This window comes from Hyphomicrobiales bacterium, from assembly GCA_002869065.1.
Lineage (GTDB): Bacteria > Pseudomonadota > Alphaproteobacteria > Rhizobiales > Rhodobiaceae > Rhodobium.
In genome coordinates, this window is sequence record PKTR01000001.1 from 285175 (window position 1) to 515860 (window position 230686).

172 protein-coding genes, 7 tRNA genes and 1 pseudogene (2 of these 180 running past the window's edge) are annotated in these 230686 nt (G+C 63.1%); 115 read left to right on the top strand and 65 right to left on the bottom strand.

The features are described from left to right. Positions 1 to 323, bottom strand: partial view of a TIGR00730 family Rossman fold protein gene (locus C0606_01370; GenBank protein ID PLX39217.1) — the 5' portion only. Its footprint begins 289 nt before the window's first position; the window shows 323 of its 612 coding nt (coding positions 1-323); the start codon lies at positions 321 to 323; the stop codon falls past the left edge of the window. A 197-nt stretch (positions 324 to 520) separates the two neighbouring features. Here C0606_01370 and C0606_01375 point away from each other — a divergent pair, with 197 nt between their 5' ends. From C0606_01375 to C0606_01395, 5 genes are all read left to right on the top strand, one after another. Continuing rightward, positions 521 to 1921 (top strand): peptidoglycan-binding protein, encoded by a 1401-nt coding sequence (locus C0606_01375; protein ID PLX39643.1) that lies wholly within the window; start codon positions 521 to 523, stop codon positions 1919 to 1921. 133 nt (positions 1922 to 2054) lie between these two features. Further along, positions 2055 to 2627, top strand: coding sequence for an NnrU family protein (locus tag C0606_01380; GenBank protein PLX39218.1), 573 nt, complete (start codon positions 2055 to 2057; stop codon positions 2625 to 2627). A gap of 308 nt (positions 2628 to 2935) precedes the next feature. Next, the gene (locus tag C0606_01385; GenBank protein PLX39219.1) at positions 2936 to 3634 is read left to right on the top strand and encodes a hypothetical protein; all 699 of its coding nucleotides are present in this window, start codon (positions 2936 to 2938) and stop codon (positions 3632 to 3634) included. Next, the gene (locus C0606_01390) at positions 3634 to 4989 is read left to right on the top strand and encodes a hypothetical protein (protein ID PLX39220.1); all 1356 of its coding nucleotides are present in this window, start codon (positions 3634 to 3636) and stop codon (positions 4987 to 4989) included. The genes C0606_01385 and C0606_01390 overlap by 1 nt, the downstream gene beginning before the upstream one ends. Before the next feature lie 155 nt (positions 4990 to 5144). Beyond that, positions 5145 to 6563: a ribosome biogenesis GTPase Der gene (locus C0606_01395; protein PLX39221.1), complete on the top strand. Its 1419-nt coding sequence runs from the start codon at positions 5145 to 5147 to the stop codon at positions 6561 to 6563. A gap of 354 nt (positions 6564 to 6917) precedes the next feature. On the opposite strand, the gene C0606_01400 is transcribed toward C0606_01395, so the two are convergent. From C0606_01400 to C0606_01440, 9 genes are all read right to left on the bottom strand, one after another. Continuing rightward, positions 6918 to 7661, bottom strand: a complete 744-nt coding sequence (locus tag C0606_01400; protein PLX39222.1) for an oxidoreductase — start codon at positions 7659 to 7661, stop codon at positions 6918 to 6920. A 4-nt stretch (positions 7662 to 7665) separates the two neighbouring features. Next, positions 7666 to 9141, bottom strand: coding sequence for an amidophosphoribosyltransferase (locus C0606_01405; protein PLX39644.1), 1476 nt, complete (start codon positions 9139 to 9141; stop codon positions 7666 to 7668). A 39-nt stretch (positions 9142 to 9180) separates the two neighbouring features. After that, a complete protein-coding gene (locus C0606_01410; GenBank protein ID PLX39645.1) occupies positions 9181 to 9822 on the bottom strand; it encodes a colicin V synthesis protein in 642 nt (213 codons plus the stop codon). Positions 9823 to 9919: 97 nt separating this feature from the next. After that, positions 9920 to 11335: a DNA repair protein RadA gene (locus C0606_01415; protein ID PLX39223.1), complete on the bottom strand. Its 1416-nt coding sequence runs from the start codon at positions 11333 to 11335 to the stop codon at positions 9920 to 9922. Between the two features lie 3 nt (positions 11336 to 11338). Beyond that, positions 11339 to 12490: an alanine racemase gene (alr, locus tag C0606_01420; GenBank protein PLX39224.1), complete on the bottom strand. Its 1152-nt coding sequence runs from the start codon at positions 12488 to 12490 to the stop codon at positions 11339 to 11341. Between the two features lie 4 nt (positions 12491 to 12494). Beyond that, complete coding sequence (locus C0606_01425) at positions 12495 to 13979, bottom strand: replicative DNA helicase (GenBank protein ID PLX39225.1); 1485 nt, start codon at positions 13977 to 13979, stop codon at positions 12495 to 12497. A 409-nt stretch (positions 13980 to 14388) separates the two neighbouring features. Beyond that, positions 14389 to 14985, bottom strand: coding sequence for a 50S ribosomal protein L9 (locus C0606_01430; GenBank protein PLX39226.1), 597 nt, complete (start codon positions 14983 to 14985; stop codon positions 14389 to 14391). Between the two features lie 115 nt (positions 14986 to 15100). Beyond that, positions 15101 to 15340: a 30S ribosomal protein S18 gene (gene rpsR, locus C0606_01435; protein ID PLX39227.1), complete on the bottom strand. Its 240-nt coding sequence runs from the start codon at positions 15338 to 15340 to the stop codon at positions 15101 to 15103. A gap of 48 nt (positions 15341 to 15388) precedes the next feature. Beyond that, the gene (locus C0606_01440) at positions 15389 to 15823 is read right to left on the bottom strand and encodes a 30S ribosomal protein S6 (GenBank protein PLX39228.1); all 435 of its coding nucleotides are present in this window, start codon (positions 15821 to 15823) and stop codon (positions 15389 to 15391) included. Between the two features lie 328 nt (positions 15824 to 16151). Between C0606_01440 and fabD the strand changes: the two genes are divergently transcribed. The 7 genes from fabD (at position 16152) to C0606_01475 (ending at position 22690) form a co-directional block, all read left to right on the top strand. After that, complete coding sequence (gene fabD, locus C0606_01445; protein PLX39229.1) at positions 16152 to 17093, top strand: [acyl-carrier-protein] S-malonyltransferase; 942 nt, start codon at positions 16152 to 16154, stop codon at positions 17091 to 17093. Between the two features lie 30 nt (positions 17094 to 17123). Further along, positions 17124 to 17861 (top strand): beta-ketoacyl-ACP reductase, encoded by a 738-nt coding sequence (locus C0606_01450; protein PLX39646.1) that lies wholly within the window; start codon positions 17124 to 17126, stop codon positions 17859 to 17861. 268 nt (positions 17862 to 18129) lie between these two features. Continuing rightward, positions 18130 to 18366 carry an acyl carrier protein gene (locus tag C0606_01455; GenBank protein ID PLX39230.1) on the top strand — a complete coding sequence of 79 codons (237 nt, stop codon included), beginning with the start codon at positions 18130 to 18132 and terminating at the stop codon, positions 18364 to 18366. Between the two features lie 55 nt (positions 18367 to 18421). Continuing rightward, positions 18422 to 19684 (top strand): beta-ketoacyl-[acyl-carrier-protein] synthase II, encoded by a 1263-nt coding sequence (gene fabF / locus C0606_01460; GenBank protein ID PLX39231.1) that lies wholly within the window; start codon positions 18422 to 18424, stop codon positions 19682 to 19684. Between the two features lie 197 nt (positions 19685 to 19881). Continuing rightward, entirely contained in the window at positions 19882 to 21099 is a 1218-nt protein-coding gene (locus tag C0606_01465; protein PLX39232.1) for an endolytic transglycosylase MltG, read from the top strand. A 45-nt stretch (positions 21100 to 21144) separates the two neighbouring features. Then, positions 21145 to 22029 carry a YicC family protein gene (locus tag C0606_01470; protein PLX39233.1) on the top strand — a complete coding sequence of 295 codons (885 nt, stop codon included), beginning with the start codon at positions 21145 to 21147 and terminating at the stop codon, positions 22027 to 22029. A 46-nt stretch (positions 22030 to 22075) separates the two neighbouring features. Continuing rightward, positions 22076 to 22690 (top strand): guanylate kinase, encoded by a 615-nt coding sequence (locus C0606_01475; GenBank protein ID PLX39647.1) that lies wholly within the window; start codon positions 22076 to 22078, stop codon positions 22688 to 22690. A gap of 20 nt (positions 22691 to 22710) precedes the next feature. Here C0606_01475 and C0606_01480 read toward each other — a convergent pair whose 3' ends face one another. From C0606_01480 to C0606_01510, 7 genes are all read right to left on the bottom strand, one after another. Beyond that, complete coding sequence (locus C0606_01480) at positions 22711 to 23760, bottom strand: alcohol dehydrogenase (protein PLX39234.1); 1050 nt, start codon at positions 23758 to 23760, stop codon at positions 22711 to 22713. A gap of 39 nt (positions 23761 to 23799) precedes the next feature. Further along, positions 23800 to 24657: a 16S rRNA (adenine(1518)-N(6)/adenine(1519)-N(6))-dimethyltransferase gene (locus tag C0606_01485; GenBank protein PLX39235.1), complete on the bottom strand. Its 858-nt coding sequence runs from the start codon at positions 24655 to 24657 to the stop codon at positions 23800 to 23802. Then, complete coding sequence (locus C0606_01490) at positions 24657 to 25694, bottom strand: 4-hydroxythreonine-4-phosphate dehydrogenase PdxA (protein PLX39236.1); 1038 nt, start codon at positions 25692 to 25694, stop codon at positions 24657 to 24659. The genes C0606_01485 and C0606_01490 overlap by 1 nt, the downstream gene beginning before the upstream one ends. A gap of 5 nt (positions 25695 to 25699) precedes the next feature. Then, positions 25700 to 26734: a peptidylprolyl isomerase gene (locus C0606_01495; GenBank protein PLX39237.1), complete on the bottom strand. Its 1035-nt coding sequence runs from the start codon at positions 26732 to 26734 to the stop codon at positions 25700 to 25702. Between the two features lie 68 nt (positions 26735 to 26802). Further along, on the bottom strand, positions 26803 to 29199 hold the full coding sequence (locus tag C0606_01500) for an LPS-assembly protein LptD (protein ID PLX39238.1): 2397 nt from the start codon (positions 29197 to 29199) through the stop codon (positions 26803 to 26805). Between the two features lie 68 nt (positions 29200 to 29267). Next, complete coding sequence (gene lptG / locus C0606_01505) at positions 29268 to 30359, bottom strand: LPS export ABC transporter permease LptG (GenBank protein PLX39239.1); 1092 nt, start codon at positions 30357 to 30359, stop codon at positions 29268 to 29270. A gap of 9 nt (positions 30360 to 30368) precedes the next feature. Then, a complete protein-coding gene (locus C0606_01510) occupies positions 30369 to 31538 on the bottom strand; it encodes an LPS export ABC transporter permease LptF (GenBank protein ID PLX39648.1) in 1170 nt (389 codons plus the stop codon). Positions 31539 to 31876: 338 nt separating this feature from the next. Here C0606_01510 and C0606_01515 point away from each other — a divergent pair, with 338 nt between their 5' ends. The 4 genes from C0606_01515 to C0606_01530 all read left to right on the top strand — a co-directional run bounded on the left by C0606_01515 (position 31877) and on the right by C0606_01530 (position 35982). Further along, positions 31877 to 33379 carry a leucyl aminopeptidase gene (locus C0606_01515; GenBank protein ID PLX39240.1) on the top strand — a complete coding sequence of 501 codons (1503 nt, stop codon included), beginning with the start codon at positions 31877 to 31879 and terminating at the stop codon, positions 33377 to 33379. Between the two features lie 52 nt (positions 33380 to 33431). Beyond that, complete coding sequence (locus tag C0606_01520) at positions 33432 to 33881, top strand: DNA polymerase III subunit chi (GenBank protein PLX39241.1); 450 nt, start codon at positions 33432 to 33434, stop codon at positions 33879 to 33881. Beyond that, entirely contained in the window at positions 33863 to 34576 is a 714-nt protein-coding gene (locus C0606_01525) for a class I SAM-dependent methyltransferase (GenBank protein ID PLX39242.1), read from the top strand. The genes C0606_01520 and C0606_01525 overlap by 19 nt, the downstream gene beginning before the upstream one ends. A 176-nt stretch (positions 34577 to 34752) precedes the next feature. Next, positions 34753 to 35982, top strand: coding sequence for a hypothetical protein (locus C0606_01530; GenBank protein PLX39243.1), 1230 nt, complete (start codon positions 34753 to 34755; stop codon positions 35980 to 35982). A 265-nt stretch (positions 35983 to 36247) separates the two neighbouring features. Here the strand turns inward: C0606_01530 and C0606_01535 are convergent. After that, positions 36248 to 36664, bottom strand: a pseudogene (locus tag C0606_01535) (DUF2155 domain-containing protein). A gap of 213 nt (positions 36665 to 36877) precedes the next feature. On the opposite strand from C0606_01535, the gene C0606_01540 reads away from it, so the two are divergent. The 3 genes from C0606_01540 to C0606_01550 all read left to right on the top strand — a co-directional run bounded on the left by C0606_01540 (position 36878) and on the right by C0606_01550 (position 42150). Then, positions 36878 to 38143 (top strand): N-acetylmuramoyl-L-alanine amidase, encoded by a 1266-nt coding sequence (locus tag C0606_01540; GenBank protein ID PLX39649.1) that lies wholly within the window; start codon positions 36878 to 36880, stop codon positions 38141 to 38143. Between the two features lie 279 nt (positions 38144 to 38422). Beyond that, positions 38423 to 40897: a penicillin-binding protein gene (locus C0606_01545; protein ID PLX39244.1), complete on the top strand. Its 2475-nt coding sequence runs from the start codon at positions 38423 to 38425 to the stop codon at positions 40895 to 40897. Positions 40898 to 41033: 136 nt separating this feature from the next. Next, positions 41034 to 42150, top strand: a protein-coding gene (locus C0606_01550; GenBank protein ID PLX39245.1) for a peptide chain release factor 2 whose coding sequence is annotated in 2 segments (ribosomal slippage) — positions 41034 to 41102 and positions 41104 to 42150 — 1116 coding nt in all. Because the reading frame shifts where the segments join, the coding sequence is not laid out codon by codon here. A 137-nt stretch (positions 42151 to 42287) separates the two neighbouring features. Here the strand turns inward: C0606_01550 and C0606_01555 are convergent. The 3 genes from C0606_01555 to C0606_01565 all read right to left on the bottom strand — a co-directional run bounded on the left by C0606_01555 (position 42288) and on the right by C0606_01565 (position 45191). After that, on the bottom strand, positions 42288 to 43601 hold the full coding sequence (locus tag C0606_01555; protein PLX39246.1) for a peptidase: 1314 nt from the start codon (positions 43599 to 43601) through the stop codon (positions 42288 to 42290). Positions 43602 to 43846: 245 nt separating this feature from the next. Further along, entirely contained in the window at positions 43847 to 44668 is an 822-nt protein-coding gene (locus C0606_01560) for a DUF455 domain-containing protein (GenBank protein PLX39247.1), read from the bottom strand. A gap of 58 nt (positions 44669 to 44726) precedes the next feature. After that, entirely contained in the window at positions 44727 to 45191 is a 465-nt protein-coding gene (locus tag C0606_01565; GenBank protein PLX39248.1) for a thioredoxin-dependent thiol peroxidase, read from the bottom strand. Between the two features lie 214 nt (positions 45192 to 45405). On the opposite strand from C0606_01565, the gene C0606_01570 reads away from it, so the two are divergent. Next, positions 45406 to 48732, top strand: a complete 3327-nt coding sequence (locus tag C0606_01570) for a hypothetical protein (protein ID PLX39249.1) — start codon at positions 45406 to 45408, stop codon at positions 48730 to 48732. A gap of 442 nt (positions 48733 to 49174) precedes the next feature. Here C0606_01570 and C0606_01575 read toward each other — a convergent pair whose 3' ends face one another. Beyond that, complete coding sequence (locus tag C0606_01575; GenBank protein PLX39250.1) at positions 49175 to 50428, bottom strand: tyrosine--tRNA ligase; 1254 nt, start codon at positions 50426 to 50428, stop codon at positions 49175 to 49177. An 87-nt stretch (positions 50429 to 50515) separates the two neighbouring features. On the opposite strand from C0606_01575, the gene C0606_01580 reads away from it, so the two are divergent. Beyond that, positions 50516 to 51619, top strand: coding sequence for an anhydro-N-acetylmuramic acid kinase (locus C0606_01580; GenBank protein ID PLX39251.1), 1104 nt, complete (start codon positions 50516 to 50518; stop codon positions 51617 to 51619). An 82-nt stretch (positions 51620 to 51701) separates the two neighbouring features. Here the strand turns inward: C0606_01580 and C0606_01585 are convergent, their stop codons facing one another. Beyond that, positions 51702 to 52358 (bottom strand): alpha/beta hydrolase, encoded by a 657-nt coding sequence (locus C0606_01585; protein PLX39252.1) that lies wholly within the window; start codon positions 52356 to 52358, stop codon positions 51702 to 51704. Positions 52359 to 52658: 300 nt separating this feature from the next. Between C0606_01585 and C0606_01590 the strand changes: the two genes are divergently transcribed. The 7 genes from C0606_01590 to sufA are packed head-to-tail and all read left to right on the top strand — an operon-like array spanning position 52659 to position 59552. Then, a complete protein-coding gene (locus C0606_01590; GenBank protein PLX39253.1) occupies positions 52659 to 53822 on the top strand; it encodes a cysteine desulfurase in 1164 nt (387 codons plus the stop codon). A 29-nt stretch (positions 53823 to 53851) separates the two neighbouring features. Then, positions 53852 to 55318 carry a Fe-S cluster assembly protein SufB gene (locus C0606_01595; protein PLX39254.1) on the top strand — a complete coding sequence of 489 codons (1467 nt, stop codon included), beginning with the start codon at positions 53852 to 53854 and terminating at the stop codon, positions 55316 to 55318. Between the two features lie 48 nt (positions 55319 to 55366). Further along, entirely contained in the window at positions 55367 to 56113 is a 747-nt protein-coding gene (gene sufC, locus C0606_01600) for a Fe-S cluster assembly ATPase SufC (GenBank protein ID PLX39255.1), read from the top strand. Then, on the top strand, positions 56016 to 57452 hold the full coding sequence (sufD, locus tag C0606_01605) for a Fe-S cluster assembly protein SufD (GenBank protein PLX39256.1): 1437 nt from the start codon (positions 56016 to 56018) through the stop codon (positions 57450 to 57452). The genes sufC and sufD overlap by 98 nt, the downstream gene beginning before the upstream one ends. Beyond that, positions 57449 to 58699, top strand: coding sequence for a cysteine desulfurase (locus tag C0606_01610; protein ID PLX39257.1), 1251 nt, complete (start codon positions 57449 to 57451; stop codon positions 58697 to 58699). Before sufD ends, C0606_01610 begins: the two co-directional genes overlap by 4 nt. A gap of 10 nt (positions 58700 to 58709) precedes the next feature. Further along, complete coding sequence (locus C0606_01615; GenBank protein PLX39258.1) at positions 58710 to 59153, top strand: SUF system Fe-S cluster assembly protein; 444 nt, start codon at positions 58710 to 58712, stop codon at positions 59151 to 59153. A 36-nt stretch (positions 59154 to 59189) separates the two neighbouring features. Continuing rightward, a complete protein-coding gene (gene sufA, locus C0606_01620) occupies positions 59190 to 59552 on the top strand; it encodes a Fe-S cluster assembly scaffold SufA (protein PLX39650.1) in 363 nt (120 codons plus the stop codon). A gap of 113 nt (positions 59553 to 59665) precedes the next feature. Here sufA and C0606_01625 read toward each other — a convergent pair whose 3' ends face one another. Together C0606_01625 and C0606_01630 are read right to left on the bottom strand one after the other, a co-directional pair. After that, positions 59666 to 60724 (bottom strand): GGDEF domain-containing protein, encoded by a 1059-nt coding sequence (locus C0606_01625; GenBank protein PLX39259.1) that lies wholly within the window; start codon positions 60722 to 60724, stop codon positions 59666 to 59668. A gap of 126 nt (positions 60725 to 60850) precedes the next feature. Then, entirely contained in the window at positions 60851 to 62272 is a 1422-nt protein-coding gene (locus C0606_01630; GenBank protein ID PLX39260.1) for a DEAD/DEAH box helicase, read from the bottom strand. A gap of 209 nt (positions 62273 to 62481) precedes the next feature. On the opposite strand from C0606_01630, the gene C0606_01635 reads away from it, so the two are divergent. Then, positions 62482 to 63174, top strand: a complete 693-nt coding sequence (locus C0606_01635) for an alpha/beta hydrolase (protein ID PLX39651.1) — start codon at positions 62482 to 62484, stop codon at positions 63172 to 63174. Positions 63175 to 63201: 27 nt separating this feature from the next. On the opposite strand, the gene parE is transcribed toward C0606_01635, so the two are convergent. Beyond that, positions 63202 to 65325: a DNA topoisomerase IV subunit B gene (gene parE / locus C0606_01640; GenBank protein PLX39261.1), complete on the bottom strand. Its 2124-nt coding sequence runs from the start codon at positions 65323 to 65325 to the stop codon at positions 63202 to 63204. 214 nt (positions 65326 to 65539) lie between these two features. Here parE and C0606_01645 point away from each other — a divergent pair, with 214 nt between their 5' ends. Next, positions 65540 to 66091 carry a thioredoxin family protein gene (locus C0606_01645; GenBank protein ID PLX39262.1) on the top strand — a complete coding sequence of 184 codons (552 nt, stop codon included), beginning with the start codon at positions 65540 to 65542 and terminating at the stop codon, positions 66089 to 66091. 79 nt (positions 66092 to 66170) lie between these two features. On the opposite strand, the gene C0606_01650 is transcribed toward C0606_01645, so the two are convergent. The 3 genes from C0606_01650 to C0606_01660 are packed head-to-tail and all read right to left on the bottom strand — an operon-like array spanning position 66171 to position 71421. Continuing rightward, on the bottom strand, positions 66171 to 69701 hold the full coding sequence (locus C0606_01650) for a transporter (protein ID PLX39263.1): 3531 nt from the start codon (positions 69699 to 69701) through the stop codon (positions 66171 to 66173). After that, entirely contained in the window at positions 69698 to 70834 is a 1137-nt protein-coding gene (locus C0606_01655; protein PLX39264.1) for an efflux RND transporter periplasmic adaptor subunit, read from the bottom strand. Before C0606_01655 ends, C0606_01650 begins: the two co-directional genes overlap by 4 nt. A gap of 32 nt (positions 70835 to 70866) precedes the next feature. After that, on the bottom strand, positions 70867 to 71421 hold the full coding sequence (locus C0606_01660; protein PLX39265.1) for a PadR family transcriptional regulator: 555 nt from the start codon (positions 71419 to 71421) through the stop codon (positions 70867 to 70869). A 379-nt stretch (positions 71422 to 71800) separates the two neighbouring features. Between C0606_01660 and C0606_01665 the strand changes: the two genes are divergently transcribed. Beyond that, the gene (locus C0606_01665) at positions 71801 to 72160 is read left to right on the top strand and encodes a hypothetical protein (GenBank protein PLX39266.1); all 360 of its coding nucleotides are present in this window, start codon (positions 71801 to 71803) and stop codon (positions 72158 to 72160) included. A 56-nt stretch (positions 72161 to 72216) separates the two neighbouring features. Here the strand turns inward: C0606_01665 and C0606_01670 are convergent, their stop codons facing one another. Next, positions 72217 to 73158: a carbohydrate kinase gene (locus tag C0606_01670; protein ID PLX39267.1), complete on the bottom strand. Its 942-nt coding sequence runs from the start codon at positions 73156 to 73158 to the stop codon at positions 72217 to 72219. Between the two features lie 133 nt (positions 73159 to 73291). Between C0606_01670 and paaX the strand changes: the two genes are divergently transcribed. Then, entirely contained in the window at positions 73292 to 74206 is a 915-nt protein-coding gene (gene paaX, locus C0606_01675; protein ID PLX39268.1) for a phenylacetic acid degradation operon negative regulatory protein PaaX, read from the top strand. Then, entirely contained in the window at positions 74203 to 75036 is an 834-nt protein-coding gene (locus tag C0606_01680) for an RNA pseudouridine synthase (GenBank protein PLX39269.1), read from the top strand. Before paaX ends, C0606_01680 begins: the two co-directional genes overlap by 4 nt. Here C0606_01680 and C0606_01685 read toward each other — a convergent pair. The 5 genes from C0606_01685 to C0606_01705 form a co-directional block, all read right to left on the bottom strand. After that, entirely contained in the window at positions 75033 to 75674 is a 642-nt protein-coding gene (locus C0606_01685; protein ID PLX39270.1) for a TetR/AcrR family transcriptional regulator, read from the bottom strand. The two genes, C0606_01680 and C0606_01685, sit on opposite strands and share 4 nt — an antisense overlap. Before the next feature lie 177 nt (positions 75675 to 75851). After that, on the bottom strand, positions 75852 to 77162 hold the full coding sequence (gene paaF / locus C0606_01690) for a phenylacetate--CoA ligase (GenBank protein PLX39271.1): 1311 nt from the start codon (positions 77160 to 77162) through the stop codon (positions 75852 to 75854). A 64-nt stretch (positions 77163 to 77226) separates the two neighbouring features. Beyond that, a complete protein-coding gene (pcaF, locus tag C0606_01695) occupies positions 77227 to 78432 on the bottom strand; it encodes a 3-oxoadipyl-CoA thiolase (protein ID PLX39272.1) in 1206 nt (401 codons plus the stop codon). Beyond that, positions 78429 to 78869, bottom strand: coding sequence for a phenylacetic acid degradation protein PaaD (gene paaD, locus C0606_01700; GenBank protein ID PLX39273.1), 441 nt, complete (start codon positions 78867 to 78869; stop codon positions 78429 to 78431). The genes pcaF and paaD overlap by 4 nt, the downstream gene beginning before the upstream one ends. Before the next feature lie 18 nt (positions 78870 to 78887). After that, entirely contained in the window at positions 78888 to 79688 is an 801-nt protein-coding gene (locus C0606_01705; protein ID PLX39274.1) for a 2-(1,2-epoxy-1,2-dihydrophenyl)acetyl-CoA isomerase, read from the bottom strand. 285 nt (positions 79689 to 79973) lie between these two features. Here C0606_01705 and paaN point away from each other — a divergent pair, with 285 nt between their 5' ends. From paaN to C0606_01750, 9 genes are all read left to right on the top strand, one after another. Continuing rightward, the gene (paaN, locus tag C0606_01710) at positions 79974 to 81641 is read left to right on the top strand and encodes a phenylacetic acid degradation protein PaaN (GenBank protein PLX39275.1); all 1668 of its coding nucleotides are present in this window, start codon (positions 79974 to 79976) and stop codon (positions 81639 to 81641) included. 45 nt (positions 81642 to 81686) lie between these two features. After that, positions 81687 to 82844: an ABC transporter substrate-binding protein gene (locus C0606_01715; GenBank protein PLX39276.1), complete on the top strand. Its 1158-nt coding sequence runs from the start codon at positions 81687 to 81689 to the stop codon at positions 82842 to 82844. 189 nt (positions 82845 to 83033) lie between these two features. Continuing rightward, the gene (locus C0606_01720) at positions 83034 to 83906 is read left to right on the top strand and encodes a branched-chain amino acid ABC transporter permease (GenBank protein ID PLX39277.1); all 873 of its coding nucleotides are present in this window, start codon (positions 83034 to 83036) and stop codon (positions 83904 to 83906) included. Positions 83907 to 83909: 3 nt separating this feature from the next. After that, complete coding sequence (locus tag C0606_01725) at positions 83910 to 84875, top strand: branched-chain amino acid ABC transporter permease (protein PLX39278.1); 966 nt, start codon at positions 83910 to 83912, stop codon at positions 84873 to 84875. Next, positions 84872 to 85660 (top strand): high-affinity branched-chain amino acid ABC transporter ATP-binding protein LivG, encoded by a 789-nt coding sequence (gene livG / locus C0606_01730; GenBank protein PLX39279.1) that lies wholly within the window; start codon positions 84872 to 84874, stop codon positions 85658 to 85660. The genes C0606_01725 and livG overlap by 4 nt, the downstream gene beginning before the upstream one ends. Next, positions 85647 to 86348: an ABC transporter ATP-binding protein gene (locus C0606_01735; protein ID PLX39280.1), complete on the top strand. Its 702-nt coding sequence runs from the start codon at positions 85647 to 85649 to the stop codon at positions 86346 to 86348. Before livG ends, C0606_01735 begins: the two co-directional genes overlap by 14 nt. Positions 86349 to 86785: 437 nt before the next feature. Next, positions 86786 to 87481, top strand: coding sequence for an ABC transporter ATP-binding protein (locus C0606_01740; protein ID PLX39652.1), 696 nt, complete (start codon positions 86786 to 86788; stop codon positions 87479 to 87481). Positions 87482 to 87486: 5 nt separating this feature from the next. Then, positions 87487 to 88722 (top strand): hypothetical protein, encoded by a 1236-nt coding sequence (locus C0606_01745; GenBank protein ID PLX39281.1) that lies wholly within the window; start codon positions 87487 to 87489, stop codon positions 88720 to 88722. Positions 88723 to 89260: 538 nt separating this feature from the next. After that, positions 89261 to 90394, top strand: a complete 1134-nt coding sequence (locus C0606_01750) for a capsule biosynthesis protein (GenBank protein ID PLX39653.1) — start codon at positions 89261 to 89263, stop codon at positions 90392 to 90394. 408 nt (positions 90395 to 90802) lie between these two features. Here the strand turns inward: C0606_01750 and C0606_01755 are convergent, their stop codons facing one another. The 3 genes from C0606_01755 to C0606_01765 all read right to left on the bottom strand — a co-directional run bounded on the left by C0606_01755 (position 90803) and on the right by C0606_01765 (position 95501). Next, complete coding sequence (locus C0606_01755; protein ID PLX39282.1) at positions 90803 to 92911, bottom strand: hypothetical protein; 2109 nt, start codon at positions 92909 to 92911, stop codon at positions 90803 to 90805. Positions 92912 to 93078: 167 nt separating this feature from the next. Next, complete coding sequence (locus tag C0606_01760; protein ID PLX39283.1) at positions 93079 to 94254, bottom strand: hypothetical protein; 1176 nt, start codon at positions 94252 to 94254, stop codon at positions 93079 to 93081. 347 nt (positions 94255 to 94601) lie between these two features. After that, complete coding sequence (locus C0606_01765; protein ID PLX39284.1) at positions 94602 to 95501, bottom strand: ribokinase; 900 nt, start codon at positions 95499 to 95501, stop codon at positions 94602 to 94604. Between the two features lie 147 nt (positions 95502 to 95648). On the opposite strand from C0606_01765, the gene C0606_01770 reads away from it, so the two are divergent. From C0606_01770 to C0606_01790, 5 genes are all read left to right on the top strand, one after another. Next, complete coding sequence (locus tag C0606_01770; protein ID PLX39285.1) at positions 95649 to 97424, top strand: EAL domain-containing protein; 1776 nt, start codon at positions 95649 to 95651, stop codon at positions 97422 to 97424. A 113-nt stretch (positions 97425 to 97537) separates the two neighbouring features. Then, entirely contained in the window at positions 97538 to 98020 is a 483-nt protein-coding gene (locus C0606_01775) for a hypothetical protein (GenBank protein ID PLX39654.1), read from the top strand. Between the two features lie 285 nt (positions 98021 to 98305). Then, positions 98306 to 100030: a dihydroxy-acid dehydratase gene (gene ilvD / locus C0606_01780; GenBank protein PLX39286.1), complete on the top strand. Its 1725-nt coding sequence runs from the start codon at positions 98306 to 98308 to the stop codon at positions 100028 to 100030. After that, the gene (locus tag C0606_01785; protein ID PLX39655.1) at positions 100017 to 100823 is read left to right on the top strand and encodes an exopolysaccharide biosynthesis protein; all 807 of its coding nucleotides are present in this window, start codon (positions 100017 to 100019) and stop codon (positions 100821 to 100823) included. The genes ilvD and C0606_01785 overlap by 14 nt, the downstream gene beginning before the upstream one ends. A 229-nt stretch (positions 100824 to 101052) precedes the next feature. Continuing rightward, the gene (locus tag C0606_01790) at positions 101053 to 102345 is read left to right on the top strand and encodes a hypothetical protein (GenBank protein ID PLX39287.1); all 1293 of its coding nucleotides are present in this window, start codon (positions 101053 to 101055) and stop codon (positions 102343 to 102345) included. A 393-nt stretch (positions 102346 to 102738) separates the two neighbouring features. On the opposite strand, the gene xth is transcribed toward C0606_01790, so the two are convergent. Then, positions 102739 to 103524 (bottom strand): exodeoxyribonuclease III, encoded by a 786-nt coding sequence (gene xth, locus C0606_01795; protein ID PLX39288.1) that lies wholly within the window; start codon positions 103522 to 103524, stop codon positions 102739 to 102741. A gap of 167 nt (positions 103525 to 103691) precedes the next feature. Then, entirely contained in the window at positions 103692 to 104027 is a 336-nt protein-coding gene (locus C0606_01800) for an iron-sulfur cluster insertion protein ErpA (GenBank protein ID PLX39289.1), read from the bottom strand. A gap of 198 nt (positions 104028 to 104225) precedes the next feature. Between C0606_01800 and C0606_01805 the strand changes: the two genes are divergently transcribed. The 14 genes from C0606_01805 (at position 104226) to C0606_01870 (ending at position 120946) form a co-directional block, all read left to right on the top strand. Further along, entirely contained in the window at positions 104226 to 105440 is a 1215-nt protein-coding gene (locus tag C0606_01805; protein ID PLX39290.1) for a deoxyguanosinetriphosphate triphosphohydrolase, read from the top strand. Between the two features lie 40 nt (positions 105441 to 105480). After that, on the top strand, positions 105481 to 107280 hold the full coding sequence (locus tag C0606_01810; GenBank protein PLX39291.1) for an arginine--tRNA ligase: 1800 nt from the start codon (positions 105481 to 105483) through the stop codon (positions 107278 to 107280). A 68-nt stretch (positions 107281 to 107348) separates the two neighbouring features. After that, a complete protein-coding gene (locus tag C0606_01815; protein ID PLX39292.1) occupies positions 107349 to 110375 on the top strand; it encodes a hypothetical protein in 3027 nt (1008 codons plus the stop codon). A 188-nt stretch (positions 110376 to 110563) separates the two neighbouring features. Next, entirely contained in the window at positions 110564 to 111586 is a 1023-nt protein-coding gene (locus C0606_01820) for a beta-N-acetylhexosaminidase (protein PLX39293.1), read from the top strand. 36 nt (positions 111587 to 111622) lie between these two features. Then, a complete protein-coding gene (locus C0606_01825; protein ID PLX39294.1) occupies positions 111623 to 112480 on the top strand; it encodes a segregation/condensation protein A in 858 nt (285 codons plus the stop codon). Then, the gene (gene scpB / locus C0606_01830; protein PLX39295.1) at positions 112477 to 113154 is read left to right on the top strand and encodes an SMC-Scp complex subunit ScpB; all 678 of its coding nucleotides are present in this window, start codon (positions 112477 to 112479) and stop codon (positions 113152 to 113154) included. The genes C0606_01825 and scpB overlap by 4 nt, the downstream gene beginning before the upstream one ends. A gap of 58 nt (positions 113155 to 113212) precedes the next feature. Continuing rightward, complete coding sequence (locus tag C0606_01835; GenBank protein PLX39296.1) at positions 113213 to 114304, top strand: ABC transporter ATP-binding protein; 1092 nt, start codon at positions 113213 to 113215, stop codon at positions 114302 to 114304. Positions 114305 to 114586: 282 nt separating this feature from the next. Next, positions 114587 to 114823 (top strand): twin-arginine translocase TatA/TatE family subunit, encoded by a 237-nt coding sequence (locus C0606_01840; protein ID PLX39297.1) that lies wholly within the window; start codon positions 114587 to 114589, stop codon positions 114821 to 114823. 55 nt (positions 114824 to 114878) lie between these two features. Next, positions 114879 to 115406, top strand: coding sequence for a twin-arginine translocase subunit TatB (tatB, locus tag C0606_01845; GenBank protein PLX39298.1), 528 nt, complete (start codon positions 114879 to 114881; stop codon positions 115404 to 115406). Continuing rightward, positions 115403 to 116227, top strand: coding sequence for a twin-arginine translocase subunit TatC (gene tatC, locus C0606_01850; protein ID PLX39299.1), 825 nt, complete (start codon positions 115403 to 115405; stop codon positions 116225 to 116227). The genes tatB and tatC overlap by 4 nt, the downstream gene beginning before the upstream one ends. Before the next feature lie 175 nt (positions 116228 to 116402). Then, complete coding sequence (locus C0606_01855; GenBank protein ID PLX39300.1) at positions 116403 to 117683, top strand: serine--tRNA ligase; 1281 nt, start codon at positions 116403 to 116405, stop codon at positions 117681 to 117683. Positions 117684 to 117694: 11 nt separating this feature from the next. Continuing rightward, positions 117695 to 118453, top strand: coding sequence for a 5'/3'-nucleotidase SurE (locus C0606_01860; GenBank protein ID PLX39301.1), 759 nt, complete (start codon positions 117695 to 117697; stop codon positions 118451 to 118453). A 42-nt stretch (positions 118454 to 118495) separates the two neighbouring features. Then, entirely contained in the window at positions 118496 to 119179 is a 684-nt protein-coding gene (locus tag C0606_01865; protein PLX39302.1) for a protein-L-isoaspartate O-methyltransferase, read from the top strand. 156 nt (positions 119180 to 119335) lie between these two features. Continuing rightward, positions 119336 to 120946 carry a peptidase M23 gene (locus C0606_01870; GenBank protein ID PLX39303.1) on the top strand — a complete coding sequence of 537 codons (1611 nt, stop codon included), beginning with the start codon at positions 119336 to 119338 and terminating at the stop codon, positions 120944 to 120946. Between the two features lie 63 nt (positions 120947 to 121009). Here C0606_01870 and C0606_01875 read toward each other — a convergent pair whose 3' ends face one another. Continuing rightward, on the bottom strand, positions 121010 to 121849 hold the full coding sequence (locus C0606_01875; GenBank protein PLX39656.1) for an AAA family ATPase: 840 nt from the start codon (positions 121847 to 121849) through the stop codon (positions 121010 to 121012). A 268-nt stretch (positions 121850 to 122117) separates the two neighbouring features. Here C0606_01875 and yajC point away from each other — a divergent pair, with 268 nt between their 5' ends. The 5 genes from yajC (at position 122118) to C0606_01900 (ending at position 126458) form a co-directional block, all read left to right on the top strand. Further along, complete coding sequence (gene yajC, locus C0606_01880) at positions 122118 to 122447, top strand: preprotein translocase subunit YajC (GenBank protein PLX39304.1); 330 nt, start codon at positions 122118 to 122120, stop codon at positions 122445 to 122447. Between the two features lie 58 nt (positions 122448 to 122505). Further along, positions 122506 to 124116, top strand: coding sequence for a protein translocase subunit SecD (gene secD, locus C0606_01885; GenBank protein ID PLX39305.1), 1611 nt, complete (start codon positions 122506 to 122508; stop codon positions 124114 to 124116). Positions 124117 to 124145: 29 nt separating this feature from the next. Then, a complete protein-coding gene (gene secF, locus C0606_01890) occupies positions 124146 to 125093 on the top strand; it encodes a protein translocase subunit SecF (GenBank protein PLX39306.1) in 948 nt (315 codons plus the stop codon). 5 nt (positions 125094 to 125098) lie between these two features. Then, a complete protein-coding gene (locus C0606_01895; protein PLX39307.1) occupies positions 125099 to 125497 on the top strand; it encodes a hypothetical protein in 399 nt (132 codons plus the stop codon). A 106-nt stretch (positions 125498 to 125603) separates the two neighbouring features. Next, complete coding sequence (locus C0606_01900; GenBank protein PLX39308.1) at positions 125604 to 126458, top strand: phytoene/squalene synthase family protein; 855 nt, start codon at positions 125604 to 125606, stop codon at positions 126456 to 126458. An 18-nt stretch (positions 126459 to 126476) separates the two neighbouring features. Here C0606_01900 and C0606_01905 read toward each other — a convergent pair whose 3' ends face one another. Continuing rightward, positions 126477 to 127889: a methylenetetrahydrofolate--tRNA-(uracil(54)-C(5))-methyltransferase (FADH(2)-oxidizing) TrmFO gene (locus C0606_01905; GenBank protein ID PLX39309.1), complete on the bottom strand. Its 1413-nt coding sequence runs from the start codon at positions 127887 to 127889 to the stop codon at positions 126477 to 126479. Positions 127890 to 128057: 168 nt separating this feature from the next. Here C0606_01905 and C0606_01910 point away from each other — a divergent pair, with 168 nt between their 5' ends. From C0606_01910 to C0606_01935, 6 genes are all read left to right on the top strand, one after another. Beyond that, a complete protein-coding gene (locus C0606_01910; protein ID PLX39310.1) occupies positions 128058 to 128678 on the top strand; it encodes a hypothetical protein in 621 nt (206 codons plus the stop codon). A gap of 204 nt (positions 128679 to 128882) precedes the next feature. Beyond that, positions 128883 to 129941, top strand: a complete 1059-nt coding sequence (locus tag C0606_01915; GenBank protein PLX39311.1) for a phosphate acyltransferase PlsX — start codon at positions 128883 to 128885, stop codon at positions 129939 to 129941. Next, positions 129938 to 130909: a 3-oxoacyl-ACP synthase gene (locus C0606_01920; protein ID PLX39312.1), complete on the top strand. Its 972-nt coding sequence runs from the start codon at positions 129938 to 129940 to the stop codon at positions 130907 to 130909. Before C0606_01915 ends, C0606_01920 begins: the two co-directional genes overlap by 4 nt. A 153-nt stretch (positions 130910 to 131062) precedes the next feature. Next, entirely contained in the window at positions 131063 to 131383 is a 321-nt protein-coding gene (locus C0606_01925) for an integration host factor subunit alpha (protein PLX39313.1), read from the top strand. Between the two features lie 32 nt (positions 131384 to 131415). After that, positions 131416 to 132237, top strand: coding sequence for a MerR family transcriptional regulator (locus tag C0606_01930; GenBank protein ID PLX39314.1), 822 nt, complete (start codon positions 131416 to 131418; stop codon positions 132235 to 132237). A 135-nt stretch (positions 132238 to 132372) separates the two neighbouring features. Further along, positions 132373 to 132449: transfer RNA gene (locus tag C0606_01935), tRNA-Pro, on the top strand. A 135-nt stretch (positions 132450 to 132584) separates the two neighbouring features. Here C0606_01935 and C0606_01940 read toward each other — a convergent pair. The 3 genes from C0606_01940 to C0606_01950 form a co-directional block, all read right to left on the bottom strand. Then, on the bottom strand, positions 132585 to 133325 hold the full coding sequence (locus C0606_01940; GenBank protein PLX39315.1) for an oxidoreductase: 741 nt from the start codon (positions 133323 to 133325) through the stop codon (positions 132585 to 132587). A 48-nt stretch (positions 133326 to 133373) separates the two neighbouring features. Beyond that, on the bottom strand, positions 133374 to 133724 hold the full coding sequence (locus C0606_01945) for an MFS transporter (protein ID PLX39657.1): 351 nt from the start codon (positions 133722 to 133724) through the stop codon (positions 133374 to 133376). Positions 133725 to 133818: 94 nt separating this feature from the next. Next, positions 133819 to 134214: a cupin domain-containing protein gene (locus C0606_01950; GenBank protein PLX39316.1), complete on the bottom strand. Its 396-nt coding sequence runs from the start codon at positions 134212 to 134214 to the stop codon at positions 133819 to 133821. A gap of 113 nt (positions 134215 to 134327) precedes the next feature. Here C0606_01950 and C0606_01955 point away from each other — a divergent pair, with 113 nt between their 5' ends. Further along, positions 134328 to 135215 (top strand): LysR family transcriptional regulator, encoded by an 888-nt coding sequence (locus C0606_01955; protein PLX39317.1) that lies wholly within the window; start codon positions 134328 to 134330, stop codon positions 135213 to 135215. 19 nt (positions 135216 to 135234) lie between these two features. On the opposite strand, the gene C0606_01960 is transcribed toward C0606_01955, so the two are convergent. Together C0606_01960 and C0606_01965 are read right to left on the bottom strand one after the other, a co-directional pair. Next, positions 135235 to 136605, bottom strand: coding sequence for a hypothetical protein (locus C0606_01960; protein PLX39318.1), 1371 nt, complete (start codon positions 136603 to 136605; stop codon positions 135235 to 135237). Between the two features lie 114 nt (positions 136606 to 136719). After that, positions 136720 to 137199 (bottom strand): AsnC family transcriptional regulator, encoded by a 480-nt coding sequence (locus C0606_01965; GenBank protein PLX39658.1) that lies wholly within the window; start codon positions 137197 to 137199, stop codon positions 136720 to 136722. A gap of 199 nt (positions 137200 to 137398) precedes the next feature. Here C0606_01965 and argE point away from each other — a divergent pair, with 199 nt between their 5' ends. Next, the gene (gene argE / locus C0606_01970; protein ID PLX39659.1) at positions 137399 to 138553 is read left to right on the top strand and encodes an acetylornithine deacetylase; all 1155 of its coding nucleotides are present in this window, start codon (positions 137399 to 137401) and stop codon (positions 138551 to 138553) included. A 7-nt stretch (positions 138554 to 138560) separates the two neighbouring features. Here argE and C0606_01975 read toward each other — a convergent pair whose 3' ends face one another. Next, positions 138561 to 139499 carry a patatin gene (locus C0606_01975; GenBank protein ID PLX39319.1) on the bottom strand — a complete coding sequence of 313 codons (939 nt, stop codon included), beginning with the start codon at positions 139497 to 139499 and terminating at the stop codon, positions 138561 to 138563. Between the two features lie 142 nt (positions 139500 to 139641). On the opposite strand from C0606_01975, the gene C0606_01980 reads away from it, so the two are divergent. Continuing rightward, entirely contained in the window at positions 139642 to 140289 is a 648-nt protein-coding gene (locus C0606_01980; protein ID PLX39320.1) for a cytochrome c, class I, read from the top strand. 105 nt (positions 140290 to 140394) lie between these two features. On the opposite strand, the gene C0606_01985 is transcribed toward C0606_01980, so the two are convergent. The 4 genes from C0606_01985 to C0606_02000 all read right to left on the bottom strand — a co-directional run bounded on the left by C0606_01985 (position 140395) and on the right by C0606_02000 (position 145249). Then, entirely contained in the window at positions 140395 to 141678 is a 1284-nt protein-coding gene (locus C0606_01985; protein PLX39321.1) for a hypothetical protein, read from the bottom strand. After that, a complete protein-coding gene (locus C0606_01990) occupies positions 141675 to 143231 on the bottom strand; it encodes an undecaprenyl-phosphate glucose phosphotransferase (GenBank protein ID PLX39660.1) in 1557 nt (518 codons plus the stop codon). Before C0606_01990 ends, C0606_01985 begins: the two co-directional genes overlap by 4 nt. A gap of 63 nt (positions 143232 to 143294) precedes the next feature. Further along, positions 143295 to 144491 carry a glycosyl transferase gene (locus C0606_01995; protein ID PLX39322.1) on the bottom strand — a complete coding sequence of 399 codons (1197 nt, stop codon included), beginning with the start codon at positions 144489 to 144491 and terminating at the stop codon, positions 143295 to 143297. A 197-nt stretch (positions 144492 to 144688) separates the two neighbouring features. Next, complete coding sequence (locus C0606_02000; protein PLX39661.1) at positions 144689 to 145249, bottom strand: sugar transporter; 561 nt, start codon at positions 145247 to 145249, stop codon at positions 144689 to 144691. Positions 145250 to 145449: 200 nt separating this feature from the next. On the opposite strand from C0606_02000, the gene C0606_02005 reads away from it, so the two are divergent. Beyond that, positions 145450 to 147609, top strand: coding sequence for a succinoglycan transporter (locus C0606_02005; GenBank protein ID PLX39323.1), 2160 nt, complete (start codon positions 145450 to 145452; stop codon positions 147607 to 147609). Between the two features lie 88 nt (positions 147610 to 147697). Here the strand turns inward: C0606_02005 and C0606_02010 are convergent, their stop codons facing one another. Then, the gene (locus C0606_02010) at positions 147698 to 148939 is read right to left on the bottom strand and encodes a hypothetical protein (protein PLX39324.1); all 1242 of its coding nucleotides are present in this window, start codon (positions 148937 to 148939) and stop codon (positions 147698 to 147700) included. Positions 148940 to 149081: 142 nt separating this feature from the next. Between C0606_02010 and C0606_02015 the strand changes: the two genes are divergently transcribed. Further along, entirely contained in the window at positions 149082 to 150155 is a 1074-nt protein-coding gene (locus C0606_02015) for a polysaccharide deacetylase (protein ID PLX39325.1), read from the top strand. 27 nt (positions 150156 to 150182) lie between these two features. Here C0606_02015 and C0606_02020 read toward each other — a convergent pair whose 3' ends face one another. Continuing rightward, positions 150183 to 150404, bottom strand: a complete 222-nt coding sequence (locus tag C0606_02020) for a DUF2842 domain-containing protein (GenBank protein ID PLX39326.1) — start codon at positions 150402 to 150404, stop codon at positions 150183 to 150185. A gap of 157 nt (positions 150405 to 150561) precedes the next feature. Here C0606_02020 and C0606_02025 point away from each other — a divergent pair, with 157 nt between their 5' ends. Next, positions 150562 to 151629, top strand: coding sequence for a heme A synthase (locus C0606_02025; GenBank protein ID PLX39327.1), 1068 nt, complete (start codon positions 150562 to 150564; stop codon positions 151627 to 151629). Between the two features lie 6 nt (positions 151630 to 151635). Here C0606_02025 and C0606_02030 read toward each other — a convergent pair whose 3' ends face one another. Both C0606_02030 and C0606_02035 read right to left on the bottom strand, forming a co-directional pair. Beyond that, the gene (locus C0606_02030) at positions 151636 to 154776 is read right to left on the bottom strand and encodes an AcrB/AcrD/AcrF family protein (protein PLX39328.1); all 3141 of its coding nucleotides are present in this window, start codon (positions 154774 to 154776) and stop codon (positions 151636 to 151638) included. Next, a complete protein-coding gene (locus C0606_02035; protein PLX39329.1) occupies positions 154773 to 156107 on the bottom strand; it encodes an efflux RND transporter periplasmic adaptor subunit in 1335 nt (444 codons plus the stop codon). Before C0606_02035 ends, C0606_02030 begins: the two co-directional genes overlap by 4 nt. A 669-nt stretch (positions 156108 to 156776) precedes the next feature. Between C0606_02035 and C0606_02040 the strand changes: the two genes are divergently transcribed. The 5 genes from C0606_02040 to C0606_02060 all read left to right on the top strand — a co-directional run bounded on the left by C0606_02040 (position 156777) and on the right by C0606_02060 (position 172608). Next, the gene (locus tag C0606_02040; GenBank protein PLX39662.1) at positions 156777 to 158768 is read left to right on the top strand and encodes a murein L,D-transpeptidase; all 1992 of its coding nucleotides are present in this window, start codon (positions 156777 to 156779) and stop codon (positions 158766 to 158768) included. 326 nt (positions 158769 to 159094) lie between these two features. Further along, a complete protein-coding gene (locus C0606_02045; GenBank protein PLX39330.1) occupies positions 159095 to 159985 on the top strand; it encodes a sulfotransferase in 891 nt (296 codons plus the stop codon). Between the two features lie 36 nt (positions 159986 to 160021). Further along, positions 160022 to 164710, top strand: coding sequence for a hypothetical protein (locus C0606_02050; protein ID PLX39331.1), 4689 nt, complete (start codon positions 160022 to 160024; stop codon positions 164708 to 164710). A 78-nt stretch (positions 164711 to 164788) separates the two neighbouring features. Next, positions 164789 to 170164, top strand: a complete 5376-nt coding sequence (locus C0606_02055) for a hypothetical protein (protein ID PLX39332.1) — start codon at positions 164789 to 164791, stop codon at positions 170162 to 170164. A 296-nt stretch (positions 170165 to 170460) separates the two neighbouring features. Then, entirely contained in the window at positions 170461 to 172608 is a 2148-nt protein-coding gene (locus C0606_02060) for a hypothetical protein (protein ID PLX39333.1), read from the top strand. 148 nt (positions 172609 to 172756) lie between these two features. Here C0606_02060 and C0606_02065 read toward each other — a convergent pair whose 3' ends face one another. Both C0606_02065 and C0606_02070 read right to left on the bottom strand, forming a co-directional pair. Beyond that, complete coding sequence (locus C0606_02065) at positions 172757 to 173896, bottom strand: hypothetical protein (GenBank protein ID PLX39334.1); 1140 nt, start codon at positions 173894 to 173896, stop codon at positions 172757 to 172759. 87 nt (positions 173897 to 173983) lie between these two features. Beyond that, a complete protein-coding gene (locus tag C0606_02070; GenBank protein ID PLX39335.1) occupies positions 173984 to 174571 on the bottom strand; it encodes a hypothetical protein in 588 nt (195 codons plus the stop codon). Between the two features lie 347 nt (positions 174572 to 174918). Between C0606_02070 and C0606_02075 the strand changes: the two genes are divergently transcribed. Then, a complete protein-coding gene (locus C0606_02075; protein PLX39336.1) occupies positions 174919 to 176112 on the top strand; it encodes a hypothetical protein in 1194 nt (397 codons plus the stop codon). Positions 176113 to 176225: 113 nt separating this feature from the next. Here C0606_02075 and katG read toward each other — a convergent pair whose 3' ends face one another. After that, the gene (katG, locus tag C0606_02080) at positions 176226 to 178397 is read right to left on the bottom strand and encodes a catalase/peroxidase HPI (GenBank protein PLX39337.1); all 2172 of its coding nucleotides are present in this window, start codon (positions 178395 to 178397) and stop codon (positions 176226 to 176228) included. Between the two features lie 217 nt (positions 178398 to 178614). Here katG and C0606_02085 point away from each other — a divergent pair, with 217 nt between their 5' ends. The 10 genes from C0606_02085 (at position 178615) to C0606_02130 (ending at position 200150) form a co-directional block, all read left to right on the top strand. After that, positions 178615 to 179526 (top strand): LysR family transcriptional regulator, encoded by a 912-nt coding sequence (locus tag C0606_02085; GenBank protein PLX39338.1) that lies wholly within the window; start codon positions 178615 to 178617, stop codon positions 179524 to 179526. 154 nt (positions 179527 to 179680) lie between these two features. After that, a complete protein-coding gene (locus C0606_02090; protein PLX39339.1) occupies positions 179681 to 181366 on the top strand; it encodes a hypothetical protein in 1686 nt (561 codons plus the stop codon). A 276-nt stretch (positions 181367 to 181642) separates the two neighbouring features. Beyond that, positions 181643 to 182797 (top strand): hypothetical protein, encoded by a 1155-nt coding sequence (locus C0606_02095; protein PLX39340.1) that lies wholly within the window; start codon positions 181643 to 181645, stop codon positions 182795 to 182797. A gap of 294 nt (positions 182798 to 183091) precedes the next feature. After that, positions 183092 to 183352: a DUF4212 domain-containing protein gene (locus tag C0606_02100; protein ID PLX39341.1), complete on the top strand. Its 261-nt coding sequence runs from the start codon at positions 183092 to 183094 to the stop codon at positions 183350 to 183352. A 14-nt stretch (positions 183353 to 183366) separates the two neighbouring features. Further along, a complete protein-coding gene (locus C0606_02105) occupies positions 183367 to 185154 on the top strand; it encodes a cation acetate symporter (GenBank protein ID PLX39342.1) in 1788 nt (595 codons plus the stop codon). 105 nt (positions 185155 to 185259) lie between these two features. Continuing rightward, a complete protein-coding gene (locus C0606_02110) occupies positions 185260 to 187086 on the top strand; it encodes a histidine kinase (protein ID PLX39343.1) in 1827 nt (608 codons plus the stop codon). A 187-nt stretch (positions 187087 to 187273) separates the two neighbouring features. Further along, on the top strand, positions 187274 to 187795 hold the full coding sequence (locus tag C0606_02115; protein ID PLX39344.1) for a hypothetical protein: 522 nt from the start codon (positions 187274 to 187276) through the stop codon (positions 187793 to 187795). After that, positions 187795 to 189207: a DNA polymerase III subunit epsilon gene (locus tag C0606_02120; protein ID PLX39345.1), complete on the top strand. Its 1413-nt coding sequence runs from the start codon at positions 187795 to 187797 to the stop codon at positions 189205 to 189207. Before C0606_02115 ends, C0606_02120 begins: the two co-directional genes overlap by 1 nt. 534 nt (positions 189208 to 189741) lie before the next feature. After that, positions 189742 to 199263: a hypothetical protein gene (locus C0606_02125; protein PLX39346.1), complete on the top strand. Its 9522-nt coding sequence runs from the start codon at positions 189742 to 189744 to the stop codon at positions 199261 to 199263. Between the two features lie 473 nt (positions 199264 to 199736). Further along, positions 199737 to 200150: a hypothetical protein gene (locus tag C0606_02130; protein PLX39347.1), complete on the top strand. Its 414-nt coding sequence runs from the start codon at positions 199737 to 199739 to the stop codon at positions 200148 to 200150. 201 nt (positions 200151 to 200351) lie between these two features. On the opposite strand, the gene C0606_02135 is transcribed toward C0606_02130, so the two are convergent. Beyond that, positions 200352 to 200425 (bottom strand) — tRNA-Gln (locus C0606_02135). A gap of 75 nt (positions 200426 to 200500) precedes the next feature. Next, a tRNA-Asn gene (locus tag C0606_02140) sits at positions 200501 to 200576 on the bottom strand. Positions 200577 to 200762: 186 nt separating this feature from the next. Between C0606_02140 and C0606_02145 the strand changes: the two genes are divergently transcribed. Next, the gene (locus C0606_02145; GenBank protein ID PLX39348.1) at positions 200763 to 201035 is read left to right on the top strand and encodes a hypothetical protein; all 273 of its coding nucleotides are present in this window, start codon (positions 200763 to 200765) and stop codon (positions 201033 to 201035) included. Positions 201036 to 201271: 236 nt separating this feature from the next. Beyond that, complete coding sequence (locus C0606_02150) at positions 201272 to 201829, top strand: bifunctional adenosylcobinamide kinase/adenosylcobinamide-phosphate guanylyltransferase (GenBank protein ID PLX39349.1); 558 nt, start codon at positions 201272 to 201274, stop codon at positions 201827 to 201829. 245 nt (positions 201830 to 202074) lie between these two features. On the opposite strand, the gene C0606_02155 is transcribed toward C0606_02150, so the two are convergent. Further along, positions 202075 to 202148: transfer RNA gene (locus C0606_02155), tRNA-Cys, on the bottom strand. Between the two features lie 536 nt (positions 202149 to 202684). Here C0606_02155 and C0606_02160 point away from each other — a divergent pair. The 4 genes from C0606_02160 (at position 202685) to C0606_02175 (ending at position 208881) form a co-directional block, all read left to right on the top strand. Beyond that, complete coding sequence (locus C0606_02160; GenBank protein ID PLX39350.1) at positions 202685 to 203350, top strand: protein-L-isoaspartate O-methyltransferase; 666 nt, start codon at positions 202685 to 202687, stop codon at positions 203348 to 203350. Between the two features lie 212 nt (positions 203351 to 203562). Next, positions 203563 to 204930, top strand: a complete 1368-nt coding sequence (locus C0606_02165) for a type I secretion protein TolC (GenBank protein PLX39351.1) — start codon at positions 203563 to 203565, stop codon at positions 204928 to 204930. Positions 204931 to 205230: 300 nt separating this feature from the next. Then, a complete protein-coding gene (locus C0606_02170) occupies positions 205231 to 205923 on the top strand; it encodes a DUF2497 domain-containing protein (protein ID PLX39352.1) in 693 nt (230 codons plus the stop codon). Positions 205924 to 206100: 177 nt separating this feature from the next. Then, the gene (locus tag C0606_02175) at positions 206101 to 208881 is read left to right on the top strand and encodes a valine--tRNA ligase (protein ID PLX39353.1); all 2781 of its coding nucleotides are present in this window, start codon (positions 206101 to 206103) and stop codon (positions 208879 to 208881) included. A 142-nt stretch (positions 208882 to 209023) separates the two neighbouring features. Here C0606_02175 and glnA read toward each other — a convergent pair whose 3' ends face one another. Both glnA and C0606_02185 read right to left on the bottom strand, forming a co-directional pair. Next, entirely contained in the window at positions 209024 to 210433 is a 1410-nt protein-coding gene (glnA, locus tag C0606_02180) for a type I glutamate--ammonia ligase (GenBank protein PLX39354.1), read from the bottom strand. 103 nt (positions 210434 to 210536) lie between these two features. Beyond that, the gene (locus C0606_02185) at positions 210537 to 210875 is read right to left on the bottom strand and encodes a transcriptional regulator (GenBank protein ID PLX39355.1); all 339 of its coding nucleotides are present in this window, start codon (positions 210873 to 210875) and stop codon (positions 210537 to 210539) included. Positions 210876 to 211334: 459 nt separating this feature from the next. Here C0606_02185 and C0606_02190 point away from each other — a divergent pair, with 459 nt between their 5' ends. The 11 genes from C0606_02190 to C0606_02240 all read left to right on the top strand — a co-directional run bounded on the left by C0606_02190 (position 211335) and on the right by C0606_02240 (position 228036). Continuing rightward, the gene (locus tag C0606_02190) at positions 211335 to 212849 is read left to right on the top strand and encodes a bifunctional ADP-dependent NAD(P)H-hydrate dehydratase/NAD(P)H-hydrate epimerase (protein PLX39356.1); all 1515 of its coding nucleotides are present in this window, start codon (positions 211335 to 211337) and stop codon (positions 212847 to 212849) included. Between the two features lie 189 nt (positions 212850 to 213038). Next, positions 213039 to 213123: transfer RNA gene (locus C0606_02195), tRNA-Leu, on the top strand. 94 nt (positions 213124 to 213217) lie between these two features. Next, positions 213218 to 214564: a trigger factor gene (locus C0606_02200; GenBank protein ID PLX39357.1), complete on the top strand. Its 1347-nt coding sequence runs from the start codon at positions 213218 to 213220 to the stop codon at positions 214562 to 214564. 257 nt (positions 214565 to 214821) lie between these two features. After that, entirely contained in the window at positions 214822 to 215457 is a 636-nt protein-coding gene (clpP, locus tag C0606_02205; protein PLX39358.1) for an ATP-dependent Clp protease proteolytic subunit, read from the top strand. A gap of 283 nt (positions 215458 to 215740) precedes the next feature. Beyond that, positions 215741 to 217006: an ATP-dependent Clp protease ATP-binding subunit ClpX gene (locus tag C0606_02210; GenBank protein PLX39359.1), complete on the top strand. Its 1266-nt coding sequence runs from the start codon at positions 215741 to 215743 to the stop codon at positions 217004 to 217006. Between the two features lie 373 nt (positions 217007 to 217379). Beyond that, positions 217380 to 219803 carry an endopeptidase La gene (locus C0606_02215; GenBank protein ID PLX39360.1) on the top strand — a complete coding sequence of 808 codons (2424 nt, stop codon included), beginning with the start codon at positions 217380 to 217382 and terminating at the stop codon, positions 219801 to 219803. 452 nt (positions 219804 to 220255) lie between these two features. After that, positions 220256 to 220531 (top strand): DNA-binding protein HU, encoded by a 276-nt coding sequence (locus C0606_02220; GenBank protein ID PLX39361.1) that lies wholly within the window; start codon positions 220256 to 220258, stop codon positions 220529 to 220531. 417 nt (positions 220532 to 220948) lie between these two features. Continuing rightward, positions 220949 to 222724, top strand: a complete 1776-nt coding sequence (locus C0606_02225; GenBank protein ID PLX39663.1) for an N-acetylglutaminylglutamine amidotransferase — start codon at positions 220949 to 220951, stop codon at positions 222722 to 222724. Positions 222725 to 222735: 11 nt separating this feature from the next. Next, positions 222736 to 224586, top strand: a complete 1851-nt coding sequence (locus tag C0606_02230) for an N-acetylglutaminylglutamine synthetase (GenBank protein ID PLX39362.1) — start codon at positions 222736 to 222738, stop codon at positions 224584 to 224586. Continuing rightward, the gene (locus C0606_02235; protein ID PLX39363.1) at positions 224574 to 225743 is read left to right on the top strand and encodes an osmoprotectant NAGGN system M42 family peptidase; all 1170 of its coding nucleotides are present in this window, start codon (positions 224574 to 224576) and stop codon (positions 225741 to 225743) included. Before C0606_02230 ends, C0606_02235 begins: the two co-directional genes overlap by 13 nt. Before the next feature lie 244 nt (positions 225744 to 225987). Beyond that, positions 225988 to 228036, top strand: coding sequence for a methyl-accepting chemotaxis protein (locus C0606_02240; GenBank protein ID PLX39364.1), 2049 nt, complete (start codon positions 225988 to 225990; stop codon positions 228034 to 228036). Between the two features lie 641 nt (positions 228037 to 228677). On the opposite strand, the gene C0606_02245 is transcribed toward C0606_02240, so the two are convergent. Continuing rightward, positions 228678 to 228754: transfer RNA gene (locus C0606_02245), tRNA-Val, on the bottom strand. A gap of 184 nt (positions 228755 to 228938) precedes the next feature. On the opposite strand from C0606_02245, the gene C0606_02250 reads away from it, so the two are divergent. The 4 genes from C0606_02250 to C0606_02265 form a co-directional block, all read left to right on the top strand. Beyond that, positions 228939 to 229015: transfer RNA gene (locus C0606_02250), tRNA-Asp, on the top strand. Positions 229016 to 229291: 276 nt separating this feature from the next. After that, a complete protein-coding gene (locus C0606_02255; GenBank protein ID PLX39365.1) occupies positions 229292 to 229657 on the top strand; it encodes an NADH-quinone oxidoreductase subunit A in 366 nt (121 codons plus the stop codon). Beyond that, on the top strand, positions 229627 to 230229 hold the full coding sequence (locus tag C0606_02260) for an NADH-quinone oxidoreductase subunit B (protein ID PLX39366.1): 603 nt from the start codon (positions 229627 to 229629) through the stop codon (positions 230227 to 230229). The genes C0606_02255 and C0606_02260 overlap by 31 nt, the downstream gene beginning before the upstream one ends. A gap of 18 nt (positions 230230 to 230247) precedes the next feature. Further along, a protein-coding gene (locus C0606_02265; GenBank protein ID PLX39367.1) for an NADH-quinone oxidoreductase subunit C crosses the window boundary here: on the top strand, positions 230248 to 230686 show its 5' portion. Its footprint extends 167 nt past the window's final position; the window shows 439 of its 606 coding nt (coding positions 1-439); its start codon is at positions 230248 to 230250; the stop codon falls past the right edge of the window.

Genomic DNA, 230686 nt, shown 5'->3' on the forward strand with positions numbered 1-230686 from the left:
GGAAGCGCCACGAAGGCCTCGGCGCGTTCGAACATGGTGCGCTTGCGCTCATGCATGTCGGTGGTGACGATCAGCTCGCTGACGTCATCCAGCATGATCTCGCGCGTCGACAGGAATTCCGGAATGATACCGGTTACTTGACCGCCATTGGCAAGTACCGACTTGGCCACCGTGCCCATCAGCCCGATCGAGCCGCCGCCATAGATCAGGCGGATATCGTTCGCGGCCATTTGCCGGCCGAGCTCGTTGGCTGTGTGGACATAGAGCGGATTTTCACCCGTCCGCGAACCGCAATAGACGCATATGCTTCGAATCTGTCCCATGGATCGTGTCTCGCACCGCCGGCACGAAGCGTCAAGCGCCGCTTCCGGACTGTGTGAATACACCACAAAATGGCCATTGCCTTGCGGTAGAGGGCATTCCCGTATAACCATCGATTTGCTTGCAAGAGACAAAGGAAAACACCGAGTTTCGGCTGGCGCGGCATACGCTGCCTCCGGTACCGGCGAGGGAAACGGAAATTCCGATGATCAGCATCATTCGCACTGTCGCCATCATGTTCACCGTCGGTGGCGTTGCCGTCGGCGCACTCGTCGCGACGGGGGTGATCAGCATGGATCAGGTTAAGCAGCCGCTGCGCGCTGTTGGCCTCTATCAGCCGGCCGAAGAGCCGTCTGCAGCCGGTACAGGCGGCGACAAGCCAGCTGCACTCGCCAATGTCGAACCGCAGGGCGAGGCGAAAACCGAATCCGCCGCTCCGGCGACGGTCACCGAGAAACTGACCAAGGAACTGACCGGCGAAGCGCCGAAGGCGGGCGACAAGCCGTCCTTCGACGTCGTGCGTGTCGAGCCGAATGGCGATGCCGTCGTTGCCGGCGCCGCCGAACCGGGCGCGATCGTTGCGCTGATGGCCGACGGCCAGGTGGTCGGCAAGGGTGTCGCGAACGCCTCGGGCGAGTGGGCGATCGTCGTCGACAAGCCCTTTGAGCCGGGCAGTCACGATGTCTCCGTCAAGGCGAAGCCGGCCGCAGGCGGTGACGAAGTCGAATCCGAGCAGCGCGTCACCGTCTCTATCCCCGAAGAAAAGAGCGGCGAAGCACTGGTCGTCATGAACACGCCGGACCAGCCGACGACGGTTCTGCAGAAGCCGGAAGACGCCACTGTCGCGGCCGCCGAGGCTAAGACCGGGACCTCGACTGAAGCGCCGGCCGAGCAGCCCAAGGAAACCGTTGTTGCAACCGCCGAACCGGCTGCTCAGGAATCCGCCGAGGCATCTCAGGCCGCCACAACGGACGAGGCACCGAGCCGCAGCCTGACGCCGGCCGGAAACAACGGGACGACGAGTGAACCGGCCGCCGCCGAGGCGCCGGCTGAGCCGGCCATGAAGGTCGTCAAGAACGTCACTGTCGAGGCGGTCGAATCGGAAAACGATGTGCTCTATGCCGCCGGTGGCGGTGAGCCGGGCTCGACCGTCCGTGTTTATGTCGACGATCAGTTCACCGGCGAGGCGACCGTCAACGGCGAAGGCCGCTGGCTGTTGAAGACCGATCGCCCGCTCGCCGCGGGCCGCTACACCGTCCGTGCCGATCAGCTCGGCGGCAGCGACGGCGCTGTGGTCGCGCGCGCCGCTGTGCCGTTCGAGCGCGGAGCCGACGAGATCATCCTGCGCCGCGTGGTCGCCACCTCCGGCGGATCGGGTGATGCGGGCGGTAGCGCCGCCGATGTGGTCCTCGACGAACTGCCGTCGGTGATCATCCGTCCGGGCGACAATCTCTGGCGCATCTCGCGCCGGCTGTACGGTCAGGGCGTGCGCTACACGACGATCTACCAGGCCAACAAGACCCAGATCGGCAATCCGGACCTGATCTATCCCGGTCAGGTTTTCCTGACCCCGTCCGGCGATACCAACTGGACCAACTGACGGCCTTCTTTGTTTCTTTTCAATTCTGACGCCACGTAACCGGCGGGAAGTGCCCCCGCCGGGGTCGCCAGACTCGTCTTTGGATGCTATCGCCTAAAGGCAAGATTCAGGGGCAACGATAGAGAGACCATCCATGACCGTTCTGGCGGCCGGATTGGCCATATTTCTTCTCGCGCATTTGCTGCCGGTCGTCGGCGGACCAAGGAAAGCGATCATCGCGCGCATCGGGCTGCTGCCCTATCGCGGCCTGTTTTCACTCGCAGCCCTGATCGGTCTCGTGCTGATCGTCTGGGGCTACGGCATCGCGCGCGAGAGCGGCGTTACCGTTATCTACGACCCGCCGGTCTGGATGCGGCACCTCGTGCTGCTGCTGATGCTGCCGGTATTCGTGCTTTTGACATCGGCCTATCTGCACAACCCGATCAGCGCGGCTGTGCGTCATCCGATGGTTCTCGCGGTGAAGATCTGGGCCTTCGCGCATCTGCTTGCCAATGGCGACGTGGCGTCGCTCATGCTGTTCGGAGGCTTTCTTGTCTGGGGCGTGCTCGACCGCATCTCGCTCGCACGCCGCGAACGCGCTGGCGAAGTCCGCGTGCGAGGCGGCTCGATTGCCAATCTGGTGGCGTCGCTGGTCGTCGGTCTCGCGGTCTACGGTCTGTTCATCTGGAAGGGCCATATGTGGCTCATCGGTGTTCCGGTTCTGTAACCGGAAGTGATCCGCCGAACGCCCGGGTGCCTTGGCGAAGGCTCTGCCGTCGCGTAAAACGCTGACGGGCGGCTAAACCGGTTTGCAGGAAAGGGATTCTCTCGACCGTATTCGCCGGCATTGGCCGGGGAGGAAACGCGCTTGCCATGCTGTTGCCCGATTGCCGGTGCACCGGCAGGGACGAAGGGCGCGCGCGAGTGCGGTTTGTTTGCCACGCTATCGGCGAAAAGCTAATGTTGCGGCTCGCTCCGGGCGAGGAACAATGTTATGCGTCTGGCCAATGTGGCGATAAGAGACAGTAGATATAAATGTCGGATATTTTTCGCGAAGTAGAAGAAGACCTGCGGCACGAACGGCTGCGCAAGATCTGGGATCGCGTTGGCCCGTATGTCATTGGCGTTGCGGTCCTGATCGTTGTCGGCACCGCCGGCTATCGTGGCTGGGAAGCCTGGACGCGCGCGCAATCGGAAGCCGCCGGCGACGAATACGTCAACGCCATCGAGGCAGCCGAGCAGGGCCGTACCGATGAAGCCGAACTCGCGCTGCATGCCATCGCGCGCGGCGGCTCGAGCGGATACGCCGCACTCGCCCGCATGCGCCTTGCCGCGATCGAGGCCGAGAAGGGCGATACCGAAGCCGCCGTAAAAGAATTCGATACCATCGCCGCGGACAAGAAGGTTGCGCCTTCGCTGCGCGACGCGGCCAGCCTGCGCGCCGGTTATCTGCTGGCCGATGGCGGTGATCGGGCGGAAATCGAAAAGCGGGTCTCGACCCTCACCGCCGACGACAATCCGTGGCGCCACGGCGCGCGCGAGTTGATGGCGCTGGCCGCCTATGGCGCGGAAGATCTCGCCGGCGCACGCAAATGGTTCCAGGCGATCGTCGATGATCGGGCTTCGCCGCCCGAGGTTATGTCGCGCGCCCGCATGATGCTGGCACTGGTCGAATCTCTGGCCGGCCCGGCCGCCAATGCCGCCGGACAGGACAAACAGAGCGAGGGTCAGTGATGCGCGCTGCAAACACCACCTGGGTGCGAGCCCTCGTCATCGGTGCCGGCGTTCTCGCCCTTGCCGGCTGCGAGACCGTCTCGGATTTCAATCCGTTCTCGGAAAAGGAGAAGATCCTTCCCGGCGAACGCCAGCCGCTCTACACGGGCGCCGACCCGCTCGATGAAGTGGCGGGCGCCACGTCGGTCTCGCCCGGCGGTCAGAGCGATCGCGGAAGCTGGACCCAGTCGGGCGGCAATGCGGCCAATTATTCCGGCCACGTGGCGCTCGGCGGCGGCGGCGGTGCACGCACCTGGAAGGTTCAGGCCGGCGCCGGCGGCGGTTCCGGTTTCGGCTCCATCACCGGTGAATCCCTGCGCGTGACCGCGCGGCCGGTCGCCTATGGCGGCAATGCCTATGTCTACGATCCGCGCGGCAAGGTGACGGCGGTTTCGCTCGGCGGCGGACGCCGCTGGACGGTCAATGTCCGCCCGGAAGGCGAGGAAAACGACAATGCGGCCGGTGGCGGCGTTGCCGCCGATAACGGACGCGTCTTCGTGTCGACCGCCTATGGCGAGGTCATCGCGCTCGACGCCGGTTCCGGTCAGAAGGTTTGGACCGCGAAGCTGCACGGGCCGGCCCGCACCGCGCCGAGTGCGGCTGACGGCAAGGTCTTCGTCGCGACCCAGAACAACGAAATTTACGCGCTCAACCAGTCCGACGGCAGCGAGCTGTGGACCTATCGTGGCATCGCCGAAAACGCCGGTCTGCTGCAGACGGCAAGCCCCGCTGTCAGCAGCGGCATTGTCGTCGTGCCGTCGACCTCGGGTGAGATCGTGGCGCTGTCGACGAGCAGCGGCGACTTCCGCTGGAGCGATATGGTCAGCCGTTCGTTCCGCACCGAAGCCGTCTCCGGCCTTGCCGACGTCTCGGCGAGCCCGGTCATTGCCGACGGAGTGGTCTACGCCGCAGGCGTTGGCGGTCGCACCATCGCTGTCAATCTGAAGTCCGGCAGCCGGCTTTGGGAAGAGGGCGTCGGCAGCATGCACACGCCCGTGGTTTCCGGCGAGGCCGTGTTCATGGTCGACATCGAAAACCGCGCCGTCGCACTCAGCCGCAAGACCGGTAAGCCGCTCTGGGTGACCGAACTGCCGCGCGGCGAAAAGAAGAAGCGCAACATCTGGGCCGGTCCGGTTCTGGCCGGCGGCGCCTTGTGGTTCGTTTCCAACCGCGGCGACATGATCGCGATCAACGCCTCGAACGGCACGGCGATTTCGAGCCGCAAAATCGGCTCGTCTGCCTATGTTTCCCCGATCGCGGTTTCAGGCCAGATTCTGGTGCTGTTCGGCGACGGTGCGCTGGCGGCCTATCGCTGATAGATCCACGCTGCGGGAACATCTTCCCGTGGCGGAAAATTCGGGGTGCACAGGGTCGTTCCGGCCGCATCCTGTAGAAGACCAGGCGAGCGCGTCCGGACCTGTCGAGTGACAGCCGGGCGCGTTCCCTCATCAGGGCGGGAGCCTGAACAGTCATGGGTTTCACAGTCGCCATCGTCGGGCGGCCCAATGTCGGCAAGTCGACCTTGTTCAACCGTCTGGTGGGCAAGCGGCTGGCGCTCGTCGATGATACGCCGGGTGTCACCCGCGATCGCCGCGAAGGCGAGGCGCGGCTCGGCGATTTGCGCTTCACCGTCATCGATACCGCCGGCCTTGAAGATGCCGACGAAACGAGCCTCGAAGGGCGGATGCGCGCACAGACCGAAGCCGCGATCGCCCAGGCCGACGTAACGCTCTTCGTCATCGACGCGCGGGCAGGGCTGACACCGTTGGACAGCCACTTTGCAGAACTGCTCCGTCGCTTCGATCGCCCGATGATCCTGGTTGCCAACAAGGCCGAGGGACGGGCCGGCGAGGCGGGTATCTACGAATCCTACGGGCTCGGTTTCGGCGACCCGGTGCCGCTGTCCGCCGAGCACGGCGAGGGCATGGCCGACCTCTTTGCCGCTCTCGATGCTGTGTTCGAGATGATCGTGGTGGATGAACCGGAAGTCGATGTCGTGCTCGACGAGGCCGAGGCCGCTGCCGGCGATGACGAGGAGCGCGTGGTCGAACCGGGCCTCGACCCGAAAAAGCCGCTGCGTATCGCCATCGTTGGACGGCCGAACGCCGGCAAGTCGACGCTGATCAACAAGATGATCAACGAGGATCGCCTGCTGACCGGTCCTGAAGCCGGCATCACGCGCGACTCGATATCCGTCGACTGGAAGTGGAAGGACCGCTCCGTCCGCCTGTTCGATACCGCCGGCTTGCGCCGCAAGGCGCGGGTGCAGGAAAAGCTCGAGAAGCTGTCGGTCGCCGACGCGCTGCGCGCGGTGCGTTTCGCCGAGGTGGTCATCATCCTGCTCGACGCCGCGATCCCGTTCGAAAAGCAGGACCTGCAGATCGTCGATCTGGTGGTCAAGGAAGGCCGCTCGGTAATTCTGGCCGTCAACAAGTGGGACGCGGTGACCGACCGTCAGGAAAAGCTCACCGAGCTGCGCGAGGAGTGCGAGCGCCTGCTGCCGCAGATCCGCGGTGTGCCGCTCGTCACCGTCTCGGCAAAGACCGGCCAGGGCATCGACAAGGTGATGGAAGCGGTGATCGCGACCTACAAGGTCTGGAACCGGCGCGTCGCCACCGCAAAACTCAACCGCTGGCTCGACATCACCACCGAGCGCCATCCGCCTCCCGCGGTTGCCGGCCGCCGCATCCGCCTGCGTTACATGACCCAGGCGAAGGCCCGGCCGCCGCACTTCATAGCGTTTTGCTCACGCCCCGACGTGCTGCCGGACGCCTATGTGCGCTATCTGGTGAACGGCCTGCGCGAAACGTTCAAGCTGCCCGGCGTGCCAATCCGCCTGACCCTGCGCAAGGGCGAGAACCCCTATGAGGGCCGCAAAAAGAAGCGGTAAGGCGCGGGTTTTCTGCCGCCGATACGCCAGCACTCTGCGTCATCCTCCGGCTTGACCGGAGGATCGGCCGGACGCGAGCACGGCCGTTCCGTTCAAATATCGGCAGCGGTCAGAGCGCACCATCCACGTCTTCAATCCACACCGTGCATATGGAGAGCGATCCTCCGGTCAAGCCGGAGGATGACGTGCTGGAGTGAAAGGTGACGGGAAGGAAAGGGTGAGACGAGACGCGCGTACGCGATCGGCCAGCGCCTTCACGTTCAGCCAATGCCATTGGATGCCGGATCAAGTCCGGCATGACGATGGAGAATCTTGCGAAGAAGACCGCGCGGACGCGCAGTCAGGCCTCGAACCCTAAGCCGGCAATTGCGGCGTCAGCCACTGCTTGGTTGGGAAGTCGAAGATGCGCCCGGTTTCCGCGCAGGACGGCGAAACCATCTCCACGACATACGGCGCCAGCTCGTCCGGATGCGGCAGCGTCTCGGGATCTTCGCCCGGCATGGCGTGCGCCCGCATCGCGGTGCGCATCGGGCCCGGATTGATCAGGTTTACGCGGATCGCGTTGGAACGGTTTTCTTCCGCGTAAGTACGCGCGAGCGCCTCCAGAGCGGCCTTGGAGACCGAGTAGGGACCCCAGAACGGCCGGCACTTGTGCGGTGCGCCGGACGTGAAGAACACCGCGCGACCGGCGTCAGACTGCTTCAGGAGCGGATCGAGTGACCGGATCAGCCGCCAGTTGGCGTTGACGTTGATGGTCATCGTCTGTTCCCAGATCTTGACGTCGACATGGCCGAGCGGCGAGAGCTGGCCGAGCATGCCGGCATTGCCGACGAGGATGTCGAGCTTGCCCCAGCGCTCGAAGATGGCCGCGCCGAGCCGGTCGATGGCGTCGAAATCCGCGAGGTCGAAAGGCACCAGCGTGGCGGCTTCGCCGCCGGCTTCCCGGATCTCGTCATCGAGTTCCTCGAGGCCGCCGACTGTGCGGGCAACCGCGATGATATGCGCGCCTTCGACTGCCATGGCTTTGGCGAGCGAACGACCGATACCGCGCGACGCGCCGGTAACGACAGCGACGCGACCCTCTAGTGCCTTAGCCATGAATTCATCCCACCTCGGCCAGCAATGACAATTGCCGGACATTGTCAGTATTGGAGCGGTCTGTCAGCCGCGTCGGATAGTCGCCGGTGAAGCAGGCATCGCAGAACTGCGGCTGCGCGTTGTTGCGGCCATCGACGCCGACGGCACGGTAGAGACCGTCGATCGACAGGAAGGCGAGGCTGTCGACCTTGATGTAGCGCGCGATCTCCTCGATCGACATGCGCGAGGCGATCAGCTTGCCCTTTTCCGGTGTGTCCACGCCGTAGAAGCAGGAGTCCTTGGTCGGCGGGCTGGCGATGCGCATATGCACTTCGCGGGCGCCGGCATCGCGCACCATCTGCACGATCTTCAGCGATGTGGTGCCGCGCACGATCGAATCGTCGACCAGCACGACGCTCTTGCCTTCCAGCATGGCGCGGTTGGCGTTGTGCTTCAGCTTCACGCCGAGATGGCGGATATGGTCGGACGGTTCGATGAAGGTGCGGCCGACATAGTGATTGCGGATGATGCCGAGCTCAAACGGCAGATTGGCGCTCTGGGCGTAGCCGAGCGCGGCAGGAACACCACTGTCGGGAACCGGAACGACGATATCGGCCGGCGCCGGGGATTCGGCGGCAAGCTCGGCGCCGATCCGTTTGCGTACTTCGTAGACGCTGGTGCCTTCGACAACCGAGTCGGGACGCGCGAAATAGACATACTCGAAGACGCAGAAGCGCTTGTGGGCGGTCGGGAAGGGCTTAAGGCTCTGCAGCCCGTCGTCGGTGATAATGACCACTTCGCCCGGCTCGATATCGCGCACGTAGGAGGCGCCGATAATGTCGAGTGCGCAGGTTTCCGACGCCAGAATGTAGGCGCCGTCGAGCGCGCCGAGCACCAGCGGGCGCACGCCGAGCGGATCGCGACAGCCGATCATCTTCTTTTCCGACAGGCCGACGATGGCGAAAGCGCCTTCGATGGCCGCAATCGCGTCGATCAGCCGCTCGATCAGGTTGCCTTTGTCGCTGGTCGCGATGAGATGGATGATCGCTTCGGTATCGGAGGTCGATTGGAAGATCGAGCCGCGTTTCTGCAGCGCTCGCTGCAGCGTGCGCGCGTTGGTGATGTTGCCATTGTGCGCCATCGCGAAACCGCCGGCGACGAACTCGGCAAACAGCGGCTGAACGTTGCGCAGCACCGGTGCACCCGTGGTCGAATAGCGGGTGTGGCCGATCGCTCGATCTCCCTGCAGCCGTTCGATGACAGGGCCTTTGGAGAAATGGTCGCCGACGAGGCCGATATGGCGTTCGGAATGAAACTGGTTGCCGTCGAAGGAGACGATACCGGCGGCTTCCTGACCGCGGTGCTGCAGGGCGTGTAGGCCGAGCGCGGTCAGCGCGGCGGCGTCGCGATGGCCGAAAACGCCGAAAACCCCGCACTCCTCGTGCAGATGGTCGTCATCGGAAATGCCGGCAGCGGCAGGCGTTGAGCGCGCTTGCGTCATGATCGTCATCCTGCTGTGCGGGCCGTATGCGGGTCCGCTTTACTGAGTGTTCTGGCCAGTCGATTCCATCAGCTGGTTGAGGCCGTCGCGCTCGCCGCTGCGATAGGCCGGCTCTTCGCCGCTGGTGGTTTCCTCGGCTTCGCCGGCGCTTTCAGGTGCGGCGCCGCGTTTGCGCAAGTGATCGAGAATGCGCTTTTCCGGGTCCTCCGGCAGCGCCGCGATCAGCTTGTCGCCAATGGTGTCGAGGATGTCCTTCGATTTCGCCTTGGCGATCCAGGCCGGCTGGCGCTCGGTTTCCGGCATCGCCCAGTTGACGAACAGCATCGCCACGACGACGAGGAACAGGCCGCGCACGGCCCCGAACAGGAAGCCGAAAGTGCGGTCGAGAGCGCCGATGCGGCTATCGAGCACGAAGTCGGAGACGCGCATGGTGATGTAGCTGACCACGATCAGCGTCACCAGGAAGATGGCGCCCGCGGCGACCGCCGTCGCGATCATTTCGTGGCTGATATATTGCTGCACGAAGGGCACGAGCTTCTTGTAGAACAGCAGCGCGACGACAAACGCCACGATCCACGAAACGATCGACAGAACCTCGCGCACGAAGCCGCGGATCATCGCCAGGAATGCCGAAATGAGCATCACGGCAATGAGAATTCCGTCAAGTATTGTGATCGGCATCGTCGGTCGATCCTTGCTGCCCGGTACCTTGCGCAACATGCGCGGTCCGAAAAGTTGTCGCTCATGGACTTTCCGCACAGGCGGAAAACCCGGCCTTTCAATCGTCGTCCGTCAGTGCCGGCGCCGCGTTCTGGCGTCGCCCCGATACGATGCGCGCGACCAGATCGCCAAGGTCTTCGACCCCGACAAAGTCGAGCCCAATCGCCGGTTCACTTTCACCCCGCGCGGCCTTTGCCGCAACGGCTCTGCGAAAGCCGAGCTTCTCGGCTTCCTTCAACCGCGCGCTCACCTGCGCCACCGGCCGCACCGCGCCTGACAGGGCAACTTCGCCGAAATAGACGGTCTCGGGGGGAAGAGCAACCCCGCTGGCCGATGAGATGAGGGCGGCGGCGACCGCGAGATCAGCTGCCGGCTCATTGATTTTCAGCCCGCCGGCGACCGCGAGATAGACATCCTGCGCGCCGATCTTGAGGCCGCAGCGGGCTTCGAGCACGGCGAGGATCATCGAAAGCCGGCTGGTATCCCAGCCGATCACGGCGCGTCGCGGCGTGCCGAGCGGCGAGGGCGCGACCAGCGCCTGCATCTCGACGAGCAGCGGCCGCGAGCCCTCCATGCCGGCAAAGACCGACGCCCCCGGCGTGCGCGCCATATGATCGCCGAGGAACAGTTCCGACGGGTTCGCGACCTCGCGCAAGCCCGCGCCGGTCATCTCGAAGACACCGATCTCGTCGCTCGGCCCGAAGCGGTTCTTTACCGACCGCAGGATGCGGAACTGATGCGCGCCGTCGCCCTCGAAGTAGAGCACGGCGTCTACCATATGCTCGACCACGCGCGGTCCGGCGATCTGGCCGTCCTTGGTGACGTGGCCGACCAGCACCATGGTCGCACCGCTCTTCTTGGCATAACGGGTCAGCGCCTGTGCCGAGGCGCGCACCTGCGTCACCGTGCCCGGCGAGGATTCGACCGTGTCGGTCCACAGCGTCTGCACCGAGTCGACGATGACGAGGGCAGGTGTCGCATCGGCTTCGAGCGTCGCGATGATGTCCTCGACGCTGGTTTCCGCGGCCAGCGCCACCGGCGCGGCGGAAAGCCCGAGCCGTTCGGCCCGAAGCCGCACCTGAGCGACCGCCTCTTCGCCGGAGATATAGACAACGCGATGGCCGTCTGCCGCGAGGCGGGCAGCGGCCTGGATCAGCAGCGTCGATTTGCCGATGCCCGGATCGCCGCCGACAAGCAGCACCGAGCCGCGCACGAAGCCGCCACCGGTGACACGATCGAGTTCGGCGATGCCGCACTGGAAGCGCGGCGCGTCCTCGATGGCGCCGGCCAGCGGAACCAGCTCGACCACCCGCCCGCGCGAGGACGCGGTTTTCTTCGGCCCGCCACCGATGCCGCCGGCGGCGTTTTCCTCGACGATGGTGTTCCACTCGCCGCAGGATTCGCACCGGCCGCTCCAGCGGGCGGTTGCCGAGCCGCAGTTCTGGCAGACATAGGAGAGGGGACGCCGCGCCATGCGTCAGGCCTTTTTGCGAAGGTGCCGGCGGGTATAGCGCCGGCCGAGCCCGGTGAGGATTTCATAGCCGATCGTGCCGGCATGCCCGGCGACCTCATCGACCGACACCGTCGGTCCGATCAGTTCGACGAGGGAGCCGCGCTCGACCGTACCGTGTTCGATGTCGGTGACGTCGAGCGCGATCAGATCCATCGACACCCGTCCGATGATCGGCACGCTCTGCCCGCTGACGATGCCCCGACCGCCGGGCTTGATGTCGCTCGAACCGGCAGAGCGGTGAAAGCCGTCCGCATAGCCGACCGCAACGATCGCCACCCGGCCATCGCGGTTCATCGTCTCCGATGCGCCATAGCCGACCGTTTCGCCGGCCATGACATTGCGAAGCTGCGCGACGCGCGCTTCGAGAGTGACGACGGGCCGCATCGGGTTTTCGGCATCGCCGAGCGGGTTGCCGCCGTAGAGCCCCACGCCCGGCCGGACGAGATCGAAGCAATAGGCGGAGCCGAGCAGGATGCCGGCGGAATTGGCGAGCGAAGCGGGAACGCCCGGGAACAACGTCCGCACCGCACCGAACCGCTCGAGCTGTTGCTTGTTGAGCGGATGGTCGGCCGTATCGGCACAGGCGAGATGGCTCATCATCAATGAAAGCTCGAACGCGGCGAGCAATTCGGGACGCTGCGCGACTGCCTCAGCCTCGGCGATCCGGAGTCCGAGCCGGCTCATGCCGGTGTCGACATGGATTGCCGCCGGCAACCTCTCACCGCGCGCGGCGCAGAAGGCGGACCATTCCTCGATCTCGCCGATCGAGCCGAGCACAGGGCGCAGATTGGCGGCGGCGAAGGTCTCACCCGTGCCGGGGAACAGGCCATCAAGCACGTAGATGGTCGCCTCGGGCGCAACCATGCGCGCCCGCAGGCCTTCGTTGGGAAGTGCCACGAAGAAGGTGCGGCAACCGGCGTCGAGGAAGGTGGCAACGGCCTCTTCAAGCCCGGTGCCGTAGCCGTCACCCTTGACGACCGCCGAGCACTCGGCGGCGCCGGCGCGTTCGGCGAAGAGCCGCCAGTTCGCGGCAAGCGCGGCGTGGTCGATGCTCAATATGCCGCCGGCCAGCGCCTCGGCCGGGCCGTAGTGATCCGGTGTGTCCTTGCCGGTCATGCGATCAGTCCATGCGCGAGGGCAGCCGGTCGTCGCGCACCAGCGTCGAGAAACGGGTGACGTCGGCGTCGAACTGCAAATCGATCGTGCCGGTCGGTCCGTGACGCTGCTTGGCGACGATCAGTTCGGCAACGCCGGCAACGCGCTCCATTTCGGCCTGCCAGGTGAAGAACTCCTCCGAACCTTCCTTCGGCTTCTTGTTCTTCATGTAGTACTCCTCGCGGAACACGAAAAGCACGACGTCGGCGTCCTGTTCGATCGAACCCGATTCGCGAAGGTCTGAGAGCTGCGGCCGCTTGTCGTCGCGCGTTTCCACCTGACGCGACAATTGCGAGAGCGCGATGACGGGAATCGCGAGTTCCTTGGCGAGCGCCTTCAGCGAAGTGGTGATTTCGGTGATTTCCTGCACGCGCCCGTCGGAGACGCGCTTCGAGCCCTGCAGCAGTTGCAGATAGTCGACGATCAGAACGTCGAGACCCTTTTGCCGCTTCAGCCGGCGTGCCCGCGCCGCAAGCTGGGCGATCGACAGGCCACCGGTCTGGTCGATATGCAGCGGCACGGTCTGCATCTCGCGGCTGGTCGCGGCGAGCACCGCGAACTGCTCCTCATCAATGGCGCCGCGGCGGATTTCCGAAGACGGGATGCCGGCCTGCTCGGCGAGCACACGGGTGGCGAGCTGTTCGGCCGACATTTCCAGCGAGAAGAAACCGACGATGCCGCCGTCGACCGCCTTCAGCGAGCCGTCGGGCTGTTCCTCGCCGCGATAGGAGCGGGCGATGTTGTAGGCGATGTTGGTGGCCAGCGCCGTCTTGCCCATACCCGGGCGACCGGCGAGCACCAGAAGGTCCGAGCGCTGCAGACCACCCATCAGCCGGTCGACGTCCTCAAGCCCGGTGGCGATGCCCGACAGATGGCCGTCTCGCTGATAGGCAGCAGCCGCCATGTCGATGGCATCGGCGAGCGCGTCGGAAAAGGTGAAGAAGCCGCCATCGTAGCGGCCGCTTTCGGCCAGTTCGAACAGCCGGCGCTCGGCATCCTCGATCTGCGATTTCGGCGGCATGTCGACCGGCGCGTCGAAGGCGATATTGACCATGTCCTCGCCGATGCGGATGAGGTTGCGCCGCAGCGCCAGGTCGTAGATCACGCGGGCATAATCTTCCGCGTTGATGATAGTCGTCGCGTCGGCTGCAAGGCGCAGCAGGTATTGCGTCACCGAGAGTTCGCCGATGCGGTGATCGGTCGGGAAGAAGCTCTTCACGGTGATCGGCGAAGCGACCTTGCCCGCCCGGATCAGCTCCGAAGCACGCTGATAGATCTCGCGATGCGGCTCGAGAAAGAAATGCACCGGCTCGAGAAAATCCGAGACGCGATAGAACGTGTCGTTGTTGGTCAGGATCGATCCGAGCAGCTGACGTTCCGCCTCGACGTTATGAGGCGCGGTGCGCGGCAGCGGCGCGGTTTCGGAACGGCGGGGTGCATTCGAGGCCATCTGGCGGGTTCACCTGTCGTTTCGACCGAAAGCATCTCGTTGTGCGAAACCGGGTTTCGCGCACGGGCGACCGATCGGAAATGTCGTATTGCTGGCGCTTTGTCCGGACCCGTCGAAAACGCCAGTACACAAGGGCAGGGGAGAGACACCATCCCCGCCACTTTAGCCAATGCCGGATGCGGGGGAACCGAAGCCGGCACGATTTCCCGGCCATCCCCGCTATTCACAGGTCGATTGGCAAAACGGCGCCCGCTTGCGGCACGCCGGGTTTCGAATCGCGATTTTACCGCAGTCCGCATCCGCTCCGCCATTGCGCTCGAGCGGACAAAAAAAACCCGCCGCTCGTTTGCAGGTGCTGCGAGCGGCGGGACTGTATTTGGTGCCGGGCGGGAAACCGCCCGTCGAGCGATTACTGTTCGTCGCTGGTCTCGGCTTCGGCCTCTGCCTCTGCCGGAGCTTCGAAGTTTTCTTCGCCTTCTTCGTCCTCGTCCTCGACCTCGAGCACGAAGCCTTCGTCACGCTGGGTGAGGTCTTCACCGTGCGCCTGACGGGTTGCTTCGTCTTCCGAACGGGCGACGTTGACGGTCACCGTCGCGTCGACTTCCGGATGGAGGATGATCTGGACCGAATGCAGGCCGATCGTCTTGATCGGCGTGGCCAGGGCGACCTGGTTGCGGGCAACCGTGAAGCCGCCGGCTTCCAGCCCTTCGGCAATATCGCGGGTCGACACCGAACCGTAGAGCTGGCCGGTTTCGGCCGCCTGACGGATGACGATGAAGCTCTCGCCGTTCAGCTTGCCGGCGACGACTTCGGCTTCCTGCTTGCGCTCCAGGTTGCGGGCCTCGAGCTGGGCGCGCTGCTCTTCGAAGCGAGCCATGTTGGCGGCGGTGGCACGAAGCGCCTTGCCCTGCGGCAGCAGGAAGTTACGGGCGTAGCCCGGGCGAACCTTAACCGTGTCGCCCATCTGGCCGAGCCTGGCGATGCGTTCGAGAAGAATGACTTTCATTGTGGTCTCCTTACCATCTGTCCCGCGACGATGAACGTCATCGTGCGGTTAGAGGCGGCACGCGGGAGTGCGACCGCCCCAGAGGACCGCTCGCGGGGGCATGCCCCGCGCCCGGTTAGCTGATCACGTAGGGCAGCAGGCCCAGGAAGCGGGCGCGCTTGATGGCGCGGGCCAGTTCACGCTGCTTCTTCGCCGACACCGCGGTGATGCGGCTCGGAACGATCTTGCCGCGCTCGGAAATGTAGCGCTGCAGCAGCTTGAGGTCCTTGTAGTCGATCTTCGGCGCGTTGGCGCCGGAGAACGGGCACGACTTGCGACGACGGAAGAAGGGGCGGCGAGCAGATGCGTCAGCCATGATGGTATCTCCTGAATTCTGTACGAAACGGTCGGATCAGCGGGCGCCTTAGCGGCGCGGGCCGCGATCTTCGCGCGGACCACGGTCTTCGCGCGGGCCACGATCACCGCGATCGCCGCGGTCGCCACGATCACCGCGCGGGCCGCGGCGGTCATCACGGTCGCGCTTCTGCAGCATCGCCGACTGGCCTTCCTCGTGCTCGTCGACGCGGATGGTCATGTAGCGCAGGATGTCTTCGTGGAGGCGCATCTGCCGCTCCATCTCGGCAACCGCTTCGTGCGGCGCTTCGATGTTCATCAGCGCGTAATGCGCCTTGCGGTTCTTCTTGACGCGATAGGCGAGGCCCTTCAGACCCCAGTTCTCGACCTTGGTGATCTTGCCGCCATTGCCTTCAATGACGCCCTTGAACTGGTCGATAAGCTGTTCGACCTGCTGGCTGGAAATATCCTGACGTGCCAGCAGAACATGCTCGTAAAGCGGCATGGTGCCTTTCCTTCTATTGTGCCGGCGCAAAGCCCCTTCGAAGCCTCGTGTTGGAAAGGCTCGATGGTCACCTTCGAGAGCGGGAACACGGGAAGTCGGATCCGTCTTGGATCGCGATCGGTTATGCTTGGCACCACCGATCTTCCGTTCAGCCCCCAGCCGGGCAGGTTTCAGAGCCGGCACCTATACGCTATTTTGTCGCGAACGCAAGGCTAATCCGCCGTTTGCCGCGATTCGCTCGGACGTCGCACTTGACTCCGCGCGTCCGTACGGCCACTTCCACCGGCGACATCAGCTTGCGGATAACGAAAACGGGGAGAAAACCGCCATGACCATCGCCTTCACCTTTCCTGGACAGGGTAGTCAGGCGGTCGGTATGGGCAAGGACCTTGCCGATACCTATCCCGAAGCCGCCGCCGTGTTTGAGGAAGTCGACGCCGCGCTCGGTGAAAAGCTCACCGATACGATGTGGAACGGCCCGGCCGATGCGCTCACACTGACGGCGAACGCCCAGCCGGCTTTGATGGCCGTCAGCCTCGCTGCAATGCGGGTGCTAGAGGCGCGCGGGCTCGATCTGGCCGCTTCCGTCTCCTACGTCGCCGGCCATTCGCTCGGTGAATATTCCGCGCTCGCCGCCGCCGGCAGCCTGAGCATCGCCGATGCGGCCCGCCTCTTGCGCACGCGCGGGCGCGCCATGCAGGAAGCCGTTCCGGTCGGTGAGGGCGCCATGGCGGCGCTTCTCGGACTCGACCTTGACGCGGCCGCAAAAGTCGCAGCCGAAGCGGCTGAAGGCGCGGTTTGCGAGGTCGCCAACGATAACGCCGACGGTCAGGTTGTGATTTCGGGCCATCGTGCCGCGATCGAACGCGCGCTCGATATCGCCAAGGCCGCGGGCGCCAAGCGCGCCGTACTCCTGCCGGTCAGCGCGCCGTTTCATTGTTCCTTGATGGCGCCGGCTGCCGACGTCATGGCCGAGGCGCTTGCTGCCGTCGAGATCAAGGCGCCGAAGGTTCCGCTGATTGCCAATGTGGTCGCCGGCCCGGTCAGCGACGCCGGCCAGATCCGTAACAACCTCGTCGCCCAGGTGACCGGGTCCGTGCGCTGGCGCGAATCCGTCGCATGGCTTGCCGGCAACGGTGTTGGCACGCTGGCCGAGATCGGCTCGGGCAAGGTGCTGAGCGGTCTCGCCAAGCGTATTGCCAAGGGCGTCGAAACCGTTACCGTCAATGGCCCGGCGGATATCGATCCGCTGCTTGCCCGGCTTGGCTGACCCATTTGAATTTCGCGAAGGAAAAAGATGATGTTTGATCTGAGCGGCAAGACCGCGCTTGTGACCGGCGCAACCGGCGGCATTGGCGGCGCCATCGCCGAGGCACTGCATGCGCAGGGTGCCACCGTGGTGCTGTCCGGCACCCGTGCCGAACGGCTCGAGGACCTCGCCTCCAAGCTCGGCGAACGTGTTCACATTGCGGCCGCCAATCTCTCCGACCGCGCCGATGTCGACGGGCTGATCGCCAAGGCCGAGGCCGCTGCGGGTCAGGTCGATATTCTGGTCAACAATGCCGGCATTACTCGCGACATGCTGTTCATGCGCATGAAGGATGAGGACTGGGACGCCGTCATCGAGGTCAACCTCACAGCGGGCTTCCGCCTTTGCCGCTCGGCGCTGAAGGGTATGATGAAGCGCCGCTTCGGCCGCATCATCGGCATCACCTCGGTCGTCGGCACCACCGGCAACCCGGGGCAGGGTAATTATGCCGCAGCAAAGGCCGGCATGGTCGGCATGTCGAAGTCGCTCGCGCAGGAAGTCGCGAGCCGCGGCATCACCGTCAACACCGTCGCGCCGGGCTTCATCGACACCGCGATGACCGAAGCGCTGAACGACAAGCAGCGCGAGGCGATTCTGACTGCGGTTCCCGCCGGACGGTTGGGAACCGGCGAGGACGTGGCCGCCGCGGTGGCCTATCTGGCCAGCGATGAAGCGGCCTACGTGACCGGCCAGACGCTGCACGTCAATGGCGGCATGGCGATGATCTAAGGCCGGAAATCCGCCGCCCGGAAGCGCTTTCCACAGGCGGCGGACTAGGCTGTTTGCGTGTCTGGCCAAGCCGGATAAAGTGTGTTACCAACCGCGCGGTCTTACGACTGAACCATGGTTGGGGTAGTTTCGAGGGCTGGAAATTGCGGCGCAGAATTGTCATTTCGGCGTTTGCGATTATCTGTTTTCGCTTACAGTGTCATGATGCTTAAAAGACGCGCGATGCCCGTCGAAATCATGAACCGTGAAAGATCGAGGAATAAGTAGAATGAGCGACATCGCAGATCGGGTGAAGAAGATCGTCGTCGAGCATCTCGGTGTGGATGCCGAGAAGGTGACGGATAACGCCAGCTTTATCGACGACCTGGGCGCTGACAGCCTTGATACCGTCGAGCTCGTGATGGCTTTCGAAGAAGAGTTCGGCGTTGAAATCCCGGACGATGCCGCCGAGACGATTCTGACCGTCGGCGACGCCGTTGGTTTCCTGGAAAAGAACGTCGCCTGACCCTTTATTAGGGTTGGTCCACAATTCGGCACTCACAGAAGGTCGGTGGGGGAGGATGCGACGAGTCGTCGTTACTGGTCTTGGAATGGTTACGCCACTCGGAACCGATGTGGACGTGACCTGGAAGCGCATCCTTGCGGGTGACAGCGGCGCGCGGCGCGTGGAATCTTTCGAGGTTTCCGATCTCGGGTGTCAGATCGCCTGTCAGGTGCCGGTCGATCCTGCGGAAGAAGGCTATTTCGATGCCGACCGCTGGATGGAGGCCAAGGAACGGCGCAAGGTCGACGACTTCATCGTCTATGCGATGGCAGCCGCCGACCAGGCGATCGCCGACTCCGGGTGGACCCCGACGAAATACGAAGACCAGATCCGGACCGGTGTACTGATCGGTTCGGGTATTGGTGGCCTGCAAGGCATCGAAGAAGGGGCGAACACCCTGCGTGATCGCGGCCCGCGCCGCGTTTCGCCCTTCTTCATTCCCGGTCGCCTGATCAATCTTGCATCCGGCTACGTCTCGATCCGGCATGGCCTCAAGGGGCCGAATCACGCCGTGGTCACGGCCTGCTCGACCGGCGCGCACGCCATTGGCGATGCGTCCCGCCTGATCGCGCTCGGCGATGCCGAAGTGATGGTCGCGGGCGGCACCGAGTCTCCGATTTGCCGTCTGGCGCTGGCCGGCTTTGCCGCGTGCCGTGCGCTCTCGACCGGCTTCAACGACGATCCCCAGCACGCTTCGCGCCCCTACGACCGCCGTCGTGACGGCTTCGTCATGGGCGAGGGTGCCGGCATCGTCGTTCTCGAGGAATACGAACACGCCAAGGCGCGTGGCGCGAAGATCTACGCCGAGGTCATCGGCTACGGCATGTCCGGCGACGCCTATCACATCACGGCACCCGCCGAGGATGGCGACGGCGCCTATCGCTGCATGTCGGCTGCAATCGCACGCGCCGGCGTCACCGCGTCCGACATCGACTACGTCAACGCCCACGGCACATCGACCCCGCTCGGCGACGAGATCGAACTCGGCGCCATTCAGCGGCTTGCCGGGGATGCCGCCGACGGCATGACGATGTCATCGACCAAGTCGGCGACCGGCCATCTGCTCGGTGCGGCTGGTGCGGTCGAGGCGATCTTCACCGTGCTCGCGATCCGCGACAGCATGGCGCCGCCGACCATCAATCTCGACGACCCCTCGGTCGAGACAAAGATCGATCTGGTTCCGCACAAGCCCAAGCCGATGTCGATCGACGTCGCGCTGTCGAATTCCTTCGGCTTTGGTGGGACCAACGCGTCGCTGGTCTTCCGCAAGGTTTCCTGACCGGCTCGCGCCGCGGAATTTCTCACAGACCTCCGGACGTTCGGCCGGCAAGGGCTGTTCTGGTCCAGGCGACCTCGCAACGTCCGGGTTCGCGCATTCTCACCGGAAGCGCGCCGACAGCGGGCGGGTTCGTCCTTTCGCCATAATCCTTGCACAGGGTCCCGCCCTTGCCAGGTAGAAACGAACGGGAGCCGAGAATGGCTGATCGCTCCAACGAACCGGGCCTGCGCCCGAGCCCGAAGAGTCCGCGTGAAGCGATCGAACCGGAGCAGGCACCGCCGCCGCCATCCCGGTCGCGCCATGTTCGCCATCCGGTGATCATGGTCCTCAACCTGATGATGACGCTGCTCGTCGTCGGTGTGATCGCCGTCGGTGGCGTTCTCTATTGGGGCAAGAGCAAGTTCGAGGAGCCCGGGCCGCTCGCCGCCGACCGCACGGTCATTATTCCGAACGGCGCCACGCTCGATTCCATCACCACCCTGTTGAAGCGCAACGGAGTGATCTCGGAGGGCTGGGTCTTCTCGACCGGCGTCCAGGTCTACAAGCAGGCCAACAAGCTGAAGGCCGGCGAGTATCTGTTCAAGGCGCGCGCCAGCATGGGCGATGTCATGGAGACGATTGTCCAGGGCAAGGCGATTCTGCATTCCGTGACGGTGCCTGAAGGCTATTCCAGCAAGCAGATCGTCGCCAAGCTGATGGAGCAGGATCTGCTCACCGGCGATATCGAGGTCGTGCCGGAAGAGGGCACGTTGCTGCCTGAAACCTACAAGTATACGCGCGGCACGACGCGCCAGCAGATGATCGACAAGATGAAGGCGGCGCACGACCGCGCGGTCAAGGAGATCTGGGGCCGGCGCGCCGAGAACCTGCCGATCAAGACGCCTGAAGAAATGGTCATCCTTGCCTCCATCGTCGAGAAGGAAACCGGCAAGGCCGACGAGCGCACCCGCGTTGCCGGTGTCTTCGTCAATCGCCTGAACAAGGGCATGCGGCTCGAGTCGGATCCGACCATTCTCTACGGCCTGTATGGCGGCGACGCCTGGGATCGTTCGCGCACGCTCTATCGCAGCGAGCTGAACAAGGAAAATCCCTACAGCACCTATCAGATCAACGGCCTGCCGCCGGGACCGATCGCCAACCCGGGCCGTGCGGCGCTCGAGGCCGTGGTCAACCCGTCGCGCACCAACGATCTGTTCTTCGTCGCGGACGGCACGGGCGGCCATGCCTTCGCCGAGACGCTCGACGACCACAACCGCAACGTCAATCGCTGGCGCAAGGTCGAGCGGGATCGCAAGGCAGCCCGCGAGGCGCAGGAAAAAGAAGCCGCGGCCGAGAAGGCAGCGGCTGAGAAGGCGGATGCCGAAACTGCCGAAGGCGGCGACGCGGCTGCCGAGGACAAGCCCGCGGCGAACTGACCGTCCGCAGGACATCGGCCGCCGGTATCGAGGAGCGCAGGGACCATGACGCTTGCAAGCATGACCGGCTTTGCCCGCACCGAAGGCAGCCACGGCACCACCCGCTGGGCGTGGGAACTGCGCTCGGTCAATGGCAAGGGCCTTGATCTGCGCATTCGGCTTGCCAACGGCTTCGAACGGCTCGAACCGCAATTGCGCGAAATGGTGCGCAAGATGTTCGCGCGCGGGTCTGTCTCCGCGAACCTCACCGTCACCACCGACCGCCCGGCCCAAATGCCGCGCATCAACGAGGAAGCCTGTCTGGCGCTCTATGAGCAGGCGAGCAAGCTGGCGGAACGGGCGGGAAGTCCGGCGCCGGAATTCTCGACGATCCTCGGCCTGAAAGGCGTCGTCGACTTCGCCGACAGCGAGGACGAAGCCGACCGCGAAGTGCTTGAGGCCGCGATGGCGGCTGATTTCGTGCGCTGCCTCGAAAGCCTGCGCGATGCCCGTTTCAGCGAAGGCAAGGCGGTCTCCGATGTCATCCATGGCCATATCGACACCATTGCCCGCCTGACCGACGAGGCCGAAAACAACCCGGCCCGCAGCGCCGAGGCGATCCGCGCGCGCCTGGCCGATCTGCTGGAGACGATCACCTCGGCCAATGCCGACATCGATCCGCAGCGTTTGCATCAGGAAGCCGCGATGCTGGCAACCAAAGCCGACATCCGCGAGGAACTCGACCGGCTGCACGCCCATGTCGAGGCCGCCCGCGCGCTGCTCGCCGGTGGCGGCCCGGTCGGCCGCAAGCTCGATTTCCTTGCCCAGGAATTCAACCGCGAAACCAATACGCTGTGCTCGAAATCGAACGACGTGACGCTGACGCGAACCGGGCTCGACCTGAAGGCGGTCGTCGATCAGATGCGCGAGCAGATCCAGAATCTGGAATAGGAGAGGGGCCATGGCCGGCGAAGGGACCATTGCACGGCGCGGCGTGATGCTGGTGCTGTCGTCGCCGTCGGGCGCCGGCAAGTCGACCATCGCACGCACCCTGCTGCAGCAGGAAAGCAAGCGCATGGAACTCTCTGTGTCGGTCACGACGCGCGAGAAGCGTCCGAGCGAGATCGATGGCGTTCACTACCACTTCATCACCCGCAAGGCCTTCGAGGCGCTGCGCGACCGCGATGAACTGCTTGAATGGGCCGAAGTGCACGGCAATTACTACGGCACCCCGCGCGAGCCGGTCGAGGCGGCGCTCGAAGCCGGCCGCGATGTCCTCTTCGACATCGACTGGCAGGGAACGCTGCAGCTCTACGACACCGCGCGCGAGGACATCGTCTCGATCTTTATCCTGCCGCCGTCGATGGACGAGTTGGAGTCCCGACTGGTGCGCCGCGCCGAAGACAGCGCCGAGACGATTGCCAAGCGGCTTGCCAATGCGCGCACCGAGATCGCGCACTGGAACGAATACGACTTCGTTCTCGTCAATGACGAGCTGGAAAAGGCCTATTCCGAGGTCAACGCAATCCTTACCGCCGCGCGCCTTGAGCGCGGCCGGGCCTCCGGCATGGCCGGCTTCGTCGCCACCCTGCTGGAAGGCGGCGACGCTTAATAAGCTGAGTTTCCGACGGTTTACGGCGTCAGCACGATCCGCCCGGTCACCTTGCCGGCGCGCAGATCGTCGAGGCTCTGATTGGCTTCCGATAGCGGACGAAGATCGACCGGGATCGAGTCCACCTTGCCTTCGCGGACCATGTCGAGCATGCGCTTTGCCTGATCGAGCGTGCCGACATAGGTGCCCTCGACCGCGATGCCGCGCAGCGGAAACATCGGGATCGGCAGTGAGAACGCGCCGCCCATCAGCCCGACGACGACGACCTTGCCGCTCTTGCGCAGAACGCTTTGCGCGAAATTGAGCGAGCCTTCCGCGCCGACGAAATCGATCGCGCCGAATACACCGCCGCCAGTCTCCTTCATGAAGGTGCGGCGAATGCCCTGTTCCGACGGATCGAAGGCGGCAGCAGCGCCCGCGGCAAGCGCCGCCTCGCGCTTTGCCGGATCGATATCGGCGACATAGGGCGCGATCCCGAACATCGCCTTGGCAAAGGCGAGGCCCATCATGCCGACACCGCCAAGTCCGACGATCAGAATGGGTCCGCGCTTGCCAAGATTGCCGAGCCGTTCCAGCGCGCCAAAGGCGGTCAGGCCCGAGCACATGTAACTGCCGGCAAGCTCGCGGGGGACGCCGGTGCAGTCGACGAGGTAGCGCGGATGCGGCACCATCACATGGGTGGCGTAGCCGCCATCGACCTGAATGCCGATCTGGCGCGGCCGCTCGCACAGATGTTCCTCGCCATATTCGCAGTTCGGGCAGGTTCCGCAGCCGATCCACGGATAGACGACGCAATGCTCGCCGACGGTGACGCCGCTCGCATCCGGCCCGCAGGCTTCCACCGTTCCCTCGATTTCATGGCCAAGCGTGAACGGCAGTTCGCGCCCGTCCTTCACGTCGAGCTGTTTGCCGCCGCCGAGCTCGAAATGCCCTTCGTGCAGGTGAAGGTCGGAATGGCAGACGCCGCAATGGGCCACCTTGACCAGAACCTCGGACCCCTGCGGCACCGGCAGCGGAACGTTCGTTTCCTCAAGCGGTGCGCCATAGGCGGTGATCGACTGGCGTTTCATGGAAGCCCCCTGGAAAATTGTTGATTGTTTGAGTGCGGACTATGCCGGCTTGCCCCGCTGTTCCGCAAGGCCTTGGGCGAGCGCAATGAAGCCCGATATCGGCACCGTCTCCGCGCGTTGCTGCGGATCGAGACCGGCAGACGCGATCAGTGTTTCGGTGTCGGCCTTGAGCGCCTTCAGGCTTGAGCGCAGCATCTTGCGACGCTGCCCGAAAGCAGCACCGGTGACCTCTTCCAGAAGCGCGCAAGGAACCGGTTCGGGGTCGGGCTTGGGCACCACATGGACGATGCTCGAGACGACCTTCGGCGGCGGCGTGAAGGCCTGCGGCGGCACATCGAACAGGATACGCGCGTTCGCCCGCCAGCCGGTGATGACGGCGAGCCGGCCATAGGCCTTGTCGCCCGGCGCGGCAACGATGCGTTCGGCGACCTCGCGTTGGAACATCAGCGTTGCCGATGACCACCATGCCGGCCACGGTTCGGCCTGCAGCCAGCCGATCAGAAGCGGCGTGGCGACGTTGTAGGGCAAATTGGCGATGATGGCGGCCCGCTCGCCGCCAAGCGCCGCCGGCCAGTCGACCTCCAGCGCGTCGCCCTCGATGACGTCAAGCCGACCGGGATAATGCGCTGCGATTTCGGCGAGCGCCGCCATGCAGCGCCGGTCGCGCTCGACCGCGATCAGCCTCTTGGCGCCTGCCGCCAGAATGGCGCGCGTCAGACCGCCGGGACCGGGGCCGACCTCGACCACGATCGTGTCGCTGAGATCGCCGGCCGAGCGGGCGATACGCGAGGTCAGATTGAGATCGAGCAGGAAGTTCTGGCCGAGAGACTTGCGCGCCGACAGCTCATGCGCGCGGATTACCTCGCGCAGCGGCGGCAAATCGTCGATCTGCGCCATCAGGCTGTCTCCGAAGTGCGATGCGCGGCATCGGCCATGTCACCCGCCATCTTCATGGCGGCGATCAGGCTCGTCGGACGGGCAAGACCCTTGCCGGCGACATCGAGCGCCGTGCCGTGGTCGGGTGAGGTGCGCACGAATGGTAGACCGAGCGTGACGTTGACCGTCTCGTCGAAGGCGAGCGTCTTGACCGGTATCAGCGCCTGGTCGTGGTACATGCCGAGCACCACGTCGAAGCGGCTGCGCGCCTCGGCATGGAACAGCGTGTCGGCGGGCAGGGGGCCGGATGCATCGATGCCCTGCGTCTGCAACTGCTCGGCAGCCGGACGGATGATCGCGTCGTCTTCAAGGCCGAGCGAGCCGCCTTCGCCCGCATGCGGGTTGAGGCCGGCAAGTGCCAGGCGCGGGTTCGCAATGCCGAACCGGCTAACCAGATCGTCGGCGACGATACGTGCCGTCTCGACGATAAGGTCGGTCGTCAGCGCCGAGGGGACATCCTTCAGCGGAATATGGACCGTGACCGGCACCGTGCGCAGCTCCGGTCCGGCAAGCATCATCACCGGCCGGTTTCGGCCCGCACCAAACTGCTCGGCCAGTGCGCCGAGAAACTCCGTGTGCCCGGGATGTCGAAAGCCGGCGTCGTAGAGCGATTTCTTCTGGATCGGATTGGTGACGATCGCGGCCGCTTTTCCGGCATGAATATCGGCCACCGAGCGTTCGATGGAGTGCAGCACCGCCGGGGCATTGGCCGGATCCGGCTTTCCCGCGGTGACGGATACCGGATCGTCCAGTGCGATCACCGGCAGTGCCTGCCAGAATGTGTCGAAAGCCTCCTCGGCAGTGACCTTGGCGATCGGCACCTGATGGCCGAGCTGGCTCGCGAGCGCGGCAAAGAGCGCCGGGTCGCCATGAACGTAAAAGGGGGGAACGTCCCCCGACTCACGCATCAGCCACGCCGCGAGCGTGATCTCGGGCCCGATGCCGGCGGGTTCGCCAAGCGTGACCGCGAGCGGAAGTGCTGGCCGCCGTGCGCTCACGGCTCCTACCGGTACTGGACGTTGGCGTTGCGTCGCAGTTCGTTGATGAAGCGCCGCGAAAGCCGCTCGCCTTCTTCTTCCTGCAGCTTGTCTTTCATCAGGCTCAGCGCGGCGGCGTTGCTTTCCAGAACGCGCTTTTCGCAAACGGCCAGCATTTCATAGCCGATCTCGGTCTTGCGCGCGTCGGTCAAGCGGCCTTCCTCGACATCTTCGAGGCGCTTGCGGTTTTCCTCGTTGAGGTCGGCCTGCGTGCGGATGCCGATCTTCTTGACGACGACCTCATGCATGCCGCGGGCCTTCTCCAGATCGGCGGAACAGGACGAAAACGAGCGCTGCAGTTGCTTGGCGGCGCGAAGCTGTGCGGCGTCGGTGCCGCGCTTCGCCTTCCTCGAGACGACGAAGATGATCTGGTAAATGTTGTATTCGGTGGTTTCGTATTTCGGGACGTCTTCCTCGCCGTTCTTCTCGCGCAGAGCGGCGATGACGTCCTGCTCCTCGATCTTCACCGAGGCCTGGAAGCGCATCCGCACCACCTGGCGCCAAGCCATCTGCGCCAGCAAGCGCCGCTTCAGCTCTTCCGGGTCGACGCCCGAACGGCGCAAGATCGAAGCAAGCTGAGACGGCGACATCTTGGTGCGCCTGGCGATCGTCCCGAATGCGTCATCGACTTGCTCTTTGGAGACGCCGATGCCGAGCCGCTTGGCTTCCTGCAGGCGCAATTTGTCGTCAACCAGCTCCTGACGGGCAACGCGGGTTGCCGAACCGCCGAGCTTGCGGTCGATGAGGCGCAAGAGCCGGGCGCGGTTGGCGACCTCATAGCTGGTGATCACGTCGTTGTTGACGACGACTTCGATCTTCGTTGCTGCAAACGCCTGCTCCCCCGATCCCGGAAAAGTGGCGCCCACGGTGAGAGCCGCTGTGGCAAGGCTGGCGGAAAAAAGCGCGGTACGGATCTTCAAGGGTACTCCTCCGGTCCGGCGAAACGTCTTGGTTGTTGCCGATTTTGCATAGGAAATTGGCAATTTGAAGGGCAACCCCAATTCCCGTCATGTTCAAAGTTGGCCGGATGCATTTACACGAACACGCGTGTTTCGTGATCCGGAAACGATCAATTGAGTGTATCGGTGGTCAACTGGGTGTCGCCCAGCGTGCGCAGTCCAAGCCGGAAGAAGACCGTGCGATCGGTCGGGTCGCCGTCGAACCGGCTGCGGTCTTCCGAGAAGGAAAGCGACATCGAGAAGCATTCGTCATCATAGCCGATGCCGAGGCCGTCGCTGACCATCGCGCCATTGCGGATGTCGTAGCGGATGGCGCCGAAGACGCGCCAGGAATCCGACAGTTTGGTGTTGAGCGCGGACTGAACTTCCTCGCGGTCGGTCGGGATGCCGAGATCAGGCTGAGCCTTCAGATAGGCATAGGTGAACGAGCCGAGGAACGGTCCGCGTGCCGTGACCGCCTGGGCTTCAACACGGTTGGTCTCGAAGTCCACATTGTCGAAGCGCGCGCGGGCGCCGAGCTGCAGACCGCGATTGGTGTCCATGTACAGCCGGGCGACATAGTCGGAGTGGTTATCCTCCAGGCCCGAATTGGCCGTGGCGTTGAGGATATCCGGCGTCGCGAACGAGTTGCGGCCGGCAAGATGGAACGACTGGCCGATCAGGGCCGAAATGAAGCCGCCATCGCGTCCCTGAACCTTGTACTGGAAGCCGACATTGGCGCGGGTGCCGCCTTCCGTCCGGTCGAAGCCGGAGAACTTGTCGGTCTCGAACAGGGTGGTGTCGTCGAAGATGAGGCTTTGCGCGTCCTCGTTCGGCAGCTTGCCGATCGAGGTCTCGTCGGGCCGGGTCACGACCTGCGCGATCGGTTCGAACACCTGGCTGCCCCAGCTGTGGCTGGAGATGAACGGATAGCGGTATTCGAGGCCGACAGCCGGCATGACGCGCCCGTAGACGCCGTCTTCGGCAAACGGCTCGACATTCGGATTGATCGCCGAAACGTTGGCGGTGTGGTTGATGACGCCGTTGCCGACCGAGGACAGGAAGAACGCATCCGCCTGCACCGAGGCGAACGGCGTGAAGACCTGCCCGAGCGGATCGATGAACTGACGCCGCCATTGGGTATCGACCGTGGCGCGCGTGAACGTGCCCTCGACGCCACGGAAACGCGTCAGCGTCGTGCCGTTCTGGTTGATGCCGAAGGCGTCCGTCTCGGTGCGGGTCAGGCTCGTCAGGTTGAAATCCAGCGACAGCTCGCCGCCGGCGACCGGATTGCCGAACACCATCGAATAGTCGAGTACGGGATGGACGATCGGCTGCTTGTCCTGCAGGTCGGTCCACTGCGGCGAGAAGGCGGCGGCAGGGGCGATGCCGCTGCCCTGGCCGGTTCCTTCTTCCTGGAACACGTCGAAGCGGTAGGCGCGCAGATCGAAGAAATTGCGGTCGCCGAGCCCGGTCAGATAGACGGTCGAGATGACCTCGTCACCGGTGTCGCCTTCGCTCGTATAGTCCTTCAGGAAAGCGCGGTCGCTCATCACCGTCGCATCCCAGCCCCACTTCCAGCGCGGATTGAAATAGAACTCGCCGGTGGTGCGCAGGCTGCCGCGGTAGGTGCGGTTGCCGCTGGTTCCGGCAAAGGCTTCCCGGTCCGCCTGCTTCAGGCCGGCCGCGCGGATCGTGTAGGTGCCGTCGAGCAGCCGGTGGCGCCATTCGACCTGGCCAAGCAGGCCCTGCCGGCTGAGCGGGGTCGCGGTAAACGTCAGGTCCATGTTCGGCCCGAGCACCCAGTGATAGGGGATCGAGACGCCGACGCCGAGCTCGTCGGAATAGACATAGGACGGCACCAGCAGACCGGTCTTGCGTTTCACCGTCGGGTCGGGGTGCGACAGGAACGGCAGATAGGCGACGGGGACCCCCCAAAATTCGATCCGGGGGTCCTCATAATAGACCATCTTCTCGGATTCCTTGTGGATGATCTTCTTCGCCTTGATCTGCCACGTCGGCGGGCGGCTCGGATCTTCCGCGCAGGAATCGCACGCGGTGTAGATGCCCTTCTCGAAAACGGTGGTTTCGGCGTCGGTGCGGGCCGCGCTCTCCGCGGCAAAGCGGGTGCGCTCGATCGACCGTACCCGCAGCGAGCGGATAAACCCTTCGCGGAAGTCGTCCGACAGATCGACCGCCTCGGCTTCGACCACATTGCCGGTCGGCTCGACCAGGCGTGTACCGCCGGAAGCGCGCAGGCGTCCGTTGGCACGGTCAAGCGTCACCTTGTCGGCCTGCAGGGTGTAGTCGCCGTAATAGATCTGGACATTGCCGACGGCGGAAACAGCGTCGCCATCGAAGTCGTAAACCAGCTCGTCGGCCTCGACGAACATCTCCGGCGAAGCGACGTCGCCGGAGTCGACGAGCTTCTCGAGAGCACTGGTCTGGGCGTGCGCAGGCTGCGGTCCAAGGCCGGGGAAGGCCGTCGCTCCGGTCAAGACGAGAACGGCCGCGGACGCAAGCAGCATCCGGCGCAAACGCACCCAGTCTGTGACCCTAACCGCTCCGCGGGGGAGGGAGCTGGACAGCGCGTACGTCATCCGTCCTCCCTGTGGAGCAGTATGCTGAAGCCTATCAACGTGGCGACGACTCCCGGTGACCATGCAGCAACGCCCGGCGGCACGATACCCGCCCCGCCGAGGTCCTTCGCAAATTGATCAACAACATAAAGCACGAAGCCGGCGGTGATGCCACCCAGAATCATCCGTCCGGTCCCGCCAAAACGCCCGAATCCAAGGGATACCGTGGCAGCAAGCAGGACCATCGCCGCGAGTAGCAGGGGACGAGCCAGAAGCGTCTGATATTGCAGCCGATATCGGTAGGCTGGCAGACCGGCGTGAGTCGCCAGTTCGATGAACGAGGGAAGCTCCCAGATCGACACCGTATCGGGGGCCGCGAGGCTCTGGCGAATCTGCTCCGGCTTGAGGAATGTGCTGAGCAGATACGAGTTGTAGCGCACGGGGTCTGCGCGCAGTTTCTGGACAATGGCGTTCTTCATTGTCCAATGGCTCTCGGTGAGCACCGCTTCATCGGCATCGATGCGCTGATCGAAGCGTCCGTTCTGGTCGAATGTGAACACGGTAACGCCGACCAGCCGCTGTCCCTGTTCGAGCGCGACGCGAGCGTTAATGACCGATTCGCCGTCGTCGCCGTTCTGCCTGAGCCATGTATCGCCGGTGGTCTGCAGCAGCACCCGCTGTTCCTTGCCGAGCAGGATCACGCCGAGTGCGTCGGATTTCGATTTCATCCAGGCCGAGACCGGATTGTAGACACCGACCGCGAACAGGCCGAGGACGATCGCAGCCACGATGATCGGCGCTGAGAACTGCCAGACCGAGATGCCGGCCGAACGCGCGACCACGAGTTCCAGCCGGCGCGACAGCGTATGGAAGGCGGCGATGGCGCCGAACAGCGTGATGAAGGGGAGGGCCTGCTCGGTCAGGCTCGGCACCCGCATCAGCGACATCATCACTGCGCGGCCCATCGTGAACGCGTCCTTTTCCGACGCGCGTCGCACCAGTTCCAGGAAGTCGAACAGGAAGACGAGGCACGAGACGAGCACGAACAGGCCGACGACCCACTTGATGAAGCGGCCGGCGAAGTAGCGCGAGAGGGTGATGCCGATCATCGTCCCCTCCTAGGCCGCGGCGCCGTTGCCGCCGAAGCGGGAGGCGATCCAGGAAGAGATCTTCTCGACTCCGATGGAGATGACGCGGGGTGTCTCGAGCCGCCTGTCGGTGACGATCAGCCAGGTCGCGAATGCACCCGCCGACAGCGGAACCAGATAGATCAGCGGCGTCACCAGAGGCTTGGTGATGGAGATGTTGACCGCAGCGAAGCCTATGAAACGAATGCCGAAACAGCCGATCAGCGCGGCCAGAACGCCAAGCCCGCGGCTTTGCCGTGTCGTGCGGGCTTCACCGAGGAAGACGAGCACCACGAGAACGAACACGATCGGATAGAACGGCTGCATGAAGCGGTCATGCAGCTCGGAACGCAACCGGCCGAGATTGGCCTGCGCATAGCCGTCATCGGGGTCGGGATTGATCAGTTCGCTGAAGCTGCGCTCGGTCGATTTGTAGACCGGATTGGAGGCCGCCGGCATCAGGCTTGTCAGATCAAAGCCATAGGATTGGAATTCGACGATCGATATCTCGCCGCTCGGTGTACGGCGCTGGATCGTGCCTTCATGCATCAGGATCAGGGTGCGGTCGAGCGCGCGCAGAACCTCACCGCGTTCTGCGAGATAGGCGAAGCTCTCTTCCGGATTGCGCCGGTCGTCGAGCAGCAGCCCGGCCAGCGATCCGTCACCCAGCCGGTCGCGGATATGGAAGGTCAGATTGTCGTCGATCTCGATGAAGCGGCCGGGCTTGATGATGTTGGCGACGAGGTCTGCGCGGATCTGGGTCGTTTCCGCGCGCAGTGCCCGCAGGCCCGCCGGGCCGATCCAGTGGGCCAGAAGAAAGGCAACGATTCCAACGGCTACGCCGACCGCCATCAGGGGACGAAGGAGGATCGACGGGGAAGCGCCGGCGGCGTTGATGACCACCAGTTCGCTTTCGCTGTTGAGTTGGTTGAGGACGGTGACGACGGCAATCGCCAGCGCGAAGGGGGCGACTATGAGGGCCAGCGAGGGGATCGCCAGGAAGGTGATTTTGAGGAACAGGAAGACGGTCTGGCCCTTGGCGGTGACCAGGTCGAGCCGGCGCAGTGCCTGCGTCATGTAGACAACGCCGATCAGCGTGACGAGCACGACGACAAAGGACACGCCAACGCGAGCCAGGATGTAGCGTTCGATCAGGCGCAGCATGTTTCGGCGAAGGCGGTTTTCCGCCCTCTCGTCCCCAATTCCCAAGTTCCCGGAACGCCCCGACCCCTCGAGCGTGTTCGCCAACGGTTCAGCATGGTCCGCGAATGCCTAACAGCTTGCCAAGGAAGACGGTTAACGAAATCTTGCCGGCGCCGCTGTTCCGTGTAGATCGGACGGCGCCGGAGCGTTGTCAACTCGGGCCGGTGGCGTCATCGCCGACGCACACCTTGCCCTCGGCCCCGGTCCGCGCCATCTTCATGCCCTGAACTCCCATATCGTTTCCGCCGGCGTCCACTGTCGGCGCCGCACTTCACCCGAATAAACGAGCAGAAATTATGGCCACGTCTCCCTCGATCTCCTTTGTCAAACAGGGCGCCCCGAAAAAGGGTGTCGCCGTCGTCTTCGTCGATGAAAAACTCGCGCTCGGTCCTGTCGCCAAGGCGCTCGATGAAGAGGCGGGCGGCGTAATTGCGCGCGCGGCAAAGGCAGCGGCCTTCAAGGGCAAGGCCCGTTCCACCCTCGACATCGTCGCCCCGGGCGGCCTCGGTCTCGACCGGCTCATGGTCGTCGGTCTCGGCAAGCTCGACGATCTTGGCGAGCAGGACTGGTGGAACCTCGGCGGCGCGATCATGGGCAAGCTCTCGGCAGCGTCCGTATCCGAAGTGACGATCGTGCTCGAACGCCCGGACGGCGCCGAGATCGACGCCGACGACGCGGCCAATGTCGGCCTCGGCATGATGCTGCGCGCGTACAAGTTCGACACCTACAAGTCGAAGAAGAAGGACGAAGATGAGAACGGCGACGTGAAGAAGATCGCCATCGCCGTTGCCGATGCCGCCAAGGCCAAGAAAGCCTGGGCGCGCGCCGAAGCCGTCGGCGAGGGTTCGCTGCTCGCCCGCAAGCTGGTCGACGAGCCGGCCAATGTGCTCGGCCCCGACGAATTCGTAGCCGAGGCCAAGGCGCTGGAAAAGCTCGGTGTTTCGGTTGAGATCCTCGACGGGAAGAAGATGAGGAAGCTCGGCATGAACGCGCTTCTCGCGGTCGCTCAGGGCTCCGCTCGTCCGCCCTATCTGGTGATCATGAGCTGGAACGGCGGCAAGTCCGGCGACAAGCCGGTCGCGTTCGTCGGCAAGGGTGTCGTCTTCGACACCGGCGGCATCTCGATCAAGCCGGCCGCCGGCATGGAAGACATGAAGGGCGACATGGGCGGTGCCGCCGCTGTCACCGGTCTGATGAAGGCGCTTGCCGGCCGCAAGGCCAAGGTCAACGCCATCGGCATCATCGGCCTCGTTGAAAACATGCCGGACGGTCTCGCGCAGCGTCCGGGCGACATCATCGCCGCGGCGAACGGCGTCACCATCGAAGTGCTCAACACCGACGCCGAAGGCCGCCTCGTGCTCGCCGATGCGCTCTGGTACGCCGAGGAGACGTATTCGCCGAAGATGATCGTCGATCTGGCCACTCTGACCGGCGCCTGCGTCGTCGCGCTCGGCCACGAATATGCGGCCCTCTACGCCAATGACGACGATCTCGCCGGTGCGCTGTTCGCCGCAGGTACCGCGAGCGGCGAGAAGGTGTGGCGCATGCCGCTTGCCAAGGAATACGACAAGCTGATCGAGTCGAAGAACGCCGACATCAAGAACACCGGCGGCCGCTGGGCGGGCTCGATCACCGCCGCGCAGTTCCTGCAGCGCTTCGTCAAGGATACACCCTGGGCGCATCTCGATATCGCCGGCACCGCGATGGGGTCGCCGAAAACCGATATCAGCCAGGGCTGGTCGTCCGGCTTCGGTGTGCGCCTGCTCGACCGGATGGTCGCCGACACTTACGAAAAGTGATTGGCGAAAAGTGATTGGCGAGAAGTAGGCGGCGGACAAGGCGGGCAGCGTGATGACGGAGGTCCTGTTCTACCACCTCGAAAGCAAGCGTCTCGAAGAGTCGCTGCCCGAACTGCTGGAGAAATGCGTCGAACGCGGTTGGCGCACCGTGGTCCAGACAGGATCGCGGGAACGCCGCGACGCGCTCGACGCGCATCTGTGGACCTATCGCGACGACGGTTTCCTGCCGCATGGCACCGCCGCCGACGGCCACAGCGAGGCCCAGCCGCTCTTCCTCACCGACGACGGCGAAAACCCGAACAGTGCGACCGTGCGCTTTCTTGTCGACAACGCGGTGCCACCGGATCTCGCGCCCTACGACCGTGCGGTGTTCGTTTTCGACGGCCACGATGCGGACGCCGTTGCCGAGGCGCGGGTGCGCTGGAAGGAAGCCCGCGATGCAGGCTTCGCGGTGACCTATTGGCGCCAGAACGACATGGGACGATGGGAGAAGAAGGCGTGAGCGAAGCCGGTGACGACGAACTGGAACGGCGCAAGGCGCGGCAGCGGGAGATTGACGCGCTGCCGGGCTCCCATGGCGACAACATCGCCGAGCGCGCCGCCTGGTTCGAGACCGTTTATGCAAGCGCCGACCACAACACCGGCAATGTGCCGTGGGCGGACTTGAAGCCGAAGGACGTGCTGACCAACTGGCTGAAGCGCAATCCGGGTGAGGGGCGAACGGCGATCGACGTTGCCTGCGGTCTTGGCGACAACGCCGAGGCGCTCGCCGGTGCCGGCTGGAAGACGACCGCCTTCGACGTCGCGCCAAGCGCGGTGTCCTGGGCCGAGGAGCGGTTCCCGCGAAGCACCGTCGCCTACCACGCCGCCAATCTGTTCGATCCGCCGAAGGATTGGATCGGCGGCTTCGACCTCGTGCACGAATGCTACACGCTACAGTCTTTCGAGGGTGCAATGCGCGAGGAGGCTTTTGAGGCCATTGGCCGACTGGTCAAGCCGGGCGGGCGCTTGCTGGTCATTGCCCGCGCCCGCGCCGAGGATGAGCTGTTCAAGGGGCCGCCCTGGCCGTTGCTGCCGGCCGAGTTCGACCGCTTTCTCGATCTCGGCTTCCTCAAGGCGAAAAACCGCTCCTATGTCGTCCAGAAGGGCTATCGCCTGATCGCCCACCGCTTCATCGAATATCGCCGCACTGGCTGACGCTTGACGTAACGCGCTCTTTTGCAACCGGGTTTCCGCTTTCTTTAACTCCTTGATGGCATCCTGCCGCAGTCTGGGAGCCTTTCGGCTTGCCGGCATGACCGGCTGTGGCCGGCAATGAGCGGCTGGGCGCCGCGGGGACATTTCCGTTTCGGATGCCAACAGGGGCAGGGGATATGCAGGCGGCTACGGTGAAAAAGGGACTGCTGGTGCTCGTCCTGTTGGGACTGAGCGCGATTCTTGTCGGTGCGATCGCCATGCGGGTCATCGGCGAAGAGGCGGGGTCGAACTCCTACGCGCTGCTCGCAGAAGCCTTCCTCAATGGCAAACTGTCCGTCGAGCGCTGCTTCGATGGCGACTGCGCCGTTTTCAACGGCCAGACCTACATCATCTTCCCGCCAGTGCCGGCACTGCTGGTGATGCCTTTCGTTGCGCTGTGGGGCGCCGATTTCGCGCATTTCATGGTGATTTCGCTGGCGCTGTTCGTGCTGACGGGCGCGCTGTGGTGGCAGATCTTCCTGCGCATCGGCTGCGACAACGCACTGGCCGCGCTGCTCGTCGTCGCCTTCCTGTTTTCGACGCCGGTGCACCACGTCACGCTGCGCGGCGACAGCATCTGGTTCTTCGCCCAGATCGTCGCCGTCACGCTCATCACGCTGGCGATCTGGAGCGCCTTCGTCTGGCGCAGCCCGATTGCCGTCGGCCTTTTCATCGGCCTGGCGTTGCTGACTCGGCAGATGAGCATTCTCTACATGCCGTTCTTCTTCGTGCTGACGACGCCGGCCGACCGCTCGATCTTTGCCGTCGACCGTGCCGCAATCATACGGCTGCTGAAGCTGGCGCTGTTCCCGGCACTCGCGATCGCGATCTACTTCGCCTACAACTATGTCCGCTTCGGCGACATGCTGCAGACCGGCTACGCCTATATCTTCCCCGCGGAGCAGGCCACGGATCAGGACAATTTCATCGAGTTCCGCGTTCGCGAAGTCGGTCTGTTTTCAAAGGATTATCTGCTCTACAACGTGCTCTACATGTTCCTGCAGGGACCGCATGTCGAGTTCGCCGGCAAGTATCTGACGGAACTCAAAGGCCTCGATGCAGGCGGCGTCGCGCTGTTCATCGGCGCGCCGTTCCTGTTGTTCTATTTCCTTGCCAAGTGGGACCGGAATTTCCTGTTCGCTTCGCTGACGATCCTCGTCATCGCCGGCGTCACCCTGTTCTACCACTCGAACGGGTTCGCCCAGTACAGCATCCAGCGCTACACGCTCGACTGGTTGCCGCTGGCAATGCTGTTCGTAGCGGTGGCTGTCAGGAACGAGAACAAGGCCATCCTCGGCCTTCTGGTTGCGCACGGCATGGTGCTGACGATCGGCATGCAGGGCGTGGCCTTTCTGGTCAATCGCTGATTTGGCGCTGACCGGGCACGTGGCTGCGGATTTTCCTAGAGAGATCTAATCAGAACAGCGGCTTGGCGCGCGGGCGCGGCGCGTCAGGTGAGGGGGTGCCGCCATCGGTGCCGTTCGGGTCAGCCGCCGCGCCGTTCTGATCGGTCGTGCCGTTACCATCCTGGACTTCCGGCTCGATCGAGGCTTCGCCGTCGCCGGTCAGCGGCGGCACGCTGGTCTGTTCGCCAAGCTCGTCACCGGCCTTCGGCGTTCCCGTGGACCGCGAGTTCGGATCCGGCACGGTCGACGACGACTTACACTGCGTCAGCCAGATATCGTAGACGGGGTGCTCGACCGCGTGCAGGCCGGGGCTGTCGGCGAACATCCAGCCGGTGAAGATGCGGCGCACCTTGTTGTCGAGCGTGATTTCGTCGATCTCGACGAACGACGTCGTCTTTGGCGTTTCCGTCAGCGGCCGATTGTAGCAGACCCGCGGCGTGACCTGCAGCGCGCCGAACTGCACCGTCTCGTCGATATAGACGTCGAAGGTGATGATCCGCCCGGTGATCTTGTCGAGCCCGGAGAACTCCGCGACCTTGTTGGCGATTGCCTCGGCCGACGCCGGCGAAAACGACGCAAGGCCGATACCGCCGGCAAGGACGATGCCGGATGCAATTGATCGGACGGAGCGGGAAATGGCCATGGCGCTGATTTTCAAAGTCGTGCGGTGTTTCGCGAGATTCTGATGATCTAACACCCGAATATCGCGGCGAAAAGGTGTCTTTGTTGCAACGGTACGAGAAATCCGGGCCAATCGTGCCGCTCTTTCGTCAATCCCAGGTTAACCAACATTGGCCTATGGCTTATGGTCGACACGCCTCAAAATGGGAAAATTGACGCGATGGCCGTGAACGGCATGGTGATCCGGACGGGAAGGGCACTGGCCCTGCTCGCGGCGCTTTGTTTCGCCGCGCCATCCGCCTATGCCACGGCGAAAGACGGCGTTGCGGATGAGTCCGCGGCCGTTGTTGCCAGTGCCGCCCGTATCGCCGGAGACGACAGCAGAACCCGCTTCATTCTCGACCTCGACGGCGATATCGAGTTCACCGCGTTCCTGTTACCCGACCCCTATCGCATCATTGTCGATTTGCCGCAGATCGATTTTTCGCTCGGCGAAACGGCAAAGGAGCCGGGACGCGGCCTGATTACGGCCTGGCGCTATGGCCGATTCGCGCGGGGCCAGTCGCGCATCGTGCTGGACACCTCGGCGCCTGCGCGAATCGACAAGTCCTTCGTTCTGCCCGCCGTCGGCGAACAGCCGGCCCGCCTCGTGATCGATCTGGTCAAGACCAGCCACGAGGATTTCCTCGCCGAGGCCGCCAAGCAGCGTGGCAGTATCGCCGCAAGCCATCACAAGGGTGATCGCCTGCCGGTCCGCACGGGCAGCATCGACCGCCCGCTGATCGTTATCGACCCGGGGCACGGCGGCCTCGATACCGGCACGGTCGGGCCGGGCGGCAGCATCGAGAAAGCTGTCGTGCTCGAGTTTTCCCTCGCCCTGAAAAAACAGCTCGAGGCGAGCGGGCGCTTCGATGTCCGTATGACGCGCAAGGACGACACGTTCATTGCCTTGCGCAAGCGTGTCGACTTCGCCCGCAATCTGAACGCCGACCTGTTCATTTCGGTTCATGCCGATTCTGTGCGCGAGAAGCATGTGCGCGGTGCATCGGTCTATACGCTGTCGGAAAAGGCGTCGGATCGTGAAGCCGAGTTGCTCGCGGCCAAGGAAAACAAGTCCGACATCATCGCCGGGCTGGAATATGAGGAGAAGTCGAACGACGTCGCCGATATCCTGATCGATCTGGCGCGTCGGGAGACCAAGAGCTTCTCGACGTTTTTTGCCAATACGCTGACGGTAGAACTCAAAAGCGCGACGCGGCTGGTCAATCGCCCGCAGCGGGCTGCCGGGTTCCGGGTTCTCAAGGCGCCGGACGTTCCCTCGATCCTTGTCGAACTCGGATTTTTGTCGAACAAGCACGATGAGCAGCTGCTCACCTCCGAGGAGTGGCGCCAGCGTACCGCCGAATCCATGCGTGTCGCTGTCGAGCGGTTCTTCGCGCCGCGCTTCGCAGCGTCAGGTCGTGATCGGGCCGTGGCGACTGTTGCGTCGGAACAACAGTAGCGTCGCAGCTTTGCCATAAACTTGAAAAACAGTGGCAATGGTCCTACTCGGAAGACGGCGACCGGCAGGGGGTCGACGATAATCAAAGTGAGTCCGGCGATCGGGCAGCGGATTTGACGCCGCGATCAGGATCGTTGGAACAGGACCCGAACGGGCGGCAAGAGGTCTATCGCGCTGCGAAAGCGCGCTGGAGCTGCCCCGTAAAGATGATTTCGACCGCGAAGCAGGCTTCCAAGGGGCTTTGGCTTCTCCCGGTCGAGTGAGATGCGAGCCGGCTGTATGAAGTTTTTCATCAAGCTATTCGGATATTTTTTCGGCATCGGCGCGGTGTTTTTCATCGTGCTCGGCGCCGGCGTTTGGCTTTACCTCAACGAGATTTCCCAGGATCTTCCCGACTATACGGCGCTGAAGAACTACGAGCCGCCGGTGATGACCCGAATCCATGCAGCCGACGGCAGCCTGATCGCGGAATACGCCCGCGAACGGCGCATGTTCCTGCCCATCCAGGCGGTTCCCGACCTGCTGAAGAACGCCTTCATGGCGGCGGAAGACAAGAATTTCTACAGCCACCCGGGTATCGATCCGCAGGGCATCGGCCGCGCGATCGTCGTCAACCTGCGCAACCGCGGGTCCGGCCGGCGCATGGTCGGCGCGTCGACCATTACCCAGCAGGTTGCGAAGAACTTCCTGCTGACCAACGAATACAGCTACAAGCGCAAGATCCGCGAAGCGATCCTGGCGCTGCGTATCGAACAGGCCTTTTCCAAGGACGAGATTCTCGAACTCTATCTGAACGAGATCTATCTCGGCTTCAGCTCCTACGGCGTTGCCGCGGCCTCGCTGCTCTACTTCGACAAATCGGTGCAGGAACTGACGCTCGCCGAGGCGGCCTATCTCGCCGCGCTTCCGAAAGGGCCGGAGAACTACCATCCGTTCCGCCAGCCCGAGCGCGCCATCGAGCGCCGCAACTGGGTGATCGACCGCATGGTCGATAACAGCATGGTGAGCACCGAGGCGGCCGAAAAGGCCAAGGCACAGCCGCTCAAGGTGACGCCGCGCACCACCGGTCCGCACCTGTTCGCGTCGGAATATTTCGCCGAGGAAGTCCGCCGCCAGCTGGCCGAGCGCTACGGCACCAAGGGCCTCTACGAAGGCGGGCTCTCCGTTCGCACCACGCTCGATCCGAAAATCCAGGAACTCGCCCGCAAGGCGCTGATGGACGGGCTGGTCGATTTCGACCGCAAACGCCGCGGCTGGCGTGGGCCTGTGGCCCAGCTTCAGCTCGCGCCCGGCGCCGACTGGGGCGAGCCGCTGTCGAAAATCACCGCCTATTCCGACGTACCCGAATGGCAGCTCGCCGTCGTGCTGTCGAGCGGTGAGGACAGCGCACAAATCGGCCTGCAGCCCGAGACCCTTGTGTCAGGCAAGCTCTCCAAGACCCGCGCGACCGCGACCGTCCCGCTGGAGCATGTCAAATGGGCTATCTGGGAAGACGGGCCGAAAAAACGCCAGAAAATCAGGCGCGTCGACGACGTCCTGACGCCGGGTGACGTGGTCTATGTCGAGAAGGACGCAGAAGGCGGCGATACCACCTTTGTATTGCGCCAGATCCCGGAAGTATCCGGCGCCATCGTCGTCATCGATCCGCATACCGGCCGTGTTCTCGCCATGGTCGGCGGCTTCTCGTTCTCCGAAAGCGAGTTCAACCGCGCCACGCAGGCTTATCGCCAGCCCGGTTCGTCGTTCAAACCCTTTGTCTACGCCGCCGCGCTGGACAACGGCTACACGCCGTCGAGCGTGGTGCTCGATGCGCCGATCTCGCTGCCCATGGGCAATGGCAAGATGTGGACGCCGAAAAACTACGGCGGCAAGTTCTACGGTCCCTCGACGCTGCGCCTCGGTATCGAGCGTTCGCGTAACGTCATGACCGTGCGGCTTGCCAAGGACATGGGCATGGCGCTGGTTGCTGAATACGCCAAGCGCTTCGGCATCTACGACAATCTGATGCCGGTGCTGTCGATGGCGCTCTGCGCCGGCGAGACCACCGTGATGCGCATGACGACCGCGTTCTCGATGCTCGCCAATGGTGGTCGCAAGGTGACGCCGACGCTGATCGACCGCATCCAGAACCGCCGCGGCAAGACCATCTACAAGCACGACGAGCGGATCTGCGAGACCTGCGAGGTCAGCGCCTGGCTCAATCAGGAAGAGCCGGAACTGATCGACAATCGCGAGCAGGTGCTCGATCCGATGACCGCCTATCAGATCACCTCGATGATGGAAGGCGTGGTCAAGCGCGGCACGGCGCCGATCGTGCGCGAAGTCGGCAAGCCGGTCGCCGGCAAGACCGGCACCACCAATGATGAGCGCGACGCCTGGTTCGTCGGCTTCTCGCCCGACCTCGCCGCCGGCGTCTATGTCGGCTACGACAAGCCGCGCCCGATGGGACGTGGCGCCACCGGTGGCCATGTCGCGGCGCCGATCTTCAAGAACTTCATGATCGCCGCGCTGTCCGACAAGCCGGCCGTCGAGTTCCGCGTGCCGCAGGGCATCAACCTGATTGCCATCAACCGGCGTACAGGTCTTCGCGCCTCGCCGGGCGGCCAGGATGTGATCCTGGAAGCGTTCAAGCCGGGCACCGGCCCGCCCGACACCTATTCGATTATCGGTTTCGAGGACAATATGGGCCAGCCGCACACGGTCAGCCCGGACGCCGCACGCGCGGTGTTGACCTCACCGGGTGGTCTCTATTAATCCCTGATCCGTCGGATTGAGGCGCATTGTGTACGCCGCCGCTGGGGCAACCTCGCGGCGGCTGTTGCGCCGGATACGGCAGTGAAAGACCCGCCAACGCGCCACGAAGGCGACAAGAACAGGTAAGTGTCCAACAATGCGCGCTGAAATGCAGTCCGTCGTTGACGAAATCAAGCAGGCCATCAGCCTGCTGAGGAGGCATCTTTGACTGGGATGCCGCTCAAGCCCGCCTTTCCGAACTGAACGAGAAGGTCGAGGACCCCAACCTTTGGGACGATGCGGAAGCCGCGCAGAAGATCATGCGCGAACGCACCCAGCTCGAGGACAGCCTGAAATTCGTCGGCGATCTCGACCAGCGTCTCAATGATGGTATGGAGCTGATCGAACTCGGAGAGCTGGAAGACGAGGAAGGCATCGTCACCGAAGCCGAGGAGGGTCTGAAGACCCTGCATGCCGAAGTTTCCCGCAGGCAGATCGAGATGCTGCTGTCGGGCGAGGCCGACCCCAACGACACCTATATCGAAGTGCATGCCGGCGCCGGCGGCACCGAGAGCCAGGACTGGGCAAATATGCTCCTGCGCATGTATCTGCGCTGGGCCGAGCAGAGCGGCTACAAGACAGAGGTGCTGGAAGTTCACGACGGCGAAGAAGCCGGCATCAAGTCGGCGACCGTGCAGATCAAGGGCCTCAACGCCTATGGCTGGCTGAAGACTGAATCCGGCGTTCACCGGCTGGTTCGCATCTCGCCCTATGACAGCCAGGCCCGCCGTCACACCAGTTTCGCCAGTGTCTGGGTTTATCCGGTTGTCGATGATGCGATCGCCATCGATGTGCCCGAAAGCGAAGTGCGCATCGATACCTACCGGGCGTCGGGCGCCGGCGGCCAGCACGTCAACACCACCGACTCGGCGGTGCGTATCACGCATATCCCGACCGGTATCGTCGTGCAGTGTCAGAACGAACGCTCGCAGCACAAGAACCGCGCCACCGCGTGGTCGATGCTGAATGCCCGTCTGTACGAGTTGGAGCTGCAGAAGCGTGAGGACGAGGCCAACGCCAACGCGGCTTCAAAGACCGAAATCGGCTGGGGTCACCAGATCCGCTCCTACGTCCTCCAGCCCTATCAGCTGGTTAAGGATCTGCGTACGGGCGTTGAAAACACCAGCCCGGACGACGTCCTCGGCGGCGATCTCGATGCCTTCATGGAAGCGGCCCTCGCACAACGCGTGCATGGTGACGAGAAGGCCAGCTAGAGCATTCTGGCGCGTCAACGCGGGGTGCGAAAAGTTGCAGACCGGCTTCGGCAGCTTCATCACTTGAACGAACAACGGGCGGGGATTTCCCCGCCCGTTTGTTCTCGTACTCACACGATTTGAGGCGGAACCGGACTTCAGCGCAGGAAGGTGCGCAGTTCCTTGCCCGCATCGAGATAGGCGACCGGATCGACTGCCTTGCCGCGCACGCGGGTCTCGTAGTGCAGATGCGGTCCGGTGCTGCGACCGGTCGAACCGACGCGTCCCAGTACATGCCCTGCCGGCACATAGGTGCCCTTCGTGACGAAGATCTTGCTCAGATGAGCATAACGGGTCACGAGGCCCTTGCCGTGGTCGATCTCGACACACCGTCCATAGCCGCCGAAACGGCCTGCGCGAATGACCTTGCCGGCAGCGGTCGCGCGCACCGGTGTACGGCGCGTGCCCTTGAAATCAATGCCGGTATGCATGGCCGGACGGCCGAGAAACGGATCAAGACGCGCGCCATAGTGGCTGGTGACGCTTGAATTGCGGACAGGGCGGCGGATCGGCAGGCTGACGGCGACCTCGCGCAACTTCGTATACCGTTCGAGCGCCCGTTCCGCGCGGTCGATACGGGTCTGGAAATCGCCGCCGATGAGGGGAACGAAGGGGCCGCCCGTATTCTGCCCGGCGTCATCCTTCGCGGCGTCGCTTTTGCCCTCGATTTTGTGGGCAAGGCGCACACCAAGACCCTGGATTGTCGAGGCGATTGTGGAGCTGTCGGCCTCGGCGGCAACGGCGATAGCGTCGAGCGCGCTGGCCTGGCTGCGTGTAATTGTCAGCAGATTGGATTCGAGCTGACCAAGGCGCTTGTCCGGATCGGACAGGGCAGCGGATTTATCCTCAAGCGGCTTTTCGCTGGGGAAGGGCAGCATGCCTGCCTTCGCCGGTGCCTGTTCGGTGAACTCGCCGCCGATGCCGCCACCGACGCTGCCCGTGACATCGCCATCGGTGCTCGGCTTGGAAACGGGAATTGCCGTCGCAATCAGCCGAATGCCGCTTTGGCGCGCCTGCTCGATCACGGTGGCGACCTGGCTGTGGCGGCCTTTCAGCAAATCCTGCTGTGTCAGGAGTCGATCAAGCTTGCTCTCGAACGCTTCCTGATCGAGCAGCTGGCGGCTGGAAATCCGGTCAATTTCCGCGCGAAGCGCCGCGATACGGTCTTCATAGGCATGCTGCATTCGTGCCTGGCGGGCGAATGCCGCACCGATCAGATCGTCGCGATAAAACAGGTAGGTTGTGGCGCCCAGATAGCCGAGGCCGAAAACGAGCACGAACACCAGAGAGGCGACCATCAGCACGGGATGAATCGTCAACGTTCGCACGCGATCGCCATTGGCGACCATGATTTTCGGGTACTCTCGGCGGCGGCCGAAACTCTGACGGTACTTCGGATGGATATCTGACATCGCCTCGACCGCTACGGGTGAACAAGGGAACTCACAAGGTGAGCCGATCCGTCCCCGTAGTAGAGTTTATTAAGGTTAATATTCTTTTACCTGGCTGAATTCCGGCCCCATCCGAAGGGTCTGAAATGCGGCAAAGAAATCGGAGCGATCCGCAACGGATTGGGTACAGGAAAGGCGCGTGAAAACCCTGCAATTCGAAATCGAATTCAGGAGAATAGTCCCAGAAAATCGGGGGTTTCGGCCGTTTAGCTGTTCTGGCTGCTCAACGGGCGATAGAAGCCGGGCGTCAGGCCGGCTTCGCTGCGCGCCCGGTCGTTGAAGGGCGGCTTCAGTGCGCCGCGGAAATGCCGACGTACCAGCTCCTGGAAGGTCGGTTCGGGAATCGCCCCCTCGCGGTCGCACAGGAATCGGAACCATTTCGCACCGCACGCCACATGGCCCTTTTCATCGCGGTAGATGATGCGCAGCACCGCAGCGGTTTCTTCATCGCCCGCCTTCACGGCACTGTCGATGAGCGCCGGCGTGATGTCGAGGCCGCGCGCTTCGAACACAAGCGGAATGACCGCGACGCGGGCGAGCAATGCATGCCCTGTTTCCTGCGCCGCCTGCCACAAACCGGCATGGGCGGGCAGGGCGCCATAAAAAGATCCGAGCGCCTCTAGCCGGCCGGCGACGAGCCGGTAGTGATAGGCCTCCTCGCGGCCGACCTGAACCCAGTCGTCGTAGAAAGAGCGCGGCATCGGCTCGGCGGCAAAGCGCCCGACGATATCGAAGGCAAGGTCGATCGCGTTCAGCTCGATATGTGCAATGGCGTGCAGGAGGGCGATGCGTCCCTTGTCACCGAATGAACGGCGCGGCATGTCGCGCGGTGCGCGCAGTTCCGGTTGGTCGGGACGGCCCGGCTCGTCGGGCATCGCCGGATCGACCGATGCCCGGTGCCGTGCCAGCCGCCGGGAGAACCACGCTTCAGCGGCTTCGTCCGCAAGCCGTGCCTTTTTGAGCGGATCGCGCGCCGAAACCACGCCCGCCGCCGCCGCCGCAAGCGTTTGCGGTTTGTCACCGGTCATTGCCGTCGTGCCCTTCTATCCGCCGCACCATCCGCCCCAATCTCACGGGCGCCTGCCGTCAGAGTGTCTTGACCGCTTCCAACACGGCTTCGGCGTGGCCTTTGACCTTCACCTTGCGCCAGACCTTGGCGACGGTGCCGTCCGCGCCAACGAGGAAGGTCGAACGCTCGACGCCCATATATTTGCGGCCATACATCGATTTCTCGACCCACACGCCATACGCCTCGATGATGGATTTGTCCTCATCGGCGCCGAGCAACACCTTCAGATCGTGCTTCGCCTTGAATTTGTCGTGTTTCTTTGGCGAATCGGGGGAAATGCCGATGATTGTCGCGCCGGCTTCCGCAAACGCCGGCATCAACGCGGAAAAGTCGATTGCTTCCGTCGTGCAGCCCGACGTGTCGTCCTTGGGGTAGAAGTACACCACAACGGGATTTCCGCGGAGTTCGGAAAGGGTTACGGAGCCATCGCCATCGGTGGGAAGGGTAAAGTCGGGCGCGGCCGCGCCTTCGCTGAGTGCCATTGTCGAGCCTTTCGCAAGCCGTGTTTGCCTTCGGGGATACACCCGATTATCACGGTTATGAAGGGACGCGAAGCGGGTCGGTCAAGGGTATGGCCGATGCGCGGGGAAAGCAGAGCGGCACCATGCAAGGCCGAGTGGCATGGATGAGCCCGAAAGGCATTGGCGGAATGCCTCGAAACAAGAACGTCCCGTAAATGGAGGGCATGAGCCGGGGATGAAGCTTTTCTCCCAGGGATCCGGTCGTCACCGGGCTCGGCTGAAAACCGTCTTGGGTGTCGGTTTGCGCGTCGCGGCGATTCTCGCTGCGATAGCCGCGGTCGCACTGCTTCTGCTCGCCTGGAGGTTGTCTTCCGGCTCGGTTTCGCTCGACTTCATGCGCGATCATCTGCGTGAGCGGGTCGCGGCATCCCTGGGCGATGGCGCTTCGGTCGATGTCAGCGAGGTTTCGCTGCGCTGGGCGTCTGACGAGGGCTTTGTCGTCACCGTTGCCGACGTCCATATCGTTTCGCCCGAAAGCGGCCTCAGGATAGCCGTCCCAAGCCTCGACATGAGCGTGACGCCCGCTGATCTCGCCGGTGCACAACTGTCGCCGTCGACCATCGTCGTCCGCACACCGCATTTCCGTCTGCCCGTCGCCCCCGGCGGTGCCGATGCCGCGACCGCACAGGATGCCGAGGACAGTTTCGCCTTGGCCAGCCAGCTCCTGCGTACGATCCGCCGCACGGCGATCGAACGCGGACTCGAGCGCCTGCGCATCGAGGATGGCGAGGTCGCGCTGACATTTGGCGCCGGCACCACGGATCGCCGATTCTGGAGTAATATCGCCCTCGTTGCCGCGTTCGATGCGGAAAAGAAGGTCCTGTCTGTTGAGGCGTCGGCGGATGGTCAGGCCGGGCGCTGGGACGTGAGCGCCGCTTTCACCCCCGGTGAGAATGGCGCGGACGTCCTGACCCTCAAGGGCACGCAACTGGCGCCCGCCGATTTCATCCCCGCTCCGGAAGCTCTCTCCGGCGTTCCGATCGCGCATATTCCGCTTTATCCCGATGTCGAGGTGGTTTTCAGTCCCGAGAACGAAATCGCCGACGCGCATGCCGAAGTGGTGATCGGCGCCGGGCTTCTGTCGGTCGGCGACGATGAGGTGGCGTTGCTCGACGAAGCGCGCGTCGTCGTCAACTGGGATCGGAAGGCGAAGGCGTTCCGCATCGAACCCTCGGTCGCGGAGTTCGGCGAAACCCGCTTCCGCTTTGCCGGATCGCTGAAGGCGACCTCGCCGGATGCCATCGACCGTTGGCGGTTCGGCATCGAGATCACCGATATGGTGCTCAAGCCGCGCGACGAGGACGGCCCGCCGGTTGATATCGAGCGCATTGTCGTCGAGGGACGGATCAGCGGCAGCCGCCGTTTTCTTGCGGTCGAACGGGGCGACATCTATGTCGGTGGCCGCAGGGTATTCGCGGCGGCCGGATCCGCCGGCATCGGGCCGGCCGGGCCGTCGCTGGCGCTCGCCTTCAACGTCGAGCCGATATCCGGTCTGCTCGCCAAGCGCCTGTGGCCGGGTTTTGCCGCAAAACCCGTGCGGCGCTGGATCATGGACAATCTGATCGACGCCGAGACCGTCAGCGGTCAGGCGGTCATCGCGCTTGGCCCGGAGGAAATGGACGGCGATCCGGCCACATATGGCTGGCCGGACGACGCAATGGACATTGCGTTCAAGGTCGAGAATGCGGTTTTAAGAACCGTCGGCGACCTCCCGCCAGTGCGGATACCGCTTTCCAAGGGGCGGCTGCTCGGGGGCGAGTTCGAGATGACGGCGGCCACGGCCTCAGCAAAGACAGCCGCCGGGCGCAAAGCCGACATTTCCGACATCCGGTTCTTCGTCGCCGACGTTCGCCCGCCCGGCAAGGACGGCGACCTGTCGTTCAGGATCGCAGGTGACGCGCCGGCTATCGGCGAACTGGTCGCCGCAAAGCCGATTTCCGCACTGAAGCGCGTAGGCGTGAAGCCCACCGATCTCACCGGGGCGGTCGATGGGTCGCTCGATACACGGATCCCGCTGGTCAAGGATGTCGAACTCGACGACATCGACTGGCGGTTTGTCGCCAACCTGTCCGACTTCGCCTCGAAGGCGCCGATCCGCGGGCAGAGCGTCAGTAATGCCAATCTGACGGTCAAGCTCGATCCGCAACTCGCTCAGGTCTCCGGCCGGGCGAAATTCGACGGCCTGGACGCCGATGTCGACCTCATCGAACCGCTTGACGGGTCTGAAGCCGCCGCCCGCCGCGGCATCACGCTGGTGCTGACCGATGCGGAGCGCAAGAAGCGTGGCATCGACCTCGCGCCGCTTCTGGAGGGGCCGATCAGTGTTGCCATCGACAGCGGTCCGAACGACAAGCACCGCACCCTTCGTGTCGATCTGACTTCGGCCCGTGTCGCCATTCCAGGTCTTGAATGGGTGAAGAAGGCCGGCCAGCGCGGCTCCGCCGAACTGACTCTTGCCGAGGCCGAGAGTGGTACCGACGTGACCAAGCTGATTGTCCGTGCCGACGGCCTCGCAATCGAAGGCTCGGCCCGGATCGACAAGGCGGGGGCCATCCAGTCGGCCAAGATCGACAAGCTCAGGGCCGGAGCGACCAAGGACGCGCGCCTGACCCTGACCCGGGTCGGCAACGGTTTCTCCATTCGTCTCACCGCCGACACGCTGGATGGCCGACCGATCATACGTTTCATGCTCGGCAGCGGTGGCGGCAATGACGGCGACACCACCGATCTGAGCATCAAGGCATCGGTCGGGCGCATCATTGGCCTCAACGACGCCAGCCTGTCGAGCGTCACCCTCGACCTCACGCAGGCCGGCGGTCACACGGCGCGCTTTGATTTTTCTGGCACTATTGGCGCCTCGGACCGGTTGCGCGCCAGCATTCGTCCCGACGGCGGCAAGCGCAACCTGCGCATGGCGACGAGCAATATGGGCTACACGCTTCGCTTCCTCGACCTCTACACCCGCATGCGCGGCGGGCAGGGGCTGCTGGACGCGGTGCTTGTCGGTACGGGGCGTGCCGCCGGCAAGCTGCAGATCGCCAAATTCGCCATTGCCGAGGATCCGGGCCTGCGGGAAATCCTCAAGCGCACGCAGGACAGCTCGAATGCCAAGGAGGGCGCCCGTGTCATCCCGCAAAAGGCGGTCAAGACCGGCAGCGCCACCTTCGACAAGCTCGATGTGACCTTCAGCAAGAACGGCGACCTACTGAAGGTCGGCGAAGGCGTTCTGCGCGGTGCTGCCGTCGGCGGCACCGTGCGCGGGGCGATCAACCTCAAGAACCAGCGCGTCGACATGACCGGCACGATGGTGCCGGCCTACGGCATCAACAATCTGTTCGGCCGCATTCCGCTGCTTGGCGAGGTCGTCGGTGGCGGCAGCGATGGCGGCCTGATCGGCATTACCTTCAAGGTCGAGGGCACGATCGCCAATGCGCGTGTCGTGTCGAACCCGGTCTCCGCCGTGGCGCCGGGCATCTTCCGCAAGATTTTCGAGTACCGGTAGGGGACGCTTTGCAGGCGCCTAGCGCGCTGGTGGAGTCGGTCGTACTAGTAAGGCATGCTCCGCGCCTGACGTGGCTCGCCACTCGCTACCTTTCCAATCTCACTCCGCGTCATCCTCCGGCTTGACCGGAGGATCGCTTTCAACACGATTGCTGATGAGGTTCTGGACCAGTGCCGGCGATGCGCTTTTTCTGACCCCGCTGCTGCCGTATTCGCCGCCACCCGATCCTCCGGTCAAGCCGGAGGATGACGCAGGAGAGGGGGTGGCGCGCGGCATGTCGGAATGGGTTGGAAGGCGCGGACTTTCTCCGTGCGCTCCCCCGTCACCCCGGCCGTGAACCGGGGTCTGCGGCACCTATCAAAACGGCAAACAGTTGCCGGTATGGCAGAACATTTCGCTGGACGGCAGTGAGCGCGGGAGGCGTCTCCCGCCGCAATGCCCGTCAGACGACGCGCAGGAGCACGTGCCGCTTCTTGCCGAGCGAGAGCTTGATAACACCGTCGGCATTGACGTCATCGAGACCGATGCTTGCCCGCTCGTCGCTGACCGCCGTGTCGTTGACGCGCAGTCCGCCGCCACGCACCTGACGGCGCGCCTCGCCGTTCGACTTGACGAGATCGGCATGCACGAAGGCAGCCAGAACGCCGAGCCCTTCGGCGAGCGTGTCGCGAGCGATCTCAACGGTCGGAAGCGCGTCGGCAAGGGCGCCTTCCTCGAACGTCTTGCGGGCGGCATCGGCTGCTTCTTCAGCGGCGGCGCGGCCATGCAGCATCGCCGTTGCCTCGTTGGCCAGCACCTTCTTCGCCTCGTTGATATCCGCGCCGTCGAGCGCTTCGAGGCGGGCGATTTCGTCGAGCGACAGTTCGGTGAAGAGCTTCAGGAAGCGGCCGACATCGGCGTCCTCGGTGTTGCGCCAGAACTGCCAATACTCGTAGGGGCTCTTCATGTCGGCGTTGAGCCAGACGGCACCGCTCGCCGTCTTGCCCATCTTGGCGCCCGAGGCGAGCGTGATCAGCGGCGAAGTCAGCGCGAACAGTTCGGCGCCGACAACGCGGCGGCCGAGATCGATGCCCGACAGGATGTTGCCCCACTGGTCGGAGCCGCCCATCTGCAGCCGGCAGCCGGTGCGCCGGTTCAGCTCCACGAAATCGTAGGCCTGCAGGACCATGTAGTTGAATTCGAGGAAGGAAAGGTGCTGCTCGCGCTCGAGCCGCAGCTTGACCGACTCGCGCTGGATCATCTGGTTGACCGAGATGTGGCGGCCGATCTCGCGCAGGAAGTCGACGTAGTGCAGGCCGAGCAGCCAGTCGGCATTGTCGATCATGATCGCGTCGCTCGGCCCGTCGCCGAAGGTCAGGAAGGATTCGAAGACCTTCCTGATGCCGGCCTTGTTGGCGTCGATCTCCTCGCCGCTCAACAGCTTGCGCGACTCGTCCTTGCCGGAGGGGTCGCCGACCCGCGTGGTGCCGCCGCCCATCAGCACGATCGGCCGGTGGCCGCTCTTCTGCAAATGGCGCAGCATCATGATCTGGACGAGCGAGCCGACATGCAGGCTAGGCGCCGTGCAGTCGAATCCGATATAGGCGGTGACCGTTTCCTTGCCCAGGGTCGCGTCGAGACCTTCGCCGTCGGAGCACTGGTGGATGTAGCCCCGCTCGGAAAGCGTCTTGAGAAAGTCGGACTGAAATGCGGTCATCGTCCCGTTTGTCCTCTATAGTCAGTCTGTTCGCCGCCGCAGCTTCTAGCGTGGCCGGACGGTCGTTGTCACCATGGAGTCCTCAGCATGCCAACCTTCCGCGCAATCGGACTGATGAGCGGGACCTCCATGGATGGCGTTGATGTGGCGCTTATAGAGACCGATGGCGAAGAAATCACTACCTTCGGGCCGGCAAGCTTTCAGCCTTACGACGAAAGCGATCGCGCGATGCTGCGTGAAGCCCTCGATCGCGCCACGAAGCTGACGGACCGCAACGACCGGCCGGCGCCGCTCGACGAGGCCGAACAGCTGGTGACGGAGTGCCATCGCCGCGCCGTGGAGGCCTTTCTCGCCGAGCATGGCGTGGCGCGTCGGACGGTGGATATCATCGGCTTCCACGGACAGACCGTGTTTCACGATCCCGCCCGTGGGCTGACCGTGCAATTGGGCTGTGGCAAGGCGCTCGCACACGCGCTCGGTATCCCGGTCGTCTACGACCTGCGCTACGCCGATGTCGCGGCGGGCGGTGAGGGGGCGCCGCTCGCCCCTGTCTATCATGGCGCGCTGGCGAAGAAGGCCGGAGACGTGCCCGCCGTCTTCCTCAATGTCGGCGGCGTCGCGAATGTCACCTTCATCGCCGAGGACGGCGCGCTGCTCGCCTTCGACACCGGCCCCGGCAACGCGTTGATCGACGACTGGATGCTGCGGCATAGCGGCGCGGCACGCGACGAAAACGGCGAAACGGCCCGTTCCGGCGCACCGATTGCCACAAAGACGCTGAAAGCGCTGATGGCCGATCCCTATTTCGAGCTGGCGCCGCCGAAGTCGCTTGACCGCAACCATTTCGATATCGCCGCCCTCGACGGCCTGTCCGTCGCCGATGGCGCGCGCACTCTGGTCGATTTCACGGTCGAATCGATTGCCGCTGCGAGCCGGCATTTCCCGCAGGAGCCGAAACGCTGGGTGGTGTGCGGTGGCGGCCGGCACAACGCGTTCCTGATGGAACGGCTTGGCGAACGGATTGCCGAACCTGTCGTCGCGGCCGAGGAACTCGGCTTCGATGGCGACGCGATCGAGGCGCAGGCCTTTGCCTTCATGGCCGTGCGGCGGCTGTTGATGATGCCGATCAGCTATCCCGGCACCACCGGCGTATCAGAGCCGCTGACGGGCGGGATCATCGCGCAGCCGTAACACCAAACCGGCTTCCGGAATCAAAACGGCCGGACGTTTTCGCCCGACCGCTCCGTATTTCAGAATTGCCGCTGTGCTGCTGTCAGGCTTCTTCCTCGACCATCGCCAGACGGCGGTCGAGGTAGTCCGAGCAGGTGCTGATCAGCTCGTCGACATGGCTTTCGAAGAAGTGGTTGGCGCCCGGCACGATCACCTGATCGATGACGATGCCTTTTTGCGTCTTCAGCTTGTCGACAAGCGTCTGAACGTCCTTCAGCGGCACCACCTTGTCGCGGTCGCCATGGACGATCAGGCCGGACGACGGGCAGGGCGCCAGGAACGAGAAATCGTGCAGATTCGCAGGCGGGGCGATCGAGATGAAGCCCTCGACTTCCGGCCGGCGCATCAGCAGCTGCATGCCGATCCAGGCGCCGAACGAGAAGCCTGCGATCCAGCAGGCGCGGGCGTCGGTGTGCAACGTCTGCACCCAATCGAGCGCGGCGGCCGCATCCGACAATTCGCCAGAACCGTGATCGAACGTGCCCTGACTGCGCCCGACGCCGCGGAAATTGAACCGCAGCACGGCGAATTCGCGCTGCACGAACATGTAGTACAGCTGGTAGATGATCTGGTTGTTCATCGTGCCGCCGAACTGCGGGTGCGGATGCAGGATGATGGCAATCGGTGCGTTGCGCTTCTTGGCGGGCTGGAACCGCCCTTCCAGACGGCCCGCCGGGCCATTGAAGATGACTTCCGGCATGAGTTTATTGGTCTCTTTTGCTGGCTGATGCCTCGCGGCGAACGAAGTCGCCGGGCAATTTCATTCTACGTGATATCCTTGACTTGGATATAGGTGCTCCCTAGAAACTTTCTATGGACAATTCGGTCCGACCGGACCTTGACCCCGGCCAGGCTGAAGCGCGAAATCTTCCACGGAGCACTCTCGTGCTCTGAATGGTGTTTCTTACCAGAAGTGCGGCTGATCACAAGCAGCGAGTTTCTGGGAGAGGCTTGATATTCGCCTTCCGCTTACGGGGTCCCGACTGTGAGGAGCCCCCGCGTGAGCGGAAACCGCCACTATCTCGACTGGAATGCGAGCGCACCGTTACGGCCCGAGGCACGTGACGCGATGATCGCTGCTCTGTCGGTGGCGGGGAATCCTTCCTCCGTTCATGCCGAGGGCCGCGCGGCGGCGATGACGCTTGCGACCGCCCGCGACAAGGTCGCGCGCCTCGCCGGCGCTGCGTCCGACCGGGTGACCTTCACCAGCGGCGGCACGGAAGCTAACGCGCTCGCCGTCCGCCCGGACCTCTACGACCGCATCATTATTTCCGCTGTCGAGCACGAATCCGTGCTTGGCGCGGCTCGTTCGGGCGCCGCCGAAGTGGTCGAAATTCCTGTCGACACCGCCGGCCGTGTCGATCTCGCCGCTCTCGAAAAGCTGCTCGAGACAGGTGAGGGCAGGCGCACGCTTGTCTCCGTCATGGCCGCCAACAACGAAATCGGCACGCTGCAGCCGGTGGCGCAGGTCGCCGACCTTGCCCGCGCCCACGGCGCCACAAGCCACTGCGATGCCGTCCAGGCGCTCGGCAAGGTGCCGCTGACGCTCGATGCACTCGGCGTCGACATGATGTCGATCTCCGCCCACAAGATCGGCGGGCCGAAAGGCGTTGGCGCGCTCGTCCTGCGCTCCGGTTTCGATATCGCACCGCGCCAGGTCGGAGGCGGCCAGGAGCGCAATCGGCGCGCTGGCACGGAAAACCTCGCCGGGATCGCGGGCTTTGGCGCCGCTGCCGAGGCCGCGCTTGCAGGCTTTGCCGAGTGGGGCCGCATCGCCCGTCTGCGCGATCGCCTCGAAGAGTTTGTCATCGGGCTGGGACCGGATGGCAATGTGGCGCCTGTCGTGCTGCGACCGCCGGAACGCCTGACCAACACCGCCTCGATCGCCCTGCCGGGCATGAAGGCCGAGACCGTCGTAATGATGCTCGACCTCGCCGGAGTAGCCGTCAGCGCCGGTGCCGCGTGTTCGTCGGGCAAGGTGCGTGCCTCGCACGTTTTGACCGCGATGGGCCTTCCGACAGACATCACCACCGCCGGTATTCGCGTCAGTCTTGGCTGGACGAGTGACGAAGCCGACATAGATGCTTTTTGCACAGCATGGCGTGACGTGGACCGGCGCTGGCGCACTGCCCGTAACGCGAAGAATGAGCGTCAGGTTGCCTGAGGGCGCCGACGAGAAGGAGTGAAGACGACATGGCCGTCAAGGAAACCGTCGATCAGGTCGCTGAACTGGAGCGATACAAATACGGCTTCGTGACCGATATCGAGTCCGAGTTCGCGCCCAAGGGCCTGAACGAGGACGTGGTCCGCTTCATTTCCGCCAAGAAAAACGAGCCCGAATGGCTGCTCGAATGGCGTCTCGACGCCTATCGCCGCTGGCGCACCATGGAAGAGCCGGACTGGGCCAAGCTCGGCTATCCGCCGGTCGACTTCGAAGACCTCTACTACTACGCCGCGCCGAAGAAGAAGGAAGGCCCGAAGTCGCTCGACGAGGTCGATCCGGAGCTGCTCGAGACCTATGCCAAGCTCGGCATTCCGCTGAAGGAGCAGGAAATCCTCGCCGGTGTCGAGGGCGCCCAGTCGAATGTCGCGGTCGATGCGGTGTTCGACTCGGTTTCAGTCGTCACCACCTTCAAGGAAAAACTGCATGAGGCGGGCGTCATCTTCTGCCCGATCTCCGAAGCGGTGCAGACCCATCCCGAACTGGTGAAGAAATATCTCGGCTCCGTCGTGCCGACGACCGACAATTTCTACGCTACGCTGAATTCCGCCGTGTTCTCAGACGGCTCGTTCGTCTACGTGCCCGAGGGCGTGCGCTGCCCGATGGAGCTGTCGACCTATTTCCGCATCAACGCCAAGAACACCGGCCAGTTCGAGCGCACCCTGATCATCGCCGACAAGGGCTCCTACGTCTCCTATCTGGAGGGCTGCACGGCGCCGCAGCGCGACGAGAACCAGCTCCACGCGGCGGTCGTCGAGCTGATCGCGCTCGATGACGCCGAGATCAAGTACTCGACGGTGCAGAACTGGTACCCGGGCGACAAGGACGGCAAGGGCGGCATCTACAACTTCGTCACCAAGCGTGGCGACTGTCGCGGGCCGCGCTCGAAGATTTCCTGGACCCAGGTCGAGACCGGTTCGGCGATCACCTGGAAATACCCGAGCTGTGTGCTGCGCGGCGAGGACTCGGTCGGCGAGTTCTATTCGATCGCCATCACCAACGGTCGCCAGCAGGCCGACACCGGCACCAAGATGATCCATCTCGGCCGCAACTCGTCGAGCCGCATCATTTCGAAGGGCATCTCGGCCGGGCACTCGTCGAACACCTATCGCGGCCTCGTCTCGGCCCACAAGCGGGCACAGAACGCGCGCAACTACACTCAGTGCGACTCGCTGCTGATCGGCGACAAATGCGCCGCCCACACCGTGCCCTATATCGAGACCAAGGCGGCGAGCGCCGTGTTCGAGCACGAGGCGACCACCTCGAAGATCTCCGAGGAGCAGCTGTTCTACTGCCTTGCCCGCGGCATCCCCGAGGAAGAGGCAATCGCGCTCATCGTCAACGGCTTCGTCAAGGAAGTCATCCAGCACCTGCCGATGGAATTCGCCATCGAAAGCCAGAAACTGATCGGCATTTCACTCGAAGGAAGCGTCGGGTAACCGGCAGCCGAACCCGAACGCACCCTTAAGTACGAGAGACTGAAGACCATGCTCGAAATCAAGAACCTCCACGTCGCCGTCGACGGCAACGAAATCCTCAAGGGCATCGACCTGACCATCAAGGCGGGCGAGACCCATGCGATCATGGGCCCGAACGGCTCCGGCAAGTCGACGCTGTCCTACGTGCTGGCTGGCAAGGAAGACTACGACATCACCGAAGGCGAGGTGACGTTCAACGGCAAGAACCTGTTCGAGCTGGACGCTGCCGAACGCGCCGCCGCCGGTGTGTTCCTGGCCTTCCAGTACCCGATCGAAATCCCCGGCGTCGCCACCATGGCGTTCCTCAAGGCGGCGGTGAACTCGCAGCGCAAGGCGCGCGGCGAGGACGAAATGTCGACACCTGATTTCCTGAAATATGTCAGGGAGAAGTCGGCGCTTCTTAAAGTGTCGCAGGAAATGCTGCGCCGGCCGCTCAATGTCGGTTTCTCGGGCGGTGAGAAAAAGCGCGTCGAGATCCTGCAGATGGCGCTGCTGCAGCCGACGCTGGCGATCCTCGATGAGACCGACTCCGGCCTCGACATCGACGCGCTGAAGATCGTGTCCGAAGGCGTCAACACGCTGCGCTCGCCGGAGCGCTCGTTCCTCGTCATCACGCACTACCAGCGTCTGTTGAACCACATCGTGCCGGACGTGGTGCATGTGCTGTCGAAGGGCCGCATCGTCGCGACTGGCGGCAAGGAACTGGCCCACGAGCTCGAAGCCAAGGGCTACGCCGACTACGTCGACGCCGCGTAACGGGAAAGACGACATGACCGTCAAGCCGAACACTGTCAGGACGCCGGCCGAGGAAGCGCTGATTGCGCGCGCCGCGGCTGCCGTCGACGCCGCCGGGCCGCTCAAGTCCCTGCGCGCGACCGCCGCCGATGCGCTCGCCCGCAACGGCCTGCCGCATCGCCGCGTCGAGGCCTACAAATACACCGACCTGAAGCAGGTCATGCGCGATGTGCCGCCGCTGGCCGCGCCCGCAGACGACGCGACCGCGAAGACCGCGCTCGACGCCGCGCCGTCGTGGGGCGAGGCCGCGCGCTGCCGCATCGTCATGGTCGACGGCCATGTGGTGCCGAGCCTGGGCGACGCGATGCCCGAAGGTGTCAGCATGATGTCGCTGGCCGACGCGCTCGCCGCCGGCGACGCGATGACCGCGCGCATCGGCACGCTCGCAAAGCCCGCCGATGACGCAGCCGTCGGCCTCAACACCGCCTTCATGCAGGACGGTGCACTGCTGAACATCGCCGGGGGCGCCGAGGTCGCGACCGCGGTCGAGATCGTCCACATCGTCTCGGGCGCCGAACCGGTCGCCTGCTACCCGCGCCATCTGATCGTCGCCGAAAAGGGCGCCAAGGCGCGCATCATCGAGACCTTCTCCGGTCCTGCGAATTCGACCTATCAGGTTGATGCGGCTTGCGAACTGATCGTCGGCGAGGGTGCCGACATCGCCTATGTGAAGCGCCAGGACGAGGGCGAGGCCGCGCTGCACCTGTCGAGCCTTGCCGTCGAGATGGCCGCCGACGCCCGCTTTGACTACACCGCTTTTGCCTATGGCGCGGCGGTTTCGCGTGCCCAGGTGTTCCTTGCCTTTGCCGGCGAGGGCGGCGAGGCGAACATGCGCGGCGTTACCCTTGCCCACAAGCGCCAGCACGCCGACACCACGCTGGTCGTCGATCACGCTGTGCCCGGTTGCAACAGCACGGAAGTCTTCAAGACCGTGCTGAACGACGAGGCGAAGGGTGTCTTTCAGGGCCAGATCATCGTTCGCCCCGACGCGCAGCACACCGATGGCCGCATGATGGCCCGCGCGCTGCTCTTGTCGGAAGACTGCGAAGCCGTCTCCAAGCCGGAACTCGAGATCTACGCTGACGACGTGCAATGCGCGCACGGCTCGACCTCGGGCGAGGTCGACGAGGAGGCGCTGTTCTACCTGATGGCGCGCGGCATCCCGCGCCAGCTCGCCGAAGCCATGCTGGTCAACGCTTATCTCGCCGAGGTCATCGAGGCGATTGGCGACGAGGCGCTTGCCGAGCCGCTCAAGGCGCAGGCCGAGCGCTGGCTGACCGAGCGGGAGGCAGGACGATGAGCGCCGAAACGGCCCTGAAGACCGCCGATCTCTATGACGTCGAAGCCGTGCGGCGCGATTTCCCGATCCTCGCCCGCGAGGTTTACGGCAAGCCGCTCGTTTATCTCGACAACGGCGCCTCGGCGCAGAAGCCGCAGTCGGTGATCGACGCGATCTCCACTGCCTATAGCCAGGAATACAGCAACGTTCACCGCGGCCTGCATTTCCTGTCGAACCTGGCGACCGAGAATTTCGAGAACGCGCGCGAGACCGTGCGCCGCTTCATCAACGCCGCATCGTCGGATGAGATCGTCTTCACTCGGGGATCGACCGAGGCGATCAATCTGGTGGCGCAGTCGTTCGGCGGCACGCAGCTGGGCGAGGGCGATGAGATCGTCATCACCCAGCTCGAGCACCACTCCAACATCGTGCCCTGGCATTTCCACCGCGAACGCCGCGGCGCCGTGCTGAAATGGGTGCCGGTCGAGGAAGACGGCTCGCTGACCATCGAGGCCTTCGAGGCGACGCTCACCGAACGCACGAAGATGGTCGCCATCACGCATATGTCGAACGTCACCGGCACCGTCGTTCCAATCAAGGAAATCTGCCGGATCGCGCATGAGCGCGGCATTCCAGTGCTGGTCGATGGCAGCCAGGCGGCTGTGCACATGCCGGTCGACGTGCAGGACCTCGACTGCGACTTCTACGCCTTCACCGGCCACAAGCTCTACGGTCCGACCGGTATCGGCGTGCTGTATGGCAAGAAGGCGCTGCTCGCCAACATGCCGCCCTATCTCGGCGGTGGCGAAATGGTCGGCGAAGTGAGCGAGGACCGCATCACCTATGCCGGCCTGCCGCACCGCTTCGAGGCCGGTACGCCGCCGATCGTGCAGGCGATCGGTCTGGCGGCAGCCATCGACTACGTCGAGGCGCTTGGCCGTGAACGCATCGCCGCCCACGAAGAGCGGTTGAAGGTTTATGCCCACGAACGCCTCGCGCCGATGAACAGCGTTCGCATCATCGGCAACGCGCCGGGCAAGGGCGCGATCATCTCGTTCGAGATCAAGGGCGCGCACGCGCACGACATCTCGACGGTGATGGACCGTTCCGGCGTCGCGGTGCGTGCCGGAACCCACTGCGCCCAACCGCTTCTTACGCGCTTCGGCGTTACTTCGACCTGCCGCGCCTCGTTCGGCCTCTACAACACGCTCGACGAAGTCGACCGGTTGGCGGAAGCGATCGAGAAAGCCAGTGAATTCTTTGCCTGAGAGATACGCGATGACCGAAGATATCAGGACCGACGAGCCGCATGCGGCCGATACCGAAAGCGGAACTGCAGACATTGGCGAGGACCGCCTCGGCGTCGTCAACACCGAGTTCGGCCAGACCGGATCGGCGATTCCTGAAGCCGAGTTGGAGCGGTTGACGCACGACATCCGCATGGCGCTGAAAAGCATCTACGACCCGGAGATCCCGGCCGATATTTACGAACTCGGTCTGATCTACAAGGTCGATGTCGACGACGACCGCAACGTCCAGATCGAAATGACGCTGACCGCGCCTGGATGCCCGGTTGCCGGCGAAATGCCGGGTTGGGTGCAGAATGCGGTCAGTGCCGTTGCCGGCATCAATCAGGTGACCGTCGACATGGTCTTCGATCCGCCCTGGACGGCGGACCGCATGTCTGACGAAGCCCGCCTGATGCTCGACTTCTATTACTGATCAAGGAGACGCGCTGTCATGACTTCCGCCCGTCCGTTGCCTTCCGTGATATCGCTGACCCCGGCCGCTGCCGAGAGGGTGCGCGACCTTGTTGCCAATGCCGATGAGCCCGTCGCCGGCCTGCGCATCGGTGTAAAGAACTCCGGCTGTGCCGGCATGGCCTACACGATGGAGCTGGTCGAGGAAGCCGTTCCCGGAGATGACCGCATCGACACCGACGGCGTGACTGTCTTCGTCGACTCCAAGGCGGTGCTGTTCCTGCTCGGCACCCAGATGGACTACGAGGAAACCAAGCTGCGCTCGGGCTTCGTGTTCAACAACCCGAATCAGACGTCCGCCTGCGGCTGTGGTGAGTCCGTAGAGCTCCACGCCGTCGATATGTCCGCGCTGAACGGCTGACACCACCATGCGCGTTGGATGGCGGGAAGCACGCCAAACACGCAAAACCCTCCAGCAGGGCCGGAAGGCGACAATACGCGCTTTGCTGGGAAAGAAGAGCGGAAGAGGGCGCCTCAGGCGACCTTGTGACCCTGACGGAAATCCGGGTTTTCTTCATTGACGACCTTGTTGCGTCCGGTGCGTTTGCCCGTATAGAGGCACGCGTCCGTCCGCTCGATTAGATCGCCGGTGGTTTCTCCGCCGTGGTAGGTCGCGACACCAATTGAGATCGTCACCCGGCCGAGGCATTCGCCCGTCGAGCGCTTGACCAGTTCCTTGGCCATCACCGCCTGGCGGATGTGATCGGCAACCGTGGTCGCCTGCTCAAGGTTGGTGTTCGGCAGGATCACCGCGAATTCCTCGCCGCCGTAACGGCACGGGATGTCTTGACCCTTGACGTTCTGCTTGACCGCCAGTGCGACCAGCCGAAGCACCTGGTCGCCGGTCTGGTGACCATAGGTGTCGTTGAACTTCTTGAAATTGTCGATGTCGGTCATCAGAAGCGCGAACGGTACGTCTTCGTTCTTGTACTTCTCGACCGCACGCTCCAGCGACTGATCGAAATGCTTGCGATTGCCGAGCGTGGTCAGCTCGTCGGTCAGGGACTCGAAGCGGATGGTCTCGAGGCTGTTCTTCAGCTCGTCGATCTGCCGACGCGAATCCTCGAGCTGGCGTTCGAGCTGCGCATTCGAGTCTTCGTTTTCGCGCGAGGCAACGATCAGCGACTTGACGATCTGGTGGATGCGGTCCTTGTCGGTGGTCTGCGACAGTTCGTCGTTGGCACCCTCGAGAGAGGTCCGGAAATCGCTCGCCGAGCCAAGCGAGGCTTCAATCATGCTCACGACCTGGCTGATTTCGTCGGAAAGCTGAGAGCCGACTTCGTCGATGCGGTCGCTGATGCGGTGCGGCGAAAGGAACTGCTCGTAGAGCTTGTCGACTTCCTCGGTATCGAGCTGCCCCTTGGTGCGGAGCGCGTCGTTGACGGCCTTGTTGAGCTTGTTGTTGAAACCGGCGGAGTAGGTGTACCAGAACTCGTAATTGCGCGGGAACGCCGGCTGGGCGTTCCGCTTAATCTGGTTGATCGCTTTTTCACCGAACGAAATAGTCCGCTTGAACTCGTCTGTGTGGCTCATCTAAACGCTCCGGCCGCCGGTAAACCCCTTACTCGAAATGAGGCGTCGCGAGGGATGTCGTGAATACCCCTCGACTGTAGATTCACCTATTTAACGGCGGGTTAAGTCCGGAGCCGGAAAGGGAAATTAATTCTCCTGAGGGCGCACGGAGCGCAGCAGAAACGCGGGAACATGGTCGCCCATTCCCACAACCTTGGGTTCGCGATTGGATGATTTTTCTGTGGAACGCCCGGAAGAGCGAGATTTTTTTCCTCCGCTGCGAGGCTCGCTTCTTTTCGGCTTGGACTCCGCGGATTCCTTCGGCTTTGTATCTTCCGCAACGGAAGCTTCGGCCGGTTCCTTGCTGCGGCGATCCCTGCTCGAACGGCTTTTTCCGCCGCGAGCACGGCGTTGCGGCTTTTCTTCCTCACCCTCTTCGGTAGCAGGAATCTCGCCCATCCACACGATCTTCGTGTCGATCAATTTCTCGATTCCGGCGACATACTTTTCGTCGGATTTAGTTGCGATCGAGATCGCTGTGCCTGCGCGGCCGGCGCGTCCGGTGCGTCCGATGCGGTGCACATAGTCTTCAGAATGCGTCGGAACGTCGTAGTTGAACACGTGGCTGACGGCCGGAATATCGAGCCCGCGCGCCGCGACGTCGCTGGCGACGAGCACGGTCACGGTGCCGTTGCGGAAGCTCTCCAGCGTTTGCATGCGGGCACGCTGGTCCATGTCGCCGTGCAAGGCGCCGGCATTGAAGCCGTGCCGCTGCAGCGAGCGGGCAACCGTCGCCACGTCGCGCTTGCGATTGCAGAAGACGATTGCGTTCTGCAGCTCTTCGGCGGAACGGATCAGGTTGCGCAGGACTTCGCGCTTGTCGTGCGGCTGCGAGCCCGACGCGATCAGGCGTTGGGTCACCGTTTCGGCGGTCGATGACCGCCGCGACACCTCGACGCGGGCCGGATTATGCAGGAACTGATCGGCCAGTCCCTGAATCTCCGGCGGCATCGTCGCCGAGAAGAACAGCGTCTGCCGGGTGAACGGGATCAGCTTGCAGATACGCTCGATGTCCGGAATGAAGCCCATGTCGAGCATCCGGTCGGCTTCGTCGATGACGAGAATTTCAATCGCGCTCAACAACAGCTTGCCGCGCTCGAAATGGTCGAGCAGGCGCCCCGGTGTCGCGATCACCACATCGGCGCCGCGGTCGAGCTTGCGATCCTGGTCGTCGAACGAAACGCCACCGATAAGCAGCGCGACGGTCAGCTTGTGATTGACGCCGTAGCGCCCGAAGGATTCTTCCACCTGAGCCGCAAGTTCCCGTGTCGGCTCAAGAATCAGCGTTCGCGGCATGCGGGCCCGCGCGCGGCCCTTCTCCAGCAACGTCAGCATCGGCAGGGTGAAGCCCGCCGTCTTGCCGGTGCCGGTCTGGGCAAGGCCAAGTACGTCTCGCCGTGCGAGGACGTGTGGGATGGCCTCTTCCTGAATCGGAGTAGGGGTGGTGTAGCCCGTCGCCTCAACAGCCGACAGGACTTTTTCGCTCAATCCTAGAGAAGCAAAGCTCATTCAGTTCGCCGATCGCTCGCCGTGTTGTGGCAAGACCCCGCGGAAACGTGCCGCAGATAGTGGAACCCAGCCGAATTTGGCTCGAAAATACGGACACCTGCTGAGATGTCAATGAATTGCGCCATGCTTTGGTAAAATGGTTACATTGTGTGTCCTGTGCGCATGACAGGCGCGCCGCTACCGGCGACACCGACAGGGAGATGAAACCGATGGCTGAACCGCTCGTGCTGGTACCCGGTTTGTTGTGCACCGAGGCGTTGTGGCAGCCGCAGATCGACGCCCTTGGTGCCGACTGCGAACTCATCATCGCCGACCATCGCAGCCATGATTCGCTTGGTGATATTGCCGCCGCCCTGCTCGAGACGGCGCCTCCGCGTTTCGCGCTGGCCGGCCTTTCGATGGGCGGTTATGTCGCCCTCGAGGTGATGCGACAGGCGCCGCAACGGGTCAGCCGGCTGGCTCTCCTCGACACGACGGCCCGCGCCGACAACGACGAACGCCGCGACATCCGCCGCCGCTTCATCGCGCTTGCCGAAGAGGCCGGGTTGCAGGAAGTCGTCGGCAAGCTGCTGCCGCAATTCCTCAGCGCGGAACATCTGAAGAATCCGCAGCTGGTGGCCACCATCCGCGAGATGGCCGCCGAAACCGGGTTCGAAGCCTTCGCGCGCCAGCAGACGGCGATCATGACGCGGCCCGACTCGCTGCCCGATCTGGCCCGCATTGCCTGTCCGACGATGGTGCTGGTCGGCGCCGAAGATGCGCTGACCCCACCGGATGCGGCCCACGAGATGCACGAAGCCATCGCCGGCAGCGATCTCGTCGTCGTTCCCGAGTGCGGTCACATCTCGACGCTCGAACAGCCCGAGGCCGTCAATGAGGCGATGCGCTCCTGGCTCGGCTGAATTGGCTGAAGGATCGCGTCAGGCGGCTCAGATGTCGAGATCGGTGGCGAACTCTGCCCGTTCCTGAATGAAATGGAAGCGGGCTTCCGCCTTGGTCCCCATCAGCCGGTCGACGGTGTCGCTGGTCAGCGCTGCATCGTCCTCGTTGACCTTGACCCGCAACAGCGTGCGCTTCTTCGGGTCCATGGTCGTTTCCTTCAGCTGCGCCGGCAGCATCTCGCCGAGGCCCTTGAAGCGGCCGATATCGATCTTGCCGCGCCCCTTGAACTCCGTTTCGAGCAATTCTTCGCGGTGCCGGTCGTCGCGCGCATAGAGCGTCTTGCCGCCCTGGCTGAGGCGATAGAGCGGCGGCACGGCAAGGAACAGATGGCCGGAGTGGATCAGTTCCGGCATCTCGCGGTAGAAGAAGGTGATCAGTAGAGAGGCGATATGGGCGCCGTCGACGTCGGCGTCCGTCATGATGATCACCTTTTCATAGCGCAGATCGCCGTCGCGGTAGTTGCCGCGCGTGCTGCAGCCGAGCGCCTGAATGAGGTCGGAAAGCTGCTGGTTCTGCGCCAGCTTTTCGCGGCCGGCGCTCGCCACGTTGAGGATCTTGCCGCGCAGCGGCAGGATCGCCTGATTGGAGCGGTTGCGCGCCTGTTTTGCCGAGCCGCCGGCCGAGTCGCCCTCGACGATGAACAGCTCGGTGCCGGCCGCCTGGTTGGTCGAGCAGTCGGCGAGCTTGCCCGGCAGACGCAGCTTGCGCACGGCGGTCTTGCGGTTGACCTCGCGCTCCTGGCGCCGCCGCAGCCGTTCATCGGCGCGGTCGACGACCCATTCGAGCAGCCGTCCGGCCTGCGCGGGCGAGGCGGCAAGCCAGTGGTCGAAGGCATCGCGCACCGCGCCCTCGACAATTCGGCTCGCTTCCGTGGTCGCCAGCTTGTCCTTGGTCTGGCCGACGAATTCCGGCTCACGGATGAACACCGACAGCATCGCGCCCGCAGAGGTGAGAATATCGTCGCCGGTGATGACCGAGGCCTTCTTGTTGCCGGCAAGTTCGGCATATGCGCGCAGCCCCTTCAGCAGGGCCATGCGCAGGCCGGCCTCATGCGTGCCGCCCTCGGGCGTCGGGATCGTGTTGCAGTAGGAATTGACGTAGCCGTCGCCGGCAAACCAGGCGACCGCCCATTCGACCGAGCCGTGCCCGCCCGGGCGCTCGGTCTTGCCGGCGAAAACCTCTTCGACGACGCGTTTCTCGCCGTCGAGCTTTTCCGCGAGGTAGTCCTTCAGCCCGCCAGGGAAGTGGAACACGGCCTTGGTCGGCGTTTCGTCCTTCTCGCCGATCAGCTCGGGCGCGCAGGTCCAGCGGATTTCAACCCCGCCGAACAGATACGCCTTCGAGCGCGCCATGCGCAGAAGCCGCGCCGGCTCGAATTTCAACGATCTGCCGAAGATCTCCGCGTCCGGGTGAAAGCGCACCCGCGTGCCGCGCCGGTTCATCACCTCGCCGAGGTCTTCAAGCTGCGCGGTCGGGACGCCGCGGCTGAAGGTCTGGCGATAGAGCCGACGCCCCCGCGCTACCTCGACCTCAAGCACGTCGGACAGGGCGTTGACGACCGAGACGCCGACACCGTGCAGGCCGCCCGACGTCTCGTAGACCTTGGAATCGAACTTGCCGCCCGCATGCAGCGTGGTGAGGATCACTTCGAGCGCCGACTTGTCGGGGAACTTCGGATGCGGATCGACCGGGATACCGCGCCCGTTGTCGGTCACGCTCAGGAACCCTTCGGCGTCGAGCGAGACTTCGATCCAGCTGGCATGGCCGGCGACGGCTTCGTCCATCGAGTTGTCGATGACTTCGGCAAAGAGGTGATGCAGTGCGCCCGCATCCGTGCCGCCGATATACATGCCCGGCCTACGGCGGACAGGCTCAAGCCCTTCGAGAACCTCGATATCGGCCGCCGAATAGCCACCCTCGGCTGCTGGCGTCGCTACAGGCTTCGCCGCAGGACGGGGCTGCGCCGTCGCCGATGAAGCACTTGCCGATGCCGAAGCGGTCGCGGCTTTCGCCGCCGCCGATGCGGCCTTGCTGCGCTTGGGCTTGGATGCCGCCTTCAACTGCGAGACGCTTTCTTCCAGCTTGGCAAAGAGGTCGTCGGAATTGGCCATGCGTATATGCGGCTCCAAAGCGGGCAAAACGAATCAGTCGCAGTTTGCCATGTCTTTTGTTTGCTGGCGAGTGGCGTGTTCCGGGTATGTTCTTTTCTGTGGACTTCGTCTCACGCACCGCTAGTTAGCATTGGACGGGCGTCTTGCGCCACCGATCATCCGGCATAGACTGTCGGGCAAATACGAACTGTACGCCGCACGAGGAGTGACCCCCATGGCCGCCGTTCCCCCGCCGCTCGAGCTTGGTCTCGATGCCCCGGATTTCACCTTGCCCGATATCGACGGCAATCAGGTCAACCTTGCCGATGCGCGCGGCGAAAAAGGCACCGTCGTCGTCTTCATCTGCAATCATTGTCCCTATGTGAAGGCGATCACCGACCGTCTCGTTGCCGCCGCCGACGCGATGAAGGCGTTCGGCGTCAACATGATCGCCATCAATTCGAACGACGCCGACGAATACCCGGAAGACGGCTTCGCCAAAATGAAGCCGTTCGCCGAAAAGGAAGGCTTCAGCTTCCCGTATCTGCACGACGAGAGCCAGGCGGTCGCGCGTGCCTATGATGCCGTGTGTACGCCGGATTTCTTTGGCTACAACGCCGACATGAAGCTGGTCTATCGCGGCCGCCTCGACGAGGGCCGCAAGGATCCGCCGCCGGCGGGCGCCAAGCCGGAACTGGTCGACGCCATGCGCATGGTCGCCGAAACCGGCAAGGCGCCGGACGATCAGATTCCGTCGATGGGCTGTTCGATCAAGTGGAAAGAGTAGGGGGCGGTCCCGCCTAAAAACGGACTGCGCTGATAGAGGAAGCCCTCCGGCCGCAATCGGTCGGAGGGCTTTTGTTTGCCTATTCGGCGGCTTGTGGCACCGCATCGCCATCATCGGCGGCTTTCGCGGCGGCATCGTTCGCCGCCTCGGGAGCCTTCGCCGTGGACGCCGCGTCTTCCTCGTCGTCGACCGGCTGTGCGACGAGACCGAACATGCGGCCCCACACCGTCGGCAGCGCCAGCATCGTCGGGATGAAGATCAGCGTCAGCAACGTCGAGAAGCCGAGGCCGGCGATCACGGCAGTCGACAACTGAACCCACCAGATCGCGGTGATGCCGCCAACGCTGGTCGTCTGGTTGAAGAAGTCGAAGCTGACCTGGCTCGCCATCGGCACCAGGCCGGCGATCGTGGTGATGGTGGTCAGCAGGATCGGCCGCAGCCGCTGAGCCGCCGTCTTCAGCACAGCCTCGACCGTTTCCACACCGTCCTCGCGGAAGCGGTTATAGGTGTCGATCAGCACGATGGCATTGTTGACGACGATGCCGGCCAGCGCGACCACGCCCGTTCCCGTCATGATGATCGAGAACTTCTGCCCTGTCGCCAGCATGCCGATCAGCACGCCGAACACCGACATCACCACCGTCGAGAGGGTCAGCAGCGTCTGGTAGTACGAGTTGAACTGCGTCACCAGGATGATGAACATAAGGAACAGCGAGCCGAGCATCGCCTTGCCGAGGAAGTCGCCGGCTTCCTTCTGGTCCTCGTCGGCGCCGCGGAAGCGGAAGAATATATTGTCCGGCCAGTCCTGCGTCTTCAGCCAGGCATCCAGTTCGCCGACCTTCGCGTCTGGCGAAACGCCCTGTTCCTTCAAGGCGTTCGCCTTGACGGTCATGGCGTAGAGGCCGTCCTTGCGGGTGATCGAAGACACCTTCGGCTGCGGCGTGCGGGTGACGAAATTGGCGATCGGCACGAGGCCGTTCTCTGTCCGCAGTCGCAACTGGTCGAAGCGATCCAGCGTGCGCTGGCTCTCCGGCAGGCGGACGCGGATATCCACCTCGTCCTCGGAATCGTCCGGACGGTAGCGGTCGATCAGGAGACCGTTGGTGACGAGCTGCACCATCGACCCAACCGAGGCGATGGCGGCGTTGAAGCGGCCGGCTTCCTCGCGGTCGATGCTGAGCTGCCATTCGATGCCGGGCAGGGGGCGGCCGTCCTCGATGTCGCGGATGCCGTCCATCGTGTCGACATGGGCGCGCACCTTGCCGACAATGTTGGTCAGCAGGTCGTAATCTGTTGAGCTGACCTGAAGCTGCAGGTCCTTTCCGCTCGGCGGGCCGCCTTCGATCTTGCGGATCTCGACGCGCAACCCGGCAATCGGTCCCGTGCGTGCGCGGATATCCTTGAAGATGTCGACCGCTTTTCGCCGGCAGCAATAGTCCGCGAGCTCGATCTGCATCTCGCCGATCAGGTCCGCGGGGCGGTCCTGTACGCCGTTGATGATCGAGCCGCCGCTGTCCTGGCCGCTCGGATAGGCCTTGGTGACGACGTTCTTGATGCCGGGGATCTGAAGCACTTCGCCTTCGACCTCGCCGACAAGCGCGCTGGCCTCGCTCGCCGACAAATTGCCGCGTGCCGAGACGAGCACGACGGCGACGTCCGGCTCTTCCTCGACGAAGAACTCGACGCCGGCATTGTTGGCGCTGAAGGTGGTGAACACCACCGCGCCGATCGCGATCATGGCGACGATGACGACGACATTGCCGGCCGGATGCGTGACCAGCGGCGCGATGAAGCGTAGATAGGCGCCGGTCATTCCGCCGATCAGCTCAGGATGGAAATGCCCCGGCCCGGAAAGCCGCTGAGCGGCTTCCATGTCGCGCGCCGCGCGTTGCCGGGCTCGCCGCTTCTGCCACACGACGAGCGGGCGCAGAACCGGACGCAGCAGGAAGGTGAGGGCGATGCCACCGATGATCAGAATGGCGAGCGGCAGGGCCTTCGCAATCGCGCCGGTTCCGTCGCCAAGGCCAAGCGCGCCCGCAACCGCGGGCAGGGCGCCGGAAACGACGATTGCGCCGACGGCGGCTGTGGCAAAGCCGACCGCAAGGCTGATCATGCCGAGAGCGCGGCGCCCGAACCAGCCCGACAGGCGGGCAACGATGGCGCCCGTCGCCGGCAGGAACAGCATCGCGGTCACCAGCGCAGCCGACAGCACGATGATCACCATGATCGGCAGGTAGCTCATGAACTCGCCGGAAACGCCGGGCCACAGCAGCATCGGCAGGAAGGCGGCGAGCGTCGTTGCGGTCGATGACACGATCGGCCACAGCATCAGCTTGGCGGCGCGGATATAGGCCTCGTCCGGCTCCATGCCTTCGGCCATTTTCCGGTCGGCGTATTCGACGACGACGATGGCACCGTCGACCAGCATGCCGACGGTCAGCACCAGGCCGAACATGACCATCATGTTCACCGTCATGCCGGCGAAGCCGAGGATCAGGAAGCCGATCATGAACGAGGTTGGGATCGCCGCGCCAACGAGCAGCGCGGAGCGCATGCCGAGCGCGCCGACGACGAGCACCATGACGAGGAAGACGGCCGTCATGATCGCCGACTCCAGCGAGCTGTGCACCTCGTTGATGAAACTCGACTGGTCGAGCAGGTAGTTGACCTTGATGGTCTTCGGCCAGCTTTTCACGAAGTCGTCGACGACCTTCCGCACCTGATCGTTGTTGTCGATGATGTTGGTGCCGAGCCGCTTGACCACCTCGATGGCGATTGCCTGCTGCCCGTTCACCTTGGTGATCGAGGTGCGGTCCTTGAAGGTGCGGCGGATTTCGGCGACGTCGCCGAGTGTCACGACACCCTCGCCGTTCTGCTTGATCGGCAGCGCGTAGACGTCGGCGCGGCTTTCGATGAGGCCGGGAACCTTGACGTTGAAGCGGCCCTTGCCGGTGTCGAGGAAGCCGGCGGGGACGAGCTGGTTGTTGCGCGTCAGCGCATTCAGCAGTTCCTGCTGGGTGACATCATAGGACTCGAGCTTCATCGTATCGATGAGCACTTCGAGCATTTCCTCGCGGTGGCCGGAGAGATTGGCCTCGAGCACCGTCGGGATCGCCTCGATCTGGTCCTTCAGCTTGCGCGCGTGCGTATAAAGCGTGCGTTCCGGCACATTGCCCGACAGCGTCACAACGATGGTCGGAACGAGGCTGAAATTGGTCTCGGTGATGGTCGGCTCGTCCGCCTCCTCGGGCAGCTCCGCCTTTGCCTGGTCGACCTTGTCGCGGACGTCGGCAAGCGCCTCGTCCTTGTCGAAATCAACAGTGAATTCAAGGATGATCGCCGCGTGGCCTTCCGAGGCGACGGCGGTGATTTCCTTCAGCCCGTCGAGACCGCGCAGGGCGGTTTCCATCGGCCGCACCAAGAGGCGCTCGGAATCTTCCGGCGAAATGCCCTGTTGCGGCACCGAGACGATGAACACCGGCACGTCGATGTCCGGGTTCGCGTCCTTCGGAATGCTGGTGTAGGCGACGATGCCGGCGATCACCATCGCGACCATCAGCGTGAGGATCGAGCGTGGCCGCCTGAGCGCGGATTCGAGCGGTCCCGTCATGACCGGGTCTCCTTGGCCTTCGGTGCGCTGGCAGCCGCCTTGGCGTCATCCGCGGCGACCGGAGCGACGATTTCGCCCTCGGCGACGTAGTCCTGGCCGACCGTGATCAGCGTGACCGTGTCGGGCAGGCCGGCAACCCAGGTGCCTTCATCGGTGTTGCCGAGGATCGTGACGGGGAAGAATTTCACGGCGTTGCTATCGTCGATGGAGCGCACGCCGACGCTGCCGTCATCGGCCAGCACCAGCAGCGACGACGACAGGACATGGGCCTTGGTCGGCGGCAGGGTGACAAAGGCCGATGCCGTCACGCCGTCGCGCAGCAGCCCGTTGGCATTGTCGATCTCGATCTCGACGCGGAAGGTGCGCGTTTGCGCGTCCGCCGAATGCGAGATGAACCGGATCTTGCCGTCGGCGGTCTGGCCGTCGACCAGTTCGACGTGCGCGTCCATGCCGAGCGACAGAGCACCGACATCGCGCTCCGAGACCTGGCCGGTGATCAGCATCGGATCGGCATTGAGCACGGTCGCGCAAACCGAGCCGGTGCTCAGCGTCTCGCCGATCTCGATCAGCGGCGTCTCGACGATGCCGTCGGAAGGGGAGGTGATGCGGGTGCGGGAGAGTTCGACCTCGGCCTCGGTGACGGCTGCGGCTGCCGCATCATGCGTTGCTTTCAGCGCGCGCAGTTTGGTTTCTGCGGTGAAGCCCTTCTTGATCAGCTCGCTGGCAGCCTCGTAGTCCAGTTGCGTCTGGGCGAGTTGCGCGCGGGCCTGCATCACGCGCGCCTCGCGCGCCGCCGTGTCGATGCGACACAACAGATCGCCCTTTTTGACGATGTCGCCTTCGGTGACCGGCCGCTCGACGACCAGACCGGCTGTTTCCGCACGCACGGCAAGCCGTGCCTCGGCCTCCGTGCGGCCGCGGATTTCCAGCTCGGCGCGCCGTTCGCCCGCCGTGAAGGTGGCAACCCGCACGCGGAACGGCTCATTGTCGGCGCGTGCAAGCCGCGTCGCGGGGGCTTCCGCGTCGGAGCCGGTATCGCTCTGGCCGCCGATCACGAGGTTGCCCGTTCCCATCCACACGCCAACGGCGCCAACAATCGCCAGGGCCGTTATGTGCGACCAACGAATGCCCATTACCATGACTTGGTTCTCCGGCCTTTTCGGGACTATTCCGCGGCTTCTTTGGCCGCGTCGCCCGATTTTGTTCCTGCGATTTCCTCAAGCTCGAAGCGGGAGCCTTCGAGCTGGGCGATCGCGCATGATTTGCAGGAAATGCCGTAGCGCAGCGCCCAGCGCCCGCCGGCATGTTCCGTCGCTGCATAAATCTCCTGCAGCGTTTTCATTTCCTCGCGCATCGACTCGATGCGCTCGTCGATCATCGCCGTGATCTTCTCCTTCGGCAGGATGTCGGCGAACATCGCCACGAGCAGGAACTCGGAGCGGAAGATGTCACGCCCCGGCGGTTCCGCGAGCGCATTTTCCAGCTCTTTGCGCCCGCACTCGGTAATCGAGTAGATCTTGCGCGGCGGTTTGCCCGCATGCAGCTCCTGACGGACGGTGACGCAACCATCGGCCTCCAGCCGGGCGAGGGCGGGGTAGATGGAACCGAAGCTCGCATCGACGAAGTAGCTGTATTTCCCTTCCACCGAAGCTTTCTTGATCTCGTAGCCGGTGGCCTCGTCGAAATAGAGGATCGCCAGACAAAGGGTGCGTACGTTCATCGATGCTGCCTTGCCGGTTGTGATTTCCGTGCCGTCTCGGGCGGCGTGGCCGCGGCTCCGCGGCCCATATGCTGATCCGGTATATGTCAGGAACACATATATCGAAACGATATAGATATCGCCGGATATATGCTTGTCCGATATATGTCAACAAAAAAGGACAGAAATCCTTGCGCTGTCCCGGGCATCACAGAGGCGGCGATGGCGAGTTTCATTTGCAGCTGCGCTCTGGCCGTTTGGCGGGCATGACACGGGGTCGGGCGGCGGCGCGGCAAATTGGCGGAAAAAAGGGACTCGACGGTTTTCTCCGGCTTGCTAATATTCCTCATGTGGCATGCATGATTTGCTGTGCCGCGTAGGCAGGCCTTTTCAAAAGAGGATGGCGATGACCAAATCGGCGCGGAAACCCTGGAATCCCCTGTTGAAGCTTCTCTTCATCAACGGTCTTGCCGGCATTCTCGCCGCGGCGGTACTGACTGCCGGTCTCGTCTTCGCCGATGTCGGCGGTTTCGGCCATCTCGTGTTCAATTCGGCGAGTCCGTTCCTGCCGGTCGCCGTGCTCTTCGCCGGCCTCGCAATCACGCTGGCAAGCGTCGCCATGGGCGTTGCCGTCATGCGGTTGCCGTTCGATGGCAGCGAACCGGGCTCGCCGCGTCGCATCAAGCCGCAGATCCGCCCCGAACTGGTTGGCGGCAAGCGCGAACTTGCGTTGGCGACCGCCAAGGGCCGCCGCCGCTAAACACCGAACCGGAGTGCGGCCGGGGTCTCGGGAACCCGACGCCGAGGCCGGCAATCTCAATCCATCAATTCGTGCCGCCAGGGCATGTCTGCGCCTGCACGCCCGCAGACCAGTGCCGCGCATCGCCGCGCAAGCGCGAAGCTCTCCTCGAGGTTTTCAACGCCAAGGCCGGAAAGCCCGTCCTCGCTAAAGGCACCGTGGTCGTCGAGTCCGGCGAGGAAACCGGCCATGAAGGCATCGCCTGAGCCGATCGTGTCGATCAAGAAGGTCGGCGGTGCCGGCTTGGTGACGTCGTAGCCGGCCGAGGCAATCCGCGCACCCTTCGCGCCGAGCGTGACGATCGCCAGCGCCGCACCGGCTTCCAGCCAGGCTTCCACCATGTAGTCGTGCGTAACATCCGGGTACAGCCAGGCGAGGTCTTCCGCGCTCGCCTTGATGATGTCGGCGACTTCCATCATCCGCGTGAGCCGCTCGCGATAGGCGGGTTCGTCCTCGACCAGCGATGGCCGCACATTGAGGTCGAGCGAGATCAATCTGTGTTCGGCTTCCTCGATCACCATTTCCTCGACCAGAGAGCCAACCGGCTCGGTGCCGAGCACGTAGGAGCCGACGTGGAGCAGCGAAATCTCGTCGCTCAGGTCTGTAATGTCGGCGGGATCGAAATAGCGGCCGGCTGATGCCGTATCGAAAAACGCGTAGCGCGGCTCGCCGTCGATCGTGTCGATGAAGGACAGCGTCGAGGGAAGCGGCGAGCGCACCACCCGGTCGAGATTGACGTCGGCCTCGGCGAGAGCGTCGAGAAAACCCTTGCCGAACAGATCTGTCGAAATCGCCCAGGAATAGGCCACCGGCGTTCCAAGGCGCCCAAGCCCGAGCGCCACGTTGAACGGCGACCCGCCAAGCGTCGGCCGAAAGCTGTGGTTGATCGAGCCGGCGGGTTTGGCCCCGGTTGATTGCGCAAGAAAATCGACAACGGCTTCGCCGACGACCAGAATCACGAAAAGTCACTCCCGACAGACATCGCGCCACTGAAACCGGAGGTCCGTTGCCGATGCAAGACCGAATGGGCCCGCACCGCTCTGCTTTTGCGCCACAGTTGCGAAAAGGCGTGGCCGCGCCTATCCAAGAGGCATGACCACGACCGAAGCCGCCAGCGGGGCGGCCACCGCCATCGATCCTGCCGTAGCGCGCCTGGTTGACCATTTTCAGGCACGCACGCCGATTCGCGCCTGGTCGTTGATCGTCACCGTCTATGGCGACGCCATCGTGCCGCGCGGCGGCGTGTTGTGGCTCGGCTCGCTGATCGATCTGCTCGACGTCTTCGGCGTCGCGCCGGGTCTGGTGCGCACCGCCGTGTCGCGCCTGACCGCCGACGACTGGCTGATGCGCACCCGCGTTGGCCGCAAGAGCTACTACCGGCTGTCGCCGCGCGGCCGTGCTGCCTTTGCCGAGGCGACGCGGCGAATCTATTTCGCCCGCAACGAGCCGTGGGACGGGCGCTTCCATCTTGCCATTCTCGATGATGGCGGTGAGGGCAACCGTTCCGCCGTGCGCCGCAGCCTTGAGGAAGCCGGCTTCGGTGCGGTGGCGCCAACCGTGATGATCGCGCCGTCGGGGCGCACGCGCCCAGAACCGGGGCTCGACTACATCCTGATGGAGGGAACCGCCGTTCCCGGCGGCGACGCACGGCGGCTTGCCGAGCGCGCCTGGCCGCTTGAGCGTATTGCAGCCGGCTACGAACGTTTCATCGCGCAGTTCGAGCCGCTCGCCGAAGCGCTTGAGGAGCGCGACCGCCTGTCGCCGCTCGATGCCGTCATCGCCCGCATCCTGCTGGTGCACGAGTTCCGCCGCATCATCCTGCGCGATCCCGAACTGCCGGCGGCATTGTTGCCGGAAAACTGGCCCGGCAGTCGCGCCCGCGCATTGAGCGCGCGGCTCTACAAGCGGCTGGTCAACGGCTCGGAAAGCTGGCTCGACCGCCATGCCTTTTCCGAGGACGGCCGCCTGCCGCCGCCCGAGCCGGCCTTTTTCGAGCGCTTCGCATGACCGAGCGCAATGAACGGCGCGGCCAGAACCCCCGCAACAAGTCCGTGCGGCCATCCCGCCCGAGAACGCCGCGCGACGATCGCGCCGAGCGTCCGGCGCGGCCGGAGAGGCCGCCGATAGCCACGCCCGGCATCGATCTGCTGCCGCACGTGCTGTTTCGTGACGACAGCCTGATCGTCATCGACAAGCCGGCCGGCATCCCGGTCCATGCGGGGCCGAAGGGCGGCGTGACCATCGAGCACGGCTTTCCGGCGCTACGCTTCGGCCTGCCGTGGGACCCGCAACTCGGCCACCGGCTCGACAAGGACACATCGGGCTGTCTGGTGCTGGGGCGTGATCGCAAGGCGCTCGGCCGCCTCGGCAAGCTGTTCACCGCCAATCGCATTGAAAAGACCTACTGGGCGGTTGTCGAGGGCGGACCGTCGACGGACACGGGCCGCATCGCGCTGTCGCTGTCGAAGCGGGAAAAGGCGCGCGGCTGGCATATGCGGGTCGACCCGAAGGGCCAGCCGGCGGAGACCTATTTCCGCGTTCTTGGCCGCTCGGAACGCCTCACATGGCTGGAACTGAAGCCGAAAACCGGCCGCACCCACCAGCTTCGTGTGCATTGCTCGGCGAAGGGCTGGCCGATCCTCGGCGACACGGTCTACGCCAAGGCGGGAGCCAGCGCGCCGCGCCTGCATCTCCACGCCCGCTCGATCGAGCTGCCGTTCTATCCGAACGCCAAGTCGGTCCGCGTCACGGCGCCGGTTCCCGACGACATGATCGAAGCGTTGAAGCTGTGCGGCTGGAAGGGCGAGAGCGCGCGCACGCCGCGCGACAGAACCTAGCTCTTGCTCTCGGAGAGCGGCCGGATGGCCTTCAGATTGGTGAGGTCTAGGTTCTTGGTGCCCTCGACGACGAGCTGGGTCGCCATCGCGGCGTAATCCTGCCGGCTGATCGGCCCGTCCGGGCGGAACCACAGATAGTGCCAGTTGAGCATGCCGAAGAGCGACATGGTGACGGGCTTCAGGGCCTTGCTGCCATGGTCGAGCGAGGGATTGGCGGCGACCAGCGCGTCGGAGAACAGCCGCACCAGCTCGCGCTCGAGTTCCTTGATGTCTTCCTGACGCTCGGCCGGCAGGCGCTTCAGATCGTTGATCTGCACCTTGTGCTCGGCGTCGGCGTCGCGATAGGCCTCGAGCAGCGCCGTCGACAGTGCGATCAGCTTCTCGACCGGCTCGCCCTTCGTCTGCGCCGCCTTGCTGCAGCCTTCGATCAGCGACTGCAGATGCCGCTCGATGATGTCGAACAGCAGCGCTTCCTTGTTGGCGTAGTAGTGATAGAGCAGGGCCTTGGAGACGCCGCAGACGACCGCGATCTGGTTCATCGAGGCGCCGTCATAGCCGCGCTCGGCGAACAACTTGCCGGACACGTCGAGGATCGCGTCCCGCTTGTCGTCATAGTCGTCCGCGCGTGGCCGGGCCATGCTGTACTGTCCTTGAGCTTCGTTGCGGGGGCGGGGCTCGGCCGTCATCAACGGTGTTTCGACCCGACCTGAGAGGGATGTTGCCGTCCCTTAGCGCAAAATTACTGTGCCGTCTCGGCAAAATCAAAAAAGCGGCGCAGTTCGGGGTCGTCCTGCCGCGCCGCCTTTTTCTTGTCGTCAGTCCTTCGGACGTTCGTCGATGATGCGCTTGGCCTTGCCGACCGAACGCTCGACCGTATCGGGATCGGTCACGTCGATGCGCGCCGAAATGCCGATCACCGACTTGATGTGGTGGGCAAGTTCGCGCGACTGCGCGGCCCGCGTCTCTGCCTCGGTCGCATCCGGGCGGGCTTCGACATAGATCTTGATCTGGTCGAGCCGGCCTTCGCGGGTCAGGAGGATCTGGTAGTGCGGCGCGAGGCCCTCGCACTTCAGGATCTGCTCCTCGATCTGGGTCGGGAACACGTTGACGCCGCGGATGATCATCATGTCGTCCGAGCGGCCGGTGATCTTTTCCATCCGCCGCATCGAGCGCGCCGTGCCCGGCAGAAGGCGGGTGAGGTCGCGTGTGCGGTAGCGGATCACCGGCATCGCTTCCTTCGACAGCGAGGTGAAGACGAGCTCGCCTTCCTCACCGTCCGGCAGCACTTCGCCGGTCACCGGATCGACGATTTCCGGGTAGAAATGGTCTTCCCAGATATGCAGGCCGTCCTTGGTCTCGACGCATTCGCTGGCAACGCCCGGCCCAATCACTTCCGACAGGCCGTAAATGTCGACGGCGTGCATGTCGAAGGCGTGCTCGATTTCCTCACGCATCGCGTTGGTCCACGGCTCGGCGCCGAAGATGCCAACCTTAAGCGAGGATTCGCGCGGGTCGAGGCCCTGACGGCGGAACTCGTCGAGGATCGAGAGCATGTAGGACGGCGTCACCAGAATGATTTCCGGACGGAAATCCTCAATGAGCTGGACCTGGCGTTCGGTCATGCCGCCGGACACCGGGATGACGGTGCAGCCGAGCCGCTCCGCGCCGTAGTGCGCGCCGAGACCGCCGGTGAACAGACCGTAGCCGTAGGAGACATGCGCCTTGAACCCCTTGCGGCCGCCGGCCGCGCGGATCGAGCGCGCCATGACGCTGGCCCAGGTGTCGATGTCCTTGATGGTGTAGCCGACGACGGTCGGCTTGCCGGTCGTGCCGGAGGAGGCGTGCACACGCACGACGTCCTCGCGCGGAACGGCGAACATCCCGAAGGGATAGTTGTCGCGCAGATCCTGCTTGGCCGTGAACGGGAACTTGCCGAGGTCTGACAGGGTCTTGAGGTCGTCGGGGTGGACGCCGGCGGCGTCGAAGCTTGCCCGGTAATGCGGCACGTTATCGTAGGCATGACGCACAGACCATTTCAGCCGCTCGAGCTGAAGGGCAGAGATTTCGTCGCGCGAGGCAACCTCGATCGGGTCCAGATCTTCCCGGCGGGGGCTGAGATCGTCCACTGTATTCCTCCCTCTTGTGTCCCCGGTTCTTGTTTTGCTGTCCGGTTTCAAAATTCGTTTGAGTTTATGCGGCTTCAAGTAGCAGAGCGATACCTTGGCCGACTCCGATACACATGGTCGCAAGGGCGCGTTTTGCGCCGCGTTCCGACATTTCGATGGCAGCCGTCAGTGCAAGGCGCGCGCCCGACATGCCGAGCGGATGGCCGAGCGCGATGGCCCCGCCATTCGGATTGACGTGATCGGCGTCGTCCGGCAGGCCGAGACGGCGCAGCACCGCGAGCGCCTGGGCGGCGAACGCCTCGTTCAATTCGACGACGTCGATGTCGCCAATGGAGAGGTCAAGACGCGCGAGCAGCTTCTCGCTCGCCGGAGCAGGCCCCATGCCCATGATACGCGGCGCGACGCCAGCGGTTGCCATGCCGGCGATGCGGGCGATTGGGGTGAGATCGTAGCGCTGGATGGCGTCGCTCGACGCGATCAGCAGCGCCGCCGCGCCGTCATTGACGCCCGACGCATTGCCGGCCGTCACGCTGCCGCCATCGCGGAACGGCGTGCGCAGTTTGGCGAGACCCTCCAGCGTCGTGTCGCCACGCGGATGCTCGTCCTTGTCGACGATGATCGCATCGCCCTTGCGCTGCGGGATCGACACCGGGACGATTTCGCGCGCCAGCCGGCCGTTTTCCTGCGCGGCAACGGCACGCTGCTGCGAGCGCAAAGCAAACGCGTCCTGATCGGCGCGGGAAACGTTGAAGTCCGCGGCGACGTTTTCCGCCGTCTCCGGCATGGAATCGATGCCGTATTGCGCCTTCATCAGCGGGTTGACGAAACGCCAGCCGATGGTGGTGTCGTAGATTTCCGCCTGGCGCGAAAAGGCGCTGCCGGCCTTCGGCATCACGAAGGGCGCGCGCGACATGGATTCAACGCCGCCGGCGATCAGAACTTCGGCTTCGCCGGCTTTGATGGCTCGCGCCGCCGTGCCGACCGCGTCGAGGCCGGAGCCGCACAGCCGGTTGATCGTGGTGCCGGGAACCGTATCGGGCAGGCCTGCAAGCAGCGCCGACATGCGGCCGACATTGCGGTTGTCCTCGCCGGCCTGGTTGGCGCAGCCGAACAGCACATCCTCGACGGCATCGCCCGGCAGGTCCGGCAGACGTGCCATCAGCTCGCGAATGGCATGAGCGCCGAGGTCGTCCGGGCGTACCGAACTCAGCACACCGCCGTAGCGGCCGATCGGCGTGCGAACACCGGCGCAGATATAGGCCTCTCTCATATTCCGCTTCCTTCGGCTTCGATGAGCGTTCCCTTGATGGTCCGCGACATGCCGCGGAATTCAACGATCGCCACGCCGTTCGCGTTGGTGACCGAGATGTCGTAGATGCCCGACCGCCCGGCGCGCTGGCGCTCGACGGCATTTGCCGTCAGCACGTCGCCGCTGTGGGCGGGGGCGAGGAAGTTGATCGTGCAGTGCTGCGCCACCGTGCGCTGGTCATAGGTGTTGCAGGCATAGGCAAAGGCGGAATCGGCGAGCAGGAAGATGTAACCGCCGTGGCAGATGTCGTGGCCGTTGACCATCGAGTCGGTGATGGTCAGCCTGGCGACCGCATGGCCGGGGCTGACCTCGACGATCTCGATGCCGAGCGAGCGGGCGGCCTTGTCGTCCTCCCACATCGCATCGGCGCAGGCTTGGGCAAGCTGTTGTGCGTCCATTGGCGTCTCTTTTGCTCCTCAGGCCTTCTTGCGGCCGGTGAAGGACGGCGCGCGCTTTTCCATGAAGGCGCGCACGCCCTCGGCATAGTCGGGGGTGCGCCCGGCAGTGCCCTGCAAATCGCGTTCGAGATCGAGCTGCTGGTCGAGCGTGTTGGTGGCCGCCGCGTCGATCGCCTGCTTGATGAGGCCGTAGCCGACGGTCGGGCCCTTGGCGAAGTTCGCCGCCATGCCGCTTGCCGTGTCCATCAGCGCGTCGTCGTCGACAGCCTTCCAGATCAGGCCCCAGTCCTCGGCCTGTTCGGCGCCGAGCGGTTCGGCAAGAAGCGCAAGACCGCGCGCCCGGGCCGGGCCGACCAGATGGGGCAGCGTCCAGGTGCCGCCGGAATCCGGCAACAGGCCGATCTTGGCAAAGGCCTGGATGAATTTCGCCGACTTGCCGGCCAGCACGATATCGCAGGCAAGCGCGATATTGGCACCGGCGCCGGCGGCGACGCCGTTGACCGCGGCGATCACCGGGAAGGGCAGGGCGCGCAGCTTGCGCACCAGCGGATTGTAGAAGGTCTCGATCGTGTAGGAGAGGTTCGGCGGTGCTCCGTCGCCCGGGTTCACCCGGTCGGACAGGTCCTGACCGGCGCAGAAACCACGTCCGGCGCCGGTGAGAACGAGCGCGCCGCAGCTCTCGTCGGCTTCCGCTTCTTCAATCGCCGCGCGCAACGCGATGTGCATCGTCTCGTTGAACGAGTTCAGCCGATCAGGCCGGTTCAGCGTGATGATCCTGTAGCCGTCGCGAATCTCGACGAGAATCGGTGTCTCTTCCATGGCGCGTTTCCTCCTGCCCAGCCGAAACGGCTGTTTCCCCTTTTATCGTTCGCTGATTTTGCACGTACTTGGTACGTTTATCAGCGTTTTTATCGATTGGGGCTTGACTGACCGTCCGGTCGGTCAATTATTATGAGGCGTAATGACGCAAGTCAACACGGCTTGACGCGCTTTGCCTCAGCCGCCTGTTTGGCGGGAACAAAAACGCGAACGAAGCCGCGATGAAAACAAGGTTTGGCGTTCTGCCGCTTCGCAGACGACCGGACCATACGGAGGGAGGGCGCCATGAGTGCGTTTTTCGACAAGCATCGCGAGACGCTTGATAAGGCCCTTGCGACGGCTCGCTCGCGCACGTTCTGGGCAGCCTACGCGGAAATGCCGTCGGGCCGGATTTACGGCGAGACAGCCAAGGACGACGGCGAGGCGGCCTTCAAGGCACAGCTCGATACACCGTTCGATCTCGATCAGCCGAATGACGGCGCGCGCGTCGGCAAGGAAGTCTCTCCCTATGGCTTCGCGCTTGGCGTGACCTATCCGGCGGCCTCGGCCGATACGCTCGTCGCCGCGGCCAAGGAAGCACAGAGGAGCTGGGGCAAGGCTTCGGTGGAAGATCGCGTCGGTGTGGCGCTCGAAATGCTTGCCCGCCTCAACGCACGCAGCTTCGAGTTGGCGAACGCGGTGATGCACACCTCCGGCCAGGCCTTCATGATGGCGTTTCAGGCCGGCGGCGCGCATGCGCAGGAGCGCGGTCTCGAAGCCGTTGCCTATGCCTATGAGGAAATGGCCAGGATCCCCGGCGCGGTGCGCTGGGAAAAGCCGCAGGGCAAGGCCGATCCGCTCATCGTCGACAAGACTTTTCGCATCGTCCCGCGCGGCCCGGCCGTCGTCGTCGGCTGCGGCACGTTCCCGACCTGGAACAGCTATCCGGGCCTGTTCGCGAGCCTCGTCACCGGCAACCCGGTGATCGTCAAGCCGCATCCGCTGGCGATCCTGCCGCTCGCGTTGACGGTGAAGATCGGCCGTGAGGTCATCGCCGAGGCCGGCTTCGATCCGAACGCGCTGCTGCTTGCCGCCGACGAGCCCGATGCCCCGATCACCAAGGATCTGGTGACCCATCCCGACGTCGCCGTCGTTGACTTCACCGGTTCGCCGACCTTCGGCGCCTGGTTGCGCGAAGCTGCCGTCGGCAAGCAGGTCTACACCGAGGAAGCCGGCGTCAACTCGATCGTCATCGACTCGACCGACAGCTTCCGCGGCATGTGTTCCAATGTCGGCTTCTCGCTGTCGCTCTACACCGGCCAGATGTGCACCGCGCCGCAGAACGTCTATGTGCCTGAAGGCGGTATCGAAACCGACGAAGGCCACAAATCGTTCGACGAAGTGGCTGCCGGCATCGCCAAGGCCGTCGACAAGCTGCTCGGCGATCCCGATCGCGCACTTGCGGTGCTTGGCGCCGTCCAGAGCACCGCGACGGTCGACCGTGTCGCCGATGCCGTAAAGCTCGGCACGGTGGTGCGCGCCTCCGGCCCGGTCGAGGGTCTGCCGGACGACAAGATCCGCACCGCGACGCCGCTCATCCTTTCGGTCGGGGAGGGCGACGAAGACGCTTATATGGCGGAACGCTTCGGCCCGATCAGCTTCATCGTCGCGACGTCTTCGACGGAAGGCTCGATTGCGCGTGCAGCCGGATCGGCAAAGACTAAGGGCGCCATCACTGCGGCGTTCTACAGCACCGACGAGGCGGTGATCGACAAAGCCGCCGACGCTTTCGCCGATGCCGGCGTGCCGCTGTCGGTGAATCTGGTTGGTGGGATTTTCGTCAACCAGTCCGCCGCTTACAGTGACTATCACGTGACCGGCGCCAATCCGGCGGGCAATGCGTGCCTGACCGATGCGGCGTTTGTCGCCAATCGTTTCCGTGTTGCGACCGTTCGCCGGCTGGCGACGGCGTAAATCGCGGGAAAAGGAGCTCTAACAGGAGCCGTTGGGAGGAAAACAATGAAATCCACTATGCGTAAAATGATCGGAGCTGCCGTCGTGTCGGCGGTCGCACTGGCCGCCGGTACCGCGGGCGCGCTTGCCGACACCATCAAGATCGGTTCGGTTCTGTCCGTCACCGGTCCGGCGTCGTTCCTCGGCGATCCCGAGGACAAGACGCTGAAGATGTATGTCGACAAGATCAACGCCGCCGGCGGCGTCAACGGCAACATGCTCGAACTGGTCATCTATGACGCCGGTGTCGACGCCAATGCCGCGCGTACCTTCGCCACGCGTCTGGTCGAGGAAGATGAAGTCGTCGCCGTCGTCGGCGGTTCGACCACCGGCACCACGATGGCCATGATCCCGGTCTTCGAGGAAGCCGAAGTGCCGTTCATCTCGCTTGCCGGCGCCGTCGTCATCATCGATCCGGTGAAGAAGTGGGTCTTCAAGACCCCGCACACCGACAAGATGGCCTGCGAGAAGATTTTCGAGGACATCAAGGCGAAGGGCATGTCGAAGGTCGGCATGATTTCTGGCACCGGCGGCTTCGGCAAGTCGATGCACGGCCAGTGCCTCGGCGTCGCCGGAAACTACGGCATCACCATCGTCGCCGACGAAACCTATGGTCCGAAGGATTCGGACATGACCCCGCAGCTCACCAACATCAAGGGCGCCGAAGGTCTTGAAGCCGTCGTCAACGCCGGTTTCGGCCAGGGTCCGGCCATCGTCACCCGCAACTACCGCCAGCTCGGCATTGAAGTGCCGCTCTACCAGAGCCACGGCGTTGCCTCCAAGAGCTTCATCGACCTCGCCGGCGATGCCGCCAATGGTGTCCGCCTGCCGGCCGCCGCGCTGCTGGTTGCCGAAAAGCTCGACGACAGCGACCCGCAGAAGGCCGTCGTCACCGCCTACAAGAGCGAATACGAAGCCGCGACCGGCAGCCCGGTCTCGACCTTCGGCGGTCATGCCTATGACGGTCTGATGATGCTCGTCGACGCCATGAAGGCCGCCGGTTCGGCCGAGCCTGCCGCCATCCGCGATGCGCTCGAAGGCACCAAGGGCTTCATGGGCACCGCCGGTGAAGTCAACATGTCGGCTGACGACCATCTCGGCCTCGATCTGACGGCATTCCGTATGCTTGAGATCAAGGACGGCGACTGGTCGATCGCGCAGTAACTCTGCCACAAAGGTCCCGGCCGGCGCCATCTGGTTCCGGCCGGGGCTTTGACGACTTGACCGCCGGCAGGGGCACTCCGGCGCAGAATCCGGATAAGAAAAACGCTGGCGGCTTCGGTCGGAAAACGGCGTGATCCTGGGAAGAAACAGGTAGCGATGGGTGACTAGCAGCCCGTCACGGGGAAGGGCATGGCCGAATTCCTGCAATTCGCGTTTTCGGGTCTGACGGTTGGCGCGGTCTATGCGCTCGTCGCACTCGGATTCACGATCATCTACAACGCATCCGACGTGGTGAACTTCGCCCAGGGCGAGTTTGTCATGATCGGCGGCATGGCGACGGTCTTCATCGCCGCGGCGGGCGTGCCCGTTCCGCTGGCTGCCGTGCTTGCCGTCGTCGCGGCGACCGCGGTCGGGCTGGTCCTGCAGCGTCTGGCGATCGAGCCGGCGCGCGGCGCCTCCGCCGTCACCCTCATCATCATCACCATCGGTGCGTCGATCTTCCTGCGCGGCCTCGCCCAGATCGTCTTCGACAAGCAGTTCCACACCCTGCCGTCCTTTTCCGGCGACGAGCCGTTCCACATCGGCGGTGCGTCGGTGTTGCCGCAGAGTCTGTGGGTCATGGGCGGCGCACTGGTCATCTTCGCGGTGCTGTGGGTGTTCTTCAACAAGACCATGATCGGCAAGGCGGTACTTGCCACATCGGCGAACCGGCTCGCCGCGCGCCTCGTCGGCATCAATACGAGCCTGATCATGGCGCTATCCTTCGGCCTGTCGGCGATGATCGGCGCTGTCGCCGGCGTCCTCGTCACGCCGATCACCCTGACCAGCTACGATGTCGGCACGCTGCTCGCCCTGAAGGGCTTCGCGGCCGTCATGGTCGGCGGCATCGGCAGCCCGGCGGGCGCCATCGTCGGCGGCCTGCTGGTGGGCCTGCTGGAAGCCTTCGGCGCCGGCTATATCTCGTCTGAATACAAGGACGCGGTCGCCTTCATCGTCATTCTGCTCACGCTTTTCGTGATGCCGAGCGGCCTGTTCGGGCGCGCCAGCGTGGAGCGGGTCTGACCGATGCAGCGTATACTTTCTCATCGCCTCAGCGCGCCGATCGGCATTGGCCTGATCGTAATCCTCGCCTATCTGGTGCTGCCGTCGTCGTTCTATCTGCGCGTCGCGACGCTGGTCTGGATCTCGACCTTCGCCGTCATCGGCCTCAATCTGCTGATGGGCTATGCCGGGCAGGTCAGCCTCGGTCATGCCGGCTTCTTCGGCATCGGCGCCTATGCGGTGGCGATCGGCCCGACCCATTGGCACATCCCGAGCTTCCTGTCGCTGCTCTTGGGCGCGCTGGTCTCGGGCCTGCTCGCCTTCGTGGTCGGTCGCCCGATCCTGCGTCTCAAGGGGCACTATCTCGCGGTCGCGACCCTCGGCCTCGGCATCCTGATTGCCATGGTCATCAACAATGAGGCCTGGCTGAGCGGCGGGCCCGATGGCATGAACGTCTCCTCGCTCGGCATAAAGGCGTTCATCAAGTCGACCTTCGGCATCAAGGTGAAGACCGCGCAGCTTTGGTACTGGATCACCGGTGTCGTCGTCACGCTCGGTGCGCTCGTTGCCGCCAATCTGGTGCATTCGCCGACCGGGCGGGCCTTGCGCGCGGTGCATGATTCCGAAGTGGCGGCCCGCGTCTCCGGCGTCGACGTCTCGCGCTACAAGGTGATCGTTTTCGTCATCTCAGCCGTTTACGCGTCGCTCGCTGGCTCGATGCTGGCGCTGTTCAACGGTTTCATCACGCCGACTGCGGCCGGCTTCCTGCATTCGATCGAGCTGGTGACCATGGTCGTGCTCGGCGGCATGGGCTCGATTTTCGGCTCGCTCATCGGCGCCGCGTTCCTGACCGTGCTGCCGCAGGTTCTCACCGTCTTCCACGAATATGAGCACCTGCTGCTCGGCCTCCTGATGATGGTGTTCATGATCTTCCTGCGCGCCGGCATCGTGCCGAGCCTGCGCGACCGTCTGTTCGGGAGGGCCGAATGACGCTGCTTCAGATCGACGAAATCGGCATCGATTTCGGCGGCATCAAGGCCGTCGACAATGTCAGCTTCACCGTTGAAGAGGGGCAGATCTTCTCGATCATCGGTCCGAACGGCGCCGGCAAGACGACGCTGTTCAACATGATCTCCGGTGTCTACAAGCCGAAGTTCGGCAAGGTGCTTCTCGCCGGCAAGGACGTGACGGCGATGGAGCCGAACCGGCTCGCCGCGCTCGGCCTGTCGCGCACCTTCCAGAACCTGCAGATATTCTTCCGCATGACGGCGGTCGAAAACGTGATGGTCGGCTGTCACTTGCGCGAGCGTCGTTCGGTGCTGCCGCATCTGCTGGCACTGCCCTCGGTGCGCCGCCAGAACCGCAAGACCCGCGAAGGCTCGCTGACGCTGCTGGATCGCGTCGGGCTCGCCGACTACGCCGATACGCCGGCCGGCTCGATGCCCTATGGCGCCTTGAAGCGGCTGGAGATCGCCCGTGCGCTTGCCGCTGAACCGAAGGTTCTGCTGCTCGACGAACCCGCCGCCGGTTGCAATCCGGTCGAGACCGAGGAAATCGAGAAACTTATCGGCACGATCGCGGCCGACGGCATCACCGTGGTGCTCGTCGAGCACGACATGAAGCTGGTGATGCGCATTTCCGACCGACTGCATGTGCTCGACTACGGCAAGACGCTTGCGACCGGCACACCGGCGGAGATCCGCGCCAACACCAAGGTGATCGAGGCCTATCTCGGCAAGCACGGAGCGAAGGAGGCGGCACGTGCTGGAAATTGAGGGACTGCACTCGGGCTACGGCCGCATCGAGGCACTGCACGGCGTCTCGCTTCGTGTCGACAAGGGCGAGATCGTCTCGCTGGTCGGCGGCAACGGCGCCGGCAAGACGACGCTCCTGCGCGCCATTTCGGGCGTTCAGCCGATCACCGGCGGCACCATCCGCTTCGAGGGTGAGGACATCAGCAAACTGTCGCCGCATGCCCGGGTCGAGCGCGCCATCGCACAGGTGCCGGAAGGACGGCAGATCTTCGGCGCGCTGACGATCGAGGACAATCTGCGTCTCGGTACCTATCGTCGCAACGGCGACAAGGTGGAAGCTTATCTCGACCGTATCTACGGGCTGTTCCCGATCCTGAAGGAACGCCGCAACTACGCCGCCGCCGGCCTGTCGGGCGGTCAGCAGCAGATGCTGGCGATCGGCCGCGCGTTGATGAGCGGGCCGAAGCTGTTGTTGCTGGATGAGCCGTCCATGGGCCTTGCGCCGATCCTCGTCGACCAGATCTTCGAAACGATCCATCATCTGCGCGACGAGGGCGCGACGATCTTCCTCGTCGAGCAGAACGCGTTTGCCGCACTCTCGATCGCCGATCGCGGTTACGTCATCGAGACAGGCGAAGTGACCGTTTCGGGTCCGGCCGCTGACCTGATGGCCGACACGCGCATCCGCGAGGCCTATCTCGGCGTCTGACCACGTGGACAGCGCCTGGATGCCCCAAAAGCCTGCCGATTGCGCGGTCTGAAGTACGGTTTGCATACCGTGGCGGTCTCGCTGCCGACGGCGTTTACCGTTGGTTACCTATACCCGCGATACCCTTTTATGGTAGCGTCTGGCGGCGGAACGTGCCGGGCGTTTGCGTTGCTGCGCGATCTTGCACGGCAGCGCCTGTGATCGCACAGAGCGGGCGACGCCATTGAAAGGCCACGTTTTTCGGCAATGTTCGCATTCCAGATGAGTAGCATGACGGGAACTGTGTTGTGACGGACGTCTCAGGACGCAATACGGCGGACGGTCGGCTGCGCGATTTGGTGAGCGCTGAAGAGCGAGCGGTCGTACCCGCCCAGCCAAAACGTCAGGCATTGGCCGAGGATCTCGGCAATAACGCGCTCGGTTTCGTCAACGGCTTGATCAAGCGGACTCTTTCGGCCGGAAAGAAGCGCCGGAAAAAGAGTTATACGGTCACTTTCGAGGACGTCAGCAAGGTCTTCCGGAACCCTGCGGGAACGAAATGGGTTCTCCGCGATGTCTCGTTCCAGGTGCCGCGCGGTAAAAGCCTCGCCATTCTCGGCAAGAATGGTGTGGGCAAGTCATCCCTGATGAAGTTGATCGCCGGCGTCATTCCGCCAACGCGCGGCGATATCACCCGCATGGCCCGCATTTCGTGGCCGCTCGGCATGGCGAGCGGCTTCAGCGCGCCGACCTCGGCGCGGGACAATTGCAATTTCGTTTCCCGCATTTATGGTGCGGACGTGGATGAAGTGACGGAATTCGTTCGCGAGTTTTCCGAACTCGGCGCATATTTCGATGCGCCCGTGAAATCCTATTCGCCGGGTATGCGCGCGCGTCTCGCGTTCGGGCTCAGCATGGCAATCGATTTCGATTGCTACCTGATCGATGAAGCGACCTCGGTCGGCGACAAACGCTTTCGCGAGAAATGCGAGGAAGTTTTTGCGCTGCGCCGCAAGAAATCCGACGTGATCATGATCTCGCATAATGAGGAGACGCTGCGCGCCTATTGCGATATCGCTGCAGTGCTTAACAATGGAAAGCTTCGGTTCTTCGACGATATGGACGAAGCTTTCGCCCTATATAAAAGGCTTTAGGCAGGATGCTTGAGATCCCCAAAACAGCCGAGAAACTGCGCAATCTGGCGCTCGAGTCCAGCCGCGGCAAACAGACCGGCGAGGCTGTCGTTTCGCCGCGCAAGGACAAGAAGCGCGGCAAGAACGGACTGCCGAGCCGCAAGAAGGCGCGGCGCAAGCCGCGGCTGTCGTTCCTGATCTGCGTTGTCGCTCCGGTCGTCGCGACCGTGCTCTATTTCGTTTTGATCGCATCCGACCAATACGCCGCGGAGGCGAAGTTCTCCATTCGCGGCAGCGAAACCCAGACCTCCGGCGACCTGCTTGGCATGATGACCGGGTTCACCGGGTCTTCTGCGAGTTCGACCGATTCCTATATGGTCGCCTCGTTCATTGAATCCCGCGAACTCGTTGAAAAGCTCGACAAACAGGTAGACCTTCGAAAGCTCTATAGCCGTCCCGAGGCCGACTACCTCGCGAGCGCGGATCCCGATTGGCCGATCGAGAAGCTGGTCGAATATTGGGAGAGCATGGTCCACGTCTACTTCGACACCTATTCGGGTATCACCGAGTTCGAGGTCCGTGCCTTCACCAAGGAAGATGCCGAACTTATTGCCCGTCACGTACTGGCGATGAGCGAGCGGCTAGTCAACGACATCTCGCTTCGTGAGCGCGACGACGCGGTCGGTGAGGCGAAGTCGGAGGTCGCGCGTGCCGAGAACCGGCTTCGCATGGCCCGTACCGCCGTTGCCAATTTCCGCGAAACCTCGAAGTCCGTCGATCCGACCGCCGTTGCGACCGCCGAGCAGGCGATCGTATCGACGCTCGAGGCCGAGTTGGCCCAACTCCGCACCCAGCTGCGTGCGCTGACGTCTATGGCTGAGGATGCGCCGCGCGTCGTCTATCTGAAAACGCAGATCGAGGCGCTGGAGAAGCAGATCGAGCACGAAAAGACCAAGGTCGCGATCAACAGCACCGGCGATGGCGAGACGTTGACCAAGAAACTGAAAATGTACGAAGACCTGCGCACGGAAGAGGGCTTCGCCGAAAAGGCCTATCTCTCGGCGTTGACGTCGCTCGAACGCGCCCGCGTCGAAGCTGACCGTCAGCAGCGCTACATCGCTGTCTTCGTCAATCCGAAAGTGCCGGAGTACCCGCTGTATCCCGAGCGGCTTCGCTGGACGTTGATCATCCTGTTCGGCTGCTTCGTGGTTTGGGGTATCGGTTCGCTGACCGTTGCCGGTGTGCGCGATCACGTCAGTTAGTGCGTATTGCCGAACCAAACGTCCACGCGCACGAAAAGTGAGAACCGGTTTTCGGATAAGAATACGCGTCAAAACAAGCTGCTGGAGCCCATCCAGTGGTCAGCGATCCAAGTTGTGCCCTGGAGCCCGTGAAGCCCAGGGAGCGCCTTCGGGGCGCAAACCGTTAACCATGTTCCTTCACGCCGTGCTAACGATGGTGCGGCGATGCTGGATCGGGAGTAATTTACACGAAAGACACACGTTGCCGGACCGATGGGGTTGATGCGGGCACAGCGCGAAACGCGCGAAAGCCGCGAAACAGGTTTGGACGGTGTCGGATCGATGCGCTTGGCACGCCGCTGCGTTGACGAATCGGGGGTGGGGCGCCATCAAGAAGCGCGAAGATGAACATCGCCGTCCGCTCTCATTCGAGCGGGCAGTGTGGGCATGTGTGGCGAAGCTGCAACGCCGCGGGTTGGCCGGTATCGGCACGATCGACGGGAGTGGCTTTCCTGCGAGCAGGATGGTATGAGCGCGTAAGCGCAGTGATCACATGAACATGTTCCGAAAAATCAGCAGTTTCGCCATCCTCGTTGCCGCCCTGACCGGGTGCGCCGCCCTGCCGGGCGAGGGGCCGTCGGCCATCGATATCAAGGCCGAGGATATTCAGAACCTGCCGACCAAGGATTATGTGGTCGTCGATATCGATGCCAAGGTCGCCAATATCGCCGGTCAGCATAGAGCCCGTGATTTCGCCGAGCATTTTTCCATCAAATCGACCGGACGCGGCCAGTTGGTCGGTGTCGGCGATGCCCTGGTGGTGAACATCTGGGAAGCCGGCGAGAACGGCCTGTTCTCGACCGCGCAGGCAAAGCAGACCTCCGTCGAAACGATCGTTGACGAGACCGGGCGGATCTTCATTCCCTATGCGGGGCGGGTGCGTGCGTCGGGCATTCATGTCGAAACGCTGCGCCAGAACATTGAAAACGCACTGCTCGACAAGGCCGTGCAGCCGCAGGTCCAGGTTCTCATCAAGGGCAACCAGAGCAACAGCGCTGTCATCGTCGGTGACGTGAACAATCCGGGCCGCCGCGCGATCTCGATCGCCGGTACCCGCGTGCTCGACTTCATCGCCCAGGCGGGTGGCTCGAAGTTCCCGACCTACGAGACGATGGTCACCATGAAGCGCGGCAACCGCACCGCCGCGGTTCTGCTCGAAAGCCTGTTCGACTTCCCCGAGAACAACGTCTATCTGCGGGCCGAGGACAATCTGCTGCTGTCGCACATGCCGCGCAGCTTCACGATCTTCGGCGCCGTTTCCGAGACCAAGGCGGTCAAGTTCGAGTCGCGCACGGTCACCATGGCCGAAGCGCTCGCCAAGGCCGGCGGTCTCAACGACAACCGCGCCGATCCGGGCGGCGTGTTCCTGTTCCGCTTCGAGGATCTGGAAGTCGCCCGCCAGCTCAATCCCAAGGTCGACGAACTCGGCCAGTCGGGCTATCGGGTGCCTGTGGTCTATCGCCTGAACTTCCGCGAGCCGAAGGCGTTCTTCATCGCCCGTTACTTCGAGCTGCGTGACAAGGACGTTCTCTACGTCGCCAACCATCCGACGGCCGAACTCGGCAAATTCCTGCGCATCATCGGTCCGGGTGTCTCGGCCGCGCGTGGCATCAACATCATCGCCAACGACTGATAGCGTCGCCCGAATCCTCGGAATCGGAACCGCTCAGTCCGCATCCCACGTCGCGTGGAGCTTTCTCCACGCGAGAGTGTTGCGTTGTCATGCGTGAGGGAATTACGCCCTCGGCACGCGCGTCGCTGGTTTGAAACCTGACGGAAACGGTGTCCTGCAAGACGCGTGTGCAATACGCCCCGTGTCCAATACGCCCTTTGTGCAATGCGCGCCGTGTCGGCGCGGAGTGGGGCGGGTGCGAGCGCAAGAGGTGGCGACGCGGTATCTGGTTCGGCGAGGTGGGTCGAGGTGAGGGCGACTTGCCGGGTCCCGACGCGGCGGGACCGGTTTGAGGTCGATGCCCGCAAGAAAACAAAACGCCCGGTCGCGCAATGCGGCCGGGCGTTTTTTCGGATGCGTTTTCGCGCCTTACTGGTTGGCGCGAACCGACAGGCCGAGCTGCTGCACGATGGCCTGCGGCGCGACCGCGGCGAGACCCATGATCTGTGTGATCGGCAGGGGCTGTGCCGGCTTGGCCTCGACGGTGAGGCGATCCGGATCGGCAAGGAACGCGCTGACCGCCTGATCGACCATTTCGGCGAGTGCCGGGCTCTGAACCTGCTGAACGCCCTTGCGCATTTCAAGCAGGATCACCTGGCGGGCTTCTTCCTCGGACATTTCGCCGTCTTCAGCGGCGAGCTCTATGGCCGCCTGAACCATGCGCTCGTTATCGATCTCGAACTTCGCCGAGCGGAAATTGAGCGTGGCAAGGGCCGCCTGAGCGGCTTCCGGGTTTTCGAAGACGAGCCGGGGCACGCCGCCGAATTCCGCCGTCATCTTGAACATGCCGGCGCCGCGGACGTTCATCGAGATCGGCCCGACGGTGAGCACCTGCGTTGCCTCATCCCAGCGCAGCCGGATCTCCTCATCGAAAACGACGGTTTTTATGCCCATCCGGTCGAACAGCACCTGGGCTTCCCGATCTTCGAGAGCGGTGACCGGCGCGCTGAACTCCTCGATGGTCGAGTTGATGACGGTCGGGATCGAGCCGATGTGGTTGGCGAAGGTCATCATCGCGCTCTTGAGCGAGATCGATCCGATTTCCGGTGCCGCCACCTTCAGATTGCGGGTCTCGATCTCCGAGATCAGCGGAATGACCGCGAGCACCATCGACGGCGGCGGTTCGCGACCGCTGTCCGAATACTCCGCAATTGCCATGATCGCCGCCGCGGTCGGGAACACCAGATCGCGGAACGAGAAGCGGTCGAGCGAGAACGCTTCGTTCTGCGGCCCCTTCACGTCGACGCCTTCGAGCACGAACTCGCCGATCTTGTCGGACGAGACGTCGCGCATGGCGATGCGCTCGATCCGTCCGCTGCCCTCGTCCTTCGGCGGGGCAATCACGACGTCGTCGATCGACAGCCGGTCGAAAGCGAACGAACCGAGCATCGCGAGGGCGTATTGCGCGGCTTCCTGTTCGCTCGGCTCGTCTCCGAGCATGACGCGGTCGACCAGCGAGATGATGTTCATCTTCGGCTGGCGCATCTTGAACCCGGTGCCGCCGTAGCGGTTGATCCGGGCGCTGCCGCCTTCGAAGCTGACGGTGATGTCGTTCGCCCAGGCTTCGTCAAGAACCGGATAGAGCGTGTCGTCGACCTGCCCGATAGCGTAACTCTCCGGGTCGAAAAGGCGGACCAGCCGGCCGATATCGTAGTTGCGGTAACCGACCGAGGCGATCTCATAGGTCATTTCAAGAACCGGGGTCGCTGGCGGCGTTGCCTCCGGCTTTTCCGCCCCATCGGCAGTTTCGTCGTTGCCCATCTGCGGGGCGGGGGCTTTCTGCGGTGCCGGGATCGCCTGATAGGCCTTCACGACCGTGCGCCCGGACTGAACACTCTCGATCACGCCGCCCTTCTGGTTGGTGACGATCAGATCATTGTAGACCGTGTGCTGGCGGTTGTTGTCCGGCCCGACCTGATCGATCTCCAGGCGGGTGATCGCAGCACGTTCGGCCTCAAAGGCTGCCGTCCAGCGCAGATACGGGTAGTAGCGCGAGAACGGTCGCGCCGGGTCGTCCTGTATCACCGGCAGGCTCGGCCAATACATGCCGTCGGCCTGCCAGCCATCAACCTTGCCGGTCAGCGTGAAATCTTCGAGACCTTCGACGCTCATGGTGAAGGTGCTGCCGTCGCCTGTCGCGGCACGCTCGATCTCATAGCCGTCGGTGGTCTTGACCGCACCTTTGACGGTGGCGCTGGGGGCAGTGAAGCCGACATTGATGGTGAAGCCGCCGGCCTGGCCGAACGACATGGTGATCGGCCATTCGATGGCGATGTCGCTGACGATCGCGACGCCGGTCGCGGGATCGTCCTCGATGGCGCCATGATCGACACGGGTCGCGCCAAGCGCACGCAGGCCGTCGAAATAGTCCTGCAAGGCGGCAGCCGAGTCGCTGGCGAGTGCGGCGCCCGGCGACCAGAGCGCAACGGCGAAGCAGATTGAAGCGAACCCGACGGAGGTCCGGGATGGGGCATGCACTCTCATGACGGTCTCCCTAAACAGCCTTTTCGCAAATCATACACCCGCAGGCGCAATCGGACGAGCCCGGGCTCCAATGAGCAAACGCTGCGCGCCGTTTCCGGCGCGCAGCATCGCGTGTGCAAATGTGCAGCGATGCGCTACGGGCGCGCATCCAAGCGACACGGTTAGTCGTTTGACAGTTCCACGCCGAGCACGTTCGGGATGGTCTGCGGGGCGACCATCGCGGTGCCGACGATCTGCGCAACCGGAACCGGTGCCGGCGGGTTGGCCGTTGCGACAATCGCCTTGCGTTCCTTCAGGAACGTGCCGGCAGCGGTCGCGACCTTCTGCTGGAACTCGGGGTTCTGCAGCGCGGCCAGCATCAGCGGCAGGGCGCCGGCGAGCTGTGCGGCCAGTGCATCGCGATCCGTGCCCATCTGCTTGGCCTGGGCGTCGAGCGCGCGTTCCACGACCGAGTCGTTGTCGAAGCGCACCGACAGGCCTTCAACGGTGAGGCCCTGCAGCAGACCCATTGCCTTTTCCGGGCTCTTTTCGTTTTCGAGCGCCTTGAGCTGCGCGATCACGTCCGGGGTGAGGCCGCCGATGCGGGCCATCATCGAGAGCTTGCCGACGTCATCGGCGCTCAGCGTGAGGTTCTTGATTTCGCCAATGCCGGCGCCGTCGTCCCAGGCGCCATCCATCGTCACCGACAGGTTGACGTTCTCATAGCCGAGCATGCCGAACATCTTCTGGCCTTCGGCATCGAGCATCTCCTTGGTTAGACCGATGCCGGTGACGTTGAGCATGAAGCTCTTCGGGATATCGCCGACATACTCGCCGATTTCCACGGTCACGCTCTCGATCGGCAGCCGCTTGATCTCGTTGTCGGCAATGACGAGGTTCTTGGCTTCGGCACGGCTGTATTTCACTTCCGAGCCGAGCGCATCTTCGCCCGCCGCCTTGATCGCTTCGATCGTCGGGAAGGCGACGTCGTTGGCAACCATGCTGCCCATGGTGACGGTGACGTCGTCGGCGACGATCTTGAGACCTTCCATGGTCATCTGGTCGGCCTTGATCACGCCGTCGGCGACCATGCCGTCTTCAAAGGCTACGCGCGCGATCGTCATCATGCCGGCTTCGCCATCGGCAGTGACCTTGGCGGACACGTCGAGGATTTCGGCGTTGCCGCCGCCCGAAACGGATCCAATGGTGACCTCGGTCGCACCCGTTGCTTCCAGATCGGCCATCAGCGCATCGGCAAGATCGTTGCCCGAGGAGTCGAAGGCATAGGCGGCCGGCGCAAAAGTCAGAAACGTCGTGACGAGAAGCGCCTTTGCGCTGTTCGAGGTAATCCGTTGCATGTGAGTCTCCCTAAAGCTTCGAAATGCCCCGAGGTTCGGCGCCGTTTCGCCTGCCCCCCCGGAAGTGATGATATGCCCGCGGCAAGGCCGAAAGCAGTCTGCAATATCTCCACGCAGGCGCATCCTCACGGATGAGCACCAGACATGGTGTTGAATGTGTCGGCAGTCAGTACGTCGAACTCTCCGAATGCCTACAAGGCGGTGTTACCGATAAATGAGACACATTTGTGTGATGGTGCATCACACAAATGAAGTATTCGAGCTTCCCCACCGCGCGAGGGCGCAGCGACGGCGGAAGACCGATCAATTAAAGCCACGCACGCTCAAACGATTGGCGGCGGCGTTGATCAGAACGAGTCTTTCGGAGAGAAGGTTGCCATGACGCGGTCAATATCGGCAAGCGTCGGCAGGCTTTCTTCGTTACCAAGATGCTGAATGGAACTGGTCGAAGCTGCCCGGGCAAATTCGAAGTGGCGCTCCCACACCGCACCCGGGCGGGTGAGGTAGGAATACATGTAGGCGCCGTGGAAAATGTCGCCCGCACCGTTGGTGTCGATGACCTGATCGCGCGGCACATCGAGCGACGGCAGGAAGCGGTCGCCGCCGAAACTGTCGTACCACAGAACACCCTTGTCGCCCTGTGTCACAGCGCCGACCTTGCAGCCCTTTTTGCGCAGATATTCGAGGGTCTCGCCGGCCGTCAGCTTGAGGCTGCGGCAGAAATCCTCGGAAACGACGGCGACGTCGATGAATTCGAGCAGCTCTTCGGTGTTGGAGCGCATATTGCCGCCGTCGAGCGATGTCAGAATATGCTTCTCGCGGCAGGCCTTGGCGTAATGCAGCGCGGCGTCGGGCAGATGGCCATCAACGTGCAGCCCACGGCATCCATCCAGATTGAGGTTGGGGTAGGGGTGCAGGAACTCGTCGTCCCGGCAGCGCACGATGGCGCGTTTGCCGTCATGCGGCATGATGAAGGACAGCGAGGACTCGCGAACCTTCCGGCCATGAACCGAAATGCCGTATTTCGCCGCCATGTCGAGGAACATGCGCGCCAGCCAGTCGTCGGCCTGCGAACACATCAGATCCGGCGAAAGGCCGAGCCTGGCGCAACAGAACGCGGCGGTCACCGCATTGCCGCCGAAACTGACGGCATAATCCTGCGCAATCGTCTTCTCGTCGCCGGACGGAAGCCGGTCGGCGAGAAACGTGACGTCGATATAGGCTTGTCCGATGAACAGGGCTTCCATGCGGACGTCTCTCAGTCTGGGAGGTGAAAGGGCACTTCCCGATTACGGTGTTCGGAGAAAGACGGCAAGGGGGCGGCGAAACAAAATCCGCAGACGTGGCCATTTGGCGTCACCTGACGGCGGGATTCGCGAACCCTTTCTCAGCCTTTGGCAAATTTCGAAATTGCACGTTACGGTATATGCCAGAAGCATCAAAACACCCAACGAAATGAGACTATTGTCCCATCGGAAATCCCCGTCCTGTTCAGCAGTCGTTTACCGCCTTGCGACACAATTGCCATAACATATCTCGAACTGCGCAAGGCAGCCGTGACCCGCCCGAATTGTTTTCCCTACCTGAAGGCTATCGCGATAGCACTCGCTGTCGTCGCCATCCCTTATGGCGGGGTCGAGTTCGTGCTGCTCAATCACGCGCTGGATCGCGGCAGCGAGGAGCTGAATTCCGCGGCCACCCGCTATGTCCAACGCGCCGACAGCGCCTTGTCGGAAGCGCTCTACAGCCTGAAGACCGTTCAGGAAGGCGGTTTTGCGGATTGTCGCGGAGCATCCCGTCAGGCGCTCGCCAACGAAGTGCAGCGAAGCGAGCACATCAGGACCATCGGGATTGTTGATGCCAACGGCCTGGCGATGTGCATGGAGCCGGGCGGGCGCCTTGCGACCGCCACGCTTCTGCCACCATATCAGAAAGATTCGCCCACCATCTCGATCGGCATCGTCGAGGACGCCAACGGCGTGCGTTCGGCAATCGCCGGGCTGCATATCGGCAATGGCGATCGGCTGATCGCGCGGCTGTCGCAGGAAACGTTGGCGATTGATGCGGGCCCGGACTACCTGCGCCAGTACATGCAGGCCGATGTCCGTCTGTCCGATGGCAGCCTGTGGTATCGCAACGGACGGCTCGAAGAAGACGTCGGCGAAGAGGTGCTGGCTGAAACGGTTCGTTCGACGCAGTTTCCGCTGCGCGCATCCGTGACGGCACCGCGCAGCGCGGTGCGCTCGCTCGTCCGCGAACTCGATATCATCACCACGATCGGTGCGTTTGGCGCCTTGATTGTCATTGCGCTGTTTGTCCTGCGCATGATCCGTCAGCAGAGCGATCTCGGCATCATCGGCGAAATCGATGCGGCGCTGAAGCGCAAGGAATTCGAGCCGTACTATCAGCCGCTGATGGACATCGAGAGCGGTCATCTGCTCGGTTGCGAGGCGCTCGCGCGCTGGGTTCGCAAGGACGGGACCGTGGTCTCGCCGGCCCAGTTCATTCCCGTTGCCGAGGCCTCCGGACAGATCTTCGAAATCACGTTGCAGCTGATGGAGAAGGTGAACACGGACCTCGCCGAGCTCTATCGCACTCATCCGGAGCTGAAGGTCTCGGTCAATCTCGCCGCTGGGCATCTCAACACCCGCAAGATCGTCGACGACGTGAAGCGGATCTTCGGCAAGGGGCCGATCAGGTACGAACAGCTCGTGTTCGAAGTCACCGAACGCCAGCAGCTTTCCGACGTCGATGGCGCGCGGCGTATCCTCGCCGAACTGCGCTCGCTCGGCGCAAAGACCGCGCTCGACGACGTCGGGACCGGCCACAGCGGTCTCGCCTATCTGCAGAAACTCGGCGTCGATATCGTCAAGATCGACAAGATCTTCATCGATCCGCTGAGCTCCGACCGCAATTCGAACGCCATCGTCGACAAACTGGTCGGCCTTGCCGAAAGCCTCGAGATGGGCATCGTCGCCGAGGGCGTTGAGAATTTCGAGCAGATCGAGATCCTGCGCCAGCTCGGCGTAACGACCGCGCAAGGCTTCCTCTTCGCACCGCCATTGCCGAAGAACCTTTATCTCGAGCTCGCCGCTTCGCTGTTGCCGAGAGCGGACGATGATGCGATCGCCAACGATGACGGCGAAACGCCGGAGGCCGTCGTCGCCTGAAGGCGCCAGCCGATCCAACCGAAAAAGGGGCAGGGGTGAGCGAACCGCATTGGTCGATCGAGGGCTATGCCATCGTCTCGGATGACGACCGGATCGCCGATGCTGATGGCGCCATGCCCGACGCCCTGCGCAACGACGCCGACTGGCGCTACTTCCAACAGCAACTCGATGACAGTGCCGCGGTCATTCTCGGCCGGCTCGGCCACGAGGCCCATCCCAATGCGAGCGGCCGCCTGCGCGTCGTTGTCAGTACGTCGTCGCCGGGTTTGGAAAAACGTGGCGATGCGTGGTGGTGGAACCCTGCCGAAACGCCGCTCACCGCGATGCTGCGCACCATCGCGCCACAAGGTGGGCGGATCGCGGTGCCGGGCGGGCAGGGCGTGTTCGATCTGTTTCTTGCCCTCGGCTATGACGCCTTCCATCTGAGCCGCGCGCAAGGCGTTCGCCTTCCAGGTGGCGTGCCCGTCTTTTCTGCCGTTTCCGAGAGTTGCACGGCGGAAGAATGCCTTGCCCGGGCGGGACTTGAGGCCGGCCCGCTGCGGCGTCTTGATAAGGTTGCCGGCGTCACGCTTTCGGTCTGGCGGCGGCCGGGCTGATGCCGAATTCGGCCCGGTTTCGAGCGGCTGTTCCGGCGCGATGTTGCAGCGAGGCAACACACAGCGCGGGAAGCATCCGTTATAGGTTCAATCAGGAAATTGTGCCGCCGTTCGGCCACAAAGTGGGTCGACGGTCATCGGGCACGGAGCGCAGAAGCGACTCCCCGCATCGATTCCGATCACGGCTGAGATGTCGAAACGCCGGCCCGCTGCAAGAAGCAGTCAGGCCCGCGTCGGCAGCGCCGAAGCGATCCAGCGGATTGGATCGATTGCCAGAGGTTGATGATGGACGCAAAGACGTTTGACAAAGCGAAATTGCCCAGCCGGCATGTGACCGAGGGGCCGCACCGTGCGCCGCATCGCTCGTTCTATTACGCGATGGGCCTCAGTCCGGAAGAGATCGCGCAGCCCTTTGTCGGCGTCGCCTCGTGCTGGAACGAAGCCGCGCCGTGCAACATTTCGCTGATGCGTCAGGCGCAGGCCGTCAAGAAGGGCGTCGCCGCTGCGCACGGCACGCCGCGCGAATTCTGCACCATCACCGTCACCGACGGCATTGCCATGGGCCACCAGGGCATGAAGTCGTCGCTGGTGTCGCGCGACATCATCGCCGACTCCGTCGAGCTGACCATGCGCGGCCATTGCTACGACGCGCTCGTCGGCCTGGCCGGTTGCGACAAGTCGCTGCCGGGCATGATGATGGTCATGTGCCGTCTCAATGTTCCCTCGGTCTTCATCTATGGCGGTTCGATCCTGCCGGGCACCTATCGCGGCAAGGACGTCACCGTCGTCGACGTGTTCGAGGCCGTCGGCCTGCATTCGGTCGGCCGCATGAGCGACGAGGACCTGCTGGAACTGGAATCCGTCGCCTGTCCGTCGGCCGGCTCCTGCGGCGGCCAGTTCACCGCCAACACAATGGCGACCGTCTCCGAGGCGATCGGCCTTGCGCTGCCGTATTCGGCCGGCGCGCCGGCGCCTTACGAAATCCGCGACCGGTTCTGCATGGCTGCCGGCGAGCAGGTGATGGAGCTGATCGCGCGCAATATCCGCCCGCGCGACATCGTTACCCGTCAGGCGCTGGAAAATGCCGCGACCGTGGTCGCCGCCTCGGGTGGCTCGACCAACGCCGCGCTGCACCTGCCGGCGATCGCAAATGAATGCGGCATCGACTTCGACATCTTCGACGTCGCCGAGGTCTTCAAGCGGACCCCTTACATCGCCGACCTCAAGCCGGGCGGCAAATACGTCGCCAAGGATATGTTCGAGGCCGGTGGCATTCCGGTGCTGATGAAGACGCTTCTCGACAACGGATTCCTCCATGGCGACTGTTTGACGGTGACCGGCCGCACAATTGCCGAAAATTTGGAGAAGGTTCAGTGGAACGACGCGCAGGACGTGATCTACAAGGCCTCGGCCCCGATCACACCGACCGGCGGCGTCGTCGGACTGAAGGGCAATCTGGCGCCTGAAGGCGCGATCGTGAAGGTCGCCGGTATGAAGGTTCGCCAGTTCAGCGGGCCCGCCCGCTGCTTCGACTCCGAGGAAGAGTGCTTCGAGGCGGTGTCCAACCGCCAGTACAACGAGGGTGATGTCCTCGTCATTCGCTATGAGGGCCCCAAGGGCGGCCCCGGCATGCGCGAGATGCTGTCGACCACCGCGGCGCTTTACGGCCAGGGCATGGGCGACAAGGTCGCGCTGATCACCGATGGCCGGTTCTCGGGCGCGACCCGCGGTTTCTGCATCGGCCATGTCGGCCCGGAAGCCGCCGTCGGCGGCCCGATCGGGCTCATCAGGGATGGCGATATCATCGAGATCGATGCCGACGCCGGCACGCTCGACGTCAAGCTGAGCGAGGAAGACCTCGCGAAGCGCAAGACCGAGTGGCAGCCGCGCGAAACGGATTATACGACGGGCGTGATCTGGAAATATGCCCAGATCGTCGGCCCGGCCATGAAAGGGGCCGTGACGCACCCCGGCGGTGCGGCGGAAAAAGTGTGCTATGCTGATCAGTAAGGCGTTTTGGATCAGTCTCTGCGTAGGGGCCGGCCTGCTTGCCGGAATCCTGCCGGGCTCGGCGTTTGACGGTACCGCGTCGGACGTCACGCCGGTTGAGGCGTTCAAGACCGGAACGAAGGCGTATTTCGCCGGCGACAAGAAGACCGCGCTCGACGCGCTCAGCTTCGCCGCCGAAAACGGCCATCCGCTCGCCCAGTGGAAGCTGGGGCGGATGTACCAGAACGGTGACGGCGTTCCCGAAGACGACCTCAAGGCCTATGAATATTTCCGCAGCATCGCGGATGCGCATGCCGACGAGTCGCCGAACTCGCCGGAGGCGCCGTTTGTCGCCAGCGCCTTCGTCGCGCTCGGCTCGTACTATGTCACCGGCATCAACGATACCGCCGTCAAGCCGAACCTCGACCGCGCGCGAGAAATCTTCTCCTTCGCCGCGTCCTATTTCGGCGACGCCGAGGCGCAGTACAATCTTGGCCGCATGTATCTGGAAGGCAGCGGCGGCGACCGCAATCCGCGCCAGGCCGCGCGCTGGCTGCATGCCGCCGCCAAGAAGGGCCACCATCGCGCACAGGCGCTGCTCGGCAAGATGCTGGTCGAGGGCGAGGACATGAAGGCCCGCACGGTTGCCGGCCTGAAATGGCTGATCGTCGCGCGCACCTGCAGCGACGCGACCAAGGACCAGTGGATCAACGAGTCGCTGGAACAGTCCTTCGCGCTCGCCGACGAGAAACAGCGCCGCAAGGCCGCCAACCTCGCCGAGAGATGGATGGCCACCACCGTCGGCTGCTATTGACGCGACGCGGCGGCCAACCGGCCCAAACGCCGACTGAGAATTCAAGCGCCCTCCGGATCACTCCGGGGGGCGTTTTTGTTTGGGAGGCTGGGTGAAAGTCGCCCTTTGAACCTCTCATAAGTTGCAACTCGATAAGCTTCATGTTCTCCTATAAGTAGTGTTTTCGAAAAATGCATTGTGTGGGATTGGGGGCGAAATGACACACGTCTGGGGCGGCCTTGCGTCGGCAATGTGTGCGACGGTATTCGCGCTGGTCGTTCTTGCCGCGTCGTTTGCTCACGCCGAATGCGCATTTGAACGTGGCGCGTCAAACACCGGGGAACCTCTCAACCAGCTTGTCCTTGATGCGGCCGCGACCCTGTTGCCGGAGGACCGCCGTCCGTTTGAACGCGGCTTCGAACCGGCGGTGACCGAGGCGATCGAGGCCGGCCGGATTGCAGACGAGCGTGGCCGCGAGCGCCTCGTGTCGGCACTTGTTCTCGCCTCCGCGTTTCTGCACACGGCAGGCCGCGACAACGATGCGGCTGCTGCACTGCGCCGGCTCGTTGCCATTCTCGATGCCTATGACGGGGCGGAGGACGACGAAACGCGGCGCGACAACGCAAGCGATCTCATCGCCGTCGGCGACCTCTTTGCAAGCTATGGACTGGTGGCCGACGCACGCGAGATTGCTCGGCGCATCACGAACCATCGCGCGGACTTCGAGAGCCGCGTCGGGATCTATCCGACCGCGCGCGGGTTGATCGAAATCCACGCCACATCCGGTGACGAGGCATCGGCCCGGGCGGAGCTTGAGGGTCTGAAGGACAGCATTCTCGCGACCTATTCGCAGCCGGGAGACATGTCCTGGGCGATGACCGCCCTTGTCAGTACCGCTCTGTCATTCGGGATGACCGATGACGCGCGCGCCTATCTCGATCTCGGGCAGACGAGTGTTGCGGCAATCGATGACGTTGCTACGCGGCATGAGAGGGAAGCGCTGTACCGGCGGCTCGAAGAGGTTCTCTCGGCAATGGAGGGGGGAGAATCTCCCGACGCCTACGCCAAACAACAGATGCGCGCCGCGCTCCCTCCTTTCGAGGAGCGTCTTGCCGCAGCTGTCGTCGAAACGCCGGCGTTGTCCCGGGCCGATGCGCTCGGGCGATTGCTGGACGCTCTCGACGATGACGAAACGGTGCAACGAAAGGCGGCTCTGGCTCACATTCGCGAAGACGCTGGCCTCCCGTCCGACCCGCTGAGCGCGCTGCGTCTCGTCGAGAGCCTGACGCGGTCCGGGGCATTCGGTGCTGCCGCCGACCTGCTGAACCGCACATGCGCAAAGCCGGTTCCGGTCACGCTTCAGCCTGCGCTCGCCCTCGCGAATGCATTTGTCGCATCGGAAACAGCGATTGCTGCGGGCGAGGGAGCAGAGATGTTCGGCGTCGAAGGCCTCGTGCCGCTGCTAGCGGCCGGCCTAGATATCGGCCCGCCCGGCGGGTTTGTTCGCGGCATCGATCCCTTGCCGGAGCTGTCGCAAAAGTAAGCGAAATTGCGCCGGAGCTCGCCCGCAACGGGCATTTTTAGCCAGCCGGCGATGCCGAGGAAGCCGGGGACAATGGCCTGAGCGGCGCCAGCGACGACACCGGGCAGGTGTCGGAGAGGAACGTCCATGAGGTGTTGTTGAGGACCATATCGCAGCGGGCAAGACGCGCACCCGACGATGTCCGGATGCATATCACGGCGCCGACGCTGACTTTTTCACCCTTGTACCGGCAGGCGCACGGAATGCTCCCATTGCCGGCACTGGCTGCAAGGGGCGCTACGGTGACGACGACCGCCGCCAGAAGTGTTCGTGCGACTATCCCATTCGGAATAGGGTATCACAAAAACGCTCGCATCGAATGGTGTGGCTGCCGGTGTGTATCGTTGGGTGGGCCTACCCGAAATCGAGATCGACCTTGATCGGCACGTGATCGGACGGCTTTTCCCAGCCGCGCACGTGTTTGTCGATGGCGACGCCCTTCAGGCGATCGGCCGCCAGCGGTGACAGCAAAAGGTGGTCGATGCGGATGCCGTCATTCTTGATCCAGGCGCCGGCCTGATAGTCCCAGAAGGTGTAGAGCCCGGCCTCGTCGGTGGTCGCGCGCAGCGCGTCGGTCAGGCCGAGATTGCACAGCCGGCGAAAGGCCTGCCGGCTCTCGGGACGGTAGAGCGCATCGCCCTCCCAGACTTCCGGCCGCTTGGCGTCGTCCGGCTGCGGGATGACGTTGTAGTCGCCGGCGAGCACGAAGGGTTCTTCCAGCGCCAGCCGCTCCTCGGCCCAAGTGTGCAGCCGCTCCATCCAGCCAAGCTTGTAGGGGAATTTCTCGCTGTCGACCGGATTGCCGTTCGGAAGATAGAGCGAGACGACGCGCAGCGCGCCGCGCTCGGTCGAGATCACGGCCTCGAGGAAACGCGCCTGTTCGTCGCTGTCGTCGCCGGGAAGGCGCGCATTGACCTCGTCGAACGGCAGCTTGGAAAGGATCGCGACGCCGTTGAAACCCTTCTGGCCGTGCGTCGCGACATTGTAGCCGAGCGCCTCGATCTCCATCGCCGGGAAACCCTCGTCGACGGACTTGATCTCCTGCAGGCAGGCAACGTCCGGCGAGGCTTCCTCAAGCCAGGCAAGCACATTGGGGATGCGCGCCTTGATGCCGTTGACGTTCCAGGTCGCAATCTGCACGGGGCCGGTCTCCTCTGGCGCAAGTCTCGAAACAGGCGCTCGAAATCGGGGCCGAGCGTGTTCCCGAAAAGTGTGAAGCGGTTTTCGGATGAGAACTCGCTCAAAGACCAACCATCAATGATTCGGGCCGGCCTTGGGAGAAAAACCCGCTTGGTGCGTCGCTGGCGTCAGATCGAGAAGCTGGTGCCGCAGCCGCACGACGCGGTGGCGTTCGGATTGGTGATCTGGAACGACTGGCCCATCAGATCATTGACGAAGTCGATCTGCGACCCGTCGAGATACTGCACCGAAACGGAGTCGATCAGCACGGTCGCGCCGTCGTCCGAGATCGCCAGATCGTCGTCCTCGCGGTCCTGCACCAGATCGTATTTGTACTGGAAACCGGAGCAGCCGCCGCCCTCGACGCTGACGCGCAGCATGGTTCCGTCCGGCTCGGCGGAAAGGATCTTGGCGATGCGCTTCATGGCGCGTTCGGTCACGGTGACGGGGAGGGTGGTGTCCATCTGCTCGGTCCGCTCTATCTGGCTTCGTCGGCGCCGGGCAGGCCCGCGCGGCCGGAAATTCGCTCAATTCGGCAACGCTAGCGCGCGTCTGCCTTGTGTTCGTCATGCTTGGATAGTTATGAACGGTCCTGGCGAAGTCAATCGACGCCGGCGCGGGAAACCGTTTCTCGTTGCCGTCTCAAGCAGCCGAAGGCAGCCATGTCGACGCGCATCTTTCCGGCTTATCCGCACGCGCCCTATGCGGCCGATGCCGCGCGCAGCCGTGGCCGGCTATTTGCCGAGCGCGAGAGCCTGTCGCGCACTGCCTTCCAGCGCGACCGCGACCGGGTGGTGCATTCGACCGCCTTTCGCCGGCTGAAACACAAGACGCAGGTCTTCGTCTATCACGAGGGCGATCACTACCGCACCCGCCTGACCCACTCGCTGGAAGTGGCCCAGATCGCCCGCACCCTGGCGCGCCTGCTGGGACTTGATGAGGATCTCGCCGAGGCGCTGGCGCTCGCTCATGATCTCGGTCACACGCCGTTCGGCCATGAGGGCGAGGACACGCTGCACGCCTGCATGGCCGACTATGGCGGTTTCGACCACAACGCCCAGTCGCTGCGCATCGTCACCCGGCTCGAACGCCGCTATGCCGAGTTCGATGGTCTGAACCTGACCTGGGAAACGCTCGAAGGCCTCGTGAAGCACAACGGCCCGCTGACCGACGGCGACGGCAAGCCGATCGGCCGCTATGCCGAAACCGGCCTGCCGCACGCCTTTGCCGCCTATCTGCCGTTCCAGGATCTGGAACTGTCGACCTGGCCGAGCGCGGAGGCGCAGGCAGCCGCGATCGCCGACGACATCGCCTACAACGCACATGACATCGATGATGGCCTGCGCGCCGGCCTGTTCACCGTCGACGACCTCGCTGAAGTGCCGCTGGTCGGCAAAATCGTGAAAAAGCTGTTCGAGCGCTATCCGGGGCTGGAGCGTCCGCGCCTCGTGCATGAGACGACCCGCGCGCTGATCGGCCGTTTCGTAGAGGACGTGCGCGAAGAAGCGAACCGCCGGCTGGACGAGGCCCAGCCGGCTTCGGCCCACGATGTGCGGCGCATGGGGCGGGCGCTGGTGACGTTTTCCGATGCTATGACCGCAAAGGAAAAGGGCATCAAGACCTTCCTGTTCGCCCATATGTACCGCCACCCGGACGTGCTTGCGGTGCGCGCCGAGGTTTCCCGCGTCATGCGCGACCTCTTCGCCTATTTCTTCGCCGATGTAGAGCACCTGCCGGCGGAGTGGCGCTATGGCCTCGAGGACGCGCCGAAGGACCGGCTGGCGCGCCGCGTCTGCGACTATATCGCCGGCATGACTGACCGTTTCGCGCTCGAGGAACACCGCCGTCTGTTTGACGATACGCCGGAATTGCGTTAGGTCGCGCCGACTTCTCAATTGCACCGAGCGGGCGCCGCCATTGCGCCGGACCCGACTTCACCGGAGCCTCACGAACGTGACTCATCTCTTCAAGGATTTTACCACCCGTGTTCATGCCGCCGTCGGCGCTGCCGGGCTTCGCGCCGCTTCGGGCGATGCGCTCGATCTGACCAAGGTTGTCGTCGAGCCGCCGCGCGACCCGAGCCACGGCGATCTGGCGACCAACGCCGCCATGGTTCTGGCCAAGCAGGCCGGCATGAAACCGCGCGACATTGCGGAAAAGATCGCGACGTTCCTCGGTGGCGACGCGGATATCGCGGCCGTCGAGATCGCCGGGCCGGGCTTCATCAATATTCGCCTCGAAACGGCCTACTGGGCGCGCTTCCTCGGTGAGGTGCTTGCCGCCGGCGAGGCTTACGGCCGCTCGACCATGGGCGGGGCGGAAAAGATCAACGTCGAATATGTCTCGGCGAACCCGACCGGCCCGATGCATGTCGGCCATTGCCGCGGCGCCGTGGTCTGCGACGCACTGGCCGGACTGCTCGCCTATGCCGGCTACGACGTCTGCCGCGAATATTACATCAATGACGCCGGCAGCCAGGTCGACGTGCTCGCCCGCTCCGCCTTCATGCGCTACCGCGAGGCGCTCGGCGAGGATATCGGCACGATCCCCGAAGGGCTCTATCCGGGCGACTATCTGAAGCCCGTTGGTGCCGCACTCGCTGAAGCCCATGGCGACAAGTTCGTCGGCATGGACGAGGCCGAATGGCTGCCGGTCATCAAGGATTTCACCATCGAGGCGATGATGGGCATGATCCGCGAGGATCTCGCCGCGCTCGCCGTCTATCACGATGTGTTCTTTTCCGAGCGCTCGCTGGTTGCCGGCGGCAAGGACCTCGTCGCCGAGGCTATCGAGACGCTGCGCGCCAAGGGGCTCATCTATGTCGGCACCTTGCCGCCGCCGAAGGGCCAACTTCCCGACGACTGGGAAGACCGCGAGCAGACGCTGTTCCGCTCGACCGAGTTCGGCGACGATGTCGACCGCGCGCTGATGAAGTCGGACGGTTCCTACACCTATTTCGCCTCCGACATCGCCTATCACTACGACAAGCACAAGCGCGGCTTTAACAACCAGATCGACGTCTGGGGCGCTGACCATGGCGGCTACGTCAAGCGCATGCAGGCGGCGGTCAAGGCGATCACTGAAGGAGCGGGCGGTCTCGACGTCAAGCTCTGCCAGCTCGTCAAGCTCTATCGCGGTGGCGAGCCGGTGAAGATGTCGAAGCGTTCCGGCGAATTTGTCACCCTGCGCGACGTCGTCGAGGAAGTCGGCGTCGATCCCGTGCGCTTCATGATGCTCTACCGCAAGAACGACGCGCCGCTCGATTTCGACTTCAAGAAGGTCACCGAGCAGTCGCGCGACAACCCGGTGTTCTATGTGCAGTACGCGCATGCGCGCTGCGCCTCGGTGTTCCGCCAGGCGGCCGAAGCGATGCCGGATCTGGCTATGGACGGCGACTCGCTTGCCGCCGCATCGCTCGCATTGCTGGAAGACGAGGGCGAAATCGGCCTCATCGCCAAGATTGCCGAGTGGCCGCGCCTGGTTGAAGCGGCTGCCGAAGCGCACGAACCGCACCGCGTGGCGTTCTACCTGTATGAGCTGGCTAGTGCCCTGCACGCACAGTGGAATCGCGGCAAGGATTTGCCGCAATTACGCTTTATTAACGCTGATAGCGCAGATTTGACTGCAGCTCGACTTGCGCTCGTCTATGGCGCGAAGTTGGTTTTATGTGCGGGCCTGTCTATTCTGGGTGTAGGGGCGCCGGACGAGATGCGTTAAAGCGCGCGGTGAAATGATCGGCACAGGGGTCGCGCGCACAGGTAAACACCCCCGGAGAGTGGCCGACTATGTCCGAAACAAACCACAAATACCGCTATCCCGACGACTATTCGGATCCGGGTGACAGCGCGCGCCGCTACGAGGAAGATCCCCTCGTGGAACTGGCGCGGATCGTCAGCGGTGGCTCGATCTATCCCGAGCCCGAAGCGCCGGCGGAAGACGCTGAGGATGTCCGCGAGGATGTCGAGGGCGAGGACGAGCGTTTCCTGTCGGAGGAGGACTACCGCGAAGACCACCGCGAAGACGACGTCGATGACGACTACCGCGCCGACGAGGCCTATGCCGACGACGCCGATCGGTACGATTATCCGGAATCGGGCGATTACGCCGACCAGGACGGGTACACCGGCCAGAGCGCCTATGATGAGGCGGAGCCGGATCACCCGGCATATGTCGAAGGTTCCGATGACAGCGGCATCGCCGATCCTGTCGATGCGCTTGAGCGTGAATTGTTTGCCGAACTGCAGGGCACCTATGATCCGCGGCCGACGGCTGCCGAAGAGGCGACCGCTGCCGAAGAGGCGACCGCTGCCGAAGAGCCGCTCGAGCCGGCCGTCGAGGACGCGCCCGCGCATGAGCCGAGCGAGCTGAAATTCGTTCCCGTCTGGGACGAGGCCGGCGAAGAAGCCGTCGAACCTGCCGCGTACGACGAGCCGCAGGAAGGTGTCAGTGCGGCGGATGCCGACGACGATGTGTTCGATTCCCTGCTCGCCGAAGCGCTTGAATTAGAGGATTTCGGTGACTCCGCCGAAGGCTACGAAGACACTGGGAGCGAGGCCGAGGCCGATTTTGAAGGCACCAGCGAGAGCGAGACCGCCTGGCTGGCCGACCGTGCGTCGACCAAGGATCTCTATGCCGAAATCCGCGGCATCGGCCATGCCCCCGATATCAATGAGGCCGAAGGGGACCTCGCATCCGATGATGCAGGCGAAGAGTTCTCCGACGAGTTCGGTGGGGTCTTTGCAGCCGACGAGCCCGTCGCCGATGACGACGCGGCCGTGGAGCCCGAAATCGGCGAGGCCGAGGACGACGTGGACGTCGACGAGGAGGTCCTTCCCGTCAGTGAGCCGGACGAAGTCGACGCCTTCGACATGAGCGCCTACTCGGCGGCCTATGCCGCGCCGGTCGTTGCGAAATCGGCGACTGCCGCCGCAATTGCCGGCGTCACGGCAGCTTCCGCCGGTCTTGTTGCCTCGCGTGTAAACGCCAGGTCGGTCGAGCCCGATGCCGAGGCGTCGCCCATTGCGGCAGAGCCGGTCGCCGCCGTGCCGGTCACTGCTGAAGAACCGGAGTCCGAGATCGATGATCTCGATCTCACCCTCGAAGACATGCTCGCCGAAGAACTCGCGCTCGAGGATTTCGAAACAAGCCGCAAGCAGCCCGCCAAGGCTCCGGAAGTTGAAGAACCGGTGGCCGAAGAGGCGCCCGCCGAAGCTTCCGTTTCGGAAGACGATCGTTTCGAGGAAGAACTGGCCTCCAATTTCGATACCTACGCCGAAGATGGCTACGAGGACGAGGATCTTCGTGCCTCGGTCCGCGACGCCTATGACGGCATCGACGAAGACGATCCCTACGCACTGCGCCAGCCGGTCGATCTCGATGAGGTCTATCAGCGTCGTCCTGAGGTCGAGGCTTATCCCGGCGACGAGGACTACGATCAGGAGCCGCCGCTCAACGACCCGCAGGTGATCGCCGACGCGGCCGAGGAGGGGCGTCCGTCCTTTTCCGATAGCCACCATCTGCCGCCCCACGACGAAGCCGAATTCGAGGCAACGCCCGCTGCCGACGCATCGCGTCGTGGCATATGGGCGGCGGCCGCCGTCGGCGCCGTCGTCGTTGTCGGTGCGCTCGGCTTCTTCGGCTATCGGCTGTTCTCATCGTCCGAGCCGGTCGGTCCGCCTCCGGTCATCGAGGCAAACGCCGAGCCGACCAAGGTTCGCCCCGATGCGACCGCGGCCGGTGAGGAAGACCAGCGCAGCAAGCTGATCTACGATCGCGTCGGCTCGCAGGATGCGACCGGCGAGGAGCGTCTGATCGTGCCGGGTGACGAGCCTGTGGCTCCCATTGCCGCTGGTGAAGGAACCGCTGAGCAGCCGCGTGTCATTCTGCCCGATGCCGCCGAAGGAAGCACCGCAGCACGACCTGGTATTCCGCGCCGCGTTCGCACCGTTGTCGTGCGCCCGGACGGAACGATCATCTCGGGCACGCCCGAAGGCGAGACCACGGATGAGGCCGGAAACACCGTTGAAACCGTCGCCATTCGCCCGACCACCAGCGATGTCGCCCCCGTTGCCGCCCTCGTTGCCGAAGGTCCGGACATGCTGGCTGGCAACGCGGTGCCGAGTGGCGCCGATGGCGTGACGCCGCCGGTGAAGCCGGGCAGCGAAGCGGCCGCCGCAACCCCGGCGATGCTGCCCGCGGAAACCCCCGTTGCTGAAACCGTCACACCGGAGCCCGCAACGGCGGCACCGGAAGCTGAAGTGCCCGCCGCGCAGCCCGAGCGCCGCGTTGCGACCCGTACCGTGACGACCCAGCCGGTCACCGTCCGTGCGCCGGTGCCGAACGACCGCCCGACAGAAACACGTACGGTGTCGACCACCCCGGTTCGCACCGTCCCGGTCACGGCTCAGCCGGTTGTCCGCGGAACCGATGAGACGCGGGTGCGTCCGGTCTCGCCGACCGTACCGAACACCGGCAACGGCCGCCCGCTGGCGCTCGTGCCCGGTGCCGCGCCTGCAGCAACCGCTCCGGTTACCGCGCAGCCGGCCGCTGCGGCACCCGCCGCAACTGGAGACTACGTCGTCCAGGTCACCTCGCAGCGCAGCGAGGAACAAGCCCGCATCGCTTATCAGGCTTTGCAGCGGCGCTTCTCGTCGGTGCTTGGCGGTCAGCAGCCTGATATTGAACGCGCCGATCTCGGCGACAAGGGAACCTACTATCGGGTTCGCGTCGGGCCGATGGACCGTGGGGCCGCGAACGAATTCTGTTCGTCCCTGAAGTCGAAGGGCGGCGATTGCTTCGTTCGCCGGCGTTAAGGTCAGCCCGCCCGGGCGGAAAACAGAACAAGACGGCGGCGACGGGAAAACCCCCTGTCGCCGCCGTTTCTGTGTCCGGGTGTTGGTCACGGTCGGACAACACTCCGGGGAAAACCGCTGCAAACTTGCCTGTCGCCGGCCAATTCCGCGTAGTATGCGGGTCGAACACTGAGTCCGGCAGGAACCTCATGACGGCCAAAGCATTTATCACCGGCGTTGCCGGGCTCTCTCTCAGCGAGGACGAAAAGGCATTCCTCGGCAACGAGCGGCCGTGGGGGCTGATCCTGTTTGCCCGCAATTGCCGTGATGCCGATCAGATCCGCGAGCTGGTTGCCGAGTTTCGCGATGTCGTCGGCGACCTGTCCGCGCCGGTTCTCATCGACCAGGAAGGCGGCCGGGTGCAACGCCTGCGCCCGCCGCTCGCTCCGATCTATCCGCCGGGCGCGGTCTATGGCGCTCTGCATGCGATGGACACGGAGGAGGGGCTCGCCATGGCTCGCCTCGGTGCCCGGCTGATTGCCGCCGACCTCCATGCGCTTGGCATCGACGTCGATTGCCTGCCGGTCCTTGATGTGCCGGCGACGGGAAGCCATGACGTGATCGGCGACCGCGCCTACGGGCGTGACCCGAAAAAGATCGCCACAATCGGGCGCGCCGCGGCGGAAGGCCTGCTCGCGGGCGGTGTCCTGCCGGTGATCAAGCATATCCCCGGCCACGGCCGTGCCATGGTCGACAGCCATCTCGATCTGCCGCGGGTGGATACGCCGCTCGAAACCTTGCGCGAAACAGATTTCCCGCCCTTCAAGATGCTCAACGACATGCCGCTCGCCATGACCGCCCATGTTGTCTACAGCGCGCTCGACACGGCGCCGGCGACGACCTCGGCGCGGATCATCTCCGAGATCATTCGCGGCGAGATGGGCTTCGACGGATGCCTGATGAGTGACGATCTGTCGATGAAGGCGCTTGGTGGGGATTTCGGGGATCGTACCCGCGCGGCCCTTGCCGCCGGCTGCGACCTGGTGCTTCACTGCAACGGCGATTTCGAAGAGATGCGGGCGATTGCCGAGGCAACGCCGGAACTGACCGGCGAAGCAAGCCGCCGCGCCAACGCCGCGCTCGATCGGCGGCGCGCACCCGAAGCGCTCGATATCGAAGCGGCGCGGATAGCGTTTGCCGAGCAACTGGAAAAGGCAACGCGGATCGCCTGACCGGGGTCGGGCGGATCCAGTGAAATTGGAACGACGATGACGGACACCCCCGAAACCGACGCACCGGACGGCGAGGCCGGCAACGATGCCGCGCTCGCGCCCCTGTCGGGCGGCGGCGATTTCGAGGAACGGGCAACGGACGATCCCGCGCTGGTCATCGATGTCGAGGGGTTCGAAGGGCCGCTCGATCTGTTGCTGATGCTGGCACGCAGCCAGAAGGTCGACCTGACGCACATCTCAATTCTGGCGCTCGCCGAGCAGTATCTCGTCTTCATCGAGCAAGCGCGCCGCCTGCGCCTCGATATCGCCGCCGACTATCTCGTGATGGCGGCCTGGCTCGCCTATCTGAAGTCGCGCCTGCTGCTGCCGGTCAAGGAAGACGAGGACGAGCCGAGTGCGGAGGAAATGGCGGCGGCTCTCGCGTTCCGGCTACGGCGCCTCGAGGCGATGCGCGATGCGTCCGCCAAGCTGATGAACCGCGACCGCCTTGGCCGCGACACCTTCGCCCGCGGCATGCCCGAAGCGATCAACGATATCCCGCGCGCGGCCTACGACGTCGACCTGTTCGAACTACTGACGGCCTACGCGGCGCAGCGTGCCCGTTCCGTCGTCACCCGCATGCAGGTCGGCAAGCGCACCGTGTGGTCGCTGCAGGATGCCCGCGAGATCCTCGTGCGGCTGGTCGGCAAGTCGGCGGAATGGATGCCGCTCGAGACTTTCCTGACGCGCTATCTGCGCAAACCGGAGGACCGCGCGACGATCCTCGCGAGTTCGTTCTCCGCGAGCCTGGAACTGGTCAAGGACGGGACTCTGGAAATCCGCCAGTCGGGGACTTTCGCGCCGCTCTACGTGCGTGGCCGCGGTGAAGAGGGCAAGGACGGGGGCAAAGGATGATGAACAACGTAACCGATCTCTCGTCGGAAGACCGGCGCCAGTGCCTGCGCATGCTGGAAGCACTGCTGTTCGCGTCCGCCGAGCCGCTGTCCCTCGACGTGCTGCGTGAACGCTTGCCCGAGGGAGCCGACATCGAAGGTCTCTTGCGCGAGTTGCAGACGGTGTACGCCTCGCGCGGCGTCAACCTGACTTACGTCGCCGAGAAATGGGCATTTCGCACCGCGCCCGATCTCGCCTTCCTGCTCGCCAAGGAAGTAATCGAGCCGCGCAAGCTGTCGCGGGCCGCGCTCGAGACGCTTGCCATCATCGCCTATCATCAGCCGGTCACCCGCGCCGAAATCGAGGAAGTGCGCGGCGTCTCGGCGGCCAAGGGCACGCTCGACGTGCTGATGGAAACCGGCTGGGTGCGTATGCGCGGCCGCCGCAGGACACCCGGCCGCCCGGTGACCTACGGCACGACGCCGGCCTTCCTCGATCATTTCGGTCTGGCGATGATCCGTGATCTGCCCGGCATGGATGAGTTGAAGGGCGCCGGCCTGCTCGATTCCGGCATGCCCGCCGATCTCGGAATCCCCGTTCCGAGCGACGACTCGGCGCTGCGCGACGATGAGGACCCGCTGGACGAGGGCATGCTTGACCTCGCCCCTCTCGACGCGGAGCCGGAAGAGCGCTAAAGGTCTCTCCTTGTTGCGAGTGAATCTCAATTAAGCTCTTCGGAGCGAGGAATGAACCATGAGCGCTGCGGCGAAGACGGCGGACCGGTCGGACGATGAAACCCGAAACGCGGGCGGCGTCAGCCTGACCTTCGATCACGTCAGCCACGATTATGACGGCCTCGCCTCGGTGCGCGATGTCAGCCTCACCGTCAAGGCAGGCGAGGTGCTGTGCCTGCTCGGCCATTCGGGTTGCGGCAAGACCACCTTGTTGCGCATCGCTGCCGGCATCGAACGGCAAAAGGCCGGCCGCATTCTGGTCGATGACCGCGAAGTCGCGGCGTCGGGCGTTTTCCTGCCGCCGGAAAAGCGCGGCATCGGCCTGATGTTTCAGGACTATGCGCTGTTTCCGCATCTCACCATCCTGGACAACGTCGTTTTCGGCCTGGCGGGTACGCCGCGCGCCGAAGCGCTCCGCGATGGACGGCACGCGCTCGCCCGCGTCGGGCTGGAAACCTACGCGGATGATTATCCGCACGCGTTGTCGGGCGGCGAACAGCAACGCGTGGCGCTCGCCCGCGCCGTGGCCCCGCGTCCGGGGGTCCTGTTGATGGACGAGCCGTTCTCCGGCCTCGACCGGCGGCTGCGCGAAAGCGTTCGCGACGAAACCCTGTCGGTTCTCGCCGCGACCGGCGCGACCTGCATCGTCGTCACCCATGATCCGGAAGAAGCGATGCGCATGGGCGATCGCATCGCGCTGATGCGCGGCGGCGAGATTGTCCAGGTCGGTAGCGCCGAGGAGCTCTACTACCAGCCGCGCGATCTCTTTGTCGCGCGCTTCTTTTCCGACTTGGACGAGATCACCGCCATCGTCAGGAATGGGTATGTCAAAACGCCGGTCGGCACCTTCGCGACCGAGAACCTCGCTGACGGAACCCGCGTGCAGGTTTGCGTCCGGCCGCAGGACGTGGTCCTGCGCGGCGATGCCGAAGGCGTTGCGGGAACGGTGACCAAGAAGCGGTTCCTTGGCGAGGTCGACCTGTTCGAAGTCTCGATTGCGGGGCTCGACCGTCCGCTCAACGCGCGCCTGCGCGGGGCGATTTTCGAGGTCGGAGATACCGTCTCGGTCGACGTGTCGAGACAGGGTGTCTACATTTTTCCTCTGGAATAAGTGCCGCGTCGGACATAGGTATGCACCGGGGACGGGCTGCGACGCGCAGCTTTCGGTGCCGGAAAGCGACGACCGGCGCATGACGTCATCAAAATGAGAACAAACACGCGCAAACCCATGCGGCGTTTGCGGAGTCGTCAAAAGTCAATGCGTGGATGCGGGTCGGGGATATGAGTCCTTTTGATCACGCTGCGCGGGGGAGTGGGCGTGTTGCGACGCCAGGGGCTTTCTGCGATAGTGCCGGCCCGACAGCGCGCGTACACAGTGAGGAGAGAGCGTTAAATGTCCATTGGTATCTGGCAAATCGTCATCATCGCGGTGGTGGTCGTGCTGTTGTTCGGTCGCGGCAAGATCTCGGAGCTCATGGGCGATGTCGCCAAGGGCATCAAGAGCTTCAAGAAGGGCCTCAACGAGCCTGACGACGATACGACGGCCGATGCGTCTTCCAAGACCATCGAGCACAAGTCCGGCGACACCGTTTCGATGAACAAGGCCGAGGACCAGAGCAAGGCGGGCTGAGCCCCGCTTTGTGATCGGTTGAGACCGGCAGGTCCTTTAGAAACGGCAGGCATCCATGTTCGATATCGGCTGGACCGAGCTTCTGGTCATCGCAATGGTGGCCATTCTCGTCGTGGGTCCGAAAGACCTGCCGCGCATGCTGCGCACGTTCGGCCAGACGGTCGGCAAGCTTCGCCGCATGGCCAACGAGTTTCAGGGGCAGTTCAACGACGCCCTGAAGGAAGCCGAGCGTCAGGCAGATGTCGCCGATCTGAAGAAGACCGTCGACGACATCAACAAGGCTTCGCCGCTTGCCGATCTGAAGGAGGACGTGAAGCAGCTCAACCCGCTGAACGCCTTCGACGACGATGACGACGAGGCGGGCGTGACCACTTTCCGCACACCGCCGGAAACGCCGAAGCCGGCGGCCGACAGTGCCGCTGACAAGACGGCGACGGATACCGCTTCCAAGCCGGCGGAGACAGAATTGCCGACGCCGACGGTTGCCGACGCCGCTTCCGATACCGCTGATATCAAGGTTGCCGCGCCCGCGGCGGACAAGGCCGAAGCCGCATCGCCGGCCGGGGATGAGGCCAAGGCATGAGCAGCGAAGACGATATCGAATCCTCGAAGGCTCCGCTGATCGAGCATCTGATCGAACTTCGCCAGCGCCTGTTCTGGTCGGTGATTGCGCTGGCGATCGCCTTCGTCGCGTGCTTCATCGTCGCCGACACGATCTTCAATATTCTCGTCGTTCCCTATGAGCGGGCAGCCGGCGCCGAGCGCCATATCGAGCTGATCTACACCGCGCCGCAGGAATATTTCTTCACCCAGCTGAAGCTCGCTCTGTTCGGCGCGTTGTTCCTGGCCTTCCCGGTGATCGCCTCGCAGATCTACATGTTCGTCGCGCCCGGCCTCTACAAGCACGAGCGTAGCGCGTTCCTGCCATATCTGATCGCGACGCCGCTTCTGTTCATGGCAGGCGCGGCGCTGGTCTATTTCGTTATTATGCCGCTCGCCATGCAGTTCTTCCTCGGCATGGAACAGACCGGTGGCGATGGCAAGGCCGTGATTCGACACCTGCCGAGGGTGTCGGAATATCTCGGGCTGATCATGACGCTGCTGTTTGCCTTCGGCCTGGTGTTCCAGCTGCCGGTTGTGCTGACGCTTCTGGCGCGGGCCGGATTGACGGATTCCGAAGGGCTGAAGAAGAAGCGCAAATACGCCATCGTGATGACGTTTGCCGCCGCGGCCATTCTGACGCCCCCCGATCCGATCAGCCAGATCGGGCTTGCGATCCCAACCCTGCTTCTCTACGAATTCTCCATCCTGGCCGTCCGGATGGTCGAGCGCCGCCGCGCCGAGGCGGAAGCCGAAGCAGAAGCAGAAGCAGAAGCAGAAGCAGAAGCCAATTCGGGTCCGTAACCGGACCCTGCTTCCCGTTCCGTCTTCGTTTGACGTCTGTCGTCCAGTGCAGTCGCGTAACCACCGCGACTGTGCCGTCATGAATTGCAATCTGTCGGAACGGCTCTCCGCATTCATCGGTGGGTGGTTCCGTAGCGAAGGATCGGTGGAGCGGAACTCCGCCAAATGAGCGCAAATGTTCGATATCAAGTGGATTCGCGAAAACCCCGAGACCTTTGACGCCGGCCTTGCCAAGCGGGGCATGGCGCCGCTTTCGGCCGAGGTGCTGACACTCGACGAGGCGCGCCGCGCCCATGTCCAGAAACTGCAGGAGGCGCAGGAACGCCGAAATGCGGCCTCCAAGGAGATCGGCAAGGCGAAGGGCTCCGGCGACAACGAGCGCGCCCAGGCGCTGATCGACGAGGTCGCCGAGATCAAGGCCTTCATCCAGGGCGGGGAAGACGAGGAGCGCCGTCTCAACGCCGCGCTCGACGAGCGGCTTGCCGCGATCCCGAACCTGCCGCTCGATGAAGTGCCGGTCGGTCCCGACGAGAGCGCGAATGTCGAGCACCACAAGCACGGCACCGTGCCCGTGTTCGATTTCGAGCCGAAGCAGCATTTCGAGCTCGGCGAGGGCCTTGGCCTGATGGATTTCGAGATCGCGGCCAAGATCGCCGGCTCGCGCTTCGTCGTGCTGAAAAGCGGTATCGCCCGGATGCACCGCGCGCTCGCCCAGTTCATGCTCGACCTGCAGACGCTGGAGAACGGCTACACCGAAATCGTTCCGCCGCTGCTGGTGCGCGACGATGCCGCCTACGGTACCGCGCAGTTGCCGAAATTCGCCGAGGATCTGTTTCAGACCACCGATGGGCGCTGGCTCATTCCGACCGCGGAAGTACCGCTGACCAATCTGGCGCGCGAGACCATTTTCGACGAATCTGAACTTCCGATCCGCGTGACGGCGCTGACCCCGTGCTTCCGTTCCGAGGCGGGCTCCGCCGGGCGCGACGTGCGCGGCATGCTGCGTCAGCACCAGTTCGACAAGGTCGAGATGGTGTCGATCACCCGAGCCGAGGACTCCGTCGGCGAACTCGACCGCATGGTCGGCTGCGCCGAGGAGGTGCTGAAGCGCCTCGGCCTGCATTACCGGGTTGTGACGCTGTGCACCGGCGACATGGGCTTTGCCTCGCGCAAGACCTACGACATCGAGGTCTGGCTGCCGGGCCAGAACACCTATCGCGAGATTTCGAGCTGCTCGGTCTGCGGTGACTTTCAGGCCCGCCGCATGAGCGCGCGCTATCGTCCGGCCGAAGGCAAGGGCGTGAATTACGTGCACACCTTGAACGGCTCGGGCATCGCGGTTGGCCGTGCGCTGATCGCCGTGATGGAAAACTACCAGAACGCCGACGGCTCGATCACCGTGCCGGATGCGCTGAAGCCCTATATGGCCGGCGTCGAGCGGATTGAACGAGGTTGACGGACGGACCCATGCGCATTCTCATCACCAATGACGATGGCATCAACGCGCCGGGCCTCGGCGTCATGGAGCGCATCGCCGCGAAACTGTCCGATGACGTCTGGGTCGTCGCGCCTGAAACCGACCAGAGCGGGCTGTCGCACTCGCTGACGCTGAGCGATCCGTTGCGCCTGCGCCACCTCTCGGAACGGCGCTTCGCGCTGCGCGGCACGCCGACCGATTGCGTCATCATGGGCGTGCGCGAAGTGCTCGCCGAAAAGCGCCCGGACCTCATTCTTTCCGGCGTCAATTCCGGTCAGAACGTCGCCGACGACATCACCTATTCGGGCACAGTTGCCGGTGCCATGGAAGGGACCATGCTCGGCATTCCCTCGATCGCGCTGAGCCAGGCCTACGACTGGGACGGCGAGCGGGTGGTGCCCTGGGGGATCGCCGAGGAGCACGGGCCGGAGGTTATCCGACAGGTTCTCGCCTCGGGGCTTGAGCGCGGCGTTCTCGTCAACGTCAATTTCCCCAACGTCAGCGTCGGCGGCGTCAAAGGCGCGGAAGTGACCGACCAGGGACGGCTGACCCACGGCCTGTTCGTCGACGAGCGTCGTGATGGGCGCGGCTTCCCCTACTACTGGCTCGCCTACCGCCGCCAGCCGATGGAAAACCGCTCCGGCACCGATCTCGTCGCGCTGCAGGAGGGCCGGATCTCCATCACGCCCTTGCGGCTCGATCTCACCGCCTATGATATGAAGGAACGTCTTGGCCGGACGTTCGGCTGATCGGGCCGGTCCGGCACTGTAGGGCAGAGGCGGGTTGACCCCATGACGGACAATTCGGATCGCTATCCAATCGGTGAGGTTACCGAGCAGGACCGCGTTCGGCTGGCGGCACTCATTCTGCAATTGCGCTCGCAAGGTATCCGAGATCATCGGGTGCTGTCGGCGATCGAGCAGATCCCGCGGCGATTGTTCCTCGACGCGGAAAACCACGATCTCGCCTATATCGACCGGGCGCTGCCGATCGACTGCGGCCAGACCATTTCCGCGCCGTCCATCGTCGCACAGATGACAGAGGCACTTGGTCTTGAGGCGCATCACCGGGTGCTGGAGATCGGTACGGGCTCCGGTTATCAGACGGCGGTGCTCGCCAAGCTGGTCGAGCATGTCTACTCGATCGAGCGGTTCAAGACGTTGCGGGAACTCGCCGCCCAGCGGCTCGCCACGCTGCGTATCGACAATGTCACCCTGGTGCACGGCGACGGTTTCGAGGGTTTGCCCGACAAGGCGCCGTTCGACCGCATCATCGTTACCGCCGCCGCGCCTGAAGTGCCCGAGACGCTGGTCATGCAGCTGGTCAGCCGCGGCATCATGGTGCTGCCGGTCGGTTCGCCGGGAGGAGTTCAGCGGCTGTTGCGGGTGATCCGGCGCGGCTCCCATTTTGACGCCGAGGAGCTTTGTCTGGTGCGCTTCGTGCCGATGATCCCCGGCGTTGCCGCGCGCATGTAACCGCCTCACGGCGAAAAAGCACTTGCTGGCAAAGTCACGCACTCACAATGGCTTGAACGGCATTCGCCGCAATCCCGCCTGAGATATGAGCGGTTTTCCGCAACCGCAGGGCTGCGCTTAAACCTTTATCAACGTTACCGGCGTTTAATCACGTTGATGTTTCAGTTCGACGTGAGTAGGCCGATGTTTGGGTCAAAAAAGATTGAGCGGTCGCGGGTGCTTTCCCAGGTGGCCTTTGTCGCGCTTATCGCCGGCATGGGGGCTGGTTGCAGCAATGACATGTCCCGCTTTGCCGACGACATTCTGACCGGCTCGACATCCAACCAGAAGCGGATTGTTTCGAGCCAGCCGAAGACCAGCCCGACCTACGACGAGGTCATCACCGGCTCGGTCAAACCGGCGTCGACGCCGGCTGCGCCTGCAGCGCCCACGGCTTCGGTCTCCCGTTCATCGTTGCCGCCCGTCGCGAGCCCGTCCGCGCCGACGACACCCGCGCCTTCGGGCATGAATTCGTCGATCTCGATCTACAATCCGCCGTCGCTGCCGCCTGAGCCAGTGACGTCGTCTGTCCCGTCGGCGCCCGCCGCACCGGTCGCTGCCGCGTCGCCCGCTGCCTCCTCGAAGGGCGGTTGGTCGTCGACCGGCGGAACCATGGTTGTCGCCCGCCAGGGCGAGAGCGTTTCGACCATGTCGCGCCGCTATGGCGTTCCGGCCAGCGCGATCGCCTCGGCCAATCCGGGCCTCAACGAACGTACGCAGCTTGTCGCCGGCCAGCAGGTGCTGATTCCGACCTACGTACAGGGTGCGACGTCCTACGCCAATGCTCCGGCACGTAGCACGCCCACCCAGCAGCCCGATATGATCACCACCGGTTCTGTCGGTGGCGCCTCGGCCGCGCCGCGCCCGCTCGCCAAGCCGGGTGCCGTGCGCACCGCAACTCCGATCCAGCCGTCGTCCACGGTGGCCTCCGCCGGTGGCTATCACACAGTCCAGTCGGGCGAGAGCCTGTCCGGTATCGCCGCCCGTTACGGCCTGTCGAGCCGCGACCTCCAGGCAGCCAACGGCATTGAGGATCGCAACGCAATCCGCATCGGCCAACGTTTGCGCATTCCGGCCGCCGGCTCCACGTCGGTCGCTTCGTCCGCCGCGACATCACAGCCGATGCCGCCCGCAATCACGGAAAACGCCAGCACGACGAAACCGACCGTGGTCGCCAGCCTGCCGCCGCGCAAACCTGCTCCGCCGAAAGCGGAAGCGACTCCGGCAGCGACCCAGCGTGTTGCCGCGCTCGATCCCGATCCGGTCACGACCGGCAGTGTGCGCGCCACCGCCAGCGACGACAGCGATAGCGGGTCGATGGCGACCGGTTCGCAGGCCGCGAAGGGCGGTCCGTCCTTCCGCTGGCCGGTCCGCGGCCGCGTCATTTCCGGCTTCGGCGACAAGCCGAACGGCGAACGCAATGACGGTATCAATCTGGCCGTGCCGGAAGGCACATCGGTCAAGGCCGCCGAAGATGGCGTCGTCATCTATTCGGGCAATGAGCTGAAGGGCTACGGCAATCTGGTTCTGGTCCGCCACTCCGGCGGCTGGGTGACTGCCTACGGTCACAACAGCGAACTGATCGTGCGCCGTGGCGATACGGTCCGCCGTGGCGAAATCATCGCCCGTGCCGGCGCCACCGGTACGGTATCGCAGCCTCAGGTGCACTTCGAACTGCGCCAGGGTTCGCGCCCGGTCGACCCGCAGCCTTATCTGGCCGGAAGCTGATCACGGACATCGGTCAGCCCAGTTAGACCCCGCGAAACGAGCTGATCGAGAAGGCGGGGCGGCTCACTCGCCAAGCGAGGAACCGAGCCGCCCCGCAATCTCTTGTACGAACTGCCAGGCCACACGGCCCGAACGGGAGCCGCGCGTGGTCGCCCATTCGAGCGCCTCGGCACGAAGCGCATCGTCTTCGATCGGCAGTTTGAAATGCTCGACATAGCCGCGCACCATGGCGAGATATTCGTCCTGGCTGCAGCGGTGGAAACCGATCCACAGCCCGAAACGATCCGACAACGACACTTTCTCCTCGACCGCTTCGCCCGGATTGATCGCGGTCGAGCGTTCGTTCTCCATCATGTCGCGCGGCAACAGGTGGCGCCGGTTCGAGGTGGCGTAGAAGATCACATTCGTCGGCCGGCCCTCGATACCGCCCTCCAGAACCGCCTTGAGCGACTTGTACGACGTGTCGTCGCCGTCAAACGAGAGGTCGTCGCAGAAGACGATGAAGCGGAACGGCGCCTCGCGCAGGACCGTCATCAACTCGGGCAGAGTGTCGATGTCCTCGCGGTGAATTTCGATCAGCTTCAGCGGCGCGCTGCCGGTCTCGGCGGCAAGTTGCGCGTTGACGGTTGCCTGAGCGGCCTTGATCAGCGACGACTTGCCCATGCCGCGCGCGCCCCACAGGAGCGCATTGTTGGCCGGCAGGCCGCGCGCGAAGCGATCCGTGTTGGTCAAGAGCGTATCGCGGTTGCGCTCGATGCCCTTGAGCAGCGTCATCTCGACCCGGTTGACCTTGAGCACCGGCTGGAAGCGCAGCGGGGAGGGGTGCCAGACGAAGGCGTCGGCAGCCTCGAAATCGATCGACGCGGGTGCCGGCGGCACGGCGCGCTCGAAAAGGGCGAGCATCCGGTCGAGCCTGTCGAGAATTGCGGTGCGGGTTTTCTTTTTCAATGCGTTGTTCCCTCGGGTCCCGGCGTCCGCTTCGCTGACGGACTTGCGGTGCTCGCTCTAACATATGCCGAGAAAGGCGCAAAACGCCGATTGCGTCTTGGCTTGCAAAGCCCTACATGGCCGTTATAGTCCGCGCGACTTTCGTTGCACCGGTCACGGACGTTTGCCGCAACAGGCGGAAAGCGTCTCCGGTCATATCAAGGAACAACCCAGGGAGCGGTTCATGTTCGTGACACCGGCTTTTGCGCAGGGCGCGGGGGCACAGCCCGGCGGCGACCTTCTGCTGAGCATTCTGCCTTTCGTCCTGATCTTCGTGATCATGTATTTCCTCATCATCCGTCCGCAGCGCCAGCGCGCCAAGGAACATCAGGCGATGGTGAACGCGCTGCGCCGTGGTGATACGGTGGTGACCGGCGGCGGCCTCATTGGCAAGGTGTCGAAGGTCGTCGACGATCAGGAAGTCCTGCTGGAAGTTGCCGAAGGCGTGAAGATCCGCATCGTGCGCAGCATGATTTCCGAAGTCCGGTCGAAGGGCGAGCCCGCCAACGACTGACCTGCTTATCGCTGCCGCTACGTGAGCGGCGGCCAAAAGGCGCTGAGACCGTACGAGCATGCTCTATTTCGCCCGCTGGAAGATCATTCTTATCGTGCTCGTCGCCGTGGTCGGTTTCCTGACGACGGCGCCGAACTTCTTTTCCAAGGATACGGTCAACAGCTGGCCGGACTGGCTGCCGGGCCGGCAGCTGGTGCTCGGCCTCGACCTGCAGGGCGGTGCCTATCTGCTCTATCAGGTCGACCGCGAGAACTTCGCCGAAAAACGCCTTGAGACGCTGGTCGGCGACATCCGCTCGGCACTGCGCGAAAAGCCGCGTATCGGCTACACCGGCCTCGGTATCCAGGGCGATGCGGTTCAGGTCCGCATCCGCGACGTCGAGCGTCTCGATGAAGCCCGCAAGCGACTGGCGCCGCTGCGCAATACGTTGGTTTCGGCGCTGTTCGGCGGCGATCCGGTAGACGAGTTCGAGTTTGAGGTCGACGACAACGGCCTTGCTCGCTTCAACTTCACCGACGAGGGCTTCTCGAACCGGGTGCGCGGCATCGTCTCCCAGTCGATCGAAGTCATCCGCCGCCGTATCGACGAACTCGGCACCACCGAACCGAGTATCCAGCGTCAGGGCGATGATCGAATCCTGGTCGAGGCGCCGGGCGAGCAGAACCCGCAGCGGCTGAAGGACATCATCGGCCAGACCGCGCAGCTCACCTTCCACATGGTCGATGTGACCATCGAGCCGGAACAGGCGATCGACGCAGGTGCGCCTCCGGGCCGTAGCGTGATGTATTCGACCGACGATCCGCCGCGGCCCTACGTAGTCGAAAGCGCGCCGCTCCTGACCGGTGACGAACTGGTCGATGCGCAGACGAGCTTCGATCCGCAGACCAACGAACCGGTCGTCACTTTCCGCTTCAACACCTCGGGCGCGCGCAAGTTCGGTCTGGTCACCCAGCAAAATGTCGGCCGGCCGTTTGCCATCGTGCTCGACGACGAGGTGATCTCGGCGCCGGTCATCCGCGAACCGATCCTCGGTGGCTCGGGCCAGATTTCCGGCAACTTCACCGTTGAAGGTGCCAACGACCTCGCCGTGCTGCTGCGCGCCGGTGCGTTGCCGGCCCGTCTGACCGTCATCGAGGAACGCACCATCGGTCCGGGCCTTGGTTCGGACTCGGTCGCGGCCGGTGAAATCGCCGCGATCATCGGCCTTGTCGCCGTCGTCGCCTTCATGCTGCTGGCCTACGGGCTGTTCGGCGTTTTTGCCAACATCGCGCTGATGATCAACATCACGCTGATCATCGGCACGCTGTCGCTGCTCGGCGCGACGCTGACGCTTCCGGGCATCGCCGGTATCGTGCTCACGGTGGGTATGGCCGTCGACTCCAACGTGCTGATCTACGAACGCATACGCGAGGAATCGCGGCAGGGGCGCTCGGCGATCAATGCCATCGATGCCGGTTTCTCGCGGGCGCTCTGTACCATTCTCGACGCCAACATCACCACGCTGATTGCCGCGATCATCCTGTTCCAGCTCGGCTCCGGCCCGATCCGCGGCTTCGCCGTGACGCTGGCCATCGGTATCGCGACTACGGTGTTCTCGGCCTTCACTTTCACCCGCTTGCTGGTTGCCCAGTGGGTGCGCATGCGCCGCCCGACAGCGGTTCCGCTCTAGGGCGCGGCGGAGACATCGAGGAAATAACCATGTGGCATCTCCGTCTCATTCCCGACGATACGCGTATCCCGTTCATGCGGTTGCGCGGCATCGGTTACATCCTGATCGTGATCACGGTGATCGGATCGATCGCGGCGTTCTTCACCTTCAATCTCAACTACGGCATCGACTTCCAGGGCGGTACGCTGATCGAGATTCAGACCAAGGACGGACCGGCCGATATCGGTGCGATCCGTACCCGGCTTGGTGAGCTCAATCTCGGCGATGTCCAGGTACAGCAATTCGGTGAACCCGACACGGTTCTGATCCGAGTCGAACGCCAGGAGGGCGGCGAGGAGGCGCAACAGCGTGTTGTCTTCCTGGTGCGCCAGACCCTTGGCGAGGCTGTCGATTACCGCCGTACCGAGGTCGTCGGTCCGCGCGTCTCGGGCGAATTGGCACAGGCCGGCACCATTGCCGTTGCCGTCTCGCTGTTTGCCGTGCTGATCTATATCTGGTTCCGTTTCGAATGGCAGTTCGCCGTCGGCGCCGTGCTGACGACACTGCACGACGTCATCCTGACGATCGGCATGTTCGCGGTCGTCCAGCTCGAATTCAGCCTGGCCAGTATCGCGGCGATCCTGACCATCGTCGGCTATTCGCTCAACGACACCGTGGTCGTCTACGACCGCGTGCGAGAGAATTTGCGACGATACAAGAAGATGGATCTCGGGGAACTCCTCGACCTGTCGATCAACAATACCCTGTCGCGCACCGTGCTGACCTCGTTGACGACGTTGATCGCGCTGTTCTCGCTCTACATCTTCGGTGGCGAGGTGCTGCGTCCGTTCACCTTCGCCATGATCTGGGGCGTGGTCGTCGGTACCTATTCCTCGATCTTCGTCGCCGCGCCGACACTGATCTATCTCGGACTGCGCACCAAGCATCGCCGCGAGCCCGACGATGCCGGCGGCGAAGCGACCGGGGAATCGGCCTGACAGCCATGACAGATCAGCCAAAGGGCCTGGTCGTACGGGATGCGCATTTCCCGGGACGGGCACCGCTGGACGCCTATGGCGACGGTGGCTTCCGCTTTGCCGACATGTCGCATCGAGGTTCGCTGCTCTGTCTGCCATCGGGTATCTACGGCTGGGATGTGACGACGCTGGAAGCGATGGCGCCGGGCGCGTTCGACCGCGTCGTTGCCGAGGCGGCGGCGATCGAAGTCCTGTTCATTGGCACCGGAGACGATCTCGCGCCGCCGCCCGAGGCAGTGCGGAGATTCCTGCGTGAGAACGATGTGCGCATGGAGTTCATGGCAACGGGGGCTGCCGTGCGAACCTTCAACGTTCTGCTCGGCGACGCGCGCGCCGTCGCCGGTGCATTTCTTGCTGTGGACTAGTCGGCCGCTTGCTCTACATCAGTGAGCGAAAACGACGCCGCAACAAGCGGCGCGGGGATTTGAAGACGGTTTGGGGATTGCGCCCCGGGGACAGCACCGCAGAACGATGGACACGGCCTACGCCTATTGCCTTGATTTGGTTCGCACACGCGATCGCGACCGGTTCATCGCCGGCCTGTTCGCGCCGGCCGAGTTCCGTCCGCATCTCTTTGCGCTTTACGCCTTCAATCAGGAAATCATCCGTATTCGCGACATGGTGTCGGATGCGCTGCCCGGCGAAATCCGCCTGCAATGGTGGCACGACGCCATCGGCGGTACCGAGCATGGCGATGTGCGCGCCAACCCGATTGCCGCCGCGCTGCTCGACACCATCGAGCGTTTCGGCCTGTCGCGCACCGCGTTCCACGATCTGATCGAGGCACGGTCGTTCGATTTCTACGACGATCCGATGCCAAGCGTCACCGATCTTGAATGCTATGCCGGCGAGACATCGTCGGCGCTGATCGCGCTCGGCGCTCACATCCTCGGAGGCGAGTGCAATCCGTCGGTCGTTGAGGTCGCCGCCCATGCCGGCATGGCACGCGCCTACACGGACATCCTGGTCGCCTTTCCGTACCACGCCCGCCGCCATCAGCTCTATCTGCCCGGCGACGTGCTGGAGCGCCATGGCGTCGAAAGCGCCGAGGTATTTGCCGGCAAGACGACTCCAGGGATCGCGGCGGCCCTCGCCGAACTGCGCGGCGAAGCGCGTCGCCATCTCGACAAGACCCGCGCCCTGATCGGCTGCGTACCGCCACAGATCGCGCCGGTCTTCCTCGAGGTCAGCCTCGTCGAGCGCTATCTGAAACGGATGGAGAAGTCGGGTTACGATCCGTTCGGAACCAGACTTGTCCTGTCGCCTCTGGCACGCCAATGGACGCTATGGAAGGCGGCACGCGCGGCAACCCGCTGCGGCTGCTGAGCGCCCCGCACTTCCTGCCTATTGGCCGCTGAGCCATTCCTCGATATCGGCAAGCGCCCGTGTGCACACCGCGAGTTTCTTGGCGCGGGCCTTCTCCTTGCCGCGGAAGCGCTTCACGCCCTCCGGTTTGACGATCTCGACCGGTGGGAACAGACCGAAATTGACGTTCATCGGCTGGAACGAGCGCGGGCCGCCATCAGCCTCGGCGTTGATATGGCCACCGGTGATATGGCCGAGAATGGCACCGAAGGCCGTTGTGGCCGGCGGCGCGCTGATTTCCCGGCCGAGCCGCTCAGCGGCCGCAAAACGTCCGGCCATCAAGCCGACGGCGGCCGATTCCACATAGCCCTCGCAGCCGGTGATCTGACCGGCAAAGCGCAGCCGCGGTTGGCTCTTCAGCCGCAGCATGGTGTCGAGCAGCTTTGGCGAGTTCAGGAAGGTGTTGCGGTGGAGGCCGCCGAGGCGGGCGAATTCGGCGTTCTCCAGCCCCGGGATCATGCGGAACACGTCGGTCTGGCCACCGTATTTCAGCTTCGTCTGGAAACCGACCATGTTGTAGAGCGTGCCTAGCGCGTTGTCCTGGCGCAGTTGAACCACCGCGTAGGGCTTGATATCGGGCTGGTGCGGATTGGTCAGCCCGACCGGCTTCATAGGCCCGTGGCGCAGCGTTTCGCGGCCGCGTTCGGCCATCACCTCGATCGGCAGACAGCCGTCGAAATAGGGCGTGTCCTTCTCCCAGTCGCGGAACTCGGTCTTGTCGCCAGTAACCAGCGCGTCGATGAAGGCCTCGTACTGCTCCTGGTCGAGCGGACAGTTGATGTAGTCCGCGCCCGTGCCGCTCGGGCCCGGCTTGTCGTAGCGCGACTGGAACCACGCCTTGTCCATGTCGACGCTGTCAAAATGCACGATCGGTGCGATCGCGTCGAAAAAGGCGAGTTCGTCTTCGCCGGTTTCGTCCCGGATCGCTTCGGCAAGGGCAGGGGCCGTCAGCGGCCCCGTCGCGATGATGACCGACGACCAGTCGGCAGGCGGCAGGCCGGCGATTTCTTCGCGCTCGATCGTGACCAGCGGGTGGTCCGCGAGTGCTTGGGTGACCGCTTGCGAAAAGCCGTCGCGATCGACCGCGAGCGCACTGCCGGCCGGAACCGCATGGGCGTCGCCTGCGCGCATGATCAGCGATCCGGCCCGGCGCATTTCCTCGTGCAACAGGCCTACCGCGTTGGCCGACGCGTCGTCGGAGCGGAACGAGTTCGAGCAGACCAGTTCAGCAAGCCCGTCGGTCTTGTGCGCCTCGGTCGCGCGCACGCCGCGCATCTCGTGCAGGACGACGGGAACGCCGGCCTCGGCGATCTGCCAGGCGGCTTCGGAACCGGCGAGGCCGCCGCCGATCACATGAACCGGCTCGGGGAGGGTGATGGTGTCATCTGTCATGGCCTTCCTCTAGACCAAGCGGTGCGGGCGGGGAAAGGTTATTGCGCGAAAACGCCAGATTTTTCGCGGTTGCCGCGCGAATTCCGGCGCCCTTCACGGAAGCGTTGGTTTGCTCGTTGGCGGGAATCCACTAGTTTCTCGAAGACTGTATCGATTCGGGACAATTTAATGCGGCTTCCCACGATCATTGTCGCACTGGCGACGTCCGTCCTTGCCGCCGGCTGTGCCGGGCAGAGCAGCGGCAAGGCGAAAGCCTGGTATGCGACCCATGGCGCCGCCGAACCGACCCACACCCGCGTCGTGATCTGTCACGGTTTCGGCTGTTATTGGCGCACCCCGTTTCAATACTCTGACAAAGACCTCACAAAAATTCGCCGCATGCTGGCCGGTGGAGGACGCTCGCCGAAAGCGGAACGCGCGGCCATGGCCAAGGCCGTCGCCTGGGCCGAAAAGCGCGTCGCCCCGATTGTCGGTTCGGCCAACGATATCGGCGGTTTCGATGCTTCCGGCGCGGGCGTGCGCGGTCAGATGGACTGCATCGACGAGGCGACCAACACGACGAGTCTGTTGAAGCTTGCCGAGAAACGCGGATGGCTCAAGCACCATCGCGTCACGACGCCGGTGGCGCGTGGTTTTTTCCTCGACGGGCGCTACCCGCACGCCACCGCGGTGGTGGTCGAAAAGACGACCGGCACGGCCTATGCAATCGATTCCTGGCCCCGCGCCAATGGCCATAGTCCTGACGTAATGGCCCTCGATGACTGGTTCGCGTCGCGTTCCAGCAGCTAGCCGATAGCGGAACAGTGTTTTGCACGGCCGGCGGCCTGCCGCCGGGCTCTGCCAGCGTGACGTGACGTTCCGCCGGCAGCCGGCAACCTGTCGCGGGCGCGAGAAAGCGGTTGTCACGGCGTTTGAAAAAGTTATTTTCCCTCCACCGCTGCCGCTTCATCGATTTAGGCAGCTAAGGATCAAAAACAGGTAGTTCAGCAGCAAATGTCGCGCGACATAACCATATCGCTCGATGCCATGGGCGGAGACGACGGGCCGGAGATGGTTATCCCCGGTGCCGAGCTGGCGCTACAGCGCCGGCCCAACATCCGGTTCGTCCTGTTTGGCGACGAGGCGGTCGTCGGTCCTATCCTCGCGCGCTACCCGGCCGTTGCCGCGGCCTCGACCTTCCATCACTGCGAAGTCGCGGTTCAGATGGATGAAAAACCGAGCCAGGCGCTGCGCAAAGGCCGCTACAAATCGAGCATGTGGCGCGCCATCGACGCGGTGAAGACCGGCGAGGCACAGCTTTGCGTGTCGGCCGGCAACACCGGCGCACTGATGGCCATGGCGAAATTCTGCCTGCGCACGATGGCCGGTATCGAACGCCCGGCGATCGCCGCCGTCTGGCCGACGCTGCGCGGAGAATCGATCGTTCTCGACGTTGGCGCCACCATCGGCGCGGATGCCCAGCAGTTGATCGATTTCGCCACCATGGGCGGGGCCATGGCGCGCGCGCTGTTCGAAATCGAGCGCCCTTCCGTCGGCTTGCTCAATATCGGCGTTGAAGAGGTCAAGGGCCTCGAGGAAATCCGCAATGCCGGCGCGATCCTGAAGGAATTCGATCTGCCGTCGATCCGCTACGCAGGATTCGTCGAGGGCACCGATCTTGGTCGCGGCACCGTCGATGTCGTCGTCACCGAGGGCTTTACCGGCAATATCGCGTTGAAGGCCGCCGAAGGCACGGCGCGCCAGATCGCGGAATACCTGCGTTCGGCCATGAAACGCACGCTGATGGCCCGGATCGGCTATCTGTTTGCCAAGTCCGCCTTCGACCGGCTGCGCGCAAAAATGGATCCGCGCGCCTCGAATGGCGGCGTTTTCCTTGGCCTCAACGGCCTTGTGGTCAAGAGCCACGGCGGCACCGACGCATCGGGATTCGCCAGCGCCATCGAAAACGGCTACCACATGGTCGACAATCGGCTTCAGGAGAAGATCGAGGCCGATCTCGCCCACTATCGTCGCGGCAAATTTTCCGCCGCCACTGAGGAAAGTGACTCGTGAGCCTTACCCGATCCGTCGTCCGCGGTTGCGGCAGCTATTTGCCCGAAAAGGTTCTCACCAACGCCGAACTGGCGGAAATGGTGGATACGTCGAACGAGTGGATCATCCAGCGCACCGGGATCGAGCAGCGCCACATCGCCGCCAAGGGTGAGGTGACGTCGGACCTAGCGCTTGCCGCTGCCCGCCGCGCGCTCGAACACGCCAATATGCGCGCCGAGGACATCGACCTCATAGTGCTCGCGACCTCGACGCCGGACAACACGTTCCCGGCAACGGCCGTCACGGTTCAGGCCGGTCTCGGCATCACCGAAGGCGCGGCGTTCGACGTGCAGGCGGTCTGTTCCGGCTTCGTCTTTGCTTTGGCGACCGCTGATTCCTACATTCGTTCCGGCATGGCGCGCCATGTGCTCGTCATCGGCGCGGAGACCTTCTCGCGCATCCTCGACTGGGAAGACCGCACCACCTGCGTGCTGTTTGGCGATGGTGCCGGCGCCGTGGTGCTCGCCGCCGAGGAAGAAGCTGAAGGTGGCCGTGGCGTGAAGTCCTGTCACCTGCGTTCTGACGGCCGTCACAAGGAAAAACTCTATGTCGACGGCGGACCGTCCTCGACGCAGACCGTCGGACACCTGCGCATGCAGGGCAAGGAAGTGTTCCGTCATGCCGTCGGCATGATCACCGACGTGATCGAGGCCGCGTTCGAGAAGAACGGCGTTACAGCCGACGATCTCGACTGGTTCGTGCCGCATCAGGCCAATCGTCGCATCATCGATGCCAGTGCCAAGAAGTTGAACATCGCGCCGGAGAAGGTGGTGACCACGGTGCAGTGGCACGGCAACACGTCCGCCGCGTCGATTCCCCTGGCGCTGGACCTGGCCGTTCGCGACGGCCGCATCAAGCGCGGTGATCTCGTCCTTCTGGAAGCCATGGGCGGCGGCTTCACCTGGGGCTCCGCGCTCGTCCGCTGGTAGTTCCCGCGCGATTTCGACGATATTTCGAGCGAATGTTCTCCGAATAGGCCTGTCTACGGAGTTGACCCGGTCAGGTCGACGGAATAGCTTATTCGGAAAAAGGGGAATTGGTTGTTTTCCGCCAACTTACGGCGATTTTTTTAGAGGTGAGTGATGGGAGGAAGGACAGTCACGCGGGCGGACTTGTGTGAGGCCGTCTATCAGAAAGTTGGACTCTCCCGCACGGAGTCGGCGGAGTTGGTGGAATCGGTGCTTGCCGATATTTCCGACTGCCTGGTTTCCGGGGAGCCCGTCAAACTTTCGTCATTCGGGTCCTTTCTAGTTCGCTCGAAAGGGGAGCGCATCGGGCGCAACCCGAAAACCGGCGAGGAAGTTCCGATTTCTCCGCGCAGGGTTCTGGTCTTCAAGCCGAGCAATGTGCTCAAGCAGAAGATCAACGAGTCGCTGCTCGGTTCGGATTCGAACGACGCCTGACATCGATACGCTAAAGCCAAGTTGTAAGGACCGTGGATAGCAAGAGCCCGGATGCATTTCGCACGATCAGCGAAGTGGCGGATGACCTTGATCTGCCGCAGCACGTGTTGCGTTTTTGGGAAACCCGGTTTTCACAGATCAAGCCGATGAAACGCGGCGGCGGCCGCCGCTACTATCGGCCGGACGACGTCGAGTTGCTGCGCGGCATCCGTCACCTGCTTTACGGCGAGGGCTACACCATCAAGGGCGTTCAGCGGATCCTGCGCGAGCAGGGCGTGCGTTTCGTCATGGATGCGCCCACCGCCGAAGAAGACACCGGTGTGGACGCCCGACCGGCGCCGCCGGAAGCCGTGGCGCCGAAACAGGCGCCGATGCCTGCCGGTAAACCGGCTTCTCCAGGCCAGACAGGCCGCCTTAGCCAGGCCATGCACGCGGTGGAAGACACCGAGGATTCGGACGTGGTCGATACCCGCTCGCATCCGCCTGCTGCCGAACCGGTGCAGACGAAACCGGCGGCCCCGGTTCAAAGGACGGCCGCAAAAGCCGCTCCCGCTCACGCGCCGCTGACCGGTCCGGTTCCCCATGATGACGACGTTGACGCCTTCCGCCCGGAGGGCAAGGAACGCCCGCCGCTCTACGTACCGGCACCCGACGAACCGCTGCCGCGCGACGTTCGGCCGGACGACGATGGCGATTCGCAGGGCAAGCGCGCTTTCCGCCTGATGGATCGTTTGCGTGGTGATCGGGGCGAGCCGCAGGGTCCGACTTCGTTGTCGCGCGATGAGGTGCGCCGGCTGCAGGCAACGTTGTTCGAACTCCTCGAATGCAAGCGGCTGCTCGATCAGGCCCGTTAGCAGCGGTCGCCGCATCCGGCACACCCTGTTTTCGCTATCTTTTTTTCGCGCAAGGCCACCTTTGCGGATAATCGTGCGGAGGGTGGTTTCGGTGATTGCGTCACCATGGTGCACTCTCTATATTGCCGCCCAAGTCGGAGCGTGGCGCAGCCTGGTAGCGCACTTGCATGGGGCGCAAGGGGTCGTGGGTTCAAATCCCGCCGCTCCGACCATCTTCCTCAAATTCTTGCATCCTGAACGGGCCTGCTTTGCGCCGCATTTTTCCGCGCGCCGGATCGACGGTCACGGCCATGCCCGGCTGCGATATGGATGGAGAGCGGCGAGGGGTTGCCTCGCCGCCTTTTTCGTTACCAGGCCTGAACCGTCGGGCCGACCGTCAGTTCGCTGACGTTTGTGTCCGCCGGCTGTTCGATTGCGAAAGCCACGACATTCGCGATCCGGTCCGGCGTGATGCCGACCTGTTCGTAGAGCGCCGCCATGCCTTCGGCAGTTCCCTTGTCGCTGATCGTGTTCAGCAGCTCGGTGTTGATCGCTGCCGGGTAGATCGTTGCCGTGCGGATGTTCGTGCCTTCCATCGCGGATTCCATCCGCAACACTTCCATGAAATCGCGCACGAACCACTTGGTACCGCCATAGACAGCGGCGGCCGGATAGGCCTTCAGCCCGGCAACCGAGGACGTCGCGATCACCTGGCCCGATTTCTGCGCGATGAACTCGGGCAGCACCGCGGCCACGCCATTCAGCACGCCCTTGATGTTGATGTCGACCATCTCGTGCCAGTCGTCGGTTTTCAGCGCCGAGAGCGGAGCGCTCGGCATGATGCCGGCATTGAGGAAGATAACGTCGACCTTGCCGTAGGTGTCTTTCGCGAGTTTCACGATGGCGTCGTTGTCGGCCTGCTTGGTGACGTCGAGCACCTGATAGACGGCTTCGCCACCGGCTGCGCGAATTTCCTCGGCGAGCGCCTTCAGCTTGTTTTCGCGCCGCGCGCCAAGCACGACCTTCGCGCCCTTTTCAGCCAGCAGCTTCGCGCTGGCTTCGCCAATGCCCGACGATGCACCGGTGATGATGATGACTTTGTCTTTCATGGTCTTCGGTCCTTGCTTGTCTGAGTTGGGAGAGTTGTTCGGCGTGCCTCACGCGATCCGCGTCACGCTGAAGGGAAAGGTTCCGCGAACGAGGAGGGGCTCGATGCCGCCCTCGATGCGCCCGATCCGGATCAGGCCGCGCGAATAGCGGTAGGGCGCGTAGAAAAAGACGAGGTTGCCCCATGGCGCGTAAGTGCAGACGTCGCCGACGGCTTCGTCGGTGAACGGGGCAGCGCCTTCCTCGGTGAGCTTGCGGGGCAGGTAGGCGATCTTCTCGTTGCTGGCATAGTCCTCGATCGTGAGATCTAGCGGCAACAGCGAGACCAGATCGCGCGCCGCCGGCGTATCGAAAAGGCCGACGGTGAATCCCTGATCGGCGAATTGGCATTTGAGACGCACGGGACCCTCACCGGCCTTTGCCTGTACGGCGCGGATCATCGGTGCGGAAGCGACGGCTCCCGCCACGAAGGCGCGCCGTGTCAGCGCTGAGCGCTTATCCGAGGTAGTCGGCATCGTTCAAATGCTCCATCCATGTCACCACGCTGCCGTCGACCGCTTCCTGGATGGCGATGTGGGTCATCGCGACGTCCGGGCCGGCGCCATGCCAGTGCTTTTCGTCTGCGGCGATCCAGACCACGTCACCGGGCAGGATTTCCTCGACCGGGCCGTCTTCGCGCTGAACCCGGCCGCTGCCGGCCGTGACGATCAGCGTCTGCCCGGCCGGGTGGCTGTGCCAGGCGGTGCGCGCACCGGGCTCGAAGGAGACGGCGGCACCGCTCGCGGTGCCCGGCAGCTCGGCCTGGAACAGCGGATCGATCCGCACGGTGCCGGTGAACCAGTCGTCCGGCCCCTTGGTTGAGGGGTTTGCGCCCGCTCGGGTGATTTTCATGATCGGTCTCCGGCCTTTCGTTTCTCTGCGTCACTATATGGGAGGCGAAGACTTATGGATTAGACGGAAAAGATCGCTTAGACTTATCGAAGAGAGACATGAATAGAGCCGCCATGCCGCAGACTGATTTCAATGACCTGATCTGGTTCCTGGCCGTCGCCGAGGAAGGAAACTTCACCCGCGCAGCCGCCAAACTGGGCGTCGTCCAGTCGACGTTGAGCCACCGGATCAAGCGGTTGGAAACCCGGATGGGAATACGGCTCTTGTCGCGAACCACGCGGTCGGTTTCGACCACCGAGGCCGGCGAACGCCTGCGTCGCGCTCTGGCGCCCCGAATGAACGAAATTGAGGAAGAGCTCGCGTCCCTGATGGAGCTGCGCGACAAGCCGGCCGGCTTGGTGCGGATCACGCTGTCGCACCATGCGCTCACCGAACTGATCTGGCCGAAGCTGCGGCCGGTCCTACGCGACTACCCGGATATCAGGCTGGAGCTGAGCGTTGACGGCGGATTTCGCGATATCGTCGAGGACGGGTTCGACGCGGGTATCCGGCTCGGCGAAAGCGTGGAGCAGGACATGATCGCGCTGCGGGTCGGACCCGACTGGCGGCTGGTCGCCGTGGCTGCACCCGCCTATCTCGCGAGCCGCCCGCGGCCGGAACACCCGCAGGACCTCCTTGCCCATGACTGCATCAACCGGCGTCTGGTGACGGCGGGTGGGCTTTATGCCTGGGAATTCGAAAAGGACGGCAAGGAACTGCGCGTACGCGTCGAGGGGCGTCTCACGCTCAACGACGAGGCAACCATGGTCGAAGCCGCGCTCGAGGGCGTCGGCATCGCCTATGTTCCCGAGGATATGGTCGATGAACACATCAAGGGCGGCCGGCTCGTCCCGATGCTCGAAGACTGGTCACCGCGTTTTTCGGGATATCACATCTATTATCCGAGCCGGCATCAGAACCTGCCGGCCTTCAAGACCGTAGTGAACGCACTACGGCATTGAAGGGCGGGGAAAAAGCCGGCTAGGCCAGCACGGCCTCGACGGCGGCTTTTGTGGTCGCGACGATCACGTCGGCCTCGGCACGACTGAGGCAGAGCGGCGGCGCGAAGCCGAGGATATCGCCCTCCGGCATGGCGCGCGCGATGACGCCGCGCTTGACCATCTCAGCGGCAATCGTCGGGCCGATCTTGCGCGCCGGATCGAAGAAGACGCGGTCGTCCTTGTCCTCGACCAGCTCGACGGCGCACAAGAGGCCTTCACCGCGGATGTCGCCGACATGGACGTGATCGGCGAGGGCGTCTGCCATCGACTGGTTGAGATAGGCGCCGGTATCGCGGGCATTGTCGACGAGGCCGAGATCGTCGACCAGCTTCAGATTGGCGACGCCGGCGGCAGCGCCGATCGGATGCGCGGAATAGGTCCAGCCATGGCCGATCGGACCCATCTCGTCGGTGCCCTGTTCCAGCACCTTCCAGACCTTTTCGTTGATGATCGAGCCCGACAGCGGCGCGTAGGCCGAGGTCAGCCCCTTGGCGATGGTGATGATGTCGGGTTCGATGCCGTAATGCGTCGAGCCGAACATCGAGCCGAGCCGGCCGAAGCCGGTGACGACCTCATCGGCAATCAACAGGATGTCGTATTTCTGCAGCACAGCCTGAATAGCCGCCCAGTAGCCGGCCGGCGGCGGCACGATGCCACCGGTGCCGAGCACCGGCTCGCCGATGAAGGCGGCGATGGTATCGGGGCCTTCCGCGAGGATGAGGTCCTCGAGCTTTGCCGCGCACTGGGCCGAGAAGGCTTCCTCGCTCATCGAGCGGTCTTCGCGGCGGAAGTAATACGGCGCCTCGGTGTGGATCACCTGCGACAGCGGCAGGTCGAAGGCCTTGTGAAACAGGCCGAGCCCGGTCAGCGAGCCGGTCATCAGGCCGGAGCCGTGATAGCCGCGCCAGCGCGAGATGATCTTCTTCTTTTCCGGCCGCCCGAGCACGTTGTTGTAGTACCAGACGAGCTTGACGTTGGTTTCGTTGGCGTCGGATCCCGACAGGCCGAAATAGACCCGGCTCATATTGGCTGGCGCCCGGTCGATGATCATCTTCGCCAGCGTGATCGAGGCTTCCGTGCCGTGCCCCACATAGGAGTGGTAGTAGGCAAGCTCACGCGCCTGGGCAGCGATCGCCTCGGCCACTTCCTTGCGGCCATAACCGATATTGACGCAGTAGAGCCCGGCGAACGCATCGAGCAGCTTGTTGCCGTCACGGTCGGTGATGTGGACGCCTTCGCCGCCGGTCACGACCCGGTTCGGCATTTCGCCACGGGCGAACTGGCCGAGATGCGTCGAGGCGTGAAAGAAATGATCGTGATCCCATTGATCGAGCTGGTCGTTTCTGAGCATGGCTGTTTCCCGCAAGTGATTGATTGACGGACACTCTAGCCTGCGGCGAGCAGTACGATCTGCTGTTTTTCTCGTATTGAGGAGAGGAATCCGCCGCGGCGAGCCCCGCGCGGACTATTGCCGCCCGAGCAGCAGATCGAGCGGCGGGACGCCGCCCTGCTTGACCGGCTTGGTCACCACATAGGTGAAATAGCGCGCAAGCCCGACGCGGCTCTCCAGCAGCTCGTCGATGAGCCGTTGGTAGGCGTCGATGTCCTTCGTCACCACCTGCAGCAGATAATCGAAACCGCCGCCGAGCGCCCAGCAGGCGACGATCTCGTCGCGCTTCTCGACCGCGCGCTCGAACGCCTGGAAGGTCTCGGCGCGGTGGTTTTCCAGCTCCGCCGTGACGAACACCGTGACATGTGGCGCGACTGCCTTGAGGCTGATCTCGGCGCGATAGGCCTCGATGACGCCGGCTTCTTCCAGCCGCCGCAGCCGCTCGCCGCAGGGCGTCGCCGTGAGATTGACCCGCTTGGCAAGCTCCGCCTTCGACAGGCGGCCCTCGCGCGCAAGGATCGTCAGGATTTGCAGGTCGCGGTCGTCAAGATGCAGCATCGATGGGTCCGGTGGCGCCGGTTGACCCGGCATGTCGGCACAGCATCGCGGTCGGGCGCGTCCTGTCAACTGCTCGCGACCGCAGATTCATACAGGCCCGGCAAAGCCGAGCTTGGCGTCGCCCTCTGCGATGCGGTAAGGCAGGAGAAAGGGACGAGAACGATAAGCCGGCGAAGCAGGGGAACGGAAAGTGGCACTGATCGATGATACCAAGGCGATTCTCGGCGACCTGATCGCGTTTCCGACCGTCTCCAGCGACAGCAATCTCGAACTCATCGCCTACGCCGCTGAAAAGCTCGGCGCGCTCGATGCACGCATCATGATGAGCCTCGATCCGACTGGCCACAAGGCGAATATCTTCGCCTCGCTTGGGCCTGAGGAAGACGGCGGCATCGTTCTGTCCGGCCACAGCGACGTGGTGCCGGTGGAAGGGCAGGACTGGACGTCCGATCCGTTTGCCATGCGCGAGGAGGACGGCCTCCTTTACGGGCGTGGTGCTTGCGACATGAAGGGCTACATCGCAGCAGCGCTTGCGATGGCGCCGCGTTACGCCGAACTCGACCTCAAGCGGCCGGTGCATTTCGCCTTCACCTATGACGAGGAAACCGGGTGCCTGGGCGCCGCACATCTGGTCGAGGAACTTGCCCGCCACGAGATGCACCCTTCAGTCGCCATCATCGGCGAACCGACCGAGATGCGCATCATCGAGGGCCACAAGGGCTGCTACGAATACACGACGACCTTCACCGGGCTGGAAGGTCACGGATCGATGCCGGATGCCGGCGTCAACGCGGTCGAGTATGCCGTGCGCTACATCACGCGGCTGATGGAGCTGCGGACCGAACTGCAGGCGATGGCGCCGGCGAACAGCCGTTTCACGCCGCCCTGGACGACGCTGCAGGTCGGCAGGATGGTCGGTGGCGTCGCCCGCAACATCATCGCCGGCAATTGTGCTGTCGAATGGGAGATGCGGCCGGTACAGCGTTCCGACGCCGACCACGTCAAGCATCACATGAAGGCCTATTGCGATGACGTGCTGTTACCGGCAATGCGCGCGGTCGACGCCGAGGCGGATATCGTCACCACGGTGATTGCCGAGGTTGGCGAACTGGAACCTGCCGACGACAACGAGGCGCGCCGCATCGTGTCGGAACTGACCGGCGCCAATGGAGCCGACGTGGTGTCGTTCGGCACCGAGGGCGGGCTGTTCCAGGACTACGGCATGTCGGTCGTCGTCTGCGGGCCGGGCTCGATCGAACAGGCCCACAAGCCGGACGAATTCGTCAGCGTCTCGCAGCTCGAATCCTGCCTCAAAATGCTGACCGGGCTGGAGCGCAAGCTGACGGCGTGAGTGCCGTCTACGTCACGGACTTGTGCCCGCGATTGGCCAGTGCGCGCTGAATTTCCGGCATGGCATAGCGGGCGCAGGAGCGGCCTTCCTCGATGGCTTCCGCTGCCTGGTCGAAGGCGAAAATGCTCATGTCGGACAGGCGCGGCGTGATCATCACATGCGGCGGCTCGCCGGCCAGCCGCGAGCGGGTGATCCGGTCCTGCATGATGTTGATCGAATTGGCGAGCACCTCAAAATAGCTCGGCGTCTTGGGCTTCGGCTTGAGGAATTCGGTCACCGCCTGACGGGTGCCGTCACGCCAGCTCACCGGCAGGGCGGAAATCGCCTGTTCGACCATCTCGTTGCGGTTTGCAGTGTCGTCGCTGTCCGGTTCCGGCACGGCGCGCCGGCCGACAAGGTCGCCATTGAGATTGACGGCGATGACGAAATTGGCGCCGAGCGCCCGGCAGGTCGAGACGGGAACAGGGTTGACGAGACCGCCGTCGACGTACCAGTCGCCGGCGATCTTCACCGGCGAAAAGATGCCCGGCAACGAGATCGAGGCGCGCACCGCCTTGCCGATCGGACCGGAGGTGAACCATTCCTCGCGACCGCTGGCATAGTCGGTGGCGACCGTTGCGAAAGGGCGGTCGAGGTCTTCGATCGGCGCCGTGATTTCGAGTGTACGCAGCAGTTTCTCGACCGGCTTGCCGCCGATCAGCCCGCCGCCGGTGAGTGAGACGTCAAGGAGGCCGGCCACGTCATGCCAGACGAGGGATTCCGCCCATTCGCGCATCGCTTCGAGCCGCCCCGAAACATAGGCTGCCCCTACAAAGGCGCCGATGGAGCAGCCGGCCACGATATCCGGCCGGATGCCTTCGGCCTCCAGAGCCTCGATGATGCCGATATGCGCAAGACCGCGGGCAGCACCGCTGCCGAGCGCCAGACCGATCACCGGTTTCGCCATCCTTGTCTCCCGTCAAGGCATGCAATTTCCTGAATATCTAATATAGTCGTTGGAATTGCCGTTTCGGATACCGCCGCCGCGAGGCGGTGAGTGAAGGCCTGATTATGCAGACCGGACAAGCCGCCGGGAAGGGAGCCCGCCCATGAGAACCGCACTCGCAGTTATTGCCCTGATATTGTCGCCATCGCTCGCCGCTGCCGAGGACACGACGCCGGTCGCGGAAATCATCAAGGAAAAATGCGCGCTTTGTCATGGGGCCGAGGGTGAGGCGTCGAGCGCGATCTATCCGCGCATCGCCGGCCAGAACCGGGTCTACCTCGCCAAGCAGTTGAAGAACTTCCGCGACGGGACGCGCGTAAGCGACACTATGAACGCCATGGCCGACGATCTGACCGATGAGCAGATCGCGGGCCTTGCCGAGCATTTCAGCTCGCAGGCGCCGCTCGCCCATCGCATCCGCCGTTCCAAGAAGCCGTTGGCTGGCGTTGGCGAGTTCATTTTCCGCTATGGCAATGAATACACCGAGATCCCGCCCTGCACATCGTGCCATGGTGAGAACGGCGAGGGTGACGAGAACCTGCCGCGTCTCGCCGGTCAGCATCAGAACTACGTGATCAGCCAGCTCGAAGCCTTCCACGAGCGCAAGCGCACCAACGACAATGCGATCATGCACACCATCGCCAAGAATCTCACCATGCTGGAGATGGACGCCGTAGCGCTCTATGTCAGCGGACTGCGCCCGGCCGGCAACGAGACTGTGTCGGATAAGGAAGAACCCACGAACGACTAGAGCGTATTTCCGTAAAGTGGGAACCGCTTTTCGGACAGGAATACGCGTCGAAAAAAAGCGCGCCTCTCGTGAAGCCGACGTCACGAAGAGCTCTCTGGTACGCGATCAGATGTGGGATTTGTGAGCTGCATTGAAGTGCTCGGCGGCATGGATTGCCCGGCGCAGGTGGCGGTTCGCGCGCGCATCGAGCGCAATCACGCCCCACGCCACCCCGAACAGCAGGTAGAGATGCCGCCAGTGATCGGTGTCGATGATCGCCTGCACGATCGAATGACCAACCAGCACGGCGAGGACGCACTGCGCATAGGGTTGCCACGGGCGGCGCTGGAAGGCGACCGGCACGAGGCGGAACAGCGTCCAGAAATACAACACGAAATAGCTGATGCCGCCGATCCAGCCATAGGCGACGAAGGCTTTCAGATAGGTGTTATGCGGGTCTTCGGGAAAGAACATCGCGAAGTCGAACGGCCCGATGCCGAGAGGCCTTTCCAGCACGAGTTCGAAGCCGAGAAGGTGGCGGGCGAAACGGCCGAGCCGGCCACCATCGTAGTTCTGGACGAGGTGCGCGCGTTCGGCGAACAGCTTGCCGGCGCTCTCCGTCGACAGCACGACGACCAGCACGAGAAAGATGACGAAGATTGCGACAAGCCCGATGCCGAGCAGGCGGACCCGCTTGCGCGGGTCGCGCTCGTTGATGAACACCATCGCGCCGACGAACGCCGAGGCGAACGCCGTTAGGCCCCAGGCGGCGCGCGAAAAGGCGAGCAGGATCGCGATTGCCAGAATGGCCAGCGCGACGATCCGCATCGGCAGCTTTGAGAGCGGCTGGGTCAGGACCTCGCGCACCAGCATGACGGTCGGCAGAACGAGGAACGGCCCGAAAACATTCGGATCCTCGAAGGTGCCCTTGGCGCGGCCGTACAGCGTGAAGATGCCGCTGCCGGGAAGCAGGTGGAAGTAGCCGATGATGCCGGTGAGCGCGGCGACAACGGCCGCCGCGACATAGGCGTTGCGCAGGGTGGTCAATCGGTTCGGATCATCGGCGATGGCCGCTGCATAGAGCACCGATGTCGAGATCAGGAACCCGGTGATCGCCATATACATGATCACCTGCGAGTTCATCACCGAGCTTTGCGTCATGGAGACGAGCCCGCCGCTGATGAACAGCAGCATCAGCACGATCAGCGGCGCGAATTCGCGTTGCAGTTTCAGCCCGAGAATGAACCAGAAGAAAATGACCGCCGCGACGAACAAATCGTAAGGGGCGGGCTCGTTGATCACGAACCCGCCCAGAAAGACGCATACCCAGAAAATGCCGCCGGAAAGGCGGGCCGGAGCGACAAGCCATGGTCTGGCAACGCCGCCGCCGGCACTAAGGGCCGCGGTCAATAGGCGTTCTCCGTGTTGAGAAGCCGGATCGGCGTCATGAACAGGATGTAGAGATCGAACAGCAGCGACCAGTTCTCGATGTAGTAGAGGTCGTAGTCGACGCGGTTGCGGATCTTGTCCGACGTATCGGTTTCGCCGCGATAGCCGTTGATCTGCGCCCAGCCGGTGACGCCGGGTTTGACGCGGTGGCGGGCGAAGTAGCCGTCGACGACCTGCTCGTAAAGCTGACCGGCGGCCTTGGCCGAACGCGCGTGCGGACGCGGGCCGACCAGCGACAGGTCACCACGCAGCACATTGAACAGCTGCGGCAGCTCGTCGATCGACGTACGGCGAATGAACCGGCCGACCTTGGTGACGCGGTCATCGTCCTTGGTGACGAGCTTCGATGCGTCGGCATCTGCCTTGTCGGTGAACATCGAGCGGAACTTGAAGACGTCGACCATCTCGTTGTTGAAGCCGTAGCGCTTCTGGCGGAACAGGGCCGGGCCCGGGCTTTCGATGCGCACCGCAAGCGCGGTCGCCAGCATGATCGGCGAAGCCAGGATCAGTGCGGTGCTCGCAAACATCAGATCGAACAGCCGCTTGAGGATCGAGTTCCAGTCGGCGATCGGCTTGGTGAAGACGTCGACGAACGGCACGGCGCCGACATATTTGTAGGCACGCGGGCGGTAGTGCAGCTTGTCGGTATGCGCGGCAAGGCGAATATCGACCGGCAGCACCCACAGTTTTTTCAGCATCTCGCCGACGCGGCCTTCCGCCGTCAGCGGAATGGTGACGATCAGAAGGTCGACGCGGGCGATGCGCGCGAACTCGACCAGTTCCGAGATCGTGCCGAGCTTCGGATAACCGGCAACCACGGGCGGCGAACGATCGTCGCTACGGTCGTCGAAAATGCCACAGATGCGGATCTCGTTGTCGGGCTGGGATTCGAGCGAGATGATCAGTTCTTCCGCCGACTTGCCGCCGCCGACGATAACCGCGCGGCGCTCCAGCCGGCCTTCGCTCGACCAGCCACGCACGATGATGGCAAGGCCGGTGCGGAAGAAGGCAAAGAAGACGAGGCCGCTGACATACCAGGTGACGAACCAGACGCGCGAGTAGTACTCGCCGACCTTGGCGAAGAACATCATCGTCGCGACAAAGGCGAACACGATCGTCCAGGCGGCGAAGATCTTGCCGAGCTGGCGCATATAGGTGTGCATGTTGCCGATGGTGTAACCGTCGGAAGCGTGGATCAGCATCACCGCCAGCGCCGAACCGGCAAGCAGTGGCAACCCGTAGAGGAGCGCGAAGCCTTCTTCCGGGTACACATAGAGCCGGAAGACGACGAGCCCGATCAGCGCGAGCACGGTGAATTCGATGAGCCGGACGGTGCCGGCGACCACACTTGGCGAAACGGTCTGGCCGGTGAAATGGGCCGCGACCTTGCGCGCGAGGGTGCCGAGTTCGACCTTGCGTTCTTCGGTCGGTTCGGGGCCAAGGTCATGAATCGCAGCCGGATTTCCGGCGCGCGCCGCGGCCTTGTAGACCGTGCTGGGGTTGATCTGGTTCATCGACATTTCCAGTCCCACGTATGCATTTCTAAAAAGTGTAGCGAAAACAGCCTAATAAACGCTTTACTCAGCGGCACTTCGGGCCGTGCCGGAAAGCGGTGAGGAAGCCGGGGCACGGCTGTCGAGGGTGTCGCGATAGAATTGTTCGATTTCGTGCGCCATCGCCGAGCAGGAGAACCGCGCGTGCAGACGATTGGCGCGCTGCACGGCGGCAGAGACCGCGGTCTCGCGGTCGCCGAGCAGTTTCGCCATTTCCCTGGCGAGCGCAGCGGGATCGTCGGCGGGAACCATCTGTTCGGTGTCGTCATGAAGAATTTCCGGGATGCCGCCGACCCGGCTGGCGACGATCGGTTTGCCGGCCGCAATCGCCTCGAGCACGATGTAGGGCATCGACTCGGCCCGTGACGGCACGATCACCGCATCCGCCATGGCAAACGCCTTGCGCGCCGGCATCGCCGGGTGGAACGTCACGCGCTCTTCAAGCCCGAGCGCCGCAACCAGCGCTTCCAGCGAGGGTTTGTCGTCACCGTCGCCGACGATCGCAGCATTGGCCGGTTTGCCGTTGTCGCGTGCCGGGAGGGCGGCGAGCGCGCGGATGAACACATCCGGGCCCTTGAGGTCGCGCAGGGTGCCGATGAACAGGAAGTCGCGACCGCCGGCTTCTGTCGGAACAGGCCGGAATTCTTCGTCGCGCAAGCCGTTGTAGACGACTCGGACCGCAACGCGCGGCGTGCCGACCTTTTGCTCGTATTGCTCCGCCTCGTAGCGGCTGACGAAGACGAGCCCGTCGCTCATGCGCTCGAACAGCCGTTCGACAGCGAAATAGATCCGGCCCTGGAGGCTTCCTGCCGAATAGTGAAGGCTGCCGCCATGCGGGCAGTAGAGCCGCGTGACCTTGTGGCCGCCCATGCGCAACAGCGTGCCGGCGAGGCGGGCGAAGATGCCTCCCTTGGCGCCGTGGCCGTGCAGGACATCGGGTTTCAGCGTCCGCAGATGGCGGGTGACGGCGAGTGCCGCCGGAACGTCTTTCGGGCTGATGCTGCGCGGCATCGCAATGCGGTGCATACCGAGCGCGAGATAGGGTTTGATCTCGGCGAGTTGGCGTTCTTCATGCGGACCGCCGGTCAGCGAGTCGCATAACAGGCCGACATGGTGGCCGGCCGCGTGCTGCTCGCGAACGAGGTCGAGGATATGTCTGAGCACACCGCCGACCGGTGCCCTGACGCAATGGACGATTGATAGTGGCTTGCCCGTCGCCATCCCATGCCTCCCGATGAAACGCCGTCCCGACGTTCTGCCGGTGACGATTTCATTGTTTTGCATAGGAAAAAGAGGTCTCGACCGCGTTAATTCCGGCCGAAACGGAAACGAATTCGCTCAAATCTTCTCCGATATGGTGAACGCCTCGTCACCAATGCGGCGGGAACAGAGAAGGGGAAAACCGGGCTGGCCGGCGGTCAGAACAGCCGTTCACGCACGTGGATGGTGTCGCCGGGACGGATCGGATCGGTGATCGGAACGCGCCCGGAGAGCACTTCGCCATTGAGCTGACGGGTAATGTCGACGCTCTTCTGCTCGGCCCGTGCGGTGAAGCCGCCTGCCGTCGCAATCGCCATTTGTGCCGTCAGGCCGGCAACATACGGGAACTGACCGGCGTTTCGGACTTCGCCCATGATGAAGATAGAGCGGTATTTCGCAACTTCGACAGAGACGTCGGGCTCGCGGATGTAGCCTTGCTTCAACTTGGTCGCGACCGAGCTTTCGAGCAGGTTGATGGTCGCACCACGGGCCGGCACGAAGCCGATCAACGGCATCGAGATATAACCGGCCTGGTCGACGGTATAGGTGTTCGACAGGTCGTCCTGGCCGAACACGACCACACGAACCTGGTCACCGCTGTCAAGCTGATAGGGCTCCGTCAGGACCTGATGAAAGGCCGTCGGGGGCCGGCGATAGCCGCTGCAGGAGGCGATAACCGCCCCCAGGCACACGATCACCACGAACCGCAACACCTGCATGGTGATTTCCTCGTTCATCCACGACGCTGTTATGAGCCCGTTAGGGTTAACGCTTGGTGAAATCGTTCTGGCTGCAATCCGTGCCGGATTGAATAAAGGCGAAAAACCAGCGCTTTGACTCGGGTTTGCCGCCGGCGGTTAACCGGTTGCTTACCTTAACAAAGGGATACTGCGTTCATCGAAGTGGGAATCGGACGACGATGAACGAGCGTGGATACATGGCAGGCGAAGAGGTCGCCATCGACCTGAAAGGGTTGATGCTCGCGGTATGGCGCGCCAAGCGTTGGATCATCCCGGCAACCGTGTTGCTCGGTCTCGCGACGGCGTTCCTGCTGTCGCAGATGACGCCGCGCTACAAGGGCGAGGCAAAGATTCTTATTGAGTCGCGTGAAGCCGTGCTCGGCGGGGACAAGCAGGCGGGCGCCGAAGGCGACCGTACGCTGCTCGACCAGGAGGGCATCGCCAGTCAGGTGCAGCTTCTGAAGTCACGCGATCTGGCTCGCTCGGTCGCCCGCAAGCTGAAGCTCTCCGATCTCGCCGAATTCAATCCGGCCGGCAAGGGCGGTGGCTCGCTGATTGGCGATCTGGGAATTCTGTTCGGCCTGTCCAAGGATCCGCTTCGCATTTCGCCGGAAGAGCGTGTGCTGGAGGCCTATTTCCGGGCGGTCAACATCTATCCGATCGAGAAGACGCGTGTCATAGCGGTCGAATTCTCGTCGCGTGACCGCCAACTTGCCGCGCGCGCCGCGAACGAGATCGTCGCGTCGTATTTCGAGCTGCAGTCGAATGTGAAGCGCTCGCAGACCGAGGACGAGGCCGCGATTCTCGAACCGGAAATCGCCAAGCTGCAGGCCGAGGTCAAGGCAGCGGAAGAAGAGGCCGAGAAATACCGCGCCGGCGCCGGGCTGTTTGTCGGCACCAACAATACGACGCTGGTGCAGCAGCAGATGGCGGAGCTGAGCACGCAGCTCTCCAATGCCGATGCCCAGAAGGCGGAAGCACAGGCGAAGGCCAGCCTCGTGCGCAGCCTGTTGCAGCGCGGCGCGGTCAATGGCTCGTCTGAGGTCCTGAACTCGCAGCTGATCCAGCGTCTGCGCGAACGGCAGGTGACCCTGCGCGCGCAATTGGCGGAAGTCTCGACGACGCTGCTCGACAACCATCCGCGTATCAAGGCGCTACGCTCGCAGCTCGCCGACCTCGATGGTCAGATCCGACAGGAAGTTCGCAAGATCCTCGCCGGGCTCGAAAGCGATGTTAGCGTGGCCACGAAGCGTATCGACGCGATCAGGGCCCGCTTGAACGAGGTGAAGGCCGAGTCGGCCGGCGCCAGCGAAAGCAGTGTGCGGCTGCGCGAACTGCAGCGCGATGCCGAGATCAAGAGCAAGCGCCTGGCGCTTCTGCTAGACCGCTACCGTCAGGCCGAGGCCGGTCGTACTGCCGAGAACCTGCCGGTCGATGCCCGCGCCATTTCGCGCGCGACGACTCCGCTTGCGCCGTATTTCCCGAAGGTGATGCCGATCACGATCGCAGTCACGCTCGGTGGCTTCCTGATCATGATCGCGCTGGTTCTGGTGCGCGAGTTCCTGTCGGGTCACGCCTTGCACGTCGTCGCGTCCGCACCTGTCGAACCGGCGCCGCCGGCAGCGGGTGCCGTCCCGATGGAAGCGCAGGTGCGCTGGAACGACAGCAACAATCTGCATCGGATGATGCCACCGGAGCCCGCCGTCGCGGCCGAGCATGTCAGGCTTGAAACCGCCCGCGAGATCTGGCGCCGTATCCGCCGTGAAGGCAAGGCGGCGAAGCGGATCGTTGTCGCTTCGGCCGTTGCCGGCGAATGCGGGCGTCGTGCAGCCTTCGCATTGGTCCGTAGCGCTGCCTCGGATGCGGCCTGCCGCGCCGTGATGATCGACACCTTTGGGCCGAGCGACGGCAATCATGCCGACGACGTTGCCGCGTTGCCCGGTATCACCGATCTGATCGCCGGTTCGGTGTCGTTTGCCCAGGTCATTTTCCGTGATCGCCAGTCGCGCGCCCACATCGTTCCGCGCGGCACGGGAGCCGTCACCGATGAGGATCTCGCCGGAGAGCGCTTCCACACGGTGCTCGATGCTCTCGACTACACCTATGATCACCTGATCCTCGATGCCGGGCCGCTGACCTTCGGGCGCGGTGTCGCGCGCTTGCTGGTCGATGCCGACCACGTCGTGCTCGCGACGACGGGCAGCGTTACCGATACGCAGACGTCGATCGCCTACGACATGCTCTTGCGAAACGGCGTCGAAGCGGTCTCGGTTGTGTCGATTGCCGAACCGCCGGTGCCGACCGGAACCGACGACGGGTCGCTCGGTGCGGTTGCCTGACGGGATTCAATTCACCGGCAATCATCAGACATGAAAAAGGCGCGGTTCTGAACCGCGCCTTTTTCGTTTCGCCGGAAGGTCGGGAAAATCACAGAATGCTGCAATGGTGCAGGGTACGCCGTGTCGCCGCCGCGAAGCCCATCAGTTTCGGGTTCTGCTTCACGGTGCGTTTGGCCGCCAGCTTGGCAGTGAGAAGGCCGGCATCGATACGTCCGCGCATGCTGATCGGGAAAAGCGTCTCGAACAATGTCTCGCGCTGGTCGCACCAGGCGAGTTTGTAGCGGGCTTCGCCGATGCCGAGGTCGAAGGCCGTCAGGCCGCGTTCGCAGCACGTGCGGATGATTTCGGTCAGCAACAATTCGCCCGGGCTGACACGGGTGTACTCGTCGGTCGCGATCGAATTGAAGAAGCCGGAGAAGCGCCCGTCAGCAACGCCACCGGCATAGGTCGCGCGCAGTTTGCCGTCGATCTCAAGTCCGTAGAGTTCGATGGCCGGCGTGTCGCTGTCGATCGAATGAGCGATCAACTCGGTGAGGAAGGCGTCGACACCCTTGTTGGCGAACGCGTTGTGAATGCCCTGGGCGTCGAAGCGTTCGGCCTTCTGGGCGCAGAACGCGTCGAGGATGCGGCTGGCTTCGGCGACGGTGGTTGCTCGAATGAAGCGGTAACCGCCAACGTCCTTCAAGGCGTTTTTCTGCCAGCGCAGTTTCTTGCGCCCGCGCGACCCGCGCCGCTCTTTGAGCAGGGCGTCGAAATCCGGCATCAGTGTGGTTGCGAAGGCATTGTTCGCGGCCGGATGGTTCGGCAGAAGCGAGAACGGATTGCGCTGTCCCTGCCAGACATGCGGCTGGTTGCAAAGATGGATCAGGTCGATCTGGTCGTCGGCAGCGCCCACCCGCTTGAGGATATCAAACAGCGTTGTCGCATCGATCTCGGCCATGAAGTCGCGGTCGAACAGCCCCAGATTGTAGTTCGCATGCGTGCCGCCGAGGAAGCGGATGATCGTCCCGAGCTGCCCGCGGGTGAGACCGAAAGGCAGAACGAGAACCGGGCGGCCGTCTTTTTCGACCGTTACGATGCGCGGTTCGACACCACTGGCTGCGCCGACATGGCGGTGCCAGGAGGAAATCCATTCGTATCGCTGGTAAGCCGTGAACAACCCCGTGGCTTCGAGCGCCAGCCAGGCCTCGCGTGCCGCGTCGAACGTATCGGTGACGTGGACCGAAACGGCCTGTGCAACACGCTCTTGATGGACCGTCTCTACCGCCTCGTCAGAGACGTCGTCGACGATCGGGAACACCATGCCGGGGTTGAGAAGTGCGGAACGCATACTCTGAAATCCGTGACTTCCAAGGGGTTGCGAACCATTAGCAAGCAAATCTAAAGATTCAGTGTTTAGTGTTCTCGTCGACTGCTTGGGCAGGGCGACTCATGCCTCCACGCAGTCGCTGAACCGGTAGGGGTTGCTCTTCATGGCGGTTGTTCCGTTTCTGACCCGGCGTGATCTTTACAAGGCCGGGCTTGAGGTCTTTCACCGGACCGGAATGGACCGGGTATTCTCGGACCAGTGGCGCGGCATGGGCGGAATCCTGATGTTCCACCGTGTCGAGGACCTGCCGGCCAACGAGTTCCACCCCAACCGCAATCTCTCTGTTTCCCCGGCATTCTTCGAGCAGGTGCTCGATTTCATCGAGGCGAGCGGCCTCGAAGTTGTGTCTCTGGACGAGGTGCACCGGCGCCTGGTCGAGGGCTATGACGGCGACCGCCGGTTCGTGGCGCTGACCTTCGATGACGGCTTCATCGACAACTACACCACCGCCTATCCGGTGCTGAAAAAACGCGGAATGCCGTTCACGATCTATGTCGCGACGGGGCTCATCGACAACACGCTCGAGATGTGGTGGGTGGCGCTCGAAACGATCATCCGCGACCAGAACGAGGTCGTCGCCGAATTGCCCGGCGAGACTCTGACCTTCGATTGTTCGACCAAGGCCGGCAAGGCGCAGGCTTATCGTCAGCTCGGCGACCGTATTGCCACCCATGTCAGCGAGGACGAGCAGCGCCGCTTCGTCGAGCGCTTCGCGGAGCGTTACGGGCTCGATCTCGAAGCGTTGTGTGCCCGCGAGGGGATGACCTGGGACCAGGTGCGTGAACTCGATGCTGATCCGCTGGTCACCATCGGCGGCCATACCGAAAAGCACCACGCGCTCGCCCGTCTCGACCGTGAGGCAATGCTGGCCGATATCCAGAGCGGTATCGACCGGCTGACCGAAAAGCTCGGTCACGGCCCGCAGCATTTCGCCTATCCCTACGGGCTGCCGTCGGTTGCCGGCCCGCGTGAATTCGATGCCGCGAAGGCGTTCGGTTTCAAGACCGCGGTGACGACCCGTCCGGGCGTGCTGTTCCCCGAACACAGGGATCACCTGACGGCGCTGCCGCGGGTCTCGGTCAACGGCGAATTCCAGCAGATCCGCTATCTGGAAATGCTGCTCGCGGGCTGGCCGTTCGCGCTCTTCAACCGCTTCCGCAAGCTCAACGTCGCCTGATTTCTCCCGGTTTTCAAAAAGCGCGGTCTACCGGGGTTCTTCGCCCGGGTTCGGCTTCTGCATCCACGTGATCAGTGGCGCGCAGGGGATCACCCAAAGGAAGCCGGCGACCATGTAGTAGACGATCTGCACCCAGGTGGCCTTGTCCGGCAGAATGATCGACGCGAGCAGCATCGCCGTCAGCGAATAGACGATGACGAAGGCGACAAGCACCCACATTCCGATGAATTTCCGTGTCCGCTGCCGCATGGCGATCCCTTTTCGTTTAGGGCCGCTGTCATAGCCAAAATCGTTCCGGAAAGCGATGGCGAAAGGCGCTCTTTCGTCGAAACGCCGCAGGAAAGGTTTGAGCAGTCCGTTCAAACTCTATATCCAGCCGGGAGTGAGAATTTCGGGCGAGGGGATCATGACGGCGAGCGCGGCGGGTATTCACGAGAGTTCGGTCGAGGCCTTCAGGAACCGCGGGCTGGTGCGCGCGTGGCTCTATCTCGTCGCGCTGATGATCTTCGCGATGGTGGTCGTCGGCGGGGCGACCCGGCTGACCGACTCCGGCCTGTCGATCACCGAGTGGCAGCCGATCCATGGCGCCATTCCGCCGCTGTCGGAAGCTGAATGGCAGGAAGAATTCGAGAAATACCAGCAGATTCCCGAATACCAGTACGTCAACAAGGGCATGTCGCTCGACGACTTCAAGGCGATTTACTGGTGGGAGTGGGCGCACCGCCTGCTTGGCCGCCTGATCGGCTTCGTGGTCGCGGTCCCGCTCGTGTTCTTCTGGGCGACTGGGCGGCTTGAGGGATGGCTGAAACCGCGCCTTGTCGGCCTGTTCCTGCTTGGCGGAGCGCAAGGCGCGATCGGCTGGTGGATGGTTGCGTCCGGTCTCGCAGAACGCGTCGACGTCAGCCAGTACCGCCTCGCCACACATCTGACGCTTGCCTGCATTCTGTTCGCCTATACGGTCTGGCTCGCCGAAAGCGTTTCGACGCGGGACAACGCGGCGGAGGCGGGCGCATCGGCGCGGCCGTTTGCCTGGGCGATGCTCATCGCGATCTTCATTCAGATCTATTTTGGCGCGCTGGTCGCCGGGCTCGATGCCGGAATGGCCTACAACACCTGGCCATTGATGGACGGTTCGGTCATCCCGTCCGGTCTGCTGGCGCTTGAGCCGGCCTGGCGCAACTTCTTCGAAAGCGGGCTGACGGTGCAGTTCCAGCACCGGGTCTTTGCCTATCTCTTGCTGATCCTCGCGCTGTGGCAGGGCCACGTCGCCTTCTGGCGGCCGTTCGAGGCAAGTGCGAAGCGCCGCGCGCTGCTGATCCTCGTCGTCGCGCTGGCTCAGGCGGCGGTCGGCATCGCCACGCTGCTCTACGTGGTGCCGCTCGATATCGCGCTGACCCATCAGGCCGGTGCGATCATCCTGCTCGGTCTTGCCGTCATCCACCTGCGCCGGCTCTATCCCGCGCGGCTGTTCTGACGCGGACTATTCCGCCGCCGCCGCCGGCTCGCGTTCCTCGTCATCGTCCTCTTCGTCCTCGGGCAACCGGACGAGGCCGAAATCGTTGAGGATGCAATAGAGCGCCGGCATCAGGAACAGCGACAGGATTGTTGCAACGCCGAGACCGAAGGCAAGGCTTGTCGCGAGCGGGATCAGGATCTGCGCCTGGAAACTGCGCTCGAGCAGCAGGGGCAGCAGCCCGAACACGGTCGTCGCCGATGTCAGGATGATGGGCCGGAACCGGCTGCGGCCGGTCTGGCGGGCCGCTTCGTCGGCGCTTGCGCCGGCTTTGCGCGCCGTGCCGATGAACTGCATCATCAGGATCGCGTTGTTGACCACCACGCCGGCCAGCGCCGCGCCGCCGATCAGGCTCGGCATCGACAGCTCGAGACCGACGATGAGATGCCCCCAGATGACGCCGATCAGCGCCGTCGGGATCACCGCCATGATCAGGAACGGCGCGATATAGCCGCGGAACTGGAAGGCGAGCAGGATATAGACGCCGATCAGGCCGAGCAGCATGTTGCGCGCCATCGATTGACGGGTTTCGGCCGAATTGGCGCTTTCGCCCTCAATGGCAAAACGGACGCCCGGATGGCGCTTTAGAAGTTCAGGCACGAACTGTGTTTTCAGCGCGGTGATGATTTCCGCCGTGTTCGTCACCTGCGTATCGATATCGCCCTGGACCGACACCGTGCGCCGCCCGTCGATGCGGTTGATCCGCGCCCAGCCGCGCGCCGCTGTGAAGTCGGCCACGTTTTGCAGCGGCACCAGCGTTCCGTCGGGTGCGCTCAGCATCATGGTGCGCAATCCGTCGAGTGTCTGGCGGTCGTCGGCGGCGACCCTGAGGTCAACTTCGTAGGTTTCGGCGCCGATCGGGAACTCGTCGATGATGATGCCCTGATAGGCCGCGCGCACCTGATCGGCGACCGCCCGTGAGGTCAGGTTGAGCGCGTCCGCGCCATCCTTCACCCGCAGCCGGATTTCCCGCTTGCCGGGCCGCAGATCGTCGCTGAGGTCGTTGACGCCGGCGAACCTCCGCAGCCAGGCCTGCATTTCGAGCGACGCGGCTTTCAGCCTGTCGAGGTTCTGGCCCGACAGGCGCAGATCGATCGCGCGGCCGGCAATGCCGACAGTCGCCTCGGTGTATTTGATGGCGATCACGTCGGGCGGCATGCCGACGCGGTCGCGCCAGCGGTTGCGGATATCGTCAATGGTAACGGTGCGGATTTCCGAGCCAAGCACGTCGACCGAGATCGTCGCGACGTGCGGTCCGGTCTCGTAGGCGTCCGCATTGCTCGAATAGATGATGGCAATGTTCTGAACGAGCGCCTGGCCCTCCGGCTGCAGCGGCGTCAGTTCCTTGTCGACCGCGTCCAGCTCGGCAAGCAGCCCCTCGACGACGGCTTCGGTGCGCGAAAGCGGGGTTCCCTGCGGCAGCAGGATACGCGCCTCGATCAGGTCGCCGTCGACATCGGGAAAGCCGCGCACCTTCAGAACGCCGCCGGCCAGCATTGCGATGGAAGCCATCAGCAACAGCACGACGAGCCCCACGGTGAAGTACCGCCACGCAACCGCGCGGTCGAGGATGGGGCCGTATACGCGCTCTCGCAGCCCGGTGAAGGCCCGCTCGAAACCGGCCCGGAACCGCGACGGTTTGCTGCCGTGCATCGCGTGCAGCGAATGGGACAGATGGTGCGGCAGGATGAGGAAAGCCTCGACGAGGCTGACCAGCAGCGTCGTGATGAGGATGACGGGGAGCACGCCGAGGATCTGGCCCATACGCCCGTCGAGAAAGATCAGCGCGCCGAAGATCAGCACGGTCGTCGTGAAGGACGACAGGATGCCGGGCGCAACCTCGCGCGCGCCGGCGATTGCCGCCGGGATCGGCCGGTCGCCCTTGGCGAGGCGTGACGCGATATTCTCGGAAATGACGATGGCGTCGTCCATCAGCAGGCCGATGGCGATCAGCAGGCCAACCATGGTGATCATGTTGAGGCTCATGCCGAGCCAGGTCATGGCAAACAGCGTGCCGAGGAACGAGACCGGCAGGCCCATCGCTACCCAGAACGAAAAGCGCAGGCTGAAGAACAGCGACAGGATGAGGAAGACGAGCACGAGACCCTGGATGCCGTTCGACAACAGGATCGACAGGCGGTCGCGGACGATCGAGCCGACGTCGCGCGTCACGGTCAGCGACATGGAGGAGGGAACGCGTTTGCTTTCCTCCGCCACGAAGGCCTTGACCTCGTCGACGACGTCGAGGACGTCATTCGCCTTGGTCTTGTAGACATCGAGCATCGCCGCGCGGCGGCCGTTGAAGATCACCTTGTTCTCGGCTTTCTCGAACATGTCGGTAATCGTCGCGATGGCGCCGAGCCGGATTTCGCCGCCCGTCGTTCCCGACAACACCACGATGTCGGCGAAGCGGGCCGGGCTTGTGCGCTGGTCGTCGACGCGCAGGATAATGTCTTCGTCGTTGCCCTCGATCAGGCCGGCGGGGACGCTGAGGCTGCGGGCGCGCACCGCATTGGCGATGTCGAGTGCGGAGAGCCCATGGCGCTCGAGCACGTGGCGCGGGATCTCGATACGGATCTGACGGTCGGCGAAGCCCTTGAGTTCGACGGTGGCGACCGAATCCAGCTCCTGCAGCCTGCTCTTCAGGTCTTCCGCGTAGTTCTTCAGGTCGGTTGCGGTTTCGGGTCCCGTCACCGCGACCGAGGCGATGAACTCGGTCCGGCCGAGTTCGCTGATCACCGGCTTTTCGACCTCGTCGGGGAAGTCGTCGATGGCGTCGATGGCATCCTTGACGTCAGCCAGGAACCGCATCATCGAGGCGTCTTCGCGCATCGTCGCTACCGCGATCGCATTGCCCTCGCGGCCTTCGCACTGGATCTCGGTCAGGTCGTGCACGCCTTCGACGGCGTTCTCGATGCGCCGGCAGACGGCGTCCTCGACTTCGCCGGAGGTCGCGCCGGGATAGACCGCCTGGATCTGAACCTCGTCGTTCAGCAGTTCAGGGAAGGTCTCGCGCTTCAGGTTTGGCACCGTGAAGATGCCGAGCGCCATGATGGCGAGCATCAACAGGTTGGCGGCGTTCGGGTGCCGGGTGAAATAGGCGATCATTGACCGGCCTCTTTGCCCAGAGCGGCCGCCGTCATGCGCGTCGCCAGATCAACATCCTCGACCGGTTCGACCAGCACGCCGTCGACGGTCGGAACCAGATCGGACACGATCACCCGCTCGCCGGCGGAAACACCGCCCTTGAGAATGGCCGAGTCGCCCTGCCAGTACAGAACGTCGACCGGCTTGCGCCGCAGGCGTCCGTCTTCGCCGGCGATTGCGACCGCACCGTCGCGCACCGCCTGTGCCGGCACGACCACCTTGTCGGTCTGGGCCGCGCCCTGAAGGATGACCTTCACGAACATGCCCTTCATCAGCGGAGGCCGGGCACCCGGTTCGATATCGGAATAGGGATCATCGACCGCGACCACGACGCCGATGGTCCGCGTGCGGGTATCGATCGTATCGAGGAAACGCACGACCCGCGCCGGCCACTCGACGGGAACCCCGCCGAGGTCGAGGCGTACGCGGGCTTTCATACCGGTGAGGTTGGTGACGCGATCACCCAGTTCGCCGCCCCGAAGACCCTCGGGCACCATGCGGCCGAGCCCCAGTGGTCGCAACTGCTCCATGGTCAGCTGCGCGGCGATCTCGATACGGTCGATGGCATCGCCTGAGAACAGCGTCTGGCCGACGCCGACATACTGATACGTTTCGACCTTGACCTCGCCGATGCGGATATCGAAGGGGGCGGCGATCGCGGTGTGTTCGAGATTGCGCTGTGCCTGACCGGTCTTGGCCTCAAGCGCCTTCTTTTCGGCCGGGATGAGGGCAAGGGTATTGCGCAGGGCCTGCAAGGCGTTGCGCTTGGCCAGCACCGCCTGTTCTTCCTGGTCCACGGCGGATTGCGAGGTGGCGTCGCGCCCGAGCAGGTCGCGTTTGCGCTGCAGGTTCTGTTCGGCCAGCGCCAGGTCGCGCTCGCCAAGCTGTAGAAGCGCGCGGGTGTTGTCTTCCTTGGTCGCGAGTTCGTCGGCCTGCGCCGACAGTTCGGCGAGCGTCAGTTCATAGTCCGTGCGGTCGATGCGCACGAGTTCGGTGCCGGCGGTGACCATGCTGCCGGCCTTGACCCTGGGATCGAGTTCGATGATCCGCCCGGCGACTTCCGCGATGGCATTCCACGACCGCTCCGGGGTGACCGTCCCGAATGCCTCGGCGGTCGGCACCGCGGCGACCGTCTGCGCCGCGACGACGCGGACCTTGTGCGTCGCCTTCGCGATTTCGACCTGCGGCGGCGGCGTCTTGTTCTTCGCCACGGCAACGACGATGGCAGCGCCGATCGCGACGGGGACGAAAAACAGCAGCTTGCGTTTCCAGCTTGCGGGGTTCTTGGTCATGCAGCAAATCCGGTCTAGCGCCGGCGTTCGGGTGCCGGACCAATCAGCCCATGCGTGCAAGCGGTTCAAGCACACGCTGGACGGTTGAGGGAGTCGAAACACGATAGCACGCAGATTGGCGCTCACAAGGCATTGCCAAAGGGCAATAGTTCAATTCTCTCATTCGCTTGTCGAGCACGAGCCTGCCGATATTTGCATTTGCGCAACACCCGCTGAGTTCGTTGGCGAACGTGCACCGGCTCTCTTGAAAAAACCGCTGACATCAATAGCGTGTTGACCAGTTTTTCAGGGTTTCAAGAAGGGTTGATCCTGGCGTTCTGGCAACGGCGCAGGGCTGCCCTTATAGTGACGCGGCACAAGTGAATACCGGTGGGGCGCGATCATCGGGTGCACACAATTGGAACGGAACGCATGATTTCGAAAAAATTGGGAATGACCGCCCTGGCGGGGGTGTTGGCCACAGGGTCCTGGCTGAGCGGCGCTAACACCGTACACGCGCAGAGCTTTCTCGACCGCCTCTTCAATCCGAAGCACTATGACAACGGCCGCCGTCTCGATCGCGAGCCCGAAGAAAAGGTCGAGCGCAAGCCGATCCGCATCAGTGCGCCGCGCTACTACACCTACAGGGCCGATCCGCTGAAATCGATTTCGCTGGCCAAGCTCGCGACGATGGATCTGCCGGTGCAGGAACAGCCGGCGGTCGTCGATTCGCAGGACGAAAACCAGACGGCGGCTCCGGTCGGCGACGAAGCTGCTGCACCGGTGATCACCGGCACCGTCGTCGCCGAAGCGCAGGAGGCCGTTCCCGCATCCGCGACCGCGACCGACGAGACACCGGTCAGCCCGGGCGTGGCGGCGCTTTCGATCGCAGCCGACAACGCCGACCTGCCGACTTCGCCGCCGGCAGCTGTCGTGGAAGACCTGCGCCGTGGCGTCAGCGTTACCGGCCCGGCCGTGGTCGAGACGGATGCGCAAGACACGGCGAGCGCTCCGGCCGCCGAGATGCCGGCCGCGGAACCTGCCGACCCGGTAGAGGCCCGCTATTATCGCGATGCCCGCGTCCATCTGGCCGACGTCACGCTGCGGACATATCCGGAAGTGGGTGAGGCGATCATCGCGTTCTACGGCGACAGCGCGCGCACGCTTTGGACGACGCCGGATGGGGTCAACGACAAGGCGAAGGCCGTGATGGCTGAACTGGCCAAGGTCGACCGCTTTGCGCTTTCGCCGGATGACTACCGTGTTGAACTGCCCGATCTGGACTTCGCGGAAGACGCCCCGGCGGCTGCGGATGCCGGCGGAGCGCCGGATGAGGCCGCTGAAGTGGAAGAGGGGCCGTCGCTGGAGGATCGCCGCGCCGAGGCTCTGATGGCCTTCGAGATGGAGCTGTCGGCGAAGCTGCTGACCTACGCCCTCGATGCGTCGCGCGGCCGTGTCGACCCGAACAAGATTTCCGAGTACCACGATCTGCCGCGCAAGGACGTCGATCTCGCCGCCGTGCTCGCCGCCGCTGCCGGCAGCGACGATGCCGCCGAACTGGTCGCCGCGCAGAACCCGCAGGGGGCTCATTTCCAGGCGCTGGCCGCCGAGCTCGTCCGCTTGAAGGGCCTCGACGAGCAGGATCGTATCGTCATCGCCCCGGGCACCTTGCTGAAGCCGGGCCGCTCGGATCCCGAGACCGCCAATGTCATCAAGGCGATCGTCAAGCACGCTTCGGCCGAGCTGAAGGAAAAACACGCCGAGACGCTTGCCGCCTATCAGGACGGCGAAGAGTACACGCTGGAGCTCGTTGCTCTGGTGAAGGACTATCAGCGCGAAAACCGGCTCGCGGTCGACGGTATCGTCGGGCCGGGCACCATCCGATCGCTCATTGGCGACAGCAACGCCGACAAGATCGCCAAGGTCGAACTGGCCATGGAGCGCGCCCGCTGGCTGCCCGGTGATCTCGGCAAACGCCACATCTTCGTCAATCAGCCTGCCTACATGGTCGCCTACAACCGTCCTGACGACGAGCCGTTGAAGATGCGCGTCGTGGTCGGCAAGCCGTCCAACCAGACCAGCTTCTTCATGGACAAGCTCGAGACGGTCGAATTCAACCCGTATTGGGGTGTGCCGCTGTCGATCATCGTTAATGAGATGATGCCGAAGCTGAATGCCGATCCGAGCTACCTCGATCACGCCGGCTACGAGGTGACGACGGTTTCGGGCAAGCGTGTGTCATCGGCCTCGGTGGATTGGTATGGTGTCGCCAGCCGGTCGTCGTCGATCAATGTCCGCCAGCTTCCCGGCCGCAGCAACGCGCTTGGCGAACTGAAGATCCTGTTCCCGAACAAGCACCACATCTACATGCACGACACGCCGGCCAAGAGCCTGTTCAAGCGCGACCGGCGCGCCTTCAGCCACGGCTGCATCCGCCTGCACGATCCGCGCGCGATGGCCGCGGCCGTGCTCGGAAAATCGGAGGATTACATCGCTTCGCGCATTGCCCAGGGCAAGAACGAAAGCGACCCGGTCACCGACGATATTCCGATCTATGTGTCCTATTTCACGGCCTGGCCGGAAAAAGACGGAACGGTGAACTATTTCGCCGACGTCTACAGCCGCGACAAATATCTGACCAAGGCTCTCGCAGCGACGGAGAAGGTTCGCAGCAAGAGCTGATACCTGCGTCCCCGAAAGGCGGGCGGTTTTTACAAAGAAATGGGCCCGGTGCCAGCAAGGCACCGGGCCTTTTTGCGTTCGGCGGCCGGGGCGAGTTCGGCAAGTCGGCTGAAAAACAGTGCGATCAGAAGCAATTAGACAAAACCGCGTCGAACACTTCGCTTTTCGCGATGTTTCCTGTCGCAATCACGGAAACGTTACCAAAAAGTAAATTCATATCGCGAATTGGGGGGTGGCGAGCGTTGCGGTGCGCCCAAACGCCGCATAGGCTCCGTAAGGGAAATTCCTAAGTGCCTCGCGTTTTTATTTTTTCAGTAGGGATGAGTATGGCTGCGGATCGCCGATATTTCTTTATTTCCGGATTGCCTCGCTCCGGTTCGACGCTCTCCGCCGGGCTACTGCGTCAAAACCCGCGTTTCTACGCCGGCATGTCGAGCCCGATCGCGTCGCTCTTCGACAGCCTGATCGCACAGGTCTCCGCCGGCACTGAACTGTCGACCATGGTCAACGAGGAACAGCGCGCGCGCCTGCTGCGCGGCCTGTTCGACAGCTACTACGCCGACCGCGACGAGCCGGTGATTTTCGACACCAACCGGGCCTGGACGGCGCAACTGCCGGCGCTGATGCGCCTGTTCCCCGATGCCAAGCTGATCTGCCTGGTGCGCGACCTGTCGTGGATCATGGATTCCATGGAGCGGCAGTTCCGCCAGAACGCGTTTGAACACACGCGGCTGTTCAACTCCGGCGCCGAGCGCGCCACGGTCTACACGCGCGTCGAGGCGCTGGCGGGCGCGAACCGGCTCGTCGGCTATCCCTGGCATGCACTGCGCGAGGCCTGTTACTCGGAATTCGCCGAGCGGCTGGTGATCGTCGAATACGATTTGCTCGCCCAGCGTCCCGCCGAGGTTTTCAAGCTGCTCTACGAGTTCCTCGACGAGGAACCGTTCGAGCATGACTTTAACGCGGTCGACTACGATGCGCCGCAATTCGACGCCCAGCTTGGGTTGAACGGCCTGCATCGCGTGCACCAGACGGTCGCGCCGCGCCCGCGTCAGACCATCCTCCCGCCCGACCTGTTCGAGCGCTATTCCAAACTCGCCTTCTGGCGAAACCTTCCGAACTCCAAGGCCTTCCGCATTGTCGCGCGCGAGGCCGCCGACGCTCAAGGGGCTGTCATGCCGCCCCCGACGCATCCCGTCACAGCCCCCTCGAATTGAGCCCGACCGGCCGGCTAGCGGTCGCTGGAGAGAACCATGGCAACACCCTTTATTGTCACCACCAATCTCGACGAAGCCGCCAATCCCGGCGGAAGCCTTGCGGCCGACAGGGCCGACGGTGGCGGTCTCTCGCTACGCGAGGCCATTTTCTGGGCCAATGACACCGGATCCTCCCAAGGGATCCGATTTGATGCCAGCCTTGGCGGCACCACGCTTATCCTGACGCAGGGTCAGCTTGGAATTACCGAAGACCTTCTCATCGATGGCGATATCGACGGCGATGACGGCGCCGACGTCACCATCTCCGGCAACAACGCCAGCCGGATTTTCCAGATCACCGGCACGACCACGGTCGCGCTGGACAGCCTGACGCTCACCAATGGCAATTCCACCACCAACGGCGGGGGTGGTGGCGCGATCATGGTCTACACCGGTGCCACACTCACCCTGTCGGACAGCACCGTCAGTGGCAGCACGGTGGGCACCGGCTACGGCGGTGGCGGCATCGTTAACTATGGAACGACGACCGTCGTCGACAGCGTGATCACCGGAAATCAGGCCGCGTTCGGCGGCGGCATTTCGAATACCTACGGCACCGCCGCGGTGCTGACGATCGTCAATTCCACGATCTCCGACAATCTGGCAACGAAATTCGGCGGCGGCGTTTACGTCACGGACGGCACGGCAACCTTGCAAGGCACGACGGTCCACGGCAACACAGCCACCAAATACGGCGGCGGTATTTCCGTCGGATTTGCAGGGGGCGGCGGGACCGTCACCCTTGAAAACAGCACCATTACAGGCAACACCGCCGACGGTCTGGGCGGCGGCGGCCTCGATCTCTACAACGCCTCGGCAGTCACGGTGAAGAACACCGTCATCGCCGAAAACACCAATTCCGGTGGCAATAACGACGTCTCCGAGGCCGGAACGAACAGCACGATCAACGCGACCAACAGCTTCTTCGGCACGGCGGTCACACTCGATTCCAATACCAACAGCACCACGAATGGTGGCGACCCCGGCCTCGGCGCGCTTCAGGACAATGGCGGCAACGTCCCGACCCGCCTCGTGCTCACCGACAGCCCGTTGCTCGATGCCGGCGACAACGGCTCGGTCCCCGGCGCTCTCACGAGGGACGCCAACGGCAACGACCGCACTGCCGGTGACGCCGTCGACATCGGCGCCACGGAATACCAGCTCACGGTCACCACCGCGCTCGATAGCGGCGATGATGCAACCTTCGGCGGCGCATTGGCCACCGATCTTGCCGACGGCGGTGGCCTGTCCCTGCGAGAAGCGATCTATTGGGCCTCGGCCGGGGACGAAATCACTTTCGATACGTCGCTGAAGGGCCAGACCATTACGCTCGGCAGTCAGATCAGTCTTGGTTCACGTATCACCATCGATGGCGACGTCGACGGCGACAATGCCGCCGACATCACGCTCTCCGGCAACAATGCGAGCCGGATCTTCTCCGTCTCCGGCTCAACGGTGAACCTCAACAGCCTGACGCTCACGGATGGGTATACGTCCGGGGCCGGCGGCGCGATCAACCATTCCTCCGGCACTCTGACCATCACGGACTCCACGATCGCCGACAGCGAAGCCAACAACAATGGCGGTGGCATCTATTCGGGCAGCGGCGGCACGCTCAAACTCGTCAACTCGACGGTGACGGGCAATCAGGCCGGCGGCGGTGGCGGCATCTTCGCCGGCGGCAGTGCCACTCTCACCAATACGACTGTCCACGGCAATTCCGCCGACAGTTTCGGCGGCGGCGGCATCAGCAACGGTGGTCACCTGCAACTCTTCAACAGCACGATCACCGGCAACTCCGTCGACGTCGGCAGCAGCTATGGGGGTGGCGGCATCTTTCTCTACAATGCGCTACCGACGCAGATCTACAATTCAGTCGTGGCCGAGAACTTCGCTTTCCTCGTCAGCGACGACATCACCGAAGGCGGGTTTTCCGACAGCGACGTCACCGCGCACAACAGCTTCTTCGGCGAAACGGTGGCGCTCGACGACGACCTCGGGAACCTGAACAATGCCGGCAGTCCGGGCCTCGGCGCCTTGCAGGACAATGGCGGTACGGTTCTGACCCGCAACGCCCTGCCCACCAGCCAGTTGATCGATGCCGGCCGCACCGCATCGGTGCCCGGAGGCTTCACCGAGGACGCCAACGGCAACGACCGCAGCGTCGGGACGATCGACATCGGCGCGACCGAATTCCAGATCGAGGTGACGACAGCGAGCGACAGCGCGACCAACGGCGTCGGCGCCTCGCTCATCGTCGACATCGCCGACGGCGGCGGCCTGTCGCTGCGCGAAGCGATCGCCTGGGCCGGCAGCGGCGACACGATCACCTTCGATTCCGCGCTGAAGGGTTCGAAGATCGTTCTTGCGCAGGGCGAACTGGACATTGTCAAGGATCTCACCATCGACGGCGATACCAATGGTGACGACAAGGCCGACATCGTCGTCTCCGGCAATTTCGCCAGTCAGATTTTCAACCTTTCCAACAGCTCCGATCTCACGCTCAAGAGCCTGACGATGGGCAACGGCTCTGCCACCGGCCCCGGCGAGAGCGGCGGCGCAATTTACACCGGTACATCGACGTCGTTGACCGTTGTCGATTCGACGATCTACGGCAGCTACTCGCAATCTTCCGGCGGCGGCATCTATGCCAATGGCGACGTTACCATCGCCAACTCGCTGATCTACAACAACGGCGCATACGACTTTGGCGGCGGCGTGTATGTGCTCGGTGGCGACCTCACGGTCGTCAACTCGGTGATCACGGATAACTCGGCAAATAGAGGGGGCGGCCTGTCGATCCGGTCGAGCACCGATGCCGTCATCCAGAACAGCACCATTGTCGACAATACTGCCAGCATACACGGCGGCGGCGTCCACCTGCTCTCAGGCAGTACCCTGAGCATCGCCAACAGCATCGTCGCCAGCAACTCGGCACCCTCTGGCAGCGATGTCGGCGAGGATTTCGGGCCGAATACGCTGACCGCCGGCAGCACATTCTTCGGCAGCACGGCGACGATCGACAACGATCTTGGCGGCAATGTCACGAGTAGCGCCGATCTCAAGCTTGGCGGCCTGCTCGACAATGGCGGCACCGTACTGACCCGTTCGCCGCTCGACGGTAGCCCGGTCATCGACATGGGCAGCAGCAGCCATCTGCGCGCCGATCTTCAGGACATCGACGACGACGGCAAAACGACCGAACTCCTGCCGCAGGATGGGCGTGGTGGCAATCGCGTCGTCGGCGCCATCGATGCCGGTGCGGTGGAACGGGTCGTCGACGAACTCATCCGCGGCAGCGATGAAATCGCCGGCACGGGTGGCAGCGACAACCTGATCGGTGGCGACGGCAACGACACGCTGTTGGGCGGCCTGTTCGATGACACGCTGAACGGCGGCACCGGCAATGACTCGTTGAACGGCGGAGCCGCGTTCGATCTGCTGCTCGGTGGCGGCAACAACGACACGCTGAATGGCGGCGGCGGCAACGACACGCTGAATGGCGGCGGCGGCAACGACACGTTGCTTGGCGGGAATGGCACCGATACGGCGCTGTTCTCTGGTAACGGGGCCATTACGGTCGATCTGCGCAAGACGGGCAACCAGAACACCGGGCAGGGCAGTGACATGCTCACCGGCCTCGAAAACGTCACGTCGGGTAACGGCAACGACAAGCTGACCGGCACCAATGGTCTCAACACGCTCATCGGCAATAGCGGCAATGACTTGCTCGTCGGCCTCGGCGCCAAGGACGTTCTGCGTGGTGGCCTTGGCAACGATACGCTGAATGGCGGCGCCCAGAACGACACCCTGGATGGTGGCGGTGGCAACGACACCGCGATCTTCTCCGGCAGCGGCAAGATCACCGTCGATCTGCGCAAGACCGGCGATCAGAACACCTGGCAGGGATCCGACAAGCTCACCGGCATCGAAAACGTCACTTCGGGTAACGGCAACGACAAGCTGATCGGTAACAACGGCCTCAACACGCTCGTCGGCAATAACGGCAACGACGCACTGTTCGGTCTCGGCGCCCAGGACGTTCTGCGCGGCGGCGGCGGCAACGACACGCTGAACGGCGGCAGCCAGAACGATACGCTGGATGGCGGCGGTGGCGTCGACACCGCGGTTTTCTCCGGCAGCGGCAACATCACCGTAGACCTGCGCAAGACCGGCAACCAGAACACCGGGCAGGGAAGCGACAAGCTCACCGCCATCGAGAACGTCACCTCGGGCGGCGGCAACGACAGGCTGACCGGCAAGGCCGGCGCCAACAAGCTCGTCGGCAACAACGGCAACGACACCCTGTCGGGTCTCAACGGCAACGATCTGCTGCTCGGGGGCAACAACAACGACAAGCTCTTCGGCGGCAATCAGAACGACACGCTGAAGGGCGGCGGCGGTGCCGACACGCTGCGCGGCGACGCCGGCAACGATCAGCTCTTCGGCCAGGCCGGGGTGGACACCTTCGTTTTCGACGACGGCTTCGGCAAGGACAGGATCCTCGACTACAACGACAATGCCGACATCATCGACCTGCGGCCATACAGCGGCCTCGCCAATTTCGGCGACCTGACCATCCGCAGCAATGCAAGGGGCGATGCTGTCATCGATCTCGGCTCCGACGAGATAACCCTCGTCGGCGTCGACAAATCAGTCCTCGACGCAAGCGACTTCCTGATCTGACTTAAGCGGGCGCCAGTATTTCACCGGCGCCCGCTAAATCTATGCCCGGCATTATAAAAACAGAGGGGGGGAGACCTCATGGCGACCTACACCGTAACGACCAATCTCGATGAAGTGATTGGCGGCTCTTATGCGGCCGACAAGGCGGACGGAGACGGTCTCTCTCTGCGTGAGGCAATTCATTGGGCGAACCAGGCGAGCGGCGCCGATACGGTGAATTTCGACGCAAGCCTTGCCGGCACGACGCTGGTTCTGACGCAAGGGCAGCAGATCTACATCTACGACGACATCACCATCGACGGCGACGTCAATGGTGATGATAAGGCCGACATCACCATTAGCGGCGATGCCGACCAGAACGGTACTCTGGATGTGAATGATGATCGCATTTTCAATGTCGCCAGCTCGTCCAGCGCGACGTTCAACAGCCTGACCCTCGACGGCGGCTATGCGAGCAGCTTCGGCGGCCTGATTTTCGGCGCGACCGGCACCACCATCACCGTCAACGATTCCACGCTGACCAACGGCACGGCTTACGGCAAGGGCGGCGCCATCGGATCCGTTGGTACCATCAACGTCACCAACAGCCTGATTTCCGACAGCACCGGCAGTTACGGCGGCGCCATTTCGGTCGGTACGAACCAGACCGCCACCATCGTGCAGTCGACATTCACCGGCAATACGGCGACGAACGATGGCGGCGCGATCCAGGCGGGCTACAACTCCACGGTCTCCATCGACAACAGCACGATCGTCGGCAACAACGCCCAGGGTGGCGGCGGCGGTATCGATTTCTACAACGCCGCCGTGACCATCAACAGCACCGTGATTTCGACAAACACCGCGACGGGTTCGGGCGCGAATATCGGCAAGTCCGGGGCTGGCGGCACCCTGACGGTCGGAACGAGCTTCATGGGCACGCAGGTGCAGACCGACGGTCTGGCCAGCACCAGCGGCGGCAATGCTTTTGGCAACGATCCGGGCCTCGGCCTCCTTGCCGACAATGGCGGCACGACGCAGACCTTCATGCCCGATTTCGACAGCCCGCTTGTCAACGAGGGCAGCAACGGGCAGTCGCTCACCAATGACGCCAACGGCAACTCGCGTGTCGTGATGGGCGACGCAGCTATCGGCGCGTCCGAATTCCAGCTCGTGGTCACGACAGCCGATGACGAGGCGCGGGGCACCTCGTTTGCCGACGACGTGAATGACGGCGACGGTCTGTCCTTGCGCGAGGCGCTCTGGTGGGCCGGCACGGGCGACACGATCACCTTCGACGCCAGCCTGAAGGGCAGCACCATCACGCTTGGCGGCGGATCTTCCGGTTACCTGTCGATCACGACGGACATGACGATCGACGGCGACGTCGACGGTGACGACAAGGCCGACATCACTATCTCCGGCGACAGCAACGGCAACAGCATTGCCGACAACGGCGATGCCCGGATCTTCAACATCAGCAATTCCGGCACCGACGTCACGCTGGAAAGCCTCAACATCACGAACGGGTTCAGCAGCGCATCCGGTGGCGCCATTCTCGTCGGCCCCGGCACGACCCTCAATCTCGTCAACAGCACGGTGAGCAACAGCGCGGCCTCCTCGAACGGTGGCGCGATTTCGAACCTTGGTACGCTGAACATCACGAACTCCCTTTTGACGGGGAACTCGGCGGGCTCCAGTGGCGGCGCGATCTACGTGTCGAACGACGACTCGCTGAGCCTCGAAAACACCACGATCCATGGCAACACGGGCGCCTATGGCAGCGGCGCGATCCACACCATGACCGGCGTCACCATGGACATTTCCAACAGCACCATTACGGGGAATGCCACGACCAGCGGCTCCGCCGGCGGTGTCAGGATCGGCGGCAACGGCACCGTCACCATCGCCAACAGCGTGATCGCCGAGAACAGCGCGACATTTGGCGCCAATGACGACTTGATCGAGGGCGGCACCAACACCGTTGCAGTCCACAACAGCGCATTCTCGAGCCTCAGCGGCCTTTCCTTCGATATCGACGTCAACAATACCGCCAGCGCAACGCTCGGCCTTGGCGCCCTGCAGGACAATGGCGGACCGGTGATGACCCGCGCGCTTGATGCAGGGAGCGTGCTGATCAACGCGGGCAACAACAGCTTCGTTTCGGGGGGCAACACCACCGACGCCAACGGCAATGACCGGATTACTGCCGGCACCGTCGATATCGGCGCTACCGAGTTTGGGCTGGTCGTCGATACCACGTCCGACACCGGCAACGACGGCACAGTCGATGGCTTGCTGGCCGTCGATGCGAATGACGGCGGCGGTCTGTCGCTGCGCGAAGCCATCGCGCATGCTGAAGACGGCGATCTGATCACCTTCGACGCATCGCTTCTCGGCTCGACCATCACGCTTGCGAATGGCCAGATTTCGATGACGCAGGACATCGAAATCGATGGCGATATCGATGGCGACGACAAGGCCGATATTACCATTTCCGGCGGCGGCGCCGGCCGGATTCTCGATATCGACAGCGCCGCGGATGCGACCATCCGCAGTCTGACGCTGACACAGGGCGATGCGTCCGGTGACGGCGGCGCCATTCGGACTGCCAACGGGAGTGGCCTGACGCTTATCGACTCCACCGTCAGCGACAGCACCGCGTCTGCCGATGGTGGCGGCATCTTCGCCGCCGGAGCGCTGACGCTCGTCAACTCGACCATTTCCGGCAACGAGGCCGGAGTTGAAGGCGGCGGTCTCGTCGTTGGAGACGACACGGAGATCCTGGGGTCGACGATCTATGGCAACACCGCAGGGAAAGCCGGCGGCGGCATCGACGTGCGTTCGTACTATCCCAGTTACCAGTCGGTGACGATCCGCAACAGCACCATCGCCGGCAATGTGGTGACGGCGACCGACCATTCAGGCTATGGCGGCTATGGCGGCGGCATTCGGCTTTACTCCTACGCCGACATCAGCATCACCAACTCGATCGTGGCCAACAACACCGCGCTGGCGGAAAGCGATATCGGCCACAATTCGCTCGCGCCGGGCTTTGGCAGCCACTACGTGACGATTGGCAACAGCTTCATCGGGACGGCCCTGCCGAGCGTCGGGATCGACCGGACCGACGATCTAGGCGGCAATACGCTGAACGGCGGCGATGCGATGCTTGGCGAGTTGCTCGACAATGGCGGCACGGTGCTGACCCTGTCGCCGCTCGACGGCAGCCCGGTCATCGGCATGGGCAGCGACACCCTCTTGCGCGCCGATCAGTTCGACGTCGACGGCGATGGCGTAACGAACGAACTCCTGCCGCAGGATGGGCGCGGCGCAGCCCGAATCGTCGGCATCCTCGACGCCGGTGCGGTCGAGCGGGTGGAGGATGAAGATATCGGCGGCACCGCGGCTGCCAACACCATTGCCGGCGGAGCCGGTTTCGACACGCTCACCGGTTACGGCGGCAACGACACGCTGGAAGGCGGCGCCGATGACGACACGCTCAATGGCGGTGACGACAATGACAGCCTCGACGGCGGCTCTGGCGCGGACTCAATGTCCGGCGGCGCCGGCGATGATACCTATGTTGTCGACGATGCCGGCGACGTGGTTTCCGAGGCCGGCGGGTCCGGAAACGATCTCGTCAAATCGTCGATCGACTACATTCTTGGTGGCGGCCTTGAAAACCTCTCGCTTCTGGGATCGGGCAGCCTTTCGGGTACGGGCACCAATGCCGCAAACGCGATCACCGGCAATAGCGGCAACAACACCCTTTCCGGCCTTGGTGGCGACGACACGCTCGACGGCGCTGATGGCAACGATACGCTCGACGGCGGCAATGGCGCCGACAGCATGTCGGGCGGCAACGGTAAGGATGAACTGAACGGCGGCGCCCATGACGACACGCTCAATGGCGGTGCGGACAGTGACACGCTCGACGGCGGCAATGGCGCCGATAGTATGTTGGGCGGCAACGGCGACGACACCTATATTGTCGACAATGCCGGTGACGTTGTTTCCGAAGCCGGTGGCTCCGGTCACGATCTCGTCAAATCGGCGGTCGACTTCATTCTCGGCGGCGGTCTCGAGGACCTGACGCTTCTCGGTGCTGGCAATCGTTCGGGCACCGGCACCAACACCGCAAACACGATCACCGGCAATAACGGCGCCAATGCTCTTTCGGGTCTTGGTGGTGACGACACGCTCATCGGCCTTGGTGGCAACGACACGCTCGACGGCGCCAATGGCAACGACAGCATGTCGGGCGGCAACGGCAATGACGAGCTGAATGGCGGCGCCAACGACGACACGCTCGACGGCGGTGGCGGCAACGACACCGCGGTCTTCAACGGTAGCGGCAAGATCACCGTCGACCTGCAGAAGACCGGTGGTCAGAACACCGGGCAGGGCACAGACAGGCTCATCAACATCGAGAACGTCACGTCGGGAAACGGCAACGACCAGCTTACCGGGACTGGCGCAGGCAACACGCTCATCGGCAATGGTGGCAACGACACGCTGATCGGCCTCAACGGCAACGACATTCTCGAGGGCGGCAACGGCAACGATGAGCTCAATGGCGGCAATCAGAACGACACGCTGAATGGCGGTGGCGGCAATGATACGGTTCTGTTCACCGGCACTGGCAGGGTGACTGTGGATCTGCGCACGACCGCGAGCCAGAACACCGGACAGGGCTCCGACAAGCTCCTCAACATCGAGAATGTCACCTCGGGCGGCGGTAACGACAAGCTGACCGGTAACGGTGGTGGCAACACGCTCATCGGCAACAACGGCAACGACGCACTGTTCGGTCTCGGCGCCCAGGACGTTCTGCGCGGCGGTGGCGGCAACGACACGCTGAACGGCGGCACCCAGCACGACACGCTGGATGGCGGTGGTGGTGTCGACACCGCGATCTTCTCCGGCAACGGCAAGATCACCGTCGATCTGCGCAAGACCGGCATCCAGAACACCGGGCAGGGGAACGACAAGCTCCTCAACATCGAAAACGTCACGTCGGGAGGTGGCAACGACAAGCTGACCGGCAAGGGCAACAACAACGTCCTTAATAGCAACAACGGCCATGACACCCTTAGCGGTCTCGACGGCAAGGACACGCTGCTTGGCGGTGGCGGCAACGACAAGCTGTTCGGCGGCAATCAGAACGATGTTCTCAAGGGCGGTGCTGGCGCCGACACGCTACGCGGCGATGCGGGCAACGATCAGCTGTATGGTCAGGGCGGTCCCGACACCTTCGTCTTCGATGACGGCTTCGGCAAGGACCGGATCCTCGACTACAACGACAACGCCGACACGATCGATCTGCGGCCTTACAGCGGGCTCGCCAATTTCGGCGACTTGACCATTCGCAGCAATGCCAACGGCGATGCGGTCATCGACCTCGGCACTGACGAGATCACCCTCGTCGGCGTCAACAAGTCGGTCCTTGACGCGAGCGACTTCTTGATCTGACGGGTTGCCTGGACGAGGAAAAAATTCCGCGAAGCGGAGACGGGAAGCCGCATCCTGAGGCTGTATAGGGGGACGTTAACCCGGGTAAATCCGGTTTAACGTTCTGCCATGTATTGGCCCAACGGTGCGTTAACCTTGTTGTGCAAGGACGAATATATATAACCTATTGAAAACGCGTGCAAAACGGCGAATTTAGTAGGATCGCGGAGGTGAAGAAACCGGTCCAATTTTCGATAAATTAAGACCCGCTGATATACGTTTCCGGGGTCTTCAAGCGAACTCCCCGGAATATACTTATGATTGCAATTGCAGGAACCGCCGACTCCGACGTTCTCGCCGGGACCGCTGGTTCGAATGTCATCGACGGCCTCGCTGGCGACGACACCATCACGACATCTCTCGGCAAGGACACCGTCGCCGGCGGGGCGGGACACGACACGCTCGTCGTCGATTGGTCGGATGCACTGGACAGCGTGGTTTTTTGGAACTCCCAGGGCTATGTCCGCGACGGTCTCGGCGGTTTGTCGGAGGCCAGCCGGTCGGTCGAAACACGGGATGTGGAGAGCTTCGACATCATCACCGGGGCCGGCAACGACATCATTCGGACCGGAGCCTATTCCGACACGGTCGATGGTGGCGAGGGCTTCGACATGGTCCAGTTCGCCGGCCTGCGCAGCGACTACAGGATCGATGTTTCCGGCGATGAAATCACCGTCGAAAACATCGCGTCCGGCGCCGTCGATGTGATTTCGCACGTCGAGGCATTCGCCTTCGACGATGCCTTCCAGATGGTCGGCGAGGTCGCACTCGAGGCGCCGACGGACCTTTCTCTCGACGTAACCGAGATTGCCGAGAACGCACCCGCGGGGACGCGCGTCGCGACCGTCAGTGTCACCGATCACAATGCTTCAGATTCCCACGCCTTCGTTCTCGTCGACGATGCGGGCGGCACCTTCGCGATCGACGCCGACGGCGTGATTACCGTCGCCGACAACGCCTTGCTCGACTTTGAAGCCAATCCGGCCCTCGATATCACCATTGAGGTGACCGACAGCGGCGGGCTGACCTACACCGAAACCGTGACGATCACCGTGACCGATGTCATCGGCGAAGTGCTCGTCGGATCGAGTGGCGCGGATACGCTGAATGGCGGTGCTGGTGCCGACACGATCGCCGGGGTGGGCGGCAATGACGTCATCGATGGCGGCGACAATGACGACCTTTTGAACGGTGGCAACGGCGACGACACGCTCTACGGCGGCGCCGGCGACGACATGCTGGTCGGCGGCGCCGGGTCGGACATCCTGATTGGCGGCGAACGCACGGATACGGCGGTCTTCTCGGGCAACCGCGCGGACTATCGGGTCCAAAGGCTCGCGGATGGATATGCGATCGAGCACGTCGCCAGCGGTGCGGTCGACACCGTGACCGGCGTCGAGGAACTCGCGTTCGATGATGGAACCTGGCTGGCGGCGGATAGCCTCAACGATGCGCCGTACGACCTGCTGCTCGACGACGCTACGGTCAACGAAAACAGCGCTGCGGGCACCAAGATCGGCACCATCACGGTCCGCGACCCCGATGTCGGCGATGCCCATTCCTTCAGCCTGATCGACGACGCCGGCGGTGCCTTTGCGATCAATGCCAGCGGGGTCGTCACCGTTGCGAACCCCAGGCTGCTCGACTACGAGACGGTCAGGACCCTCAACATCGTCGTCAAGGTCACCGATGACGGAGGGCTCAGCTATACGAAGAAGTTTGGTATCGCGATCAACGATATCGTCGGGGAAGCGCTCTCTGGCAGCGCTGCCGACGAACGCCTTTATGGCAGTGCCGGTAGCGACACCATCATCGGTGGTGGGGGGGCTGACTACGTCTGTTCCGGGTCCGACGCCGATACCCTTAAAGGCGGCGGCGGCAACGACACCTTGGTCGGAGGGGGCGGAGCGGATGTCCTTGACGGTGCGACCGGCGCCGACCTGCTGCTGGGCGGGAACCACAATGACGTGCTCCGCGGTGGAGCCGGCAACGACACGCTGGGCGGCCATAGCGGCAACGACAAGCTTTTTGGATTCAACGGCAACGATGTGTTGTTTGGCGGCAGCGGAGCCGACTGGATGGCCGGCGGCGGGCACAACGACGTCCTGAAAGGCGGGGCGGGCAACGACACGTTGCGCGGCGATACCGGCAACGACAGGCTTTTCGGCGAAGGTGGCGCCGACATGTTCGTGTTCGACGACGGCTTCGGCCGGGACCGGATCATGGATTTCAGGGATGGCGTCGATACGATCAACCTGCGCCCCTATGCGGGGCTGAGGAAATTTTCAGACCTCACCATCCGCGAAAACAAGGCCGGCGACGCCGTCGTCGATCTCGGCTCCGATGAGATTACCCTGGTCGGCGTCGACAAGGCCGATCTTGATGCCAGCGACTTCCTGATCTGAAAAACCGCGCGTTTCTCACCGCGGGGGAACATCACTGGATATCCTGTCCTGTCGCGGTGATGGAACGAGTTGGGATATCCAGTGTTTGCCGAACGGTATTTTGAAGCAGGGCGAAGGTGCCTGGTTTCCGGGTCACCCCATGCTGTCTTCACATCAAATTCAACCCGGTGAAGATGTCGACTGGTTTGAGAACCGGCAGAAACTTGATCTCGACCTTTCGATCGCTCGTCGTGGCCAATTTTTGATAGTGCCGAAGGGTGATGTCGGCCAGATTCAGGCCGGGTGCGAGATGGCCGCCCGGGTCTTCAGGTAATGGGTGCGTGTCACTGTCCCAATGGACCGGCAGAACGCGCCGGACCCTGCGCTCGCTGACGGTACGACTCCAGTACTGCTCTCTGTACTCGGAGCTTTTGATTCCCAAGCCGGAAATACCCAGCATAGCGACATCGGCGTTGCCTGCACGATCCAGTTGGTTGGTGATTTCGCCGGTGCTTGGAACAATCAATAACTTCCGCTTTCGGTGTGTGATGAGCGCGGTGAGTGTGGAACCTTCTTTCATCTTCCACAGATGCGCGGGAAACGAAAAACGGGGCTCAACCTCGCCTGTCGCAACACACGTGAGAAGGGACTCGACATGCGGCGTCGGGAAGAGCTGGACGGTAAATTCGCCGAAGCGGCACGTATTTTCTTTGCAGGGTTTTAGTTTGGAGGGTGCCGTTCCCGAAGGGTCGACAAAAAGCGTTTCGCGCCAGTCATATTCGACCTCGTTGGCACCTTCCAGCTCCGTCGAGGCTTCTCGAATTCGCCGGATGCTGGAGTCGCCGACCAAAAATGAGCTCATTCGCGCGGCAACGAGTGGAGCATCCAGCGCGTGGTCGTAGTGGGCGTGGAGTGGGATGACAGCAGCAAGGCCGCGAATCTCAGCTGGGGATGAACATTGGTCGGGAGTTTTCTCGCTGGTGCCCGCGCAATGTCCGCGTTCGGCGCCAGCTTTGGCAAGCAGGTCCGGAATGTCTTCAATCTTTGGGGAAACTCTGCGGACCAGCCAGTGCTTCTGCCGCGACAGGAACCCGTCGATCATGATCTGCGTCTTGCCGTCGTCAAGCAGGACTGAGGTGACACCAAGGAAGGTCGCTTTGACGTCACCCTTGCGTCCGCTTTCGTGCAGCTGATGGTCCGGGTTGTCGGCGAGTTCCGACAGGTAGCCGGTACAGCCAACCGGCGCGATCGCAAGAATGGACAAGGAAAGGGCTATTGTTATCGCAAGTTTCAATTGACGTTTTCTCATGGCGGTATCGTGTCTGAAAATCACTATTGTTTCGCTTGAAATCTCGGTGGTGGCTGCGGGAACCAGCCACCACGATCCTTCGACCAATCATTTTCTGACGAGTACCTCATATCCACTTAATGCTCGTTCATGATCACCATATCCGATGAAGCATGCTTTTGATGATGGTATTAGCTTGCCAGGATGGAGACCGCCTTCCCATGGAATCCGACACACAACTTGGCGTTCATTATCATTGAAACCTCGCACCGCACCTGCCGGTACTTCGCCGTTGGAAGCCTCCACCCAATGGAAGTCGCTCGGGTTTTCCGGGGCAAATACCACATGTTTTTTGCAATCCACTTCTTTGCCGCCATAAGAATAGGTTGCTCCTTCTCTTAGGTGGGTTCCAGCTTTCCCAATGTGCCACTTCTTGTCGCTAATACGGGGTGTACCCGGCCTCGGAGAAACCGTGCCATTTTCGTTGATAACGGCGCGAATACTGAACTCCCAATCACGCCGTGCACATTGAGTAACGAAAAACTGCCTTCCATCTGCTTCCCATCCGGCCGGAAAGTTGTGGGGAAAGCTATGCTTGTTGAATGGGCCTTTCCACTCCGCGGTTGCGCCGGTGGTTGCGGCGATAAGCGATAGCGCCGCAGCTACGAAACGTATGTTGCGTGTCACAGACGACATGGTTCTTCTCCTCTTCAAGTTGAATGCCGTCGTAGTAGGTCATCGAATTTGCGGCGGGCCATGTGACAAATGACATATGGGTGCAAAGTTTCCCGGTTTCGCGGTAGAGTTTCGGTGGGGAGATGAAGGGGGGGCATGCTGTCGTGCTGGATCGGGTCGGCGCGCCGAGTGCGCAGTTCAAGGCTTTGTGTGAAGTCTACTCAGTGTCGCCAGGCGACTTCGTGGATGAGTCACGTCGTGTTCTCGAACGGGCTCAAACGCCGCACGACACATCAGGTGCTCCCTGTGGCCTTCGGCTTCTGAACTCCGGCGAATTCGAACCTGTTCAAGCTGCTGCTGCCGGAAACATGCGCAATGTCGTATTCAACGAAGAAGTCGCGTTGACCTTCAAATCCCGTTTTGGCGAGACACCGACGCCGTCCGAACTCGAACTCCTGATTGCGCTGCTGTGTGGTCAGAGCCTTGCGGAGTACAGCGATTCCACAGGCGTTTCTTACGGCACACGGCGCAATCAACTTGCGGCATTGCGCGAGAAGGCGGGCCTTAAACGGCAAGGCGATCTCGTGACGGTCATGTCGGTCATCCTTGCCAACTTCATCCACGGAAAAGCCGGCAAAGAACCTGCATCGCATTCCCTGTTGTCCAAGTATTTGGAAAGGCACTATAAATCTGATTACCGTCTTCATTTTCCCGAAGTTGAAAGTGGGCGCCGCCTGCTGGTCGCAGATCTCGGACCTCTCGACGGGCGTCCAGTACTATTCATGCATTCGGGCTTCTTCCCGCTTCTGCCGATGCCGCACCAGGCCGACGTCTTGCGTCGTCACGGTGTCCGCGTTTTCACGCCAATCCGGCCGGGGTATTTCTTTGTCCCCTCGACGTCCGAGGAGCCATTTGAGTCACTAACTGACTTCGTCGAGGACGTTGCAAGTTTCCTCATGGTCTTCAATCAGATGGGCACGCCGATCCTATCGCAGACCTATGGGGTTGTGGGGAGCTTGATGTTGGCTCGGGTGCTCGGATCGACGGCACCCAGAATTGTATTGAGCGCGCCGCAATACTCACCCGACACTGGGCACGAACGGATAAACAAACACCATAAAGGTTGGATCAAGCTTTGCCGCAGTTTCCCGCGATTGGTCAGTCCGGCGGTGTGGATGTTGGCGAAAAGCATGGATGCGCCAGAGAAATTTCGCCGAGGATTCAAAAAAACCTATGCTGAAAGCCCACCAGATCTGTCACTGATTGAGCCACTGGAGTTACAGCCCTGGTTCGATGAGCTTATTCATCTCATGTTGATGGGGAATTTTGTCGGGTTTCGCAACGACCTGATTGCTGCTCACGAGGATTGGCCCGCTTGGTTGTCGGACCTGCCAAACGATATTCGAATTGTCTACGGTGCCCACGACCCGTATTCCAATCACGTTGAAATCCTCGAACGCTTGCGAACGGGCGGCGCCGACATCGAAATTGTCGATGAATTCGGACAGAATTCGGGGATTTTCCATCCAGAACGGTTGTTTGCAAAAGTCTTCGGTGACTAGCGCCAGATTCGGCACATGACCTGCGTGATTGGCGAGCGAAAAAAAACGGCGCTCCACACTTGGTGAAGCGCCGTTGCCTAATTCGTGGTGCTGCGTGCTCGGCAAAATACGCCTTACGCAGTCAAGTCGAAACGATCCGCGTTCATGACCTTGGTCCAGGCAGCGACGAAGTCCTTGACGAATTTCTCGGCGTTGTCGTCCTGGGCATAGACCTCGGCGTAGGACCGCAGGATCGAGTTCGAACCGAACACCAGGTCCATGCGGGTCGCCGTCCACTTGACCGCATCGGTCGCCCGGTCGCGGATCTCGTAGGTGCCATTGGCATCCGGGACCCACTTGTAGGCCATGTCGGTCAGGTTGACGAAGAAGTCGTTCGTCAGAGCGCCTTCCTTGTCGGTGAACACGCCGTGCTTGGTGCCGCCGTGGTTGGTGCCCATCACCCGCATGCCGCCGACGAGGACGGTCATTTCCGGGGCGGTGAGACCCATCAGCTGGGTCCGGTCGAGCATCAGCTCTTCCGGGCTGACCACGTAGTCCTTCTTCAGCCAGTTGCGGTAGCCGTCGGCAACCGGTTCGAGCACGTCGAAGGACTCGGCGTCGGTCATCGCGTCGGTGGCGTCGCCGCGACCCGGAGCGAACGGCACCGCAATGTCGAAGCCAGCGGCCTTAACGGCCTGTTCCACGCCCACATTACCGGCGAGCACGATCACGTCGGCGACACTGGCGCCGGCTTCGGCCGCAATCGGCTCGAGAACCGACAGGACGCGGGCGAGGCGGGCGGGTTCGTTGCCCTCCCAGTCCTTCTGCGGGGCGAGACGGATGCGGGCACCGTTGGCACCGCCGCGCATGTCCGAGCCGCGATAGGTGCGGGCGCTGTCCCAGGCCGTCGACACCATGTCGCTGAGGCTGAGGCCGCTTGCCGCGATCTTCGCCTTCACCGCATCGACGTCGTAGTCGGTCGAGCCGGCCGGGATCGGGTCCTGCCAGATCAGGTCTTCGGCCGGAACGTCCGGGCCGATGTAGCGCGCCTTCGGGCCCATGTCGCGGTGGGTCAGCTTGAACCACGCGCGGGCAAAGGTGTCCCGGAAGTACTCGGGATCGGCGATGAACTTCTCGCAGATCGCCTTGTAGGTCGGGTCGAACCGCATCGCCATGTCGGCGTCCGTCATGATCGGCATCTTGCGAACCGACGGATCGGTGGTGTCGACAGGCATGTCTTCTTCCTTGATGCCGATCGGCTCCCACTGCCAGGCACCGGCCGGGGATTTCTTCAGCCACCAGTCATAGCCGAACAGGAGGTCGAAATAGCCCATGTCGAACTTCGTCGGATGCGTCGTCCAGGCGCCTTCGATGCCGGAGGTGACCGCATTGGTCGCCTTGCCGTGCATGTTCGGGTTGGCCCAGCCGAAGCCCTGTTGTTCGACGCCGGCCGCTTCCGGATCCGGGCCGAGGGCGCTGGCATCGCCGTTGCCGTGGGTCTTGCCGACCGTGTGGCCACCGGCGGTGAGTGCGACGGTTTCCTCGTCGTTCATCGCCATGCGGGCAAAGGTCTCACGCACCTGAAGCGCGGTCTTCAGCGGATCGGGCTTGCCGTTGACGCCCTCCGGATTGACGTAGATCAGGCCCATCTGAACCGCGGCGAGCGGGTTCTCCATGGAGGCCGGGTTCTCGACGTCCTCATAGCGCTCGTCGGACGGCGCCAGCCATTCCTTCTCCGCGCCCCAGTAGGTGTCCTTTTCCGGGTGCCAGATGTCCTTGCGGCCGTAGCCGAAGCCGAAGGTCCTAAGACCCATCGATTCATACGCGACCGTACCGGCCAGGATGATGAGATCGGCCCACGAGACCTTGCTGCCGTATTTCTTCTTGATCGGCCACAGCAGACGGCGCGCCTTGTCGAGGCTGACATTGTCCGGCCAAGAGTTGAGCGGCGCAAAACGCTGGTTGCCAGTGCCGCCGCCGCCACGGCCATCGGCCAGACGGTAGGAGCCGGCGGCGTGCCAGGCCATGCGGATCATCAGTCCGCCATAGTGACCCCAGTCGGCCGGCCACCAGTCCTGGCTGTCGGTCATCAGGGCGTGGACGTCCTTCTTGACGGCGTCGAAGTCGAGCGACTTGACCTGCTCGCGGTAATCGAATTCCGCACCGAGCGGATCGGTCTTGCTGTCGTGCTGGTGAAGAATGTCGAGGTTGAGGGCGTTCGGCCACCACTCCATGACATTGCTGCCCATCGCGGTATTGCCGCCGTGCATCACCGGACATTTGCCGGTTTCGTTCTTCGCGTCCATGGCTGTCTCCCTTCGAGGTCGTCGTTGCCTGTTCTCAATCATCGATCGGCCGGAACCGGTGCGATCGGTTTCAAAGTCCGGGGCCGCTTTCGCATCGTTTCAAATGTTGCAACGCGTCAGGTTCGGTCCGGTTCCTGAAATCAAGTTAGAATGGTTCTACAGGCATTCAATGATAAGAGGAAATTGTATTTTCTGATTGGTATGATAAGTTATTCTGATGATAAATATCACTCTGAAACAACTCCGCTATTTCGATTCTCTGGCGTCGGAAGGCCATTTCAAACGGGCGGCCGAACTGTGCGCGATCTCGCAGCCGGCCCTGTCGATGCAGATCAAGGAGCTGGAAGACGTGCTAGGTGCGGCGCTGTTCGAACGCAGCGCCCGCCAGGTGCGGTTGACCGCCTTTGGCGAAAAGATCGCGGGACGAGTCGAGGAGATTCTGCGATCCGTCGATGAGCTGGGGGACTTCGCCCGCGCGTCGCGCGGCCTGCTATCGGGAAGCCTGCGGATCGGCGTCATTCCCACGATCGCGCCGTATCTCCTGCCGACGGTGATCGGCAATCTCCGTGCCGCCTTCGAGGGAGTCGATATCCACGTGCGAGAGACGTTGACGTCGAAACTTGTGCAGGAACTTCTCGACGGGCGCATCGATACGGCCATTGTCGCTCTGCCGGTATCCGAGCCGAACCTGACGGAGGTCGCGCTGTTCACGGAAGACTTCGTCCTGGTGCGCCCGGCGGCGGATGAGGGCCAACCCGTCCCGGAACCGGCGGCGCTGCGGGACATGCACCTGCTGCTTCTGGAAGAGGGGCATTGCTTCCGCGATCAGGCGTTGACCTTCTGCGACCTGAAGCCGACCCCGCCGCGCGCGGGGCTGGACGGCAGTTCGCTGTCCACGCTCGTTCAGATGGTGGGCGCCGGCATTGGCGTCACGCTCATTCCCGAAATGGCAGTCGGCGTCGAAACCCGATCGGCGCCGGTGTCGATCGCGCGCTTTGCAAGCCCGACGCCGTCTCGAACCGTGGGAATGGTCTGGCGCAAGTCCAACCCGCTTGCCGAACAGCTCATGCAGGTCGCCGAAATTGTTCGCCAATCGGCCGAGACGCAAGGTGCCGCGCGGAGCCACTGACCAGCGCGCTCGTAACGGATCGATGATGAAGCGATGGGATGCCAAGTCGGACAAGTGTCCGATGTGCGGATGACGCGTACGTCTTACCTATCGAGGTGACGGGGCGACCGGCGCAATCAATATGAAGAAAAGCGCCTGGTTGAGAGGAACCACCATGACAACCATCATCGGTACGGCTGCTGACGAAACACTGGACGGCGGAGTAGACGGAGACAACATCCGCGGCGACAGCGGGCACGACCTCATCCGAGGATTTCAGGGCAACGACACGCTTCTCGGCGAAGTCGGCGAGGACACGTTGCGCGGCGGCAACGGTGACGACACCCTGTGGGGCGGGCTCGGCCATGACAGCATGGTCGGCGGCCTGGGCAACGATCTTTTCGTGATCCAGAACAACAGCGGCAACGACACGATCAACGGCGCCGACGGAATCGATCACCTGAACCTGGAGAATCTTTTCGGCACCGGCGTTACCGTCGATCTGGACATCGGCGAGGGTGCGTCCTTCGTCAACGGGACCGCGATGACGCTGAGCTCGATTGAGGTCGTGACCGGCACGGACACTTTCGATCTCCTGTTTGGCAGCAGCGCCAACGAAACCCTCAATGGCGGACTTGGCGATGACCGGGTTTTCGGCCGTGGCGGGCGCGATCTGCTGACGTCCGATGGCGGTGCCTCCGATTTGTTCGGTGGTGCCGGCAACGATACGCTGGCGGGTAGTGGCGCTCTCAATGAAGAACTCGATGGAGGCACCGGTAACGACCAGTTTCTGCTGACCAACGAGGTGCCGTACTACCTCAGCGCCTTCGACGGCGGTGAAGGAACGGACAAGCTCTACGTCCAGAAGATCAACGATGGCGTCATCAGTGTCCTTTCGAGCGACATCACGTCGGTGGAGCGGATCGTGTTCGCGCCGATCCCCGAAGGCCTGTTTCCGATCGCCACGCTCTCGATGCGCAATTTGTCCGAAGCGCTGAGCGAGCCGATGGAGGTGAAGGGGCTGGGTGGCGGCGCGTCAACATTCGTGGTCGGGTTCTCCGAAGCGACGCACAGCATCACCATGAGTTTCACCGACTGGACCTTCACCAATTGGTCCGACCATGCCTTCCAGCTTTACGGCTCGGAGCACGGCGACACGCTCACCGGTGCCAACGTCGCGACCATCATGCACGGCGAGGGTGGCAATGACATTCTCGGCGGACGTTTCGGAGACGACGTCATCTACGGCGACGAAGGCGGCGACACGCTTGCCGGTCTCGACGGCGACGACAGCCTCCACGGCAATGAAGGGCGCGACTTCATCCTCGGAGACAACGGCGATGATTTCATCACCGGCGGGGCCGGCCGCGACACGCTGTACGGCAACAACGGCAACGATGAAATGTACGGCGGCAACTACGCCGATGAACTCCTTGGGCACAGCGGCGATGACACCATGAAGGGTGGTCACGGCCCAGACGTCATGTCAGGCGGTATCAACAACGATCTGATCTATGGCGGCACCCGGAACGACGTTCTCGATGGCGATGGCGGTGCGGATCTGATTTACGGCCAGAAAGGCCGGGATACGCTGAATGGCGGCGAGGGCAACGACACCCTCTATGGCGGCCCGGGCAACGATACCTACGAGTTCTCGCTCAACCATGGCGATGACAGTATCGGCGGCTTCAAGACCAAGGGTACGAATGTGATCGATCTGACCGAGCTTGGCCTGTCGGGCTTCAGCGACCTGATCATCACCGCGGACGGGGCTCGCACCATCGTCGATACCGGCGAGGGGACGATCACCCTGCACAACACAGCGGTCGCCGACGTTTCCGCCGCCGACTTCCTGTTCTAGCGCAACGTACCGGCTCCTGTTTTTATGGCGAAAGGCCGTCCGGACCTTCCTGTCCGGGCGGCCTTGTCGTTCCCGTGTGTCCACCTGTCGAAACCTCACGCGGTCGAAGAGAAAACACCCCCCGGGAGCACGCATACAGCGTATCTGCGGCCCGATATCGGACGTGCGCAAGAGTAACGGTTCGACTAACCAACGCTGTTGATAGACATATCGAAGAGCGAATATTTCCTTTGCGATGTGCTATGAGGTCCGGGGTGACGAACCCGAACGAATGACTTGTGGCACTGCGAGGCCGGCGGTTTGCATTTCGACGACATCATGCGCGTGCTCCACGCGATCTATGACGCCGCAGCCGTTGGAGAAGGCTGGCAGGACGTCCTCGTCGAGATTGCCGACCTCACCCGCACGGAGAACGCCGCTCTCGTGCTGGTCGATCCGAGCGCCGGGCTGTCATCGGTCGTGGCGCCGCGCGCCGACCCCGATCTGGCTGTGCGCTATTCGCAGTTCTGGTGGCAGAAAGACCCGACCGCTCAGGCGACCGCTGAAACGCCGGTCGGTGTCCTCACCACCTTGCAGGACACCGGGCGCGAGCGTTTCTTTTCCAGCGAGTTCTACAACGATTTCTGGCGCAATTCGGGTCTCGGCGCGGAGAGGATCGCGGCCAATCTGTTCACCGACGAGGGGGCGTTCGCCAGTTTCGTCTTGCAGGCGTCCTGTCGGAACGACGAGATCGACGAAGATGCGCTGCGTGCGATGCAGGTCCTCGTGCCGCATCTGGTGCGGGCCGCGAACATCCAGCGGCGCATGAACCAGCTTTATTATCAGCATGATCTGGCGAGAGCCGCGGCCGGAACGCCCGGGGTTGGCGCGCTTCTCGTTGATGATCGGGCACGTCTCATTTTTGCCGATGAGACAGGAGAGACGGTACTGCGCGCGCGCGACGATCTCATCCTCGATCACGGCACGATCCGGTTCGGGCTCAACGCCGACACCGTCAGGCTGCACAGGCTGGTGGCATCCTGTAGCGGGGACGCTCCGGTCGGCGTTCGCGGCGGGAACATGACAACGACCGCGGTGCCGGGCAGTGAACCGCTTAGCCTGGATGTGCTGCCCTATCACGGCGAGATGAACCGCAGCGGGTTCCACCCCGTATCGAGCACGCCACCGGCGGCAATCGTTCTGGTCGGCGATCGCGCCCAAAAACAGGCAGCCGCCCGGGGTTTGTTGCAGCAGCAATATGGGCTGACGCCGGCCGAGTGCAGCTTTGCTCTCGAAATCGTCAAGGCCGATGGTCGTAAGGCGGCCGCCGAGCGTCTCGGCATTTCCCTGTCCACGGCACGCACCCATTTGAGCCGGGTATTCGAAAAGACCGGCGTCAATCGCCAGGCCGAACTGGTGCGCCTTCTGTCGGCACAGGGTATTGAAATATAATCGTATTTTCGGCCTCAATCTGAATTCCGCGATGAGCTTCTCGAGGCGGCGTTGGCGAGGCCTGCAACGCCCGAGAGGGCGATGTTTCTGTCCGGGTACGAGACTCCCCGCTGATACGTATTGCGAATAGCAACGCGCGCGGAACCGCATTACGCAGTGAATTGAGGTCGTGGCAATCGCAGGAAGTGCCAACGCCGTTGCAGTATTCGAGGCAACGGCTCGCACGGTTTGGGGCCTGAACGAAAAGCCACGGCTCACTGGTGGAAACACGAAACCAAGGGGGAGGGGGACGCAATGTCCGACAACTCATCCAATAACGCATATTGGTCCGCCAATCTGCGCCTTATCGTGATCAGCCTCGTTATCTGGGCGCTGGTCTCGTTCGGGTTCGGCATCCTGCTGCGCCCGATGCTGAGCGGCATCGCCGTCGGCGGAACCGATCTGGGCTTCTGGTTTGCCCAGCAGGGTTCGATCCTTGTCTTCCTGGCGCTGATCTTCTTCTACGCCTGGCGGATGAACCGGCTCGATCGCAAGCACGGCGTTGACGAAGAATAGGGGCGCTTGGACCAATGGATCAGTTTACAATCAATCTGCTGTTCGTCGGCGGCTCGTTTGCGCTCTACATCGCGATTGCGATCTGGGCACGCGCCGGTTCGACGTCTGAATTCTACGCCGCCGGTCGCGGCGTTCACCCGGTCACCAACGGTATGGCGACTGCGGCCGACTGGATGTCGGCTGCCTCGTTCATCTCGATGGCTGGCCTCATCGCCTTCACCGGCTACGACAACTCGTCGTTCCTGATGGGCTGGACCGGTGGCTACGTGCTGCTGGCGCTGCTGCTTGCGCCGTATCTGCGCAAGTTCGGCAAGTACACCGTGTCCGAGTTCATCGGCGACCGCTTCTACAGCCAGACCGCCCGCATCGTCGCGGTGGTCTGCCTGATCGTCGCCTCGGTGACCTACGTTATCGGTCAGATGACCGGCGTTGGCGTGGCCTTCGGCCGCTTCCTTGAAGTCGACAACACCACCGGCCTCCTGATCGGTGCCGCGGTCGTCTTCGCCTACGCCGTGTTCGGCGGCATGAAGGGCGTCACCTACACCCAGGTGGCCCAGTATGTCGTGCTCATCACCGCCTACACCATCCCGGCGATCTTCATCTCGATGCAGCTCACCGGCGACGCCATCCCGGCGCTCGGCCTGTTCGGCGATCACGTTGCCTCGGGCGAGCCGCTGCTGGCCAAGCTCGACGCGGTCGTCAAGGAACTCGGCTTCAATGAGTACACGGCGCACTACGGCGACACCTTCAACATGGTGCTGTTCACGCTGTCGCTGATGATCGGCACCGCCGGTCTGCCGCACGTGATCATGCGCTTCTTCACCGTGCCGCGCGTCTCCGACGCCCGTTGGTCCGCCGGCTGGGCACTGGTCTTCATCGCCCTCCTTTACCTGACGGCTCCCGCGGTCGGCGCGATGGCCCGTCTCAACATCACCGAAATGATGTGGCCGAACGGCGGCATCCAGGGTGGTGCCGTGACGGTCCAGCAGATCAATGAGGACGAGCGTTACGACTGGATGGCCACCTGGCAGAAGACCGGTCTCCTCGATTGGGAAGACAAGAACGGCGACGGCAAGATCCAGTACTACAACGACAAGAATGCCGACATGCAGGCGCTTGCCGCTGAAAAGGGCTGGACCGGTAACGAGCTGACCAAGTTCAACCGTGACATCCTGGTTCTGGCCAATCCGGAAATCGCCAACCTGCCGGGTTGGGTGATCGGTCTGGTCGCGGCCGGTGGTCTTGCTGCCGCTCTGTCGACCGCTGCCGGTCTCTTGCTCGCGATCTCGTCGGCGGTCTCGCACGACCTGATCAAGGGCGCGATCAACCGGAATATCTCGGAAAAGGGCGAGCTGATGTCAGCGCGGATAGCCATGGCGGTTGCGATTGTCGTCGCCACCTACCTTGGCCTGAACCCACCAGGGTTTGCCGCACAGACGGTGGCGCTCGCCTTCGGACTTGCGGCGGCCTCGATATTCCCCGCGTTGATGATGGGTATCTTCTCGACCCGCATCAACCGCGCGGGTGCCGTGGCCGGTATGCTGTCAGGTCTGACCGTGACGCTGGTCTACATCTTCCTGCACAAGGGTTGGCTGTTCATTCCGGGCACCAACAGCTTCACCGACGCAGCGCCGCTGCTCGGCACCATCAAGTCGACCTCGTTCGGCGCAGTCGGTGCCGTGGTGAACTTCGTCGTCGCCTACATCGTTTCGGGCATGACGAAGGAACTGCCGGAAGACATCAAGGAACTGGTGCGCAGCGTGCGTATTCCGCGTGGTGCGGGTTCCGCGCAGAGCCACTGACATGGTTCCGGCGGGTGGGCGGATAAGCCCTCCCGCCACCTTGACACAGGTCCTGCCCGGTGCTGACTGGGCAGGACTTTTCCGTTGAATTTCAGGTCACTTGCCATGCCTCTAAGCCACGAGCAGATCATCCGGTTTCTCCATTCGGTGCATCCCTACGACGCTCTGCCTCCGGGTAAGATCGAAGAGATCGCGCCGCAATTCGAAGTGCGGGAGATTGAGCAGGGCGGCCGCATCTATGAATTCGGCAAAGAGCTTCCGGGCCTGTTTCTGGTCCATTCCGGCCAGGTCGAAGTGACCGACGAGAACGGCGGCGTAGTCTCCAATCTCGGCACGCGGAACTCGTTCGGCGAGCGCGGCCTGCTGCGCGACGGCAATGCGGCCACCAACGCCCATGCCGATGTCGACTGCGTCCTGCTGCTGTTGCCAACCGCCACGTTCAATGCACTGCTCGAAGAGTTCGAGGCGGTGCGCAAGTTCTTCAATCGCATGCGCGTTCCGCGGCCCGAGCAGCGCTCGCTGACCACCACGCTCGTGGAAACGCTGATGGCGCCGTCGCCGGTCATTTGCCGGCCTGACGACAGTGCCCAGCACGCCGCCGGGCTGATGCGCGACAAGCGGATCTCCTCGCTGTGTATTTGCGACGACGGCAATCTGGCCGGTATCGTCACGACCGGCGATCTGACAAACAAGGTGCTCGCCAATGCGCTGCCGGCCAGCGTGCCCGTCGGCGATGTGATGACGCCGAACCCGTTCACCCTGCCGCCGACCGCCATCGGCTCCGACGTGCTCCACGCGATGATGGAAAAACGCATCGGTCATATTCCGATCGTCGATGCAGGCAAGCTCGTCGGCATCGTGACGCAGACCGATCTGACCCGTTTTCAGGCCGTCAGCTCGGCCGAGCTGGTCAAGGAAATCGCGCAATCCTCAACCTACGAGGAAATGGCTGAGGTCACCGCCCGCATCCCGAAGCTGCTGGTGCAGCTCGTCGCCGGCGGCAATCGCCACGAGGTCGTTACCCGGCTGATCACCGACATCGCCGATACAGTGACGCGTCGCCTTCTGAAACTGGCAGAGGAAAAACTCGGGCCCCCGCCGGTACCGTATCTGTGGCTTGCCTGCGGCAGCCAGGGGCGGCAGGAGCAGACCGGCGTCAGCGATCAGGATAACTGCCTGTTTCTCGACGATGCGGTGACCGACGCCGACCGCGACGGCTATTTCACCGAACTGGCGAAATTCGTCAGCGATGGCCTGAACGCCTGCGGCTACGTCTATTGTCCGGGCGAGATGATGGCCACCAATCCGCGCTGGTGCCAGCCGGTGCGGGTCTGGAAGGAATACTTCGCCGGCTGGATCCGCACGCCGGACCCGATGGCGCAGATGCTCAGCTCCGTGATGTTCGATCTTCGCCCGATCGGCGGCGAGACGGCGCTGTTCGAGGATCTGCAGGAAGAGACCCTCAAGGCGGCAAGCGCCAATTCGATCTTCGTCGCGCACATGATCAGCAATTCGCTGAAGCACCAGCCGCCGCTCGGCCTGTTGCGCGGGCTGGCGACGATCCGCTCCGGTGAACACAAGAACACCCTCGACATGAAGCTGAACGGTGTTGTGCCGATTGTCGATCTCGCGCGCATCTATGCGCTGCAGGGCCGGCTGACCGCGGTCAACACCCGTGCGCGCATCGAGGAAGCCGAGCAACAGGGGGTTCTCAGCACGACCGGCGCGCAGGATCTTCTGAGCGCCTATGACCTGATCGCCGAGATGCGCCTCGAGCATCAGGCCAAGCTCGTCAAGCAGGGCGGTTCGCCGGACAATTTCCTGCCGCCCTCGGAGATATCGGATTTCGACCGCAGCCACCTGCGCGATGCGTTCGTGGTGGTCAAGACACTTCAATCGGCTGTCGGCCAGGGGCGCGGCATGCTGAGTTAAAGCGCTTTCCCGAAAAGTTGACAGACTTTTCGGATTAGAAAACGCGTAAAACCAATAAGTTGAAGCATGTTGGGCGTTCGGGTGAAACACCACATACTTTGGCGCAGGGACGTTTGACGGCGGTTCTGGAGGAAGGCCGCCGACATAGCGATTGCACGGCACCTAACAAAAACAAGGAGGTGAGCCCGTGTTTCTCGAACTGATTGCGACCCTTGTGGCCGGGTTCGCCGGCGCCGGGATAGTGCTTCTCGTCAACCGGACGCTGGGTGGTCGGCTGCCGCGCTGGCTGATGCCGGTTGCCGCCGGCGCGACCATGATCGCCGTCACCGTTTACAGCGAGTACAGCTGGTTTTCGCGCACCAGCGGCAATTTGCCGAAAGAGTTCGCTGTTGTCGAAAAGGTCGAGAGCAGGGCGCTCTATCGTCCCTGGACCTATCTCTACCCGTTCGTCGAGCGCTTTGCCGCGGTCGATACCGGCACGGTGAAGACCCATCCGGGCCAGCCCGGCCGCAAGCTCGCCGATATGTATTTCTTCGGCCGCTGGGCGCCGGTGCACAAGCTGCCGGTGCTGGCCGATTGCGTCGCGTTCGAGCGCGCCGCGCTGAGCGACGCGGTGTCGTTTGAAAAGGACGGCAGCGTTGAGGGTCTCGACTGGCTCAAGGTTGCGCAGGACGATGCCATCGTCACAACGATCTGCGGGGCAAAGTGATGTTGACCAAACTCAGCCTCCGCTTCCGGATCTTCCTGTTTTTCCTGTTTCTCGCGCTTGCCGGCGTGGCGATCGTCGCTGCCGCGCTTTACGTCGGCTATGTTCGGCTCGTGCCCGGTGATGAGGTCCAGGCCTTCATCTTTGCCGGCATCGCCTCGGGCTTCGGCCTGCTGGGCGTCACCGCCGGCATCTGGCTGCTGTTCGACGAAAACGTCGCCAAGCCGATCGAGCGTCTCGCCGCGATCATGCGCGCGCGCGCTCATGCCGGCGTCAACGTCAAGGTAGACAAGGACGAGGCCCGCTATCTCGGCGATCTGGCACCGGCTGCCCAGGCCGTCGCCGGCCAGCTCTCCCAGTCGACACTTGATGCGGCCGAAGCCGTGGCGAGCGAGACTGCCCGTCTGGCCGCCGAGAAAGAGCGCCTGACAGCGCTGCTGACCGAAATCCCGATGGCGATGGTGCTGGTCAGCCCGACCCACCAGATCGTGCTCTATGACGCGCAGGCCGCCGGTGTGCTCAGCCAGGTGCATGTGCCGCGCCTCAACGCGCCGATCTTCGATTATTTCGAGGCCGAGGACGTGCTGAAGGCCCATGCAGAGTTGCAGGAGACCAAGGCCGAAGTGAGCTTCGAGGCGCGCGGCACCGAAGGCAATCTGACCTTCGATGTGCGCCTCAAGCCGCTCAAGCACGGCTCCGGCTACATGATGTTCATCGACAGCGCGCACGCCCTGATCTCGCCCGAGCAGGCCCGCCCGCTGACCTATGACTTCGACCTGATGGAGCACGGCTCGGAGCGGACGCTGGAAGAACGTCCGATCCAGAGCCTGAATTTCGTCGTGTTCGACACCGAGACCACCGGTCTTGTGCCGCACAAGGACGAGATCGTCCAGATCGGTGCGGTGCGCGTCGTCAACGGCCGCATCGTGCAGGGGGAAAAGATCGACCAGCTCGTCAACCCCGGCATGAAGATCCCGCCGGCCTCGACGAGGGTGCACAAGGTGAGCGACGACATGGTCGCCGATGCGCCCGACATCCATGCCGCGTCGTGTCAGCTCCACAAGTTCGCCCAGGACTCCGTCATCGTCGCCCACAACGCGCCGTTCGATATGTCGTTCCTGCGCCGCCACGGCAAGACTAACGGCCTCTCCTGGGATCATCCGATCCTCGACACGGTGCTGTTGTCGGCGGTGCTGTTCGGTGCCAGCGAGATCCACACGCTAGACGCGGTGTGCGAGCGGCTCGGTATCACCATCCCCGAAGAACTCCGCCACACAGCGCTTGGCGACGCGCAGGCAACCGCCGAGGTGTTGTGCAAGATGCTGCCGATGCTCGAGTCGCGCGGTTTCCGTAGCTTCGGCGAGGTGATCGAGCAGACCCGCAAGCACGGCCGCCTGCTGCAGGACATGAACTGAGCCTGCGAGCGAGCGGGCAGCGAGCGCACGGGTGTATCTATCGCAAACAGGTGATTGAACGCAGGACCTCCACCCTGCGTTTGCCGCTGCCTGGCGGCATAGGCGCGTCTGGTTGCAACCGGGACGCCGGCAACAACACGTCCAGCATTTCGGCTCCAATACGCAACGCGAAGCTTGTCGCGACTTGCCCGTCGTTTAACGGTGACCGGCACAGCAAGAGGACAATTTAGGATTGTTGTCCGCAGGCCCGCGGCAGCGCGGAAGAGCGACGGCTTTGCTTCGCGTTCATGGCTGAATTGTGCCCTTTGACTCAAGCTTTCTGCGGCGCGCCTGACACGTTGTCGCAGCCGCTGGCTTTCTTCCACCAATTGCGCGTGAGGATTGCAAATGTTGACGACTCGTTAACACATTCAGACACAATCTGAAGAAATAAGAGAATCAATAATACAAGCCCTGAATGCACATTATCGACCCGTCTTCGCGCGCCTGGCGGAGCTGGAATATTGGAATTATCGGGATGCGGCGAGGGTAGGCATGACCGAGATAATTGGTTTGAGCGGCAACACCCAACCTTCCGCTGAAGACGACTCCTTCGAAACAATTGAAGATGTTGCGTTCAACGGGAATGTGCTCGAGGACAATGGCTTCGGTGCCGATACCGATGCTGACGGGGATAGCTTCACAGTCGTCTCGGTCAATGGTCAAAGCGCGGATGTTGGCAGCCAGATCACGCTCGCATCAGGCGCGCTGCTAACCCTCAATGCCGATAGCACGTTTGCCTACGATCCCAATGGCGCCTTTGAGGGCATTCCCGAGGGCGCGGCCGGTACCGACAGTTTCACCTATTCAATATCCGACGGAAATGGTGGGACTGACACGGCGAGCGTTACCGTGACGGTCGCAGACAAAAACGACGCTCCCAGTTTCAACGTGCAGAGCGGCTTCACCGATACGACGCTCGGCGGGGACACTGCCACCGATCGCTTTGGCTGGTCGGTCGCGAGTGCCGGCGACGTCGACAACGATGGCTTCGACGATGTCATCATTGGCGAACCGTACGCGGGCAGCGCTCATGTCGTGTCCGGCGCGACCGGCGAGACGCTTTTCACATTGGTTCGCGACGGAAATGAACGTTACGTTGGCTACTCCGTCGCATCTGCCACTGACATCGACAATGACGGCCATGATGATCTGATTGTCGGTTCCTACAGCACTGTGAAGATTGTTTCCGGCGCGACCGGCGAGACTCTCAGAACCATCTTTGGCGATTCCGACTCCCGCTATTTCGGATACTCCGTTGCTTCGGCCGGCGATGTCGACGGTGACGGCATCGCCGATGTGATCATCGGTACGCCGAACGATCGCAGCAATGGGACAGATGCGGGCAGCGTTCAGGTCGTTTCCGGCGCAACCGGTGAGACGCTCTATTCCTACGATGGCTATACCTACATGGCCTCCGACTACACAGAAACGGTCGGAGTGGAATTGGGTTTTTCGGTTGCCGGGCTGGGCGACGTTAATGATGACGGTTATGCCGATTTTGCCATCGGCTCGCCGAAGGACACCGAAAACGGCGATTATTCCGGGACGGTCGAGGTGTTCTCGGGTGCCACTGGCGAAGTACTTTATTCGGTTTATGGCGACGATATCGGCGATCGGTTCGGCTACACCATCGCGAATATGGGCGATCTTGATGGCGACGGACGCGACGATCTCGCCATTGGCGCGCCGTATGACGACAACAACGCGAGTAGTTCTGGAAGAATAAGCTTGGTTTCTGGTGCGACCGGGGAGGTCATCAACACTATCGATGGTAGCGATGCTCGGGACGCCTATGGCAAAGTCATCGCAAATGCCGGCGATGTCGACGGTGATGGTCGCGCCGATCTGATCATTGGCGTCCCTTATAGCAACGACAATTGGAGCGGCTCAGGGCAGGCGTTCGTTGTTTCGAGTGCCACCGGAGAAGTGTTGTACACCTTCAATGGTGAAGACCCGTACGATCATTTCGGCTGGGCTGTCGCCGGTGCCGGCGACGTAAACGGAGACGGGTTTGCAGATCTGATCGTCGGGGCACCGTGGGACGATGATGGCGAAAAGGGCGGAAGCGCCCGGCTTATAACCTCGATCAGCGGCTCGTCGGTCGATGCCGATGTGGTGTATGCGCAGGGCGGTCGGGCGGTCGTACTTGATGCCGATGCAACGGTCTCCGATGCCGAGCTCGATGCCCTCAACAATGGCGATGGTGACTATAGTGGTGCGCGCCTGACCCTTGCCCGTGAGGGTGGGGCGAATGCTGACGATGATTTCAGTTTCGACACATCAGGTTTGCCGCTCTTCATCGTCAACGGCAATGTTCTCGAAGTCGACGGCAACGCGGTCGCGACCATCAGCGAAGCTGACGGTACGCTGCAGATCGATTTCACCAGCACCAACGGGTCCATTCCGACCAGCGCGATCGTTGCCGATGTCATGCAGCGCATCAGCTATGAGAACGCATCGGACGAGTCGCTCGTCAGCATCGAAATCAGTTGGACATTCAATGATGACGGCGCTTCCGGCGCCTCGGTGACCGGTTCGACGACAGTGCATCTCGACCAGGCGCCGAATGCCGAAGACGACCAGTTCTCCATCGCGCAGAACGGGTCGGTGAACGGCAATCTCTTCGTTGACAATGGTGCCGGCGCGGACCTCGATGCCGACGGGGAAGCGTTGACAGTGACGGCGGTGAAAGGAGGTTCGGCGAGCCACCTCGTGCTGCCATCGGGCGCACTGCTGACCGTCGAGGCCGATGGAACGTTCGCCTACGATGCCAACGGTGCCTTTGATGCGTTGTCGGAAGGGCAGACCGGCACGGACAGCTTTACCTACACCGTGTCCGACGAGACCGGTGGGACGGACACCGCCACCGTGACGATTTCGGTTGCCGGAACCAACGATGCGCCCACCTTTGACAGCTTTCAGGGGTTTGCTGAAACTGCGGTTATTAACGGTGAGATCGGAGGGGAGGGGCTCGGCATTTCCGTCGCATCAGCCGGCGACGTCGACGGGGACGGTTATGCCGATCTCGTGATCGGCGCTGCAAGCGACGAATACGGAAACAATTCGGGGAGCGCTCGTGTTGTTTCCGGCGGCTCAGGCGAAACTCTGTACACCTTTTACGGCGGTGGTGAATGGGAACGTCTTGGCATATCGGTCGCCGGCGCTGGTGATGTAAACGGCGACGGCTATGCCGACATCATCATCGGCATCCCGGGCGACGATACGAACGGCGAAGATACCGGCGCGGCGCAGGTGATCTCTGGCGCGACCGGCGAGACGCTCTTCACGGTCCACGAATACGGCTACTATCCCGAGTTCGGATCAGCCGTGGCGGGCGCCGGTGACGTCGATGGCGACGGATATGACGATGTTATCGTCGGCGCATATTCAGCAGACTACACAGGCGATGAATCGGGAATGGCGAAGGTCTTTTCCGGCGCTACCGGCGAGATTCTCTATACATTTTACGGCTATGAGGCTTGGGACGACAGTTACTCGGGCTCTCACTTGGGGTATTCCGTGGCGGGCGCAGGAGATGTCGATGCCGATGGACATGCCGACCTGATCATTGGTGCGCCTTGGTATAGCGATCGCTGGTATAATGCGGGACTGGTACAGGTCATATCCGGCGCCACCGGCGATGCCATCTACGAACTCTCTGGCGATGCCTACGATGGCATTGGTCAATCGGTTGCCGAACTCGGTGATGTCAACGGCGACGGGGTCACCGATCTGATCGCTGGCGCGCCGGGCGACGACAGCAACGGCTCTGGCTCGGGAAGCGTTTTTGTCATTTCCGGCGCGACCGGTGAGACGCTTTACACTGTCGGCGGCGCTTCCGGTACGGAATTCCTTGGCGACACCGTTGTTGCTCTGGGTGATATCGACGGCGACGGTTGCGCGGATTTCGCCGCAAACAATTACATTTTCACGACCATAGAGGGCGAGGTCGGAAACCACAGTGTTGTCAGGGTTTTCTCTGGAGCCACCGGCGAGGAGCTGTTCTCCTTCGAAGGCGAATATCCACACGACTCCTTTGGATATTCTCTTGCTGGCCTCGGCGACATCAATGGTGACGGGTATGGCGATTTGGTCCTTGGATACCCGGGCGACGACACCAACGGGGAGAATGCGGGCAGCGTCCGAATAATGTCATCCGTTGCCGCTTCCTCGGTTGATGATGCGAACGCGTTTTATACCTCCGGCGCCGAGCCGATCATACTTAATCCCGATGCCACGGTTTCAGATGCGGAACTCGACGGACTGAACAATGGCGACGGCGACTATGGCGGCGCGCGTCTGACGCTTGCCTGCGACGGCGGCGCAGACGTCGAAGATGTGTTCGGCTTCGACATGTCCGGCTCGCCGCTGTTCACGGTGAACGGCGATACGCTCGAGGCCGCAGGCGCTGTTGTCGCCACGATCAGCAACGCCGACGGCGCGCTGCAGATCGATTTCACCAATGCCAATGGCGCAATCCCCACCCAGGCAACCGTCGAAGATGTGATGCAGCGCATCACCTACGCGAATACCGCGAGCGACGGGGCAGGAAGCGTTGCCATCCGCTGGACGTTCAACGACAACGGCGATGCCGGCCAGTCTGTCACCGCAGTGATGAATGTCGACATCATCTCGGCATCGGATGCGCCAATCGCGAATGACGATGCCATTTCGACCGATGAACTCACCGCCGTCAGCGGCAATGTCTTGACGGACAATGCCTGTGGCGCAGACAGCGACCCCAACGGCGATGCTATCAGCGTTGTGGCGGTCAATGGCGAAACGGATAGCGTTGGCGATCGCGTCATCCTGCCGTCCGGCGCCTACCTCACGCTCAACGCCGATGGCAGCTTCGACTACGATTCCAACGGCGCTTTCTTGAGCACGCCGGAAGGGGAAACCTCTTCCGACAGTTTCACTTACACGATCTCCGACGGTAACGGCGGCACCGACACCGCAACAGTCAATTTGACCATTGATGGGGTGAATACTGCGCCGTACGCCTATAACGACGGTTTTAAAACGGACGCCGAAACGATCGTTGCCGATAACGTCATAGTGGGCGCTGGCATGCGTCGCTCCGACACTGATCTCGACGGCGATAGCATCAGCGTCATCGAGGTTGACCACCAGGTCGCTAACGTTGGTAGCCAGATTACGCTGCATTCAGGCGCGTTGCTGACCCTCAATGCCGACGGCACCTTTGTCTATGATCCGAACGGTCAGTTTGACGACCTCGGCGCCGGCCATTTTTACGATGAGAGCATTTCCTACACGATCGCCGATAGCCATGGCGCGACCGCCACAGGCTACGCGAGCTTCTGGGTGAACGGGATCAACGATGCGCCGACAGCATATGATGACGAATTTTGGACCCGCGAGAACACCGCGTTCATAGAGAACGTCATCGAAGGTTGGGAGAGCGGTATTGTGGATACCGACCCCAACCATGACTACATTCACGTTGTCGAAATCAACGGCGGCACGGTAGGCGTCGGCAGCGAAGTCACGCTCGCCTCGGGCGCGCTGCTCACGATCATTACGAATGGCGACATTTACTACGATCCGAACGGCCAGTTCGAGAGTCTTGGGGTCGGGGATTCCACAACAGATTCATTCGTCTATACGATTTCCGACGGCAACGGCGGGACAGACACGGCGACGGCGACGGTCACGATCAACGGCGAAAACGACGCTCCTGTTGCCAATGACGACGCCATCACGACGGACGAGGACACGGCGGTAACCGGCAATGTTTTGTCGGAAAATGGAAACGGTGCCGACAGCGATCCGGATGCCAGTGACATTCTGAGGGTTTCCGAGGTCAACGGTGAAGCGGCCAGTGTCGGCAGCCAGGTTACACTCGCATCGGGCGCGCTGCTGATACTTAACGCCGATGGGACCTTCGACTACGACCCGAACGGGCAGTTCGAGGACCTGAAAGACGGCGAAACGGCTACCGATACCTTCAGCTACACGGTCTCAGATGGAAATGGTGGAGCGGACACCGCGACGGCGACAGTCACGATCGCGGGTCTGAATGAGGCTCCTGTTGCCAATGACGACGCCATCACGACGGACGAAGATACAGCCGTTACCGGCAATGTCTTCGCCGACAATGGCAATGGCGCCGACAACGATCCCGACACCAATGACAGCCTGGCCGTCACGCACATCAATGGCAATGCGGCCGACATCGGCAGCCAGACTACGCTCGCATCGGGCGCGCTTCTGACCCTCAACGCCGACGGAACCTTCGACTACAACCCGAACGGTCAGTTCGGAAGCCTTGGCGCCGGAGAAACCGCAACGGATTCCTTCAGTTACACCGTCTCCGACGGCAATGGCGGCGCAGACACGGCGACGGCGACGGTCACGATCAACGGTGAGAACGACGCGCCGACGGCGCAGGACGACGCCATCACGACGGACGAGGACACGGCCGTTACTGGCAATGTCTTCGCCGACAATGGCAATGGCGCCGACAGCGATCCCGACGCCAATGACAGCCTGACCGTCACCGGGGTCAATGGCAATGCGGCCGACATCGGTAGCCAGACTACGCTCGCATCGGGCGCGCTGCTGACGCTCAACGCCGACGGCACCTTCGCCTACGATCCGAACGGTCGGTTCGAGGGCCTCGGCACCGGTGAGTCCGCAACGGATTCCTTCACTTACACCGTCTCCGACGGCAACGGCGGGACAGACACCGCGACGACGACGGTCACGATTTCGGGTGTCTCGGAACGCATTGTGGGAACCAACGGCGATGACTTTCTAACAAGCCAATTTGGCAATCTCCTCGTATTGGGTCTCGAAGGCAACGATACGCTGCAGGGATACGAATCTGGCGATACGCTCGACGGTGGCGCTGGCATCGACACGTGGAAGCGCGGTTCAGACTGGGAAGATGGCGTCGGCATTCACGTCGATATGGCCCTGGTTTCTTCGGCCGAAGGTCAAACCTTCTCAAACGGAACGGTCGTGAGAAACATCGAGGCCGTGACCAACCTCGGGCTCTCAGTATACGAAGACAGCAGCTTCACCGATTTCGGAACACACGATGACTTCTATGTCATGTCCGGTTATGGCGATGACACCATGTCCAGCTCGGGCGGCGACGACTGGTTTTTCGCGAATGAAGGTGTCGATACGCTAATTGTCGATTGGTCGCATCAGGTAGAAACGGTCGTGTTTTTCGTCAATGCCCGTTGGGATGGATACAGTACCTCGCGTGCCACGGCGCAAGTCCTTGACGGAGTGGAAGAAGACCACGTTGAAGCCTTCGGATTCGAGATATTCGACATAACGAGCGGAAGTGGCAACGACGACTTCGTCTTGGACGAATTTGGCTACGTTTCCGAGGACGGAACGGCTGTTTTCCCGGTGGGTTCCTACTCAGACACCATCGACGGCGGTGCAGGTGTCGACAGAATCTATTTTTCTGGAAATCGCGCCGACTACAGTGTCGAACAATCCGGCGAATGGTTTCTCGTTACACGCCATGCGAGCGGTGTCGTAGATCATTTCACGAATTTCGAGATTTTCGAGTTCGCGGATACCGTTCAGACGGTCGATGAGGTCGCCCTCTTCAATTCACCGTACGATCTCACGCTCGATGTGACGTCGCTCGACGAGAACACCGCGACGGGCACCCTTGTCGGGACGATCAGTGTTAGCGATCCGGACGAGGGCGACAGCCACAGCTTCACGTTGCTCGACGATGCCGGTGGCGCGTTCACAATCGGCAGCGACGGCACGCTCTGGGTCGCCGACGGGTCTGCGCTCGACTTCGAGACGTATTATGGCTCCCTCGACATCACAGTCGAGGTTACGGACAGCTCTGGCCTGACCTATTCCGAGACCCTGACAATTTCCATCAACGACGTGGTCGGCGAACTGCTGGTCGGCACCGACGGGGACGACACGCTTAGGGGCAACGTTGGCGATGATATGTTTTACGGCGCTGCCGGCGCCGACTCGCTGCGTTCCGGTGCCGACAATGACGCCCTCTATGGCGGTGAGGGGAATGATACGCTCGACGGCGGAACCGGCAACGACACCCTTGTCGGCGACAGCGGCTCCGATTCACTGAACGGTGGCAGTGGAACCGACACGGCGTCTTTCTCGGGCAATCGCGGCGACTACCGGGTCAGTACGTCCGGGTCTGCAGTCCTTGTTGAGCATATCGTGAGCGGCGATATCGACACGGTCCTGAACGTAGAGCGGTTCGTTTTTGACGATGCCATCCAGACCGCCGACGAGGTCATCCACGACGCGCCTGCGGATATGACGCTCGACGTCGCATCGGTCGACGAGAACGCCGCTACGGGCACTCTGGTAGGGACGATCAGCGTCACCGATCCGGATCAGGACGACAGCCACAGCTTTGCGATGCTCGACAATGCCGGTGGCGCGTTCACGATCGACAATGACGGCAGGCTCACCGTCGCCGACGGATCGTTGCTCGACTTCGACAGCCACCCAACCCTCGATATCACGGTCGAGGTGACCGACGGCGCCGGCCTGACCTATTCCGAGACCTTCACTGTGGCAGTCGCCGATGTAAATCACGCCCCCACGGCGCAGGACGACGTCATCTCGACGGACGAGGGCACGGCCGTTTCCGGCAACGTCTTTGCGGACAATGGCAACGGCGTCGACAGCGATCCGGACGCAAATGACAGCCTGACCGTCACCGCGGTCAATGGTAGAGCGGCAAGCGTTGGCAACCGGATTGCCTTGTCGTCGGGCGCGCTGCTGACGCTCAACGCCGATGGCACCTTCGCCTACGATCCGAACGGTCGGTTCGAGGGCCTCGGCACCGGTGAATCTGCAACGGATTCCTTCACTTACATCGTCTCCGACGGCAACGGCGGGACAGACACGGCTACGGTGACGGTCACGATCAACGGCGAGAACGACGCCCCGGTGGTCGACGCTGACATCGACGACCGCACAGGCACGGCGGGGCAGGCGCTGTCTTTCGTGGTTCCGGCGGGAACGTTCTCGGATATCGATGGCGATACGCTGACTGTCTCCGCGACGCTCGCGGGCGGGGCCTCGCTGCCATCATGGCTTGTTTTCGACGGGCGGACCTTTAGCGGCACGCCGGAAGACGCCGCCGCGGGCGAGTATGAGATCGCCGTCGTCGCCGACGATGGCAATGGCGGTACGGTCAGAACGACGTTCACGCTGACGATCGATCCCATCGATCCTGTCGAGCCGATTTCCGGAACCGACGGCGATGACGTTGAGACCGGGCTTGGCGGGAATGACAACCTGCTTGGGTTGGACGGCGACGATACGCTTGTTGGCGCCGGGGGGCAGGACCGTATTTTGGGCGGCACCGGCAGCGACGAACTGCGCGGCGGCGCCGACTCCGACACGCTCGGCGGCGGCGGCGGAGCCGATACGCTCTTTGGCGGCACCGGTGCGGACAGCCTGTTTGGCGGTGGTGGCGCTGACACGCTGAGGGGCGGCGCTGATGCCGACACCCTGAGCGGCGGCGCGGGCAACGACAAGCTGATCGGGGGTGCCGGAGCCGACTCGCTGAACGGCAATCTCGGTAACGATACCCTGAGCGGCGGCGCAGGTGGGGATAGGCTCGACGGAGGATTTGGAGCCGACCGGCTGTACGGAGGGAATGACAACGACGTCCTGCGCGGCGGGACCGGCGACGATTTCCTGAACGGTGGGTCCGGCAGCGATGTTCTGCGCGGCGGCGCCGGCAACGATGTCCTGCGCGGCGGAACCGGCGGCAATCGGCTGTTCGGCGGAGAGGGATCCGATCGCTTCGTCTTTTCCGATGGATTCGGACGCGACCGGATCGCCGACTTCACACTCGGTGAAGACATAATCGACCTGCGGCAGATGTCAGGTGTCGACGAGTTCGCCGATCTGGAGATCCGCAGTACCGTTCACGGGCATCTTGTGATCGATTTGGGCGCCGACGCGATCGTACTCGTCGGGTTGGCCGGGCACACACTCGACGCCGATGATTTCCTGATTTGAGCCTTGCGGGTCATAGGGCCGGTGAGCGCGGCCGCCAGCCGGAGCGCCACGTCGCGTCGAACAGGCCGCTGGCGCGGCTGCACGCCATTTCCTGACCTCGACACGAACAACGTGTCGCCTCGGGCCCGTCGCGGCGCGGGCTGGTGCTTCTCCCGCTGCATCCGGATGCGTTGACGGCGACACGGTGGAAACGGTGTCACGCCCTGCCGGCAAAGAAAAGGCGCACGTTTTTATTGCGGTTCAGAAAGTATAATAATCCTCAAGATCCTCGCTTGGTAATCCCGTTAGCGAGTGGAGATCGTCTATAATTTTGTGGCGAGCAGGTATTTATCAGATAGACATTCTGTCATTGTGAAAAAAACATCATTTACGTCTTGCCACGCGACGAAAAAATTCGGCGCACAAGCAAAAGAGTCGGCAGCTAAAGGATTGACGTTATGCCTAACGTCCTTGGTACTTAGCGGCCCGATCGCTTGAAAGGTACCGCGACGAACGATCGGATCCTAGCCTATGCCGGCGACGATAGGGCCTTTGGGTTCGATGGATTTGATAGAATTTTAGGGGGCGATGGCAGCGACACTCTTTTCGGAAACGCTGACAACGACGTACTGTTTGGCGGCGCGGGGCAGGACTCGCTCGTCGGCGGGTCTGGCGACGATACGCTCGCCGGAGGGCCGGGCACCGACGATACGCTGGACGGCGGCGCGGGCACCGATCTTGCGGTGTTCGCGGGTGATGCGGCCGACTATTTCATCGTCTCGCTGCCCGGCGGCACGTCCATCAGCGTCGCGCATACCAATGGAACGGATTCCGCAATCCTGACCGATATCGAGCTGATCAAGTTCGGCGATAGCGCGACAATCTTCGATATCAGCGATTTCCTCTGACGTCTCGTTCATCGGGCGATGCAGCACACACGCCCTCCGGCCCGATACGGGGCCGGATCGGGGTGCGATGCGAACGCAGCAGGGCCGTACGCTCACACAATTCAGTGGGGCCGTACGCTCACACACAGTGTGTGCGCGGTGTGCCAAGCGTTTTGGCGGAAGTATCGATTGAAGAAATTCGGCTAAGGTCTTGAAGAAAGTTGGCTGGGGAACCTGGATTCGAACCAGGACCGACGGAGTCAGAGTCCGCTGTTCTACCGTTAAACTATTCCCCATCACCTTCATGCGCGAAGCGTGATGCACGCTGACTTGGTCGTCATGCGCAGTGCCATCTTCCTGAGAGGAAAGAGTGGCTCCCCGGGCCGGACTCGAACCAGCGACCCAGCGGTTAACAGCCGCTTGCTCTACCAACTGAGCTACCGGGGAACAGATCGCGTTACCGATCGGTGACGCCGTATATCAAATCGAAGTTGGCCTTGCCAAGCCCGTTTTGCGTTTTTTCTGCCTGCGATTGAAAATCGATGAGCCGGCGCTGGTTTCGCCGCATTTCGCCCCCATATCGGCGGGATCGCAGGTCACCCGTGAAATTCACCGGCCAAGTTTGGGAAAGTGATGTCGAAGATCCGCTTCAGAAACACCACCGTGAAACTGCCGGCATCGCGTATGGTGAGGATGATCATCGGCTTTTCGCTGATCCTGGGCGGTCTGCTTGGCTTCCTTCCGGTGCTCGGCTTCTGGATGATTCCGCTCGGCGTTCTCGTGCTCTCGGTTGATCTCGCTCCGGTGCGGCGTCTGCGCCGCCGGGTTGAGGTCTGGTGGGAGAAACGCCGCCGGGCAAACGGCAAGGTGCCGACGAACGAATCTCGGGCCGTTTCCAACAAGTGACGTGCGAACGGTCGTGCCGACGGCCCTGATATAAGACCGCCGCGGCGGCGTTTTGCGCTACCGATCCCTGTGTGGGTCATTGCTTGCCTCGTTCTCGGGCGCGCGCTAACAGGTTTTTCGTGGCGGTTCGCCTGACGTCTTCGGGCTATGGCGATGAAACGCGCAGGCGGTCCGTCCGCCATGCGCACCATGCGATTCCCGGCAGGGCGCGCCTTTTCTCTTCGAACGGTAGAGCGATGTCGAACGACCATCCCCCCCGAGAAACAGCAAGCGTCCTTGTCGTTGGGGGTGCCCGTTCGGGAAAGAGCCGATTCGCCGAACGTCTCGTCGCTGATTCTGGGCGCGAACGCGTTTACCTCGCCACCGCCACGCCTGGCGATGGGGAGATGGCGGACCGCATCGCGCGCCATCGGGCGCGACGCGACGATAACTGGCTGACCGTCGAAGAGCCGCTCGAGCTGGTGTCGGCGCTTGCCCGGGAAGCGGTTGCGGGCAGGGCGGTTCTCGTCGACTGCGTGACGTTGTGGCTGTCGAACCTGTCTATGAATGAGCGCGACGTCGAAAGGGAGGTTGCGGCTCTTGTCGACCTCATTCCCCGCCTCGATGCGGCCGTCGTCTTCGTTTCCAACGAACTCGGCTCGGGCATCGTCCCGGCGAATGCTCTGGCGCGCTCGTTCCGCGACATGCAGGGCAGGTTGAATCAGGCGCTTGCCGAGGCGTGCGAGCGGGTAGTCCTCGTGGTCGCCGGCCAGCCGTTGCTGCTGAAACCGCAGCGCGAGGAAATCCGGCTGTAAACCATCACGGGCGCCCAGAAATGCCCGGTGACGCAAAGTAACGCCCGGTGACGCAAAGTGCTCCCGGTAGGGCCCAGCCGCCCGACCATGCCGGCGTGGGAGCCCGTGCAAGAGCTCGCTTCACACGACTTGTCAGCTGGATAGCGGTGATCGGCGTCGCGGAACGCTGCGCCGGATAACGGGAATCCCGAAAGACGCGCACACGGTCGGCGCGAAAATCGGATGTCGAATGTCGGGGAAAATTATGGAGGCCACGCCCGGAATCGAACCGGGGTATACGGATTTGCAGTCCGCTGCGTCACCACTCCGCCACGTGGCCTTCGCGGCGTCATATCAACCAGTTACCCGACGTTGTCAACACCGTGTTCTACCGAGGGGCGGCAGTTCCGGTTTTTTTGCCGTTTACGGACTGTATTGGCAAAGAAAGGAAAAACCTCGGACCACAATGGTTTGCACGTTACAGCCGCATGTGACGACAAAACGCATCCTTTCATGAGTGAGCGTTTTTCGTCGTGCGGGCCGCCGATTTCCGCGCGAAGATGTTGCGCTTCGGTGTCGGCATCGGTGTCATCATGGCAGCGCGGGCCGACGCGGCCGGACCGCGAATCCCCGACACTCGCGGCGCGCCCTGGCGAGGATCCCGAGACAGGGAGAAACAAATGGCGCGCCATGGTCTGTGCTCGTGCCGTCGGGTCGCCGATGCCGTGTTCACGAAGCGCTCCACAGCCCTTGCCACAGCCCGGCCCGGTCGTTAATGAACGGTTAAGGCTGCGCTGCGGCGAAGGTGGTACTGCACCGCACCGTGGTCTATCGCGTGCCTTTAGTCCGCAAGCCTTCAAGCCGGTGAGGGAGAGAATGGTCGATTTTGCCACGGCTCGCACGAAGATGGTGGACAACCAGCTTCGCACTTTCGATGTCAACACACCCGAGGTGCTGGACGCCATGGGCGCGGTGCCGCGGGAATCCTTCGTGCCGGTCGGCAAGCGGCCGCTCGCCTACATCGATGAAGATCTCGCTCTCAACGGCAATGGTGCGGCCGATCGCTTCCTGATGAAGCCGGCCCTGTTCGCCAAGATGGTGAAGACCGTTGAGGTGGCCCCCGACGACATCGTTCTCGTAATCGGTTGCGGCACCGGTTATTCGGCAGCCGTACTCGCCAAGATGGCAAGCTCGGTCGTGGCGCTGGAAAGCGATGCGGACCTCGCCGCGACGGCCAGCCAGGTCCTCGTCGATCTCGGCTTCGACAATGTCGCCGTTGTCGAGGGGCCGCTGCAGGACGGCTGGAAGCAGGAAGCGCCGTATGACGTCATTCTCGTCGAAGGCGCGGTCGAGGCCTTGCCGGCGGCTCTGCTGGAGCAGCTGAAAGACGGTGGCCGTCTGATCGCCGTCGAAGGGCATGGCAACGCGGCAACCGCGGTGCTCTACATCCGCAGCGGCGACGAAGCGCCCGGGCGCGCGGCGTTCAACGCGTCCGTCAAGCCCTTGCCGGGCTTCAGCAAAGAACCGGAATTCGTTTTCTAGGACGTGCCGGCGCCGGCGGTGGTTTCTCTGCCGGCGAACCAGATGGTGTTGCGGCGTTGTTGCATGGACGCCGCACCACACGGGCAAATGCGGTTTGTGCAGGGAACGTGTGTTCCGAAGTCTCCGGCGCTTCTCTATGATGCCGGCTTGTTTTTCAGGACCAGCACGGTCGTGCGTACCGGGCTGAGCCGAATGAGGTGGGTGACGTTGTGATGCGGTATGCTCGAGTTGCGATAGCGATCGGGATGGTCGTCGGGATGGCTATGCCTGCTTCGGCCTTTTCCCTGAAAGACGCGCTTGAGGCGGCCTACAGCAACAATCCGACGTTGAATTCGGCCCGCGCGCAGTTGCGTTCGGTCGACGAGAACGTGCCGCTGGCGAAGTCCGCGGGACGGCCGCAGATCTTCGGCTCGGTCGATACCTCCGCGCAGCGCTACTACTCGCCGCTTTCCGGCAACATCCACACCGAATCCTTCGGCATTGGCCTGACCCTGCAGCAAACGCTGTTCCGCGGCTATCGCACGCAGAACTCGATCAAGCAGGCGAAGTCGGCCGTTCAAGCCCAGCGCCAGTCGCTGCGCAGCACCGAGCAGGATGTCTTGCTCGACGCCGCTGCGGCGTTCATGAACGTCATTCGCGACACCGCGATCGTCAATCTTCGCCGCAGCGATCTGGAGTTCCTTGTTCAGCAGGTCCAGGCCGCGCGCGATCGTTTCGACGTGGGCGAGGGCACCCGAACCGACGTTTCGCAGGCCGAGGCCCGCCGCAGCGCCGCCCAGTCGGCGCTCAACCTCGCCATGGCCAATGTCAACGCCAGCCGCGCTATTTTCGAGCAGGTCGTCGGCGTCAAGCCGGCGTCGCTCGCGACCCGCCGCGCAATCAACGAAAACTGGCTGCCGCGGTCGCTGAACGGCGCGCTGGAATCCGGTCTTGGCGGTCATCCCGCCGTTCTGGCCGCCACCCACAACATCGATGCGGCGATCTACAACGCCAAGGTCATCGAGGGTGAGCTGCTGCCGACCGTCACGCTCGAAGCCGGCGTCGAACACCGCAACAACAACTCCAATTCGCTGTCGACCGCGAGCCGCATTCAAAGCGGTTCTATCACCGGCCGAGTGACCATTCCGCTGTATCAGGGCGGTGGCGTCTCGGCGCGGGTCCGTCAGGCGAAGGAAGACCTCGGCTATGCCCGCCTGCAGGCCGACGTCCTGCGCGATCAGGTGCGTGCCGCCGTCGTTGCCGCATGGGGTTCGCATCAGGCCGCCGAAGCCTCGATCATTGCAGCGCGCGCGCAGGTTGCCGCCTCGCAGATCGCCCTGAACGGCGTTCTGGAAGAACAGAAGGTCGGCCAGCGTACGACTCTCGATGTCCTCGATTCGCAGCGCGAGCTGGTTGATGCCCGCGTCTCGCTGGTGACGGCGGAACGCGACCGCATCGTCGCCGCGTACAATCTTCTGTCGGCGTCGGGCCGGCTGTCGGCCAACCATCTCGGCCTGTCGGTCAGGTACTACAATCCGAAAGAGCACTACGAGAAGGTCGAGGACAAATGGTTCGGCCTGCGTACGCCGGACGGTCGCTGAGACCTGAACCCGTTGCAGCGATAGCGGCTGGCACTTGCCGCTGAAGAACACGGCGCCACGGCATTGCCGGCGCCGTTTTGTTCGCCGGCTCTGGTTTTCTCGCCGTTTTACAACGACGTTGCGTAATCACACGCCCGGTTTTCTCAGTATTTCCGTTCGTTGCCGCCTTGGTGCGCGAATACTGTGTACCAACGCCTTCGCGGGATTCCTTCAAGAGTTGGCGCGGTATAGTATTCCATGAAGCGAATCGTCTCCGCGTCCGGCGATTCCCCGTCATTTGACGCACGCACGAGGAAGGCAATGGCCAACGTCAACCAGGATCAAGAGCCATCGATGGAAGAGATCCTGGCTTCTATCCGCCGGATCATTTCCGATGATGATGCTGACGGTGGCGCGGCAAAGGCCGATGCCAAGGAGGAGATGTCCCAGGACGATCTCGACGCGCTTTTTGATGCGCCCGAGCCCGCGGCCGAAGAGCCGATGTCGCAAGACGATCTCGACGCGCTTTTTGATGCTCCTGAGCCGGCCGCCGAAGAACCGATGTCGCAGGACGACCTCGACGCGCTGTTCGACGGCGACGGCGGTGACGATTCCGGTGGCGAGGATGTGCTCGACCTGACCGAAGATCTGGCGGTTGAGGACGATCTCGACATGACGCCGGACGAATCCGATATTGCGTTCGCCGAGCCGGAACCCGAGCCCGAACCGGAGCCGGTTGTCGCGGAAGAGCCGATCATCGAAGCCGCGATGGATGCGGTTATCGACGAGGTCGTCGACGGCGAACAGCTGTTGTCCGCGCAGAGCGATGCTGCCGCTTCGGCCGCATTCGCCAACCTGGCCAATACCATCCTGTCGAACAACGCCCGCACACTCGAGGACCTCGTGCGCGAGATGCTGCGGCCGATGCTCAAGACCTGGCTCGATGACAATTTGCCGACGCTCGTCGAGCGCTTGGTCCGTCAGGAAATCGAACGCGTCTCGCGCGGCCGCTGATCGCACAGCGATCGCGGTGGACCCTCGCAATACGCGGCTTTTCGTCCACGGCGCAGGCAAAAACGGCCTGTCTGCTCGGCATTTGGCCGTTTCCTGCCCTTCCTCATGTTGACTTGTTCGCGGCCAAGCGCTTTACCAGCGCGACGGACGATCGACACGACTGCCGGAAGAAATTTCATGCTCGACAAGACCTACGATGCAGCGGCCGTTGAGCCGCGGATTTACGCCGAATGGGAAGACACGGCCGCGTTTCGCGCCGCCGCCGCCGCCAAGGAAGGCGAAGACGCCTACTGCATCGTCATTCCGCCGCCGAACGTAACCGGCTCGCTGCATATGGGCCACGCGCTCAACAACACGCTGCAGGACATCCTGGTCCGCATGCAGCGCATGCGCGGCCGCGACGTGTTGTGGCAGCCCGGTACCGATCACGCCGGCATCGCCACCCAGATGGTCGTCGAACGCCAGCTGATGGAGCGCCAGCTTCCCGGCCGCCGCGATATGGGCCGCAACGCCTTTGTCGACCGTGTCTGGGAGTGGAAGGCCGAATCCGGCGGCACCATCATCAACCAGCTGAAACGCCTTGGCGCCTCCTGCGACTGGAGCCGCGAACGTTTCACCATGGATGAGGGCCTGTCGCGGGCCGTGCTCGAAGTTTTCGTGACCCTGTTCCACGAGGGGCTGATTTACAAGGACAAGCGCCTCGTTAACTGGGATCCGAAACTGCACACCGCGATTTCCGATCTCGAAGTGCAGCAGATCGAGACCAAGGGCCATCTCTGGCACTTCCGCTACCCGATCGAGGGCGAGGAGGGCCGCTACATCATCGTTGCGACGACCCGCCCCGAGACCATGCTCGGCGACACCGCCGTCGCGGTTCACCCCGATGACGAGCGCTACAAGGACCTGATCGGCAAGCATGTCGTGCTGCCGCTGGTCGGCCGCCGCATCCCGATCGTCGGCGACGAGTACGCCGATCCCGAGACCGGCTCGGGCGCGGTGAAGATCACGCCGGCGCACGACTTCAACGACTTCGAGGTCGGCAAGCGCCACGATCTGCCGATGATCAACGTGCTCGACGAGGAAGCCAACATGTTCCTCGCCGGCAACGAGGACATGCTGCGCGGCGTCACCCCGTCCGACGAGCTGAACGAGACGTTGACGCTCGACGGCATCGATCGTTTCACCGCCCGCAAGCGGATCGTCGAGATGATGGACGAGCGCGGCCTGCTCGATCAGATCGAGGATCACACCCACATGGTGCCGCATGGCGACCGTGGCGGCGTGCCGATCGAACCGTTCCTGACCGACCAGTGGTATGTCGACGCCAACACGCTCGCCAAGCCGGCGATCGCGTCGGTGCGCGAGGGCCGTACGACCTTCGTGCCGAAGAACTGGGAAAAGACCTATTTCGAGTGGATGGAGAACATCCAGCCCTGGTGCATCTCGCGCCAGCTCTGGTGGGGTCACCAGATCCCGGCCTGGTACGGCCCGGATGGCGCGGTGTTCGTCGAGCGTGCCGAGGAAGCGGCGCTGAAGGCTGCCGCCGAGCACTTCGGCAAGCCGGTTGCCGTCACCGACCGCGAAACCGCGCTCGCCGAATGGAAAGAGACCGACGGCAAGGGCGGCGACACCATCTCGCTCTACCGCGACGAGGACGTGCTCGACACCTGGTTATCGTCCGCGCTGTGGCCGTTTTCGACGCTCGGCTGGCCGGACAAGACGCCGGAACTCGCGCGCTACTACCAGACAGACGTGCTGGTCACCGGCTTCGACATCATCTTCTTCTGGGTCGCCCGGATGATGATGATGGGCCTTCACTTCATGAAGGAAGAGCCGTTCCACACGGTCTACATCCACGCCCTCGTTCGCGACGAGAAGGGCGCCAAGATGTCGAAGTCGAAGGGCAACGTCATCGACCCGCTCGAACTGATCGACGAGTATGGCGCCGACGCGGTGCGTTTCACGCTCGCCGCCATGGCCGCACAAGGCCGCGATATCAAGCTCGCCGCTTCGCGCGTTGCAGGTTATCGCAATTTCGCGACCAAGCTGTGGAACGCGGCGCGCTTTGCCGAAATGAACGAGTGCGCGCGCACCGCCGACTTCGACCCGAAGGCCGTCACCGGCACTGTCAATCGTTGGATCGTGGTCGAGACCGCGCGTACCGCAAAGGCCGTCACCGAAGCACTCGACACCTATCGCTTCAACGAGGCGGCCGGCGCGCTCTACCGCTTCGTCTGGAACACCTTCTGCGACTGGCACCTGGAACTCGCCAAGCCGATCTTCGGTGGCGAGGACGAGGCGGCGAAGGCCGAGACGCGGGCAACGACCGCCTGGGTGCTCGACCGCATCCTCGTCATGCTGCACCCGTTCATGCCGTTCATCACCGAAGAGCTGTGGCAGCGCACCGGCGAGAACGGTCCGGCGCGCGAGACCATGCTCATTCACGCGTCCTGGCCGGACTTCGATATCGAGGACACCGGCGCGGCGGACGAGATCAACTGGCTGGTCGACATGATTGGTGCGGTGCGCTCGGTTCGTGCCGAAATGAACGTGCCGCCGGGCGCCGAAGTGCCGCTGACCCTGGTCGGTGCCGATGACACCATCAGGGCGCGTCTGGAAACCCACCGCGCGGCACTTGAGCGGCTCGCCCGCGTCAAGCCTATCGACCTCGCCGATGCCGCACCGAAGGGCACCGCGCAGATCGTCGTTGGCGACATGACCGCCTGCCTGACGCTTGCCGGTGTCATCGACCTCGATGCCGAGCGCGGTCGCCTCGCCAAGGAGATCGACAAGATCGAGAAGGACGTCGCGCGCATCGACAAGAAGCTGTCGAACGAGCAGTTTCTCGCCAAGGCGCCCGACGAGGTGGTCGAGGCCGAACGCGAGAAGCGCGATGAAGCCCTGCAGCGCAAGGAGAAGGTCGAGCAGGCCCTGAGCCGGCTCGCCGAACTCGGCTGACGCCGAAGCCGCAATACGCTGACTGATCAAAAAGGGCCGGGGACTTTCCCGGCCCTTTTTCATTGTCTGCACACCAAAAAGAAAAGCCGGGGCATCGCTGCCCCGGCTTTCCGGTGTTTGAGGTCGGATCCGGTGAGACGGATTAGACCGAGTAGTACATGTCGAACTCGACCGGGTGCGGCGTGTGATCGTAGCGGATGACTTCTTCCATCTTCAGCTCGATATACGCGTCGATCTGGTCGTCGTCGAAGACGCCGCCGGCCTTGAGGTACTCGCGGTCGGCATCGAGGCTCTCGAGGGCTTCACGCAGCGAGGCCGCAACCGTCGGGATCTCCTGCAGCTCTGCCGCCGGCAGGTCGTAGAGGTTCTTGTCCATCGGATCGCCCGGATGGATCTTGTTCTTGATGCCGTCGAGGCCGGCCATCAGCATGGCGGTGAAGGCCAGGTACGGGTTCGCCGCCGGATCCGGGAAGCGGATCTCGATGCGCTTGGCTTTCGGCGAGGTCGCGAACGGGATACGGCAGGAAGCCGAACGGTTGCGAGCCGAGTAGGCGAGGAGCACCGGAGCCTCGTAGCCCGGGACGAGACGCTTGTAGGAGTTCGTCGACGGGTTGGTGAAGGCGTTGAGCGACTTGGCGTGCTTCAGGATGCCGCCGATGTAGTACAGGCAGTCTTCCGACAGGTCGGCGTACTGGTTACCGGCGAAGACCGGCTTGCCTTCCTTCCAGATCGACTGGTGGCAGTGCATGCCCGTGCCGTTGTCGCCATAGACCGGCTTCGGCATGAAGGTAGCGGACTTGCCATAGGCGTTGGCAACCTGATGGACGACGTACTTGTAGATCTGCATCTGGTCGGCCATGAAGGTCATGGTGTTGAACATCATGCCGAGTTCGTGCTGGGCAGCCGCCACTTCGTGGTGGTGCTTTTCGACCGTGACGCCCATCTCGGCCATCACCGAGAGCATCTCGGAGCGCATGTCCTGTGCGGAGTCGATCGGCGGGACCGGGAAGTAGCCGCCCTTGGTGCGCGGACGGTGGCCGAGGTTGCCGCTGTCGTATTCCGAACCCATGTTCGACGGCAGTTCGATCGAGTCGAGCTGGAAGCCGGTGTCATACGGGTCGACCGAGAAGCGGACGTCGTCGAAGACGAAGAATTCGGCTTCCGGACCGAACGAGATGGTGTCGCCGATGCCGGTCGACTTCAGGTAGGCTTCAGCGCGCTTGGCGGTCATGCGCGGGTCGCGGTTGTAGCCCTCGCCGGTGCCCGGATCGAGAATGTCGCAGAAGATCGCCATGGTGGACTGGCCGAAGAACGGGTCCATGTGGGCCGATTCCGGATCCATCATCAGCGTCATGTCGGACTCGTTGATCGCCTTCCAGCCGGCGATCGAGGAGCCGTCGAACATGATGCCTTCGGCGAAGGCGTCTTCGTCGATCATGCCGGCATCCATGGTCAGATGCTGCATCTTGCCGCGCGGATCGGTGAAGCGGACGTCCACGTACTTGACGTCGTCGTCTTTGATTCTCTTCAGGACATCACTGGCAGTGGTCATATTGTGATCCTCTATCTTTAAGGGAGTTGTGTTGATCTGTTGGCCCGAACGGATCGCCGGCCGGAATGCCGACGCTTCGCCGTTCATTGGAGCTGTGTTCTGGTCAGACCGCCTCGAGCCCGGTTTCGCCGGTGCGGATACGGATGGCTTCCTCGACGTTCGAGACGAAGATCTTGCCATCGCCGATGCGCCCGGTGGCGGCCGCGTTGCGAATGGCGTCGACCGCCTTTTCAACCAGATCGTCAGCAAGGACGATCTCGATTTTCACCTTCGGCAGAAAGTCTACGACATATTCGGCGCCGCGATAGAGCTCGGTATGCCCTTTCTGTCGGCCGAACCCCTTGGCTTCGATAACGGTGATGCCCTGCAATCCGACTTCCTGCAGCGCTTCCTTCACTTCATCGAGCTTGAAGGGTTTGATGATCGCCTCGATTTTTTTCATAGCCTCCGCCTTTTCGAGTGCAGTCCCGGACACGGCCCCTTCGACCGATCCGCCGCAAAGCTAGCACGCTCCGTGCCAACTCGCAGGGGGATTGTTTTTCGGCATTTCGCCGCAGTTTTTGCCGGAATAAATGCCGCTTTTCGTTTTGAATGCGGAAATCGAAGGCGAAAAAATAGGCAAATGAATAAAAAATAGACAATGATTGCCAGGGGCGCCGATGGAACCCTTTTCGACAGTCAGTTTGACCCCGAGCGTCGGTGATGAATTGCTAGGTGGTTTGTGGCGCGGTTTTCATCAATTCGCTTGTGTGCCCTGCGGCATGACGCGCGCAAATTTCCAAAACGTTCCGTCAAGGGGATGCGCGGAGTATGGTTCCAGGCGCGGATCCGGAGTCGCGGCGTGGTCAGGCCATGTTAGGCGCCGCACCTCCGGTTTTCGGCAGTGAAGGACTTGCACGAAATGAACGAACTTTTGACGTCGACGGAAATGGGCAAGGCGGATCGGCTGGCGATCGAAGGCGGTATTCCCGGAACCGAACTGATGGAAGCGGCAGGCCGCGCCGTTGCCGAGGGTTTCCTGCGCGCGTTCCCTGACGCAAGCCGCATCGTTGTTCTCGCGGGGCCGGGCAACAATGGTGGCGACGGATATGTCGCCGCGCGCTATCTGGCTGAAGCCGATCGCAGTGTCACGGTGGCTGTCCTTGGCGACCCTGCAAAGCTCACCGGCGACGCGGCCTGGGCACGCGACGGCTGGCGCGGCGACGTGGTGCCGGCGACGCCGTTGTGCCTGACCGGGGCAGGGGGCGTTATCGATGCCCTGTTCGGCGCCGGCCTGACGCGCCCGATCGAGGGGGAGGCCGCGGAACTGGTCGAGGCGGTAAATGCATCCGGTCTGCCAGTTCTGGCGGTCGATTTGCCGAGCGGAATCAGCGGTGAAACGGGCAAGGCGCAGGGCGTGGCGATCAGGGCCGAGGCCACAGTCACGTTCTTTCGCAAGAAGCCGGGCCACCTGCTGCTGCCGGGCCGGATCGCCTGCGGTGCGGTGAGCGTGCACGACATTGGAATTCCTGCCGCCGTGCTCTCTTCGATTGCCGTTCAAACATTCGAGAATGGACCCGCGCAGTGGCTGGACGACTGGCGGCCGCCGATGCTCGATGGCCACAAGTATGACCGCGGCCATGCCGTTGTGGTCTCCGGGACGGCAACCGCGACCGGCGCGGCACGGCTTGCTGCCGGCGCCGCCTTGCGCGCGGGCGCAGGCCTGGTCACCGTTGCCTCGCCGCCAGATGCGCTCGCCGTCAATGCGCACCATCTGACCGCGATCATGTTGCGTTCCTTTGTCGGCGCCGAAGGGCTCGCGGCGCTGCTGTCCGACAAGCGCTTGAACGCCGTCGCACTTGGGCCGGCACTCGGTGTCGGCGCAGAGACCCGCCGGCTTGTCGCCGCCGCCCTTGATGGCCGGCGCGACGTCGTGCTGGATGCCGATGCGCTGACCAGCTTTGCCGCCAAGCCGGCCGAGCTGTTTGCCCTCATCGCGGCGCAACCGGATCGCGCGGTGGTCATGACCCCGCATGACGGTGAGTTCGCCCGTCTCTTCCCGGATATCGCCGAGGCTGCCGGCTCAAAGATCGAAGGTGCGAGGGCGGCTGCCGCCCGCAGCGGCGCGACTGTCGTGCTGAAGGGCGCCGACACCGTCATCGCCAGCCCCGAGGGCGTGGCGCTCGTCAATGCCAATGCGCCGGCCTGGCTGGCAACGGCAGGCGCCGGCGATGTCCTTGCCGGCATCGTCGCGGGCCTGTTGGCGCAGGGCATGCCGGGTCTGGCGGCGGCTGGCATGGCGGTCTGGCTGCACGGTGAAACTGCCAGCCAATTCGGCTCCGGCATGATCGCGGAGGACCTCGCACCGGCATTGCCTGCCGTGCTCGGCGGGCTCGCCAGCCTGCGCACGGGCGCACCGGCCAATACGTCAGCTTGACAACACCCCTCACACAATGGTTCACGCAGGGCCGATCCGAACGGCTTGGCCGCTCCGTTGCCGCATCGCGTGCGGGGTGGCTGCAGATGAGGCAATTGCGGCGGAAAGATTGGACTTTTTCCCTTTGAAGCGTTCAAAGGGGGTGATATAGAGGCGTCGCCTCGGCTTCGGCTGGTTCGGCTGGTCGTTGCGGGCGTGGTGGAATTGGTAGACACGCTAGGTTTAGGTCCTAGTGGCGCAAGCCGTGGGGGTTCAAATCCCTCCGCCCGCACCACGTCGTTCGAAGCAGCTTCTTCAGCCCGGAGAACCACCAGCTCCATCGGCTCCGACGAGACCGTCGCGCGCGAACAGCAAGGACGAATACGAGAATGCAGGTCAACGAGACCCTCAATGAAGGCTTGAAGCGGGAACTTGAGATCACGGTCCCCGCCACGGACATGGACGCCCGCCAGGCGGCGTACCTCAACGAGATCAAGGACACCATCCGTCTGCCGGGCTTCCGCCCGGGCAAGGTGCCGATGGGCCACCTGAAGAAGGTGTATGGTCAAAAGGCGATGGCCGAGATTGTCGACCAGGTCGTCAACGAGACCGTTCGCTCGGCGGTTGAAGAGCGCGGCGAAAAGCCGGCGCTGCAGCCGAATGTCGATGTTCCCAACGAGGTGCTCGAAGCGATTCTGAACGGCGGCGTCGACCTGAAGTTCACGATGGCCTACGAAGTGCTGCCGGAGTTCGAGATCGGCGACATGAGCTCGATCGAGGTCGAGCGTCCGGTTGCCGACATCACCGACGAGGAAGTCGACGCGCAGATCAATCGGATTGCCGAGGGTAACCGCCCGTATGAGGCCAAGGACGCCAAGGCGAAGGCCGCCGACGGCGACCGCCTGTCGCTTTCCTATCTCGGCAAGCTCGACGGCGAGCCGTTCGAAGGCGGCGCCGACGAGGACGCCCAGCTCGTGCTCGGCAGCGGCCAGTTCATCCCGGGTTTCGAGGAGCAGCTGATCGGCGTCAAGGCCGGTGATGAGAAGACCATCACCGTGACCTTCCCCGAGGAGTATCCGGCCGAGCATCTCGCTGGCAAGGAAGCCACCTTCGACGTCGTCATCAAGGGCATCGAGGCACCGGGTGAGATCGTCATCGACGAGGAATTTGCCACCAAGCTCGGCCTTGAGTCCCTCGACAAGCTGAAAGAGATCATCAAGCAGCAGATCGAGCATGAGTTCGGCTCGCAGACCCGTCAGAAGGTCAAGCGCCAGATCCTCGACAAGCTCGACGAGATGCACAAGTTCGAACTGCCGCCGACCCTGGTGGAGAGCGAATTCGAGCAGATCTGGAACCAGCTCATGGGTAACATGCAGCAGGCCGGCCGCACCTTCGAGGACGAAGAGACGACGGAAGACGAAGCGAAGGCCGAGTATCGCGCCATTGCCGAGCGTCGCGTCCGCCTCGGTCTGGTGCTCTCCGAAGTCGGCGAGAAGAACAACGTTCAGGTGACCGACGAGGAAGTCCAGCGCGCGCTTTACGACAAGGTCCGCCAGTACCCGGGCCAGGAGCAGCAGGTCTTCGAATTCTACCAGAAGAACCAGATGGCTCTGGCCAGCCTTCGTGCCCCGATCTACGAGGACAAGGTGGTCGACTTCCTGATGGAGCTGGCCAAGGTCACCGACAAGACCGTCTCCCGCGAAGAGCTGTTCGAGGACGACGAAGACGAAGAGTAGTCGTGCATCGTCGCGCCATAGGGCGCGGCGGGCGAGGTGTTGCGGGCGCGCGTTCCGGGAAGCGAGACGGCTTCCGGCGAACTGCGCGCCCGTTGCTTTTCGGGCACGCTGTTCACCTCGTTTTGCGGGATCGCTTTCGGTTCCCGCTTGAGTGCACTAAATAGGACCAGAGGACGCCGCGAATCGACGCGGCACACGCATCGTCAAGCGAGGGCCATTGCGCACCTCGTCGGATTTGCCGGGTACAGGGACTTGCCATGAAGGATCACGCCGATTTTGCCGTAAACACGTTGGTGCCGATGGTCGTCGAACAGACCAATCGCGGCGAGCGTGCCTACGACATCTTCTCCAGGCTGCTGAAGGAACGAATCATCTTCATCGCAGGGCCGATCGAAGACAGCATGGCGACCGTCGTTTGCGCCCAGCTGCTGTTCCTCGAAGCGGAAAATCCGAAGAAGGAAATCGCGCTCTATATCAACTCGCCCGGCGGCATCGTCACCTCGGGCTTGGCGATCTACGACACGATGCAGTTCAGTCGCCCGCAGGTGTCGACTCTGTGCTTCGGCCAGGCCGCCTCGATGGGCTCGCTGCTGCTCGCAGCCGGTGCCAAGGACATGCGCTTCGCGCTGCCGAACGCCCGCATCATGGTGCATCAGCCGTCCGGCGGTTTCCGTGGTCAGGCCAGCGACATCATGTTGCACGCGCAGGAAATCCTTAAGCTGAAGAAGCGCCTGAACGAGATTTACGTGAAGCACACCGGCCAGGGTCTCGAGACGATCGAGGGGGCCCTTGAGCGCGATAACTTCATGACCGCGGACACCGCGCAGGAGTTCGGCCTGATCGATCAGGTGATCCTGGATCGCAATGCTCTGGCGGCGGGCGAAGACGCCTGAACCGCCAGCTTTAACGGGCGCTCTCCGGCTTTGGCCGGGAGCAGCTCGAAAACGGATCGAGAATAATGACCGGGCCGGAGCGTGCCTCTTTCGGCAGCGCCCCGCTATCGCCCAAATGGCCCGGCAATTAAGTTTATCTTGATCTTTAGCCGCGTAGCATGATTGCATGAATTGCGTCGTGCGCGGGTGAGTGGGCGGCCGACGGCAATTGCGTTTTCGTAATTGCGACATACATCTCAAGAGGAAGGCGGTTTTGCCTTTCCGGAGACGTGGGGATTGATGCATGAGCAAGGCCAACAGCGATAGTAAAAACACTCTCTACTGCTCCTTCTGCGGAAAGAGTCAGCATGAGGTGCGTAAGCTGATCGCCGGGCCGACGGTGTTCATCTGCGATGAGTGCGTCGAACTGTGCATGGATATCATTCGCGAGGAGAACAAGACCTCGCTGGTGAAATCGCGCGACGGCGTGCCGACGCCGGATGAGATCGCGGGCGTTCTCGACGATTACGTGATCGGCCAGTCCTACGCGAAGAAGGTCCTCGCGGTCGCGGTTCACAACCACTACAAGCGCCTCAACCACGCTGCCAAGAACAACGACGTCGAACTCGCCAAGTCGAACATCCTGCTGATCGGTCCGACCGGCTGCGGCAAGACGCTGCTGGCTCAGACGCTCGCCCGCATTCTCGACGTGCCGTTCACGATGGCCGATGCGACGACCCTGACCGAAGCCGGTTATGTCGGCGAGGACGTGGAAAACATCATTCTCAAGCTGCTGCAGGCTGCCGACTACAATGTTGAGCGCGCACAGCGCGGCATCGTCTACATCGACGAGGTCGACAAGGTCAGCCGCAAGTCTGACAACCCTTCGATCACCCGCGACGTGTCGGGCGAGGGTGTCCAGCAGGCGCTTCTGAAGATCATGGAAGGCACGGTTGCCAGCGTTCCCCCGCAGGGTGGCCGCAAGCATCCGCAGCAGGAATTCCTGCAGGTCGACACGACCAACATCCTGTTTATCTGCGGCGGTGCCTTCGCCGGCCTCGAAAAGATCATCTCCGACCGCGGCCGTTCGACCTCGATCGGTTTCAAGGCGCAGGTTCTGGCACCGGAAGATCGCCGCACCGGTGAGCTGTTCCGCGAAGTCGAGCCGGAAGATCTGCTGAAGTTCGGTCTGATCCCTGAATTCGTCGGCCGTCTGCCGGTTCTGGCGACGCTCGAAGACCTAGACGTCGACGCGCTGGTCACCATTTTGACCGAGCCGAAGAACGCGCTGGTCAAGCAGTACCAGCGCCTGTTCGAGATGGAGAACGTCGAACTGACCTTCCAGAGCGAGGCGCTCGTCGCCATCGCCAAGAAGGCCATCGATCGCAAGACCGGCGCGCGCGGTCTGCGCTCGATCATGGAAGCGATCCTGCTCGACACCATGTTCGAACTGCCGGGTCTCGAGGGCGTCAAGGAAGTCGTGATCTCGGCCGAAGTGGTCGAGGGCAAGGCTCAGCCGCTCTACATCTACGAGGACCGCGCCGAAGCATCGTCTGCGACGTCTGCGTGATCGGACATTCCCGCCAGGACGATCATGGCACCGAGGATTTTACGCCCGTCCGGCAAACCTGTCGGGCGGGCGTTTCATTTTTTGTTGAAGGGCGCGCGTGTGGGCGCCGGCAGCACTGGCGGAACGGGGCTTTGCGGCCTCGCAACGCCGTCACGTATGGTCCGCAAGCCGTTTGCATTCCGCGCCTTGACGGGGTCTCACCGGTGACCCACCTAAGTAAACGAAGCGGCAACGCGGAGCAGCCTCCGGCGCGCCACCCAAGAGGGCGCTGGGGGCTGGCCCATTAAGCGTGAATCATTTTCAATGTTGCCGCGGGTCTCGCGCCGCCGTAGCGATTCATCGCATATCGGGGCTCAAACGAAAGGAATGACCCATGACTGATCCGACGCTGGTCCCCGAGGAGATGGAAAGCAGCCTCTATCCGGTGCTTCCCCTGCGCGACATCGTCGTGTTCCCGCACATGATCGTGCCGCTCTTCGTTGGCCGTGAGAAGTCGATCCGCGCGCTCGAAGACGTGATGCGCGACGACAAGCAGATCCTGCTGGCGACCCAGATCAACGCCGGCGACGACGATCCGGCCACCGACCAGATTTACGAGGTCGGCACGCTGGCGACTGTGCTGCAGCTGCTGAAACTGCCGGACGGCACCGTCAAGGTGCTGGTCGAGGGCGGTGATCGCGCGCGCATCGTTCGCTTCAGCGACCGCACCGAGATGTTCGAGGCCGAGATCGAGGTGATGCCCGAGGTTCTCGGCGACGAGGTCGAGGTCGAGGCGCTCGCCCGTTCGGTCATCACCGAGTTCGAGAATTACGTCAAGCTGAACAAGAAGGTCTCGCCGGAGGTGCTCGGCGCCGTCAGCCAGATCGAGGACTACTCGAAGCTTGCCGACACGGTTGCCTCGCATCTCGCCATCAAGATCCCCGAGAAGCAGGAAATTCTCGCCATCGTCGGTGTCACCGACCGGCTCGAGAAGGTGCTCGGCATCATGGAGAGCGAGATCTCCGTGCTGCAGGTGGAAAAGCGCATCCGCAGCCGCGTCAAGCGGCAGATGGAGAAGACCCAGCGCGAGTACTATCTCAACGAGCAGATGAAGGCGATCCAGAAGGAGCTCGGCGATTCCGAAGACGGGCGCGACGAGCTGGCCGAACTGGAAGAGCGCATCGGCAAGACCAAGCTGTCGAAGGAAGCGCGCGAAAAGGCCATGGGCGAGCTGAAGAAGCTGCGCCAGATGAGCCCGATGTCGGCGGAAGCCACCGTCGTGCGCAACTATCTCGACTGGCTGCTCGGCATTCCGTGGGGCAAGCCCTCGAAGGTCAAGAACGACCTGTCCTTTGCCGAAAAGACCCTCGAGACCGATCATTACGGGCTTGAGAAGGTCAAGGAACGCATCGTCGAGTATCTCGCCGTGCAGAGCCGCGCCAACAAGCTGAAAGGCCCGATCCTGTGCCTCGTCGGCCCTCCGGGCGTCGGCAAGACCTCGCTCGGCAAGTCGATCGCCAAGGCGACCGGCCGTGAATTCGCCCGCATGTCGCTCGGCGGCGTGCGCGACGAGGCTGAGATCCGCGGTCACCGCCGCACCTATATCGGCTCGATGCCGGGCAAGGTGATCCAGTCGATGCGCAAGGCCAAGAAGAGCAACCCGCTCTTCCTGCTCGACGAAATCGACAAGATGGGCATGGATTTCCGCGGCGATCCGTCGTCGGCGCTTCTCGAAGTGCTCGATCCCGAGCAGAACGCCACGTTCATGGATCACTATCTTGAGGTCGAATACGATCTCTCGAACGTGATGTTCGTGACCACGGCGAACACGCTCAACATCCCGCCGGCGCTGATGGACCGTATGGAGATCATCCGCATCGCCGGTTACACCGAGGATGAAAAGGTCGAGATCGCCAAGCGCCATCTGATCCCGAAAGCGATCAAGGATCACGGCCTGGACGCCAAGGAGTTCATCCTCGGCGAAGACGGGCTGCGCACCATCATCCGCCGTTACACGCGCGAAGCCGGTGTCCGTAACCTCGAGCGCGAGATCGCCAATCTGGCGCGCAAGACCGTCAAGGAACTGCTGACCACGACCAAGAAGTCGGTCCGCATCACGCCAACCCGGCTTGAGAAGTTCCTCGGCGTTCCGCGTTTCCGCTACGGCGAGATCGAGGCCGAAGACCAGATCGGTGTCGTCACCGGGCTTGCCTGGACCGAGGTCGGCGGCGAGCTGCTGACCATCGAAGGCGTCATGATGCCCGGCAAGGGCAAGATGACCGTCACGGGCAATCTGCGCGACGTGATGAAGGAGTCGATTTCCGCGGCCGCGTCCTATGTGCGCTCGCGGGCCGTCGATTTCGGCATCGAGCCGCCGCTGTTCGACAAGCGCGATATCCACGTGCACGTGCCGGAAGGCGCGACGCCGAAGGATGGCCCGTCGGCCGGTGTTGCCATGGCGACCTGCATCGTCTCGATCATGACCGGCATTCCGGTCCGCAAGGAGGTCGCCATGACCGGCGAAATCACCCTGCGCGGACGGGTACTGCCGATCGGCGGCCTCAAGGAGAAGCTGCTCGCGGCGCTTCGCGGCGGTATCACCAAGGTGCTGATTCCGGAAGAGAACGCCAAGGATCTGGCCGATATTCCGGACAACGTGAAGAGCGGAATGGAAATCATTCCGGTCAGCCGTATGGACGAGGTCCTGAAGCACGCGCTGGTCCGCGAGCCCGAGGCGATCGAATGGGACGAACAGGCCCACGATTCCCAGGTTGGCGCCAACGGCGACGAGGATGCCAAGGCGCTGACGGCGCATTGACGTCGGCTCGCTGAGCCGGCTCTGATACTGTCAGCCACGCGCTGAACGAAAAATGATGCCCGCCCGAAGCTGCGTTTTCGGGCGGGCGTTGTCGTTTTTCATCCGTTCGCGCGCCGCGCCCGGGCGATTTCGCGGCCGGTTCGGGGGACTCGGGCAGGCGCATGTTCGCTACGCAGGCCCAACGACTGTGCAAAGTTCGTGTTTTGTTAGGAAAAAACCCGCGAAACCGCAGAAAACTGCGAAATTCTGCCTTGCATTTCGTTTCGATTCACCGGATTTTGGCGCCGGTGCAAACGCGGCGAATCAGCCGGCGTTTCCAATAGCGTGTGCCGCTGATGTCCAAGCCTCGGACGACGCGAGCAACGCACAAGTCAATACGCTTGAGCAAACATGTTCCGCTCAAGTTGGTTCAGTCGAGCGCCCACTGCTCTGGCGATGAGAAAGGTAGACAGATGAACAAGAACGAACTGATCGCGCAGGTTGCCGAGAAAACCGGTCTGACCAAGGCTGCTGCCGGCGAAGCCGTCGATGCCACGTTCGACGCCGTTGCTGCTTCGCTCAAGGGCGGCGAAGAAGTTCGGATCATCGGTTTCGGTAACTTCGCGGTCACCGAGCGCGCGGCGTCTGAAGGTCGTAACCCGCGCACCGGCGAAACGATCCAGATCCCGGCGTCGAAGACGCCGAAGTTCAAGGCCGGCAAGGCCCTGAAGGACGCCGTCAACAGCTAAGCTGTTTTCGCGTTTTGAGACTTTCGGGCCGCCCCTTGGGGCGGCCCTTTCTTTTTGCGCGGTCCCCGATGTGGCGCGCGTCTCCCGACAAAACCCACCTGCCATCGCAGTGCCGGAGAATTGGCAGGTCGGGAAAGTATGCCTAAGTGTTCTCAAGGTCATAGATGCACAATAAATATGCGATAATAATAAAAGGACAGGATATATTACATAGTTGGCAAAACGAGTGCGCAATTCTTGAAAAGCGTCAGAAGGCGTAGCTATTCAAACGTCTAACGACCACAAATTTGAAATTCCCGGCAGAGTCACCTACATATGACGGAAATCGAGGCGCGGTCTGACCCGCGCCTTTTTGTTTTCAAGAAGGTGTGCCATTGCGGAATCAATGGTGAGACACGAAAGGAATACTGGTCAGATATGTGTGGAATAGCCGGAGAAATCCGTTTTGATGGGTCTTTTGCCGACGCTGCGGCAGTGTCGAAAATGGCGGACGTGCTGGCGCCGCGCGGGCCGGACGGCAGTGGGATTTTCGCACGGGGGCCGATTGCCTTCGGTCACCGGCGGCTGAAGATCATCGATCTGTCGGAAAAGGCGGCCCAGCCGATGGTCGATCCCGACCTCGGACTGACCATCGCGTTCAACGGCTGCATCTACAATTATCCCGAATTGCGCCGGGAACTCGAAAAGGCGGGCTACCGCTTCTTCTCGGACGGCGACACCGAAGTCATCCTCAAGGCGTTCCACCATTGGGGCGGTGCCTGCGTCGAGCATTTCCACGGCATGTTCGCCTTCGCGATTGCCGAACGCGACAGCGGTGCGGTGACCTTTGCGCGCGACCGCTTCGGCATCAAGCCGCTGTATTATTCGCAGAGCGGCAAGCGGCTTCGCTTCGCCTCGACATTGCCCGCCATTCTGGCTGCCGGCGATGTCGATACCGGCATCGATACCTTCGCTCTGCACAACTTCATGAGTTTCCACGCAGTGGTGCCGCCGCCGCGCACGATCCTTGCCGGCGTCCGCAAACTGCCGCCGGCGACCATCCGCCGGTACGAGCCGGACGGGACGTTCCGTGAGCGGCGCTACTGGACGGCGGTCTATGAACGGCGCGCGGAAGATCTGTCGCTGACCCGCGACGACTGGCGAGATCGTGTGCTCGAAGCCCTGCGGGTCGCGGTCAGGCGCCGCATGGTCGCCGACGTGCCGGTTGGCGTGCTGCTTTCCGGCGGCGTCGATTCAAGCCTGATCGTCGGTCTGCTGGCGGAAGAGGGCCAGAAGGATCTGATGACCTTTTCCATCGGTTTCGAGGAGGCGAATGGCGAGAAGGGCGACGAGTTCGTCTATTCCGACCTGATCGCAAAGAGGTTCGCGACCGACCACCGCAAGATCTTCGTGCCTGCCGCCGATCTGCTCAGCCATCTGCCTGATACGATCCGCGCCCAGTCAGAACCGATGGTGTCCTACGACAATATCGGCTTCTACCTGCTGAGCCGTGAAGTCTCGAAGCACATCAAGGTGGTGCAGTCGGGGCAGGGCGCCGATGAAGTCTTCGGCGGCTATCACTGGTATCCGCCGCTCGCCGGTTCCAACGACGTGGTCGGCGACTACGCCAAGGTCTTCTTCGACCGCTCGCACGCGACGCTCGCCGGCCAGTTGGCGCCGGAATGGCTGCATCCCGACGATGCGAGCCTTGACCTCGTGCGCGAGCATCTGATGGCGGGAGGGGCGGAAACGCCGGTCGACCGCGCGCTGCGCCTCGATTCCGAGGTCATGCTGGTCGACGATCCGGTCAAGCGCGTCGACAACATGACGATGGCCTGGGGACTGGAGGCCCGCGTGCCGTTCCTCGATCACGAACTCGTCGAGCTTGCCGCGCGCATCCCGCCCGAGTTCAAGCTCAACGATGGCGGCAAGGGCGTCCTGAAGGATGCGGCGCGGCTCGTCGTGCCGAGCGAGGTAATCGACCGCAAGAAGGGCTACTTCCCGGTCCCGCAGCTCAAATACATCCAGGGCGAGTTCCTCGACATGGTGCGCGACGCGCTGACCAGCCAGAAGGCACGCGAGCGCGGTCTGTTCCAGAAACCGTGGCTCGACCAGCTCTTTGCCGATCCGGCGGCCCACATCACGCCGCTGCGTGGTTCCGAGCTGTGGCAGGCCGCTCTGCTCGAATTGTGGCTGCAAACGCACGAGGTGTGAGGAGGACAGGCATGTCTGAGTCCAGGAAACCTCCCGGCGGCGAAGGTCGCCAAGGGCGCGACCAGCGGGGACGCGATCAGTACAGCCATCGCCTGAAGCGCATGCGCGCCCAGGGGCTGAAACCGCCGATCGCCCATACCGACGAAGAGAAAACGCCGCAGCGTCCCGATTTCGCGCTCGACTGCGGTTGGGGCCGGCTGGTGTTCACCCAGACCTTCGCCGACAACGATGTGCTCGTCGGGGCGTTGCGCGAGGAGCTGCCGGATCGGCGCGACATCGCGATCTATGTGCGCGACCCGCATGTGCTGCTCGCCAACGCGCCGCAGGAGATCTTCCTCGATCCCTCGCACACCTATCGGCTCGATCTGAGCTCCTACCGCGCCTCCAAGCGGTCGCCGAAGGGGTTCTTCGTTCGCCGGCTGACCTCCCAGGAAGACGCCATGGCGATCAACCGCATCTATGCCGCGCGCGGCATGGTGACGGTGCCGCCGGAATTCTTTTGGGAGAAACGTGACGCGCGCTCGATCTGCTATTTCGTCGCCGAGGACGATACCACCGGCGAGGTGCTGGGAACGGTGACCGGCGTTGACCATCATCGCGCCTTCAATGACCCCGAACACGGCTCGTCGCTATGGTGTCTGGCCGTCGATCCACAGGCCCGCCGGCCGGGTGTCGGCGAAGCGCTGGTGCGTCGCCTGGCCGAGTATTTTGTCGCCCGTGGCGCCGCCTATCTCGACCTTTCCGTGCTGCACGACAACGACCAGGCGATCGCGCTCTACGAGAAGCTGAACTTCAAGCGCGTGTCGTTCTTCAGCGTAAAGCGGAAGAACTCGATCAACGAGACGCTGTTTACCGGTCCCGCAGCGGATGTTGCGGTCAATCCCTATGCCGCGATCATCATCAAGGAAGCCCGCCGCCGCGGCATCCATGTCGACGTCATCGACGCCGGTGGCGGGTTCTTCCGCCTGACACATGGCGGGCGATCGATCCGTTGCCGCGAGAGCCTGTCGGAGTTCACCTCCGCCGTCGCCATGTCGATCTGCGACGACAAGGCGGTGACGCGGCGCATTGTCGAGGCCGCCGGCCTGACCGTTCCCGCGCAGATACCCGCGACAGCCGAGCGTAGCGAACTAGAGGCCTTCATCGCCGAACAGGGTTCGGTCGTCGTCAAGCCGGCGCGCGGAGAGCAGGGGCGCGGCATCTCGATCGGCCTGAAAAGCCTTGACGAAGTGGACGCGGCGATTGGCCAGGCGAACCAGGTTTCCGACGATGTGCTCATCGAGCAGTGCTTCTCGGGTGTGGATCTGCGCCTCGTGGTGATCAATTTCCGGCTGGTCGCGGCGGCGATCCGCCGCCCGCCGCGCGTGGTGGGAGACGGCCGCCGAACCATTCGCGCGTTGATCGAGTCGCAAAGCCGGCGGCGCCAGGCGGCGACGGGTGGCGAGTCCTCGATCCCGATCGATGAGGAAGCAATCCGCACCATCGCCGAAGCGGGATACGAACTCGAGAGTGTCCCGGCCGAGGACGAGGAACTGATTGTTAGCAAGACCGCCAATCTGCACACCGGCGGGACCATTCACGACGTGACCGGTGAAGTTCATCCGACACTGGTGGAGGCCGCCGTCAACGCCGCGCGTGCCATCGATATCCCCGTCGTCGGGATCGACTTCATGGTCAAGTCGCCGCGCCTTGCCGACTATGTCGTCATCGAAGCCAACGAACGGCCGGGGCTTGCCAATCACGAGCCGCAGCCGACGGCTGAACGTTTCATCGACCTGCTTTTCCCGCTTTCGCTGCCGGCGCCCGTTCGCCGGGCGATCCAGGATGCCGCGACCATCGGAGCTACCGAATGCCTCGACTGACGATCGATCACGACTACCTGCAAGACATCCTCGCCGAACTGCTCGAGATTCCGAGTCCGACCGGCTACACCGACACGATCGTTCGTTTCGTCGTTGGCGAGCTGGAGAAACTGGGCCTGTCCGTTGAACTGACCCGCCGCGGCGCCATACGTGCCGTCCGGGCCGGCCAGCAGCGCGACAGGGGCGCCCGCGCAATCGTCTCCCACCTCGACACGCTCGGTGCTCAGGTGAAGTCGCTCAATGACAACGGCCGGGTTTCGGTCGTGCCGATCGGCACCTGGTCGGCGCGTTTTGCGGAGGGTGCGCGGGTGACGATCTTCACCGAGAATGGCAGCTATCGCGGAACGATCCTGCCACTGAAGGCGTCTGGCCATACCTTCAACGACGAAATCGACACCCACCCGGTCGGCTGGGAGCATGTCGAACTGCGCGTCGATGCGCTCGCCCGCAACAAGGCGGATCTTGAGCGCGTCGGTATAGAGATCGGCGATATCGTCTCGATTGACCCGCAGGCCGAATTCATGGACAACGGCTTCATCGTCTCGCGCCACCTCGACAACAAGGCCGGCGTCGCGGTGATGCTCGCCGCGCTCAAGGCCTTGCAGGATGCAAGCGTCGAAACGCCCGTCGATATCCACTTCCTTTTCACTATCGCCGAGGAGGTTGGCGTCGGGGCATCTTCAGTGCTGACCCCGCAGGTCGCCTCGATGGTCACCATCGACAACGGCACCACCGCGCCGGGACAGAATTCGGACGAGTTCGGGGTCACGATTGCCATGGCCGATCAGACCGGGCCGTTCGACTATCACCTGACCAAGAAGCTCGTCGATCTCTGCAAGACGAACGATATCCGCTATCAGAAGGATATCTTCCGCTACTACCGTTCCGACACCGCGAGTGCCCTCGAAGCGGGGGCCGATGTTCGCACCTCGCTGATCACCTTCGGTGTCGATGCGTCGCATGGCTACGAACGCATCCACATGCACGCCCTGCGTTCGCTGGCGGAACTGATCACGGCCTATGTGGCGAGCCCGGTCCGTATCCAGCGCGACTTCGAAAAGACAACGGACGTCCACGGCTTCACGCGGCAAAACACGACGGAGGCCGAGCAGGATCTGTCGCCCGATGTCGAGTCGCCCGAAGTCGAGCCGGCCTGATGCGGCAGTCGTCCGACGCTGGAAATCGGGAAATCATGCCTGCTGGGACGGAGAGTTGGGACTATGGTCCTTCGCGCGGAAGTATATGTAAAGATGCAGAAAAAATAGATAAGCATACTTATCGCAATATACGAAATTAGAACAACGTTAACCCTGTTTTGTTTAGCTGGCTTTTGCAAAGGTGGGGGCCGGCAGAACTGAAACGGCCAGGAGTTTTTGTTCGGGCCCCCCGTTCGAATCTGTTTTGCTGATGCCCGCGCGGCATCCGGCAACTCAGCTAACGGCAGCGGGTGCCCATATGTTCAAGAAACTCTCCATACGCGCGATGATCTCACTGGCAATCGCGGCGATCAGCGTTCTCACTCTGGCTTTCATCATCGTTTCAGAATGGCTATCGGCGGGTGTCGAAGACGCCACGGACTTCGCTTTGAAGGAAGCCATGACCATGTCCGGCCCGGCGGTGGAACTCACCGATACGGTTCGCCAGATCCAGCTCGACGTGGTTCAGGTTCAGCAATGGCTCACCGACATTTCCGCCACGCGCGGCCGTGACGGGTTGAACGACGGCTTTGACGAAGCCAAGGCCAATGCCGAGAAATTCGTCGCCGACGTCGCCATGGCAAAGACCCTTGCGGCCGAGTTTGGCCTTGATGACCTCGCAGGCAAGCTTGACGCCGCCGCGAAGAGTTTTCCCCCGTTCTACGAGACCGGCCAGAAAATGGCGCGGGCCTATATCGACGGCGGCCCCGCCGCCGGCAATGCCATGATGGGCTCGTTCGACGCGGTCGCCGAAAAGATCCAGAGCGACATCGAGGCGATACTGGACGCCAAGAACGCGGCGATCACCGTGCAGCAGTCGAAACTCGAGGCCGAGATCGTCCACGCAAAAGCCATCGCGACCGAGCGCAACTACGTTGTCTACGCGTTCATCGTGCTCTTCGTTCTGGGCATGGCAGGCGTGCACCTGTTCCTCAACCGGCGTGTGATCGCGCCCCTGAAAAAGGCGACCGGTCTGATGAGCGCCATGGCGGCCGGCAAATACACCCAGTCGGTGGATTTTGCCGAACGTCGCGATGAGATCGGCGCAATCGGGCAAGCGTTGGTCATTTTCCAGGAAAATGCGCGCGAGCGGGAGCGTCTGGAAGCCAAGAGCCGTCACGATTTCGAACATGAACGCGCGCGCCAGGAGAACATGGAACGCGTGATCGCGACCTTCCAGCGCGAGGTCAGTGCGGTCCTGCAGATGGTCGACGAGGAGAACGAGCGCATGCTGCAGAGCGCCACGATCCTCGCCCAGATCGCTGGCGTGGCATCTGCCGAGGCGGACGCGGCGAACGCGGCGACCTCCAACGCCTCCAACGACGTTCAGACGGTCGCCTCCGCGGCCGAGGAACTGAGCGCGTCTATTCGCGAGATCTCGTCGCAATCGGCGCACGCCAATCAGCTTTCGCACGAGACGACGGAGACAGCCCAGCGCACCAATGCCGAGGTCTCCGCGCTTGCCGACGCGGCCGAACGGATCGGCCAGGTCATCGGGTTGATCAAGGATATCGCCGAACAGACGAACCTGCTGGCGTTGAATGCCACCATCGAGGCGGCGCGGGCCGGTGAAGCGGGCAAGGGATTCGCTGTGGTCGCGGCCGAGGTGAAAAACCTGTCGACCCAGACCGCGAAGGCAACCGAGGAAATCGCGCAGCAGGTGAATGCCGTGCAGGCGTCGACACGCAGCGCCGTCGAAGCGATCGAGACCATCTCGAATGCAATCGACAGCATGGGGCAGGTGACGGCGGCGATTGCAGCGTCAGTCGAAGAACAGGATGCGGCGACCGGCGAAATCAGCGAGGCGATTGCCCGTGCATCTGCCCAGAGTATGGAAGCCTCGAGCGGGGTCGCCAATGTGGCCCAGCAGATCGACGAGACGAGCCACGAGTCGGCCAATGTCCAGTCTGTCTCGGAACGGCTGCGCGAAGTTTCCGAACGTCTGTCGGGCAGTGTTGAGCGGTTCCTGAGCGACGTGTCCGAGGACGGTGGGGAGCGGCGCACCAAGGCACGCAACCTCGTCGGAGACGAGGCGGTGATCGCGTTTGCCGATCAGCTCCATGAGGTGACCGTGCACGACCGCAACGATGACGGGGGATTCGGCATCACGGTGTTCCCCGGCATCCGCGAAGGATTGGACGTGGAACTGATGCTCGCGGGCGAAGAGGCCGTCCCGGCTAAAGTCGTGTGGGTGCACGACGGCATGGCCGGTATCGCTATGGTCGAGCAGGCCCGCAACGCCGCGGCCGCCTGACCATCAGCTATCCGATATCAAGAAAACGCCGCGGCGATGACCGCGGCGTTTTTGTATCGCCTGTGACTTCCGGACGGCCTGGTCGCCATGCGCGTTGCGCCATGACGTTGCGCGTCAGGCGTTCGCCGCGACCAGCCGGACCACGTCGGGCGGGCAAAGGTGTTTGCTTCCGCAAACCTGTCCCGCCTCGATTGACGCGATCAGCGCCCGCGCGCGCCTCACGACGTCTTCGCGGGCGGGCCGTCCGTGTTCTGTGATGGATGTCAATTCAAGCGTATGAGCATTTTTCGTAATGGTGCAGCGAAACCGGGCCGAAATCGGTTCACCCGACGAGGTCTCCCGGAACGGTACCGTTATTTCGAAATTGTCAGCGCCATTCGCGCCGAACAGCTCACACTCCCGGCAACAGCATTCCAATCCGTTTTTTCTCATTGACCGCCCCTGGTTTGCGATCCTCCCGATAGATCCGGCGATCTTACGCGTTTTTGGGGGCGGCGTCTTTACGGGTTCGGGCGGATGGTCGCATCCCGTGCGTGTTGTGGGTGCTGCCACAGATGCGCCGGCTCCGTTGGGGTGATCCGCTCGGACAAACGCGCTGCTGGGAAGAGGTTGCGGAGAGGCGTGCGAAATTGGAGGGGAGCTGGTGGGCGGTGAGAGATTCGAACTCCCGACCCCCTGGGTGTAAACCAGGTGCTCTAACCAGCTGAGCTAACCGCCCGGAACTGCAAAATTCCGCAGAACGGTTTAGGCGGTTCGCCAGTCTGACGCAAGCCGCCTCTTTGCCCCGCCACATGGCTTCCTGCGGCAATCGAAATTTTCTTTGACGGTTTCGTTCCACCAGCCTTGACAGGGGGGTGGGACTAGCATAGATCGGGCTCCGCGCCGCCACGATGCGTCGTTGCGGGGGTGTAGCTCAGTTGGTTAGAGCGCTGGCCTGTCACGCCAGAGGCCGCGGGTTCGAGTCCCGTCACTCCCGCCACTTTCTTTTGAATATTCTAATGTTTGCAAGCGCTCCGGCCCGGCCCGAGCGCTTTTTTGTTGTTTTTGTGCGCCGCGAAAAATAAATGCGCAAAACACCCGGCCTTGATTGTCTCGTGCTCTTGCTTCACGCAATTGGGTGGGCTAAGCCCAAGAAACCGAATGCGGCCGGGTTTATACCGGTTGACAGGGGCGGGGGCCTCCCCGTTCATTCCCGTCGACGGGCAGCCTGGCAGATGCGGCCTCCTCAGCCGCCACCCCAAAGGGGTCCTGGACCATGGAAGACCTGCTAAGCGAATACCTACCGATCATTATCTTTATCGGCATTTCGTTGGTCATCGGTCTGGCCTTGTTGGTTGCGCCTTTCTTGCTCGCCTTCAAGCAGCCGGACTCGGAAAAACTCTCGGCCTATGAATGCGGCTTCAACGCGTTCGACGATGCCCGCATGAAGTTCGATGCCCGATTCTATCTGGTCTCGATCCTGTTCATTATCTTCGACCTCGAAGTGGCCTTCCTGTTTCCCTGGGCGGTCGCGTTCAAGGAAGTCGGTCTGCTCGGCTTCTGGTCGATGATGGTGTTCCTCGGGGTGCTGACGATCGGCTTCGCCTATGAATGGAAGAAGGGGGCGCTGGAATGGGATTGACGTCGCAGTCGGGCCCGTTGGTGGCGCCGGAACCCAAGGGCCTGATCGATCCCAAGACCGGCAAGCCGATCGGGTCGAACGATCCGTTCTTCACTGAGGTCAATAACGAACTCGCCGACAAGGGTTTCCTCGTCACCTCGACCGACGAGCTGATCCAGTGGGCCCGCACCGGCTCGCTGATGTGGATGACCTTCGGCCTTGCCTGCTGCGCCGTCGAGATGATGCAGATGTCGATGCCGCGCTACGACGCCGAGCGCTATGGCATTGCGCCGCGCGCCAGTCCGCGCCAGTCCGACGTCATCATCGTTGCCGGTACGCTGACCAACAAGATGGCGCCCGCGATCCGCAAGGTCTACGACCAGATGCCGGAGCCGCGTTACGTCATCTCCATGGGCTCGTGCGCCAATGGCGGCGGCTACTATCACTATTCCTATTCGGTGGTCCGTGGCTGCGACCGGGTGCTTCCGGTCGACGTGTACGTGCCGGGCTGTCCTCCGACGGCCGAGGCGCTGCTCTACGGGTTCCTGCTTCTGCAGAAGAAAATTCGCCGTACCGGCACGATCGAGCGCTAGGCGGGGAGCGAGAAGACGATGGACGAGACGCTGCACGAGCTTGGGGAGTTTCTGGCCCATGCGCTCGGCGATTCGGTGGAGGAATGGCAGATCAGCCACGGCGAGCTGACGGTCCGGGTCGGTGTTGCCCAGATCGTCTCCGTCGTACGCTTCCTGCGCGATGACGCACGCTGCCAGTTCGTCAACATCATCGACATTTGTGGCGTTGACTGGCCGGGCCGGGACAAGCGTTTCGACGTGGTCTATCACCTCCTGTCGCCGAAGCAGAATCAGCGTATCCGCCTCAAGGTGCATACCGACGAGACGACGCCGGTGCCTTCGGTCACCTGTGTGTTCCCGGGCGCCGAGTGGTACGAGCGTGAGGCCTACGACCTGTATGGCATCCTGTTCACCGGGCACCCGGACCTGCGCCGGCTGCTGACCGATTACGGCTTCGAGGGCCATCCGCTTCGCAAGG

Bases quoted from the DNA above. Each gene is read 5' to 3' on its own strand.
- C0606_02225 (PLX39663.1), top strand. From the start codon at position 220,949: ATGTGTGGAATAGCCGGAGAAATCCGTTTTGATGGGTCTTTTGCCGAC.
- pcaF (PLX39272.1), bottom strand. From the start codon at position 78,432: ATGAGAGAGGCCTATATCTGCGCCGGTGTTCGCACGCCGATCGGCCGC.
- C0606_01980 (PLX39320.1), top strand. From the start codon at position 139,642: ATGAGAACCGCACTCGCAGTTATTGCCCTGATATTGTCGCCATCGCTC.
- C0606_01680 (PLX39269.1), top strand. From the start codon at position 74,203: ATGACCGAGCGCAATGAACGGCGCGGCCAGAACCCCCGCAACAAGTCC.
- C0606_02125 (PLX39346.1), top strand. From the start codon at position 189,742: ATGACCGAGATAATTGGTTTGAGCGGCAACACCCAACCTTCCGCTGAA.
- C0606_01410 (PLX39645.1), bottom strand. From the start codon at position 9,822: ATGCCGATCACAATACTTGACGGAATTCTCATTGCCGTGATGCTCATT.
- alr (PLX39224.1), bottom strand. From the start codon at position 12,490: ATGACCGGCAAGGACACACCGGATCACTACGGCCCGGCCGAGGCGCTG.
- C0606_01855 (PLX39300.1), top strand. From the start codon at position 116,403: ATGTTCGATATCAAGTGGATTCGCGAAAACCCCGAGACCTTTGACGCC.
- C0606_01635 (PLX39651.1), top strand. From the start codon at position 62,482: ATGGCTGAACCGCTCGTGCTGGTACCCGGTTTGTTGTGCACCGAGGCG.
- C0606_01655 (PLX39264.1), bottom strand. From the start codon at position 70,834: ATGGGCATTCGTTGGTCGCACATAACGGCCCTGGCGATTGTTGGCGCC.
- C0606_02220 (PLX39361.1), top strand. From the start codon at position 220,256: ATGAACAAGAACGAACTGATCGCGCAGGTTGCCGAGAAAACCGGTCTG.
- C0606_02235 (PLX39363.1), top strand. From the start codon at position 224,574: ATGCCTCGACTGACGATCGATCACGACTACCTGCAAGACATCCTCGCC.
- C0606_01990 (PLX39660.1), bottom strand. From the start codon at position 143,231: ATGAACCAGATCAACCCCAGCACGGTCTACAAGGCCGCGGCGCGCGCC.
- C0606_01895 (PLX39307.1), top strand. From the start codon at position 125,099: ATGACAGATCAGCCAAAGGGCCTGGTCGTACGGGATGCGCATTTCCCG.
- C0606_01995 (PLX39322.1), bottom strand. From the start codon at position 144,491: ATGGCGACGGGCAAGCCACTATCAATCGTCCATTGCGTCAGGGCACCG.
- katG (PLX39337.1), bottom strand. From the start codon at position 178,397: ATGGACGCGAAGAACGAAACCGGCAAATGTCCGGTGATGCACGGCGGC.
- glnA (PLX39354.1), bottom strand. From the start codon at position 210,433: ATGACCACTGCCAGTGATGTCCTGAAGAGAATCAAAGACGACGACGTC.
- C0606_01455 (PLX39230.1), top strand. From the start codon at position 18,130: ATGAGCGACATCGCAGATCGGGTGAAGAAGATCGTCGTCGAGCATCTC.
- C0606_02190 (PLX39356.1), top strand. From the start codon at position 211,335: ATGAACGAACTTTTGACGTCGACGGAAATGGGCAAGGCGGATCGGCTG.
- C0606_01565 (PLX39248.1), bottom strand. From the start codon at position 45,191: ATGGCACTCAGCGAAGGCGCGGCCGCGCCCGACTTTACCCTTCCCACC.
- C0606_01725 (PLX39278.1), top strand. From the start codon at position 83,910: ATGCAGCGTATACTTTCTCATCGCCTCAGCGCGCCGATCGGCATTGGC.
- C0606_02050 (PLX39331.1), top strand. From the start codon at position 160,022: ATGGCAACACCCTTTATTGTCACCACCAATCTCGACGAAGCCGCCAAT.
- C0606_01645 (PLX39262.1), top strand. From the start codon at position 65,540: ATGGCCGCCGTTCCCCCGCCGCTCGAGCTTGGTCTCGATGCCCCGGAT.
- C0606_02110 (PLX39343.1), top strand. From the start codon at position 185,260: ATGCCTCTAAGCCACGAGCAGATCATCCGGTTTCTCCATTCGGTGCAT.
- C0606_01790 (PLX39287.1), top strand. From the start codon at position 101,053: ATGTGTGCGACGGTATTCGCGCTGGTCGTTCTTGCCGCGTCGTTTGCT.
- sufD (PLX39256.1), top strand. From the start codon at position 56,016: ATGTGCTGTCGAAGGGCCGCATCGTCGCGACTGGCGGCAAGGAACTGG.
- paaX (PLX39268.1), top strand. From the start codon at position 73,292: ATGACCACGACCGAAGCCGCCAGCGGGGCGGCCACCGCCATCGATCCT.
- C0606_01405 (PLX39644.1), bottom strand. From the start codon at position 9,141: ATGACGCAAGCGCGCTCAACGCCTGCCGCTGCCGGCATTTCCGATGAC.
- C0606_01805 (PLX39290.1), top strand. From the start codon at position 104,226: ATGTCGACGCGCATCTTTCCGGCTTATCCGCACGCGCCCTATGCGGCC.
- C0606_02035 (PLX39329.1), bottom strand. From the start codon at position 156,107: ATGACCAAGAACCCCGCAAGCTGGAAACGCAAGCTGCTGTTTTTCGTC.
- C0606_01745 (PLX39281.1), top strand. From the start codon at position 87,487: ATGCTTGAGATCCCCAAAACAGCCGAGAAACTGCGCAATCTGGCGCTC.
- C0606_02100 (PLX39341.1), top strand. From the start codon at position 183,092: ATGTCCGACAACTCATCCAATAACGCATATTGGTCCGCCAATCTGCGC.
- C0606_01440 (PLX39228.1), bottom strand. From the start codon at position 15,823: ATGCCGCTTTACGAGCATGTTCTGCTGGCACGTCAGGATATTTCCAGC.
- C0606_01575 (PLX39250.1), bottom strand. From the start codon at position 50,428: ATGACCGCATTTCAGTCCGACTTTCTCAAGACGCTTTCCGAGCGGGGC.
- tatB (PLX39298.1), top strand. From the start codon at position 114,879: ATGTTCGATATCGGCTGGACCGAGCTTCTGGTCATCGCAATGGTGGCC.
- C0606_01815 (PLX39292.1), top strand. From the start codon at position 107,349: ATGTCCGAAACAAACCACAAATACCGCTATCCCGACGACTATTCGGAT.
- C0606_02210 (PLX39359.1), top strand. From the start codon at position 215,741: ATGAGCAAGGCCAACAGCGATAGTAAAAACACTCTCTACTGCTCCTTC.
- C0606_01385 (PLX39219.1), top strand. From the start codon at position 2,936: ATGTCGGATATTTTTCGCGAAGTAGAAGAAGACCTGCGGCACGAACGG.
- C0606_01560 (PLX39247.1), bottom strand. From the start codon at position 44,668: ATGACCGGTGACAAACCGCAAACGCTTGCGGCGGCGGCGGCGGGCGTG.
- C0606_01765 (PLX39284.1), bottom strand. From the start codon at position 95,501: ATGGAAGCCCTGTTCATCGGACAAGCCTATATCGACGTCACGTTTCTC.
- C0606_01515 (PLX39240.1), top strand. From the start codon at position 31,877: ATGGCCACGTCTCCCTCGATCTCCTTTGTCAAACAGGGCGCCCCGAAA.
- C0606_01480 (PLX39234.1), bottom strand. From the start codon at position 23,760: ATGAAACGCCAGTCGATCACCGCCTATGGCGCACCGCTTGAGGAAACG.
- fabF (PLX39231.1), top strand. From the start codon at position 18,422: ATGCGACGAGTCGTCGTTACTGGTCTTGGAATGGTTACGCCACTCGGA.
- C0606_02145 (PLX39348.1), top strand. From the start codon at position 200,763: ATGTCGAAGATCCGCTTCAGAAACACCACCGTGAAACTGCCGGCATCG.
- C0606_02160 (PLX39350.1), top strand. From the start codon at position 202,685: ATGGTCGATTTTGCCACGGCTCGCACGAAGATGGTGGACAACCAGCTT.
- C0606_01800 (PLX39289.1), bottom strand. From the start codon at position 104,027: ATGGACACCACCCTCCCCGTCACCGTGACCGAACGCGCCATGAAGCGC.
- C0606_01380 (PLX39218.1), top strand. From the start codon at position 2,055: ATGACCGTTCTGGCGGCCGGATTGGCCATATTTCTTCTCGCGCATTTG.
- C0606_01870 (PLX39303.1), top strand. From the start codon at position 119,336: ATGTTTCAGTTCGACGTGAGTAGGCCGATGTTTGGGTCAAAAAAGATT.
- C0606_01470 (PLX39233.1), top strand. From the start codon at position 21,145: ATGACGCTTGCAAGCATGACCGGCTTTGCCCGCACCGAAGGCAGCCAC.
- C0606_01750 (PLX39653.1), top strand. From the start codon at position 89,261: ATGTTCCGAAAAATCAGCAGTTTCGCCATCCTCGTTGCCGCCCTGACC.
- C0606_01925 (PLX39313.1), top strand. From the start codon at position 131,063: ATGGGAGGAAGGACAGTCACGCGGGCGGACTTGTGTGAGGCCGTCTAT.
- livG (PLX39279.1), top strand. From the start codon at position 84,872: ATGACGCTGCTTCAGATCGACGAAATCGGCATCGATTTCGGCGGCATC.
- C0606_01910 (PLX39310.1), top strand. From the start codon at position 128,058: ATGCGGCTTCCCACGATCATTGTCGCACTGGCGACGTCCGTCCTTGCC.
- fabD (PLX39229.1), top strand. From the start codon at position 16,152: ATGACCATCGCCTTCACCTTTCCTGGACAGGGTAGTCAGGCGGTCGGT.
- yajC (PLX39304.1), top strand. From the start codon at position 122,118: ATGTTCGTGACACCGGCTTTTGCGCAGGGCGCGGGGGCACAGCCCGGC.
- C0606_02150 (PLX39349.1), top strand. From the start codon at position 201,272: ATGTCGAACGACCATCCCCCCCGAGAAACAGCAAGCGTCCTTGTCGTT.
- C0606_01720 (PLX39277.1), top strand. From the start codon at position 83,034: ATGGCCGAATTCCTGCAATTCGCGTTTTCGGGTCTGACGGTTGGCGCG.
- C0606_01820 (PLX39293.1), top strand. From the start codon at position 110,564: ATGACGGCCAAAGCATTTATCACCGGCGTTGCCGGGCTCTCTCTCAGC.
- C0606_02005 (PLX39323.1), top strand. From the start codon at position 145,450: ATGAACGAGCGTGGATACATGGCAGGCGAAGAGGTCGCCATCGACCTG.
- C0606_02165 (PLX39351.1), top strand. From the start codon at position 203,563: ATGCGGTATGCTCGAGTTGCGATAGCGATCGGGATGGTCGTCGGGATG.
- C0606_01715 (PLX39276.1), top strand. From the start codon at position 81,687: ATGAAATCCACTATGCGTAAAATGATCGGAGCTGCCGTCGTGTCGGCG.
- C0606_01430 (PLX39226.1), bottom strand. From the start codon at position 14,985: ATGAAAGTCATTCTTCTCGAACGCATCGCCAGGCTCGGCCAGATGGGC.
- C0606_01615 (PLX39258.1), top strand. From the start codon at position 58,710: ATGACCGAAGATATCAGGACCGACGAGCCGCATGCGGCCGATACCGAA.
- C0606_01840 (PLX39297.1), top strand. From the start codon at position 114,587: ATGTCCATTGGTATCTGGCAAATCGTCATCATCGCGGTGGTGGTCGTG.
- C0606_02000 (PLX39661.1), bottom strand. From the start codon at position 145,249: ATGCAGGTGTTGCGGTTCGTGGTGATCGTGTGCCTGGGGGCGGTTATC.
- C0606_01785 (PLX39655.1), top strand. From the start codon at position 100,017: ATGCTGATCAGTAAGGCGTTTTGGATCAGTCTCTGCGTAGGGGCCGGC.
- C0606_01425 (PLX39225.1), bottom strand. From the start codon at position 13,979: ATGGCCTCGAATGCACCCCGCCGTTCCGAAACCGCGCCGCTGCCGCGC.
- C0606_01685 (PLX39270.1), bottom strand. From the start codon at position 75,674: ATGGCCCGGCCACGCGCGGACGACTATGACGACAAGCGGGACGCGATC.
- C0606_01580 (PLX39251.1), top strand. From the start codon at position 50,516: ATGCCAACCTTCCGCGCAATCGGACTGATGAGCGGGACCTCCATGGAT.
- C0606_01540 (PLX39649.1), top strand. From the start codon at position 36,878: ATGGTGATCCGGACGGGAAGGGCACTGGCCCTGCTCGCGGCGCTTTGT.
- C0606_01395 (PLX39221.1), top strand. From the start codon at position 5,145: ATGGGTTTCACAGTCGCCATCGTCGGGCGGCCCAATGTCGGCAAGTCG.
- C0606_01415 (PLX39223.1), bottom strand. From the start codon at position 11,335: ATGGCGCGGCGTCCCCTCTCCTATGTCTGCCAGAACTGCGGCTCGGCA.
- C0606_01955 (PLX39317.1), top strand. From the start codon at position 134,328: ATGCCGCAGACTGATTTCAATGACCTGATCTGGTTCCTGGCCGTCGCC.
- C0606_01545 (PLX39244.1), top strand. From the start codon at position 38,423: ATGAAGTTTTTCATCAAGCTATTCGGATATTTTTTCGGCATCGGCGCG.
- C0606_01875 (PLX39656.1), bottom strand. From the start codon at position 121,849: ATGCTCGCCCTTTTCGAGCGCGCCGTGCCGCCGGCACCCGCGTCGATC.
- C0606_02055 (PLX39332.1), top strand. From the start codon at position 164,789: ATGGCGACCTACACCGTAACGACCAATCTCGATGAAGTGATTGGCGGC.
- C0606_02255 (PLX39365.1), top strand. From the start codon at position 229,292: ATGGAAGACCTGCTAAGCGAATACCTACCGATCATTATCTTTATCGGC.
- C0606_01975 (PLX39319.1), bottom strand. From the start codon at position 139,499: ATGGCGAAACCGGTGATCGGTCTGGCGCTCGGCAGCGGTGCTGCCCGC.
- C0606_02185 (PLX39355.1), bottom strand. From the start codon at position 210,875: ATGAAAAAAATCGAGGCGATCATCAAACCCTTCAAGCTCGATGAAGTG.
- C0606_01900 (PLX39308.1), top strand. From the start codon at position 125,604: ATGGACACGGCCTACGCCTATTGCCTTGATTTGGTTCGCACACGCGAT.
- clpP (PLX39358.1), top strand. From the start codon at position 214,822: ATGAAGGATCACGCCGATTTTGCCGTAAACACGTTGGTGCCGATGGTC.
- C0606_01835 (PLX39296.1), top strand. From the start codon at position 113,213: ATGAGCGCTGCGGCGAAGACGGCGGACCGGTCGGACGATGAAACCCGA.
- C0606_01610 (PLX39257.1), top strand. From the start codon at position 57,449: ATGAGCGCCGAAACGGCCCTGAAGACCGCCGATCTCTATGACGTCGAA.
- C0606_02085 (PLX39338.1), top strand. From the start codon at position 178,615: ATGATAAATATCACTCTGAAACAACTCCGCTATTTCGATTCTCTGGCG.
- C0606_02070 (PLX39335.1), bottom strand. From the start codon at position 174,571: ATGTCGTCTGTGACACGCAACATACGTTTCGTAGCTGCGGCGCTATCG.
- paaN (PLX39275.1), top strand. From the start codon at position 79,974: ATGAGTGCGTTTTTCGACAAGCATCGCGAGACGCTTGATAAGGCCCTT.
- parE (PLX39261.1), bottom strand. From the start codon at position 65,325: ATGGCCAATTCCGACGACCTCTTTGCCAAGCTGGAAGAAAGCGTCTCG.
- C0606_01500 (PLX39238.1), bottom strand. From the start codon at position 29,199: ATGCTGCTTGCGTCCGCGGCCGTTCTCGTCTTGACCGGAGCGACGGCC.
- sufC (PLX39255.1), top strand. From the start codon at position 55,367: ATGCTCGAAATCAAGAACCTCCACGTCGCCGTCGACGGCAACGAAATC.
- C0606_01940 (PLX39315.1), bottom strand. From the start codon at position 133,325: ATGAAAGACAAAGTCATCATCATCACCGGTGCATCGTCGGGCATTGGC.
- C0606_02170 (PLX39352.1), top strand. From the start codon at position 205,231: ATGGCCAACGTCAACCAGGATCAAGAGCCATCGATGGAAGAGATCCTG.
- C0606_01450 (PLX39646.1), top strand. From the start codon at position 17,124: ATGTTTGATCTGAGCGGCAAGACCGCGCTTGTGACCGGCGCAACCGGC.
- C0606_02040 (PLX39662.1), top strand. From the start codon at position 156,777: ATGGATCTGCCGGTGCAGGAACAGCCGGCGGTCGTCGATTCGCAGGAC.
- C0606_01630 (PLX39260.1), bottom strand. From the start codon at position 62,272: ATGAGCTTTGCTTCTCTAGGATTGAGCGAAAAAGTCCTGTCGGCTGTT.
- C0606_01915 (PLX39311.1), top strand. From the start codon at position 128,883: ATGTCGCGCGACATAACCATATCGCTCGATGCCATGGGCGGAGACGAC.
- C0606_01390 (PLX39220.1), top strand. From the start codon at position 3,634: ATGCGCGCTGCAAACACCACCTGGGTGCGAGCCCTCGTCATCGGTGCC.
- paaD (PLX39273.1), bottom strand. From the start codon at position 78,869: ATGGACGCACAACAGCTTGCCCAAGCCTGCGCCGATGCGATGTGGGAG.
- C0606_02010 (PLX39324.1), bottom strand. From the start codon at position 148,939: ATGCGTTCCGCACTTCTCAACCCCGGCATGGTGTTCCCGATCGTCGAC.
- secF (PLX39306.1), top strand. From the start codon at position 124,146: ATGTGGCATCTCCGTCTCATTCCCGACGATACGCGTATCCCGTTCATG.
- C0606_01905 (PLX39309.1), bottom strand. From the start codon at position 127,889: ATGACAGATGACACCATCACCCTCCCCGAGCCGGTTCATGTGATCGGC.
- C0606_01950 (PLX39316.1), bottom strand. From the start codon at position 134,214: ATGAAAATCACCCGAGCGGGCGCAAACCCCTCAACCAAGGGGCCGGAC.
- rpsR (PLX39227.1), bottom strand. From the start codon at position 15,340: ATGGCTGACGCATCTGCTCGCCGCCCCTTCTTCCGTCGTCGCAAGTCG.
- C0606_02065 (PLX39334.1), bottom strand. From the start codon at position 173,896: ATGAGAAAACGTCAATTGAAACTTGCGATAACAATAGCCCTTTCCTTG.
- C0606_01485 (PLX39235.1), bottom strand. From the start codon at position 24,657: ATGGCGCAGATCGACGATTTGCCGCCGCTGCGCGAGGTAATCCGCGCG.
- C0606_02045 (PLX39330.1), top strand. From the start codon at position 159,095: ATGGCTGCGGATCGCCGATATTTCTTTATTTCCGGATTGCCTCGCTCC.
- C0606_01530 (PLX39243.1), top strand. From the start codon at position 34,753: ATGCAGGCGGCTACGGTGAAAAAGGGACTGCTGGTGCTCGTCCTGTTG.
- C0606_01660 (PLX39265.1), bottom strand. From the start codon at position 71,421: ATGAACGTACGCACCCTTTGTCTGGCGATCCTCTATTTCGACGAGGCC.
- C0606_01520 (PLX39241.1), top strand. From the start codon at position 33,432: ATGACGGAGGTCCTGTTCTACCACCTCGAAAGCAAGCGTCTCGAAGAG.
- C0606_01585 (PLX39252.1), bottom strand. From the start codon at position 52,358: ATGCCGGAAGTCATCTTCAATGGCCCGGCGGGCCGTCTGGAAGGGCGG.
- C0606_01775 (PLX39654.1), top strand. From the start codon at position 97,538: ATGCCCGACGCCCTGCGCAACGACGCCGACTGGCGCTACTTCCAACAG.
- C0606_02175 (PLX39353.1), top strand. From the start codon at position 206,101: ATGCTCGACAAGACCTACGATGCAGCGGCCGTTGAGCCGCGGATTTAC.
- C0606_02060 (PLX39333.1), top strand. From the start codon at position 170,461: ATGATTGCAATTGCAGGAACCGCCGACTCCGACGTTCTCGCCGGGACC.
- C0606_02090 (PLX39339.1), top strand. From the start codon at position 179,681: ATGACAACCATCATCGGTACGGCTGCTGACGAAACACTGGACGGCGGA.
- C0606_01625 (PLX39259.1), bottom strand. From the start codon at position 60,724: ATGAGCCACACAGACGAGTTCAAGCGGACTATTTCGTTCGGTGAAAAA.
- C0606_01960 (PLX39318.1), bottom strand. From the start codon at position 136,605: ATGCTCAGAAACGACCAGCTCGATCAATGGGATCACGATCATTTCTTT.
- C0606_02025 (PLX39327.1), top strand. From the start codon at position 150,562: ATGACGGCGAGCGCGGCGGGTATTCACGAGAGTTCGGTCGAGGCCTTC.
- C0606_01705 (PLX39274.1), bottom strand. From the start codon at position 79,688: ATGGAAGAGACACCGATTCTCGTCGAGATTCGCGACGGCTACAGGATC.
- lptG (PLX39239.1), bottom strand. From the start codon at position 30,359: ATGATCGGCATCACCCTCTCGCGCTACTTCGCCGGCCGCTTCATCAAG.
- C0606_02020 (PLX39326.1), bottom strand. From the start codon at position 150,404: ATGCGGCAGCGGACACGGAAATTCATCGGAATGTGGGTGCTTGTCGCC.
- C0606_01650 (PLX39263.1), bottom strand. From the start codon at position 69,701: ATGACGGGACCGCTCGAATCCGCGCTCAGGCGGCCACGCTCGATCCTC.
- C0606_02200 (PLX39357.1), top strand. From the start codon at position 213,218: ATGCAGGTCAACGAGACCCTCAATGAAGGCTTGAAGCGGGAACTTGAG.
- C0606_01865 (PLX39302.1), top strand. From the start codon at position 118,496: ATGACGGACAATTCGGATCGCTATCCAATCGGTGAGGTTACCGAGCAG.
- tatC (PLX39299.1), top strand. From the start codon at position 115,403: ATGAGCAGCGAAGACGATATCGAATCCTCGAAGGCTCCGCTGATCGAG.
- C0606_01525 (PLX39242.1), top strand. From the start codon at position 33,863: ATGGGAGAAGAAGGCGTGAGCGAAGCCGGTGACGACGAACTGGAACGG.
- C0606_02260 (PLX39366.1), top strand. From the start codon at position 229,627: ATGGAAGAAGGGGGCGCTGGAATGGGATTGACGTCGCAGTCGGGCCCG.
- C0606_02105 (PLX39342.1), top strand. From the start codon at position 183,367: ATGGATCAGTTTACAATCAATCTGCTGTTCGTCGGCGGCTCGTTTGCG.
- C0606_02215 (PLX39360.1), top strand. From the start codon at position 217,380: ATGACTGATCCGACGCTGGTCCCCGAGGAGATGGAAAGCAGCCTCTAT.
- ilvD (PLX39286.1), top strand. From the start codon at position 98,306: ATGGACGCAAAGACGTTTGACAAAGCGAAATTGCCCAGCCGGCATGTG.
- C0606_01825 (PLX39294.1), top strand. From the start codon at position 111,623: ATGACGGACACCCCCGAAACCGACGCACCGGACGGCGAGGCCGGCAAC.
- C0606_01465 (PLX39232.1), top strand. From the start codon at position 19,882: ATGGCTGATCGCTCCAACGAACCGGGCCTGCGCCCGAGCCCGAAGAGT.
- C0606_01595 (PLX39254.1), top strand. From the start codon at position 53,852: ATGGCCGTCAAGGAAACCGTCGATCAGGTCGCTGAACTGGAGCGATAC.
- secD (PLX39305.1), top strand. From the start codon at position 122,506: ATGCTCTATTTCGCCCGCTGGAAGATCATTCTTATCGTGCTCGTCGCC.
- C0606_01665 (PLX39266.1), top strand. From the start codon at position 71,801: ATGGCGATGACCAAATCGGCGCGGAAACCCTGGAATCCCCTGTTGAAG.
- C0606_02015 (PLX39325.1), top strand. From the start codon at position 149,082: ATGGCGGTTGTTCCGTTTCTGACCCGGCGTGATCTTTACAAGGCCGGG.
- C0606_02030 (PLX39328.1), bottom strand. From the start codon at position 154,776: ATGATCGCCTATTTCACCCGGCACCCGAACGCCGCCAACCTGTTGATG.
- C0606_01760 (PLX39283.1), bottom strand. From the start codon at position 94,254: ATGCAACGGATTACCTCGAACAGCGCAAAGGCGCTTCTCGTCACGACG.
- C0606_01555 (PLX39246.1), bottom strand. From the start codon at position 43,601: ATGTCAGATATCCATCCGAAGTACCGTCAGAGTTTCGGCCGCCGCCGA.
- C0606_01860 (PLX39301.1), top strand. From the start codon at position 117,695: ATGCGCATTCTCATCACCAATGACGATGGCATCAACGCGCCGGGCCTC.
- C0606_02120 (PLX39345.1), top strand. From the start codon at position 187,795: ATGTTGACCAAACTCAGCCTCCGCTTCCGGATCTTCCTGTTTTTCCTG.
- C0606_01570 (PLX39249.1), top strand. From the start codon at position 45,406: ATGAAGCTTTTCTCCCAGGGATCCGGTCGTCACCGGGCTCGGCTGAAA.
- scpB (PLX39295.1), top strand. From the start codon at position 112,477: ATGATGAACAACGTAACCGATCTCTCGTCGGAAGACCGGCGCCAGTGC.
- C0606_02230 (PLX39362.1), top strand. From the start codon at position 222,736: ATGTCTGAGTCCAGGAAACCTCCCGGCGGCGAAGGTCGCCAAGGGCGC.
- C0606_01400 (PLX39222.1), bottom strand. From the start codon at position 7,661: ATGGCTAAGGCACTAGAGGGTCGCGTCGCTGTCGTTACCGGCGCGTCG.
- C0606_02075 (PLX39336.1), top strand. From the start codon at position 174,919: ATGCGCAATGTCGTATTCAACGAAGAAGTCGCGTTGACCTTCAAATCC.
- C0606_01475 (PLX39647.1), top strand. From the start codon at position 22,076: ATGCTGGTGCTGTCGTCGCCGTCGGGCGCCGGCAAGTCGACCATCGCA.